At 68.5% G+C, this 226,404-nt stretch carries 212 protein-coding genes, 4 tRNA genes and 1 pseudogene (2 of these 217 running past the window's edge); 94 read left to right on the forward strand and 123 right to left on the reverse strand.

The window, feature by feature from the left end; translation table 11 throughout:
• A protein-coding gene (locus tag PSS76_RS10345) for a beta strand repeat-containing protein (protein WP_337456169.1) crosses the window boundary here: on the reverse strand, window positions 1–1,478 show its 5' portion. Its footprint begins 1,456 nt before the window's first position; only the first 1,478 of its 2,934 coding nucleotides appear in the window; its start codon is at window positions 1,476–1,478; the stop codon falls past the left edge of the window.
• Between the two features lie 239 nt (window positions 1,479–1,717).
• Here PSS76_RS10345 and PSS76_RS10350 point away from each other — a divergent pair, with 239 nt between their 5' ends.
• Window positions 1,718–1,996: a hypothetical protein gene (locus PSS76_RS10350; protein ID WP_145274075.1), complete on the forward strand. Its 279-nt coding sequence runs from the start codon at window positions 1,718–1,720 to the stop codon at window positions 1,994–1,996.
• On the opposite strand, the gene PSS76_RS10355 is transcribed toward PSS76_RS10350, so the two are convergent.
• The 9 genes from PSS76_RS10355 to PSS76_RS10395 are packed head-to-tail and all read right to left on the reverse strand — an operon-like array spanning window position 1,993 to window position 10,598.
• The gene (locus tag PSS76_RS10355; protein WP_084847842.1) at window positions 1,993–3,618 is read right to left on the reverse strand and encodes an acyl-CoA synthetase; all 1,626 of its coding nucleotides are present in this window, start codon (window positions 3,616–3,618) and stop codon (window positions 1,993–1,995) included. The genes PSS76_RS10350 and PSS76_RS10355 overlap by 4 nt on opposite strands.
• 29 nt (window positions 3,619–3,647) lie before the next feature.
• Entirely contained in the window at window positions 3,648–4,910 is a 1,263-nt protein-coding gene (locus PSS76_RS10360) for a hypothetical protein (RefSeq protein ID WP_084847843.1), read from the reverse strand.
• Entirely contained in the window at window positions 4,904–5,455 is a 552-nt protein-coding gene (locus tag PSS76_RS10365) for a Cif family virulence factor (protein ID WP_005514541.1), read from the reverse strand. The genes PSS76_RS10360 and PSS76_RS10365 overlap by 7 nt, the downstream gene beginning before the upstream one ends.
• A 49-nt stretch (window positions 5,456–5,504) precedes the next feature.
• Window positions 5,505–5,699, reverse strand: a complete 195-nt coding sequence (locus tag PSS76_RS10370) for a ferredoxin (RefSeq protein WP_005514542.1) — start codon at window positions 5,697–5,699, stop codon at window positions 5,505–5,507.
• Between the two features lie 2 nt (window positions 5,700–5,701).
• Window positions 5,702–7,123: a lanosterol 14-alpha demethylase gene (gene cyp51, locus PSS76_RS10375; RefSeq protein ID WP_337456170.1), complete on the reverse strand. Its 1,422-nt coding sequence runs from the start codon at window positions 7,121–7,123 to the stop codon at window positions 5,702–5,704.
• A complete protein-coding gene (locus tag PSS76_RS10380; protein ID WP_005514544.1) occupies window positions 7,120–7,920 on the reverse strand; it encodes an SDR family oxidoreductase in 801 nt (266 codons plus the stop codon). Before PSS76_RS10380 ends, cyp51 begins: the two co-directional genes overlap by 4 nt.
• Window positions 7,920–9,125, reverse strand: coding sequence for a cytochrome P450 (locus PSS76_RS10385; protein ID WP_005514545.1), 1,206 nt, complete (start codon window positions 9,123–9,125; stop codon window positions 7,920–7,922). Before PSS76_RS10385 ends, PSS76_RS10380 begins: the two co-directional genes overlap by 1 nt.
• Before the next feature lie 4 nt (window positions 9,126–9,129).
• Window positions 9,130–9,690, reverse strand: a complete 561-nt coding sequence (locus tag PSS76_RS10390) for a TetR/AcrR family transcriptional regulator (RefSeq protein WP_005514546.1) — start codon at window positions 9,688–9,690, stop codon at window positions 9,130–9,132.
• 50 nt (window positions 9,691–9,740) lie between these two features.
• Entirely contained in the window at window positions 9,741–10,598 is an 858-nt protein-coding gene (locus PSS76_RS10395; RefSeq protein ID WP_041674033.1) for a mycofactocin-coupled SDR family oxidoreductase, read from the reverse strand.
• A 119-nt stretch (window positions 10,599–10,717) separates the two neighbouring features.
• On the opposite strand from PSS76_RS10395, the gene PSS76_RS10400 reads away from it, so the two are divergent.
• From PSS76_RS10400 to PSS76_RS10430, 7 genes are all read left to right on the forward strand, one after another.
• The gene (locus PSS76_RS10400) at window positions 10,718–12,190 is read left to right on the forward strand and encodes an aldehyde dehydrogenase (RefSeq protein WP_013415347.1); all 1,473 of its coding nucleotides are present in this window, start codon (window positions 10,718–10,720) and stop codon (window positions 12,188–12,190) included.
• Window positions 12,191–12,217: 27 nt separating this feature from the next.
• Complete coding sequence (locus PSS76_RS10405; protein ID WP_013415346.1) at window positions 12,218–12,967, forward strand: SDR family oxidoreductase; 750 nt, start codon at window positions 12,218–12,220, stop codon at window positions 12,965–12,967.
• Window positions 12,964–13,860, forward strand: a complete 897-nt coding sequence (locus tag PSS76_RS10410) for an NAD(P)-dependent oxidoreductase (RefSeq protein WP_013415345.1) — start codon at window positions 12,964–12,966, stop codon at window positions 13,858–13,860. Before PSS76_RS10405 ends, PSS76_RS10410 begins: the two co-directional genes overlap by 4 nt.
• Window positions 13,857–14,273 (forward strand): carboxymuconolactone decarboxylase family protein, encoded by a 417-nt coding sequence (locus PSS76_RS10415; protein WP_005514551.1) that lies wholly within the window; start codon window positions 13,857–13,859, stop codon window positions 14,271–14,273. The genes PSS76_RS10410 and PSS76_RS10415 overlap by 4 nt, the downstream gene beginning before the upstream one ends.
• An 86-nt stretch (window positions 14,274–14,359) precedes the next feature.
• Window positions 14,360–15,841 carry an FAD-dependent oxidoreductase gene (locus PSS76_RS10420; protein ID WP_064058689.1) on the forward strand — a complete coding sequence of 494 codons (1,482 nt, stop codon included), beginning with the start codon at window positions 14,360–14,362 and terminating at the stop codon, window positions 15,839–15,841.
• Between the two features lie 140 nt (window positions 15,842–15,981).
• Entirely contained in the window at window positions 15,982–17,664 is a 1,683-nt protein-coding gene (gene oxc, locus PSS76_RS10425) for an oxalyl-CoA decarboxylase (RefSeq protein ID WP_064058688.1), read from the forward strand.
• Window positions 17,661–18,845, forward strand: coding sequence for a CaiB/BaiF CoA transferase family protein (locus PSS76_RS10430; RefSeq protein WP_005514554.1), 1,185 nt, complete (start codon window positions 17,661–17,663; stop codon window positions 18,843–18,845). Before oxc ends, PSS76_RS10430 begins: the two co-directional genes overlap by 4 nt.
• A 3-nt stretch (window positions 18,846–18,848) precedes the next feature.
• On the opposite strand, the gene PSS76_RS10435 is transcribed toward PSS76_RS10430, so the two are convergent.
• On the reverse strand, window positions 18,849–20,270 hold the full coding sequence (locus PSS76_RS10435) for a cellulase family glycosylhydrolase (RefSeq protein ID WP_064078640.1): 1,422 nt from the start codon (window positions 20,268–20,270) through the stop codon (window positions 18,849–18,851).
• Between the two features lie 68 nt (window positions 20,271–20,338).
• Between PSS76_RS10435 and PSS76_RS10440 the strand changes: the two genes are divergently transcribed.
• Together PSS76_RS10440 and PSS76_RS10445 are read left to right on the forward strand one after the other, a co-directional pair.
• Window positions 20,339–20,920, forward strand: a complete 582-nt coding sequence (locus PSS76_RS10440; protein ID WP_064078641.1) for a hypothetical protein — start codon at window positions 20,339–20,341, stop codon at window positions 20,918–20,920.
• 259 nt (window positions 20,921–21,179) lie between these two features.
• Complete coding sequence (locus PSS76_RS10445) at window positions 21,180–21,956, forward strand: histidine phosphatase family protein (protein WP_064078642.1); 777 nt, start codon at window positions 21,180–21,182, stop codon at window positions 21,954–21,956.
• 92 nt (window positions 21,957–22,048) lie between these two features.
• On the opposite strand, the gene PSS76_RS10450 is transcribed toward PSS76_RS10445, so the two are convergent.
• A complete protein-coding gene (locus tag PSS76_RS10450; RefSeq protein ID WP_139809525.1) occupies window positions 22,049–22,276 on the reverse strand; it encodes a hypothetical protein in 228 nt (75 codons plus the stop codon).
• On the opposite strand from PSS76_RS10450, the gene PSS76_RS10455 reads away from it, so the two are divergent.
• Window positions 22,275–23,183, forward strand: coding sequence for a hypothetical protein (locus PSS76_RS10455; RefSeq protein WP_084968182.1), 909 nt, complete (start codon window positions 22,275–22,277; stop codon window positions 23,181–23,183). The two genes, PSS76_RS10450 and PSS76_RS10455, sit on opposite strands and share 2 nt — an antisense overlap.
• Window positions 23,184–23,196: 13 nt before the next feature.
• On the opposite strand, the gene PSS76_RS10460 is transcribed toward PSS76_RS10455, so the two are convergent.
• On the reverse strand, window positions 23,197–24,141 hold the full coding sequence (locus PSS76_RS10460; protein ID WP_231849572.1) for an alpha/beta hydrolase: 945 nt from the start codon (window positions 24,139–24,141) through the stop codon (window positions 23,197–23,199).
• Window positions 24,142–24,305: 164 nt separating this feature from the next.
• Window positions 24,306–26,237: a flavin-containing monooxygenase gene (locus PSS76_RS10465; protein ID WP_337456171.1), complete on the reverse strand. Its 1,932-nt coding sequence runs from the start codon at window positions 26,235–26,237 to the stop codon at window positions 24,306–24,308.
• Between the two features lie 235 nt (window positions 26,238–26,472).
• Between PSS76_RS10465 and PSS76_RS10470 the strand changes: the two genes are divergently transcribed.
• The gene (locus tag PSS76_RS10470; RefSeq protein WP_205316538.1) at window positions 26,473–27,408 is read left to right on the forward strand and encodes an SDR family NAD(P)-dependent oxidoreductase; all 936 of its coding nucleotides are present in this window, start codon (window positions 26,473–26,475) and stop codon (window positions 27,406–27,408) included.
• Between the two features lie 27 nt (window positions 27,409–27,435).
• Window positions 27,436–28,362 (forward strand): alpha/beta hydrolase, encoded by a 927-nt coding sequence (locus PSS76_RS10475; RefSeq protein WP_013415335.1) that lies wholly within the window; start codon window positions 27,436–27,438, stop codon window positions 28,360–28,362.
• Between the two features lie 3 nt (window positions 28,363–28,365).
• On the opposite strand, the gene PSS76_RS10480 is transcribed toward PSS76_RS10475, so the two are convergent.
• Window positions 28,366–28,962 (reverse strand): TetR/AcrR family transcriptional regulator, encoded by a 597-nt coding sequence (locus PSS76_RS10480; protein WP_013415334.1) that lies wholly within the window; start codon window positions 28,960–28,962, stop codon window positions 28,366–28,368.
• Window positions 28,963–29,018: 56 nt separating this feature from the next.
• Here PSS76_RS10480 and PSS76_RS10485 point away from each other — a divergent pair, with 56 nt between their 5' ends.
• On the forward strand, window positions 29,019–30,140 hold the full coding sequence (locus PSS76_RS10485) for a winged helix DNA-binding domain-containing protein (RefSeq protein ID WP_337456172.1): 1,122 nt from the start codon (window positions 29,019–29,021) through the stop codon (window positions 30,138–30,140).
• A gap of 9 nt (window positions 30,141–30,149) precedes the next feature.
• On the opposite strand, the gene PSS76_RS10490 is transcribed toward PSS76_RS10485, so the two are convergent.
• From PSS76_RS10490 to PSS76_RS10510, 5 genes are all read right to left on the reverse strand, one after another.
• Complete coding sequence (locus PSS76_RS10490; protein ID WP_005514573.1) at window positions 30,150–30,803, reverse strand: hypothetical protein; 654 nt, start codon at window positions 30,801–30,803, stop codon at window positions 30,150–30,152.
• Window positions 30,791–32,530: an FAD-dependent oxidoreductase gene (locus tag PSS76_RS10495; RefSeq protein WP_005514574.1), complete on the reverse strand. Its 1,740-nt coding sequence runs from the start codon at window positions 32,528–32,530 to the stop codon at window positions 30,791–30,793. Before PSS76_RS10495 ends, PSS76_RS10490 begins: the two co-directional genes overlap by 13 nt.
• The gene (locus tag PSS76_RS10500) at window positions 32,527–34,053 is read right to left on the reverse strand and encodes a flavin-containing monooxygenase (protein WP_337456173.1); all 1,527 of its coding nucleotides are present in this window, start codon (window positions 34,051–34,053) and stop codon (window positions 32,527–32,529) included. Before PSS76_RS10500 ends, PSS76_RS10495 begins: the two co-directional genes overlap by 4 nt.
• Entirely contained in the window at window positions 34,050–34,625 is a 576-nt protein-coding gene (locus PSS76_RS10505; RefSeq protein ID WP_337456174.1) for a TetR/AcrR family transcriptional regulator, read from the reverse strand. Before PSS76_RS10505 ends, PSS76_RS10500 begins: the two co-directional genes overlap by 4 nt.
• A gap of 130 nt (window positions 34,626–34,755) precedes the next feature.
• Window positions 34,756–35,517 (reverse strand): CPBP family intramembrane glutamic endopeptidase, encoded by a 762-nt coding sequence (locus PSS76_RS10510; protein WP_081121303.1) that lies wholly within the window; start codon window positions 35,515–35,517, stop codon window positions 34,756–34,758.
• A 234-nt stretch (window positions 35,518–35,751) separates the two neighbouring features.
• Here PSS76_RS10510 and PSS76_RS10515 point away from each other — a divergent pair, with 234 nt between their 5' ends.
• Together PSS76_RS10515 and PSS76_RS10520 are read left to right on the forward strand one after the other, a co-directional pair.
• On the forward strand, window positions 35,752–37,449 hold the full coding sequence (locus PSS76_RS10515) for a fumarate hydratase (protein ID WP_005514578.1): 1,698 nt from the start codon (window positions 35,752–35,754) through the stop codon (window positions 37,447–37,449).
• 160 nt (window positions 37,450–37,609) lie between these two features.
• Window positions 37,610–38,623 (forward strand): alcohol dehydrogenase catalytic domain-containing protein, encoded by a 1,014-nt coding sequence (locus PSS76_RS10520; RefSeq protein ID WP_084845748.1) that lies wholly within the window; start codon window positions 37,610–37,612, stop codon window positions 38,621–38,623.
• Window positions 38,624–38,638: 15 nt separating this feature from the next.
• On the opposite strand, the gene PSS76_RS10525 is transcribed toward PSS76_RS10520, so the two are convergent.
• The 4 genes from PSS76_RS10525 to PSS76_RS10540 form a co-directional block, all read right to left on the reverse strand.
• Window positions 38,639–39,232: a TlpA disulfide reductase family protein gene (locus tag PSS76_RS10525; protein WP_044990685.1), complete on the reverse strand. Its 594-nt coding sequence runs from the start codon at window positions 39,230–39,232 to the stop codon at window positions 38,639–38,641.
• 60 nt (window positions 39,233–39,292) lie between these two features.
• Window positions 39,293–39,895 (reverse strand): methyltransferase family protein, encoded by a 603-nt coding sequence (locus PSS76_RS10530; RefSeq protein ID WP_337456175.1) that lies wholly within the window; start codon window positions 39,893–39,895, stop codon window positions 39,293–39,295.
• A gap of 73 nt (window positions 39,896–39,968) precedes the next feature.
• Window positions 39,969–40,538 (reverse strand): mismatch-specific DNA-glycosylase, encoded by a 570-nt coding sequence (locus tag PSS76_RS10535; RefSeq protein WP_337456176.1) that lies wholly within the window; start codon window positions 40,536–40,538, stop codon window positions 39,969–39,971.
• Window positions 40,539–40,578: 40 nt separating this feature from the next.
• On the reverse strand, window positions 40,579–41,055 hold the full coding sequence (locus tag PSS76_RS10540; protein WP_081121306.1) for a VOC family protein: 477 nt from the start codon (window positions 41,053–41,055) through the stop codon (window positions 40,579–40,581).
• Window positions 41,056–41,245: 190 nt separating this feature from the next.
• On the opposite strand from PSS76_RS10540, the gene PSS76_RS10545 reads away from it, so the two are divergent.
• A complete protein-coding gene (locus PSS76_RS10545) occupies window positions 41,246–42,166 on the forward strand; it encodes an SDR family oxidoreductase (RefSeq protein WP_005514586.1) in 921 nt (306 codons plus the stop codon).
• A 21-nt stretch (window positions 42,167–42,187) separates the two neighbouring features.
• A complete protein-coding gene (locus PSS76_RS10550) occupies window positions 42,188–42,667 on the forward strand; it encodes an SRPBCC family protein (RefSeq protein WP_337456177.1) in 480 nt (159 codons plus the stop codon).
• A gap of 287 nt (window positions 42,668–42,954) precedes the next feature.
• Here PSS76_RS10550 and PSS76_RS10555 read toward each other — a convergent pair whose 3' ends face one another.
• Entirely contained in the window at window positions 42,955–44,151 is a 1,197-nt protein-coding gene (locus PSS76_RS10555; RefSeq protein ID WP_069856362.1) for an RtcB family protein, read from the reverse strand.
• 168 nt (window positions 44,152–44,319) lie between these two features.
• Here PSS76_RS10555 and PSS76_RS10560 point away from each other — a divergent pair, with 168 nt between their 5' ends.
• Window positions 44,320–45,210, forward strand: coding sequence for a carboxymuconolactone decarboxylase family protein (locus PSS76_RS10560; protein ID WP_337456178.1), 891 nt, complete (start codon window positions 44,320–44,322; stop codon window positions 45,208–45,210).
• A 10-nt stretch (window positions 45,211–45,220) separates the two neighbouring features.
• On the opposite strand, the gene PSS76_RS10565 is transcribed toward PSS76_RS10560, so the two are convergent.
• The 5 genes from PSS76_RS10565 to PSS76_RS10585 all read right to left on the reverse strand — a co-directional run bounded on the left by PSS76_RS10565 (window position 45,221) and on the right by PSS76_RS10585 (window position 49,444).
• Window positions 45,221–45,709 (reverse strand): FBP domain-containing protein, encoded by a 489-nt coding sequence (locus tag PSS76_RS10565; protein ID WP_005514592.1) that lies wholly within the window; start codon window positions 45,707–45,709, stop codon window positions 45,221–45,223.
• Between the two features lie 84 nt (window positions 45,710–45,793).
• A complete protein-coding gene (locus tag PSS76_RS10570) occupies window positions 45,794–46,891 on the reverse strand; it encodes an LLM class flavin-dependent oxidoreductase (protein ID WP_005514593.1) in 1,098 nt (365 codons plus the stop codon).
• On the reverse strand, window positions 46,888–47,622 hold the full coding sequence (locus PSS76_RS10575; RefSeq protein ID WP_337456179.1) for an ABC transporter ATP-binding protein: 735 nt from the start codon (window positions 47,620–47,622) through the stop codon (window positions 46,888–46,890). The genes PSS76_RS10570 and PSS76_RS10575 overlap by 4 nt, the downstream gene beginning before the upstream one ends.
• Window positions 47,595–48,437: an ABC transporter permease gene (locus PSS76_RS10580; protein WP_013415318.1), complete on the reverse strand. Its 843-nt coding sequence runs from the start codon at window positions 48,435–48,437 to the stop codon at window positions 47,595–47,597. The genes PSS76_RS10575 and PSS76_RS10580 overlap by 28 nt, the downstream gene beginning before the upstream one ends.
• On the reverse strand, window positions 48,434–49,444 hold the full coding sequence (locus PSS76_RS10585; RefSeq protein ID WP_337456180.1) for an ABC transporter substrate-binding protein: 1,011 nt from the start codon (window positions 49,442–49,444) through the stop codon (window positions 48,434–48,436). The genes PSS76_RS10580 and PSS76_RS10585 overlap by 4 nt, the downstream gene beginning before the upstream one ends.
• Window positions 49,445–49,807: 363 nt before the next feature.
• Here PSS76_RS10585 and PSS76_RS10590 point away from each other — a divergent pair, with 363 nt between their 5' ends.
• The 3 genes from PSS76_RS10590 (at window position 49,808) to PSS76_RS10600 (ending at window position 52,373) form a co-directional block, all read left to right on the forward strand.
• Complete coding sequence (locus tag PSS76_RS10590; protein ID WP_013415316.1) at window positions 49,808–50,077, forward strand: GlsB/YeaQ/YmgE family stress response membrane protein; 270 nt, start codon at window positions 49,808–49,810, stop codon at window positions 50,075–50,077.
• 140 nt (window positions 50,078–50,217) lie between these two features.
• Window positions 50,218–51,285 carry a GmrSD restriction endonuclease domain-containing protein gene (locus tag PSS76_RS10595; protein ID WP_337456181.1) on the forward strand — a complete coding sequence of 356 codons (1,068 nt, stop codon included), beginning with the start codon at window positions 50,218–50,220 and terminating at the stop codon, window positions 51,283–51,285.
• An 89-nt stretch (window positions 51,286–51,374) separates the two neighbouring features.
• The gene (locus tag PSS76_RS10600) at window positions 51,375–52,373 is read left to right on the forward strand and encodes a pseudouridine synthase (protein WP_337456182.1); all 999 of its coding nucleotides are present in this window, start codon (window positions 51,375–51,377) and stop codon (window positions 52,371–52,373) included.
• Here the strand turns inward: PSS76_RS10600 and PSS76_RS10605 are convergent.
• The 3 genes from PSS76_RS10605 to PSS76_RS10615 all read right to left on the reverse strand — a co-directional run bounded on the left by PSS76_RS10605 (window position 52,309) and on the right by PSS76_RS10615 (window position 55,848).
• The gene (locus tag PSS76_RS10605; RefSeq protein WP_337456183.1) at window positions 52,309–53,721 is read right to left on the reverse strand and encodes an FAD-dependent oxidoreductase; all 1,413 of its coding nucleotides are present in this window, start codon (window positions 53,719–53,721) and stop codon (window positions 52,309–52,311) included. The genes PSS76_RS10600 and PSS76_RS10605 overlap by 65 nt on opposite strands.
• A 12-nt stretch (window positions 53,722–53,733) precedes the next feature.
• Window positions 53,734–54,621: an AurF N-oxygenase family protein gene (locus tag PSS76_RS10610; RefSeq protein WP_005514603.1), complete on the reverse strand. Its 888-nt coding sequence runs from the start codon at window positions 54,619–54,621 to the stop codon at window positions 53,734–53,736.
• A gap of 240 nt (window positions 54,622–54,861) precedes the next feature.
• Window positions 54,862–55,848, reverse strand: a complete 987-nt coding sequence (locus tag PSS76_RS10615) for a glycoside hydrolase family 43 protein (RefSeq protein WP_044990683.1) — start codon at window positions 55,846–55,848, stop codon at window positions 54,862–54,864.
• Window positions 55,849–55,996: 148 nt separating this feature from the next.
• On the opposite strand from PSS76_RS10615, the gene PSS76_RS10620 reads away from it, so the two are divergent.
• The 3 genes from PSS76_RS10620 (at window position 55,997) to PSS76_RS10630 (ending at window position 58,190) form a co-directional block, all read left to right on the forward strand.
• Window positions 55,997–56,251, forward strand: a complete 255-nt coding sequence (locus PSS76_RS10620; RefSeq protein WP_041674014.1) for a thioredoxin domain-containing protein — start codon at window positions 55,997–55,999, stop codon at window positions 56,249–56,251.
• A 170-nt stretch (window positions 56,252–56,421) separates the two neighbouring features.
• Complete coding sequence (locus tag PSS76_RS10625; protein WP_231811847.1) at window positions 56,422–57,525, forward strand: GmrSD restriction endonuclease domain-containing protein; 1,104 nt, start codon at window positions 56,422–56,424, stop codon at window positions 57,523–57,525.
• Window positions 57,526–57,527: 2 nt separating this feature from the next.
• A complete protein-coding gene (locus PSS76_RS10630) occupies window positions 57,528–58,190 on the forward strand; it encodes an MAE_28990/MAE_18760 family HEPN-like nuclease (RefSeq protein WP_231811849.1) in 663 nt (220 codons plus the stop codon).
• Here the strand turns inward: PSS76_RS10630 and PSS76_RS10635 are convergent.
• The 6 genes from PSS76_RS10635 to PSS76_RS10660 form a co-directional block, all read right to left on the reverse strand.
• Window positions 58,187–59,482: a site-specific integrase gene (locus PSS76_RS10635; RefSeq protein ID WP_337456184.1), complete on the reverse strand. Its 1,296-nt coding sequence runs from the start codon at window positions 59,480–59,482 to the stop codon at window positions 58,187–58,189. The genes PSS76_RS10630 and PSS76_RS10635 overlap by 4 nt on opposite strands.
• A 250-nt stretch (window positions 59,483–59,732) precedes the next feature.
• On the reverse strand, window positions 59,733–60,275 hold the full coding sequence (locus PSS76_RS10640; RefSeq protein ID WP_337456185.1) for a hypothetical protein: 543 nt from the start codon (window positions 60,273–60,275) through the stop codon (window positions 59,733–59,735).
• Between the two features lie 348 nt (window positions 60,276–60,623).
• Window positions 60,624–63,020, reverse strand: coding sequence for a bifunctional DNA primase/polymerase (locus tag PSS76_RS10645; protein ID WP_081182983.1), 2,397 nt, complete (start codon window positions 63,018–63,020; stop codon window positions 60,624–60,626).
• A 318-nt stretch (window positions 63,021–63,338) separates the two neighbouring features.
• Window positions 63,339–63,926, reverse strand: a complete 588-nt coding sequence (locus PSS76_RS10650) for a hypothetical protein (protein ID WP_337456186.1) — start codon at window positions 63,924–63,926, stop codon at window positions 63,339–63,341.
• Window positions 63,923–64,219: a hypothetical protein gene (locus PSS76_RS10655; protein WP_139792043.1), complete on the reverse strand. Its 297-nt coding sequence runs from the start codon at window positions 64,217–64,219 to the stop codon at window positions 63,923–63,925. Before PSS76_RS10655 ends, PSS76_RS10650 begins: the two co-directional genes overlap by 4 nt.
• A 554-nt stretch (window positions 64,220–64,773) precedes the next feature.
• Complete coding sequence (locus tag PSS76_RS10660) at window positions 64,774–65,520, reverse strand: hypothetical protein (protein WP_337456187.1); 747 nt, start codon at window positions 65,518–65,520, stop codon at window positions 64,774–64,776.
• A gap of 134 nt (window positions 65,521–65,654) precedes the next feature.
• Here PSS76_RS10660 and PSS76_RS10665 point away from each other — a divergent pair, with 134 nt between their 5' ends.
• Window positions 65,655–65,897: a helix-turn-helix domain-containing protein gene (locus PSS76_RS10665; RefSeq protein ID WP_330847898.1), complete on the forward strand. Its 243-nt coding sequence runs from the start codon at window positions 65,655–65,657 to the stop codon at window positions 65,895–65,897.
• A 291-nt stretch (window positions 65,898–66,188) separates the two neighbouring features.
• On the opposite strand, the gene PSS76_RS10670 is transcribed toward PSS76_RS10665, so the two are convergent.
• From PSS76_RS10670 to PSS76_RS10705, 8 genes are all read right to left on the reverse strand, one after another.
• On the reverse strand, window positions 66,189–66,488 hold the full coding sequence (locus tag PSS76_RS10670; protein WP_337456188.1) for a hypothetical protein: 300 nt from the start codon (window positions 66,486–66,488) through the stop codon (window positions 66,189–66,191).
• A gap of 289 nt (window positions 66,489–66,777) precedes the next feature.
• A complete protein-coding gene (locus tag PSS76_RS10675; RefSeq protein ID WP_081182998.1) occupies window positions 66,778–67,983 on the reverse strand; it encodes a hypothetical protein in 1,206 nt (401 codons plus the stop codon).
• Window positions 67,984–68,366: 383 nt separating this feature from the next.
• Complete coding sequence (gene ychF / locus PSS76_RS10680) at window positions 68,367–69,446, reverse strand: redox-regulated ATPase YchF (protein WP_005514607.1); 1,080 nt, start codon at window positions 69,444–69,446, stop codon at window positions 68,367–68,369.
• A 71-nt stretch (window positions 69,447–69,517) separates the two neighbouring features.
• Window positions 69,518–69,922, reverse strand: a complete 405-nt coding sequence (locus PSS76_RS10685; RefSeq protein WP_145274035.1) for a CD225/dispanin family protein — start codon at window positions 69,920–69,922, stop codon at window positions 69,518–69,520.
• A gap of 65 nt (window positions 69,923–69,987) precedes the next feature.
• Window positions 69,988–70,575: a class I SAM-dependent DNA methyltransferase gene (locus tag PSS76_RS10690; RefSeq protein ID WP_037085503.1), complete on the reverse strand. Its 588-nt coding sequence runs from the start codon at window positions 70,573–70,575 to the stop codon at window positions 69,988–69,990.
• An 83-nt stretch (window positions 70,576–70,658) separates the two neighbouring features.
• Window positions 70,659–72,278: an MDR family MFS transporter gene (locus tag PSS76_RS10695; RefSeq protein ID WP_103143043.1), complete on the reverse strand. Its 1,620-nt coding sequence runs from the start codon at window positions 72,276–72,278 to the stop codon at window positions 70,659–70,661.
• 127 nt (window positions 72,279–72,405) lie between these two features.
• Window positions 72,406–72,861 carry a MarR family winged helix-turn-helix transcriptional regulator gene (locus PSS76_RS10700; RefSeq protein ID WP_005514612.1) on the reverse strand — a complete coding sequence of 152 codons (456 nt, stop codon included), beginning with the start codon at window positions 72,859–72,861 and terminating at the stop codon, window positions 72,406–72,408.
• A gap of 77 nt (window positions 72,862–72,938) precedes the next feature.
• Window positions 72,939–73,370, reverse strand: a complete 432-nt coding sequence (locus tag PSS76_RS10705) for a MarR family winged helix-turn-helix transcriptional regulator (RefSeq protein WP_005514613.1) — start codon at window positions 73,368–73,370, stop codon at window positions 72,939–72,941.
• A gap of 98 nt (window positions 73,371–73,468) precedes the next feature.
• On the opposite strand from PSS76_RS10705, the gene PSS76_RS10710 reads away from it, so the two are divergent.
• Window positions 73,469–75,046, forward strand: a complete 1,578-nt coding sequence (locus PSS76_RS10710) for an FMN-binding glutamate synthase family protein (protein WP_013415308.1) — start codon at window positions 73,469–73,471, stop codon at window positions 75,044–75,046.
• Window positions 75,047–75,073: 27 nt separating this feature from the next.
• Here the strand turns inward: PSS76_RS10710 and PSS76_RS10715 are convergent, their stop codons facing one another.
• Window positions 75,074–75,571, reverse strand: a complete 498-nt coding sequence (locus tag PSS76_RS10715) for a hypothetical protein (RefSeq protein WP_013415307.1) — start codon at window positions 75,569–75,571, stop codon at window positions 75,074–75,076.
• A gap of 142 nt (window positions 75,572–75,713) precedes the next feature.
• Between PSS76_RS10715 and PSS76_RS10720 the strand changes: the two genes are divergently transcribed.
• Window positions 75,714–76,955, forward strand: a complete 1,242-nt coding sequence (locus tag PSS76_RS10720) for an AI-2E family transporter (RefSeq protein ID WP_013415306.1) — start codon at window positions 75,714–75,716, stop codon at window positions 76,953–76,955.
• Here PSS76_RS10720 and PSS76_RS10725 read toward each other — a convergent pair.
• Together PSS76_RS10725 and PSS76_RS10730 are read right to left on the reverse strand one after the other, a co-directional pair.
• On the reverse strand, window positions 76,952–79,933 hold the full coding sequence (locus PSS76_RS10725; protein ID WP_337456189.1) for an AAA family ATPase: 2,982 nt from the start codon (window positions 79,931–79,933) through the stop codon (window positions 76,952–76,954). The two genes, PSS76_RS10720 and PSS76_RS10725, sit on opposite strands and share 4 nt — an antisense overlap.
• Entirely contained in the window at window positions 79,930–81,123 is a 1,194-nt protein-coding gene (locus tag PSS76_RS10730; protein WP_064078669.1) for a metallophosphoesterase family protein, read from the reverse strand. Before PSS76_RS10730 ends, PSS76_RS10725 begins: the two co-directional genes overlap by 4 nt.
• A 116-nt stretch (window positions 81,124–81,239) precedes the next feature.
• On the opposite strand from PSS76_RS10730, the gene PSS76_RS10735 reads away from it, so the two are divergent.
• On the forward strand, window positions 81,240–82,163 hold the full coding sequence (locus PSS76_RS10735) for a DUF6542 domain-containing protein (protein ID WP_337456190.1): 924 nt from the start codon (window positions 81,240–81,242) through the stop codon (window positions 82,161–82,163).
• 12 nt (window positions 82,164–82,175) lie between these two features.
• Here the strand turns inward: PSS76_RS10735 and PSS76_RS10740 are convergent, their stop codons facing one another.
• Window positions 82,176–83,180: a 4-hydroxy-3-methylbut-2-enyl diphosphate reductase gene (locus PSS76_RS10740; protein ID WP_005514623.1), complete on the reverse strand. Its 1,005-nt coding sequence runs from the start codon at window positions 83,178–83,180 to the stop codon at window positions 82,176–82,178.
• 119 nt (window positions 83,181–83,299) lie between these two features.
• Between PSS76_RS10740 and PSS76_RS10745 the strand changes: the two genes are divergently transcribed.
• From PSS76_RS10745 to PSS76_RS10755, 3 genes are read left to right on the forward strand one after another with little or no spacing between them, the layout of a single operon-like run.
• Window positions 83,300–83,902, forward strand: coding sequence for a lipid droplet-associated protein (locus PSS76_RS10745; RefSeq protein ID WP_081187515.1), 603 nt, complete (start codon window positions 83,300–83,302; stop codon window positions 83,900–83,902).
• Entirely contained in the window at window positions 83,899–85,155 is a 1,257-nt protein-coding gene (xseA, locus tag PSS76_RS10750; RefSeq protein WP_084870489.1) for an exodeoxyribonuclease VII large subunit, read from the forward strand. The genes PSS76_RS10745 and xseA overlap by 4 nt, the downstream gene beginning before the upstream one ends.
• Window positions 85,152–85,382 carry an exodeoxyribonuclease VII small subunit gene (locus PSS76_RS10755; RefSeq protein WP_005514626.1) on the forward strand — a complete coding sequence of 77 codons (231 nt, stop codon included), beginning with the start codon at window positions 85,152–85,154 and terminating at the stop codon, window positions 85,380–85,382. Before xseA ends, PSS76_RS10755 begins: the two co-directional genes overlap by 4 nt.
• 19 nt (window positions 85,383–85,401) lie before the next feature.
• On the opposite strand, the gene PSS76_RS10760 is transcribed toward PSS76_RS10755, so the two are convergent.
• Window positions 85,402–85,968, reverse strand: a complete 567-nt coding sequence (locus tag PSS76_RS10760) for a DUF4245 domain-containing protein (RefSeq protein ID WP_013415300.1) — start codon at window positions 85,966–85,968, stop codon at window positions 85,402–85,404.
• A gap of 179 nt (window positions 85,969–86,147) precedes the next feature.
• Here PSS76_RS10760 and glpX point away from each other — a divergent pair, with 179 nt between their 5' ends.
• The 4 genes from glpX to PSS76_RS10780 all read left to right on the forward strand — a co-directional run bounded on the left by glpX (window position 86,148) and on the right by PSS76_RS10780 (window position 89,614).
• Window positions 86,148–87,188, forward strand: coding sequence for a class II fructose-bisphosphatase (glpX, locus tag PSS76_RS10765; RefSeq protein WP_005514628.1), 1,041 nt, complete (start codon window positions 86,148–86,150; stop codon window positions 87,186–87,188).
• A gap of 93 nt (window positions 87,189–87,281) precedes the next feature.
• The gene (locus PSS76_RS10770) at window positions 87,282–88,688 is read left to right on the forward strand and encodes a class II fumarate hydratase (protein WP_005514629.1); all 1,407 of its coding nucleotides are present in this window, start codon (window positions 87,282–87,284) and stop codon (window positions 88,686–88,688) included.
• Window positions 88,689–88,716: 28 nt separating this feature from the next.
• The gene (locus tag PSS76_RS10775) at window positions 88,717–89,139 is read left to right on the forward strand and encodes a limonene-1,2-epoxide hydrolase family protein (RefSeq protein WP_005514630.1); all 423 of its coding nucleotides are present in this window, start codon (window positions 88,717–88,719) and stop codon (window positions 89,137–89,139) included.
• A 64-nt stretch (window positions 89,140–89,203) separates the two neighbouring features.
• Complete coding sequence (locus tag PSS76_RS10780; protein ID WP_005514631.1) at window positions 89,204–89,614, forward strand: carboxymuconolactone decarboxylase family protein; 411 nt, start codon at window positions 89,204–89,206, stop codon at window positions 89,612–89,614.
• Here PSS76_RS10780 and kstD read toward each other — a convergent pair.
• A complete protein-coding gene (gene kstD, locus PSS76_RS10785; protein ID WP_064058965.1) occupies window positions 89,601–91,304 on the reverse strand; it encodes a 3-oxosteroid 1-dehydrogenase in 1,704 nt (567 codons plus the stop codon). The genes PSS76_RS10780 and kstD overlap by 14 nt on opposite strands.
• 377 nt (window positions 91,305–91,681) lie before the next feature.
• Window positions 91,682–92,989: an RNA 5'-3' helicase PhoH2 gene (phoH2, locus tag PSS76_RS10790; RefSeq protein WP_005514633.1), complete on the reverse strand. Its 1,308-nt coding sequence runs from the start codon at window positions 92,987–92,989 to the stop codon at window positions 91,682–91,684.
• Between the two features lie 297 nt (window positions 92,990–93,286).
• Here phoH2 and PSS76_RS10795 point away from each other — a divergent pair, with 297 nt between their 5' ends.
• Entirely contained in the window at window positions 93,287–93,901 is a 615-nt protein-coding gene (locus PSS76_RS10795; RefSeq protein ID WP_337456191.1) for a nucleoside/nucleotide kinase family protein, read from the forward strand.
• Between the two features lie 51 nt (window positions 93,902–93,952).
• Here the strand turns inward: PSS76_RS10795 and glyA are convergent, their stop codons facing one another.
• Entirely contained in the window at window positions 93,953–95,263 is a 1,311-nt protein-coding gene (gene glyA / locus PSS76_RS10800; RefSeq protein WP_005514635.1) for a serine hydroxymethyltransferase, read from the reverse strand.
• Window positions 95,264–95,305: 42 nt separating this feature from the next.
• Entirely contained in the window at window positions 95,306–96,550 is a 1,245-nt protein-coding gene (locus PSS76_RS10805; RefSeq protein ID WP_005514636.1) for a hypothetical protein, read from the reverse strand.
• Between the two features lie 183 nt (window positions 96,551–96,733).
• Here PSS76_RS10805 and coaA point away from each other — a divergent pair, with 183 nt between their 5' ends.
• Window positions 96,734–97,666 (forward strand): type I pantothenate kinase, encoded by a 933-nt coding sequence (gene coaA, locus PSS76_RS10810; RefSeq protein WP_005514637.1) that lies wholly within the window; start codon window positions 96,734–96,736, stop codon window positions 97,664–97,666.
• Between the two features lie 48 nt (window positions 97,667–97,714).
• On the opposite strand, the gene PSS76_RS10815 is transcribed toward coaA, so the two are convergent.
• Both PSS76_RS10815 and PSS76_RS10820 read right to left on the reverse strand, forming a co-directional pair.
• Entirely contained in the window at window positions 97,715–98,854 is a 1,140-nt protein-coding gene (locus PSS76_RS10815; protein ID WP_013415293.1) for an EstA family serine hydrolase, read from the reverse strand.
• Window positions 98,851–100,185: a flavin-containing monooxygenase gene (locus tag PSS76_RS10820; RefSeq protein ID WP_337456192.1), complete on the reverse strand. Its 1,335-nt coding sequence runs from the start codon at window positions 100,183–100,185 to the stop codon at window positions 98,851–98,853. Before PSS76_RS10820 ends, PSS76_RS10815 begins: the two co-directional genes overlap by 4 nt.
• 146 nt (window positions 100,186–100,331) lie before the next feature.
• On the opposite strand from PSS76_RS10820, the gene PSS76_RS10825 reads away from it, so the two are divergent.
• Entirely contained in the window at window positions 100,332–100,961 is a 630-nt protein-coding gene (locus tag PSS76_RS10825) for a TetR/AcrR family transcriptional regulator (RefSeq protein ID WP_005514641.1), read from the forward strand.
• A gap of 33 nt (window positions 100,962–100,994) precedes the next feature.
• Here PSS76_RS10825 and PSS76_RS10830 read toward each other — a convergent pair whose 3' ends face one another.
• On the reverse strand, window positions 100,995–101,762 hold the full coding sequence (locus PSS76_RS10830) for an isoprenyl transferase (RefSeq protein WP_005514642.1): 768 nt from the start codon (window positions 101,760–101,762) through the stop codon (window positions 100,995–100,997).
• Between the two features lie 177 nt (window positions 101,763–101,939).
• On the opposite strand from PSS76_RS10830, the gene trhA reads away from it, so the two are divergent.
• From trhA to PSS76_RS10855, 5 genes are all read left to right on the forward strand, one after another.
• Window positions 101,940–102,608 (forward strand): PAQR family membrane homeostasis protein TrhA, encoded by a 669-nt coding sequence (gene trhA / locus PSS76_RS10835; protein WP_005514643.1) that lies wholly within the window; start codon window positions 101,940–101,942, stop codon window positions 102,606–102,608.
• Window positions 102,609–102,685: 77 nt separating this feature from the next.
• On the forward strand, window positions 102,686–104,203 hold the full coding sequence (locus PSS76_RS10840; protein WP_013415289.1) for a wax ester/triacylglycerol synthase domain-containing protein: 1,518 nt from the start codon (window positions 102,686–102,688) through the stop codon (window positions 104,201–104,203).
• 124 nt (window positions 104,204–104,327) lie between these two features.
• Window positions 104,328–104,522, forward strand: coding sequence for a hypothetical protein (locus PSS76_RS10845; RefSeq protein WP_041674000.1), 195 nt, complete (start codon window positions 104,328–104,330; stop codon window positions 104,520–104,522).
• A gap of 404 nt (window positions 104,523–104,926) precedes the next feature.
• Window positions 104,927–105,958, forward strand: coding sequence for an alpha/beta hydrolase (locus PSS76_RS10850; RefSeq protein WP_084968189.1), 1,032 nt, complete (start codon window positions 104,927–104,929; stop codon window positions 105,956–105,958).
• Window positions 105,959–106,544: 586 nt separating this feature from the next.
• On the forward strand, window positions 106,545–106,691 hold the full coding sequence (locus PSS76_RS10855; protein ID WP_337456193.1) for a hypothetical protein: 147 nt from the start codon (window positions 106,545–106,547) through the stop codon (window positions 106,689–106,691).
• 48 nt (window positions 106,692–106,739) lie between these two features.
• Here the strand turns inward: PSS76_RS10855 and PSS76_RS10860 are convergent, their stop codons facing one another.
• From PSS76_RS10860 to mca, 3 genes are read right to left on the reverse strand one after another with little or no spacing between them, the layout of a single operon-like run.
• Window positions 106,740–108,764, reverse strand: coding sequence for a thioredoxin domain-containing protein (locus PSS76_RS10860; RefSeq protein ID WP_337456194.1), 2,025 nt, complete (start codon window positions 108,762–108,764; stop codon window positions 106,740–106,742).
• An 8-nt stretch (window positions 108,765–108,772) separates the two neighbouring features.
• The gene (locus PSS76_RS10865; protein WP_005514650.1) at window positions 108,773–109,108 is read right to left on the reverse strand and encodes a hypothetical protein; all 336 of its coding nucleotides are present in this window, start codon (window positions 109,106–109,108) and stop codon (window positions 108,773–108,775) included.
• Complete coding sequence (gene mca, locus PSS76_RS10870; RefSeq protein WP_005514651.1) at window positions 109,108–109,986, reverse strand: mycothiol conjugate amidase Mca; 879 nt, start codon at window positions 109,984–109,986, stop codon at window positions 109,108–109,110. Before mca ends, PSS76_RS10865 begins: the two co-directional genes overlap by 1 nt.
• Window positions 109,987–110,192: 206 nt before the next feature.
• Here mca and PSS76_RS10875 point away from each other — a divergent pair, with 206 nt between their 5' ends.
• Entirely contained in the window at window positions 110,193–110,618 is a 426-nt protein-coding gene (locus PSS76_RS10875; RefSeq protein ID WP_005514652.1) for a DUF4307 domain-containing protein, read from the forward strand.
• Between the two features lie 246 nt (window positions 110,619–110,864).
• On the forward strand, window positions 110,865–111,359 hold the full coding sequence (greA, locus tag PSS76_RS10880) for a transcription elongation factor GreA (protein ID WP_005514653.1): 495 nt from the start codon (window positions 110,865–110,867) through the stop codon (window positions 111,357–111,359).
• Between the two features lie 72 nt (window positions 111,360–111,431).
• On the opposite strand, the gene PSS76_RS10885 is transcribed toward greA, so the two are convergent.
• The 4 genes from PSS76_RS10885 to PSS76_RS10900 form a co-directional block, all read right to left on the reverse strand.
• Window positions 111,432–113,303 (reverse strand): SEC-C domain-containing protein, encoded by a 1,872-nt coding sequence (locus PSS76_RS10885; RefSeq protein WP_084844568.1) that lies wholly within the window; start codon window positions 113,301–113,303, stop codon window positions 111,432–111,434.
• A gap of 9 nt (window positions 113,304–113,312) precedes the next feature.
• Entirely contained in the window at window positions 113,313–114,671 is a 1,359-nt protein-coding gene (locus PSS76_RS10890) for a C40 family peptidase (RefSeq protein ID WP_013415281.1), read from the reverse strand.
• 162 nt (window positions 114,672–114,833) lie between these two features.
• Window positions 114,834–115,988 carry a cystathionine gamma-synthase gene (locus tag PSS76_RS10895; protein WP_013415280.1) on the reverse strand — a complete coding sequence of 385 codons (1,155 nt, stop codon included), beginning with the start codon at window positions 115,986–115,988 and terminating at the stop codon, window positions 114,834–114,836.
• 125 nt (window positions 115,989–116,113) lie between these two features.
• Entirely contained in the window at window positions 116,114–117,496 is a 1,383-nt protein-coding gene (locus PSS76_RS10900) for a cystathionine beta-synthase (RefSeq protein WP_005514658.1), read from the reverse strand.
• A gap of 140 nt (window positions 117,497–117,636) precedes the next feature.
• Between PSS76_RS10900 and PSS76_RS10905 the strand changes: the two genes are divergently transcribed.
• Together PSS76_RS10905 and PSS76_RS10910 are read left to right on the forward strand one after the other, a co-directional pair.
• Entirely contained in the window at window positions 117,637–118,614 is a 978-nt protein-coding gene (locus tag PSS76_RS10905) for an SGNH/GDSL hydrolase family protein (protein WP_081121331.1), read from the forward strand.
• 38 nt (window positions 118,615–118,652) lie between these two features.
• Complete coding sequence (locus PSS76_RS10910) at window positions 118,653–119,870, forward strand: acetyl-CoA C-acetyltransferase (RefSeq protein WP_005514661.1); 1,218 nt, start codon at window positions 118,653–118,655, stop codon at window positions 119,868–119,870.
• 161 nt (window positions 119,871–120,031) lie between these two features.
• Here the strand turns inward: PSS76_RS10910 and PSS76_RS10915 are convergent, their stop codons facing one another.
• On the reverse strand, window positions 120,032–120,877 hold the full coding sequence (locus tag PSS76_RS10915; protein ID WP_175271595.1) for a Bax inhibitor-1/YccA family protein: 846 nt from the start codon (window positions 120,875–120,877) through the stop codon (window positions 120,032–120,034).
• A gap of 244 nt (window positions 120,878–121,121) precedes the next feature.
• Here PSS76_RS10915 and PSS76_RS10920 point away from each other — a divergent pair, with 244 nt between their 5' ends.
• On the forward strand, window positions 121,122–121,466 hold the full coding sequence (locus PSS76_RS10920) for a hypothetical protein (RefSeq protein WP_005514663.1): 345 nt from the start codon (window positions 121,122–121,124) through the stop codon (window positions 121,464–121,466).
• 3 nt (window positions 121,467–121,469) lie between these two features.
• Here the strand turns inward: PSS76_RS10920 and PSS76_RS10925 are convergent, their stop codons facing one another.
• The 4 genes from PSS76_RS10925 to PSS76_RS10940 form a co-directional block, all read right to left on the reverse strand.
• Window positions 121,470–122,603: a methyltransferase gene (locus PSS76_RS10925; protein ID WP_064058944.1), complete on the reverse strand. Its 1,134-nt coding sequence runs from the start codon at window positions 122,601–122,603 to the stop codon at window positions 121,470–121,472.
• A gap of 225 nt (window positions 122,604–122,828) precedes the next feature.
• Window positions 122,829–123,884 (reverse strand): alpha/beta fold hydrolase, encoded by a 1,056-nt coding sequence (locus PSS76_RS10930; RefSeq protein WP_084844570.1) that lies wholly within the window; start codon window positions 123,882–123,884, stop codon window positions 122,829–122,831.
• A gap of 48 nt (window positions 123,885–123,932) precedes the next feature.
• Window positions 123,933–124,562 (reverse strand): FMN reductase, encoded by a 630-nt coding sequence (locus tag PSS76_RS10935; RefSeq protein WP_084844571.1) that lies wholly within the window; start codon window positions 124,560–124,562, stop codon window positions 123,933–123,935.
• On the reverse strand, window positions 124,559–125,647 hold the full coding sequence (locus tag PSS76_RS10940; protein ID WP_005514668.1) for an LLM class flavin-dependent oxidoreductase: 1,089 nt from the start codon (window positions 125,645–125,647) through the stop codon (window positions 124,559–124,561). Before PSS76_RS10940 ends, PSS76_RS10935 begins: the two co-directional genes overlap by 4 nt.
• 144 nt (window positions 125,648–125,791) lie before the next feature.
• On the opposite strand from PSS76_RS10940, the gene PSS76_RS10945 reads away from it, so the two are divergent.
• Window positions 125,792–127,429 carry an acyl-CoA dehydrogenase family protein gene (locus PSS76_RS10945; protein WP_069856119.1) on the forward strand — a complete coding sequence of 546 codons (1,638 nt, stop codon included), beginning with the start codon at window positions 125,792–125,794 and terminating at the stop codon, window positions 127,427–127,429.
• A gap of 55 nt (window positions 127,430–127,484) precedes the next feature.
• Window positions 127,485–127,823: a GNAT family N-acetyltransferase gene (locus PSS76_RS10950; protein WP_005514670.1), complete on the forward strand. Its 339-nt coding sequence runs from the start codon at window positions 127,485–127,487 to the stop codon at window positions 127,821–127,823.
• Between the two features lie 86 nt (window positions 127,824–127,909).
• On the opposite strand, the gene PSS76_RS10955 is transcribed toward PSS76_RS10950, so the two are convergent.
• From PSS76_RS10955 to PSS76_RS10995, 9 genes are all read right to left on the reverse strand, one after another.
• Window positions 127,910–128,113, reverse strand: a complete 204-nt coding sequence (locus PSS76_RS10955) for a cold-shock protein (RefSeq protein WP_013415272.1) — start codon at window positions 128,111–128,113, stop codon at window positions 127,910–127,912.
• A 160-nt stretch (window positions 128,114–128,273) separates the two neighbouring features.
• Window positions 128,274–128,714, reverse strand: coding sequence for an ANTAR domain-containing protein (locus PSS76_RS10960; RefSeq protein WP_022594706.1), 441 nt, complete (start codon window positions 128,712–128,714; stop codon window positions 128,274–128,276).
• A 1,042-nt stretch (window positions 128,715–129,756) separates the two neighbouring features.
• On the reverse strand, window positions 129,757–130,230 hold the full coding sequence (locus tag PSS76_RS10965; RefSeq protein ID WP_069856120.1) for a DUF4190 domain-containing protein: 474 nt from the start codon (window positions 130,228–130,230) through the stop codon (window positions 129,757–129,759).
• A gap of 280 nt (window positions 130,231–130,510) precedes the next feature.
• Window positions 130,511–130,584, reverse strand: a tRNA-Leu gene (locus tag PSS76_RS10970).
• Window positions 130,585–130,661: 77 nt separating this feature from the next.
• Complete coding sequence (locus tag PSS76_RS10975) at window positions 130,662–131,618, reverse strand: Ppx/GppA phosphatase family protein (protein ID WP_069856121.1); 957 nt, start codon at window positions 131,616–131,618, stop codon at window positions 130,662–130,664.
• Window positions 131,615–132,151: a DUF501 domain-containing protein gene (locus PSS76_RS10980; protein WP_005514680.1), complete on the reverse strand. Its 537-nt coding sequence runs from the start codon at window positions 132,149–132,151 to the stop codon at window positions 131,615–131,617. Before PSS76_RS10980 ends, PSS76_RS10975 begins: the two co-directional genes overlap by 4 nt.
• On the reverse strand, window positions 132,148–132,873 hold the full coding sequence (locus PSS76_RS10985; RefSeq protein ID WP_064079575.1) for an FtsB family cell division protein: 726 nt from the start codon (window positions 132,871–132,873) through the stop codon (window positions 132,148–132,150). The genes PSS76_RS10980 and PSS76_RS10985 overlap by 4 nt, the downstream gene beginning before the upstream one ends.
• 8 nt (window positions 132,874–132,881) lie before the next feature.
• Window positions 132,882–134,168, reverse strand: coding sequence for a phosphopyruvate hydratase (eno, locus tag PSS76_RS10990; protein WP_005514682.1), 1,287 nt, complete (start codon window positions 134,166–134,168; stop codon window positions 132,882–132,884).
• A 181-nt stretch (window positions 134,169–134,349) separates the two neighbouring features.
• Window positions 134,350–135,207 (reverse strand): lytic transglycosylase domain-containing protein, encoded by an 858-nt coding sequence (locus PSS76_RS10995; RefSeq protein ID WP_013415267.1) that lies wholly within the window; start codon window positions 135,205–135,207, stop codon window positions 134,350–134,352.
• 191 nt (window positions 135,208–135,398) lie between these two features.
• Here PSS76_RS10995 and efeU point away from each other — a divergent pair, with 191 nt between their 5' ends.
• The 4 genes from efeU to PSS76_RS11015 all read left to right on the forward strand — a co-directional run bounded on the left by efeU (window position 135,399) and on the right by PSS76_RS11015 (window position 140,692).
• Entirely contained in the window at window positions 135,399–136,307 is a 909-nt protein-coding gene (gene efeU / locus PSS76_RS11000; RefSeq protein ID WP_022594695.1) for an iron uptake transporter permease EfeU, read from the forward strand.
• Window positions 136,304–137,464, forward strand: coding sequence for an iron uptake system protein EfeO (efeO, locus tag PSS76_RS11005; RefSeq protein WP_064058937.1), 1,161 nt, complete (start codon window positions 136,304–136,306; stop codon window positions 137,462–137,464). The genes efeU and efeO overlap by 4 nt, the downstream gene beginning before the upstream one ends.
• 55 nt (window positions 137,465–137,519) lie before the next feature.
• Window positions 137,520–138,770: an iron uptake transporter deferrochelatase/peroxidase subunit gene (efeB, locus tag PSS76_RS11010; RefSeq protein ID WP_443147375.1), complete on the forward strand. Its 1,251-nt coding sequence runs from the start codon at window positions 137,520–137,522 to the stop codon at window positions 138,768–138,770.
• A 314-nt stretch (window positions 138,771–139,084) separates the two neighbouring features.
• On the forward strand, window positions 139,085–140,692 hold the full coding sequence (locus PSS76_RS11015) for an ABC-F family ATP-binding cassette domain-containing protein (RefSeq protein WP_337456196.1): 1,608 nt from the start codon (window positions 139,085–139,087) through the stop codon (window positions 140,690–140,692).
• Between the two features lie 7 nt (window positions 140,693–140,699).
• On the opposite strand, the gene PSS76_RS11020 is transcribed toward PSS76_RS11015, so the two are convergent.
• From PSS76_RS11020 to PSS76_RS11030, 3 genes are all read right to left on the reverse strand, one after another.
• Complete coding sequence (locus PSS76_RS11020; protein ID WP_337456197.1) at window positions 140,700–141,386, reverse strand: nucleoside triphosphate pyrophosphohydrolase; 687 nt, start codon at window positions 141,384–141,386, stop codon at window positions 140,700–140,702.
• Window positions 141,387–141,391: 5 nt separating this feature from the next.
• Window positions 141,392–145,069 carry a transcription-repair coupling factor gene (mfd, locus tag PSS76_RS11025; protein WP_084979428.1) on the reverse strand — a complete coding sequence of 1,226 codons (3,678 nt, stop codon included), beginning with the start codon at window positions 145,067–145,069 and terminating at the stop codon, window positions 141,392–141,394.
• A gap of 106 nt (window positions 145,070–145,175) precedes the next feature.
• Window positions 145,176–145,766: a TetR/AcrR family transcriptional regulator gene (locus PSS76_RS11030; protein ID WP_005514691.1), complete on the reverse strand. Its 591-nt coding sequence runs from the start codon at window positions 145,764–145,766 to the stop codon at window positions 145,176–145,178.
• Window positions 145,767–145,986: 220 nt separating this feature from the next.
• Between PSS76_RS11030 and PSS76_RS11035 the strand changes: the two genes are divergently transcribed.
• The 6 genes from PSS76_RS11035 (at window position 145,987) to PSS76_RS11060 (ending at window position 150,818) form a co-directional block, all read left to right on the forward strand.
• Window positions 145,987–146,057, forward strand: a tRNA-Gln gene (locus tag PSS76_RS11035).
• 267 nt (window positions 146,058–146,324) lie between these two features.
• Window positions 146,325–147,794 carry a bifunctional UDP-N-acetylglucosamine diphosphorylase/glucosamine-1-phosphate N-acetyltransferase GlmU gene (gene glmU, locus PSS76_RS11040; RefSeq protein ID WP_337456198.1) on the forward strand — a complete coding sequence of 490 codons (1,470 nt, stop codon included), beginning with the start codon at window positions 146,325–146,327 and terminating at the stop codon, window positions 147,792–147,794.
• Complete coding sequence (locus PSS76_RS11045; RefSeq protein WP_005514695.1) at window positions 147,791–148,771, forward strand: ribose-phosphate diphosphokinase; 981 nt, start codon at window positions 147,791–147,793, stop codon at window positions 148,769–148,771. Before glmU ends, PSS76_RS11045 begins: the two co-directional genes overlap by 4 nt.
• 76 nt (window positions 148,772–148,847) lie before the next feature.
• Window positions 148,848–149,483, forward strand: a complete 636-nt coding sequence (locus PSS76_RS11050) for a DUF2461 domain-containing protein (RefSeq protein ID WP_064058934.1) — start codon at window positions 148,848–148,850, stop codon at window positions 149,481–149,483.
• A 299-nt stretch (window positions 149,484–149,782) separates the two neighbouring features.
• A complete protein-coding gene (locus PSS76_RS11055) occupies window positions 149,783–150,316 on the forward strand; it encodes a hypothetical protein (RefSeq protein WP_306256193.1) in 534 nt (177 codons plus the stop codon).
• Between the two features lie 13 nt (window positions 150,317–150,329).
• Window positions 150,330–150,818 carry a GNAT family N-acetyltransferase gene (locus PSS76_RS11060; RefSeq protein ID WP_064058933.1) on the forward strand — a complete coding sequence of 163 codons (489 nt, stop codon included), beginning with the start codon at window positions 150,330–150,332 and terminating at the stop codon, window positions 150,816–150,818.
• A 13-nt stretch (window positions 150,819–150,831) separates the two neighbouring features.
• Here the strand turns inward: PSS76_RS11060 and egtD are convergent, their stop codons facing one another.
• From egtD to egtA, 4 genes are read right to left on the reverse strand one after another with little or no spacing between them, the layout of a single operon-like run.
• Window positions 150,832–151,803, reverse strand: coding sequence for an L-histidine N(alpha)-methyltransferase (gene egtD, locus PSS76_RS11065; RefSeq protein WP_084922497.1), 972 nt, complete (start codon window positions 151,801–151,803; stop codon window positions 150,832–150,834).
• Between the two features lie 57 nt (window positions 151,804–151,860).
• Window positions 151,861–152,589 carry an ergothioneine biosynthesis protein EgtC gene (egtC, locus tag PSS76_RS11070; protein ID WP_005514700.1) on the reverse strand — a complete coding sequence of 243 codons (729 nt, stop codon included), beginning with the start codon at window positions 152,587–152,589 and terminating at the stop codon, window positions 151,861–151,863.
• The gene (egtB, locus tag PSS76_RS11075; protein ID WP_337456199.1) at window positions 152,589–153,917 is read right to left on the reverse strand and encodes an ergothioneine biosynthesis protein EgtB; all 1,329 of its coding nucleotides are present in this window, start codon (window positions 153,915–153,917) and stop codon (window positions 152,589–152,591) included. The genes egtC and egtB overlap by 1 nt, the downstream gene beginning before the upstream one ends.
• A complete protein-coding gene (gene egtA / locus PSS76_RS11080; RefSeq protein ID WP_022594680.1) occupies window positions 153,878–155,116 on the reverse strand; it encodes an ergothioneine biosynthesis glutamate--cysteine ligase EgtA in 1,239 nt (412 codons plus the stop codon). Before egtA ends, egtB begins: the two co-directional genes overlap by 40 nt.
• A gap of 87 nt (window positions 155,117–155,203) precedes the next feature.
• Between egtA and PSS76_RS11085 the strand changes: the two genes are divergently transcribed.
• The 8 genes from PSS76_RS11085 (at window position 155,204) to nrfD (ending at window position 165,460) form a co-directional block, all read left to right on the forward strand.
• Complete coding sequence (locus PSS76_RS11085) at window positions 155,204–156,382, forward strand: aminotransferase class V-fold PLP-dependent enzyme (protein WP_337456200.1); 1,179 nt, start codon at window positions 155,204–155,206, stop codon at window positions 156,380–156,382.
• A 98-nt stretch (window positions 156,383–156,480) separates the two neighbouring features.
• Window positions 156,481–156,990, forward strand: a complete 510-nt coding sequence (locus PSS76_RS11090; RefSeq protein WP_337456201.1) for a hypothetical protein — start codon at window positions 156,481–156,483, stop codon at window positions 156,988–156,990.
• Between the two features lie 181 nt (window positions 156,991–157,171).
• The gene (locus PSS76_RS11095) at window positions 157,172–158,647 is read left to right on the forward strand and encodes an FAD-dependent oxidoreductase (RefSeq protein WP_081205292.1); all 1,476 of its coding nucleotides are present in this window, start codon (window positions 157,172–157,174) and stop codon (window positions 158,645–158,647) included.
• 256 nt (window positions 158,648–158,903) lie between these two features.
• On the forward strand, window positions 158,904–159,497 hold the full coding sequence (locus PSS76_RS11100) for a 50S ribosomal protein L25/general stress protein Ctc (RefSeq protein ID WP_005514712.1): 594 nt from the start codon (window positions 158,904–158,906) through the stop codon (window positions 159,495–159,497).
• Between the two features lie 112 nt (window positions 159,498–159,609).
• A complete protein-coding gene (gene pth, locus PSS76_RS11105) occupies window positions 159,610–160,188 on the forward strand; it encodes an aminoacyl-tRNA hydrolase (RefSeq protein ID WP_013415249.1) in 579 nt (192 codons plus the stop codon).
• Window positions 160,189–160,278: 90 nt separating this feature from the next.
• On the forward strand, window positions 160,279–163,521 hold the full coding sequence (gene fdh / locus PSS76_RS11110) for a formate dehydrogenase (protein ID WP_175272081.1): 3,243 nt from the start codon (window positions 160,279–160,281) through the stop codon (window positions 163,519–163,521).
• A 2-nt stretch (window positions 163,522–163,523) separates the two neighbouring features.
• Window positions 163,524–164,471, forward strand: coding sequence for a 4Fe-4S dicluster domain-containing protein (locus PSS76_RS11115; protein ID WP_064077162.1), 948 nt, complete (start codon window positions 163,524–163,526; stop codon window positions 164,469–164,471).
• Window positions 164,468–165,460 (forward strand): NrfD/PsrC family molybdoenzyme membrane anchor subunit, encoded by a 993-nt coding sequence (nrfD, locus tag PSS76_RS11120; protein ID WP_064077161.1) that lies wholly within the window; start codon window positions 164,468–164,470, stop codon window positions 165,458–165,460. Before PSS76_RS11115 ends, nrfD begins: the two co-directional genes overlap by 4 nt.
• On the opposite strand, the gene selB is transcribed toward nrfD, so the two are convergent.
• The 3 genes from selB to PSS76_RS11135 form a co-directional block, all read right to left on the reverse strand.
• Window positions 165,445–167,196 (reverse strand): selenocysteine-specific translation elongation factor, encoded by a 1,752-nt coding sequence (gene selB / locus PSS76_RS11125; RefSeq protein ID WP_064077168.1) that lies wholly within the window; start codon window positions 167,194–167,196, stop codon window positions 165,445–165,447. The two genes, nrfD and selB, sit on opposite strands and share 16 nt — an antisense overlap.
• Window positions 167,196–168,449 carry an L-seryl-tRNA(Sec) selenium transferase gene (gene selA / locus PSS76_RS11130; RefSeq protein WP_337456202.1) on the reverse strand — a complete coding sequence of 418 codons (1,254 nt, stop codon included), beginning with the start codon at window positions 168,447–168,449 and terminating at the stop codon, window positions 167,196–167,198. The genes selB and selA overlap by 1 nt, the downstream gene beginning before the upstream one ends.
• Before the next feature lie 85 nt (window positions 168,450–168,534).
• Window positions 168,535–168,630 (reverse strand) — tRNA-Sec (locus PSS76_RS11135).
• Between the two features lie 24 nt (window positions 168,631–168,654).
• On the opposite strand from PSS76_RS11135, the gene selD reads away from it, so the two are divergent.
• Window positions 168,655–169,659, forward strand: coding sequence for a selenide, water dikinase SelD (selD, locus tag PSS76_RS11140; protein ID WP_041673983.1), 1,005 nt, complete (start codon window positions 168,655–168,657; stop codon window positions 169,657–169,659).
• A 19-nt stretch (window positions 169,660–169,678) separates the two neighbouring features.
• Here selD and PSS76_RS11145 read toward each other — a convergent pair whose 3' ends face one another.
• Complete coding sequence (locus PSS76_RS11145) at window positions 169,679–171,307, reverse strand: fatty acyl-AMP ligase (protein WP_064079363.1); 1,629 nt, start codon at window positions 171,305–171,307, stop codon at window positions 169,679–169,681.
• Window positions 171,308–171,465: 158 nt separating this feature from the next.
• Between PSS76_RS11145 and PSS76_RS11150 the strand changes: the two genes are divergently transcribed.
• The 3 genes from PSS76_RS11150 to PSS76_RS11160 are packed head-to-tail and all read left to right on the forward strand — an operon-like array spanning window position 171,466 to window position 174,705.
• Entirely contained in the window at window positions 171,466–173,142 is a 1,677-nt protein-coding gene (locus PSS76_RS11150; protein ID WP_013415240.1) for a peptide chain release factor 3, read from the forward strand.
• On the forward strand, window positions 173,139–173,807 hold the full coding sequence (gene pnuC, locus PSS76_RS11155; protein ID WP_005514725.1) for a nicotinamide riboside transporter PnuC: 669 nt from the start codon (window positions 173,139–173,141) through the stop codon (window positions 173,805–173,807). The genes PSS76_RS11150 and pnuC overlap by 4 nt, the downstream gene beginning before the upstream one ends.
• Window positions 173,808–173,835: 28 nt before the next feature.
• Window positions 173,836–174,705 carry an LLM class F420-dependent oxidoreductase gene (locus PSS76_RS11160; protein ID WP_013415238.1) on the forward strand — a complete coding sequence of 290 codons (870 nt, stop codon included), beginning with the start codon at window positions 173,836–173,838 and terminating at the stop codon, window positions 174,703–174,705.
• A gap of 11 nt (window positions 174,706–174,716) precedes the next feature.
• Here the strand turns inward: PSS76_RS11160 and PSS76_RS11165 are convergent, their stop codons facing one another.
• Entirely contained in the window at window positions 174,717–175,166 is a 450-nt protein-coding gene (locus PSS76_RS11165; protein ID WP_005514729.1) for a MarR family winged helix-turn-helix transcriptional regulator, read from the reverse strand.
• A 145-nt stretch (window positions 175,167–175,311) separates the two neighbouring features.
• Between PSS76_RS11165 and PSS76_RS11170 the strand changes: the two genes are divergently transcribed.
• The 5 genes from PSS76_RS11170 to PSS76_RS11190 all read left to right on the forward strand — a co-directional run bounded on the left by PSS76_RS11170 (window position 175,312) and on the right by PSS76_RS11190 (window position 179,961).
• Window positions 175,312–176,508 carry an MFS transporter gene (locus tag PSS76_RS11170; protein WP_106851137.1) on the forward strand — a complete coding sequence of 399 codons (1,197 nt, stop codon included), beginning with the start codon at window positions 175,312–175,314 and terminating at the stop codon, window positions 176,506–176,508.
• Between the two features lie 43 nt (window positions 176,509–176,551).
• Window positions 176,552–177,379 carry an aldo/keto reductase gene (locus PSS76_RS11175; protein WP_022594637.1) on the forward strand — a complete coding sequence of 276 codons (828 nt, stop codon included), beginning with the start codon at window positions 176,552–176,554 and terminating at the stop codon, window positions 177,377–177,379.
• A gap of 116 nt (window positions 177,380–177,495) precedes the next feature.
• Window positions 177,496–177,948 (forward strand): hypothetical protein, encoded by a 453-nt coding sequence (locus PSS76_RS11180; protein WP_337456203.1) that lies wholly within the window; start codon window positions 177,496–177,498, stop codon window positions 177,946–177,948.
• 22 nt (window positions 177,949–177,970) lie between these two features.
• Window positions 177,971–178,672 carry a response regulator transcription factor gene (locus PSS76_RS11185; RefSeq protein WP_005514737.1) on the forward strand — a complete coding sequence of 234 codons (702 nt, stop codon included), beginning with the start codon at window positions 177,971–177,973 and terminating at the stop codon, window positions 178,670–178,672.
• Window positions 178,669–179,961 (forward strand): sensor histidine kinase, encoded by a 1,293-nt coding sequence (locus PSS76_RS11190; RefSeq protein ID WP_337456204.1) that lies wholly within the window; start codon window positions 178,669–178,671, stop codon window positions 179,959–179,961. Before PSS76_RS11185 ends, PSS76_RS11190 begins: the two co-directional genes overlap by 4 nt.
• 6 nt (window positions 179,962–179,967) lie before the next feature.
• Here PSS76_RS11190 and PSS76_RS11195 read toward each other — a convergent pair whose 3' ends face one another.
• The 8 genes from PSS76_RS11195 to PSS76_RS11230 form a co-directional block, all read right to left on the reverse strand.
• On the reverse strand, window positions 179,968–181,005 hold the full coding sequence (locus PSS76_RS11195; RefSeq protein WP_205316510.1) for an enoyl-CoA hydratase/isomerase family protein: 1,038 nt from the start codon (window positions 181,003–181,005) through the stop codon (window positions 179,968–179,970).
• A gap of 22 nt (window positions 181,006–181,027) precedes the next feature.
• A complete protein-coding gene (locus PSS76_RS11200) occupies window positions 181,028–181,732 on the reverse strand; it encodes a pyridoxine/pyridoxamine 5'-phosphate oxidase (RefSeq protein ID WP_081183110.1) in 705 nt (234 codons plus the stop codon).
• Window positions 181,733–181,741: 9 nt separating this feature from the next.
• On the reverse strand, window positions 181,742–182,152 hold the full coding sequence (locus PSS76_RS11205; protein ID WP_005514741.1) for a VOC family protein: 411 nt from the start codon (window positions 182,150–182,152) through the stop codon (window positions 181,742–181,744).
• Window positions 182,149–182,643, reverse strand: a complete 495-nt coding sequence (locus PSS76_RS11210) for a nuclear transport factor 2 family protein (RefSeq protein WP_005514743.1) — start codon at window positions 182,641–182,643, stop codon at window positions 182,149–182,151. The genes PSS76_RS11205 and PSS76_RS11210 overlap by 4 nt, the downstream gene beginning before the upstream one ends.
• A 111-nt stretch (window positions 182,644–182,754) precedes the next feature.
• Entirely contained in the window at window positions 182,755–184,545 is a 1,791-nt protein-coding gene (locus PSS76_RS11215; RefSeq protein WP_069856135.1) for an ABC-F family ATP-binding cassette domain-containing protein, read from the reverse strand.
• Window positions 184,545–185,480, reverse strand: coding sequence for a 4-(cytidine 5'-diphospho)-2-C-methyl-D-erythritol kinase (locus tag PSS76_RS11220; RefSeq protein WP_005514745.1), 936 nt, complete (start codon window positions 185,478–185,480; stop codon window positions 184,545–184,547). Before PSS76_RS11220 ends, PSS76_RS11215 begins: the two co-directional genes overlap by 1 nt.
• A 62-nt stretch (window positions 185,481–185,542) precedes the next feature.
• On the reverse strand, window positions 185,543–186,286 hold the full coding sequence (locus PSS76_RS11225; protein WP_013415229.1) for an ABC transporter permease: 744 nt from the start codon (window positions 186,284–186,286) through the stop codon (window positions 185,543–185,545).
• Window positions 186,287–186,335: 49 nt separating this feature from the next.
• Window positions 186,336–187,295, reverse strand: a complete 960-nt coding sequence (locus PSS76_RS11230; RefSeq protein WP_013415228.1) for an ATP-binding cassette domain-containing protein — start codon at window positions 187,293–187,295, stop codon at window positions 186,336–186,338.
• A gap of 109 nt (window positions 187,296–187,404) precedes the next feature.
• Here PSS76_RS11230 and PSS76_RS11235 point away from each other — a divergent pair, with 109 nt between their 5' ends.
• Window positions 187,405–188,373, forward strand: coding sequence for a helix-turn-helix transcriptional regulator (locus PSS76_RS11235; RefSeq protein ID WP_081183113.1), 969 nt, complete (start codon window positions 187,405–187,407; stop codon window positions 188,371–188,373).
• Here PSS76_RS11235 and PSS76_RS11240 read toward each other — a convergent pair.
• Both PSS76_RS11240 and cspE read right to left on the reverse strand, forming a co-directional pair.
• Window positions 188,358–188,837: a nuclear transport factor 2 family protein gene (locus tag PSS76_RS11240; protein WP_226347406.1), complete on the reverse strand. Its 480-nt coding sequence runs from the start codon at window positions 188,835–188,837 to the stop codon at window positions 188,358–188,360. The two genes, PSS76_RS11235 and PSS76_RS11240, sit on opposite strands and share 16 nt — an antisense overlap.
• A 152-nt stretch (window positions 188,838–188,989) precedes the next feature.
• Window positions 188,990–189,193: a transcription antiterminator/RNA stability regulator CspE gene (cspE, locus tag PSS76_RS11245; protein WP_005514750.1), complete on the reverse strand. Its 204-nt coding sequence runs from the start codon at window positions 189,191–189,193 to the stop codon at window positions 188,990–188,992.
• Window positions 189,194–189,531: 338 nt separating this feature from the next.
• Between cspE and PSS76_RS11250 the strand changes: the two genes are divergently transcribed.
• Genes PSS76_RS11250 through PSS76_RS11260 form a run of 3 tightly spaced genes read left to right on the forward strand, consistent with a single transcriptional unit; the run spans window position 189,532 to window position 192,940 of the window.
• Window positions 189,532–189,741 carry a heavy-metal-associated domain-containing protein gene (locus tag PSS76_RS11250; protein ID WP_005514751.1) on the forward strand — a complete coding sequence of 70 codons (210 nt, stop codon included), beginning with the start codon at window positions 189,532–189,534 and terminating at the stop codon, window positions 189,739–189,741.
• A gap of 8 nt (window positions 189,742–189,749) precedes the next feature.
• Window positions 189,750–190,682 (forward strand): DUF8832 domain-containing protein, encoded by a 933-nt coding sequence (locus PSS76_RS11255; RefSeq protein WP_064058976.1) that lies wholly within the window; start codon window positions 189,750–189,752, stop codon window positions 190,680–190,682.
• Window positions 190,682–192,940, forward strand: a complete 2,259-nt coding sequence (locus PSS76_RS11260) for a heavy metal translocating P-type ATPase (protein WP_064058975.1) — start codon at window positions 190,682–190,684, stop codon at window positions 192,938–192,940. Before PSS76_RS11255 ends, PSS76_RS11260 begins: the two co-directional genes overlap by 1 nt.
• Window positions 192,941–193,012: 72 nt before the next feature.
• Here the strand turns inward: PSS76_RS11260 and PSS76_RS11265 are convergent, their stop codons facing one another.
• From PSS76_RS11265 to PSS76_RS11290, 6 genes are all read right to left on the reverse strand, one after another.
• Complete coding sequence (locus PSS76_RS11265) at window positions 193,013–194,620, reverse strand: ABC transporter substrate-binding protein (RefSeq protein WP_005514755.1); 1,608 nt, start codon at window positions 194,618–194,620, stop codon at window positions 193,013–193,015.
• A gap of 124 nt (window positions 194,621–194,744) precedes the next feature.
• The gene (locus PSS76_RS11270) at window positions 194,745–195,545 is read right to left on the reverse strand and encodes a hypothetical protein (protein ID WP_041673978.1); all 801 of its coding nucleotides are present in this window, start codon (window positions 195,543–195,545) and stop codon (window positions 194,745–194,747) included.
• Between the two features lie 147 nt (window positions 195,546–195,692).
• Entirely contained in the window at window positions 195,693–196,310 is a 618-nt protein-coding gene (gene lppU / locus PSS76_RS11275; RefSeq protein ID WP_064058974.1) for an LppU family putative lipoprotein, read from the reverse strand.
• A 116-nt stretch (window positions 196,311–196,426) separates the two neighbouring features.
• Window positions 196,427–197,317, reverse strand: coding sequence for a 16S rRNA (adenine(1518)-N(6)/adenine(1519)-N(6))-dimethyltransferase RsmA (gene rsmA, locus PSS76_RS11280; protein ID WP_064058973.1), 891 nt, complete (start codon window positions 197,315–197,317; stop codon window positions 196,427–196,429).
• Window positions 197,318–197,346: 29 nt separating this feature from the next.
• On the reverse strand, window positions 197,347–198,474 hold the full coding sequence (locus tag PSS76_RS11285) for a resuscitation-promoting factor (protein ID WP_013415220.1): 1,128 nt from the start codon (window positions 198,472–198,474) through the stop codon (window positions 197,347–197,349).
• Window positions 198,475–198,483: 9 nt separating this feature from the next.
• Window positions 198,484–199,611: a resuscitation-promoting factor gene (locus tag PSS76_RS11290; RefSeq protein ID WP_013415219.1), complete on the reverse strand. Its 1,128-nt coding sequence runs from the start codon at window positions 199,609–199,611 to the stop codon at window positions 198,484–198,486.
• A gap of 200 nt (window positions 199,612–199,811) precedes the next feature.
• Here PSS76_RS11290 and PSS76_RS11295 point away from each other — a divergent pair, with 200 nt between their 5' ends.
• Window positions 199,812–200,804 carry a pirin family protein gene (locus PSS76_RS11295; RefSeq protein ID WP_081183122.1) on the forward strand — a complete coding sequence of 331 codons (993 nt, stop codon included), beginning with the start codon at window positions 199,812–199,814 and terminating at the stop codon, window positions 200,802–200,804.
• Between the two features lie 28 nt (window positions 200,805–200,832).
• On the opposite strand, the gene PSS76_RS11300 is transcribed toward PSS76_RS11295, so the two are convergent.
• Window positions 200,833–201,672 carry a TatD family hydrolase gene (locus PSS76_RS11300; protein ID WP_064058970.1) on the reverse strand — a complete coding sequence of 280 codons (840 nt, stop codon included), beginning with the start codon at window positions 201,670–201,672 and terminating at the stop codon, window positions 200,833–200,835.
• 20 nt (window positions 201,673–201,692) lie between these two features.
• On the opposite strand from PSS76_RS11300, the gene metG reads away from it, so the two are divergent.
• The 3 genes from metG to PSS76_RS11315 all read left to right on the forward strand — a co-directional run bounded on the left by metG (window position 201,693) and on the right by PSS76_RS11315 (window position 205,974).
• A complete protein-coding gene (metG, locus tag PSS76_RS11305) occupies window positions 201,693–203,279 on the forward strand; it encodes a methionine--tRNA ligase (RefSeq protein WP_064058969.1) in 1,587 nt (528 codons plus the stop codon).
• A gap of 45 nt (window positions 203,280–203,324) precedes the next feature.
• Complete coding sequence (locus PSS76_RS11310) at window positions 203,325–204,587, forward strand: DUF2786 domain-containing protein (protein ID WP_064079124.1); 1,263 nt, start codon at window positions 203,325–203,327, stop codon at window positions 204,585–204,587.
• A 91-nt stretch (window positions 204,588–204,678) separates the two neighbouring features.
• The gene (locus PSS76_RS11315; protein WP_064079123.1) at window positions 204,679–205,974 is read left to right on the forward strand and encodes an aminodeoxychorismate synthase component I; all 1,296 of its coding nucleotides are present in this window, start codon (window positions 204,679–204,681) and stop codon (window positions 205,972–205,974) included.
• Here PSS76_RS11315 and PSS76_RS11320 read toward each other — a convergent pair.
• Complete coding sequence (locus tag PSS76_RS11320) at window positions 205,895–209,962, reverse strand: nSTAND1 domain-containing NTPase (protein WP_337456205.1); 4,068 nt, start codon at window positions 209,960–209,962, stop codon at window positions 205,895–205,897. The two genes, PSS76_RS11315 and PSS76_RS11320, sit on opposite strands and share 80 nt — an antisense overlap.
• A 300-nt stretch (window positions 209,963–210,262) precedes the next feature.
• Between PSS76_RS11320 and PSS76_RS11325 the strand changes: the two genes are divergently transcribed.
• Window positions 210,263–210,427: a hypothetical protein gene (locus tag PSS76_RS11325; protein WP_157349027.1), complete on the forward strand. Its 165-nt coding sequence runs from the start codon at window positions 210,263–210,265 to the stop codon at window positions 210,425–210,427.
• Window positions 210,428–210,476: 49 nt separating this feature from the next.
• On the opposite strand, the gene rsmI is transcribed toward PSS76_RS11325, so the two are convergent.
• Window positions 210,477–211,307: a 16S rRNA (cytidine(1402)-2'-O)-methyltransferase gene (rsmI, locus tag PSS76_RS11330; protein ID WP_005514773.1), complete on the reverse strand. Its 831-nt coding sequence runs from the start codon at window positions 211,305–211,307 to the stop codon at window positions 210,477–210,479.
• Window positions 211,308–211,330: 23 nt separating this feature from the next.
• Here rsmI and PSS76_RS11335 point away from each other — a divergent pair, with 23 nt between their 5' ends.
• Both PSS76_RS11335 and PSS76_RS11340 read left to right on the forward strand, forming a co-directional pair.
• Window positions 211,331–212,890: a dolichyl-phosphate-mannose--protein mannosyltransferase gene (locus tag PSS76_RS11335; protein ID WP_337456206.1), complete on the forward strand. Its 1,560-nt coding sequence runs from the start codon at window positions 211,331–211,333 to the stop codon at window positions 212,888–212,890.
• Window positions 212,891–212,966: 76 nt separating this feature from the next.
• Window positions 212,967–213,515 (forward strand): annotated as a pseudogene (locus tag PSS76_RS11340) (PI-PLC domain-containing protein); the annotation flags it as partial.
• Between the two features lie 506 nt (window positions 213,516–214,021).
• Here the strand turns inward: PSS76_RS11340 and PSS76_RS11345 are convergent.
• The 4 genes from PSS76_RS11345 to PSS76_RS11360 form a co-directional block, all read right to left on the reverse strand.
• Complete coding sequence (locus PSS76_RS11345) at window positions 214,022–215,578, reverse strand: BCCT family transporter (protein ID WP_064077145.1); 1,557 nt, start codon at window positions 215,576–215,578, stop codon at window positions 214,022–214,024.
• Window positions 215,579–215,662: 84 nt separating this feature from the next.
• Window positions 215,663–216,091 (reverse strand): DoxX family protein, encoded by a 429-nt coding sequence (locus PSS76_RS11350; RefSeq protein WP_005514778.1) that lies wholly within the window; start codon window positions 216,089–216,091, stop codon window positions 215,663–215,665.
• A gap of 53 nt (window positions 216,092–216,144) precedes the next feature.
• Window positions 216,145–216,504 carry a GntR family transcriptional regulator gene (locus PSS76_RS11355; protein ID WP_005514780.1) on the reverse strand — a complete coding sequence of 120 codons (360 nt, stop codon included), beginning with the start codon at window positions 216,502–216,504 and terminating at the stop codon, window positions 216,145–216,147.
• 39 nt (window positions 216,505–216,543) lie between these two features.
• A complete protein-coding gene (locus PSS76_RS11360) occupies window positions 216,544–217,230 on the reverse strand; it encodes an SDR family oxidoreductase (protein WP_064077143.1) in 687 nt (228 codons plus the stop codon).
• Between the two features lie 81 nt (window positions 217,231–217,311).
• Between PSS76_RS11360 and arsC the strand changes: the two genes are divergently transcribed.
• Complete coding sequence (gene arsC / locus PSS76_RS11365) at window positions 217,312–217,668, forward strand: arsenate reductase (glutaredoxin) (protein WP_069856146.1); 357 nt, start codon at window positions 217,312–217,314, stop codon at window positions 217,666–217,668.
• An 11-nt stretch (window positions 217,669–217,679) separates the two neighbouring features.
• Here arsC and PSS76_RS11370 read toward each other — a convergent pair whose 3' ends face one another.
• Window positions 217,680–218,906 (reverse strand): arginine deiminase, encoded by a 1,227-nt coding sequence (locus PSS76_RS11370; RefSeq protein WP_084845583.1) that lies wholly within the window; start codon window positions 218,904–218,906, stop codon window positions 217,680–217,682.
• A gap of 91 nt (window positions 218,907–218,997) precedes the next feature.
• Here PSS76_RS11370 and soxR point away from each other — a divergent pair, with 91 nt between their 5' ends.
• The gene (soxR, locus tag PSS76_RS11375) at window positions 218,998–219,459 is read left to right on the forward strand and encodes a redox-sensitive transcriptional activator SoxR (RefSeq protein WP_269151780.1); all 462 of its coding nucleotides are present in this window, start codon (window positions 218,998–219,000) and stop codon (window positions 219,457–219,459) included.
• 11 nt (window positions 219,460–219,470) lie between these two features.
• On the opposite strand, the gene PSS76_RS11380 is transcribed toward soxR, so the two are convergent.
• From PSS76_RS11380 to PSS76_RS11390, 3 genes are read right to left on the reverse strand one after another with little or no spacing between them, the layout of a single operon-like run.
• Complete coding sequence (locus PSS76_RS11380) at window positions 219,471–219,980, reverse strand: DUF2505 domain-containing protein (RefSeq protein WP_084870469.1); 510 nt, start codon at window positions 219,978–219,980, stop codon at window positions 219,471–219,473.
• 22 nt (window positions 219,981–220,002) lie between these two features.
• Window positions 220,003–220,629, reverse strand: coding sequence for a response regulator (locus PSS76_RS11385; protein ID WP_081187421.1), 627 nt, complete (start codon window positions 220,627–220,629; stop codon window positions 220,003–220,005).
• Window positions 220,626–221,834 (reverse strand): sensor histidine kinase, encoded by a 1,209-nt coding sequence (locus PSS76_RS11390; RefSeq protein ID WP_022594576.1) that lies wholly within the window; start codon window positions 221,832–221,834, stop codon window positions 220,626–220,628. The genes PSS76_RS11385 and PSS76_RS11390 overlap by 4 nt, the downstream gene beginning before the upstream one ends.
• 128 nt (window positions 221,835–221,962) lie before the next feature.
• Between PSS76_RS11390 and PSS76_RS11395 the strand changes: the two genes are divergently transcribed.
• Both PSS76_RS11395 and PSS76_RS11400 read left to right on the forward strand, forming a co-directional pair.
• A complete protein-coding gene (locus PSS76_RS11395; RefSeq protein ID WP_064077140.1) occupies window positions 221,963–223,030 on the forward strand; it encodes an ABC transporter permease in 1,068 nt (355 codons plus the stop codon).
• A gap of 26 nt (window positions 223,031–223,056) precedes the next feature.
• Window positions 223,057–223,749 (forward strand): ABC transporter ATP-binding protein, encoded by a 693-nt coding sequence (locus PSS76_RS11400; RefSeq protein WP_337456207.1) that lies wholly within the window; start codon window positions 223,057–223,059, stop codon window positions 223,747–223,749.
• Here the strand turns inward: PSS76_RS11400 and PSS76_RS11405 are convergent.
• Together PSS76_RS11405 and PSS76_RS11410 are read right to left on the reverse strand one after the other, a co-directional pair.
• Entirely contained in the window at window positions 223,733–224,572 is an 840-nt protein-coding gene (locus PSS76_RS11405; RefSeq protein ID WP_064079126.1) for an SDR family oxidoreductase, read from the reverse strand. The two genes, PSS76_RS11400 and PSS76_RS11405, sit on opposite strands and share 17 nt — an antisense overlap.
• Window positions 224,573–224,702: 130 nt before the next feature.
• Window positions 224,703–224,846: a hypothetical protein gene (locus PSS76_RS11410; RefSeq protein WP_022594568.1), complete on the reverse strand. Its 144-nt coding sequence runs from the start codon at window positions 224,844–224,846 to the stop codon at window positions 224,703–224,705.
• Window positions 224,847–225,080: 234 nt separating this feature from the next.
• Here PSS76_RS11410 and PSS76_RS11415 point away from each other — a divergent pair, with 234 nt between their 5' ends.
• Complete coding sequence (locus PSS76_RS11415) at window positions 225,081–225,497, forward strand: helix-turn-helix domain-containing protein (RefSeq protein WP_005514792.1); 417 nt, start codon at window positions 225,081–225,083, stop codon at window positions 225,495–225,497.
• Between the two features lie 89 nt (window positions 225,498–225,586).
• On the opposite strand, the gene PSS76_RS11420 is transcribed toward PSS76_RS11415, so the two are convergent.
• Both PSS76_RS11420 and sepX read right to left on the reverse strand, forming a co-directional pair.
• Window positions 225,587–225,659: transfer RNA gene (locus tag PSS76_RS11420), tRNA-Ala, on the reverse strand.
• Window positions 225,660–225,816: 157 nt separating this feature from the next.
• Window positions 225,817–226,404: the 3' portion of a divisome protein SepX/GlpR gene (gene sepX, locus PSS76_RS11425; RefSeq protein WP_022594566.1), read on the reverse strand. Its footprint extends 207 nt past the window's final position; only the last 588 of its 795 coding nucleotides appear in the window; its start codon lies beyond the right edge, outside the window; its stop codon occupies window positions 225,817–225,819.

Below are 226,404 nucleotides of genomic sequence, written 5' to 3' on the forward strand. Positions count from 1 at the left end.
AAGCTACCCAGGTCGAGATCACCACTGCCGGAGCTCAACTCACCACTACCGGTCTCCAGGCTGCCGGTGTCGCTACCGGAATCGCTGCCCGACCCCAGGTCAGCCAGGCTCCCCAGATCCACCAGACCACCAAGGTCCGCGCTACCCACATCGGTACCACCGGCGCTGCCCGCGTCGCCCGTGGACCCGAGTGCCGCGGCACTACCGACAACCGGCAGAGCCAAACTCCCGAACGGAAGCGCCAAACTCCCCAGCACAGCCTCACCCAAGCTGCCCGGATCCAACTCCGCAGCACTCCCCGCGTCCGCACTACCCGAATCCAAGCTCCCCAGCGCGAGGTCCGCGAGGCTGCCCAGATCCAGATCGCCACTACCCGAAATCAACTCGCCACTACCGGTGTCGCCGCTACCGGAATCGATGCCCCCCTCGCTACCCGAACCGAGATCCGCCAGGCTCCCGAGATCCACCAGACCACCGAGGTCCGCACTCCCCACGTCGGCACCACCGGCGCTGCCCTCATCCCCCGTGGACCCGAGCGCCGCCGCACTACCGACAACCGGCAGAGCCAAACTCCCGAACGGAAGCGCCAAACTCCCCAGCGCAGCCTCACCCAAGCTGCCCGGATCCAGGTCGCCGCTGCCGGCGGCGAGATCGCCACTTCCTGCAGGTAGGTCCACGCTCCCCGGGGCCAACTCGGCCAAGCTGCCCAAGTCGAGGGTCGGCTCGGCGCTGCCGGCGGGCAGTCCCAGGCTGCCGAGTGCCAGGTCCGCGAGGCTTCCGAGGTCGACTCCGCCGTCGCCGGAGCTGCCCAGCGCCAGCTGCGCCAAAGCGGCCAGGTCGAGGTTGCCGCTTCCCGAGCCCAGATCAGCGAGGCTTCCGGCATCGCCGCTCCCGGAGGCGTCGCTGCCGGTATCGGCGCTACCGCCCCCGACCTCCCCGGCGCTGCCTGCGGTCAGGTCACCGATGACACCGAGTCCTAGTTCGAGGCTGCCCGCGCCCGGAGCCGCTCCGGCACTGCCGGCTCCCGAGTCGCTTCCGGTGTCGCCCAGGCTGCCGGCATCCGCCTCGCCGAGGCTGCCGACGCCGAGTTCGGGCATCGCATCCGTCACGCTCCCGGCGTCGATCCCGCCGCCGAGGCTGCCTGTGCCCAGATTCGCGAGGCTGCCCAACGCGGTCTGTGCGAGGTTCGCCAAGTCGAGGTTACCGGCGCTGCCCGCGTCGACGCCCCCGTTGGCGCCTCCGGGCCCCGCGGCGCTACCGAAGCCGGCGTCACCGTTCCCGCCGATGCTGCTGCCCAGACCCGAGAGTCCGCCGTTTGCGCCGCCGTTCGCGCTGCTCCCGAATCCGTTCTGGGGAGCGGGCTGGGCCTCGCCGACCGCCGGCGTGGCAATCGTCAAAGCCCCGACTGCGGTGGCCGCGACCATGATCCGGCTCTTCATCCGCAGTGTTCTCGAGTTGCGGGCTCTGTGGGTAGACATCGTTCCTCATCCTCCTCGATCGGCATGCCAGCGACGCACAACAAACACCCACCGCATGAAGACAGAAAACAGGTGAAGAAACGCCCCCCGAAAAATCCGTCAGACCCCCATCTGAACGGATAGCAAACCCCCAGCCACATGCATACAGGCGTGATGAAGATAGCATCTCGAACTTATATCGAAAGCCATCCCTTTCCACGGATCCGAGCAGATTCGATTCGCATTACTAACCAAAGATCGTGGCGCACGAGGCCCATCTGCAGCTTTCCATCCCGATGCGCCGCGCACCGAAGGAGATTTCACCCCGACGTTCACCCTACGACCGACGACTCGCGGCAGACCCGCAGGAAGACGCGCATTTGCCCTGTAACGGCGGCGCCTCGAAATGCGATAACGCGCGCCCGAAAGCGTATTCGGCGGCGACGGTTCTGCTGCCGGCATCCATTTCCGAGCTCCGACAGACGCGCGGTTACTGCACAGATGGCGGTATTTCCCCGGACGCCGGCGCCGACGTCTAATCGATCCGGTACGCGTGCGCGTGTGCGCCCGCGTGCCCCTTGGCCCAGCCATAGTCCGGCTTGCCACTCGGGGTGCGCAGCACCTCGTCGGCGATCCAGTAGGTTCGCGGGATCTTGTAACCGGCGAGCCGGCTTCGGGTGTGCTTCTCCACGGACTCGAAGTCCGGGTCGACGCCGTCGCGCACCCGGACGACCGTGGCCACGCGGCTGCCCCAACGGTCGTCGGGTACGCCGATGACGATCGCGTCGTAGATGTCGGGGTGCGACTTGACGACGGCCTCGACTTCCTCCGCGAACACCTTCTCGCCGCCGGTGTTGACGACCATGTTTCCGCGCCCCAACAGCGTGATCGATCCGTCGTCCTCAATTCGCGCACGGTCGCCCGTGACCACCGCGCGCTGCCCGTCGACGACGCGGAAGATCTCGGCCGATCTGACTGGGTCGTTGTAGTACCCGACGGGGACGTTGCCCAGTTTCGCCAACCAGCCTTCGGCTCCGGAACCCGGTACGAGGATGCGGTTCTCGTCGTCGACGACGACCGAGTACTTGTTCGCACCGACCTTCGGTCCACCGTGCTGCTCGAACCCCTTGGTTGCGAATCCGATTCCGCCGAAGCCGGTTTCGGACGACCCGACCGAGTCGGAGATCATCAGGTTCGGCATCACCTCGAAGAAGGCGTCCTTGACCGCGGCGGAGAACAGCGCTGCGCCGGACGCGAGCACGGCCAGGCTGGACGTGTCCCCCTCCTGTTCGCGATAGGCCTCGACGAGGGGCCGTCCCATCGCGTCGCCGGTGATGACCATGACCTGCGGCCGGTGTTCGGCTACGACCGCCCAGACACGGCCCGGATCGAACTTCGGTTCCATGATGACGGTGTTACCGGAGAAGAACGCCGTGAAGGTCGGCATCATCGCCGACGTGTGGATCAACGGCGGCAGCATCACCCAGCGCATCGCCTCGCCCGCTGCCACCCCTGCCCGGGACTGCTCGAACTCGTCGAGGATCGGTTCGCCCGTGTAGAAGTCCAGTCCTCCGCCCAGAACCCGCCAGATGTCCTCGTGGCGCCACACCACGCCCTTCGGTCGACCGGTGGTTCCACCGGTGTAGAAGATGTAGTGATCGTCGGGGCTGCGCTTCCCGAAGCCGCGCTCTGCACTTCCCGACGCGAGCGCGTCCCGGTATTCGGCAGCCCCGGTGACCTCGCACTCGTCGCCGCAGGCCAGGACATCGGGAACCGAGACGAGGTGCCGGATGCGCGGAAGTTCGGGCAGCACCTCGGCGATCCGGTCGGCGAACCCCTGATGGAACACCAGCCCCTCGAGGTCGGCATTGTCGTACAGATACCGCAGTTCGTCGGAGGTGTATCGGTAGTTCACCGTCACCGGAACGGCCCGGAGTTTGAAGGACGCGATGATCGCGACCATCGTCTCGATCGAGTTGTGCATGTGGACTCCGATGTGGGCGCCCACGCCGAAACCCGCTCCCGCGAGGTGGTGCGCGAGCCGGTTCGCTCGCTCGTCCAGTTCTCGGTAGGTGACCTGCTCGTCGCCGACGATCATGGCGAGGCGGTCCGGCATCGCATCCACCGAATGCTCGAACAAGTCAGCGAACGTGTAGGCCATGCGAAGATCCCCTTGTCTGGGTCGGTCGATCAGATCACATAGAGCGGCAACGGAATTCCACGGTCCTCGAACGCGAAGGCGGCACCGGTGCTCACCTTGGTGATCGCGACCTCGACGCATTCGGGCGCGGGGTCGGTGGTGACGTCGACGGTGACGTGCAGCCCGGCGGCGCCGTCACCGACGACCCGTACGGTGAAGCGCGGATTGACCCCGCGTACCAGGGCCTGCAGCGCTTCGAGGTGCTCGGCATCGATCAGCGTGGGCCAGCCACCGTCGACGTCCACGAGCCCGGTCCGTCGAATCACGAGCTCCAGTTGCTCTCCGTCGAAACGAATTTCGCTGTCCACGTACTGCGTGGGGTTCAGCAGTGGGTGCAGTGCCAGCACGGTCGCGAGGCCTTCGAGGTCGTCTGGCAGACCGAGCGCGTCGCGAATTCGTTGCGCGGTGACGCCGGCGATGCCGGTGAGCTGTTTGCGGGTGATCTCGCGGGTCTTGTCCTCGTCCGCGCGCTTGCGGACCGCGATCAGGAAGCCGAGGGCGAGCAGGTGTTGCTGCAGGCACACCTCCTCGGCGATCCGCACGAGAGCGGACTGCGAGAAGTCCTGGAACCGCAGGTCGGCGAGCAACGGTCCCGCGTAGTCGTGGTTGCCGTCGCCGCCGTTGTCGATCGGGCTGAGTTCGACCGTGTTGGCGGCGGTTCGGCCGATCTGCTCGGTGTGCGGCTGCATCGTCGGCGGGACGTGCTTCTCGTCGATGACGACGGTCCACGCGCAGTGTGGGTGACGGTCCGCCGGCCGGCGCGGGGGACGATGGATCGGACGGACCTGCGCGTGCGCATTGGTGGCCAGTGCCGTGGCGTCGAATGTGGGGTCCTCGATGTCGTGGCACATCGCGGTCACGTACTCGTCGCCCAGCGGTTCGACGTCCATCAGCGCGCCACAGTGGTCGAGCCAGAACTCGCCGTGCTGCGGATCGTCGACCCGGAAGCGGAAGTCCATGAATTGCGGCGGCGCCCCGATGTCGAGCTGCAGGCCCTTGAAGATGGTGACGACGTCGTCGCCCTCGTAGCGCAATGCACGCTGCATGCGCCGGGTGTACCAGGGACTCGCCGCCTGCCATTCCTCGATCGCGACCTGAGCCATGCCCTCCCGCCCGAACTCGACGATCAGGTGGGCCATCCCGGATCGGTCGATCAACTGGCCGCACAGCAGCAGTTCCGGCACCAGTGCCGCCAGGTCCGTCCGCGACAGCGCCGCGAACGAGGGTGACCGCCGCTCCTCGGTGCTCACCACAGCGGGACCGGGGCCTGGCCGACCGGGTACCAGCCCGGCAGCTTCTCTCCGGAGATCGAGCGCTGGATGCGGGACTGCATACCCGTCGACAGCGCATTGTTCTGAATCATCTCCATGAACAGTGCCGAGACATTGCCGAAGTCGAAGAAGTCACGCTGCCAGGACCACTGGAAGTTCCCGCCGTACCGGAACCAGCTGCCACCGATGCCGTACACCGCATAGTTGGTGCCGTCCGGACGCGCCGCGTCGGAGATCTGCTTCCACAGCCCGATCACGTTGCCACTGCGCTCGTCGATCACGAACTCCTGGTAGGGATACTCCCAACCCTCGAGCCCCTGCATCTCCAGTCCGAGCGCGACGTCGCGGATCTCGTCACGCCCCACTGCCATGAAGTCCTGCTTGGGGCCGTAGTTCCAGCCGTAGGTGGCGTCCTCGGTATAGAAGTCCGCCAGCGGCTTCCAGTCGCCGGCCGCCTCGGCCTTCTTGTTGGCGTCCACCCAGCGCTGGACCATCTCGTCCAGTTCGCCACGGTCGAATCCGGTCATGTCGTCGTCTCCTTCGATGGTTCTGGTGTGGTGCGTGCGCGAAACGCCGTCAGTCCTCGACGATCCGCAGGGCTTGCGTCGGGCAGTACCGGACCGCGCTCTCGACGTCGGCCCGCAACGACTCCGGCGGATTCGCATCGAGGACGGTGACCTTGCCGCGCTTGGGCACGGTGAACACGTCGGGTGCCTCCATCTCGCATGCGGCGTGCCCCTGGCAGAGATCGAGATCAGCTTCGACGCGCATCGTCAGGCCTCACTCGTGTGGGCGACCGGGCACCCAGTCGGAGCCACTGCCGCCGCTCCGACGGACGCCGCCCGGACGGTGCGCCGGCGATAGCGGACGCGGCACGGCTGCTGCAACTGCACCACCATCTTGCTGTGGTCGTTGCGGTACGAGTCGGCCGACTGCGCCATCTCGAACTCGAAGTCGCGCAGCAGGATCGAGAAGATCGCCTTCAGCTGCATCTGCGCGAACGCCGCCCCGACACAACGGTGACGACCCGCACCGAAGGGGATCCACGTCCAACGGTTCGCGGTGTCCTCCTGGTTGGGGTCGATGTACCGACCCGGGTGGAAGGAGTCGGGTTCGGGGAAGTCCTCCGGGATCCGGTTCGAGATCGCCGGCGTGGCCGCCACCAGGTTGCCCTCGTGGACCGAGAACCCGCCCACCTCGAAGTCGCCGCGGGCGACCCGGAGCAGGATGATCAGCGGCGGATGCAGCCGCAGGGTTTCCTTGATCACCGCCTCGAGGACCGGGATCTGCCGCAGCGCATGGAAACTGATGTCGGCACCGTCGGCATACAGCTCGTCCAGTTCGGCGGTGACCTGCTGCATCGTGTCCGGATGCCGCAGTAGCTCGATGAGCGACCACGCCGCGGTGCCGGACGTGGTGTGGTGGCCGGCGAACATCATCGAGATGAAGATTCCGGTGATCTCGTCCGCGCTGAAGCGCAGGTTGCCCTCGTCGTCCCTGATCGAGACCAGGACGTCGAGCATGTCGCGATCCTCCTTGCCCCGGGGAGGATTGGCGACGCGCCCGGTCATGATGCCCTGGACGAGCTCGACGAGGGCGACGCGAGCGGCGTCGCGGCGACGAAAACTCTCGATCGGCGCGTACGGGTCGACGAAGGCGATCGCGTCGGTGCCCTGTTCGAGTTCGTGGTAGAGCTTGGCGAACCGGTCGTCGAGTTCGTCTCGGAACTTCTTGCCGATCAGGCACGCCGAGGACGTGTAGATCGTCAGTTCGGCGAAGAACTCGAGCAGATCGATCTCGCCCTCGTCTCCCCACCGGGACACCATGTCCTCGACCTCGCCGCCGATCGTCGTCGCATGGCCCCGCATCTGTTCGCCGCGCAGTGCGGAGTTGTGCAGCATTTCCGACCGGCGCTCGGGGCTCGCGTCGAACACCACGCCCTCGCCGAAGATCGGCTTCATGAACGGGTAGGCGGCCTGCTGGTCCAGATCCTCGTCGGAGGAGCGGAAGAAGAACTCGTTGGCCTCGGCCCCGGTCAAGAGCACCACGTCGCGATCGACCAACCGGAACACCCCGACGTCGCCGCACTCCTCGCGCACGCGGCGCATCAGGGCGATCGGGTCGGTGCGCAGTTCCTCGAGGTGTCCGTGTTCGTGGAGTCCTCCGGACACGCGGGGCGGATCGGGCAGGGTCATTTCGACTCCTCGGAACTCGGAAGGGGCGCGAGCGGCGCCTCGGGCTGGACTTCGATGAGGACGAGGTGGACACCGCGCGGGGCGCCCACCACCGCGACGACGGCGTTCGCCATGTCCGATGCGCGCAGCATGTATCCGTGGCGGGCGAAACCCCACTTGCCCCACAGCTCGGCGACGGGCGCGAGGATCTCGGGAGTGGAGTTCATGCCCATGCCCGTGAAGGTGGGACCGGGCCGCACGATCGAGGCTCGAATTCCGGTTCCCTCGAGTTCCATTCGCATTTGGCGCCCCATCGCCTCGAGGCCGGCCTTGGCGGCGTCGTACGCACCCATCATCGGGCGTTGGCGGTCGGCGCAATCCGAGCCGATGAGCACGAAGTCGCCGCGGCGGCGTTCACGCATCCCGGGTAGGACGCGGTGTGCGAGCCGCTGCGCGCCGACGAGGTGCACGTCGATCTGCTTGGCGAAGCTGGCCGGGTCCATCTGGTCGGCGGCACCGAACTCGAGGTCGCCCGCACCGGAGACGACGATCTCGGCGGGGCCCAGGGCCTCCTCGGCGGCCGTGACGAACGCGTCCACCGAGGCGTCGTCGGTGACGTCGAGGAAGTGGGCGAACGCCTCTCCCCCGTTGCTGCGGATCTTGTCCGCGATCGCCTCCGTCTCCGCGACCCGGCGGGCACCGAGCGCGACCGGGTGCCCCAGGTCGGCGAGCGCGTATGCGACCGCCTCGCCGATTCCGGACGACGCGCCGCTGACCAACGTCGGCCTGCGGGTGGGGTTGGGTTCGAAACGGGGCATCAGCGCACCTGCACCTTCATCGGCAGGGCCGCGAAGCCCCGCACGTTCGTGGAATGGACACGTTCGATTCCGGACTCGTCGACCTCGAAATGCCTCACGCTCTTGGCGAATTCGGCGAGGGCGATGTTCGCCTCGAGCCGGGCGAGGTGTGCGCCGAGGCAGAAGTGCACACCGCCACCGAAGCTGACGAGTTTGTTGGTCGAGTCCCGGCCGATCCGGTAGCGGTCGCCGTCCTCGAACACGTCCTCGTCGCGGTTCGCGGACCCGATCAGCAGCAGCATCTTCTCTCCTGCCGGAACCGTCTGCCCGTAGTACTCGAGATCCACGGCGGTGGTGCGGGCGACGATCTGGCTCGAAGTGTCGAATCGCAGCGTCTCCTCGACCCAATCCGTCACCCGCGCCGGGTCGTTCAGCACCTGCGCGACCTGATCGGGATTGTGGGCGCCCCAGTACGCCGCGTTGCCGAGCAGCTTGGTCGTAGTCTCGTTGCCGGCGACCACCATCAGGAACAGGAACCCGAGAACCTCCTGGTCCGACAGCTTGTCGCCGTCGATCTCGGCGTCGAGCAACGCCGACGTCAGGTCCTCGGTACGCGAACGTCGACGCTGCTCGATCATCTCCTTGTAGTAGGTCATAAGGCTCAGCGACGCCTCGACCGACGCCGGCGGCACGTCGAGGACGCCATCCTCCCGGTGAACCACCAGGTCCGCGAGGCGCCGGAGTTCCGCGCGGTCGGCCTCCGGCACGCCCATCAGTTCGGAGATGACGTCCATCGGGAGCTTGCCCGCAACCTCGGCGATCCAGTCGAATTCACCGGCTTCCAGAGCCGGCTCGAGGTACTGACGGGTGAGTTCGAGGATCCGCCCGTCGAGCTCGGCCACACGGCGCGGAGTGAATCCGCGGGAAACCAACTGGCGCAGGCGTGCGTGCCGCGGGTCGTCCATCGCGAGGAAGGACATCACCAGGTGCGCGTGCGGCCCGTACGCGGCAGGGTCGAGGGAGACCCCGTTTGCACTCGACAGCCGGGTGCTGTCCCGGAAGGCACGCAGCACGTCGGAGTGACGCGACAGCGCCCAGAATCCGATCTCCGGATTGTGGTAGAGCGGGGACTCGTCGCGCAGCCGGGCGTAGATCGGGTACGGGTCGTCGTGGAAGTCGTAGTCGTAGGGATTGAAGACCACCGGGTCGACCAGCGCTTCGGTCATGTGATCACTCCAGAATCATTGTGGCGGAACGCTCCAACTGACCGGCGAGGTCTTGGTAGGAGCCGTACCCGATGCCGGCCCGGAGCAGCGCTCCGGCGTACAGGAGGTCGAGGGTCTCGAGAAGTTCGGGATCGGCGGGCTTCCCCAGCGCCTCTTCGAGGCGGCCGCGGATGTCGATGCCGATTCGCACCCGCAAGTGCTCGACGTCGGGGTCGCTCCCGAGGAGTGCGTTGGTGACGGCGCTCGACAAGCCGGGCTCGTCGGCGAGCAGGAGGGCGATGCCGCGCAGCACCGCTACGACGCGACCGGTCCGGTCGAGCCCGTCGGACTCCGGCCGCGGTGACTGCGAGAGCCGGCGCCAGAAGACCTCGGCCACCAGGTGTTCCTTGGACGAGAAGTACGTGTAAGCGGTGGCGGGCCCGACGCCGGCCCGCGAGGCGACCGCGCGAACGGTGAGACCGGCGAAATCCTCCTGCCGCAGGACCTGCACTGCGGACTCGCACAGTCGGTCGACGGTATCGGCCTGCTTCGGCGTAAGGCGCCGGCGCGTGGACTCGAAACTCATACTAGACACATGTCCGGACACTACTACAGTTTCCTGTCTGTCGGCAGAGATCAGAGGCCGATCTTCATGCCGGCTCCGGCGTCGATCCTCAGTTGCTGCCCGGTGACGTAACGTGATTCGTCGGAGGCCAGGTACACCACGGCGTGCGAGATGTCCTCCGGCTCGACCCACGGGATCGGCATGGCCTGCATGAACGGGAAGGTCACCGCAGCATCCTCCGCAGTGGGGTTCTCGAGGTCGGGCCGGAAGGTCTTGTACATGGGCGTGCTCTGCAGCATGTCGGTGTTGCAGTTGGTCGGGTGGATCGCATTGACCCGGATCGAATCGGGGCCGAGCGTCAGCGCCAGCGAGTTCGTGTAGGTCTGGATCATCTTCTTGGCCAACCCGTATCCGTCGCCGCCGGGCCCCTGGAGCGCCTGCTGACCGTTGAAGCCGGTCTGCGGCACCAGTCCCGCGACCGACCCGATCGCGATCACCGAGGCGCCCTCCCCCAGGTACGGCAGCGCCGCGTGCACGGTGTTGACGACGCCCACGAAGTCGACGTCGAACGCGTCGACGAACGCCTGCGCCGGCAAATGCTTGCCGAGCGGACAGATACCCGCGTTGGCCACCACGACATCGAGGCGGCCCAATTGCGCGACGGCGTCGGCCAGGCACACCTCGAGCGCTGCCCGATCCCGGACGTCCACCTCGGCCGCGACAATCCTGCCGCCGGCCTTCTCGACGAGCCGCGCGGTCTCGTCCAGATCCGCCTCGGTCGCCAGCGGGTACTCGTTGGTTCCGATGTCGGCACAGACGTCGAAAGCGATCACGTCGGCGCCCTCCTCCGCCAGCCGAACCGCATGACTGCGCCCCTGACCGCGGGCGGCACCGGTGACCAGGACAACTTTCCCGGCAACTCTCCCCATGACTGCTCCCTTGCACTACTGCAATGGATTCCGAATGACATTCCATCGGAACGGCATTGCTGGCGACATTTGTTCGTACTATAGTCCAGACACCTGTCCAGCCAGAAAGGTTCTGCGCAATGACGCTTCGACCGACCGACAGCTCCGCGCTCCTGATCGACGGCAAACTGGTTCCCGGTTCGGGCGGCGTGTTCGAGGTGCTCGCGCCCGCCACCGAGGAGGTGGTGGGCCACGCGGCAGAGGGCACGGCCGCCGACATGGACGCGGCGATCGCGGCGGCCCGCCGGGCCTTCGACGAGACGTCCTGGTCGCGCGATCACAGCTTCCGCGCGCGGTGTCTGCGTCAGTTGCGCGATACCCTGCAGTCGCACATCGAGGAGCTGCGCGAGATCACGATCGCCGAGGTGGGCGCACCCCGCATGCTCACCGCCGGGCCGCAGCTCGAGGGCCCGATCGCGGATCTCGGCTACTTCGCCGACCTCGCCGAGTCGTACGCGTGGGAGTCCGATCTGGGCGTCGCGGCGCCAATGGGTATCAGAACGCGGCGCCGGGTCCTCAAAGAGGCCGTCGGCGTCGTCGGAGCGGTCACGCCCTGGAACTTTCCGCACCAGATCAACTTCGCGAAGCTCGGGCCCGCGCTCGCGGCCGGCAACACCGTCGTCCTCAAGCCGGCTCCCGATACACCCTGGTGCGCGGCATTGGTCGGCAAGGTCATCGCGGAGGAGACCGACATCCCGGCGGGCGTCGTCAACATCGTCACCTCGACCGACCATCGGCTCGGCGCGCAGCTCGCCGAGGATCCACGCGTCGACCTGATCTCCTTCACCGGCTCCACCGCGACCGGCAAAGCCGTCATGACCGCGGCCGCACAATCACTGAAGAAGGTGTTCCTCGAGCTGGGCGGGAAGTCCGCGTTCGTCGTCCTGGACGACGCCGACCTCGCCGCCGCCTGCGCGATCGCCGCGTTCACGGTGTGCACCCATGCCGGTCAGGGGTGCGCGATCACGACCCGCCTGCTGGTGCCGCGCGAACGCTACGACGACGCCGTCGCGGCCACCGCCCGCACGATGGCGGGGATCCGGCCCGGCGACCCCGACGAACGCGGAACCGTCTGCGGCCCATTGATCTCCGCCCGTCAGCGTGCACGCGTCGAGAGCTACCTGAAGCTCGCGGTGGAGGAGGGCGGGACGATCGTCGTGGGCGGCGGACGGCCCGCCGAGCACGAGCGTGGCTTCTTCGTCGAACCCACCCTGATCTCGGGTCTCGACAACTCGTCCCGCGTCGCCCAGGAGGAGATCTTCGGGCCGGTACTGGTAATCCTCCCCCACGACGGCGACGACGACGCGATTCGCATCGCGAACGACTCGCCCTACGGCCTCTCCGGATCCGTGTGGGGCACCGATCCCGATCGCGTCCGGCATGTCGTGGAGGGCGTCCGCACCGGAACCCTCGCCGTCAACGGAGGCGTCTGGTACGCGGCGGATGCACCGTTCGGCGGCTACAAGCAGTCCGGAATCGGCCGGGAGATGGGCGTGGCCGGCTTCGAGGAGTACCTGGAGACCAAGCTCGTCGCGGAACCCGCGACCGCTTAGCCGAATTCGACGACAGGAGACATGCAGATGGGACGTTTCGACGGACGCACCGCCATCGTCACCGGCGCCGCCCAGGGCATCGGCGAGGGGTATGCCCGGGCACTTGCCGCCGAAGGCGCCGACGTGGTCGTCGCCGATCTCAACCGTGAGCTGGGCGAGACGGTCGCCAAACAGATCACCTCCGACGGCGGCTCCGCCGTCTTCAAGGAAGTCGATGTGGCCGAACCGGACTCGGCCCTGGATCTGGCGTCGTTCACGATCGAGAGGTTCGGCCGCATCGACCACCTCGTGAACAACGCGGCGATCTACGGCGGCATGAAACTCGACTCGCTGCTCACGGTGCCGTGGGACTACTACAAGAAATTCATGAGCGTCAACATGGACGGTGCGCTCAACGTGTGTCGGGCCGTCGTGCCGCACATGCGCGAGAGCGGCGGGTCGATCGTCAACCAGTCGTCCACCGCCGCGTGGGTGTACTCAAACTTCTACGGTCTGGCGAAGGTCGGGATCAACGGCCTCACCCAGCAGCTCGCGTTCGAACTCGGCTGGTCGAACATCCGGATCAACGCGATCGCCCCGGGCCCGATCGACACCGAGGCCACCCGGACGGTCACGCCCGGCAACATCGTCGCCGATATGGTGAAGCGGATTCCCCTGCAGCGCATGGGCACTCCCGAGGACCTGGTCGGCATGTGCCTGTTCCTGCTGTCCGACGAGGCGAGCTGGATCACCGGCCAGATCTTCAACGTGGACGGCGGGCAGGTGATCCGGTCGTGAGCGAACCCACCCGCGCGGTCGGCTACATCGGTCTGGGGAACATGGGCGCCCCGATGGCCACCCGACTGCTCGAACGTCCGGGCACGCTGGTCGTGTGCGACGCCCGCGCCGAGGCCGTCGAACCGTTCACGACAGCGGGCGCGACCGCGGTGTCGACGCCGGCGCAGGTCGCCGATCGCGCGTCGGTCATCTCGGTGACCGTCCTCGACGACGGCCAGGTCCGCGACGTCGTCGCCGGACCGGACGGCATCCTGTCCACGGCCCGGCCCGGCACGGTGATCGCGGTGCACTCCACGATCAGCGACACGACGGCGACCGAACTGGCCGCAACCTGCAGGGCCAAGGGGGTCGACCTGATCGACGCACCGGTCAGCGGCGGAGCGCCGGGAGCACAGCAGGGCCGGCTCGCCGTCATGGTCGGAGGCAGCGACGAGGCATTCGAGGCGGTCCGCGAACCGTTCGGCTACTTCGCCGAGCTGGTGGTCCATGCCGGGCCGGTGGGCGCCGGAACCCGGATGAAGCTGGCGCGCAACCTACTCCACTTCGTGTCGTTCACCGCGGCGTGCGAGGCGGCGCGCCTGGCCGAGGCAGCCGGCATCGACATCCGCAAGCTCGGCAAGGTGGTCCGCCACACCGACGCGATCACCGGGGGCGCGGGGGCGATCATGCTCCGCGACACGACCGCTCCGGTCGCGGACGACGACCCGTGGTTCTCGATCCTGTCCCACGTCCGCAACCTCGGGGAGAAGGATCTCGCGCTGGCGCTCGATCTGGGCGACCGGTTCGACGTCGACCTGCCCCTCGGCGCCCGGGCCCTCGCCGGCCTCGGCCCCGGACTCGGTGTCGGCACCGGAACGGTCGCCGACCGCGCCCACCACAAGGAGAACGCATGACCGACCACAACGGCGACGCCACCACGTCGGAACGACGCAAGCGTGGGGTCGCGATGATGAACCAGGTGTACGGCTGGGAGATGCCGTCGGACGTGCCGGGCGACTTCTTCGCCGTCACCGCCGACCACCTGTTCGCCGACATCTGGACGCGTCCGGGCCTGAGCCTGCGCGATCGGCGCCTGCTGCTGCTCGGAGCGATCGCGGCGCAAGGGCAGACCGATGTCGCGAAGATCCAGATCAACGCCGCGCTGGGCAACGAGGAGTTGACCGAACAGCAGATCGAGGAGGCCGCGATCTTCCTCTGCCACTACGTCGGCTGGCCGTTGGGCACCGGACTGAACAACGCGCTGATCGCGGTCAAGGCCGATCGTCGTAAGGCCGCGCGCGCCGCGGAGAAGCAGCGCTCCGAGTAGTCCGCCCGATTCGGGCACGCCGGCCGCCCGATACGCGGATACTGATTTATAGAACACGTTCTACCCAGTCGAAAGGATCCACCCACATGTCACAGCCGGTGTCCGGGGCCACCCCGGTCCGTCCCTTGTCCGCCGAGAGCATCGACGTCTGGGACTACGAGGCCGATGTCGTGATCGCGGGCTACGGTATCGCCGGCGTCAGCGCCGCGGTCGAGGCTGCCCGCGCCGGCGCCGAGGTCCTCGTACTCGAGCGGGCCGGCGGGTGGGGCGGTGCGGCCTCGTTGGCGGGCGGATTCATCTACATGGGTGGCGGCACCCCGCTGCAGAAGGCACTCGGGTTCGAGGACACCCCCGAGAACATGAAGACGTTCATGATGGCGGCACTCGGGCCCGGCGCCGACGAAGCGAAGATCACCGAATACTGCGAGGGCAGCGTCGACCACTACAACTGGCTGGTCGACTGCGGCGTCCCGTTCAAGGAGAGCTTCTACGGTCAGCCCGGCTGGGAGACGCCGTTCGACGACGGCCTGATGTACTCGGGCGGCGAGAACTCGGCGCCGTTCAACACGATTGCCACACCCGCCCCGCGCGGCCACATCCCGCAGATGGCGGACAAGAAGGTGGGCGAGAAGGGCGGCGGCTACATGCTCATGAAGCCGCTGGTCGAGACGGCCGAGAAACTCGGGGTGCAAGCCCAGTACGACATGCGCGTCCAGACCCTGGTCACCGATGCCACCGGCCGGGTCGTCGGCGTGCAGGCCAAGCAGTACGGCAAGGACGTGGTGGTGCGCGCCCGCAAGGGCGTCGTGCTGGCCACCGGTAGCTTCGCTTACAACAAGGACATGGTCGAGGCGTTTGCGCCCCGCCTCATCGGACGTCCCGGCGCCGCGATCGAGGAGCACGACGGCCGGTCGATCCGGATGGCGCAGGCCCTCGGCGCCGACCTGGCGCACATGGACGCTACCGAGGTCGCCTTCTTCGGTGATCCGCAGATGATGGTCCGCGGCATCCTGGTCAACGGGCGCGGTCAGCGCTATGTCAACGAGGACACCTATCCGGGACGGATCGGTCAGCTCACGCTGCTGCAGAACGACAATCAGGCGTACCTGATCATCGACGAGGACGCGTACGAGGAGGCGAAGACTACGCCGAGTTCGACGCCGTTCTTCCGCTTCCAGCCCAAGTGGGTGGCCGAGACCGTCGAGGAACTCGAGGCCGAGATGGGGCTGCCGGAGGGCACACTGCAGGCGACGGTCGAGGTCTACAACAAGCATGCCGCGAACGGGCAGGATCCGGTGCTCGGGAAGAAGCCCGAGTGGGTCAAGCCGATCGGCTCGCCGATCGCAGCACTGGACCTGCGCAACTTCACCGCCGGATTCACGCTGGGTGGTCTGCGCACCAACACTGCCTCCGAGGTGCTGCACGTGTCGGGCGATCCGATTCCCGGCCTCTTCGCGGCCGGTCGCTGCACCGCCGGCGTCTGCGCATGGGGCTACGCGTCGGGCACCTCGCTCGGCGACGGCAGCTTCTTCGGTCGTCGCGCAGGCGTCAGCGCCGCGAAGGGCTGAGCGTGAACTGACACTGCGGACATGCCGGATCATTCGGTCCGGCATGTCGGCAGCTGCTGACCCAGGCCGTTCGAAGGTGGATACTCGGAGAAGACCGGGCCCCCGCACGGGGCCGAGTCCAGCCGTTCGGGGATGCACCCATGACCGACGTCGAGACTGTCTACGGGAACGAACTCGTCGTCGACGCGCTCGAAAATGTCGGAGTCACAACGATCTACGGCGTCGTGGGGATACCGGTCACCGATCTCGCCCGGACCGCGCAGGCGCGCGGCCTCCGCTACCTCGGGTTCCGCAACGAGCAGGCCGCCGGGCACGCGGCCGCCGCGGCGGGATTCCTCACCGGCCGGCCCGGCGTCTGTCTCACGGTGTCCGCGCCCGGATTCCTCAACGGGCTCGTTGCGCTCGCGAACGCCACCACCGACTGTTTCCCGATGATCCAGATCAGCGGGTCCAGCGAGCGATCGATCGTCGATCTACAGCAGGGCGACTACGAGGAGCTCGACCAACTCGCCACCGCCCGGCCGTTCGCGAAGGCCGCGTACCGTGTCGACTCCCCTGAACTCATCGGGATCGGCGTCGGCCGGGCCTTTCGCGCCGCGGTGTCCGGACGCCCGGGCGGGGTGTACCTCGACCTGCCGGCCCGGATGCTGGCCGCGACCGCGCCCCGCACGCCACGTCCACCGTTGGTCGATCCCGCGCCGCGCCAATTGCCCGCTCCTGAGTCGGTCGAGCGGGCAGTTGCGCTCCTCGAACGCGCCGAGCGTCCCCTGATCCTGCTCGGCAAGGGTGCCGCGTATGCCCGCGCCGACAAGGAGATTCGCGCGTTCGTCGAGGCAACCGGCGCCCCGTTCCTGCCGATGTCGATGGCCAAGGGGCTGCTGCCCGACGACCATCCGCAGGCCGCGGCCGCGGCCCGCTCGCTGGTGCTCGGCAGCGCCGACGTGGTGGTGCTCGTCGGCGCGCGGCTCAACTGGATGCTCGAGCACGGCCGCTCGCCCCGGTGGTCCCCCGACGCCCGGTTCGTCCAGCTCGACGTCTGCCCCACCGAGTTCGACAGCAACCGGCCGATCGCCGCCCCGGTTGCCGGCGACATCGCGTCCTCGATGACGGCGCTGCTGGCGGCGTTGCGGCCCGGCGCGGTCACGCCGTCGCCGGAGTGGCTCGCCGAGATCGCGGCGAAGAAGCAGGCGAACACCGCGAAAATGGAGGCGCGGCTGCGCGCCGACGTGCATCCGATGAACTTCGCCGTCGCGCTGCGCGCGGTACGGGACGTCCTCGCCGCCCATCCCGACGTGATCGTCGTCAGCGAGGGCGCGAACACCCTCGACAACGCACGCAACATCATTCCGATCCACCGGCCACGCCACCGCCTGGACACCGGGACGTGGGGCGTGATGGGCGTGGGTCTCGGATACGCGATCGCGGCGGCCGTCGAGACCGGGTCGCCGGTGGTCGCGATCGAGGGCGACAGCGCGTTCGGGTTCAGCGGCATGGAGATCGAGACGATCTGCCGGTACCGACTGCCCGTCGTCGTGCTGGTGTTCAACAACGGCGGCGTGTACCGGGGCGACGAGATCAACACGCACTCGGCCGATCCGGCGCCGACGGTGCTGCTGCACTCGAGCCGGTACGACACGCTGATCGAGGCGTTCGGCGGCGTCGGGTACCACGCGGAGACGCCCGACGAGGTGGCCGCGGCGGTGCGGTCGGCACTGGCGTCGGGTGAGCCCGCACTCCTCGACTGCGTGATCGACCCGGCCGACGGCACCGAGAGCGGCCACCTGCAGAAGCTGAACCGTCCGGCGCACGAGGAGGAGCCATGACCGAACACGATCCCGGCGGACATCTCGACCCCACCAAACCGCAGGCGCTCGAGGGCATCACGGTCGTCGACTTCACCCATGTGCTCGCCGGACCGACCTGCACGCGGATGCTCGCCGACGCGGGTGCCCGGGTCATCAAGATCGAGCGCCCCGGGATCGGCGACGACACCAGGCAGATGGGCCCGTTCGCCGACGACGGCAGCTCGGAGTACTACCGGCTGGCGAACGTCGGCAAGGAGAGCATCGCGCTGAACCTGAAGGACGCCGACGACATGGCGTTGGTGCGCTCGATGATCAAGCACGCCGACGTGGTGGTGGAGAACTTCCGCCCGGGCGTGATGGCGCATCTCGGTCTCGCGCCGGACGACCTGGTAGCCGAGCATCCGCGACTGATCGTCTGTTCGATCTCCGGGTTCGGCCAGTACGGGCCGATGCATCAGGAATCGGCCTACGACACCGTTATCCAGGCGCTGTCGGGGATCATGGACGCCACCGGATGGCCGGACGGCCCGGCCACCCGGGTGGGCACCTCGATCTCGGACATCACCGCCGGCATCATGGGGTACTGCGGAATCCTCACCGCCCTCGTCGCCCGGGATCGGACGGGGCGCGGCACCACAGTGGACATCGCGATGCTCGACAGCACGTTCTCGTTGATGGAGCACGGGCTCATGGATGCCCTCGGCCCCCGGGTACGCCCCACTCGTCTGGGGAACCGGCACCCGTTCATGTATCCGTTCGACACGTTCGAGTGCAGCGACCGCCCGATCGCGATCGCGGTCGGCAACGACCACCTCTTCGAACTCATGTGCGGCGCAATGGGCCTCACCCACCTACCCGAGGACACCCGGTTCGCCACCAACGTCGACCGCTGCGCCAACCACACCGACCTCAAGACCGCGATGGAGGATGTGCTGCGCACCGACACCGGCGAGGCGTGGCGGGGCCGCCTCATCGAGGCCGGTGTGCCGGTCGGAATCGTCCTCAACGTCGACGACACCCGCAAACTCGACCAGATCGCGGTCCGCGGAATGATCAAGAACGTGGGCGGGTTCGACGTTCCGGGCACACCGCTGAAGTTCGGGACATGGGATTCGCTCGGGGCGACGATCCCGTCACCCGAACTCGACGACTGCGGCGACATGCTGCGCACGGAGTTCGCGCCGCGTCCCGATGCGTGACGGTCAGCCGCGCGGTGTGACGGTGACCGTGACCTCCTGCCGGGTGGCCGGCGCGCGCAAGGTCAGGATTCGGGTCTCGGGATTCCAGTTTGCAACGTGCGCACCGTCGACGTCGGGACCGTCCGGGAAGGTGCGCACCGGCAGGTACACCTCGGTGGGTGCAGTGATCGACAGGTTCGGCACATAGGAGAATTCGAGGCGGTCCGCGTCGGCCGCCCATCGGACGGGTTGCCCGGCGATCGCCCGCGGGTACGGCTCGTCCAGCGCCCCAACGAGGTTACGCTCGGCGCCGTCCTCCTCGTACGGACCCCAGGGCCCGGGGTCCCGCGACCAGTAGGAGACACCGGCGCCCATGTCGCGGGCGGTGTCGTAGATCCGGTTCACGTAGTCCAGGGCACCCGGAAGCGTGGTGTCGAGTCCGAACTCTCCCAGGATGATCGGCGCGTTCCCGAGGTCGGCGGCGGTGCGCAGGACGTTGCCGCGCCATGCGTCGATCGTCGCGTCCACCTGGGTCCGGGAACTGCCGGTATATCCGCCGCCGAGATCCATCGGCAGCGGGTAGATGTGCGGGCAGTACGCGACGCGCTGCTCGCCGTCACGGGCGTCGTCGATGGGGCGCAGTCCGCTGGGCGTGCCCCAGTTAGTGCCCATCGCCTGCGGGGCGACGCACACCCAGGTGTCCTGGTCGACTTCGCGGATCGCGTCGGACGTCTTCTGGTACAGCGCCGTCAGCGGCCCGGCCTCGAACGCCGGCCCCTGCAGGGTGCCGCCGTACGGCTCGTTCATCAGGTCGTACGCGACCACCGCGGGGTTGCCGGCGAAACGTTCGGCGACCGCGCGCCACGCGTTCGCGTAGTGGTCGGTGAGTTCCGGATGCTTGCCGGTGGTGTTCCAGAAGTTGTCGAACGCCCGGATCACGCCGGGCTCGAGGTAGTACATCTCCCACATGTCGTTGTCGCCCACGGGCAGCCCGTCCAGGTACGTCGCCCACGCCGGCGCTCCGTTGCCGTTCTGTCCGCTCGGGGTGATGGCGCTCGAGTACAGGTCCTGGTGCATGTCGAGCATGACGCTGTAGCCGCGTTCGGCGTACCAGTCGACGCGTTCGGCGACGCGGTCCAGATACTCCTGGCTGTACACACCGGGTTCGGGTTCCACCGACCGCCACGAGATGAGGAACCGCACGAAGTTGGTGCCCATGTCGGTGTGCTCGCGGTCGAGGTCCGCCTCGGTGAACGTCGGCATGCCGTCCGGCGTGCTCTTGGCGCTCGATGCGGTGTTGAAGCCGTTGAGGATCAGCGCACGGCCGGCGTCGTCGGTGAGGTACGCGGTCGACTGTGCCGGGTCCGCCCGGAGCGCGGCACCGATGCCCCCGGCGAGGACCAGTGCCCCGACGGCCGCCAAGGACAGCACCCTCACACGTCCCACCGCTCCACCACTCACTTTCGCACGCAAAACCTGGACGATCGTCCTACTTACTGGGCTAATGTTGCGCCATGTCTGTCCAGTCCGGGGCGTTTTCGGCAAGGCCGCTGATCCAGCGGATCGCGGCGGGTCCGTGGCCCGCGACCGCGACGCTCGTCCTCGCGTCGATCCTGTTCGGCACGTGGTCGATCACCGGCCGGGTCCTCACGTTCACCCCGGAGTTGCTGATCCCCAGCGCGATCGGGTGGCCGTTCGGGATCCCTCCGCTGCGCCTGTTCCCATTGGGCGACACCACGTGGACGTTCTGGTTCGTTGACGTCGCCGCCGCCCTCGTGATGATCGCGACGGCCTGGTTCCGGTTGTCCGCGAGCCGGCGCCGCCCGTTCCTCGCCGGCCTGCTCGCCACCATGCTCGGTGTCGCGGTCGGCAACCTCGTGCGCATCGTGTATCTCAGCTTCGAGACCCATCAGGGCCTCGGAACGTACGTCCTCGCAGTCATTCTCGGCCTGGTCGTCTCGGCGCTGTGGGGCGCCGCCGTCGGGCTTGTCGTCGGGCTGGCGCACCTGCTCGACGACCGGCTCCGACGTCCCGTCGAACCGGTGCCGGCGAAGACTCGGGCCGCGCGGCCTCGCGTCAGGGCCGGATCGCGCTGAGCCGGAGCGTCACCGACCATCAGTCGGTACGACATGGTGGTGATCGACCGGACCGTCCGGGGCGTCCGCAGCCGCCAATCGCATCGGCCGCACCGTCTGCTGGTTCACCTGATGCGCCCGCAGATTCACGCGCGGTCCGGCGTGCGCGGGCTCCCATTGGATGGGAGACCCCGTAGTCGGTCCCGACCACGAGCTGCTTCTGTGATCTTCGACACCCCGCAATTCGGTTCTTTGGCACACCTGAAGCGGGGTCCCCCCGATGAAAGGCTTTCTCACCATGCGAATCCGACCTCTCCGGCTGTCCGTTGCGGTGATGGCGACCGCGGTCGCGGCCACAACCGCTGCCACCGGCGTCGCGTCCGCCGACATCTCCTTCGGAAGTTTCGGAGGCAGCTTCGGCAGCAGTTTCGGCAGCAGCGACGGCGATATGGTCATCACCCTGGTGCGCCACGCCGAGTCCGCCGGCAACCTCTCCGGACTGGTCGACACCAAGGTGCCCGGACCCGATCTGACGCCACGTGGCCGGACGCAGGCCGACAATCTGGCCGTCCAGCTGGCCGACCAGAATTTCGACTGCGGCTTCGCGTCCAACATGGTGCGTACCGCGCAGACTGCGGCACCGACCGTCGCCGAGCACGACCTGAGCCTCGACATTCAGCCCGGTTTCCGGGAGATCGAGGCCGGCGACTACGAGGGCACCCCGGAGGCCGAGGCGCTGTCCGGTTACCTGCAGGCGCCGATCAAGTGGCTCTCCGGCGACCTGAACGCACGGATTCCAGGCTCCATCGACGGCAACGAGTTCGACGACCGATTCGATGAGGCACTGCTCGATGTGCAGCGCCGCGGCTGCACCAATCCGGTGATCTTCTCGCATGGCGGCACGATCATGTTCTGGTCCATGATGAACGCCGACAACGCCGACATGAGCAAGCTCGGCACCGATCCGATGCGTAACGGCGGCCACGTCACCCTCGAAGGCAGCCCGCAGAAGGGCTGGACGATCGTCGACTGGGTCGGCCACCCGGACCTCGGCTGATTCACCCCTTCCGCGCCCCGGTCGTCATCGGCACAATCGATGGCACCGGGGCGCAGTCGTATCCCGGCCGGGTGTGCTGCCTCGCCTCGCGGTCAGCGGCTGTCGAGGACGTCGAGCAGCAGCCGCAACACCTCGACCTCCTCACGCAGTTTGCCGACACCGTGAGCGGTGATCCGGATCCAGGAACGGACGCGACGACCGGTGTACTCGCGGCGCACCTCGACGCAACCGGCCCCGAGCACCAGAAGGTTCGGCGCGCCGAACGAGCAGTCGGAGCGCCACATGACGTATGACCCCGCGGTGTGAGAGCGTCTCGACATGGGGAGAACCAACACCTGGCCGGTGCTCGACCGCGGGACGCGACTGTGGTGGAGGACAGTTGGCCGCCGCATCGATCCCGAAGGCGAGCACGCGTGGCTGGCCGCGCCGGTCTCCGGGCGCGGCACCGTCGCCGACCGTTGGCTCCCCGCCGAGGCCGAACGCATCGGCGGTCGGATCGACCGCGACCCCGACCCGCGGTCCGGGCTACTGCCCAGTCTGGACGCTCTGGCCGGTCCCGGCTTCGATCCGGCAGCGGTGCATCCGGCGCTCCGAGACTTCTACGAACACACCTCGGCGTGGCGAATGGACGCGTGGACGAAGTGGTCTCGCGGATTCGCCGGACCGGGGGCCGTGATCGAGTCGCTGTACGGCAAACGCCTGCAGCAGCTCGCGCTACCCGTGGATGCCCTGGCCGTCGCACACGGCGTCGACAGCGAGATCGTGCGGATCGTCGGACCGGACGGCACGCACGCCGGGTCGGCGTGGCTCCGTACTCTGCGCAAGACCGGCGACTACATGTTCAGCGGTTACTACCGGGTCGGCCGGCTTCCCCGGCACGATCAGCCCAGCGTCCATGTGAGCTTCCCTCTCGAGCAGGGAAATGTTCAGGTGTACCTTCGCCCGTCGAACGGACCGGACGGCGCGATGACGCTGTCGTCACCGCCCGGGCCGTTCGGCGACGACGGTGCGTACGTCATGGTGATCGACGACGGACGGACGTATGCCGCCCGCGTGCCGGTGCACGAGGAATTCCGGCTCTACGTCGACGACGAGGGCATCGCCCGGACGGACCATGTCCTGAAGCTGTGGGGCGCCACGGCTGTTCGCCTGCACTACCGCCTGGTTCCGGTCCCCGACGCGCACTCGATCTCGGCCACTACCCGAGTGGTAAGCGAGCCCGAGTGACAGGCCCGACCGGTCAGTCGGGGACCGCGAGGGCCGACTTCAGACCGAGGTGCATGTCCTCGCGCGTCCGATCGGAGACCGAGATTCCTGGAAATCCGTTGGAACCGTGAAACGTTCCCGGTCGGTGGTGCAATTCCACGGGCACCCCGGCCCGCATCAGGCGGAGCGCGTATTCGATCGCCTCGTCACGAAGCGGATCGACTTCGTTGGCCGAGATCCACGCCGGGGGCAGTCCCGAGACGTCGGCCGCGCGCGCCGCGGCAGCGTACGACGGGGTGTCCGCCGACCAGTCGCCGAGATAAAATTCCCAGCCCAGGACCGCTTGCCTGTAGGTCCACAGCGGCGTGTCGGTGAACTCGCGTATGGACGCGGTCTCCACGCGGTCGTCGAGCATCGGATTGTCCAGCACCTGGTACACGAGCCTGGGGCCGTTCTCGTCGCGCGCCCGCAGTGCAAGTGCCGCGGCCAGTCCGGCGCCGGCGCTGACACCGCCGATCGCCAGCCGCGACGGATCTACCCCGAGTTCGTCGCCGTGCTCGGCGACCCACGTCAGTGCTGCAGAGCAGTCGTCGAGCCCTGCCGGATACGGATGCTCAGGCGCCAACCGGTATTCCACGCTGACGACGACGCACCCCACCACGTCCGCGATCTCGACGCAGGCACGCTCGGATGCCTCGATCTCGCCGAAGACGTAGCCACCGCCATGGAACCACACGAGCGCCCCCACCTCGGACGAGACCCCGCCCGGGGTGTAGAGCCGGACCGGCACGTCCGGCGCACCGGCCGGCCCCGGGACGAGACGGTCGACCACTGCCATGCCCTCCGGTCGGTCGACCGCCGCAGCGAGTTCGGTCGCACGGATCCGCTGGCGGCTTCGAAACGCCACCGGCTCGGTGATGTCCACCCGAGGGAGCGCGGGGATCAGGGGACGAAGTTCGGGGTGGATGCGATCGATCAACGCGGGCTCCCTGGTATCTCGGAACGGCATGCTCAGCGACGGCGCTGTAGCTCGACACGCCCCCACAGTAGAAACGGGCGACCCGGGTCAGAACCGATCCACCCACCGAGCGGGACGACCAGCCGAATACCCGCCTCTTCATCGCGAGATCGACTGGCTTGGGGCTACCGCAACACGAAGTGCTCCTCGATCGGCGTGCGATGCTGCTGCCACACATCCACCAGCCGCCACGGGCTCGCGACGATCACGCGTCCGCTGTCGTTGCGGTAGTAGGTGTGGGCACTGGGCGTGTGCCGCCACACGGTGTTCTCCATCGCCCGGTCGATCTCGTCGACGTACGCCTCGTAGGCCTCCCGGGTGGGTTCGAGCGACCGGGCGCCACGCTCGGCCAACAGATGCAGGCATTCCGTGAAGTAGTGCACTGCGACCTCGATACCGAAGTTGTTTCCGGCGCCGTGACTAGGGTTCGTGTTCGGTGCCGACGTGACGAACAGATTCGGAAAGCCCGGGACGGTCCCCCCGCGGTACGCCCGCGGGTTGCCCGACCATTCGTCGACGAGCGCACGCCCGTCACGACCACGAATGTCCATGGTGGACAGGAAGTCCAGATGAAAGCCCGTCGCGTACACGATGACGTCCACCTCCACGAGGGCGCCGTCCGGTGTCACGATGCCCTCGGGCACGATCCGGGCGGGCTCGGTCACGAGTACGTCGACGTGGTCGCGCGTGAGCGCCGCATAGTAGCCGCCCGGGTCGCGGATGATGCGCTTGCCGAACGGCGCGAAGTCGGGCGTCACCTTCGCGGCCAGGTCCGACCCGGCACCGAAGGTGCGGTCGATGTATGCGAGGCAGTCCTGCAGCAACATGTCGTTGGCGCGGGAGATCGACAGGTGCGTCGGCGCCCATTCCGGGTCGACGATCACCACCGGGTAGGCGCTGTCCGCGGACCCCCAGAAGGCTTTGAGCCGCAGCCAGTTCGCATAGAACGGGACGTGCCGGGACAACCACCGGTGGTGTGCCGGGACAGCGTCGCTGTCACGCTTACGCGGCGCTACCCAGTGGGGTTGGCGCTGGAACAGCGTCAGATGTGCGACGTCGTCGACGATGGAGTCGACGATCTGCGCAGACGTGCAGCCGGCCCCGATCACCGCAACCCGCTTGCCGGTCAGGTCGAGTTCAGGATCCCACTCCCCCGAGTGGACGCTGACGCCCGCGAAGGAGTCTCGTCCCTCGACCCGTGGGAACTGCGGCCGGTTGAGATAACCGAGCGCGGTCACCACCGTCGCCGCGTGCGTCACCGATACGGTGCCGTCCGCAGCGCGCGCATGGACGGCCCACCGGTGCTCCGTCTCGTTCCAGACGAGCGACTCGACCGTGGTCCCGAAGCGGGTGTGGCGGCGTATCCCGTGCTTGTCGACGACCGCCTGCAGGTAGGCCTGATACTCGCCGCCCTTCGGGTAGTAGCTGGTCCAGTCCGAATTCAGCTCGGAGGACAACGAGTAGTACGACGACGGAGTGTCGACCCCGACACCGGGGTACGTCTGGACGAGCCACGTGCCGCCGAGTTCGTCGTTGCGTTCGAGAATTTCGTACGAAACACCTTCCCGTTCCGCGGCCATCGCAGCCGCGATTCCGGCGAGCCCACCTCCGACGATTGCGACGTCCAGGGTGCGAGGCAGCGGCACGGTGCGCGGCAGCACCGGCTGCGCCGGGTGGAATCCTCCCTGCTCGAGGAGCATGGGCAGGAACTCGTCGCCGGGCGCCACCCCGAGCGCCAGCGGAACGAGCCGGGCGAAGAGTTCCGGGTCGTCCGGCGCGAGGCCGGGTGCCTTGCCGACGGCCAGCGCCACAGTCAGCTCCGCGACGATCGCGGCGGCCGTGGCGTGGTCTGTGACGCCGGCCATCTCGGGCGCATCCGGTACGTGGGAGATCGCGCCTTCGTACCGATCGAGTACGCCGATGTCCCCCGTGACCTGTGCCAGCACCGCCAGCAGCACGGCCGGGTCGGCCGACCGCAGCCGGTCCGCGAGGGCTCCGTCATCGGCAGGCGAGCAGTCGTCGTCCGTAGCGGCGGGAGCGGCGGTGCTGGATGTCATCGAAATCTCCTTGCAGGACGGGTGGTCCGGGGCGGAACTCGCACAGCGCCCGCGCGATCCGGCTCGCGGTGACGTTCCTCGGGACAGTAGGCCACGGCAAACCGCCTGTCCATACCTTCATCCCATTTACCAGACTCTCAGTCTGGTTTTTTGCTCGAACGTCTACCCTCGAGCCGTTTCGTCGGCTACCGTCCGATCCGTACCCCTCCGAGCCCAGCGAAAGGCGTTGCCGGCCATGAATGAACTTCGATTCGACGGACAGGTTGCACTCGTCACCGGCGTGTCCACCTTCGGGCTGGGCCTCACGTACGCGCGCACGCTCGCCGCGCGGGGTTGCGCGGTGGTGGTCAACGACCTCGGGCGCGATTGGGCCGGCGGCTCCAACGCCCCCGCAACCGACGAGGCCGTGCGCCTGATCGAGAGCGACGGCGGGACGGCGACGGGCGTGACCGGTGACGTCGTGACCGAGGCGGATCGCATCGTGCAGGCCGCGGTGGACACCTTCGGTCGCCTGGACATCGTCGTCAACAACGCCGGAGCCGGCGGTGACTTCGATACCTTGGTGGACGTGCACCTGCGCGGCGCGCACCGCGTCACCGGGGCCGCCTGGCCGCACCTGTCCGCCTCGGGCGACGGACGGATCCTCAACATCTCGTCGAACGGAAGCTACGGCGCCCCCGCGATGCCCGGTTACGCGGCCGCGAAGGGCGCGATCCTCTCCTTGACGCGAACGCAGGCGATTCTCGGGAAGCGAATCGGTGTGCGCTCCAACGCGATCCTCCCCGCGGCCTGGACCCGTTCCACCGCCGGCATCGAGCAGCCCGGATTCGGGGAGTTCCTGCAGGCGCACTTCCCACCCGAGGCGGTCGCGGCGTTCGCCGCGTATCTCCTGCACGCCGACACCACACTCACCGGCGAGGTATTCGCGGTGGGCGGCGGGCTGGTCTCTCGGGTGGTGCAGGCCGAGACACCGGGGGCCCTCACCGACGAACACACCCCGGAAGCGTGGTCCGCGCTCATCGACGAGGTGATGACGCCGGGGACCATGACTGTGTCGAAATCACTGTGGTCCCAGCTCGATTCGTTCGTCTCCCGCATGGATCCCCGGACCCGCGCCGACTGGGAGGCAGTCAAGGTCGCCCCCGACGTCGACGGCAAGGTCACGGCCTGAATTTCCGGATCCGAGAGGACAACGCCCATGCTCGAGCTCGACCCCGACGTCGCCGCCTACCTCGGCACCCGTGAGGACTGGGTACCGATGCACGTGGCAGGCGTGCAGGCTGCCCGCACCGCCTTCGAGTCGCTGCCGCAGCGACCGGGCCCGGACATGCACCGGGTCGAGGACCGCGTCGTCGACGGCCCGCACGGACCGCTCCGCCTGCGGATCTACCACCCGGTCGACGCACCGGACCTGCCCGCGCTCGTGTACTTCCACGGGGGCGGTCTCGTCATCGGCAGCATCGACAGCTTCGATCGGCTCGCCCGTCTCCTGGCCGTGGCGTCGGGCGCAGTCGTGGTGAGCGTCGACTACCGGCTCGCTCCGGAACACCCCTACCCGGTGGCCACCGACGAGGCGTACTTCGCGACGCAGTGGGTGGCCGGCAACGCCGCCGGCCTCGGTATCGACGGAGATCGGATCGCGGTCGCCGGCGACAGCGCCGGCGCGACTCTCGCCGCCGGGGTGACCTTGCAGACCCGCGACGAGGGCGGGGCGCCGTTGGTGTTCCAGCTGCACATCTACGCGGGCATCGACCGCGACGACACCAGACCGTCGGTGCTCGAGTTCGCGGACGGCCCGATCATCACCGCCGGCGACTTCGCGTGGACGAAGAACCTGTATCTCGGTGACGATCCCAGCCGGGACCACCCGTACGGCGTGCCGAGCCTGGCAGCGGATCTGACGGGCCTGCCGGCGGCGATCGTGGTCACGGCGTCGCACGATCCCAGCCGCGACGGCGCCGAGGAATACGCACACCGCCTCCGGGACGCAGGGGTCCAGACCGCCGTTCTGCGGTATCCCGGTGTGGCGCACGGCTTCCTGATGCATGCCGATCTCCATGCCCGGGCGCGGCTGGCGCTCGCCGAGATCGGCGGCATCATGCGGGCCAAGTTCACGTACGGCTGAGCGCTACTCCGACCGCAGTGCCGCGCACCAGACGTCGGTGAGCGTGTCGATCGCGCCGTCGCGATCGACACGCCACCCGCGCACCATCCACGTGTTGAGGAACAGCTCGAGCCCACTGATGAGCAACAGCGCGCGCCGCTCGACGTCGGCGGCGTCGAACCGGCCCCACAACACAGTGTTCGCGGTGAGCGCCGCGACGAAGCGGCGGTGGTAGTCGAGGTAGAAGTCGTCGAACCGGACCACCCCGGCCGACTGGACGCGGAGCCTGTCTCCGCTCGCCTCCCACGCCTCGACGACGCGCCCCACCCAGGCACGGATCGTCGGTCGCGACCAGTCGTCCAAACCACCGAAATCGCGGTACAGCGCCTCGGCGCGGTCCCAGACCTCGACGACGATCTCGTGGGCGATGGCGTCCTTGCTCGGAAAGTACGAGTACAGCGTGGCACGGCTCGCGCCGGCCGCCTTGGCGATGTCGTCGATGGTCGTCTCGCGAAATCCCCGCTCGCCGATCAGCCGCGCTGCGGTGTCCAGCAGGTGTGCCCGGCTCCGCTGCTTCTGTAACGCGCGCAGGGACGGCTTCTCGCCGGGTTCGGTTTCCATACTCGCAGTCTAGTGTCCGCGCGCGTTTGTCCGTGACCGCCCTTACACTCACCGCTATGACCGTGGAAGTGACCCGCGCGCAGGTGCTCTCGTACCGGTGGCATGTCCAGCAACTCGATCGTCCCCCCGGTTCCGCGCAGGGCCCCACCGACTGCGATCTTCTCGATCTCGGGATTCAGAACACCGGTCCCGACGGCGCGGCGTGGGCGCTCCACCTGCGGGGCACGCCGCCGGGCACCTCGGACGACCTCGCACTCGCCTGGACGCTGCGCGGAGCACCGCACCGGTACCGGCGCGCGGACCTGTCGGCGGTCGCGGTCGCCACCGCTCCACTGTCCGACGCGGACGCCGCCAAGCGCATCTTCGACGCCAACCGTCCGCTGAAGGCCGCGGGGATACCGACCTTCGACGCGCTTCGGGCGGTGGCTGCCGAGATGCGCGACATCGTCCGGCAGCCCACCGTGAAGGGCGAGATGTCGTCGGCACTCACGGCGCGAATGGACGAGCCCTACCTGCGCTTCTGCCGTCCATGCAATGCGACGCACATGTACGAGATGCCGTTTCGGCTCGCGGCGCTGCAGGCCGGTCTGGAACTGCGGCCCGAGACCTCACCGCCGGTGCTCGAACGGATCCCCGGATGGCGGGGCAAACCTTACGCACGCACCGCCGCGGAGGCCGACGCCCGCTTCGACGTGATCCGCGGCTACCTGAGGTTCTTCGGTCCGACCGATCCCAAGGCAACCGCGTCGTACATCGACGCTCCGGTGAAGGACGTCAAGGCGCACTGGCCGTCCGACGTCACCGAAGTGTCGGTCGACGGCACCCCGAGGTGGATCCTGACCGAAAGCCTCGATGCGCTCCTCGGGCCGCCCGCCGACGCTTCGGTTCGCCTGCTCGGGCCGTTCGACCCGTACCTGCAACTGAAGGATCGCGAACTACTCGTACCCGATGAGGACAATCGAAAAGCGCTGTGGCCCACGCTCGGCCGCCCCGGTGCCGTCGCCGTCGGTGGCGAGATCGTCGGCCTGTGGCGGCCGCGCACTTCAGGGAAGAAGCTGACGGTGGAGGTGACAGCATGGGAGAAACTGCCGGCGCGGACCAAGGCCGCGATCGAGGAGCAGGCCGACACGCTGGCTGCGTTCCGCGGTCAGTCTGCCGGCGCCGTGACGGTGCTGTGAATCGCCCCGTCACCCGCGCGTCACGCGTGCCGGTCCGGTGCTCATCACGCCGGATTCGATGACGATCCCAGGGTGCGGCCCCGGCCGCATCCACTGTCCGAGCGTGGGGCCGGTGGCGTCCACCGCGACCCGCGCACCACGGAACCTTCCGCGCAGCCGTGCGCGAGCCCGTGCGACACCGCCGTCCGGCAACGGCTGCGCGAACCCGAGCGCACCCACGATCGGTAACGAGGGCCCGAATGATCGCGCTGTGGTCCGCACTTCCCAACCGTCGGCGCTCGCGGTGAACGTGCCCGTGACATCCCCGTCGAAAGTGGCGAGCACCTTCGGCAGATGCCAGTGCTCTCGTCCGCCGTGGACCGACGGTTCGGAGTCGACTGCGATGAACGGGACCGCCATCGACGGAAGGACACCGGCGCGAAGGGACGGCGCCCGGAGAACGGGACTGGCAAGGATCTCGCGGTACGGACCGACCGGCGACTCGAGGTAGTCGACCATCATCGCGAGTGTGACGGGCAGTGCGCGGCCCCCCGGCCCGAACGATGCCGCTTCGGGCGTCGCGCGATGCCACCACAGGGTGGCCCGGACCTTCGCCGGCCACGGCGGCGGCGGACTGATCGGCCAGTCCTGCCGGAGGTGTTCGCTCTCAGTCACGCTCCACACGGACGTTCCCCTCTCTCGTGGCGATCTCCGGCTGCGGACGAATGGCTCACCGGGGACACGGGCAGACGCAGCGCGCCCGGCGCCTCCGGCGGCACGGTGGGGTGCGCCGGGACAACCGGCGCGACCGCCTCGTACGGCGCGTCGAGGTCGGGACGAGAGTCGTTCTCGCCCTTGTTGGGCCACAGAGCCATCGCACGTTCGGCCTGCGCGGTGATCGTCAGCGACGGGTTGACGCCGAGGTTCGCGCTGACGACCGAACCGTCCACGACGTGGAGCCCCTCGTGCCCGTACGCCCGTAGGTACGGGTCGACCACGCCGGTCGCGGCACTGTCCCCGATGGTGCAACCGCCGAGGAAGTGCGCCGTCATCGGGATGTTCACCAGATCGAGCAGTGACCCGCCCGCGTCGCCCCCGATCCGCTCCGCCACGCGGCGGATGACCTCGTGCCCCACCGGGATCCACTCGGGTGGTGGCGCCCCCGGACCCGGACGGCTGGTGAGTCTGCGCCGGCCGAACAGACCCTTCTTGCCGGCGAGCTCGAGCGAGTTGTCGTCGGTCTGCATGACCAGTGCGATCACCGTGCGCTCGGACCAGTGCCGCACCGACAGCGTCCGCAGGAAGGCGCCCGGGTTCCGCAGCGCCACTCCCACTGCCCTCAGCGGTCGGGGCACGCGTCCGCCACCGTCGGTGAGAAGCGCCTGCAGCAACCCGATCACGTTGCTGCCCTTGCCGTATCGAACGGGCTCGATATGGGTGTGATCGTCGGGATGGAACGAGGACGTGATGGCCACCCCGTGCGTGAAGTCCACCGACCGCGTTCTCGCGGCCGCAGCGAGCACCGCTTCCGAATTCGTCCGCACCACGGCGCCCAGTCGGGGCGACAGCTTCGGAAGTAGGCCACGATCGCGCATGGACAACAGCAGTCGGGCGGTCCCGTAGGTGCCTGCGGCGACGACGACCTGGTCGGCGGTGAACGTGGCGCGCGGTCTCCGAATCCCGCCCGTGACGCGGCCGGTGACCGTGTAGCCACCGCCGGCGCGCGGGCGCACCTCCTCCACCGTGGTCATGGGGTGGATGGTCGCTCCGGCGCGTTCGGCGAGGTACAGGTAGTTCTTCACGAGGGTGTTCTTGGCTCCGACGCGGCACCCGGTCATGCAGCTTCCGCACTCTGTGCAACCGGTCCGGTCCGGGCCGGCACCGCCGAAGAAGGGGTCCGGGACACGTGCGCCGGGTTCACCGAAGAACACCCCTACCGGCGTGGATGTGAACGTCTGCCCGACGCCCAGTTCCTCTGCGACCGAACGCATCACCTCGTCGGCGGCGGTGAAGGTCGGGTTCTCCCGGACGCCGAGCATTCGTTCGGCCTGCTCGTAGTAGGGCGCGAGTTCACGCTCCCAATCGGTGATGTGACCCCACGGGGATTCGCGGAAGAATGCGGCCGGAGGCCGGTAGAGCGTGTTGGCGTAGTTGAGGGATCCACCACCCACACCGGCACCGGCCATCACGAGGACGTCCGGAAGCAGATGCATCCGTTGCACGCCGTAGCAGCCGAGCCACGGCGCCCACAGGTACCGCCGCAGCCGCCACGACGTCTGCGGCAGTTCGTCGTCCGCGAAGCGCCGTCCGGCCTCCAGGACACCGACGCGATACCCCTTCTCGGTGAGGCGCAGGGCGGCGACGCTCCCGCCGAAGCCCGAACCGATCACCACCACGTCGTAGTGCGTCATGCGCGCGCCCCCGTGTCCTCGGTCGCCCGGCGGTCCTCGCCCGCGGTGGTCAGTCGGTAGTTCTTCCGGTCGAACCGCCTCGTGCGCCTGCGGAACCGCCACGTGTACGTGGGCCACATCACCGAGTTGCGTCCGCTGGCGTCCAGGTACCAGCTGTCGCAGCCACCGGCGTTCCAGACGGTGCGCGCCAGCTGCGGATCCAGCCCGTCGTTGTAGCGCCGCTGCGCGTCCCCGGTGACCTCGACGGCCGCGGCCCGTTCGTCCCGCATCACCCGCAGTGCGTCGGCGATGTAGGTGGCCTGCGACTCGAGCATGTACACGATCGAGCTGTGTCCGAGGTTGGTGTTGGGCCCGTACATGAGGAACAGATTCGGGAACCCGTGCACCGTCGTGCCGAGATGCGCCGACGGGCTCCCCGACCAATGTTCGGCCAGCGTGCGACCGTCCGCTCCCCGGACGTGCCGCGCGACGGGCGGCTCGGTGGGGGTGAAGCCGGTGGCGAAGATGATTGCGTCGACCGGATACTCGTTGCCCGCGTCGTCGATCACTGCGGTCTCGGTGACAGCGGTCAGGCCCGACGACACCACGGTCACGTCGCGGCGCGTGAGTGTGCGCAGCCAGTCGTTGGAGAGCAGAATCCGCTTGCACGTGATGGTGAACGCCGGCGTCAACGCGGCTCGCAGGCCGTCGTCCGGCACCTGCGCGCGCAGATACGCCTCGGCGCGACGCTGGAACAAGCGCAGTAGCCAGAGTTGGTGCGCCATACCGACGACGTAGCCCTCCTTCTGGGCGTAGACCGCGCCGCGCACGAGCTTCTGGGTGGACGGGAACGCGCGGAACAGGGCGCGTTCGATGCGCGAGACGGCGCGGTCGTGCTTGGGCAGCACCCACGACGCCGTCCGCTGGAACAACGTGAGGTGCTCGACCCGATCGACGATCTCGGGAACGAACTGGATCGCCGACGCCCCCGTACCGATCACCGCGACCCTCTTTCCGGCGAGGTCGTAGCCGTGGTCCCATGTCGCCGAATGGAAGGTTGTACCGGTGAAGGATTCGACGCCCGGCACGTCCGGAAGCTTCGGCGCGGAGAGCGCGCCCGTGGCGGCGACGAGAACGGTCGCGGTGAGATCCCCCCGCCCGGTGCGGACCCGCCACTGCCTGCCGTGGGCATCCCACTGCGCTTCCACCAGTTCACATCCGGTCACCGTCCGGTCGGCCACACCGGTCTGATCGGCCACGCGCCGCAGGTAGGCGTGGATCTCGGACTGCTTGCCGTAGGCGTATCGCCAGTCCGGCTCCGGAGCGAACGAGTAGGAGTACAGGGCGCTGGGTACGTCGCAGGCGCAGCCCGGGTAGGTGTTGTCGCGCCAGGTGCCGCCGACGTCGTCGGCACGCTCGATCACGAGTAGGTCCGCCGCGGGGTCCTCGCGGAGAAGGGTGGCGGCGAGGCCGATACCGCCGAAGCCTGCACCTACGATCAGGGTGTGGACGTGAGCGGGCAGGGTGGTGCGTCCGGTTTTCACTGCGTCACCATCGCTTTCCAGACGGGCAGCAGACGATCACGCAACTGCCGGTCGGCTTCGGGAGTGCGGAACAGCGCGGAGACCGCCAGCCCCCTGGCGATCTCGATACTGAGATCGACGGCGTCCGCGCTCATGCGGTCGCCGACGATCTCGGCGAATCCGAGACGCAGCGCGTCTCCGACCTTGCGCTCGAGCGGAATCATCGCTTCGTGCAGGCCGGGATCGGTGCGGGCGGCGACCCAGAGTTCGAGGGCCGCATAGAAGAGCGGGCCGGTGAACGCCTCGCAGAGCGTCTCGAGCCCGCGGTCGGGATCGGGGCGTGAACGCAGCAGCTCGGCCAGGCGCCTGTCCACCAGATGGCCGACCGCGGCCACGACCAGCGATTCCTTGGTGGGGAACTGGTGCAGCTGGGCGCCCCGCGACACTCCGGCGCGCTTCGTCACGGCCTGGCTGCTGGTGCCGGCGTAGCCCACCTCCACGAGCAGTTCGATGGTGGCGTCGAGGAGCTTTCCGCGGGTCGCGGCACTGCGTTCTGCCTGCGTGCGAGAAGTAGTTGCTATGCCTTGGGTCACATGTCGGACATTATCGGGAAACTTACAAACAGTCCAGACTGTCGGCAAATTTGATGGCACAGAAAGATGGCACAGAAAGCGGACGGCTCGCTCCGCCAAGGCGGAACGAGCCGTCGAAACCAGGGCCGAGTCAGGCCAGGGAGGCGTGCCAGACGAGAGCGGCAGCGAGTGCGCCGATGCCGTTGAGCGACCAGTGCAACGCGATCGGGGCGAGCAGGCTGCCACTGCGACTACGGAGCCATGTGAAGACGAATCCGGCCGCGGCGGTGGCAGCGACCGCGCCGGCGATGCCGAGGATCTGCCCCACCAGCCCGCCACCGAGGATCCCGGTGAGACCGCGATTGCCCGTCGTGAGTCCCAGCGACGAGGCGATGTGCCACAGCCCGAAGAGCAGCGAACCGGTAGCGAAGACACCACGCGCCCCGGAGACGCGCGACAGGGTGCCCTGCAGCACGCCGCGGAACGCGAGTTCCTCGGGGATCACGGTCTGCAGCGGAATGACGATCATCGAGGCGATGAGGGCGCCGGAGACGGTCGCGTAGCGATCCGCCATGAAGAACTGCCGGGTGAACGGCAGCGCGATGCCGACAGCCACGACGGCGAGCACCAACCCCACACACGCGAGCGCATAGACCGTGCCCTTGCGCCAGTGTCGCGGCGACAGTCCCAGTTCCGCCCAGCCGAGTCCGCGACGACGGGTGAGTCCGACCAGGACGACCGCGGCGATCGGAACCGTCGCGATACTCGCCCAGACCGTGGTGAAGTGCGCGACCAGATTGGTCGAGACCAGGACGGCCACGACGACGACGACATCCAGCCAGGCGTGCGCGGCGCGGATGCGGTGAATGCCCGTGGTCGACACGGTGTCGGCGTTGGCTGTAGCGATGTTCATACGGTGAGGGGCCCCCGTCCGTCCGATCTACCCGATACCGACAGACGACATATCGTTATCTGCCCGTTATCCAATTCAGCGTACGCCCTCCACTGCTGCGCGGCCGGTGAGCTTTCGCACACTGCACTGGGACTACCCCCGATTCGACGTGTTCACACGCCGCCCCGATTCGGAGCGGCGAATGCCCGCCGTTAGCCTGGAACCGAACTCAACAGCCCGTGTTCAGGAGAAACGATGCCGGAATTCCTCTACGAGGACCTGCTGCCGATCGGTGAAGACCCCACCGAGTACCGGCTGCTCACCACCGAGGGCGTGTCGACCGTCGAAGGACCGGACGGCCGCACGTTCCTGAAGGTCGAACCAGAGGCCCTGCGGCTGCTCACCGAGACCGCACTGCACGACATCTCGCACTACCTGCGCACGGACCACCTGAAGCAGGTCGCGAGCATCCTCGACGATCCCGAGGCGTCGGGCAACGACAAGTTCGTCGCGTTGGACCTCCTGAAGAACGCCAACATCTCCGCCGCGGGCGTGCTGCCGATGTGCCAGGACACCGGCACCGCGATCGTCATGGGCAAGCGCGGCCAGCAGGTGCTCACTCCGGGCGACGACGAGGAGTCGATCGCCCGTGGCGTGTACGACGCCTACACCAAGCTGAACCTGCGCTACTCGCAGAACGCTCCCATCACCATGTGGGAGGAGAAGAACACGGGCAACAACCTGCCCGCGCAGATCGAGCTGTACGCGGATACCGCGAAGGGCCACGAGAACTCCTACAAGTTCCTGTTCATGGCCAAGGGCGGCGGATCGGCCAACAAGTCGTACCTGTACCAGGAGACGAAGGCCATCCTGAACCCGGACTCGATGATGCAGTTCCTCGAGGCCAAGATCCGTTCGCTGGGCACTGCGGCCTGCCCGCCGTACCACCTGGCGATCGTCGTCGGCGGCACCTCCGCCGAGTTCGCGCTCAAGACGGCCAAGTACGCGTCCGCGCACTACCTGGACGAGCTGCCCACCGAGGGCGCGATCACCGGGCGCGGCTTCCGTGACCACGAGCTCGAGAAGAAGGTCTTCGAGCTCACCCAGAAGATCGGCATCGGCGCACAGTTCGGCGGCAAGTACTTCTGCCACGACGTCCGCGTCATCCGTCTCCCCCGCCACGGCGCCTCGCTGCCCGTCGCGATCGCCGTCTCGTGCTCGGCCGACCGCCAGGCCAAGGCGAAGATCACCCCCGAGGGCGTCTTCCTCGAGCAGCTCGAGTTCAACCCGGGCCAGTTCCTTCCCGAGGTCACCGACACCCAGCTCGACACGGACACCGACGGCGTCTCGGGTACCGGCAAGGGCGCCGCGGTCAAGATCGACCTCACCCGCCCGATGCCGGAGATCCTGGCCGAGCTGTCCAAGCACCCAGTCAAGACCCGCCTGTCGCTGACGGGCCCGCTGGTCGTCGCGCGCGACATCGCGCACGCGAAGATCAAGGAGCGCCTGGACGCCGGCGAGGAGATGCCGCAGTACCTCAAGGATCACCCGGTGTACTACGCCGGACCGGCCAAGACCCCGGACGGGATGGCGTCCGGCTCCTTCGGCCCCACCACCGCGGGCCGGATGGACTCGTACGTCGAACAGTTCCAGGCTGCGGGCGGATCGATGATCATGCTCGCCAAGGGCAACCGGTCCAAGCAGGTCACCGACGCGTGCAACACGCACGGTGGCTTCTACCTCGGCTCGATCGGCGGCCCGGCGGCGCGTCTGGCGCTGGACTGCATCAAGAACGTCGAGATCGTCGAGTACGAAGAGCTCGGCATGGAGGCGGTCTGGAAGATCGACGTCGAAGATTTCCCGGCGTTCATCGTCGTCGACGACAAGGGCAACGATTTCTTCGCCCACACCGGCGAAGTCACGCTGACGATCGGCAAGCGCCCCGGCCTGTGAGCTGACGGCCGCCCCGAATACCGAAGGCCCGGTAGAGCATTCGCTCTACCGGGCCTTTCGTCGTTTTTGCCGCGTGCGCCGCGGGCCCTTGCCACGGTCCGTCCGTGCGGGTTTGACTGGAACACGGACCGCCGACCGCCACACCCGGAGCGAGGTGCCGATGCCGACACATCGAGCAGTACACGTCCAGTCCCCCGGTGAACCACTGACACTCGCCGACGTCGAGACGACGCACCCCGATCGCGACCACGTCCGCATCGCGGTCGCCGCATGCGGCGTCTGCGGTACCGATCACGGGTTCGTCAACGGCGGATTCCCCGGAATGTCCTGGCCGCTGACCCCCGGACACGAGATCGCCGGGACTGTAGCCGAACTCGGCGACGGCGTCGACGAGTTCGCGGTCGGCGACCGGGTGGCGGTCGGCTGGTTCGGCGGCCACTGCAACGAGTGCGTCCCGTGCCGGAAGGGCACCTTCATCCACTGCGAGCGGATGCAGGTACCCAGCTGGCAGTATCCCGGCGGCTACGCCGAGTCGGTGACGGCGCCGGCCAACGCGCTCGCCCGGATCCCGGAGGGCCTCACGTTCGCGGAGGCCGCACCGATGAGCTGCGCCGGGGTCACGACGTTCGACGCGCTACGCAAGACTCGGGCGCGGCCCGGTGACCGCGTCGCCGTCCTGGGCGTCGGCGGCCTCGGACACCTCGGCGTCCAGTTCGCCCGCGCGATGGGATTCGAGACGGTCGCCGTCGCACGCGGCTCCGAAAAGCGGGACGACGCACGCCGGTTCGGCGCCCACCATTATGTGGATTCCACAGCCGGCGACGTCGCTGCGGCCTTGCAGTCCCTCGGGGGCGTGTCGGCGATTCTGGCGACCGCCGCGAACTCGAAGGCCATGGCCGACACGATCGGCGGACTGACCCCGCTGGGCGAACTGGTCGTCGTGGGTGTCACGCCCGACCCACTGCCGATCAGCCCGATGCAGCTGATCACGCCCGGCGTCAGCGTGACCGGACACCCGTCGGGCACCGCTCGCGACGTCGAGGAGACGATGCAGTTCGCGGTCCTGACCGGCGTGCGTGCTCAGATCGAGGAGCGCCCGCTCGCCGAGGCCGCGGACGCGTACGCCGCAATGGACGAAGGACGCGCGCGGTATCGCATGGTGCTCACGATGTGACCGCGCCCGCCCGCGTCATTCGGCCGCGATCCGCTCGACCACGGGCTGGAGGTCCACGTCGAGCAGCTCGCGCAAGAACACCGCGGCGACGCGGTGCTGCCGGTCGAGGACGATCGTCGACGGGATGACACTCGTCGGGTACTTTCCGCCGAGCGCCAGCAGTGAGCGCATCGGCGGGTCGTAGATCGACGGGTAGGTGAGCCCGAAGTCGACCGCGAAGTCCTGGGCCTTGTCCCGCTGGGGATCTCGTACGTTGATCCCGAGGAACTGCACACCGCTCCCCCTGGTCGCCTGGTAGACGCGTTCGAGGTCGTCCGCCTCGGCGCGGCACGGCGCGCACCACTGACCCCACAGGTTGATCACCACAACCTGCCCGGGGAAGTCCGCGACGCCGACCTGCTGATCGGTGATCAGTTCCGGGCCCGCGAGGTTCCCGATCGTTCCTCTCGATTCGGGCGGGTCGTAGAAGATGTCCATCTGACCGCCGGGCGCGACGAAGTCGAACGTCCCGCCCTGTGCGACGGCGTCCGTCCCGGTGGCGCATCCCGACAGCAGCATCGCGACCAGCCCCGCAGCAGCGATCGCCCGACCGTTTCTCCATCCCGGCATCCACACGACACCCAACCTACTACCTATGTACGTAGATAGTAGATGCGGCCCCGCCGAGCATCACAGTACGAAGGGGATCAATCCTCGTGTGCGGTGCATGTACTGCCGGTACGGCTCGCCCAGCCCCTCGACGAGCACCCGCTCCTCGTGCGGGATGCGCACGACGTACGCAGCCGCCAGACCCAGTACGGTCAGCGGCGCAAGCCAATTCGTGTAGGCGACAGTGAACCCGAGCGCACAGATCAGCGCACCCGTGTACGAAGGATGCCGGATCCGGCGGTAGAGGCCGGTGTCCACGACGTGCTGCCCCTCCACGGTCTGGACCTGGAACGTGAACGAGGCACCGAGTTCGTGAACGGCCCGCAGGCGCAGCACCTGGCCCGCAGCGGCCACCGCGATGCCCGCCCCGAAGAGCCACCAGGCGCCGTCGGTGATCACGGTCGCCGACACCAGCACGCTGACCGTCGCACCGCCGACGTACGCCACCAACAGGCCCAGTCCCACGGCCGCCCCGGTCCAGCCGTCCCGGTGGGACCCGGCGCCCGGGTGCGTCCGGCCGATCCACAGTTCGGACAGCACGACGGCGAGGAAGGCGACGGCCAGGATCGCTGCCGCGACCGGATCCGACGCGAAGAGCGGGAGTGCCGCACCGTTGTCCGCCACCCTTCGAGTGTGCCGCGTCCACGGCCGTCGCACGGCCGGAACGAGAGGGCCGAGCGGGCGACCGGGCGCGTAGTCAGTCCGACACGACGCCCGCGTCGACCGCGGCGGCGCGGTACGCCCGGGCGAGGGAGTCCACGGTGTCGTGCGCGTTGAGACCGCTCGGATTCGGCACCACCCACAGCGCGGCGCCCTCGAAACCCTCGGGCTGACGTCCTGCCACCGCCTTCCGCATTCCGAAAGCTGTGCGGTACGCGGTGATCCCGGCTACCGCCACCACCCGCGGTCGCACCCGGGCAACCGTCTCACGCAGGCGGACACCGCCCGTCTGCAGCTCCTCTGCGGTGAGCTCGTCGGCGCGGGCGGTCGCACGGTGGGCGATGTTCGTTATCCCGATCCCGCGGGCTACGAGCAGGCTGCGATCCTCGTCGGACATGCCGGTGGTGGGGTCGATGGAGCGGTCGACGATGCCGGCCCGCAGCAACGCCGGGTAGAAACGGTTCCCGGGCCGGGCGAAGTGCGCGCCGGTGGCCGCGGTCCACAGGCCCGGGTTGATGCCCACGAAGAGCAGCCGGCAGCCTGGGCCGATCAGGTCCGGCACCTCCGCGTCCCGGAAGGCCTCGAGTTGGTCGCGCGTGAATCCCATGACGCACAGCGAACCTCACCGACCGGGCGCGGCCAAACCGTCAGGGGTTCTCGTACGCCTCACGAATGACGTCGATGTCGAGCTTGCGCATCTGCATCATCGCCTGTGTCGCGCGCTGCGCGGCTGCCGGGTCCGGTCCGCCGATATACGACGCCAGGGTCTCCGGGACGACCTGCCACGACACGCCCCACCGGTCCTTCAACCAGCCGCACCGGCTCTCCTGGCCGCCGTCGGCGGTCAACCGGTTCCAGTACTCGTCGACCTCGGCCTGGTCGGCGCAGCTCACCTGGAACGACACAGCCTCGGTGAACGGGAACTCCGGCCCGCCGTTGAGAGCGGTGAACTTCTGGCCGTTCAGCTCGAACTCCACCGTCAACGCCAGCCCCTCCGGCCGGTGCATGCCCGGCCCGTACCGGGAGATGTTCAGAATCCTGGAGTTCTGGAACAGCGAGACGTAGAAGGTCGCGGCCTCCTCGCCTTCGGTGTCGAACCACAGGCACGGGGTGATCGTCTGCATGGTCGAGATCCTTCCGGTCGTCGTGTTCCGCATCGTGTTCGGTGGGATAGACCGCGACCGCGCCGAGAACTCATCGGCCGGCGGTCGCGAGCGTACGACGAAGCGGTGACATCCGGCCGGTAGTCGGCTCCACCGGCGGTAGATTGGGACGCGAACGAACCCGCGTGTCGCCGATCGCCGAGGGGGTTCCATGTATCAGGTTCCCGACATCACGGGCCGGTACGTCGTCGTCACCGGCGCCAACAGCGGCATCGGCAAGGAAGCCACCCGGCGGCTGGCCGCGGCGGGCGCACACGTCGTGATGGCCGTGCGGACACCCGCCAGGGGCGAGTCGGCGTGCGCCGAGATCATGCACGAGAACCCCGACGCGCAACTCGAGATCCGCCGGATCGACCTGGCCGACCTCGGCTCCGTGCGGGAGTTCGCCGCCGGTCTCCTCGACGACGGTCGACCGCTCGATCTGCTGATCAACAATGCCGGCGTCATGTCGCCGCCGCGCAGGTTCGAGACGGTGGACGGGTTCGAGCTGCAGTTCGGCTCCAATTTCCTCGGCCCGTTCGCCCTCACCAACCTGCTGCTGCCCCTACTGCTGGACGCCGCCATGCCGCGGGTCGCGACGATGACGAGCGGCACGGCGCACTACGGCCGGATCAACTTTCGGGACCTGCAGTCGCGGCACCGGTACAGCCCGGCATTGAGCTACGCGCAGTCCAAGCTCGCCGACATGCTCATGGCGCAACAGTTGGCACGGGTGGCCGACGAACTCGGCTGGCACCTGCTGAGCACCTACGCTCACCCCGGTTACACCCGAACCAATCTCCAGACCGCCGGTGCAAGCCTCGGGCGCGAGCGGCCCCGCCACGGCATGTTCTCCGGCAACGACCGCACGATGCTGCCGTCGCAGGACGTCCGCGCGGGCGTCGAGCCGATCCTGTTCGCCGCGACCAGCCCTGACGCCGTCCAGGGCGGGTACTACGGACCGGGTGGCCGGATGGCACTCGTCGGGCCCACGCGGCGGTACGACCCGCCTCGCAGCTCCCGGGGCGAGGATCTCGCGCCGTCGCTCTGGGCGGTGGCCGAAAAGCTCACCGACACGACACTTCCCCTGTGAGCAGACACCGACGGAGGATCGATGACCGACCGGACAGAAACCGCCACAGTTGCCACCACGGGTGACCGAGGCGTGCACATCGAACGCGTCGTCAGGGCACCACGCGATCGTGTGTGGGCCGCCTACACCGAACCGGATCTCATCGCCAGGTGGTGGGGGCGCGGCAACCGGCTCGACGTCGAGAAGTGGGAACTGGGGCGCGGTGGGCACTGGCGCTTCGTCGAACACCACGGGGGCGGTGCGGCCGGATTCGAGGGGCGATTCCGGGAGGTGACGCCGGGTGAGCGCATCATCTGGTCGTTCGAGTGGGACGGCATGCCGACCCACGTCTCGGTCGAGACGATCGAGTTCGTCGATCTCGGTGACGGCCGCACCAAGCTGGTGATGGATTCGATGTTCATGACGCCCGAGGACCGCGACGGCATGATGCAGTCCGGCATGGAGGCGGGCATGAACGCGAGCTTCGCCGCCCTCGACGCGTTGCTCGCGCAACCCTCCTGACCCACCGCGCGCGACTGCTGGACGATCGTCCAGATCACTTTCGGCAAAACGCCGTGGTCCGGGCCGACCCTCGGCTATATTTCGGGCGCATAACGACCTTGTCGACCGGTCTCGCCCTGGAAAGGCCCACGATGAACCTCAACCTCGTCTCGCTGTTCCCGTTTCTGATCGGACCGATCGGCAACCTCCTGAATTTCGGCAGCACCCTCGATTTCAGCTGAGCGCGACACCCGTTCGCGGCGACACCCCGGGACAGATCCCGGGGTGTCGCTGCTTCCACGGACCGATCAGGTGCCCTTCACGTTGAGGATCTGCCGCAGCGTGTGCCGGACCTCCACGAGATCTCGAGCGTCGTCCATGACGACGTCGATGTCCTTGTAGGCGTCCGGGATCTCGTCGATCCACTCGGCGCCGTGCCGGTACTCGATCCCCTTCATCCGGTCGGCCAGGTCCGCCACGGTGAACCGCTTGCGGGCCTGCGTCCGGGAGAATCGACGGCCGGCGCCGTGCGGGGCGGAGCACAGCCCGCGCGCATCGCCCTTTCCCCGGACCACGTAGGACCGGGTGCCCATCGACCCCGGAATGACCGCGTCCACGCCCTCGTGCGCGTCCACCGCCCCCTTGCGGGTGAGCCACACCGTCTCTCCGTAGTGCTCTTCCTGCTCGGTGTAGTTGTGGTGACAATTGATCCGCTCTTCCTCCACCACCGGCGCGCCGATCCACTCGCCGAACACTTCGGCGAACCGATCCATCATTTCCGCGCGGTTCAGCAGCGCGAACCGCTGCGCCCAACGCAGTTCCCGGATGTACGCCCAGAACTCGGGCGCACCCTCCGCCAGGTAGGCGAGATCCCGGTTGGGCAACCCGATGTGCCATGTCCGGCAGAGCTTCTGGGCGATCGCGATGTGCTTCTGTGCGATCTTGTTCCCCACCCCACGACTACCGGAGTGCAGGAACAACCAGACCCGATCCTCCTCGTCGAGGCACAGTTCGATGAAGTGGTTGCCGCCGCCCAGCGAACCCAACTGCTCACGCCACTTCGGGGAGTGCGACAGATCGACGCCGTCGCGCGCCGCCCGCTCCTCGAGTTCGGCGATCTTGGGCTCCGCGAACCACTTCCCGAGCGACGCGGTCAGGTTGTAATTGCCCGGAGACAGCGGGATCGCGCGCTCGACACCCAGGCGCAGCGTATGCAGCGTTCGTCCCGCACCGCCGCCACGCTCGATGTCGACCAGGCCGAACTGCGTTCGCGCGGCGATCATTCCGCATCCGATGTCGACGCCGACCGCCGCCGGGATCACTGCTCCGCGGGTGGGAATCACCGTTCCCACCGCCGAACCTTTGCCGAAGTGCGCGTCCGGCATCAGTGCGATGTGCGGGTACACGAACGGCATGGACGCGGTCTCCCGCGCCTGCGCGAGGGTTCCGTCGTCGATGTGGCTGGCGAAGTTCACGAGGTTGTGGTCGTACTCGGTGGGGCTCACTGTCCTGCTCCGGTCGGGGACGAACGACGCGGGGATCGCCCACGCCGCTGTCCGATCAATTGTTCGATATTCCAACCGTAGAGCGATTTCGGGACAGGGCAAGCGAATTACCCTCCGGCAGCGTTCAATGGACCGCGGCGGACAACACATGCGAGGACGGTGACAGACATGACCGAGCACGACGACTGGGCACACCACAGCGGGGCTTCTGCCCTGCGCCACTTCGCTCCCGAGGTGGCGTCGACGCTCGATCGCCTCATCGCGACCGCTCCCACCGATCTCGCCGCCGGCACCCGAGTGGTGTGCGCGCGGACCCTGTCACTTCCGCCGCTGCCGGCGCCCGCACGGATCGCCGACGACCTCACCGGTGCCTCGCTGGAGTTCGCCGAGCAATTCTCGGTGGACGTGTCGATGATCGACGATGCCCAGCGTGCCTCGTTGACCACCGCGATCGGTGCGGACACCGGCAGATTCGTCCAATTGCTGTACGTCGCCGACTGGGTGCCGCGGGCGCGGGCCGGCCTCGACGCGCTGTTCTCGGCGTCCGGACCGGGGTGGACGGTCCCCGTCGAGTGGGACACCGCCGGCGAACCGTGGCCGCTGATCCAGCGCACCCTCGTCGAGATCGCAAGGGTACGTGAACTGGACCCGGTGACCACCGAGGTGGTGCGCCTCTATCAGGCCCGGCAGCACAATTGTCGTCTGTGCAAGTCGCTGCGCAATCGGACCGCGATGATGGCCGGCGGCCGCGAGGAACTGTACGACGAGATCGACGACTTCCGGCGCAGCGGGTTGTCGCCTCGGCACAAGGCTGCGCTCGAGTTCGCCGACGCCTTGATCTGGCAGCCCGCTCGCATCGATCCGCAGGTGGTGGCCGACGTCCGCACGCACTTCTCCCCCGCCGAGGCCGTCGAGCTCGTGATCGATCTGCTGCGTAACGCGTGCAACAAGATCGCGGTGTCGACGGGAACGGACGGCGCGAACGTCGCCGAGGGGATCGAGGTCTACGACGTCAATCCCGACGGCAGCGTCGACTTCGGTCTGGCGCTACCCGGCTGATCCCGCGCCGTCAGGTGTAGAGGCGATCGACGAACGCGTCGATGTTGGCCCGCACACGCTCGGTCTTCTCCTCCGGGCTGAGGTCCTCGCGGTACCGGCTGCCCAGCGCGGGCTTCTTCCGGCCGCGCGCGTACAGCGGGCAGGCCAGGTCGATGCACATGTAGATGCCCACCGAGTTGCCCGCGCGTCCCGACTCGCCGACCTTGTTCGCTGTCATGAGCGCGATACCACCGCGGGTGTGGGTGGTGAGGCAGATCGCGCACATCTGGGATTTGCCGGAACCGTTGGGTTCGAACCGCATGGCGACACCGACCGGGCCGTCCGCCCGGGGCACGACCAGGTAGCCGCGCCCAGGGAAGGCCGGGTCCGTCCAGCCGAGGAAGTCCAGGTCATCCCAGGGCCGATCGTCCAGGTCGCGCGGAGCGGGCAGGCGCTTGGCGTCCCCTTTGGAACAGTTGACGAACGACGCCCTCAGGTCGCGTTCGGTGATCGGATCCATGGGCCGACTCCTTCGATCGTTCGGGCGGCTAACTGCCGCCACGATACGACCGGTGCCGCGGACGGACAAACGGTTTTCCGGACGTCACGCGACGTGCAGCAGCCCCCGCCTGGACAGGATCGGCCGCACCCCCTCCGCGAACCAGTACGCCTCCTCGATGTGCGGCTGGCCCGAGAGCACGAAGTGCTCGACGCCCACCGCCGCGTACTCCTGGATCAACGACGCCACCTCTTCGTGGCTGCCGACCAGCGCGGTGCCGGCACCACCACGAACCAGGCCGAAGCCCGCCCACAGCCCCGGATACACCTCGAGGTTCCGCAGGTCCGCGCTGAGTCCGAGCTGGCGCCGCTGTCCCTCGGACTCACTCTGTGCCAGCCGGGCCCTGGCCAGCTCGATCTGGGCGGGACTGATCCGGCCGACGAGCTTGTCGGCCTCGGCCCACGCCTCCTCGGTCGTGTCCCGCGCGATCACGTGGGCGCGGATGCCGAAGCTCAGCGTCCGCCCGTGAGCGGCGGCGCGGCGGCGCACGTCGTCGATCAGTGCCCCCACCTTCGCCGGCGGCTCCGTCCAGGTGAGGTACGTGTCGACATGCTTCGCCGCGACGTCGAGCGCCGGTTCACTGGCGCCGCCGAAGAAGACCCCCGGCGCCGGGGACGGCGTCGGGAACGCCGCCGCGCCCTCGACCGTGTAGTACTTGCCGGAGAAGTCGTACGGCGCACTGCCCCACGCCCCGCGCACGATGTCGAGGAACTCACCCGTCCGCTCGTACCGCTCCTCCTTGGAGTGGAAGTCACCGAAGCGGCGCTGCTCCTCGGCATCACCGCCGGTGACGATGTTGAGCAGCAGACGACCTCCCGACAGCTGCTGGAACGCGGCCGCCTGCTGTGCCGCCAGCGTCGGGGTGATCAGACCGGGCCGAAATGCGACCAGGAACTTCAGGTTCCGTGTCTCCCGGATGAGTGCGGCCGTGGTGATCCAGGCGTCGGGGCACCACGATCCGGTGGGCGTGAGCACCGCCTCGAATCCGAGCTGTTCGGCGGTCTTCGCCACGAGCGTCAGATAGTCGAGCGACGCCGGACGGAACTCGGATGCCCGTCCCGACGCCTCCCGGGGTTCGAGTGCGCCGATCACCTCCCGCCCGTCCCCGTTCGTGGGCAGATACCAGTGGAAGTGCAGGGTCATGCCGAAATCCCTTCGAGAACACCGAGATGGGCGAGTACTTGTTTGCGGAGGGCGACGACCTCCGGGTGCGCGCGTTGTCGTGGACGCGGCGCCGTCACGGACACGTCGTGCGCGATCCGTCCGCCGTCGAGAACGAGCACCCGGTCGGCGAGCAGCACCGCCTCCTCCACGTCGTGGGTGACGAGCAGGACGGCGAATCCGTGTCGCCGCCACAGGCGGATGAGCAACTCGTAGGCCGTGATCCGGGTGAGCGCGTCGAGCGCGCCGAACGGCTCGTCGAGCAGCAGCAGGTCCGGCTCACGGACCAGCGCGCGGGCCAGCGAGACCCGCTGCGCCTCGCCCCCGGAGAGGGTGAGCGGCCAGGCGTCGACGCGGTGCCCGAGGTTCACCTCGCCGAGTGCCTCGATCGCCCGCCGCTTGCCGTCGCCGTCGGGCAGTCCGAGGGAGACGTTGCGGTGCACCCGCTTCCACGGCAACAGACGCGGCTCCTGGAACGCGACCGCGACCGAGCCGTCCACGGCGATGCGCCCCTCGTGGCCGCGGTCCAGTCCCGCGACCGTGCGCAGCAGTGTCGACTTGCCCGACCCACTCCGTCCCACGAGCGCGACGATCTCGCCGCGGCGCAGCGTCAGGTCGATGCCGTCGAGCACCACGTCCGATCCGAACACCCGCCGCACGCAGCGGGCGGTGACGACGTCGTCGCTCACGCGCCCTGGTACGTCTTGCGCCATGTCAGCAGCCTTCCCTCCAGGGCCCGCACGATCGCGTCGGTCGCGAGACCGAGGAATGCGTAGACGAGCAGACCGAAGATGACGATGTCGATGCGGAAATAGATGCGGGCGTTGTTGATCAGGTAGCCGAGGCCCGCGTCGGCGTTGATCTGTTCGGCGACGATGAGCGCGAGCCACGCGACGCCGAGCGACATCCGCAGTCCGGTCAGTGCCTGCGGCAGCGCACCGGGCAGGACCACGTGGAGTGCCAGCTGGAACTTGTTCAGCCCGAGGGTCTCCGCCGCCTCGATCAGTTTGCCGTCGATGCTCCGGATGCCGGCGAACAGATTGAGGTAGAGCGGGAACAGCACGCCGAGTGCCACCAGGAACACCTTGGGCTGCTCACCGATGCCGAACCAGATGATGAACAGGGGGATCAGCCCCAGGAAGGGCACTGTTCGCAGCATCTGGATCGGGGGGTCGATCGCGAGTTCCACGATCCGGGAGAACCCGGCCAGCACACCGAGGAGCACGGCGACCAGGATTCCGAGCACGGCGCCGAGCAGGACCCGCTGCAGTGAGACGGCCAGTGCATCCTGCAGGCTGCCGTCGGACCACAGTTCCGCGGCGGCGGCGACCACCTGCGCGGGCGATGCGAGTGTCTTGTCCGAGACGATCCCGGCGCTGCTGAGCACCTGCCACAGCACCAACAGCACCAGCGGGGAGATCAGGCGGAGCACCGGCGTCCACGAACGCCGCGGCTGTTGCGGGCGATCCGGGGCGGTGGAGTCCGTCGCTGCGGCCTCCGGCAGCCCCTTCGCCAGTACGGCGGTCATTTCGCGCCCGCCTGGATCTGCGCATTGAACCGGGCGTCGAACCAGTCACCGGCGACCGGTGCCTGCTTCACGAGTCCTGCAGCGGTGAACAAGTCGATCAGTCTCTGCTGCTTCGCGATCCGCTGGTCGTCGATGGGAACGTACGAACCCTTGGACGTGTCGAACGACGCCGCGGCGACATCCTCCGGCAGCTTGGTCAGCTTCGCGAAGATCGGCACCCATGCCTCGGGATGCGCGTCCGCCCACACCTGCGCGCGGGCCAGTCGTTCGAAGAAGTCGGCCAGCGCCGCCGACTTCTTCGGATCGGCCAGGGCCTCCGAGGCAGCCGAGAAGTACGACTGTCCGGTGGTCACCTCACGGCCGTCCGCGATGATCTTGGCGCCCGCGGTGTTCTTGCCGATCGTGGCGTAGGGATTCCACACCGCCCACGCGTCGACCTGGCCGGCCGTGAAAGCGCTCAAGGCGTCAGCGGGACCGAGGAACTGGAACTGGAAGTCCGAGACCGGCAACTTGGCCTGATCGAGAAGTCCGAGTACGAGACCGTGCGAGCTCGAGCCCTGCGTGACCGCGATCTTCTTGCCCTTCAGGTCCGCGATGGACGACGCCGTCGAGTTCGCGGGTACGAGCAGGAAGTCGTTGGCCCCGGTCCGTGCCTGCACCGCCACGATGCGTCCGGAGTTGCCGTTCGCCTGTGCGAACACCGGAGGCACGTCACCCGTGCCACCCGCATCGATCTTGTTGGCGCCCAATGCCTCCAACAGCGGCGGACCGGCCTCGAACGTCGACCACTCGATCTTGAAGTCGAGCCCGTCGAGCGCGCCGGCTGCCTCGAGCAGCGACTGCGTGCTCTTGACCTGGTCACCGATACGCAGGGTGACGTCGGACTGCGGGTCACCCGCGGTGTCCGACGCCTCGGACGCGCCGGAACTGCTGCAGGCCCCGATCGTGAGGGCCACGACCGCCGTCACGGCTGCCAGAACGAAACGTGCTCGCGTCGAACGACGCATGAAAACCTCCGATGAGTACGTGAGGAGTGCGCGAGAAACCCGGGCCGAATCGGGACGACCGGCGGGTGCGGAGAATCGGCCTGGCGTGGATACGCGACCGGTGAGATCAACAGGAACGCGGACAGGGCACACACGCGCAGCAGGCCGAGAAGGCGTGCCGGCGGGCCAGGAGGTCGACGCTGCCGTGGGTCATGCCGAGAATCCTCGGAGAGGCCGGTGCGACCGTCAACGGATGCGAGCGGGACGCCCCCACGCTTTCCGTCGCTGTGCAGGGAGTTCAAGGTTTTCGATCACCCGACGTCGATCCACTCGGGATACGGCATATTCGGGACAGGCAGGTCGCCGAACTGCCATACTCCGGCCATGCTGATCATCGGGATCATCCTGTTCGGACTGCTCGTCGGCGCCGTCGCCCAGCTGATCGTCGGCAAGTCCAAGTCGGGCATCGACTGGGGTCTGGCCTGCGCCGCGGGAGTCGGCGGCTCGTTCGTCGGCGGTCTGGTCATCAGCCTCATCGCCGGTGACGGCCTCGCACTGCGTCCCAGCGGCATCATCGGCTCGCTCGCGGGCGCGATCATCGTCACCGCTGCCTGGTCGTGGTGGAAGTCGCGCCCGGCGGCGGAGACCAGCTGAGACTCGCTCCGCCACAGCACCACCCGCGGGCTGACCGTTTTGGTAGACATTGCCATTCGTGCCCATATCGGACATCACGCGACAACCCCCCACCCACGTCGATGCGTGACGCCGACCCCCGCTCCGCCGAAGGAACAATCGTGCCCGCTCCCCTCCACCTGGAATCGTGTCGGCCGCCGCCGTTCCACCGCGTGCGTTCGACGCTTCTCGGCGCTGCCGTCGCCGCCACCGTCGCCGCATCACTGGCCGCCTGCGGGAGTAGCGACTCCGCCGGGAACACGCTGACGGTGCCGAGCCCTTCATCGTCGACGACGACTCCTGCAGCAAAGTCGACGACGCGCGCCGCCACCCCCGTGGCTGCAATGACCTCCGATGCCGCGACAACAGCCCTCGCCGCACTCGAGACGTTGCCGGTGAAAGGCCGGGCACCCAAGACCGGTTACGACCGAGCGCTTTTCGGTCAGGCGTGGTCCGACGATGTGACCGTCGCCGGTGGCCACAACGGCTGCGACACTCGCAACGACATCCTGCGTCGCGATCTGGTCGACATCACCGTCAAACCCGGATCGAACAACTGCACGGTCCTGACGGGAACCCTCGACGACGTGTACACGGGCAGGACCATCGAGTTCGTTCGGGGAGAGGGCACGTCGAACGCCGTGCAGGTCGATCACGTCGTCGCGTTGTCCGACGCCTGGCAGAAGGGTGCCCAGCAGCTGGACGAGACGGCCCGCCGCAACCTGGCGAACGACCCGCGCAATCTCCAGGCCGTCGACGGTCCCACCAATGGGCAGAAGGGCGACGGAGACGCCGCGACGTGGCTGCCACCGAACAAGGCTTACCGCTGCACGTACGTGTCCCGGCAGGTCGAGGTGAAAGCCGCGTACGGGCTGTGGGTGACCCAGTCCGAGAAGGACGCGATCTCCCGGGTTCTCGGCGACTGCGGCGCGGCTCCCCTCGGCACCACCTCGGCGCCTGCACCGCCGTCGACCACTCCGACGCCGCCCGCGCCGCCGGTCACCGCCGCCGTCCGACAGCAGGCACCGGAACCGGCGCCCGCGGTGGCGCCCGTGGCACCCCGCGCCGAGACCGTGTACTACGCCAACTGCGCTGCGGCCCGGGCGGCCGGCGCCGCCCCGATCTACGCCGGGCAGCCCGGTTACAGCAGCAAGCTCGACCGCGACAACGACGGGATCGCCTGCGAGTAGCGTCGAACCGGACGCCGCCCACGTGGGATACCAGCCTCGCGCTGGGCTGATGCCCCGGCCCACCGCGATACCGGGCCCGCGCCGGTGGGATGATGGGGCACGTGCCGATGCCCTCACCGCTGCCCGTCCGGAACGGGGTCGGACCGACGCGACTGCGCGTCCCGACGTCCGGGCCGTGGGCGACGATCGCCGAGTACGTCGTGGCGCGGTTCGACCACATGGACGCCGCCGACCTGCACCGCCGGTTCGACGCCGGCGAGATCGTGGGCCCGGGCGGGGTCCCGATCCGACGCGGCACGAGGCTCGGCGAGCACGTGTTCATCTGGTACTACCGCGACTTGCCCACGGAGGAACCAATCCCCTTCCGTGAGGAGATCGTCCACGTCGACGACGACCTCGTCGTGATCGACAAGCCGCACTTCCTGCCGACCACCCCGGGTGGGCGATACCTGCGCGAGTCGGCGCTGGTGCGGTTGCGCATGCGCCTGGACAATCCGGATCTGACGCCGATCCATCGACTCGACCGCGCGACCGCCGGGCTGGTGATGTTCTCGGCTCGCCCCGCAACACGCGGCGCCTACCAGTCCCTGTTCGAGAAGCGTCGAGTCACGAAGGTGTACGAAGCCGTCTCGGCTCTACCGCCCGCCTGGAAGCCGGATGCCCCGGCGCTGGGCGGACACCCCGTGCCCGTGCTGTACCGCAACCACATCGAGGCCCGGCGCGGCGAGCTCCGCGTCGCCGTCGACCCGTCGCGGCCCCCGAACTCCGAGACGCTGATCGAGGTGCACGGAACCGGCGTGAGCGCGTCGGGCCGGACTGTGCTGCATACGATCCTGCGTCCGCACACCGGACGCATGCATCAGCTGCGGGTGCACCTGGCGGCGCTCGGCGCCGGAATCCTCGGCGACAGCTGGTACCCGGACCTCCTGCCCGAGGAGCCGGACGATCATTCCCTCCCGCTCCAATTGCTCGCGCGGGAGCTGGAATTCACGGATCCGCTGTCCGGGGTGCCTCGGCGGTTCGTCACCGGGCGGACATTGAGCGAGGCGCCCGTGTCCGCGAGCGCAGATCCGCAGCGAGCTGGCTGACGGTCTCGGCCGCACACCCTCGGTTGTCACCGACACCGCCGGACGCGCCTCGTTTGGCCCAGCCGACCACGTACAGTCCGTCGAGCGGCTCGCCGGTCTCGTGGGAGATCACCTGTCCTCGACGGTTGGGGACGACGCCGCCGGCGCCCAGCGGGACGCCGTCGATCGGTTTGGTGGTGAAGCCGGTGGCGCAGATCGCGGAGTGTGCGTAAAAGGTCCGTCCCGCGGTCGTCGTGACCGCGACGGCACCGTGCTCGGTCTTCACGAGGTCGGCCGCGTCCTGTCCGAACGACAGGACGATTCGCAGGGGGCGGTCGCCGGCCGGAAGGTCGGGCGATTCGCCCACGTCGATCGCGGGCAGGTGCGACAACGCGCGGAGCATCGGTCTGTCGGCGTCGGCGGGCGGCGCGCTACCGCCTCGGTCGATCAGCACCTCGGTGTACTCGAGGTGGAGCAGCTCGTGGAACGCGGACGCCGTGAAGGCTGCGCCGTCGGGCGCCGACCGGGACAGGATCACCAGTTCTCGGAGCCGATCGTTCGCGGGCACCCGGTGACGGGTCTTCACGACCCACCGGGCGACGTCGAAGGCGACGTTGCCCGCTCCGATCACGATGCACCTGGGGCCGGCGGGCGCGGGCGGCTGGTGTGGGCCGCAGTTCTCGGCGACCAGAATGTCGATGGCCTGGTGGATCCCGGCGCCGGCGCCGCCGGCGCCGATTCGGCGCGGCTGGGAGGCTCCGCAGGCGAGGACCACGGCGTCGTAGCCCTTCCGCAGCTCGTCGATCGAGATATCTACGCCCACTTCGGTTTCGGTCACGACCGTGACGCGGTCGTCACCGAAGGGCACGTCGAAGAGCTGGATCATGTCACGCACGCCGACGTGGTCCGGGGACACACCCCGGTACAACAGGCCCCCGACGGTGTCGTATTGCTCGTAGACCGTGACGCGGATCGACGACGACCGCTGCAGGAGTTCCCGGACGGTGTACATCGCGGCCGCACCCGCCCCGACGACGGCGACGTCGAGCCGGTCGTCCGGGCCGGTCAGCGGCAGCTCGAGGACGAGGCGGGACCGGGTGCGCGTCGCCGCGGGCGCCTGCGCGAAGAACTCCCTGTTACGCGCGGCGTACGGGAGCTCGGCCGGGGTCAGCGCGTGCTCCGATTTGACGGCCGACGCCGGGCAGGCGTCGACACAGGCGGTGCAGTCGATACACGAGTCGGGGTCGATGTAGAGCGTCTCGGTGGACGCGAAGCCGTCCTCGCCGGGCGCGGGGTGGATGCAGTTCTGTGGACACACCCGCACGCACGACGCGTCCTTGCAGCAATGCCCCAGGATGACGTGGGCCACGACGACTCCTAGTCAGAGAAGATGCGACTTGCGGTAGATCCATCGAGCGCCGGAATTCAGCAGCCCTTCTCGGCTCAGGAACTCGACGAACGGCTCCGCGGCCCTCCGGAACATCATCCGATGGTGTTCGTTCCCATCGATGTTCGCTTTCACGACATCCCAGTCGAGGCCGAGATCCTCGTACACCCGGCGGTTGATCAGACTCCGCGCGATCAGGTGCATACCGGCCGCGATGATCAGGGTGCTGACGAACCGCCGGAATCGGGTGCGCCCCACCAGTCGGTCGCGGATCTTCCTACGCGCGAACGCCATGTGCCTGGACTCTTCGACGACGTGGATGTAGGCGGCCCGGCGGATGGGCGCAGCGACGTCGTCGCTGTTCATCCAGTCGCGTTGCATGACGTCGAACACCTCTTCGCCGGCGAGCACGATCCCGTACGCGACCTCGTCCCAGGCGAGGTGACGGAACAGCCAACCGAAGAAGTCGAGCATGCGGTCGCGCGGATAGAAGTGGGACCCGATGCTCTCGATGGCGTTGGCGAACATCAACGAGTGCAGGTTCTCGTCGGCGCATTCGTTGAGGAGGAACTTGACGTCGGATCGCCCCGGATCGGCGCTGTGACTCGCCCGCAGCAGGGCCACCTGCAGGCCCACCTCGAGCCAGATGCCGATGCCCAGGAAATGTGCGACCTCGCACCGGGTGAGCCGCACGCGCTCCGTCTCGGACATGCTGTCCCACAGCGGGGTCCCGTAGAGCGGTGACCACTGCGGGGTCATGCCGTGTCGGTCGTCGTCTCCGGGTTCGGGCGCGTAGACCAGCGGACTTCTCGAGTCGAACGACAGCCGCTGGGCGGATTCCAGAAGAGTCCGGAACAGTGCATCGCTTTCGGAAGCTGTCATTCCGTCCCATTCCTCCGATCACCGTGTCGCGGTGGACACAGGGGTGCCCGGACTTCCACTCGTACGGCATGGAACCACACGTTCGGCGCGCTGTCGCGCCGGAGCGGCGCCTCGAACCCGACCGATCCTCGCCGACGGCAGTCGCCGAGCGAGCGTAACCCCGATCACACCGAGACCGGCGCACGCGCGGCCGGTGCAGACGCGGCGGATCAGGGATTCATCGCTGCGCCGCCGCCTGCATCATGCGGGCTCGCGCATCACACCGAAGTGGCGCACACTCCCGGACAGACCCGGGATTTCGCGCAACGGGGACCAACTGACCAGCCCGTCCGCGCTGTCGGAGTAGAGGTACTTGCCCTCGGTGTAGGCGTCGAGGTAGATCCGCCAGACCCCGTCCGGCAGCTGGACGACGGTGGGGCCCTCCACCAGCGTCCCCCAGTTTCCCGGCGGGACGAAGGAGTAGGGGCCCGTCGCCGACGGGGCGACGGCGTGCTCGACCACCTTGGTCGCCTCGTTCTTGGTGAACGCATGGTAGGTCGATCCCACCTTGACCACGGTGGTGTCGATGTGGTCGGCTCCGATCCCGGCGAGCGGCACGGGCAGACTCCACTGCCGGAGCGAGGGTTCCAACGCCGTCAGCAGATACGGCACGAATCCCCCGCCGGTCGACATCGACAGGATGACGTTCACACGGTCACCGTCCACGAACCATTCGGGCGCCCACGCCTTCGTAGTGAACGGGGACAGCGACGGTCCGTCTGCCGAGCCGGCCGACCCGGACGAGCCCGGCGGGCTCGCCGACCCCGTGCCGTCGCCCGTCCCCGGCATCAATGCGCAACAGAACGGAACCGGTAGGTCACCCATGTGCGTCCAGTTGACGCGGTCACTGCTGCGTGCGAACCCGATGCTCGCGCCGCCGCCGTTCGTGTACGTGATGTAGTACAGCCCATCGGAGTTCCGGAAGATGCTCGGGTCCCGCACGAGCCCGGCCGGGGGCCGGTATGCCGCCGGCCGGACCATCTCGAACTGGGTGCCGTCCCCCGACTCGAACACATCCATGTCCTGGGCGCTGGTGTTGCTGAACGCCACCATGGTGTATCGCCACTCCGACGGCGGCGCAGCCCCGCCGGCCCCCGATGCCGCAACCAACAGGCCTGCGACACAGAGCATCACCATCGGTACGGCGAGAAGGCTTCGCTTGGCGAGCGTCACCTCTGCAGCATCCATGACAGCAGTCGCGCCCCGTCGCGCTTCGCCCACAGGGATTGGCAGATCGTTACCGACGAAGGGTCCAGGCACCCGCGGACCGGCGCATCGTGAACGACTGGCTCACACTGCTTCCGGACGCTCCCGACGACCGCGGCATGATTGACTCGTGCCGGAACTACTTGTCCCACTGGTGTGGCTGATCCTGCTGTCGGCGGCCATCTGCTGGTGCCTGGCGCGCCCGTCCGCGCGGTCGGCCACGACGACACTCGTCGCAGCCGCCGTGTGGCTTCCGGTGAACGGCCCGGTCGAAGGCCCCGTCCTATTGGTGGTCACACCCAGTCACGGGCTCACCGTGGCAGACCTGTTGTCGGCGGTTGCCGCCCTGGCTGCCCTCAGGGCATATCGACACGTCCGGCCCTGACCGGACACCACTAGACGTTGAAGCGGAACGCTAGTACTGCCCCGACCAGCCTCATCTAGCTGCACATATGCCACTCCAGCTCTCGGTGCTAGCCCCGACCTAGCCCCATCTGCAACGCCACCCGGGGCAACCGACCGGGCGGTCGCACATGACCGCTAAGGTCAACGTCCATGAGCGACTCTAAGCTCCTAAACACGGAGATCAGCGCGCGCGCCCGAGAGATCCGCACCGACGGGTACGCCATGTCAATTGGTGAACTGCTCTCCCTCTACAAGGAGGGCGACATCGAGATCCACCCGGAGTTCCAGCGCATCTTTAGGTGGAAAGATGAGCAGAGGACCCGACTCATCGAATCAATCTTGCTGGGCATTCCAATTCCTCCGATATTTGTCTCTCAACGCCAGGATGGGGTCTGGGACGTTATCGATGGAGTTCAGAGACTCTCTACAATATTTGAATTCGCGGGCGAATACCGCAACGAGGCGGGCGAGACGCAACCAGGCCTGGTACTGGGCGAGGGCGAGTACCTGAAAAGCCTGGCAGGCTACACGTATTCCGAGGATTCCAACCCAGAGGGTGTCCGCCACTTCGATGACGCATTGCGGCGCGACTTCAAGAGGTCGAAGATTCAGTTCTCAATCATCACCAAGGAGTCCGATCAGGACGCCAAGTACGACCTTTTCCAGCGCTTGAATTCTGGATCTGTCCTTTCTCAGCAAGAGGCACGAAATTGCCTAATGGTGATGCTTAACCGGCAATTCTTTCATGACATCATGGAGATGTCCGAGAACCCGGATTTCAAGAACTGCGTAACCCTCACCGATCGCAAAGAGGAAGCGGCGTACCGGAGCGAGTTGGTCCTCCGATTCTTTTGCCTACTCGACTACCGCGGACCGGCCAGCGATCTCAAGAAAGACTTTGGCGAGTACCTTACAGACTGGATGCGTGATGCTACGGCTCGGGAGTCTCGACTTGACCGGAAGCTATTTGAAGACACATTCCGACTCCTGAACAATACGTTGGGTGAAGAAACATTCAAGCGTTACTCGGGGACTCGACACCTCGGGCCGTTCTCCATATCAGGGTTTGAATTCATTAGCTGTGGTGTAGCAGCGACCCTTGAAGTGTGGATGAACCACCCAGACGATCTCATGGACAAGATCAGGAGCGTGTGGTCATCGCCTGAGCTCAAAGACAACTCGGGCGCCGGAATCAGTCCCCGCCAACGCGTCCCTAGGTTTGCAAACTTTAGTCGAGACTTTTTCAGGAGTTAGCGTTGGCTACTGCAACTGACGAAGGTTTCGAATCCAAGGCAGATGAAGAGCTTTCGTGGCGGAGGATCGAACTGCACGCGCTCGCAAAGGAACTGGAATCTACGTCACGCAAGAATGCGACGAGCCCCATCACTCGCGCATTGACTCGAGGCATGTCCACCCTCCTTTACGCTCACTGGGAAGGTTACTGCAAGGCAATATTCGAAGAGTATGTGAAGCTGATTCTCAAAAGAAAGCCCTTGCTAGTAGAAGCCGCTGACAGCTTGGTCATCGCTCATACACAGCAACTACTTCGGCGAATCGAATCAGGAGACGCCCAAGCGCTTTCAGACCTTGTTTCTGTTGCACGTGGAGCGTCGACGCAACGCCTACGCGTCAATCGGGACAAGCTTGTAGATACCAAGTCCAATCTCCGCTACCAAGTTCTCGAGTCAATAATGACCACACTTAGCCTGCCAATTGCCGATTTCGCGCTAAAGAAGAATCTAATCGACAAACAACTTTGCGACAACCGCAACGAGATTGCTCACGGTCGCGCGAGCTTTCCAAGCGCAGCCGAGACTCTAGAACTTCACCGAAAGGTGATCGAGATGATGGAGGAAATCCGCGATGTCACCATTGGGCAGGTCCGAATAAAGGGCTACGCGATCGGCACAACTCTTTAGGATCCGATCGCTCTCACATTTGCAGGCTTCGGTGCCCCCGGTGCCGCGAACGCCGCATTCATCGCGTTGGCGACGTGATCGCTGGCGTCCTCGTACAGGTGACCGTAGGTGTCCATCGTGATCTTGAACGAGCTGTGCCCCAGGTGCGCCTGGATCGCCTTGGCCGGGACGTTGGCCGCGATCAGCAGCGCCGCGCAGGTATGCCGTAGATCGTGGAAGCGGAGCTTCGCCGGCAGACCTGCCTTGGCGACCGCGGCCTTCCACCACTTGAGGTAGAAGTCCCGGCCCCAACTCATCGGCGTGGTGCCGTAGGGCGCGCCCTTGGTCGCGGGGCCTGGCCACACGTACATCTCAGGGCCAAACGCTCCGGCTTTAGTGCGCTCGTTCGCCAGGACTTCCAGGGCGTCGCATAGTGCTGGCGGCATGGGGGCGATGCGGGTCTTGCCGTTCTTCGGCGGGACCACGCACCAGTCTCCGTTCTTCACGGTGCTGATGGACTCAGCGACGGTGATCCGTCCGCGGAGTAGGTCCACGTTCTCCCACCGCAACCCGCAGCACTCCCCCGCTCGCATTCCAGTCTGCGCGGCGAAGCGGACCAGCAACGCCAAGGCGGGGTCGCCGCTGACGTCTTCCATTGCGACGGCCAGTCGCTCCACCTGTGCAGCGCTCAAGTAGGGCGTGGCCGTGGCGTCTCGCTGCGCTCTGGGCAGGTCTGCCCTCGTCAGGCCGTGCGCGGGGTTGCCGCGCAGGTACCGGGCGCGCACGGCTGCGTCAAGCACCTGACGCATCACTCGCACCGCATTGTGGACGGTCCCCGGTGCCAGCGGCTTGCCGGTCGGCGTCTTGCCTGCGCGCTCTCGATGCCGTGCATCGCGCTGTGCTCGAGGCGATTCCGGGTTTGCGGGCTTGTTGTTGTGGCCGATGCGCTTGCCCTCAGTGCTGAGCTGGGTAATCCACGTGACCAGGTCCATCGTGGTGATGCTGCCGACGGCCCTATCGCCGAAGGTTGGATAGATGCGCTGCTCCAAGATCGTCCGGTACGACTGTGCCGTCTTCGGCCTCAGGTTTCGCGACTCGAACCACAGCTCGGCCACTTCCCGGAAGGTGCGCCGGGCGTCACTCGGGTCGATGTAGTCGCCCCGGTTCAGGTCGGCGCTGATGTTGTCCAGGAACTTCTTCGCCTCGGTCTTGGTGGCGAACGTCTTACTGCGGCGTTTGCCGTCGGCGTCGTACCACCGCGCCTGATGCCGCCCTGCCGTCTGCTCGCGAATGGAGTACCGGTTCACTCCCATGCTGGTCCTCTCTAACCTGTTGTCTCACAATCTGTTTCCACCACCGTACTGCTCCAAACGTTCAGCTCACACGTCAGTTAAACTGTCCGACTTAATGTTTCAACTGCGCCGATGTCGACAGCGGTGCTTGGCGAAGCCCCGTTCTAGCCCCGATCCCCTGTCGACTTCGGATTTGACCGACCTTGACGGGCGGTGCAGGCAACTGCCCCATCCCGCCCGTCAACGCCCCTGGAGCGACGGCTAGGCCGGTCTAACGTCGGCCCCTGCGCCGGGCCACCGGCACGGGTGGCGGGCTGGTGCGCCACAGCTGATCGAGCGCGTCCTCGAGCGGGACCAGCCCGGTCGCCGGCGAGGCTTCACGGTGAGCCGGGGCGGAAGGTTGAGGTGCTGGCAGCGCCGGAGCCAACTCCTCCACGACCTCAGCGTCGAGAACCTGCGCGTCCTCTAGCTCCTCGGCCAACCAGTCGGGCGTCTCCTTGTCAGCGACGCCGCGCTCTGCGCGGGATTCGGCACGACTTCCACCTGTGAGTTCGGCGAGGACCATTTCGAACGCGGGGGCTGCATCGCCGCCAAGGCCCGGGATCGCCAGAACGTGAGCCGCCACGTTGCCGCCACGGTCAAGGAGGTCGGCGGCAGCCATGCGCTGCACACCCGGCGGAACGCTGGGATCGTTCATCAGCTCAATCAGCTTCGCCGCAGCGAGATCCTGCGCCATGAGGATGCGCTCAGCGGCTTTCCGCCGGGCGGCAGGTGCGGCACCACCGTGGTTCTTACAAACGTTCTGCCCCTTCATGGGTCTGTTCGCACAAGGCTGCCCGTTCGTTCGATGGGCAATGCACGTCACCTTTGCGACGATGCCTGCCGTCCGTTCGCTCTTTGTAGCCATCGGTTCGTCCTACTCTCTGATGTTTGGATGAGACTCACTCGAAGGCTTGGGCGGACCGTCTCCGGCGCTAGGTGGGTACATGGGTACATGTACCCACCTATACTTCGGATCTCGGGCGTAAGCTGCCCTTCCCACGAATGAATCGATTCTCTCTACCTGGTCTTTCAAGGGCACCCTAAGCTGGCGGTGGCGCACGCCTAGCCGGGTACATGTACCCATGTACCCACCCAAGCGGGGCGCACGGCGGGCGCTTGGTCACGGCTGCGCGTTCGCCGTGATTCGCCATGTGGCAGAGCCGTTCTTGGCCGCGTACCGATCCAGCTCAATCTCACTGCGAGCGGCGAGCAGCTCGACTGCCTCGTCCATCAGGTTCTTGTCTCGACCCAAGAAGGAGCGAACTGCGGTCCGCTCCATAGCGCCAACCTCGTTCAGGCGCTTCATGATGCGATTGCAGACCCGCGATAGCCCGTCCTTCTGGAGAACAGCCGCCTTGGCGATCTCTCGCTGCGCTTCGGCCTTGCCGCGACTCTGGTTGGCTGTGTGGGCCTCGGCTGCAATCGCCTTCTCGACCTCTCGTCGGGTGCGGTTGCTGACCTCCATCACCACCCCGGCCAGGTTCCAGTCTTCGTCGGTCACGGTGTCGTAGCGACCGTTTAGCACCATCAGCCCAACCGCGACTTTGAGTCGGGTCATCAAGGCGTGGCCGTCCAGGGGGTTCACGTCGGTGTCACCGCGCAGCACCCGCCGACGCTGCGAGCGAACCTCATTTCGAACGTGGTCCGGAATTGCCAGCTCGATGAACTCCCTCCCCGTCGCCGCTACAGTGACCAACGCGGCCTCGGACGTGGGCCGGTTCATCTTGAAACCGCTCTTCGGCTTCGGCTGCGGCCACGGGCCGACGACGATCGGGTCCGGTTCGGCCGGCTCAACCTCTGGAGCGTCAGGGTCGGCGGTCGGCATCCACAAGAAGCGTTGCGGGGTACCGCCGTCAGCATCGTCCAGGAGTGGCTGGGCCTTGGTCGGCTGCACCCCGACGACCATCGTCAGGCGGTAGCGGTGCGCTTCGACTGGGATCGCCTTTGTCTTGTCGCGGTTGGCGAAGCCCAACGAATCCCCCGTCCAGGCCGTCCGTAGCGTGGGCATCAGGGTGGACCCACTGCGCGACCCCTGAGCGGTCAGCGTCTCAACCTCGTCCACGGTGAACATCACCCGCGTTCGCAGCCCTACATATGCCTTGGCCTTGGCGTCGTAGGTGGCGAACTGATCTACCAGACCTTCACCGCTGCCCACATTGCGGACGTGCAACTGGTTGTCGCCGTCGAACTTCAGAGTGAGAACGTCGCGGGCAGCGCCCCGCGTCACGCTCTTGCCTGCGCCCGACGGGCCGACCAGCGCGATGAACGAGTTGACGCTGCCGTGACTGCCCACCAGAGCAGGGAGCACGACACGCGGCGGGACGATTGATAGCGCTCGCGCCAACACCGAGCCGAACAACGCCCACGGCGCGACCATCCGCGCCTGCGCGAACTGTTGAACAGTAGACAGTTCCGGCCGTGCCGCCCAGAACGCGGCCTCGCGCTGGCTGAGGTCAAGTTCGTCCCGGTTGAGCCGGGCCAAGGTCTCAGCCGGGTCTGCGAGGAGCGCCTGCGCTGCCGCCCACCGGGCCGTCCGAGCGAATTCGTCAGGAGTCGGCCGACGACGACCGGAACCCCTTGCCGTCAGATGGAACGCGGCCGTGAAGGCTTCTTGAATCTCGGCGGTAGCAGTCTGCGCCGGGTAGCACCCGGCAATCGCCTCGCGATAGGCCATCGGCAGCGCGCGGACCAGCGCCTCGTGCCGGGACATTCCGCCGTTAACGTTCTGCTCGAACACCTTCAGCACACCATTGAGAGCGCCCGGGCGGTCGTTTTCGGTGTACTTCGCGAAGAAGTCTCCCAGCTCGACGTCCGTCATCGGTTTAGCTTCGGCTTCGGACGCTAACCGCAAGCACGCCCGCAGCGTGTCCGGTAGGACGGGAAACGCCCCACTTTCGGTCCACAAGTACCCGCCGCCCTTGCTGTCGGCGTCGAGGTGTGGGGTCGGTGACGCGATGATCACGCCGTTCGTGCCGCGCACGTCTCCGAACCCTGCGAACGCCCCCGCGCCGTTGCCGTACAACTCGCCAGATGGCACCGCGAACACGTAGTGGCCGCGTGCGTTCGCGCCCCGACGGGTGCTCTGGAACTTCCCGTGCTGCAAAGCCTCACGCAAGACCTCGGGTAGATCGGTCAGCTCGTCTACGTCCAGGTCGAACACCACCGCACCGCTACGGCCCGAGTGCAGCGCGATCCCGTAGTCTGGGTTCCCTCCCCACCACTCACGGATCTGTTCCGGGTCGCGGGTGGACTTCTTGTGCCAGCCTCGCCCGACCACGCTTCCGGGGTTCTTCGTTCCCGGTCTCACCGGGAGCACGAACCAACCAGCCTCAGCGTAGGCCAGGGCAGCGTTTATCGGCGACATCTCGTTGACGCCCTCGGGAACACGCAGTCCCAGCTTGAACCGTATTCTTGCCGTTCCGTCTTGGTCCTGAACGACTGAGTGCCGGAATGCATTGTCTTGCTGATGCTTACGTGATTGCCGCGCCGCTTGGGCAGTGGTACTGTTTGGCTGCATTGATGGTTCCTTCGCGTGGGATTATCTACTTAGAATCGCCCGGCTCGACTGCCCAACACCCGAGCCGGGCGATTCACTTTTCTGCTGTGCTGCAACGCTTCTAGCGCTGCTACGGTTTGTTGCAGCTGACCCCCGGTCAGCTGGAGAAGGCTCCGCTCTCCGTGTCAGAGAGAAGCCCGTCCCGACCTAGTTTCGGGACGGGCTTCTCTCGTTAAAGCGGTTGACCAACCGGCACCCTGGCCGGTACACCACGAGGCTGCGCAAGGCGGGGCACGGGACGCTCAGGCACCGGCGATTGGCCATCGCGCCGCCATGCCCCTAGCGCTGCAGCGTGGGTGCGGCGTGCCACGAGAGACGCCCCAGATACCTGCGCTCGAGACTCTGGCGGCAGTGCGCGCATACCCACCACACTCCGACGTACTGACCTCGCTTGACCGTCAGCAGAGAGCAGCGCTTGCTACCGGAGCTGTCAGGTTTGATCGGCCCTTCGTGCCAGTAACACCGGTCCCGGCTCAGACGACTCGTTGCACCAGGCTGGTGTGTTCCGTGCGCGCGCAAGAGCTCCGGATCGCCGAGCATCCGAGCGATCGTCCACGGCGCGCGGACAACGAAGGCCAACTGCTGATCCCACGAAGGCAGCAGCATCGCGGCCAGCATGTGGTCGGGGTTGTCGACGCTGAAAGGCTCATCCGTCGGAGTGCTAACGATGGTGCAGAATCCGGGATCTCCCGGCTCGGAGAAGAACCGAGCTGCCGCTCGGTGCCGCTCAACCAATCTGAGCATCTTACGGTTGCCCAGTTCGGTTGCGCCGAACCCGCGATCGAACTGTTCAACCTCTCGAAACATCGCCCCGATCCGATCGGCCTCGGCCCGGATCCACGCATCCTCGGCGAACGGCGCGCTCATGCTGCACCGGCCTTCGAGGTCTGCGCGAGCGAGAGAATCCAGTCGTACAGGTCCCTGGGAGCGAGGTGGTTGGCCCCGCTGATTTTGAACACCGGTAGCTCTCGCCGTTCGATCGCGGCGCGCATCCGGGTCGGCGTCATCGGTACGCCAAGGTGCTCGGTGATGTACCGAACTGCTGCGTCACGCCCCCTGATGGTAGGCAGTTGATTGAGTTCGTCTCTATTGACGAGGCTGCGTCGTTGATGTGCAGGTACGCCTGGGCGTGTGCGCTGGTTGACCGCTTGCTGACTCATGAGACCTCCCTGAAATGTTGCCGGGAGGTGGAGACGAAAAATCGCAGCCACCTCGCGACAGAGTTCTGCCGGTTGGTGTCTGCGATTCAGTATTTTGGATAATCCTGGCGCTAGCCGTTTAGCGTTGAGCGGATCCCCGGGGTGGCGGGCAGACGTATCAAGGTCCCCGATTATGCGCGATCCCGTTGTCTCTCGGTATTCGCACCGGCGTCGACTCGTCGTAGTGCTGAGTCCTGCGTTTCGTATGTGCATCCGATGCGCGGTGGTGGCCGCTGCGGTGCGCCCTAAAGCCTGCCATAAGTAGGCCAAAGGACGCAAGCCGCAAGCATTGGAAACCCTTCCTGTGCAATGGGTTCCATGAACTTGACCGATTGCCTACGCATCGGCTCTCAGGTCTGCTGTCCACACAGACGGCCGAACGCGGGTTCAATGACCACAACCGGCCGCGAAGAAAAGTCAACGAGTGCGTCCGAGTCCCTCGAAGACGACTGCACCCCTGTCGCGAACAGGTGACAGGGGTGCAGGTGCAACGCGAAGACTACTGAGCAGCAAGACTACTGAGCAGCGGCCTCGCGGTTGACGATGGTCACAATGGTGGAGTGCCCGAGGTCCATCTCGAGCGATTTGCCGATGCAGGCCGCGTCCCTGGGCCGATTCTCACATCGCTTGGCTTGATAGTCGGCGTAGTCAGCCTTCAGGCTGTCGACCGCACCGAGGGCGTCGGTGCGAGCCTTGCTGCGCGGGAGCTCGGTGGCGTCGCGGACAAACGATTCAAGCCCCGCGTTCCTGAGTCCGATGCAAATGGTGTCGTCGGTCCCCGTGAAGCTGTCGCATTTCATGCCGAGGAACTTGGAGTGCTCACTCTGCAGGTACTTCCAGTTCGTCACGCCAGTCTCTGCAACCGACGCCTTGGCTGTGGACGTGGTGGCCTTGTCTGCGACGTTCTGCTTCACGTCGGCGTAGTAGGTGTCCCAGGTGGGGCCAGTACACTCGTCGGGGTTCGTCTCCGGGTTGTAGACAGATTTGTCGGCGCGATCCTCGTCGATATACCGCTGAGCCTCAGCGCGCTCCTCCGCAGGAAGCGACAGGTTGTAAGCCGTCCGAGCGGCTTCCGACACGCGCAGCTGCCGTTCACCGATCGCCTGATATGCCTCGCAAGCCTTCGCCTTGAGCGCTTCATCCTCTGCGGACGCGGCCGAGGTGGTCGCCGGCGACGCACTCGCCTCCTCGTCGCCCCCGCTGCTACAACCAGCCGCCGATAGTACGGCGGCCAGGCCAACCGCCAGAACCCACTTCTTCATTCATTCCCCTAAGTTCACGGCGAACTCTCCCTTAGAATCGCCCACGGCAGCATACGCTCAAATATAGCTCTGACGTGCAAATACGACGTTTCCGCTCTGGACGGTTACGCCTTAGACGTATGTGCTGTCGGGCGATGCCCGAGCTGAAACCGCCCCTGAACACCACCCTGGCGTCCTTCGGCGCGCGGGTACGGGCCAGGCGCATGGAACTCGGGTGGAGCCAGGAAGTCGCCGCGCAGCACATCGGGATTCACTTCACGCATCTCGGACAGGTGGAGCGCGGGCAGCGGAGTTCCCGCATCGAGAACATCCTCAAACTTGCCGTTGGCCTGCAGACCACGCCGGGCGCTCTGCTCGACGGTCTACCCGTGGAATAAGTGCAGAACGACCCCGAGGGAGGCAAGTTCCTCGGGGCCGTTCTGGTGAGTAGCCACCCCGGAGACAAGTCGATCCGTGGTCTTGCTCTCGCCGACTGCCAGAACATGTTCACGTCCAATCGGCTTGGGGTCCGCGACGAGGAACCGGGAGAACCCGTCGCGGGGGCATGTAGCGGCGTCGGCCAGGGCGGCGCGCGGCGCTGTTGTGCCTATCGCGGGCGTCTGACGCTCGCCAGGCTTCGCTTGCGGGTGCCGCTGGGAGTTTGGCCCTACACCAGCACAGCTCAACGGCTACTTCCGTACTCGAGTGCCCGCGCTGGCCCTGCGGTTGGGGTTCGGCCTGGCCGACAGAGTGACCTTCTTCTGGGCTTTGTCGAGCGATGGGGTGATGTCGAGCCGGCGATCTGGCATACCTTGGTACCCAACCATTCCCTTGACCACCACGCCCCGGCCCTTCGGTGTCTTGAACTCAGCACCAACCTTCATGCCCTTGTAGCCGCCGCCCTGGCCGACGCTCAGGTTCTTCGTGAAGCTCCCGGCGACATAGCTGCGGCCGACACCGCCCGCAACCCTCTTCGCGCCGGTCCTCACGACAGCCTTGGTGACGGTGCGACCACCCTTAGCAGTTGACGAGACCTTTGTCCCCGCGCCAGCGAACCGACCCCTGCTGTCGCGCCGGTACTTTCGTCGCCGGCTCACCGTCCGTTCCAATCGTTCAGTCGATCGGCCAGAGCACGCAGGTCGGGATCGTCATCCGTCGCCGGCGGCTTCCCCCGGTACCGCCCGCCCTGGCTCGGCGGCGCATCCTCCAAACCGGGCGGCGTCAGGCCCGGCCCCCAGGAGTACTGACCAGGCAAAGCCTCGGGGTCGCGGGGAGCCATCAGGACCAAGCCCAGTTCGGCGGGGTGTAGACGCTGCCGGTGGTCACCTGCACAACGCACGCGGCCGACCGATACCTGACACCGCAGCCGAACGACCGCTGGAAGAAGCTGTCCTGCAGCGGATACCGCTGATCCCGTCCGGGGATCATCCGCAGGCCCTGATACGCGGGGTTCTCGTGCTGGCGGAAGGCGACCGGGTTGAGGCTGCTGTTCGGCCCGCCCGTCGCCACCACGGCGAGATACCCCTGAGGGATGAAGTAGCTGGGCACGATCAGCGCCGGGCCGTAGTTGCCGAGGACTTCCAGACCGCCGAACTCGCCGGGCGCGATTTGACCGATCACGCTCTCGGTCGTCAGGTAGGCCGGGGCGCTGGCCGACGGGATGAAGTCGAACTTCGAGGTGATGCCGCTGGACTCCTGCCCAGCCCGGAACGTGCTGATCTCTTCCGCCTCGGCGGGGTTGCACAACACGATCAGTTGGGTGCTCGCGCTGGTGCCGAAGCCCTTGACCCGTACCTGATCGATCGCGTCCAGCAGGTCCCCCGGATCGACGACCGCGTTACCCGATGCCAGGTAGTGACTGTTGGTGGAGGGGAACTCCAGACCCGCGTGCGGCGGCGGCGTGTGGCCGTCGGTGCCGTTCCACAGGCCAAACACGCGATGGCCGTGTTCGTTGAGGCCCTCAGTCGGGTCGAATAGCCGACGCAGCAGCGTCCCAGTCACCAGACGATTGTCGGCAGAGAATGCCCGGTTGATCGCGTCGCGCACCTGCTCGGCCGAGGCGGAACGTAGGAACTTCCACGTCATCCGAGATGCCATGTCGTAATCGTCGAAGTCGTAGCCGAGGATCAGCGCATCGGGATTACTGCGGATACCCTGTGGCTCACCGAACTCCGACGCCTTCTCGAAGTTCTCGCTCGCAAGGGTCTGCGGGATCGCATCACCGACGCGGGTTGTCGGGTACGAGATCAGCGCCGCCAGGGCAGACCGCTCCTTGTTGTAGAGCGACATCGCCGTGGCGGCGGCGTTCCAGATTTCGTTGAGGTCCACGCCGTCGGCTGTCTTATTGACCAGCACGTCGCCTTCGGTCGCATAGCCGCCGTCACCACCCCATGCGAATAGGGCAGTCATGGCGTGACGGCCAGGGCGGGAGAAGAAGGGGCGGCTGTTCCAAGGCCGGTTATCGGTCGGTCGGGTGATCGTCATGGATAGCTCCAATTCGGTGGTGCGCTGAAAGCGCGACATGAGACGGGATGAATAACCCGAGCGCCTGCTCTGGGTTGTCGAAATCCGGTCTCCGACCGAACGGAAAACGCCGCCCGATCACCGATCGGGAATGTGTAGCGGCTGCCGGGCACTGCCCAGTGGTGCCGTACTGCGGCCACCATACGGCCTACATCCGACTGCTTGCCAGCCCTGACACCTGCGACCGGCAACCAGTAGTCGGCCGCTGGCCGGTAGCCCTTCTGTAGCCCCATCGGCCACTGATCAGCCAGTGACCGCAGGTACGCAGCAGGTGAGCAAAAACAAGCGCTCACCAGCACATACTTTGTACTGGTGAGCGCTTGAGCTGCGGGAACTTAGCCCCACTAAACGTTGAAGCGGAACTCCACGACGTCGCCGTCCTGCATGATGTAGTCCTTGCCCTCCATGCGCACCTTGCCGGCAGACTTGGCGGCATTCATGGAGCCGGCCTCGACGAGGTCGTCGAAGGAGACGATCTCGGCCTTGATGAAGCCGCGCTCGAAGTCGGTGTGAATGACGCCGGCTGCCTGCGGGGCGGTGTCGCCCTTGTGGATCGTCCAGGCGCGCGCTTCCTTCGGGCCGGCCGTGAGGTAGGTCTGCAGGCCGAGGGTGTGGAAGCCGGTGCGGGCGAGGGCGTGCAGGCCGGGCTCGGACTGGCCGATGGAGTCGAGCATCTCCTGGCGGTCGTCCTCGTCGAGCTCGAGCAGCTCGTGCTCCACCTTGGCGTCGAGGAAGACGGCGTCCGCCGGGGCCACGGAGTCACGCAGCTCGGCGACCTTGGCCTCGTCGGTGAGCACCGACTCGTCCGCGTTGAAGACGTACAGGAACGGCTTGGTGGTGAGCAGGTGCAGCTCGCGCAGCAGCGAGAAGTCCAGCTTGTCCTTGGCGGAGAACAGGGTCTTGCCCTCGTTGAGGATCTCCTGCGCCTTGAGCGCCTCCTCGTGCTGGGGCTTGAGTTCCTTGTTCTTCTTCGCCTCCTTCTCGAGGCGCGGCAGCGCCTTCTCGAGGGACTGCATGTCGGCGATCACGAGCTCGGTCTCGATGACCTCGATGTCCGAAGCCGGGTCGACACGGCCGTCGACGTGCACGACGTCGTCGTCCGCGAACACGCGGACCACCTGGCAGATGGCGTCCGCCTCACGGATGTTGGCGAGGAACTTGTTGCCCAGGCCCGCGCCCTCGGAGGCACCCTTGACGATGCCGGCGATGTCGACGAACGACACGGTCGCCGGGAGGATGCGCTCGGAACCGAAGATCTCCGCGAGCTTGTTCAGCCGCGGATCCGGCAGCTCCACCAGGCCGACGTTGGGCTCGATCGTGGCGAACGGGTAGTTCGCGGCGAGCACGTCGTTCTTGGTCAGCGCGTTGAAAAGGGTCGACTTGCCGACGTTGGGGAGGCCGACGATTCCGAGGGTAAGGCTCACGGTATAGGGATTCTACGGCGTCGCGGCGCCGTGCCGGTGGCCGGCCGCGTCCGAGCCGACCACCGGACGGGTCACCAGTTGTACGACGAGGACGGCGTGGGGTCGCTCGCAGCGGTCGCAAGCACGATGATGATGAAGATCACGTACAGCACCACGAGGCCGACGAAGATGCCCAGCGCGATCTTGCCGAGCGTCTTGACCCGCTCCGACGCGTACTGCGCGCCCTGATAGTCGCCCATCGACCACTTCGGGAAGATCGAGTGCAGATGGTTGAACGCGGCGAAGGCGAGCGGCCAGAAGAAGATGATCGACGCGACGGCCCATCCGGCGTTCGACGCGGGCGGCTGCGGCTGTCCCCCGTACTGTCCGGGCACCGGACCGCCCGGATACTGCGGCGCCGCCGGATACGGCTGCTGCGGGTAGGCCGGTGCGCCGTACTGCTCGGACGGCCCGGCGTTGTAGGTCGGCTCGGACATGGGATCCCCCTGGGTCTGACGAACGTTTCTGTCGGCAGAGACCGTAGCCCAAACCGACATGTCGGTTACAGGTCAGGTTTGCGGGCCACCGTGACGGCCCACCCGGCGCGGTCGTGCCACGGCCGCAGGTCCCACGTCGAGAAGCGGTGCTCGCGCACCAGGCCGACGGCGGCGAGATCGGCGTCGAACTCGTCGACCGTGTACTCGTAGTCGGTCGCGAACCCGGTCACGAAGATCCCGCCCGGCACGAGGTGGTGGGCGATGCGCCCCAGCACCTGCCGTTCGGTGCCGCGGGCGACGAAGATCAGCACGTTTCCGGCCGCGACGACCGCATCGAACCGCTCCCCCGGCAGATCCAGCGTTGCGAGGTCGGCCTCGTACACGGTGAGGGCGGGCTTCTTGCGCGCCTCCGCGACCAGCACCGGGTCCAGGTCGACGGCGGTCACGTGGTGTCCCCGGCGGGCGAGTTCGGCGCCGAGTCGTCCTGTGCCGCAACCGGCGTCGAGCACCCGGGCGCCGCGCGGCAGCATTGCGTCGACCGCGCGCGCTTCGCCGTGCAGGTCGGTCCCGTCGGCTTCGAGGCGATCGAAGCGCGCGATGTACTCGCGGGAGTCGGATGCGGATCGTTCACGCTGCCATCGGGTGTCGGCCATGCCGTCCACGATAGGTGCCACACGAAAGCGGGCCGGGTGTGCGTCGTCGACGCCCACCCGGCCCGTTGTCCTGTTGCGGTGCGCTACCTGCGGCTCTTCTCGGCCGGCTCCGCCGGAACCGGGTCGACCAGCACCGGGTCGCCCTGGACGATCTCGGCCAGTTCGGCGTCGATGTCCTCGCCGGACGCTTCGGCCCGACGCTGCTCGTCGGCGCTGAAGGTGCGGAGCGCAACCTCCTTGATGAAGAAGATCGCGGCCAGGCTGAGCAGCGAGACGATGCCCGAGATCAGGAAGATCCGTGCGGTCGCGTCGCCGTAGGCGCCGCGGACGATGTCCGCGATCGGGCCCGGCAGTTCCTTGAGGTTGGACAGACCGGCCCCCGATCCGCCCGCCTGGGTCATGTCCACCCCTGCGGCCGTCAGACCCTTGATCGTCAGGTCGGAGACGTGGCTGGAGAGGACCGCGCCGAGGACGGAGACGCCGGCCGCGCCGCCGAGCGAGCGGAAGAACGAGACCACCGAACTGGCCGACCCCAGATCGGACGGGCTCACGGTGTTCTGCACCGCCAACACCAGGTTCTGCATGGTCAGACCCATGCCGACACCGAGGACGAACAGGAACACCCCGAGCACACCCATGTTGGTGGCGTGGTCGATCGTCGAGAGCAGGAAGAACCCGACCGTCATCATGATCGCGCCGCCGAGGATGAAGCCCTTCCAGCGGCCGAACTTGGTGATCAGCGCACCGGAGACCGCCGAGGACACCATCGATCCGATGACCATGGGCAGCGTCAGCAGTCCGGCCGCCGTCGGCGAGTAGCCGCGGGCGATCTGGAAGTACTGGCCCAGGAACACCGCGCCACCGAAGAGGGCGATGCCGACCGCGACGCTCGCGAGGGTCGCCAGCGCGGTGGTGCGGTCCTTGAACAGGCGCAGCGGAATGATCGGATCCTTGGCCTTGGTCTCGGTGAAGATCGCGAGCGCCAGCAGCGCCACGCCGAGCGCGACGAGACCGAAGGAGACGCCCGACGCCCAGTCGAAGTTCTTGCCCGCCAGCGTCACCCAGATCAGCAGCGTGCTGACACCGGATGCGATGAACAGGGCGCCCATGTAGTCGATGCTGACGTTCTTGCGCACGACCGGAAGGTTGAGGGTGCGCTGGATGACGAACAGCGCGATCACCGCGAGCGGGACGCCGACGAAGAACGTCCAGCGCCAGCCCAGCCAGCTGGTGTCGACGATGAGGCCACCGATCAGCGGGCCGGCCACGGTCGCGATCGACATGACGCCGGCCATCGGGCCCTGGTAGCGGCCGCGCTCACGCGGACTGAACATCGTTGCGATGACGATGACGACCAGCGCTTGCAGACCGCCGAGACCCAAGCCCTGGACGGCGCGAGCGCCGATGAGCATGGCCACCGACTGCGACAGGCCGGCGAGCACGGAGCCGACCGTGAAGATCACCAGCGCCAGCTGGACCAGCATCTTCTTGCTGACCATGTCCGAGAACTTGCCCCAGATCGGCGTGGTCGCGGTGGAGGCCAGCAGGGTCGCGGTGACGACCCAGGTGTACTGGTCCTGTGTGCCGTGCAGATCGGTGATGATCGTCGGCAACGCGTTGGAGACGATCGTCGACGACAGGAACGCGACGAACATGCCGAGGAGCAGACCCACCAGTGCCTGGATGCGCTGCGGATGGGTCATCGGCGCGTCCGCCGCCAGATCAGGCTTCCCGGTGTCCCGGGTCACGGATGTACTCATGCAGAAACCTCACGAATTCTTCGAGTGAGCTCGAAAACGATTACTTGGTAAATGAATTGACGATGCGGCGTCAGAGCGCCGAAACCCGGTCCCGAAACGACGCCTTCAGGTGCGTCAGCCCGTCCACGAGCTGCTGCACCTCGTCGTCCGTCCAATCGGAGATCGAGTGGAGCAACCATTCACGCTGACGCGACCGGTACCGCTCGAGAATCGCTTCGCCCGCGGCGGTGAGCGCCGGCAGCGTGGCTCGCCGATCGGCCGGATCGGGAATCCGCGTCAGATACCCGAGTTCTTCCGCATGGGCGATGTGCCGACTCAACGTCGACGGGGTGATCCGCATCCGGTCGGCCAGCGCATTGCACCGGCTCCCCTCGGCCGCCCCGACGAGCGACAACAGTGCACCCAGAGGTTCGGTGAGGAGATCGCCGTCGGATTCACGCGCGAGGTGCGCGTTGAGTTCACGCCCCCGACGGATGACGTCCCGCAGGAGCCCGATCAGGGTCTCCGCCGTGGTCGCCTCGGCCATCACACCTCCCCAACTAGTTGCGTTATGCAACCATACGTCAGATGGTTGCATCGCGCAACTAATATTCGGAGGCTGGATCAGGCGGTGCTCTCCCCCAGCCGGTGGAGCAGCATCGTGAGCTGCTTGACGTCGGCGGGATCCCACCGGGACAGCCGCTCGTGCCACTGTGCGATGACGGCCTGACGCTGCGCGGTCAGCCGTTCGCGTCCGGAGTCCGTGAGAACCACCAGCCGGGCGCGCGCATCCTGCGGGTCGGGGCGGCGCTCGACCAGCCCCAGCCGAACCAGCGCATCGATCTGCCGCGTCAACGTCGACTTCTCCAAGCCGAGTTCGCACACCAACGCCGACATGGGCACCGCGTCGGTGCGGGTGAGGATCGCCAGGAGCGGGTAGCAGGCCGGATCGAGCTTGGGGTCGATCTGCCGGGCGCGTTCGCGTGACTGGATCCGGCCACGCCGCCACATGTCGACCAGTTCGGCCTCCAGGTCGGTGATCGGATCCGACTCCATGCGCGCACGCACCCTTCTCTTCGGCCGGCGTCGGCGGACACACCGACGCCGCAATGCCCGTCAGGGTACGGCCCGGCGTTTCGGCCTACCATCGCCGCATGGCTCGTTGGTCGATCGTCGTCGGTGTCTGGGCACTCGCGCTGGCCGCCGGTGTCGCTGTCGCGACGGAGTCTCGGTGGTGGCTGATCGTCGCCCTTCCCCTGTTCGCGCTCGCCGTCACGGGGACCTGGGATCTCACGCAGCGCCGCCACAACGTGTTGCGCAACTATCCGATCCTCGGCCATGCCCGGTTCCTGCTCGAACGCATCCGCCCCGAGATACAGCAGTACTTCGTCGAATCCCAAACCGACGGAACGCCGTTCGATCGGGAGACGCGAGATCTGGTGTACGAGCGTGCGAAAGGAACGCTCGACGAGGAACCGTTCGGCACCGAGCGGGACGTGCACGCGGTCGGCTACGAGTTCATGACGCACTCGTTGCGCGCCCGCCTCGCGCCGGCCGAAACCCCGACCGTGCGGCTCGGTGGCCCCGACTGCACCCGCCCGTACGACATCGCACTGCTCAACGTCTCCGCCATGAGCTTCGGGTCGCTGTCCGCGAACGCGATCGAGGCCCTCAACGCGGGTGCCGCACGCGGCGGCTTCGCGCACGACACCGGTGAGGGCGGCATCAGCCGCTACCACCGCAAGCACGGTGGCGACCTCATCTGGGAGATCGCGTCCGGCTACTTCGGGTGCCGCACCCCCGACGGGAACTTCGACCCCGACCAGTTCGCCGCCAAGGCGTCCGACGACCAGGTGAAGGCGATCTCCGTCAAACTGTCTCAGGGCGCCAAGCCCGGCTTCGGCGGAGTCCTGCCCGGCGCCAAGGTCACCGCCGAGATCGCGGAGGCCCGCGGTGTGCCGATCGGCGAGACCGTCACCTCACCGCCCGCGCACCGGGCGTTCGGCACACCCGTCGAACTGATCGATTTCGTCACCCGGCTCCGGCAGCTGTCGGGCGGCAAACCGGTCGGATTCAAACTGTGCGTCGGCTCGCGCGTCGAGTTCCTCGCGATCTGCAAGGCCATGCTCGAACGGGACGTCACGCCCGACTTCGTCATCGTCGACGGTGCGGAGGGCGGCACCGGGGCCGGGCCGGTCGAGTTCGAGGACCACATGGGCATGCCGCTCACCGAGGGGCTGATCATCGTTCACAACGCGCTCGTCGGCGCGGGGCTGCGCGACCGCGTGAAGATCGGAGCGTCGGGCAAGGTCGCGAGCGGCGCGGACATCGTCAAACGCATCATCCAGGGCGCCGACTTCACCCTGGCCGCCCGCGCGATGATGTTCGCGGTCGGCTGCATCCAGGCGCAGAAGTGCCACACGAACCGGTGCCCCGTGGGCGTCACGACCCAGGATCCGGCCCGCACGCGGGCCCTCGACGTCCCCGACAAGACTGCGCGCGTCGCGCGGTTCCAGCAGGCCACCGTTGCGAGCGCCAAGCAGATGGTCGCCTCGATGGGCCTCGACAGCTTCGCCGAGCTGACGCCGTCGATGCTCAACCGGCGCATCGACGGCGTGACCACCCGCACATACGCCGAGCTCTACGAGTGGCTCGAGCCGGGCGCGCTCCTCGACCACGCGCCGGCCGATTGGCGGCGCGACTGGCAGGCCGCCGACGCCGCGCGGTTCTGACCGGCCACGCGGTTCCGACCGTCGGCGCTACGGGCAGGCCGGACGCACCAGCTGCAGGATCCGGTCCACCTGATCGTCCGTCGGGACCGTCCCGTCGTTCGCGGCGGTCTCCTTGACCTTCGCCGACAACTGCTCGTCGCTCGCACCCGAGTCGATCGCGGTGCACGTCTCCTTGACGATCGACTCGATCGACTCGTCGTCGCGGTCGCTCGACAGATTCGGGTACGCGGTCCGGAACGCGGCCACGAAGGTCGTCAGCTTGGCGTTGTCCCACGCCCCGCCGATCCCCGACACCGCACTCGAGGCCGTTGCCTGGATGCTCGACACCAGGCCCGACGCCGTCGCCTGGATGCTCGACTTGAGGGCCTCCCCAGGGCCGGTCTCGGGTGTGGACGTGACCGCCGAACTGATCCTCTCCTTGGTTTCCTCGGATGTGCCGTTGTCGTTCGAGCACGCTCCGAGCGCGAGCACGACGGCCGTTGCGGTGACGATCGCTGCGGTGAGTCTCCCGTTGATTCTCGTCATGCGCCGGATACTACGGACGCCTCGAACACCGAATGTCGGCTTTTACCGGCCCGTGACCGGATCGATTACTCGCGCCGTTCCGCGGAGAAATGCGTAGATTCGACAGGTCACTGTCACCAGCCTGTGGAAGGACCCTCACCCTGTGAGCCTGAAGAAGACCGCCCTGCCCACCGAGCGACCGCGGCTGCGTGAGCGCGGCGAGGTGATCAGCGCCGGCGGGTTGTGGTTGGCGAAGTGGTCGTTGTGCCTCGCCGCGATCGCGATCGGCGCGTTGGTCGTCGGCTGGATCCTGCAGAAGCTGTGGGTGATCGCGCTCCCGGTGATGCTGGCGATCGTCGTGAGTACCGTGCTGTGGCCGCCCACACGGGCTCTCACCAAGCGCGGAGTGCCGCCGGCCGGTGCGGCATCCATCACCCTGCTCATCTTCTTCGCCCTCTTCGGCGGCGTCGTGGCTCTCATCGTGCCGTCGGTCGTCGACCAAGCCCCCGAACTGGCGAACAAGGCCACACAGGGCATCCAGCAGGTGCAGGACTGGTTGAAGGGGCCTCCGGTCAACCTGCAGGACGACCAGATCGACACGGCCGTCCACGCCATCACGTCGAAGCTGCAGGAATCCGGCACCGCGATCGCGTCGGGCGTCTTCACCGGCGTCACCACGGCCGGGTCGATGGTCGTCACCCTCTTCCTCGTGCTGATCCTGGCCTTCTTCTTCGTCAAGGACGGCCCGCGCTTCATCCCGTGGCTCCACGGAGTCAGCGGCGGCCGCGCCGGACGGCACCTCGAAGAGGTCCTCGGGCGGATGTGGGACACCCTCGGCGGTTTCATTCGCACGCAGGCCCTCGTCAGCCTCATCGACGCGGTCTTCATCGGCGCGGGGCTGCTGATCCTCGGGGTGCCGCTCGCCCCCGTCCTCGCGATCCTGACGTTCATCGGCGGTTTCGTTCCGATCGTCGGTGCGTTCGTCGCCGGCGCCCTCGCCGTCCTGGTCGCCTTGGTGGCGAACGGCCTCACCACCGCGCTGATCGTGCTCGCCATCATCATCGCGGTCCAGCAGATCGAAGGAAATGTCCTTCAGCCGGTGCTGCAGAGCAAGAGCATGAAGCTGCACGCCGTGGTGGTGCTGCTCGCCGTCACCGCCGGCAGCTCGCTGTTCGGCATCGTCGGCGCGTTCCTCGCCGTCCCGGTCGCAGCGGTGGGCGCGGTGGTGATCCGCTACCTCGGCGAGCAGATCGACGAACGGCTCCAGGAGGACGCCCTGCTGGACGCCGCCGACGCGACGGCCGGCGGCGCCGTCACCCCCCTGATCGGCGAGCCCACCACCGACGAGCCCAGCCCGATCGCCGAACCTGCGCCGAACCCCAACCTGCCGGGGCCGACGATCTAGCCGGCAATCATCTCCAACGTGGACCCGGTCCGGCCGCGCAACACGTGCAGCCGGCTCGGGATCCGCTGGCGCATCTCGTCCACATGGCTGACGATGCCGACCACGCGCCCGCCCGCCCGCAACTCGTCGAGCACGCCCATCACCAGGTCCAGGGTGTCGGCGTCCAGCGTGCCGAACCCCTCGTCGATGAACATCGTGTCGAGCACGACGCCACCCGATTCGGCGGCCACGACGTCCGCGAGCCCGAGCGCGAGCGACAGGGATGCGAGGAACGACTCGCCGCCCGACAGGGTCTTCGCGGAGCGGACCACGCCGGTGTAGTCGTCGCGGATGTCGAGCCCGAGTCCCCCGCGGCGGCCGTGGGAGCCCGCCTCGTCCGAGTGCACGAACTCGTATCGGCCGGCGGACATGCGGCGCAGCCGCACCGACGCCGACAGCGCGACCTCCTCGAGCCGCGAGGCCAACACGTACGAGCGCAGCGACATCTTGCGTGAGTTCTGGCCGCGTCCGGCGACGACGTCGGCCAGCCCGGCCAGTTCCTCGTGTTCGGCGAGGACCGGCCCGAGCGCGGTCAGGGTCGCTTCCAACTGGTCGATGTAGTGCTCGAGGTTACGTCGGCGGTTCTCCGCCTCGTCGGCCGCACTGGCGGCCGCCTCGACGGCCCGCGCCGCCTCCCGCTCGGCTGCCTCCGGGGCGGTCAGGTCGACTGGCTCCAGACCGTCTATCGCGACGACGTCCGGCTCGGCGAGCACCGCGCGAGCGGCCGCGAGCCTGTCCCGCGCCGCAGCCAGGGTGGCCTCGATCTCAGCGATTCGCTGCGTCGGGCGCACCGCTTCCAACGCGTCGGCAATCGAGGCGAACCCTGCATGGGAGGCGGTGGCGAGGGCGCGGCTCCGGGCGTCGTGCGCAGTGGCCTCGAGCGCGGCGGCCCGATCGCGGACGTCGAGCAGTTGTGCTGCACGCGTCGCGAGATCGTCGAACCGATCCCGCCGAGCCGGAACGCTCGCGTCGTTTCCTGCCGCGGCGACGAGCCGGGCACGCAACTCGGCCACCTGGGTCTCGGTGGCCTCGATCCGCACGCGGAGCGCGGCATGATCGGCGTCGAGCGACCGGGCCTGTTCCTCCAATCGGGATCCGCGCGAACGCAAGTCGTTCACCGCGGCGGTCGCCTGCGCGAGTCCTGCGGCCACCGTGCGGGTCTTCTCGACCTCGGCCAGCGCGGCGGCGTGGATCCGGCGCAGCTCGTCTCGGTCGCCCCCCTTCGTGCGCTGGGCCAACCGGTCGACGTGCCGCTCGGTCTCCGCCAGACGTTCCGTCTCGCGTTCGAGCACCGCCGCGGCCCGCTGTTCGGCGTCCCGGGCAGCCTCCTCGTCGTCCTTGGTGACCGTCGCGCCGCTCGGGAGGGCCGGCACGGGGTGCTCCACCGAGCCGCACACCACGCACTGCTCGCCGTCGACGAGCTGCCCCGCCAACTCCGCGGCCATGCCCGCGATGCGCTGCTCACGCAGGTCCAGCAACCGAGCGCGCGCGTCCTGGTGCGCGGTGCGCGCCCGCGCCACCGCGCCGCGTCGGGCGTCCAATGTCTCTGCCGCCGTGACGAGTTCCTCGGCGGCGGAAGCGGCGTCCGCAGCACGTACGGCGGCCTCCTCCGATCCGGGCAGGACGCTGTGCGCCTGCTCGGCCCGGCGCAACGTCTCCTCCGCCGCGGCCAGCTCTTGCGGTAACCGCGTCCGCTGGGAGGCGATCTGCTGGGCCTGTCGATCCAGATCGGCACTGCGACGGCGCATCTCGTCCAGGTCGCGCTCGCCGCGCGTCATCGTGCGCGCCTCGCCGAGCAGCGAATCCAAGCGGACCACCTCGGCCGCCCAGTCCCGCTCCTGGGCGCGGATCGTCGCGCGATCCGCGTCCGACTGCGGCCACGAGAGCCGCGCCACCAGACCGGCACCGTCCTCGGACGCCGCCAGCTGCTCGGCTGCCGCGCGCGCCTGCCGGCGCGCCGCCTCGGCTGCACTCGTCGCGGAATCGGCTTCCGCCGAGGCGGATGCGACGGCCTCGGCTCGCACCGCACGAGCCGCCTCGGCCGCCAGTGCCTCACGCTCGTCGGCGCGCTCGTCGAGTTCGACGATCGCCGCGCGCGCGGCGTCCCGGCGACGTTGCAGTTCGAGCCTCTGCCGAGCTCTCGTCGCCGCCGCGCGAGCCTTCTCGCCCACGGCCCGCGCGCGAACCAGGTCGGTGGCGGTCAGCTCCGCGGTCTCGATCGCCTGGTCGAGCAGGCGCCGCGCCCACACCAGCGGCTCGCCGTCGGATCCTGCCTCGATCCCCGCTGCCGCCGACACCTTCGCCAGCGCCAGCTCGACCTGCTTGCGCTGCTCCACGACGCGCGCGTCACTCGCCCGCTTGCGGTCGACGAACCACTCCTCGACCGCCTTGAAACGCGTGGTGTCGAAAAGCTTCTCGAGCAGCTTGCCGCGTTCCTCGTTGTCGGCGCGCAGGAACTTCGCGAACTCGCCCTGCGGCAGCAGCACGACCTGGAAGAACTGGTCGGCGGTCATCCCCAGCAGACGCTCGACCTCGCGGGCGATGTCCGGGATCCGGGACAGGTTCTCGCCGTCGCCGTCGAGCCACGCCAGAGTCGCCTTGGCGTTCTCGGTGATCGTGCCGGTGCCGCGCTTCTTGGCACGTTGGTATTCGGGGCTGCGCGTGATCCGGATCCGCCGGCCGCCGATCGTCGCCTCCAGCGTCACCGCCGGCACCGATCCCGCCGGCGCGTGGTCCGACAGCAGACGCTTGCCCTCCTTGCGGGCACCGGGGACCGTTCCGTAGAGCGCGAAGGCAACCGCGTCCAGGATCGTCGTCTTGCCCGCGCCGGTCTGCCCGTGCAGCAGGAACAGTCCGTCCGCGCCGAGCTCGTCGAAGTCGACGGTGACGGTCTCGGCGAACGGACCGAACGCCGTCACCTGGAGATCGTGGAGTCTCACGCGGACGCCTCGGCAAGGTCGGCCGGGCCGCCTGTGCGCGTGGGCACCTCGGCCGCGGTGGCGCTCCGGAGCGCCTGCTCGAACAGCTGCACCTCGCCGGGCGTCGCGTCGCTGCGCACGTCGGTCAGGAAACCCTCCGCGATCTCGAGATCGGAACGCCCACGCACCCGGTCGCGATACCTCAGCTCCGGATTGCCTTCGGGGCGCTGCCATTCCATGTGCACCGCGTACGGGAATCGGGTTTGCAGGGCGCGCATGGCGTCCACCGGGCGCAGCGCGTCGGTGAGTACCGCCGACACGTAGTGGTCCTCGGCGGAATCGAACGCGGCGTCGCTCAGCAACTCGTCGAGGGTCCCGGTGACCTGGCTGAGCCCGCGCACCACCGGCAGATCGAGCCGCTCGACCGTCGCGAGACCGGCCGCGTCGACGTCCACCAGCCACACCGCCTTGCGATGGGAACGCTCGCCGAACGAATACGGTAGGGGCGATCCGCTGTAGCGGACGTTCTCCGCGAGTGTCTGCGGCGAGTGCAGGTGCCCGAGCGCGACGTAGTCGACCCCGTCGAACGCCGACGCCGACACCGTCTCCACACCGCCGACCGAGATCGAGCGCTCCGAACCCGTGGCCTCGCCACCCACCACGAAGGCGTGCGCCAGCAGCACCGAGCGCAACCCGGGCGCACCCGCGCGACGCTCGTCGAGATCGGCTCGGATCCTCGCCATCGCGACGTCGAGGATCTCCGCGTGCGACCGTGCCTGCGGCACACCCAACTCGGTCCGTGTGATCTCGGGCTCGAGGTACGGGATGCCGTAGAACGCGACCGGACCGTGGTCGTCGTCGAGCACGACCGGGACGTCGAGCGCCGACACACGGGTCATCAGATGCAGTCCGCCGGCTGCGGCGAAGGCCGCGCCGGCGCCCAGCCGCACCGGCGAATCGTGGTTGCCCGACGTCGCGACGATCACCGCACCGGCCGACCGGATGGCCTCGAACCCGCGGTTGCAGACCGCGACCGCGTCGGCACTGGGGATCGACCGGTCGTACACGTCCCCCGGTACCACCACCACGTCGACGCCGCGCTGCGCGACGACGGCCGCGATCGCGTCGAGTACCCGCGTCTGGTCGGCCAACAGGTCGACACCGTGGAAGGTGCGCCCGATGTGCCAGTCGGACGTGTGGAGGATCCTCATGCGCAAGCACGCTAGAGCACCCGTCCGACAGCGCGGGGCCCGACCGTGGGCGATTTCCCGGCCTCCGACGGCGGCGCCATCGAGGCAGCCGGGCGATAACCGACTACTCTCGAGGTGTGTCCGCAACCCAACGCGCTCGATCCGGGGTGCCCCTCGACCAACGTTCCGCACTGCCCACCGTTCCCGGCATACCCGCATGGGGCGCCGTGGCCGTGGCCGCCGGAGCCACCTTCCTCGGGTTCGCCTTCGACGCCGTCTCGGGCAGCGAACTGACGTCGGCCTTCTCCGCCATGTACTTCCTCGGGTGTGTCCTGGCCGTGCTCGCGGTCCGCAAGCGCGGCCTGTTCACCGCTGTCGTGCAGCCGCCGTTGCTGCTGTTCGTCGCCGTCCCGCTGGGTGCGCAGTTCCTCACCGACGGCGCGGGCACGGGCCTCAAGGACATGGCGATCAATGTCGCCTACCCGCTGGTCAACCGGTTTCCGTTGATGCTCGCGGCAACCGTCGTCGTGGGACTGATCGCGGCCGCGCGGGTCTTCCTCGTCCAGTCTCGTCCGAGCGCGCCGGCCCGCCCGCGGGACCGCCGCGCCGAGGCTCGTCCGGCCCGCGCTCGTCGCGCACGCAACGACCGCACCGCCACCCGCGACGACCGCACCACCGTCTTCGACCCGGTCACCGACGACCGTCGCGCACCCACCCGTGCGGCGCGTCCGTCCCGGCCCGCGGCGGAACCCGCCACCGTACACATTCCGGCCGGCTCGCCCGGGAACCCCTACCCGGGGCGAGAGGGTCGCGCCTACGAGGACGCGCCCCCTCGCCGCGACTACGGCCGACGCGAACCGCTCCGCAGTGAGAGCGGACCCCGCGAGAGCGCCCGGCGTGAGCCGATTCCTCGCAGTCCCCGCCGCGAAGCCGCCTACCGGGACCCCGTCCAGCGCGATCCGGTCGCGGCCCGTCCGCGGCGAACCGCCGAGGTACCGGCGCATCCGATCCCGGAGGTTCGCTACCGCGACCGCTCGGATCAGCCCCCGTTCGAGGGGTGATCCGGCGGGTTTCTAGCTGCGCGCCGCGCGCAGTTCGCGGGGAAGCGCGAAGACCAGGGTCTCGTTGGCGGTGGTGACCGACTGCACGTCCGCGAAACCGTGTTCGGCCAGTAGGTCGATGACCCCGCGGACCAGGATCTCCGGCACCGACGCACCGGAGGTGATGCCCACCGTCCGGACCCCCTCGAGCCACGCGAGGTCCACCTCGCGGGCGAAGTCGACGAGGTGCGCAGCCCGGGCGCCCGCCCCCAATGCGACCTCGACGAGGCGCACCGAGTTCGACGAGTTCCGCGAGCCGACCACGATGACGAGATCGCACTCGGGTGCCATCGCCTTCACGGCGACCTGACGGTTCTGGGTGGCGTAGCAGATGTCGTCGCTCGGCGGATCCTGCAGCTTCGGGAACTTCTCCCGCAGGCGCTCCACGGTCTCCATCGTCTCGTCGACCGACAGCGTCGTCTGCGAGAGCCAGATCACCTTGTCCTCGTCGCGGACCGTGATCGCATCCACCGAGTCGGGGCCGTCGACGATCTGCACGTGCTCGGGTGCCTCGCCCGCGGTGCCCTCGACCTCTTCGTGGCCCTCGTGGCCGATGAGCAGGATGTCGTAGTCGTCGCGGGCGAACCGCTTCGCCTCCTGGTGCACCTTCGTCACCAACGGACACGTCGCGTCGATGGTGTGCAGGCTCCGCTCGGCGGCCGCGGTGTGCACGGCCGGCGACACCCCGTGCGCGGAGAACACGAGGACCGAGTTCTCGGGTACCTCGTCGGTCTCGTCGACGAAGACGACGCCGCGTTCGGCGAGCGTGTCCACGACGTGCCGGTTGTGCACGATCTCCTTGCGGACGTAGATCGGCGCCCCGTGCTTCTCGAGTGCCTTCTCGACGGTCTCGACGGCGCGATCGACGCCCGCGCAGTAGCCGCGCGGCTCCGCGAGGAGGACCCGCTTTCCGCCGCCGGCCGCATCCGCGCCGGCCGATCGTGCGATACCCAGATTGAGAGGAACTGCCGATGACATGCCCCCAGCCTACGGGGCACCCAGCCAACGGACCGCCGAGCACGGACTCGTGCGCCGGACAGCAGGGCCTTCGGCGCCGTCGGCTACCAAATGGCGCGCCCGTGAGGCAGGCTGTGACCATGATTCGTCCCCCGTTCATGGCGCGCGTCGCCGCCGGAGTAGCCATCACGGCGTACGAAGAGGCGCTCAAGCTGCCGTCCACGGCCATGACGCTGCCGATGACCGCGGTCAGTCAGGTGTTGCAGACCACGATGCGGGTACAGCAGTCGATGACCGCGCTCGCCATCAAGGGTGACCGCGCCTTCTGCCTTCTCGACCGCACCGAGGAAGAACCCGAATGGGCCGTCTTCGACGAGGACCGCGCCGACTTCGACACCGACGGTGAAACGGACGTCGACGATTCCGACGGCGCCGAGGACGCCGAGCGCCGCTCGGCTCCCGGCCGATTCGCCCTCTACTCGATGACGCCCGGCGAGGACGAGACGCCGGCCACGTCGGCACCGGCGGAGGAGTCGGCACCCGCCACCGAGCACGTGCCGGTTCCGGAGATCGCCGAGGAACTCGACTACGCCGCACTCACGCTGGCTCAGCTGCGCTCGCGCCTGCGGTCGCTGTCGGTCGACGACCTGACGGCACTGCTCGAATACGAGGAGCGGACGGCGGCCCGGGCACCGTTCCAGACGATGCTCGCCAACCGCATCACCTCCGCCCGCGCCAAGTGACCTCCGCGCGCCCCGCATCCGGCGGCCCGTCCCCCAGTTCGCCCGAGCAGCCGTGGCCCGTGCGCACCGTTTCCACCAAGGTCGCACAGTGGATCGACCGGCTCGGCAGCGTCTGGGTGGAGGGTCAGATCACTCAGATCAACGCCCGACCGGGGACCCGGACGGCGTTCCTCGTGCTGCGCGATCCGTCCGTGGACATGTCGCTGTCGGTGACGTGTTCGCCGCAACTGCTGCGCGATGCGCCTGTCCCCCTCACCGAGGGCAGCCGTGTCGTGATGTTCGGCAAGCTGTCGTTCTGGACCGGCCGCGGGTCCGTATCGCTGCGAGTCACCGAGATCCGGGCCGTCGGTATCGGCGAACTGCTCGCCCGGATCGAACGCCTGCGGGCGCTGCTCGCGGCGGAGGGTCTGTTCGATCCACGGCTCAAGCGGCCGCTGCCCTTCCTGCCCGGCACCATCGGGTTGATCACCGGGCGGGCCAGCGCCGCCGAGCACGATGTGCTGAGTGTCGCGCAGCGGAGGTGGCCGGCTGTGCGCTTCGAGGTCCGCAACACCGCGGTGCAGGGCCCGACGGCGGTCCCGCAGATCATCGAGGCGCTCGAGGAGCTCGACCGCGATCCCCGTGTCGACGTCATCATCCTGGCTCGCGGCGGCGGCAGCGTCGAGGACCTGCTGCCGTTCTCCGACGAGACGCTGTGCCGCGCGATCGTCGCGTGCACGACGCCGGTGGTCAGTGCGATCGGTCACGAGCCCGACAGCCCGCTGAGCGATCACGTCGCCGACCTCCGCGCCGCAACCCCGACCGACGCCGCCAAGCGTGTCGTGCCCGACGCGGTGGCCGAGCAGGCCCTGGTCTCCGAACTGCGGGGACGGGCCGGCGCCGCCCTGCGGAACTGGGTGGCCCGGGAGTCGCATCTCGTCGCGCAGTTGCGCAGCCGACCGGTGCTCGCCGATCCACTGTCCGGGATCGACCGTCGGGCCGAGGAGGTGGAACGGCTCCGCGACACCGCGCGCCGGGACGTCACCCGCACGATCGACGCGGAGGCCACCGCCGTCGAGCACCTGCGGGCGCGGCTGGCCACGCTCGGTCCCGCCGCGACCCTCGCCCGCGGTTACGCGGTGGTGCAGCGCGTGTACGGCGACACCGAACCCGAGGTGCTGCGTTCGGTCGACGACGCGCCACCCGGCACGCAGATTCGAGTCAGATTGGCCGACGGCGCCGTGCGCGCCGCCGTGATGGGAAGAGAATCATGAGCAACACCGATGTGGCCGAACTCGGATACGAGGCGGCACGGGACGAGTTGGTCGTCGTCGTGAAGACCCTCGAGCTGGGCGGCCTCGACCTGGACGAGTCGCTCGCGCTGTGGGAACGCGGCGAGGCGCTCGCCAAGCGGTGCGAGGAGCACCTCGCGGGCGCTCGCAAGCGCGTCGAGGATGCCCTCGCGCACGCCGACGACGTAGACGAGGACGACGCCGAGTGACGACTCGGCGCCGACGGTCCTAGGGCTGCAACGGTGCCACGTCGATCGCGGCCGCGAGCTGCTTGAAGTCCTCCGCCGGTGCCGGTCCGGTGATGAGGACACGGGCGTCACCGAAGTCCGAGACCCAGATCGCCTCGGAGTCGCCGTCGTCGAACACATCCCACTGCCGGCTGCCGATCCGTTCGGTGCCGCTCTGGATCCGAGTGTCGCCCGCCACGAACGGGACCAGCGTCTCCACCGTCGCGTCGCTCTGGGTGAGCTGGATGTACCGACCGACCTCGGTGATGAACCCGATGTTGCTCGAGTCGCCGCCGCCGTCACCCGAGACGATGCTGCGGCTGCCCGAGTTCGGCTGCCAGCCCTCGGGGATCTCCGGCTTGCGGATCGGGAAGCCGAGCTCGCGCGAGTCGTACTTGAAGGCCGCGTCCGCGTCGAAGCTGGGGACCGGGCCGGGCTTCGGACCACCCGGGCTGAACGAGCACTGACTCGCCACGCCCGCGATCAGCAGACACGCGACCACGAGCGGGATCAGGGACCACATCATGTCGTGGCCGTTCTGCAGGATGCGGGGCTTCTTGTCGGGCACGGTGTCCAGTATTCCTGTTCCCGGCTCCGGGTGGCCCAGCAGGCCACGCATCGTCGGGTAATGAAAGAATCATCCTCGAGATTCGTCCACCGAATCGACGGCCCGACCGCACCGCGGTCGACCGCCCCGAAGTGTCGGCCACCACATTGCGCCGACCTTGACTGCAGGAGGCACTGCCCATGACGGCCAGCACCCCATCGAGTCGCCGCGAGGCCCCGGACCGCAACCTCGCTCTCGAGCTGGTACGCGTCACAGAGGCCGCCGCCATGGCTGCCGGCCGTTGGGTCGGGCGGGGCGACAAGGAGGGCGGCGACGGTGCCGCCGTCGACGCCATGCGGCACATGGTGAGCTCGGTCTCGATGCAGGGCGTCGTCGTCATCGGTGAGGGCGAGAAGGACGAAGCCCCCATGCTGTACAACGGCGAAGAGGTCGGCAACGGCGACGGCCCGCTGTGCGACGTCGCGGTCGACCCGATCGATGGCACGACGCTGATGAGCAAGGGCGCCCCCGGCTCCATCGCGGTGCTCGCGGTCGCCGAGCGCGGCGCGATGTTCGACCCGTCCGCCGTGTTCTACATGGACAAGATCGCCGTCGGTCCCGAGGCCGCCGACGTCATCGACCTGGCTGCCGGTGTCGCGGAGAACATCCGTCGCGTCGCGAAGGCCAAGAATCGCGCGGTGTCCGACACCACGGTCACGATCCTGGACCGTCCGCGGCACGCCGACATCATCCGCGAGATCCGCGAGACGGGCGCCCGCATCCGGCTGATCTCCGACGGCGACGTCGCCGGCGCCATCGCGACGGCCCGCCCCGATTCGGGTGTCGACATGCTGCTGGGTATCGGCGGCACCCCCGAGGGCATCATCGCCGCGGCCGCACTGCGGTGCATGGGGGGAGCCCTGCAGGGCAAGCTCGCCCCGAAGGACGAAGCCGAGCGGCAGAAGGCCCTCGACGCCGGCCACGACCTGGACCGCGTCCTGCGCACCGAGGAGCTCGTCACCGGCGAGAACATCTTCTTCTGCGCCACGGGTGTCACCGACGGCGACCTGCTCAAGGGTGTGCGCTACTACGGCGGCGGCGCGACGACGCAGTCGATCGTCATGCGCAGCAAGTCCGGCACCGTCCGCATGATCGAGGCGTACCACCGCCTCGAGAAGCTGCACGAGTTCTCGTCGATCAACTTCGACGGCGTCGACGGCGCACAGCCCCCGATGCCGTGATCTAGGCGCTCCGCGCCTGTGCGCACTTTTGGTAGCTCCGACCACCGAAAGTGCGCACGGGCGGCGCAGCCGACCGGGTGGCAAGCTGGATGCATGAGCGACAGCAGCGATCCGCAGTTCCGTATCGAACACGACACGATGGGCGAGGTCCGCGTCCCGGTCGACGCGCTGTGGCGCGCCCAGACGCAACGCGCCGTCGAGAACTTCCCGATTTCCGGCCGCGGCCTCGAGCGCGCCCAGATTCGCGCCATGGGGCTGCTGAAAGCCGCTTGCGCACAGGTCAACAAGGACCTCGGACTGCTCGATCCGGACAAGGCCGACGCAATCATCGCCGCCGCGAACGAGATCGCCGACGGCCGCCACGACGACCAGTTCCCGATCGACGTGTTCCAGACCGGGTCCGGGACGAGTTCGAACATGAACGCCAACGAGGTGATCGCGAGTCTGGCGGCGAAGGCCGGTGTCACGGTTCACCCCAACGACGACGTGAACATGTCGCAGTCGTCGAACGACACGTTCCCGACGGCCACGCACGTCGCCGCGACGGAGGCCGCCGTCAAGGATCTGGTTCCCGCTCTCGACCACCTGCGGCTCGCCCTGTTCGACAAGGCGGCACAGTGGAAGACGGTGGTCAAGTCCGGGCGCACGCACCTGATGGATGCCGTCCCGGTCACGCTCGGTCAGGAGTTCGGTGGCTACGCGCACCAGATCGAGGCCGGTATCGAACGGGTCCTCGCGACGCTCCCCCGTCTCGGCGAGCTGCCCATCGGCGGCACCGCGGTCGGAACGGGCCTCAACGCGCCGGACGGCTTCGGGCCCCGGGTCGTCACGGAGCTGGTCCGCACCACGGGATTGGACGCACTCTCCCCCGCTCGCAACAGTTTCGAGGCGCAGGCCGCGCGCGACGGACTGGTGGAGGCGTCCGGTGCGCTGCGCACCGTCGCCGTCTCACTGACGAAGATCGCCAACGACGTCCGGTGGATGGGCTCGGGCCCGCTGACCGGTCTCGGCGAGATCCGGTTGCCGGACCTTCAGCCCGGCAGTTCGATCATGCCCGGCAAGGTCAATCCTGTTCTGCCCGAGGCGGTCACACAGGTCGCAGCGCAGGTGGTCGGCAACGACGCCGCTGTCGCGTGGGGCGGCGCGGCCGGCGCGTTCGAGCTGAACGTGTACATCCCGGTGATGGCGCGCAACCTGCTCGAGTCGTTCCGTCTGCTCGCCAACGTCTCCCGACTGTTCGCCGATCGCTGCATCGCCGGCCTCGAAGCGAACGAGGAGCACCTGCGCACGCTCGCCGAGTCGTCGCCGTCGATCGTCACCCCGCTCAACTCCGCGATCGGCTACGAGGAGGCCGCCGCGGTCGCGAAACAGGCACTGAAGGAGAAGAAGACGATTCGGCAGACCGTGATCGATCGCGGACTGATCGGCGACGGACTCACCGAGGCCGAACTCGACCGTCGCCTGGACGTTCTCGCCATGACCAGGGCGGACGACGAGTAGCCCCACGACGATTCACCAGGAGTGCACCGTGGAAAACCGACCGGACGCAGCAGTACAGGTAGTCGAGGACTTCTTCGCGGCCCTCACCGACATGGACGTCGACCGCGCGGTCGAGTACCTCACCCCGGACATCGTGTGGCAGAACACGACACTCCCGACATTGCGCGGACTGTCCGCGGTCCGGCGGGCACTCGCTTTCGCGAACAAGCCGACTCGGCGTTTCGAGGCGGTGATGCAGAACATCGCGAGCGACGGCGACGCTGTCCTCACCGAACGTATCGACACGCTGTTCGTCGGCCCACTGCGCTCGACGTTCTGGGTGTGCGGAACCTTCGAGTTGCGCGACGGCCGGATCGCGGTCTGGCGGGACCGCTTCAGCTGGGGCAACGTGGCTGTGGGCACCGTCACCGCGACGGCCCGCGCACTCCGGGGTGGTGACCGACGCGGGTAGGCTCCCTGACCGTGCGGTACCGGCGATACGTGCCGCGAGATCCTCACACAGGAAGCCGACGGCGATGACCGAACAGCAGAACTCCTCCCCCGCATTCGAGGCCGGCCTCGATGTCCGCACCGAGGTGATGGGCGCCGACTTCGTCGAGAGGGCTTTCGAGCGCACACGCGGCACCGATTCCGAGGACATTCAGGAGTTCATCACCGAACACGTCTGGGGATCGGTGTGGACCCGCCCCGGATTGGACCGCCGCAGCCGCAGCCTGATCAACCTCGGCATGCTCATCGCGCTGCGCGCCGAGAACGAACTACGCGGCCACGTCCGGGGTGCCCTCCGAAACGGGCTCACCCGCACCGAGATCGTCGAGACCGTGATCCATGCGAGCGCCTACTGCGGCGCTCCCGCCGGGCTCGCCGCGATGCGCGTCGTGCAGGAGGTTCTCGAAGCCGAGTTGGGTCCGCTCAGCGAGGACTGAGCGGACGCCCCGCCTTGGCGGCGATGTCCAGTGCCGCAAGATAACCGAACACCAGCGCCGGCCCGATGGTGGCGCCGGGCCCGGCGTAGGTGTGACCCATCACGGGGGCGCTGGTGTTGCCCGCCGCGTACAGCCCCTCGATCACCGAACCGTCCTCGCGCAGCGCCCGCCCGTCCACGTCGGTGACTATCCCGCCCTTCGTCCCGAGATCGCCGGGCACCATCTGCGCGGCGTAGAACGGCGCCTTGGTGAGTTCCCCGAGGCTCGGGTTGGGCTTGTTCGTGATGTCGCCGTAGTAGTGGTCGTAGCGGCTCTCACCGCGATGGAAGTCCTCGTCGGTTCCGCTGCGCGCGAAGCCGTTGAACCGCTCCACGGTCGCCGCGAGCGCGTCGGCGGGGACGCCGATCTTGCCGGCGAGTTCCTCGATGCTCGACGCCTTCACGATCGCGCCGCTCTCGAGCCACTTGCGCGGCAGCGGGCTGCGCGCGGTGACGCCCGCGAAGAGGTAGCGGTCCCGGTAGGTCTGGTCGAATATCAGCCATGCCGGGAGGTTCTCGCCGGGACCTTCGCCCTGACCGAACTCGCCGCCGTACATGCGGTGCGTCGCCTCCACGTACGGGAGCGACTCGTTCATGAACCGCTCGCCCCGGTCGTTGACCATGATGCTGCGCGGCAGCGACCGTTCGGCGAGCGCGAACCACGGCCCCTTGGGCAGCGGGATGGACGGCGCCCACCACGCGTCGTCCATGAAATCGATTGCGGCCCCGACCTTCAGTCCCGCGTTTATGCCGTCGCCGGTGTTGCTCGGGGCACCGATCGTCCATTCCGAACCGATCGGCGCACGCTGGTATTTCTTTCGCATCTCGTCGTTGGCGTCGAAACCACCGCACGCGAGGACGACGCCGTACTCCGCCCTCAGTGTGCTTTTGCCGCTGCCGGTTTCGACGACGACCCCGGTCACGCGCCCGTCCTCGACGAGGAGGTCGACCAGGCCGGTGTTCAGCCGCACCGGGACGCCAGCCCCGCGCACACCGAGCATGAGTTCGGCCATGAGGGCGCCACCCATCCCGATGAGCTTCTGCCGCCGCGCCTTCGCGACGAACGTCCGCATCCCGACCCTGATCATCCGGACCGGTCCGCGCCAGTGCCGCAGTCCGGTACTGAGCCAGCGATAGTCGGACTGCTTGACCACGACGTTGAGCGGAGCCTTGCTGTACGGCGGGTGCAGCGTGGCGAGGTCGTCACCCAGCGCCCGCGCGTCGAACGGTTTGGGCTCGCACGAGCGCCCCGTCGACAGTCCACCGGGCGCCTCCGGGTAGTAGTCGGAGTAGTTCTTCACCCACTCGAGCTTCAGCGGCGAGTGGTCGACGAGGAACTGCAGCGCCTCGGGCCCGCGGTCGATGTAGGTGTCGATACGGGCCGGGTCGACGCCGGGACCGATGATGCTGTGCAGGTAGCGGCGGGCCGCCTCGACGTCGTCGGCGGGGGCTTCACGCTTCAACACCGAGTTGCCGGGGATCCAGACGCCACCACCGGACCGAGACGTGGAACCGCCCCAGTACCGGGACTTCTCGACGATGACCACCTTCAGCCCCTGGTGCGCAGCCGTGATCGCGGCGGCCATACCGGCGCCTCCGGCACCCACCACCACGACGTCGAACTGCTCGTCCTGACCCGTGTTCTGCTCCATGACCACCCCTCGGTACGCGACGACGAACCACTGCGGCAAATCTAGAACACGTTTCAATATTGAACAACGATTTGAGGGTGGAACCGGCCGCACGCTGGCGCGACCCGGCTGGGCGATCCGGTTCGTGGGGTGAAATCATGGATGAAATGCCCGTTGTCGTCCGGTTTCGGTTTCTCCCGTGACCACTGTGGCGGCTAGCGTCTGAGTCGCTGCTTCTCCTCTGTCGAAGCAGCAGCGGCACTCGCCCACCCCCCGACGCGGGCGAGCGCTGCACCACCGGGCGGTGGGTGCGGTCACGCCGGCCGCAGCCACCGTCCGGCCACCTCCCCCCTCGGAGGCCGTCCGGTGGCTGCGAATGCCCACCCCCGGTGGACTACTCAGGCGGGACCGAACTCCTCGAGCATCTCCGTCACCAGCGCGGCGATGGGCGAACGCTCACTGCGAGTGAGAGTCACATGCGCGAACAGCGGGTGCCCCTTGAGCTTCTCGATGACCGCGGCAACGCCGTCGTGCCGCCCGACCCGCAGGTTGTCCCGCTGCGCGACGTCGTGGGTGAGCACGACCCGCGATCCGGTGCCGAGCCGGGAGAGCACGGTGAGCAGAACGTTGCGCTCGAGGGACTGCGCCTCGTCCACGATCACGAAGGAGTCGTGTAGTGAGCGGCCACGAATGTGCGTGAGGGGCAGCACTTCCAGCATTCCGCGGCTGAGCACTTCCTCCATCACCTCGGGGCTGGCGAGGCCGTCGAGGGTGTCGAAGACGGCCTGCGCCCACGGGCCCATCTTCTCGCTCTCGCTGCCCGGCAGGTAGCCCAGTTCCTGACCCCCCACCGCGTACAGCGGACGGAAGACGACGATCTTGCGGTGGCTGCGCCGCTCCAGCACAGCCTCGAGTCCGGCCGTGAGCGCCAGCGCGGACTTACCGGTGCCCGCCTTGCCGCCGAGCGAGACGATCCCGATGCTCTCGTCGAGCAGCAGATCCAGCGCCACCCGCTGCTCCGCGGATCGGCCGTGCAGCCCGAATGCCTCCCGCTCACCACGCACCAACTGCACGCGCTTGTCCGGCGTGACGCGCCCCAGCGCACTGGACCGGCCACCGAGGAGCCGAATACCCGTGTGGCAGGGCAGTTCCCGCGCCTCGTCCAGGTCGACGACGCCCTCGGAGAACAACTGGTCGATGAACTCGGAGCTGACGTCGATCTCCGTCATCCCGGTCCAGCCGGACGGGACCACGTCGTGTGCACGGAACTCGTCGGCCGGCAGACCCACCGCGCCGGCCTTGACCCGGAGCGGGATGTCCTTGCTGACCAGCACGACGTCCTTGCCTTCGGCAGCAAGGTTCAGAGCACAGGCCAGGATCCTGGAATCGTTGCTGTCCGTGCGGAATCCGACTGGGAGCACGGAAGGGTCCGTGTGGTTGAGTTCCACCTGGAGTGTGCCGTTCTCGGTGCCGATCGGCACCGGGCGGTCGAGACGACCGAACTCGAGACGGAGGTCGTCGAGCATCCGCAGCGCTTCGCGGGCGAACCATCCCAGCTCGTGATGGTGGCGCTTGTCCTCGAGTTCGCTGATCACGATCAGTGGCAGCACCACTTCGTGTTCGGCGAATCTACTGACGGCCCACGGATCCGAGAGCAGGACCGAGGTGTCGAGGACGTAGGTGCGGACGGAGCTGATTGCGGTCACGTGAGGCTCCTCGTTCGTTTGCGTGGCACCCGCGCAAACCTGTTCGCTGGACCGGTCCGGGCCCGAGTGTCAGATGACACGAGGGCCGGGTGCCGGCCCCCTCGCACTGAATGTTCCAGTCACGATCAGGACCTCCCGTACAGACAACTTCGCCTGCTGTCTGTTACGCGCGACGCTACGCCCCCGGACCGATCGCCCAGTGCACGCGTCCGGCGTGTCGAGTGAAGTCGACGTGAACGGCAGCTCACGTGAAGATCCACCCGCCCCGGCCCGGTGCCGGTCCGCCACACTGGATCGATGATCGCCTTCCGCCCCGTCGCCCCGGACGGACTGATCGAACTGGTCGCTACTCGCGCCGCCTCCGCACCGGATGTCCGGGTGGTCGCGATCTCCGGCGCGGACGCGGCCGATCCGGTGGAGTTCGCCGAGCGGGTGGCCGCACGCCTGCGTCTTTCCGGGCGTCCCGCCGCGGTGGTGTCCTTGCACGACTACGTCCGGCCGGCGTCGCTCCGGTTCGAGCACGGCCATCGCGACGACTACAGCTACCGCCACGGATGGTTCGACTATCCCGCGCTGCTGCGGGAGGTCGTGACGGCGCTCCGTGAGCGGCGGCAGTGGCTGCCCCGGCTGTGGGACGAGGCCGCCGACCGTTCGGTGCGGGCATCCGTCGTCGAGGCCGGCCCCGGCCAGGTGCTCCTGATCGCCGGCCCGATGCTGCACGGACGCGGCCTCGATCCCGATGTGGTCGTGCAACTGACGCTCTCCCGCGGCGCCCTCGAGCGCCGCACCCGGCCCGAGAATCTGTGGACGATCGATCCACTGCTCGCACACGACGCCGCGATCGACGCCCCGGCGGACATCGTGGTGCGCTACGACCACCCCGACCGCCCGGCGATATCGGCCGGGCCGTGAACACGACGACGGCCCGCACCCCATCGGGCACGGGCCGTCGTGGACCGAGTATCAGGCCTTGGGCAGCAGGCCCCAGTTCTCGAGGCCGTCGTACAGCGGGAAGTCCTGCGCCAGCTTGGAGACGCGGGCACGCAGCGCCGGGACGTCCGCGTCGGCGCCCTTGGCCAGCGCGGTCGCGATGATGTCGGCGACCTCCGTGAACTCGGCATCGCCGAAGCCACGGGTGGCCAGGGCCGGGGTGCCGATGCGCAGGCCCGACGGGTTCATCGGCGGGCGCGGGTCGAACGGCACGGCGTTGCGGTTGACGGTGATGCCGATCTCGTGGAGCAGATCCTCACCCTGCTGGCCGTCGAGCTGCGAGTGACGCAGGTCGACCAGCACCAGGTGGACGTCGGTGCCACCGGTGAGCACCGAGATGCCGTTGCCGGCGACGTCGGCGCCACCGAGACGCTCGGCGAGGATCTTCGAACCGGCCAGGGTGCGCTCCTGACGGGCCTTGAACTCCGGGGTGCCGGCGATCTTCATCGCGACGGCCTTCGCGGCGATCGCGTGCATGAGCGGGCCGCCCTGCTGGCCGGGGAACACCGAGGAGTTGAGCTTCTTCGCCCACTCCTTCTTCGCCAGGATCATGCCGGAGCGGGGGCCACCGAGGGTCTTGTGGACGGTGGTGGAGACGACGTCCGCATGCGGGACCGGCGACGGATGCAGACCCGCGGCGACCAGACCGGCGAAGTGCGCCATGTCGACCCACAGCTTGGCGCCGATCTCGTCGGCGATCGAGCGGAACGCCGCGAAGTCGAGGTGACGCGGATACGCGGACCAGCCGGCGATCAGGACCTGCGGCTTCTCCCGCAGCGCGGTCTCGCGGACCTGGTCCATGTCGACGACGTGGGTGTCCTCACGGACGCCGTAGGACGCGACCTCGTACAGCTTGCCGGAGAAGTTCAGCTTCATGCCGTGGGTGAGGTGACCGCCGTGCGCGAGGTCCATGCCCATCAGCTTCTCGCCCGGGTTCATCAGCGCCATCAGCACCGCGGCGTTGGCCTGCGCGCCGGCATGCGGCTGGACGTTCGCGAACTCCGCGCCGAAGACCTCCTTGGCACGACCCCGCGCCAGGTCCTCGACGACGTCGACGAACTCGCAGCCGCCGTAGTACCGGCGACCCGGGTAGCCCTCGGCGTACTTGTTGGTGAGCACGCTGCCCTGGGCCTCGAGGACGGCGCGGGGAACGAAGTTCTCCGACGCGATCATCTCGAGGGTGTCACGCTGACGCGACAACTCACCCGCCATCGCGGTGGCGACCTCGGGGTCCAGTTCGGCGAGGGACGCGGTGTTCACGTCGGTGGCAGGCACAGCAGTCATCAGCGAATCTCCAGGCTGGATTGCGGAAGTATCCCCTCCAGTCTAAGGACGAGGCTGTTCGGTCCCCAAAGCGGCTCCGCCGGCGGCCACCAGCTCGTCACGGAGCGCGCCCGGTGTGAGCGGCTCGTCGAGCAGCCGTCGGAACCGCTCGGAGCGCTCCGGGCCGACGGGCGCGCGGTCCAACCAGGCGCCGAGCAGCCGGTAGCCCTCGACGTACGTGCTGATGTAGGCCCGCCACAGCGGCGACGACAGGAACCGCAGGCTCTGCTTGGCCCGCTCGGGGCTCGACAGCGTCCAGCGCTGCAGGAACGCGGCGACGTCGTCCGCGTCGGCGCCGCGATCGTGGAGCAGGAGCGCGGCGTCCTGACGCACCGACAGCAGCCCGGCCGACGCCGCGGACAGCTCCTCGGCCCGCTCTCCGTCGAACCGGAGCCCCAGGTCGGCGTAGATCTCCTGCGCCCAGCGTCCCCAGCCCTGACCCACGATGGACGCCAGCGCCAGGTCGGCGAGCCCCTCGGCCATGAGGCACTGCGGGGTGTTGACGACGAACAGCGTCTGTTCGAGCTGTCCGGCGCCCACGAGGCCGGCCTCCTTGCGGCAGTGTTCGGTGTGGTGACCCGGGTAGGACTCGTGCGCGATCAACCGCGGCAGGTTCGACATGTGCTGATCGAGATCCGAGTTGATTGCGACGGTGGACCGGTAGCCGCCGAGGTAGTAGTTGAACCCGGACCACGGCTTGTCGCCGACGACCTCGTACTCCACCCGCTCGGTCTCGGGCAGCGTGTACTCGGCGCGCACCCGGTCCCGCAGCGCGCTGTCGAACGCCTCGACGCACTCGGCCAGCCGCTCCGGCGGAATGCGGTCGGCGGCGCGGTGCGCCTCCATCCGCTGGGCGAGGGTGCCCGGGCCCGGCAGGACGGCGTCCATCCGGCGGTGCGCTTCGCGGTAGGTGTCGGGGTCCGCGGGCTCGATCCGGACGTCGAAGTAGGCCGCGACCTCGTCGACGAAACCGATGTCGTCCCCGGCGAACTTGCGGGCCGAGCACTCGAGCGCAGTGAGGTGCGCGTCGAGGAAGCGCGTCCGTTCCACCGTGAACCCCGCTCCGGACAGTTCCGTCCGCAGTGCCCGGGCATCGACGGCGAGTCGGCGCGGATCCGGCCGCGGCTCGTTCTCGACCTGGCGGCGCAGCGCCGGATCGCCGGTGTAGGCGTCGACGAACCCCTCTTCCAGGCGGTCGAACCGCAGGCCGAGCAGGAGATAGTCGCGCACCAATGCGTCCGGTTCCATGATGGGGACAGTAGTCCGTCACCTGTGGTTACAGCAGGCCGTCGCCCACGGTTTCCACCGTGAGGTGGACCCGGCGCAGCGGGCTCGTGTGGTTGCGAGCACAATTTGCCTCATGCACCTGCCTTCCCCCAGCACGCGCATGCGCCGATCTCAATCGAAGCCACTCTCCCGAGAGGTGCAGCGATGGCACGGGTGAGCGAATCCAGCCCCTACGTCGAGTTCGACCGCAAGCAGTGGCGCAAGCTCCGCAAGTCGACGCCACTCGTCCTCACCGAGGAAGAACTCGTCGGGCTCCGCGGCCTCGGTGAGCAGATCGACCTCGACGAGGTCGCCGAGGTCTATCTCCCGCTCGCACGTCTGATCCACCTGCAGGTCGCCGCCCGCCAGCGGCTGTTCGCCGCAACCGCAACGTTCCTCGGGGACAAGCACCCCGACCGTCAGGTGCCGTTCGTCATCGGTGTCGCCGGCAGCGTCGCGGTCGGCAAGTCGACCACTGCCCGTGTCCTGCAGGCGCTCCTCGCCCGCTGGGAGCACCACCCCCGCGTCGACCTCGTCACCACCGACGGGTTTCTCTACCCCACCGCCGAACTGACCCGCCGGGGCATGATGCACCGCAAAGGATTTCCGGAGAGCTACGACCGCCGCAAGCTGCTGCGGTTCGTGACCGAGGTCAAGTCGGGTGCCGAAGAAGTTGCAGCCCCGGTGTACTCGCACATCTCGTACGACGTCATTCCGGGCCAGTATCACCTCGTCCGGCAGCCGGACATCCTCATCATCGAGGGCCTCAACGTGCTGCAGACCGGCCCGCGGCTGATGGTCTCGGACCTGTTCGACTTCTCGATCTACGTCGACGCGCGCATCGAGGACATCGAGGCGTGGTACATCAAACGTTTTCTGGCGCTGCGGAAGACGTCGTTCGCGGATCCGAACGCCCACTTCCATCACTACGCGGCCCTGTCCGACGAACATGCGACGCTCGCGGCCGAGGACATCTGGAACTCGATCAACCGGCCGAACCTGGTCGAGAACATCCTCCCGACCCGCCCCCGCGCAACGCTGGTGCTGCGCAAGGACGCCGACCACACCATCAACCGCCTGCGCCTGCGCAAGCTCTGACGGCCCGGTGTCCTGTGCGTCCCCCTCCGGACGCACAGGACACCCGGGTCACAGCCCCGCGTACGCCTGCGCGACGTAACTCTCGGTGCGCGGTGCACCGAGGAGTTGCGGGGACATCTTGTTCATCACGTACGCGAAGGTCATCCGGCGGTCCAGGTCGTTGACGACGATCGAACCGCCGTACCCGGTCCACCAGCACACCCGCCCGTCGGGGATCGACGGATGGATCGCGGGCGCCGGCAGCGCGTATCCGAGGCCGAAACGCAGTGCCGCGCCGAGCACCTGGTCGACGCCGTCGGACTGGACGTCGAAGATCCGGTCGATCGTCGCGGGGCGCAGTAGCTGCTCCCCCGACACCGTCCGGCCTCCGTGTGAAACGACCGATTGGACCAGTGCGACCGACCGCGCGTTCCCATGACCGTTCGCGCCACCGATCTCCGCGCTCCGCCACAACCTGCTCGACGTCTCCGGTACCGGGATCACCGGGTTCGCCATCGTCTTGACGAACACCCCGTCGGGCGGCAGTGCCGCATAGTCGAATCCGGAGGGCGGGGGCGCGATCAGCGGCGCGATCCTCGGATCGACGTCGGCAGGAACACCGATCAGATAGTCGGCGCCGCAGGCCGCCGCGACCTCCGTCGCGAAGAACTCGCCCAGACCGACCCCGGTGACGCGGCGGACCATTCCACCGACGAGGTGCCCGAAGTTCGTCGCGTGGTAGCCGGACGCCGTGCCGGGTTCCCACCAGGGTGCCTGCTCCGCGAGCAGGTCCTCCGCCCGGACGGCGTCGCAGATGTCGGCGAGGGACACCGGCTGCTGCCAACCGCTCACACCCGACGTGTGACCGAGGACGTGACGCACCAGCACCGCGCCCTTGCCGTTCGCCGCGAACTCCGGCCAGTAGCGGGCGACGGGCGCGTCCAGATCGAGTTGCCCACGATCGACCAGCAGCAACGCCGCGAGTGTCGTCATGGTCTTCGTCAGCGAGTACGTGTTGACGACAGTGTCCTTGACCCACGGGGTGCCCGTGTCGACGTCCGCGACACCGCCCCACAGGTCGACCACGGTCTCCCCCTCGGCTACCACACACACCGACGCCCCGACGTCGGTGCCGTCGTCGAGGTTGCGCTGCAACAGGTCCCGCAAACCCGAGAACGCGGGGTCGGCGAAGCCCTCGACGGCCGTCATCGCGCCCCCACCGGCGCCTGCTGTGCCCGCTTCTCGCCGGCCGCGATCTCCTTCTTCAAGTCCCGCACGTAGCGCGCGAAGTCGACCTGGATCGTGTGCCTCGGCGTCTGGTAGTACTGCGCGAGGCTGGCCGCGTCGGCGGCCCCGATGATGCGCCGCATCTCGTCGTCCGACGGCGGCACGTACGTGCCGGTGAGCACGCCGGCGACCAGCTTGCTCTGCTGCTCGGCGAGGTTGACGATCGTCGGCGACGCCTGCGCGAGGCCCATGAAGAACAGGTTGTCGACACCGGGCTGCATGATCCGCTTGAACAGCGGAAAGCGGTGCTGCGCATCCGGTTGCAGCGAGGGGTCGTCGAAGAACGGAAAGCTCATGTTGTACCCCGTGGCGCACACGACGACGTCGGCGGGGATCCGCCGTCCGTCGACCAGCCGGACGTGGTCGCCGTCGAGCGATTCGATCGCGGGAACACACGTCAGGTCCCCGGATCCCGCCTTCGCCAGGAAGTCGATGCTGACCGACGGGTGCGCACCGAGCGGCTCGTGGTCGGGCTCGGGGAGACCGTAGTCCTGCATCTGACCGAGCGACTTCTTGATCTTGCGCCGTGCGATGGCCAGCCCCAGTTTCTTCGGCATCCACGGAGGCATCATCATCTTGTCGGCCGGCTTGCCCTCGCGGTACTTGGTCAGCACCCAGACCCCGCGCCGGGCGGATACCCACACGTGCTTCGCGATCGACCGGTGCGACAGCTCCGACGCGATATCGAGCGCCGAGTTGCCCATGCCGACGACCACGACGTTCTTGCCGCGCATGTCGATCGGGTCGAACACGTTGAGGTAGTCGTGACTGTGGATGATCGCCCCGTCGAAGGCGCCCGGATACTCGGGCATCCGCGGATCCCAGTGGTGTCCGTTGGCGACGACGAGGGCGTCGTACGTACGGGTCTCGCCGGTGTCGAGTGTGACGTCCCAGGTGCCGTCCGCGTTCCGCCGCGCCTTCTCGACCATCGTCTTGAACGTGATGGTCTCCCGCAGGCCGAACTTCTCGACGTAGTCACGGAAGTAGCCGTGCATCAGCGAGTGGTGCGGGAAGTGCGGCCAGTCCGCGGGAACCGGGAAGTCCTCGAACTGCAGCCGGGTCGACGACGTGTCGATGTGCAGGCTTTCGTAGCACGACGACATGCCGGTGGGGTTCTTGTAGTACCAGTTGCCGCCGACGTCGTCCGACGCCTCGAAGCAGTCGTACGGAATCCCGTGATCCTTGAGCCGCTTGGCCGTGGTGAAGCCGGAACAGCCGGCGCCGATGATGCACACCTTGGGCAGCTGGGGCATGGAAGCTCCCTTCCCACAATCGGATTGCAGCAGACAACTGAAAGGACGTGACGTACGTCATAGAACCGGATTCGCTGACATACTGTCAAGCGAATGTCGGCGGGGCGGAACCGGCAGTGTCCGTACGATCTGACCGGAGGTGTGCATTGAACGAGACCGGAGCAGCGCCAGTCAGGAAGCCGACACTGCGGGACGAGCAGAAGCGGCTGACGCGCCGACGCCTTCTCGACTGCGCGCGAGACCTGTTCGCCGCGAACGGCTACGCCGCAGTGAAGATCGAGGACATCGCGTCCGCAGCCGGCTGCAGCCGGGCCACGTTCTATCTGCACTTCACCGGCAAGACCGACATCTTGCGCAAGATCGGATCCGAGTCGATGGACCCACGCGCCGCGTCGGTCTACGCCGACCTCGACGACGTCCTCGGGACCGGGTCGCGGGCCGAGTTCACCCGCTGGGTCGAGCGCGCCATCGACTGGTTCGACCGCAATCGCGCGATCCTGCCCGCGTGGGACGAGGCCCTCGTCCTCGAGCCGGACTTCCGGGAACCTGCCCGGGAGGCCATCGCGGCACTACCGGACGCGATGCCGTCCTACCTCGCACGCTGGGGCAGCGCCCGGGAGCGCGAGGCGCGGGTCCGGATCGAACTCCTCGTCACGCAACTCGAACGGTTCTTCACCCGCTGGGCCGTGCAGGGCACGATCGAGATCCCCCGCGACCAGGCCGCGGAGGTCCTCACCGACATCTGGTACCCCGCCCTCACCCCGCCGGCGAGCTGACGACCGTCGGACGCCCCGCGCCGACGGCGGCGGCTACGTGCCGAAGCGTCGGTGCCGGGCGGCGTAGTCGCGCAGCGCGCGCAGGAAGTCGACGCGCCGGAACTCGGGCCAGTACGCCTCAGTGAACCAGATCTCCGAGTACGCGCTCTGCCACAGCAGGAAGCCGGACAGCCGCTGCTCCCCCGACGTCCGGATCACCAGGTCCGGATCGGGCTGGCCCGACGTGTACAGGTGCCCGTCGATACCTTCGACGCTCATCGCCTTGACGAGGTCGTCGCCGGTCAGCCCTGCGGCCAGCTTGTCGCGCAGCAGGGACTGGACGGCGTCGGCGATCTCCTGCCGGCCGCCGTACCCGACCGCGACGTTGACGTGGGTGCCCGTGCGGCCACGGGTGCCCTCGGCGGCTTCCCGCAGCCGCCGCGCCTGATCCTCCGGCAGCAGGTCGAGCGTGCCGACGATCTTCACACTCCAGTTCTTGCCCGGCCCGGAGATCTCCTCGACCACCTCGGTGATGATCTCGAGCAGCGTGTCGAGCTCCTCGGGCTCGCGCCGCAGGTTCTCGGTGGACAGCAGGTAGATGGTGGCCATCTCGATCCCGGCCGCGTCGCACCAGCGCAGCAGTTCCGCGATCTTGCGCGCGCCCATCCGATGACCATGGCTGACGTCGGTGAATCCGTTCTCACGCGCCCACCGGCGGTTGCCGTCGCACATCACCGCCACATGGCGCGGATGCTGTAAACCGTCGAGACGGCGCAGGAGCCGTCGCTCGTAGATGCTGTACAGCAGGCCGCGCAACTTCACCTGGACATCACCACGGGATCAAAGACTACGCCGCGAACCTGCGGTGCCCGCGCCGAGCACCCGAGTGTCGCGAACGCCTCAGTACCGACCCCCTTCCAGGTTACGGTACCGTAGGTTACTGTTGCGTAGCTTTTGCGGAGACTGTCCCATGGAGCGGAACGACAGACAGGGCACGACATGACGGCACTCGGACTCGACGACCTCCCGGTCAAGCCCCGCATGCGCGGGTGGATCCATGCGTGGTCACTGGTGGTCGCCATCCTCGCGAGCGCCGTCCTGGTATCGCTCGCCTTCACCGCCGAAGGGCCGCGCGCCGGAATCGCCACCCTCGTCTACGGCGTCACCGTCTGCGGCCTGTTCGCGGTGAGCACGACGTACCACCGGATCCACTGGCACACGGTTCGCGCCCGGACGTGGATGAAACGCGCCGACCACTCGATGATCTTCCTGTTCATCGCCGGCAGCTACACCCCGTTCGGACTGCTGGCACTGCCACCGCACACCGGCGCCGTCCTACTGACCGTCGTGTGGTGCGGCGCGCTTGCGGGCGTCGCACTGAAGATGCTCTGGCCCACCGCTCCTCGCTGGGTCGGGGTCCCGCTGTATCTCCTGCTCGGCTGGGCGATCGTCCCGGTGGCCGGCGAACTCGTCGACCAGGCCGGCGTGGCACCGATGGTCCTGCTGGCCGTCGGCGGCGTCCTCTACAGCGCCGGCGCGGTCCTCTACGCCACCAAGTGGCCCAACCCGTGGCCGCAGACTTTCGGGCACCACGAGTTCTTCCACGCCGCAACAGCGGTCGCGGCTCTGTGCCACTTCGTCGCGGTCTGCCTGGTGGTGTTCGGGTAGGCCCGAGCAACGCAAAACGGACCCGCCGGGCGAGTCGGTCTGCCTACCCTGTTCTGATCCGACGCGGGAGGAACAGTGTGACAACGACCGAAGGTACGGTGGGTGACGTCACCCGACTGGCCCCACAGGATGCCGACTTCGTCTATCACGAGCGCGAGCACCACATCTCGAACTCGACGGGCATCTACCTCTTCGACACGACGGCCGAGACCACGTCGATCACACAGGCCGAGGCCATCGATTGGATGCGTCCGCGTCTCGGCTACAGCGGAGTATTCACCCGCCGGCTCCGGCACGTACCGTTCGCTCTCGACTATCCCTGTTGGGTTCCCGACCCCACCCTCGACCTCTCGAAGCACGTGATCGTCGAACGCGTCGACGGCCCAGGATGGGATGCGCTGCGCCACCACATCGCGCGGTTCTCCGGCAAGCCGCTGGATCTCACCCGCCCGCCGTGGCAGTTGCATTTCCTCACCGACGTCACCGGCATCGACGGCCTGCCCGACCGCATGACGGTCGCGGTTCTGCGCTGCCACCACAGCTCCGGGGACGGTCTCGCGGCACGCGACCTGGCGTTGCGTATCTTCGGCCGCGCGGGCGATCACCCACCTGTTCCCCGACCGACGGCGAAGTGGTCCACGACCGCCGAATTCGTCCGAGCCGTCGGCCGATTGTCCCGGCAGTGGCGTGCCTTCCGCCGAGGACTCACCGAGTCCGGAGAAGGAGCACGCCGGGTTGCCGAGCAGATCCGATCCGGCGCGATCGCTCCGGCGCCTCCGCGGCGCCCCGCGACTCGCTTCAACACGGCCATCACCTCGGACCTCACTTTCGACGTCGTGAGCTTCTCACCGAGCGACATCCGCACCGTTCGATCCGCCGTCGAGGGCGCGACCTTCAACGACGTTCTGCTGGCGACGATTTCCGGCGCACTCGCCGGCTACCTCGCGGAGAAGGACGAGACACCGCCGAGTTCCCTCGCAGCACTGGTGCCGATGTCGCTGCGCGGCACCCGTCCGGGGGTGGCGGACCATCCGGACGGGAACCGCGCGAACCACTTGGCGCTGATGGCGGTGGACCTCCATACGGACATCGACGACCCGATCCAGCGACTGCGCGCCATCCACACTTCGGTCCGCGCCGAGAAGGATCGGCACCGCAATCCCGACGTCCAGGCGGCCGCTTCGAGAATCGACACATCGCCTGCTTGGCTGCTGAGGCTCGTCATACGACTGCAGAACCTGCGCAATCGGTCCGACGACACTGTCGAAGCAGTCAACACGATGGTCAGCAACATCCCGTGGACCGGCGAGGACCTCGTCCTCGGAAATGCGCCCCTGGTGCGAAGCTTCGGCATTCTGGGAATCATCGACAGGGTCGGTTTGAGGCACCTGATCGTGTCCCATCACGACGACGAAATCGAGATCTCGTTCTGTGCCGACGCTGCAATGATGCCGGACACCGATCGCTACAAGGTTCTCCTCACGCAGTCATTCCGCGCACTGGTGAAATCCGCTGATCGCGCCGTGACCTCGGATATCGCCGGACGTTCCTCTGATTCCCGAGAAGTTTCGCGAAACCGACCCATCCGCCCGTGATCCGTTGTTACCGTTCAGTCGGATCACAGGCAATCAGCCCGTGATACGCGGAAACCGGTGTGTCATCCGAACCGCCTGTGCGGGATTCGGCGCCGGGTACACATGACGTCCTGAGGAGGCATAAATGGGTTCACTCGAAGGGGTTCTCGGAGCGATCTTGGGAAATGAAGGGCTCGGCTCGCTCATGGCTGACGGCCTGCTCCCGGCGTTCCTCGGCTCGGCTCAGACGAGCATCACGGACGCGCTGGCGTCGCTGGGTGAACTCGTCAACATCGGCTTCGGCTCGATCGACAGCTTCTCGGCCGCCCCGACGCCGTAGTACTCCGAGCTCACAGTTCACGATCGAGCACCGTAGTCGGCCGGAATTCGTCTCGCGCCCCGACCCACACGGTCCGCCGATCACTCAGATCCGCGACATCTAAGGAGAATCATGGGATCCATCTACGAAGCCCTCGGAGTTGTGACCGGGAGCGTGAGTGCACAGATCGCGAAGGGCATCAATGCCCTCTTCACGCTGAGCGGCTACCCCGGCGGAATGCCGAAGTAGCAAATCCGGACGCACCGCAATCGGGCCTCGCGCAATTGATTTGCGCGGGTCCCGTTTGCGTTTGGCGCCTCGGTCTACTCAGCCCTGGCACTCGTGCGCGCCCGCGCCCGCGCCCACCGACCTCGTGCACCGCAGGCTCGGCGCACCTGAACAGCCTGCCCCGAAGGACATCGAGAATGACGAGCCTCGGAACATTCCGACGACGCAGCACGTCCACCCACCTCCGTCGCGCCGCGTGCACCCTCGCCGCGACAACTGCATTGACCACGATGTCGATTTCCGCCGCTCCGTTCACACTCGCCGAGACACCCTCTCAGAGCACCCGAGCGTCGATAGTCGAGACGATCGACGTCACCGATCGTCTCCTTCTCCTTCAGGTCACTTCAGCGGCCATGGGTCGCGACGTACCTGTGAACGTGATCGTCCCGGCGGACCGCTCCGAAGCGCGGGGTGTCTACTACCTGCTCGACGGCAACTCCGGTCAGGTCGACACCACCAACTGGCTCGATCCGCGCCGGGGCAATGCCGAAGAGTTCTTTGCGGACAAGAACGCCTACGTCGTCATGCCCGTCGGGGGAACAGGCAGCCTCTACTCCGACTGGGAGACCGACCACCCGAAGTTCGGCAAGACGAAGTGGGAGACGTTCCTGACCGAGGAACTGCCCTCGGTCATCGACGCGCAGTTCGCTACCAATGGACGTAACGTGATCGGCGGAATCTCCTCCGGTGCGCAGGGCGCACTGATGTTGGCGTCGAGGACGCCCGACCTGTACACCGGCGCAGTCGGTTACAGCGGTTGCTATCTCACCGAGGGCCCCCTCGGCCGTGCGCTCACCGATCTGGTCGTGCTGAACGGCATGGCCAACTCCGAGATGATGTGGGGTCCGGAGGGCAGCGAGGCATGGCGTGAGCACGACCTCTTCCGCAATGCGTCCGCCCTCGCAGGCAAGAAGATCTATCTCTCCTCCGGCAACGGCCTACCCGGACCACACGAATCACTGAATCACCAAGGCATCGCGCAGACCCTCATCGTGGGTGGACTTCTCGAAGCCGGCTCGAACCTGTGCACCGATCAACTTGCGCAGGCACTTCGGGACGCCGGTGTCGACGTCACCCGCAGCGCACAGCCCGTCGGCGTCCACGCGTGGCCGTACTGGCGCGACGAACTCGGCCGCTCGTGGCCCACCATCGAAGCAGCCCTCCGGTAGCACTCGGTCGACGAAGCGGTCGTGCCCGCAACGACTTCGGGCACATGGACTCTTGCGGTCACCTTATCGCTGTCGAACGTTCGACCAATGTGAAACAGGCTGCGGAGAGATACCGGCGGGAATCAGCCGCGTTGACGAAGGGGCAGGAAACGTCAGAGACGACGCGCGAAGAACCGCCGAAGGTACGTGAGGGATTCGCACCACGGTCCGGTTTCACGAATATCTGAAATCGCCACAAAAGATACCAACCGATTGCTAGCGTCTCACCCGTCACGGGTCGGACGACTCGCGGACAGATCGCGCACCGCTCGAGCAGTGGGCGCCCACCGCACTACGCAAGGAGACTCACATGGGATCGCTCGAAGGCCTGTTCGCCAATTCCTCGGCCGCGCTCGAGGACCTGTTCGACACCATCACCGGCTCGGTCGAGGGCATCTTCGGCATCTTCGGCAGCTGAGCCCGATTCGGTACCGGGGCAGTCGGGTTCATTCCTGAACCTGCGGCGCCCGCGCTCCTCCACGGAGCACCCCACCATATTTCGCAGGCCCGGCTCACTCCCCGGCCCGCCCTGTCTTGGAGGTACACCATGGACTTCGGTTCTCTCACCGCCGCGATCGGCATCCCGTTCGGCAGTGCCGATCTCGTTCTCGCCGGCATCATCGACTCGTTCGACTACGTGCTGTCCGGTATCACTGCCGTCGCCGGCAACGTGCTGAGCAGCTTCGGCTCCTGAGCGACTGATTCGAGTTCGGCCCGTTCGGCATCGCCGAACGGGCCGAACTCATCTCTCGATCTGCGCGCGCAGATCCTCCGGGTCCGTCACCGGCCGATCACACACGAACCCCCGGCACACGTAGGCGGTGGGCGCCCCGTCGATCTGCGGCCGGTCCGCCAGCAGCGGCGTGGAATCCGCTCGCCCTGCCACCACCACAGCGCCGCCGGGCGCGAGAACCCGCGCCTGCATGGACAGCTCGGACGGCGCGTCCTCGGACACCGCGATCTGCAGGGGTCCGCGAACGAACGCGTCGGCGACGGCCAGCCAGTGCCCGGCGGATCGCGGTGCACGTTGCAGGGCCATCGAGGCACGATTCAGCGAGTCCGCGGCGGCAGCCGCGTACCTCGCCGACCGGTCCGCGTCCACCAGCGACGACGCCGTGAGCAGTGCCTCCGTCGTCACCGATGCCCCGGAGGGCGTCGCGCCGTCCAACGGATCGCGGGGCCTGGCCACCAGCGTCTCGGCGTCGTCGGCGGTGTCGAACCAGCTTCCCGGCTCGTCGGGGTCGGCGAAGTGGTCGATGGCGGTGTCCAGCAATCCTGTTGCCGCCTCCAGCCACTCGGCCGCACCGGTTACCTGGTGCAGCGTCGACAATCCTGTCGCCAGGGCGCCGTAGTCCTCGAGAATCCCGGCCGGCTCCCCCACCGTCCCACCGAGCGACGCGCGCCGCAGCCGTCCGTCCACCAGGTGCGTCGACAGCACCATGTGCGCGCATTCCTCGGCGACCTCGACCCAGTCGGCACGACCGAGCGCGGCCCCGGCCTCGGCGAGCGCGGTGATCGCCAGTCCGTTCCAGGCCGTGACGACCTTGTCGTCCCGCGCCGGCTGCGGACGCCGGGTTCGCGCGGCGAGTAGCCGTGAACGGACGTCGGCCAGCCGATCCGCGTCCAGCGGATCGGCGGGCAACTGCAGCACCGACGTGCCGCGCTCGAAGGTTCCGGTGTCAGTGACCGCGAACGTCTCGGCAGCCCACCGCCCGTCGTCGTCTCCGACGACGTCGGCGATCTGCTGCGGCGTCCACGCGTAGGTGAGGCCTTCCTCGCCGTCGGTGTCCGCGTCGAGTGCGGAGGCGAACGCCCCTGCCGCGGTGCGAAGGTCGCGCAGAAGGAAGTCGACGGTTTCCTCCGTCACGCGGCGTGCGAGCGCCGAACCGGTCCGACGGGCGAGGTGCGCATAGAACCGCACCAGCAAAGCGTTGTCGTAGAGCATCTTCTCGAAGTGCGGCACCACCCACTGGGTGTCCACCGAGTAGCGGGCGAAGCCGCCACCGAGCTGGTCGTAGATGCCCCCGCGGGCCATCGCCTCCGCGGTGCGCTCGACCGCCCGCAGGGTCGGTCCGGCCGACGTCCGCTCGTAGGACCGCAGCAGTCCTTCCAGCAGCATCGACGGCGGGAACTTGGGCGCCCCGCCGAACCCGCCGTGATCGCGGTCCTCGTCGCGCAGCACGTTCGCAACGGCACCCGACAGCAGCGGGACGTCGATCGGCGCCCCACCCGCGGGCAGGGCGCCGCTGCTGCGACGCAGCTCCGCCACCACAGACGCGGCTGCGTCGTCCACATCACCGCGACGACTCCGCCACGTGTCGGTGACTGCGTGGAGCAGCTGCACGAACGACGGCATCCCGCCGCGCGGTTCCCGCGGGTAGTACGTACCGCAGTAGAACGGCGCACCGTCCGGGGTGAGGAAGCACGTCATGGGCCAGCCGCCCTGCCCCGTCATCGCGACCGTGGCGTTCATGTAGACGGCGTCGAGGTCGGGCCGCTCCTCGCGGTCGACCTTGATGCACACGAAGTGCTCGTTCATCACGGCCGCCGTCGCGTCGTCCTCGAACGACTCGTGCGCCATGACATGGCACCAGTGGCAGGCCGCATAGCCGATGGACAGCAGGACCGGCACGTCCCGCTCGCGCGCCCACGCCAGCGCGTCCGGTCCCCACTGGTGCCAGTGGACCGGGTTGTCGGCGTGCTGCCGCAGATACGGGCTGGTCGCCTCGCCGAGCGTGTTGCGCTCACGTCCCCCCGGCGAAGTCACGACGCCCCCTAGCTCGCCGGCTTCGCGGGCGGGTCCTGCTCGGTCCGCGAATCCTGCGTCCTGTGCTCGGCCCTCTGCTTCGGCTCGGTGACCTCGGCGATCGTGGCGACCCCCAGATCGGTTCCCTCGTCCGCCGCCTGATCCGCCTCGGGGTGCTCGGGCTGGAACGTGTCCGGGAGCTTCTTGAGCTGCTTGTTCATCGAACGAATCAACAGGACCGTGCCGACCAGGAGCGCAACGACGAGCACCAGCCCGAGCGGTGACGCCTTGCCGAACTCGGGCCCCTGCGGGCTGCTCGGGGTGCTCGTGCCCTGGGCGAGGATCTCCCACGCCAACGTCGTCATCACTGCTTCTCATCCTTCACGATGCCCGCGAACAGGTCGTTCTCCGGTATTGCGGTGTGTACCCGGGTCTTGGCCAACTCGAACTCCTCGGTCGGCCAGATCTTCTGCTGGATGTCGAGCGGCACCGCGAAGAAGGACCCGTTGGGGTCGATCTGGGTCGCGTGGGCACGCAGGGCGTCGTCCCGCTGCGGGAAGTAGTCGCCGCACTCGATCTGCGTGGTGACCCGCGCCATGAGGTCACCCTGCTCGGTCTTCCACTTCTTCAACCACTCGGCCATCGGGAAGTCCTCGCCGCGTCGCTCGTACTCCTCCTGGAACTGGACCAGACGCTTCCGGATGAATCCGTGCGAGTAGTAGACCTTCTGCACCTCCCACGGCGCACCGGCGTCCGGGAACTGCTCCGGATCGGCGGCCGCGTCGTACGCGGCCATCGACACCTCGTGGCACTTGATGTGGTCCGGGTGCGGGTAGCCGCCGTTCTCGTCGTACGTGGTCATCACGTGCGGGCGGAACTCGCGGATCACCTTCACCAGCGCCTCGGTGGGCACTTCGAGAGGCTCGAGCGCAAAGCAACCCTCGGGCAGCGGCGGCTTGGGGTCGCCCTCCGGCAGTCCGGAGTCGACGAATCCGAGCCACGTCTGCCGCACCCCGAGGATGCGGGCGGCCTCGGCCATCTCCTCCTGCCGCACCTCGCTCATCCGCTCCCGGATGCCCGGCACGTCCATCGCCGGGTTGAGGATGTCGCCACGCTCACCACCGGTGAGGGTCACCACGAGAACCTCGTTGCCCTCCGCGGCGTAGCGAGCCATCGTCGCAGCGCCCTTGCTCGACTCGTCGTCGGGATGGGCATGAACGGCCATGAGTCGGAATCCGCTCACGTGTGTCTTCACCTCAGCTTCGCGTGTCACTGTCGTGGCGTGTCACCTGCAGTGTCCGACCGCTACCACTCGCGGGGCGCAGTCGTCCTTCCCCTATAGTTCCACCTGGCACATACGACCGTCTGTCGTACCCCCGCTACGCGCGGTAAACGGCGACTCCGACGGCCGCACACAGCCCCCTTGACCGACGGCGCGAGAGCAGAGTGATGAGCAGTACCCCCTCCCCGGATCGCTACGGAACCGCCCGACGCCGGTCGGGTCCGCTCCCCTGGGGCAAGCTGCTGCTCACCGGCCTCGTGGTGCTCGCCGGCATCGGAATCGCGTACATCGGCTACACCAAGTTCGCGGTCAAGGACGTCGAGGGCAAGCAGATCGCATTCGACATCGTCGACGACCGGACGATGAACATCCAGTTCACCGTGACGCGCGACAACCCGTCCGAGCCCGCGGTCTGCATCATCCGGACCCGGTCCAAGGACGGCTCGGAGACCGGCCGCCGCGAGGTGTACGTCGCTCCGTCCGACTCGGACACCGTCGAGATCACCGCCCCCGTGTACGCATCCAAGCCGCCCGCTATGGGCGATCTGTACGGATGCAGTACGAACGTTCCGGACTACCTTCGCGCGGGCTGAGCGGACGGCCGATCGGCCGTTGTTCCGATCGGCCGAAAACCCTCATCGTGCTAAAATGAGTCGATACACGGTTCCACTCGGAGCCGTGTATTGCTGCATTGACGGCAGGACGAGTCTGCTCACGCGGTGGGCGTACCCGGGGGATTTCGCCACGGACTAGAGCCGGCCTGACCGTTGATCGTTGCTGTTCGCAGCGATCTGCCGAGGGAGTCCACCCGGACTTCGACTACAAGGGAGTGATCGAGAATGACCGAGACCCAGGTGACCTGGCTTACTCAGGAGTCTCACGACAGGCTCAAGAATGAGCTCGACCAGCTCATCGCCAATCGTCCGGTCATTGCCGCCGAGATCAACGAGCGTCGCGAAGAGGGCGACCTCAAGGAGAACGGTGGCTACCATGCTGCGCGCGAGGAGCAGGGCCAGCAGGAGGCGCGTATCCGCCAGCTGCAGGAGCTGCTGAACAACGCCAAGGTCGGCGAGGCGCCCACGCAGTCCGGCGTCGCGCTGCCCGGGTCCGTCGTCAAGGTCTACTACGACGGCGACGAGTCCGACACCGAGACGTTCCTGATCGCGACCCGTGAAGAGGGCGCCCGCGACAACAAGCTCGAGGTCTACTCCCCCAACTCGCCGCTCGGTGGAGCCCTGCTCAACGCCAAGGTCGGCGAGACCCGCGAGTACACCCTGCCCAACGGCAGCCTGATGAAGGTCACGCTCATCAGCGCGGAGCCGTACCACGGCTGATCCCGCCTCGAACGTCCCCGAACCCCGGCCGAGCATCCGCTCGGACCGGGGTTCGGCTGTTCTCGGGACCGGTCAGTTCAGCACGTCGACGACGTCCTCGGGTTCGACGTCGTCGGCCGTCAGCACGGCGAGGACCGCGTCCAGTCGGTCGGGGTCGACCTGTTCGACGCCGCCGAGGATCTGCGTCCGCTCACCGGTCGGCACGACGCGGGCGCACAGCAACTCCCCGACCGCGCGAGCCCCGTCGTCGACCGTGGCCGTCTCGTCGGTGGCGAGATCCCGCAGCGTCGCGGTCGAACCGTCCACGGACACCACTTCGTGCACCGACCGCCGCACCCGCAGCCAGCGGTCGGCCAGTTCCCGTTCGTCCGCCGGCAGCAGGACCCCGCGCCGGGCGACGAACAGGCGGAACAGGCCGCCCTCGAACAGCGCGGTGTCGATCACGAGGGGCTCGTCGAACGCGCGGGCAACGGCGTCCTCGTCGTCCCAGTGCGCGGCCCGACGCTGCGCCAGCCCCAGAACCAGATCGAACAGCACCGTCGACTGCGCGTACAGCGTCGCCTTCTCGTACAGCCAGGAGGCACGGTCGTCGAGCGTGGCGTCGGCCTTGCCGAGGTGACACACCTTGTACTTACGCCCCGACCCGCACCAGCACTTGTCGTTACGGCCGAGTTCGGGGTGCTCGGCGGGCGCGAAACGAGTCAGCACGTCGTACAGCCGTTCGTCCCGGCCGCCGTCGATCCGGCCCAGCAGTGACAGTCCCCGTTGTGCGTCGCCGCGGTCGGACGCGATCTGCGCCAGTTCGAACAGTGCCGGCGTCCACTCCTCGTCCATCGCCGCGGCGTCCGCGAAGTGACGTTCGGCCTCGAGCACGTCGCCGAGGGTGTCCGCGGCCATCCCGGCCAGCCAGTGACCCGACGCCTTGGCTCGCCGCGGTCCCGCACCCACCACCGCCGACGCCGTCGTGTACAGCGCGGGGATGTAATCGTCCTCGACCGCGTTGACCAGATCCAGCACCGCGGCAGCCGCCGCCGGATCCTCCAATCCCGCAACGGAGTCCGCGTCCTCACCCACCCGCGCCAGAACCTCCGGGAGATCGAGCTCGTCGTCGTGCACGATGCCGACCAGTTGAACGAACGACACCACCGCGCTCGCCTCGTCCGGGTGCAGCTCGTGCTCTCGCGCCACCATCGCGATGTGCGCGGCGAGGTGGTGTGCATCGAAATCGAAACCGCGCGCAGCGATGTAGTCGCCCTCGCACTCGTAGCCGGCGGCCTCGATCAGCTCGCCGAGCGGCATCGTCGGCGTGGCGCAGAGGGCGTCGTCGTCCGCAAGCAGCTGCCAGGCAACGGTTTCCAGATTGTCCGCGTTGTCCGCGCCGACGATCCGGTCGAGCCGATCGGCCATGTCGGGTACGTCGGCCACATCACCGCCGGCCGACGACAATTCGAGTGATCCGCCGGCGCCGACCGTCACCGCGATCAGATCGCCGGACGAAAATCCTTGCAGCGCTTCGGTTCCGAACAGCAGCACGGGCCCGTCCGGGAAGTGCTCGTCCGCGATCCCCAGCGCCGCCAGCTCGTCGGCGTCGTAGTCCGGGAAGAGAACACGGACCGATTCGTCGGCCCGTCCCAGCGCCGACATCACGACCGGGGCCAGGTCGGGATCGGCGTGCAGCAACCCCGACTCGATCTCACCGCCCGACAGCCGGTGGGTGAACACCCGCCCCTCCAGCAGCGTGTCGAGGACCGCGTTGCGGCCGTCGGCGAGCAGCACCACCGAGGGATGGTCCAACAGTTCGACGAACTCGGTCATCTCCGGCAGCGAGCCGTGCCCGGCGTCGACGAGCCGCTGCGCCCAGTCCTCGCCGGTCGACGGGCCGGAGGCACGCAGGTCCGCGATGGCAGCGGTGGTCAGGTCACGGGGATCGGGCGTCGCACTCACCTCGTGATTTTAGGCCAGTACGCGGCGCGCCTTCATTCCGTCGAAGACCGGGCCGACCTTGACCACGTCGCCGAAGGTCGGCGCGTGCACCATCATGCCGTTGCCCATGTAGATGCCGACGTGCCCGGGACCGCCGGCCTGCCAGTTGCCGAAGACCAGATCGCCGGGCTGCGCGGCGGCCATCGGAATCTCCGTTCCGACACCCCACTGGGTCTCCGACGTCCGCGGCAGCACGACCTTGCCGCCACTGGCAGCGAAGATCGCATACGACGTGAGGCCCGAGCAGTCGAAACCGCCCGCCGTCGGACCGCTGATGTTGCCACCACCCCACACGTACGGAAGGCCCAGGTACCGCATCGCGAGCTGGACGATCGCGCCACCGATGCCGGTTGTCGGCAGGTTGATGTCGAGGTTGAAATTCGCGAACGGCGAGAGCAACTGCTCGAACTGTCCCTCCGACGCCCGGATCTTCTGGATGTACGGGCCGCTCTGGTCGGCCGCGTCGTCGACGCCCGACGGGACCCCGCCAGCCTTGCGCACCGCGCGGGCGCCCGCGTTGAAGGCCGCCAACGCGAGGTCGAGGGTGTCACCTTGGACGAGCCCCTCGTTCTTCCAGGCTTCGACCTGAGCGTAGTTGTCGCACAACATGTGTCCGGCCGCCATGACGGAGTCGGCGACGCCCAGGATGTCGGCGTTGCCGTCCCCATCGGCGTCCTTGCCGTACTTGGCCCACTCACTCGGCATGAACTTGGCGGGTCCACGCCCTCCTGCGAGCGACACCGGCGCAGTGGGGCCGTACCGGAAGTCGTTCTCCACGGAGAACAGGGCCGCGAGCGTGGGCGCCTTCACGCCGCCACAGATCTCGCCGGCCTGCCGCAGCCACGGGGCGAACACAGCGATCGCGCCGACCTGACCGAAATTCGTGGTGGGCAGGATCGCCGGCAGCGTCGGCAGCGTGAGACTACCGACGCCGGGCAGAGTGATCGCGGGAGCCGTGTCCGCAACCGCGACCGGAGCGGACACGACGGGAGCGGGAGCGGGCGCAGCCGCCACCGGCGGGGCCGGCTCGGGCGCAGCGGCTTCCGGGGTGGGGGCCTCCGTGGGGGACGCCTCCGGTACAGCAGGCTTCGGGGCTTCGAGAGCGGGGATGGCCCGCACGAGATCGCTGGCCGCCTGCTGCCGCATGTCCGGCGGGAGCAGCGCGACGATGCTGTTCACCGGCTCCACGAGCTGCGGCGCGGACTGCAGCGCGGCCGGTACCGGTTGTGTTTCGGGAGCCTGATCGGGAGTTGCATTCGCCACTGCCGGGAACGCGACACCTGTTACTGCTGCGACAGCCACGATGGCGGCTGCGGGCTCCCATGTCATACACCGCTCCTGGGGTCGTACTTGATCCGAGGACTCACGGTAACGGGCAAACCGACTGCCGGGGGTGGGATTCAGGAAACCCTCAGCGTTTCGCGCACTTGTCGTCGACCGGTGTTCACCGGACGCGACGACAAGTGCGCGAAACGCGGGAGTGGGGCCGGATCAGCCGAGCGCCTGCTCGACGTCGGCGAGCAGGTCGGCGGCGTCCTCGATGCCCACCGACAGACGCACCAGATCCTCGGGAACCTCGAGCGCGGACCCGGCCGTGGACGCATGCGTCATCGCGCCCGGGTGCTCGATCAACGACTCGACACCGCCGAGCGACTCGGCGAGCGTGAAGATCTGTGTGCGCGCGCAGAAGTCGAGCGCGGCCTGCCGGCCGCCCTTCAGGCGCACCGAGATCATGCCGCCGAACCGGCGCATCTGCTTGGCCGCCACGGCATGCCCCGGATGCGACTCGAGGCCCGGGTAGATGACCTGAGCGATCGCGGAGTGCCCGGTCAGCAGGTCGACGATCTTCTCGGCGTTGTCGCTGTGCCGCTCCATACGCAGCGCGAGCGTCTTGATGCCACGCATCGTGAGGAAAGCGTCGAACGGACCCGGCACCGCGCCGGCGCCGTTCTGCAGGAACGCGAACTTGGTGTCGAGCTCCTCGTCGTTCGTCACGAGCGCACCACCGACGACGTCGGAGTGGCCACCGATGTACTTGGTCGTCGAGTGCAGCGCGATGTCGGCACCCAACTGCAGCGGCTGCTGCAGGTACGGCGAAGCGAACGTGTTGTCCACCACCAGCTTCGCGCCGGCGGCCTGCGCCACCTCGGAGATCGCCGCGATGTCACCGACGTTGAGCAGTGGGTTCGTCGGCGTCTCGACCCACACCAGCTTGGTGTTCGGCCGGATCGCGGCGCGAACGGCATCGACGTCGGACACCGCGGCCGGCGTGTACTCGATTCCCCACTGCGTGAAGACCTTGTCGATCAGTCGGAACGTGCCGCCGTAGGCGTCGTTCGGGATCACCAGGTGGTCGCCGGGGCGCAGCAGCGACCGCAGCACGCAGTCCGTCGCTGCCATACCCGAGCCGAACGCCCGGCCGAACGTGCCCGATTCGAGCGCCGCGAGGTTGGCTTCGAGCGGACGACGCGTCGGGTTGCCCGTGCGCGCGTACTCGAACCCGCCGCGCATGCCGCCGACACCGTCCTGCGCGAACGTGGAACTGGCGTAGATCGGGACGTTGACCGCACCGGTCTGCGGATCCGGCTCGTAACCGGCGTGAATGGCCCTGGTGGAGAAACCGCTGGAAATTCCCTGCTCACTCATGGCGCCCAGCCTAGCGACCGGCGACCGGGGGCCGTCGGTTCAGCCCGCGATCGTCTGCCCGACAGCCACCCGAAACGACGAGTTCCCGGTGGGCATCCACCGGGAACGCGTCAGGGTTCGGGCAATCAGGCTCCCGCGCTGAGGAACCCGAGCAGGTCGTGGCGGGTGATGACACCGACGGGCTTGCCGTCGTCGACGACCATGAGCGCGTCGGTTTCGCCGAGAGCCTTGGTGGCCGACGACACCGGCTCCTGTGCACCGATCAGCGGGAACGGCTTGCTCATGTGCTTCTCGACCGGATCGGCGAGTGCCGCGCGGCCCTCGAATACCGCGCTCAGCAGGTCGCGCTCGGACACGCTGCCCGCGACCTCGCCCGCCATGACCGGCGGTTCGGCGCCGACGACCGGCATCTGGGAGACGCCGTACTCGCGCAGGATCTCGATCGCGTCACGCAGCGTCTCGGACGGGTGCGTGTGTACCAGGTCGGGCAGTTCACCGGACTTGCCGCGCAGCACGTCCCCGACGGTGGGCTCGGTGGTGTCGCCGTCGAGCGGCGTGCGCAGGAAGCCGTACGACGCCATCCACTCGTCGTTGAAGATCTTCGACAGGTACCCGCGTCCGCCGTCGGGCAGCAGCACCACGACGACGGCGTCGGGATCACGCTCGGCCACCTCGAGCGCCGCGACGACGGCCATGCCGCACGAGCCGCCGACCAGCAGGCCCTCCTCGCGGGCCAGGCGCCGGGTCATCTCGAAGGAATCGGCGTCCGAGACGGCGATGATCTCGTCGGGCACGGACGGGTCGTAGGCGGAGGGCCAGAAGTCCTCGCCGACACCCTCGACCAGATACGGCCGACCGGTGCCACCCGAGTAGACCGAGCCTTCCGGGTCGGCGCCGATGATCTTGACCTTGCCGCCCGAGATCTCCTTGAGGTAGCGGCCGGTACCGGTGATGGTGCCGCCCGTACCGACGCCGGCGACGAAGTGCGTCACCTTGCCCTCGGTGTCCCGCCAGATCTCGGGCCCGGTGGTCTCGTAATGACTGTCCGGTCCGCCCGGATTCGCGTACTGGTTGGGCTTCCAGGCGCCCGGGATCTCCTTCACCAGACGGTCGGAGACGTTGTAGTAGCTGTCCGGGTGCTCGGGCGCCACCGCGGTGGGGCACACCACGACCTCGGCGCCGTACGCCCGCAGGACGTTTCGCTTGTCCTCGCTGACCTTGTCGGGGCACACGAACACGCACTTGTAGCCGCGCTTCTGTGCCACCAGGGCCAGTCCGACGCCGGTGTTGCCGGACGTGGGCTCGACGATGGTGCCGCCGGGCTTCAGCTCGCCCGACGCCTCGGCGGCGTCGATCATCTTGACCGCGATGCGGTCCTTCGAGCTGCCGCCCGGGTTGAGGTACTCGACCTTCGCCGCGACCAGGCCGGAATTCGCGCCGACGACCGAGGACAGCTTGACCAGAGGTGTGTTGCCGATGAGATCGACGACATGATCCGCGATGCGCATGCCCCCATGTTTCCAGATCGAATTCGGACACGTCTCGTGAAGGGGGCATTACCTGCGCCGACAGGTTCCCGGACACCGCTCCACCGAGGCGCGAGACGACTAGATTCAAAGGTCCGACACACTCGCGGAGGGTGAGTCCGATGGATCGGTGGCGGACGGCGGCGAGAGCGGGGACGGCTGCCCTGCTCGCGGGCTCCGGCGCGGGTACGGCGTCGTGGGCGGCGTACACGTACCTGGTGTGGCAGGCAGGGCTCGCGCGAGGACAGATCGTCCCCACCCGCCGGTGGCCCCCGCAGGCGGACGGAATCTACACGCCGGGGTCCGCGCAGCCGGAACGCTGGCGTCACGGCTCCGACGTCGACCTGCACCTGATGGTCTTCGGCGACTCGACCGCGGCTGGACTCGGCTGCGACGTCGCCGCAGAAGTTCCCGGCGTCCTGCTGGCCCGTGATCTCGCCGAGCGCACGGGAGCGCGGGTTCGACTGAGCACCAAGGCGATCTCGGGTGCCACGTCGCGCGGGCTGGTCGGCCAGGTCGACGCGATGTTCGTCGCGGGGCCCGCGCCCGACGCGGCAGTGATCATGATCGGCGCCAACGACGTCACGACCGGGATGTCGTTGCCCGGGTCCGCCCGTCGGCTGGGCCGCGTGGTGTCCCGCCTGCGTGACGCCGGTGTCGTCGTGGTCGTCGGTACGTGCCCCGACCTGGGGGTGATCACCGCGATCCCGCAGCCCCTGCGGGTGCTCGCCCACAGCTGGGGCATGCAGCTGGCGAGACTGCAGGCGGCGGCCACGCGGGCAGCCGGCGGGCACCCCGTCCCCCTCGGCCGTCTACTCGCGGCGCGCTTCCTGGAGGACCCTGCGACGATGCTGTCCGACGACCGCTACCACCCGTCCGCCGCGGGCTATCGCCTGGCCGCGGATCGCCTGGCTCCGGCCCTGATGCGGGCTCTCGCTGAGTGGGACGGGCCTTCGTCACGCGGCGGGCCCGGACGCGCTCCCGAAATCGACCGGTTCCCCCAGGTTACGACGGCGACACCCCCCGCGAACGTGCTGTGGGAGCGGCTGTGGGGCCCGTTCGGGAGACGGCAAGGTGGTGATGCCGCGCGGGCAACGTAAGTTCAAGGGCGAAGAGACCAACGTACGAAGGAGTTTCCATGCCCGAGGCAGTCATTGTCTCCGTTGCCCGCTCGCCCATCGGCCGCGCCGTCAAGGGCTCGCTGGCCAGCATGCGCCCGGACGATCTGGCAGCTCAGATGGTTGCCGCCGCGATCGCCAAGGTCCCCGAGCTCGATCCCGCCGACATCGACGACCTGATGCTGGGCTGCGGTCTGCCCGGCGGCAAGGCCGGCTTCAACATGGGCCGCATCGTCGCCATCAAGCTCGGGTACGACACCCTGCCCGGCACCACGATCACCCGCTACTGCTCGTCGTCGCTGCAGACCACCCGTATGGCGCTGCACGCGATCAAGGCCGGCGAGGGTGACGTGTTCATCTCCGCCGGTGTCGAGTCGGTGTCGAGCTTCGCGGCCGGCAACTCGGACTCGCTGCCCGACACGAAGAACCCGTTCTTCGCCGAGGCCATGGAGCGCACCGCCGTCGCCGCGCAGGGTGGCGTGCAGTGGAGCGATCCGCGCGAGAACGGCATCGTCCCCGACGCCTACATCGCGATGGGCCAGACCGCCGAGAACGTCGCGCAGCTGACCGGCATCAGCCGCGAGGACCAGGACCACTGGGGCGTCCGTTCGCAGAACCGCGCCGAGGAGGCCATCAAGTCCGGCTTCTTCGAGCGCGAGATCACCCCGGTCACGCTGGCCGACGGCACCGTCGTCAGCACCGACGACGGCCCGCGCGCCGGCGTCACCTACGAGGCCGTCAGCCAGCTGAAGCCGGTCTTCCGTCCCGACGGCACCATCAACGCCGGCAACTGCTGCCCGCTGAACGACGGTGCTGCCGCGCTGGTCATCATGAGCGACACCAAGGCCAAGGAGCTGGGCCTGACCCCGCTCGCGCGCGTCGTCTCCACCGGCGTCTCCGGCCTGTCCCCCGAGATCATGGGCCTGGGCCCGATCGAGGCGACCAAGAAGGCCCTCGCGCTCGCCGGCAAGTCGATCAGCGACATCGACCTGTTCGAGATCAACGAGGCCTTCGCGGTGCAGGTGCTGGGCTCGGCCCGCGCGCTGAACATCGACGAGGACAAGCTGAACGTCTCCGGTGGCTCCATTGCCGTCGGCCACCCGTTCGGCATGACCGGCGCCCGCATCACCGCGACGCTGATCAACAACCTGCAGACGCAGGACAAGCAGTTCGGCGTCGAGACCATGTGCGTCGGCGGCGGCCAGGGCATGGCGATGGTGCTCGAGCGCCTGAGCTGATTCTCGGCTGAGCCGCGAACGGGCGGTTACTGCGTACGGCTTCCGGCCGTTGCCGCAGTAACCGCCCGTTTCGTGTTCTGTGACGGAGACTGTGACCGAGACGCAGAACGGGCGGCCGCCGCTCTCGCGACGACCGCCCGTTCGTGTCCGGCGCGGTGAGACTAGTCGTTGTTGAAGTAGCTCAGCAGGCGCAGGATCTCGACGTACAGCCACACCAGGGTGACGGTGAGGCCGAGCGCGACGCCCCACGCGGCCTTCTCCGGCGCCTGAGCGCGGATCAGCTCGTCCGCAGCGTCGAAGTCGAGCAGGAAGCTGAATGCGGCCAGGGCGATGCACACCAGGCTGAAGACGATCGCGACGGTGCCGCCGTCACGGAGGCCGAAACCGCCGTCGGTGAAGAAGCTGGCGATCAGGTTGCCGATCATGAGGACCATGACGCCGATGAGGCCGCCGATGATCATGCGGGTCAGCCGCGGGGTGACGCGAATGGCACCGGTCTTGTAGACGACCAGCATGCCGAAGAAAACGCCGAACGTGCCGAGGACGGCCTGGCCGATCAGCATCGAGCCGCCGACCCCACCGAATTCGACATTCGTGAACATGAAGGACAGCGCGCCGAGGAACACGCCCTCACACGCGGCGTAGGCGAGCACGATCGCCGGGTTGTCCATCTTGCGGCCGAACGACGCGACCATCACCAGCACGAAGCCGATGAGACCGCCGCCGATGACGAACGGTGCCGCGAGATTCGTGTTTCCGTCGACCAGGAAGTACGAGACGATCGCGGAGATCGTCAGCACACCGAGCGTGATCGCGGTCTTGGTGACGACGTCGTCGATCGTCATCGCCCGCTGTGTGGTCTGCTGGAACTGCTCGGGAGCGCCGTACTGCTGGCCGTACTCCTGCGCGACCTGCGCGCCGCCGGCCTGCGCGGATCCGAACGTGGCGTATCCCGTGCCCTCCTGCTTGGGCAGGTTCTTGAACACCGGGTTGCTGGTGGTGCGCACCGTGAACATCCCTTCTCGTGGTCGTCTGTCGGGCTTGTGGGGCCCGAGCTCGGCCGGGTGGACCGGCGTCGTTGTCCGTAGAACGCACCGCCCGGCAGGGAAAGTTCCCACACCACGAAGATGACTTGGACAATTCGGACTTTACCGGGCGCCCGCAAGTGGATGCCATCCGAGCGCCCCATGCAACCGTATCGCCGTCGGCCACAATCCAGCGCGAATCGGCGATCCGGAACAGAATGAAGTCATGGGCATCGAAGAAGGACCAGACGACACTCTGGACGTCAGCGAGAGCCTCGACTCCGACGAGGTCCGCAACGAGGACGGCGACGACGTGGTCGATCCGCCGGACCACTGGAGCGAGGCGGACCGGTTCGGCACCACCCTGCGGGAGGCCGAACAGGGCGAGAGTCTCGATCAGCGACTCGCTGAGGAGGAGCCGGACGTCCCGCCGTCCGGTGGAGAGGACGAGTCCGAGGACCCCGACGAACTCCAGGGAGCCGAGATCATCGACGGGGTGATCGTCGAGGACGTCGGCCTCCACCGCGGGCAGGTCGACGGCGACGCGGCGGGCGGCGGACCCGTCGAATAGCGGCTACACCGCTCGCACCGACCGCGTGACGGTGAACTTCGGGTTGCGGCCGACCTCCTCGGTGCGGCCCACTGCGCGCTCGAGGGCGCGCTTGTACCCGAGGTGCGAGTTGTAGACGGTCCACAGTTCGCCCCCGGGTCGCAGAACCCGGCCCGCGGCGTCGAACATCTTGCCTGCACTGCCGGTGTGCACCGCCGCCCCGACATGGAACGGCGGATTGCACAGGATCAGGTCGACGCTCGATTCGGGCAGCGAGGACAGCGCGTCGTCGCGGATCACGCGCACCCGCGCCGCCACCCCGTTCGCGCGGGCGGTGGCGGCCGCGGACGCGACGGCCGCGGCCGACTGGTCGCTCGCGATCACCTCCGCCGACGGCTGCGCCTTCGCGAGACTCACCGCGAGAATGCCCGTCCCGCACCCGAGATCGACGGCGGTGCCGGCCTCCCGCATGCGGGGCAGGAATTCCAGCAGGAATCGGGTGCCGATGTCGAGCTTCGGACCGGCGAACACCGCGCCGTGCGCGGCGACGTCCGATCCGAGTTCGTCGACGTGCTCGACAACCGGGAATCGCGGGGGCTCGGTACTCGTGCGCGGCGTGTCGGCGATCAGCACGCGGGACTTCTGCCGACCGAGCGTTGCGCGCACGCCACCGAAGGAGCGGCGCAGTACGTCGTTCATCGCCGGGGTGATGTGCTTGTTGCGGCCGCCCGCGAACACGACGACTTCGGGGTCTGCGTACCGCGCGACCGCGTCGGCGACCTCGTCGAGCTCGTCCAGGCTGCGCGGCAGCTGCAGCAGCACGACACGCGCGCCGGTCAGCAGGTCCTCCCCCAGCGCGCAGGACCGATACCGGCCCGCGAGCCCGAACCGTTCCGCATTGTTCGCGAGCGCGCGTTCACCGGTGAGCGGATCCTGGTGCACACGAATACCGTTCGCACCGAATCGGACGGCTGCAGCAAGCGTGAGCGCACCGTAGTGGTCGCCGACCACGACCACCGACGCCTCCGGGGCGGCCGACAGTGCGTCCGCGGCCTCGTCGAGGATCAGCCGGTCGGCCGCGTCGACGGCGAACAGGTTGGGTGCCTCGACGTCCGGGAAACGTGTGAGGCCGGCGAACAGGTCATCGACGGAGAGCATGACGTCCAGTGTGCGCGACCGGCCGGTGCGCGGCGCAGTCGGCCTGAGCGCCCGTTCCCGACCTGAATCTGCGGCAATCGGCCCGACGCACACAGGAGTGGACATCGGCCACTGGTGACGAGACTCGACCGGGCGGTCGCGGAGTTCGGCGGTCTCGACGTCCTGTGCGACCACGTGGGCGGCAGTAAACCCGCAATGCGATCGCGCCGGGTGCGATCACGACCCTCAGGCGTCGACGCGCTCGGCTAGGAATGCGTCGATGTGCCGCCACGTGGTCTCTTTCGCACCGGGCCCGGCCAGCAGGCCCAGGTGGCTGCCCGGCGCGGTCTCGAACCGCACCGACGGCGAGCCGGTCAGCACGTCGACGATCGCGGCGACCGAATCGGCCGTCGCGATGACGTCGCCCGTGCCGCCGACCGCGAGCACCGGGACGGCGAGTTCGGAGAGCTTGATCGTCTTGCCGCCCACGGTGATCCGGCCGTCGCGCAAACTGTTTCCGAGCACCAGCTCCTCGGCCGTCTGGTAGAACAGCCGCGCCGGATAGCCGGGCATCTCGGCCATGAACCGGTCGATGGCCTCCATCCGGGCGAGGGTCTCGGTGTCGTGCAGATTGTTCGCGACGAACCACGGTTTGAGCAGCTCCCGTTGCGGAGCGGTGGCCCGGTAGGCGATCTGGACCAGCGGCGCCGGGAGCCCGCCCATCAGGCGCGTCAGCTCGGTCACCGGGCGATGCCCAGTGATGCGGCCCACGGCCTGCGCCACCGCCATGGTCGGAATCCTGGAGTAGTCGATCGGCGTGCCCAGGGCGGTGACCGAGGCGATGGGAAGCTCCGGGTGCGCCGACGCAGTCAGCAACGAGATGGTCCCGCCGAGGCTCCAGCCGACGACATCGACGGGCGCGCCGTCGTGCAGGGCACTCACGCGCCGCAGCGCGGCCGGGACGATGTCGTCGATCCAGTCCTCGAAGCCGAGATTCCGGTCGGCATAGCCGATGGTTCCGTAGTCGACGACGTACGGCGTACGGCCGGTCTGCGCCAGGTGCGCGACGAGGGACTGGCCGGGGCGCAGGTCGTAGCAGTGCATCGGTACCGCCAGCGGCGGCACCAACAGGACGGGCGCCCCGACGCTGCGCACCCCGTAGCGGTGCAGGTCGCGGTGGGGTTCGCGATGCACCAGCACGGACGGCGTCCGCTCCACCGGCGCGACGCCACCTCCGAACGTCAGCCCCCACGCATTGCGCAGCGACGTGTTCAGCCGCGATCCCCAACCCGATTCCCGCACGACTCTCCCCTGCCCTGTCGACCTTGTTGCGGGCATCTTACCGGTGAGTCAGTTAGCGCGCTGCCGCGCCAGCAACTCCTCGAACGGCACCGCGTCGGCGAAGGGAGCTGCCGGCGCGGTCCGCTCACGCGATGCCATCGCTGTCGCAAGCTCGTCACCCGCTCGTGCAATCCGCCCCGCGAGGGCCTGGTCACCCGAGCCCGCCCAGTCCTCCGAGGCCGCGTAGACCGCCGTGGGGACGACGCCCGCGCGCAGGTACGCGAACATCGGCCGGATCGCGTGCTCGAGCGCGAGCGAGTGCCGCGCGGTGCCGCCGGTCGCACCGATCAACGTCGGCATGCCGTCGAGCGTCCTCTGCTCGAGAACGTCGAAGAACGACTTGTACAGGCCGCTGTAGGACGCGTTGAAGATCGGTGTGACGGCGATGAGGCCGTCGGACGCCGCGACCCGATCGACGACCGATCGCAGGGCGCCACCGGGAAATCCGGTGAGCAGATTGTCGACGAGCGCGTGTGCGTGGTCGCGCAGCTCGACGACCTCGACGTCGGCGTCGACGCCGCGGCCGGTGAGCGCGTCCACGGTGGCGGCGGTGAGCCGGTCGGCGAGCAGCCGGCTCGACGACGGCTGCGTCAGGCCCGCCGAGATCACCGTCAGAGCGCGTGTTTTCGTCTCGGTCACGACAGCACCTCCGCCTTCCTGCCGGCCAGCAGGCTCGCGTGGGTGGGTGCGTCGGGCACGTGCGCGGGGCGCATCGCATCCATCTCGCGACGGAGCACCGGCACGACTTCCTCACCGAGCAGGTCGAGCTGCTCGAGGACGGTCTTCAGGGGCAGCCCGGCGTGATCCACGAGGAACAGCTGACGCTGGTAGTCGCCGAAGCTCTCCCGGAAGGTGAGGGTCTTGTCGATGACCTCCTGCGGGCTGCCCACGGTGAGCGGGGTCTGTTCGGTGAACTCCTCGAGCGACGGGCCGTGGCCGTAGACCGGCGCGTTGTCGAAGTAGGGGCGGAACTCCCGGACGGCGGCCTGCGAGTTCTTCCGCATGAACACCTGGCCGCCGAGCCCGACGATCGCCTGGTCGGCGGATCCGTGACCGTAGTGCTCGTAGCGCCGCCGGTAGAGGTTGATCAGCTGGATGAAGTGCTCCTTGGGCCAGAAGATGTTGTTCGCGAAGAAGCCGTCGCCGTAGTACGCGGCCTGCTCGGCGATCTCGGGGCTGCGGATCGACCCGTGCCACACGAACGGCGGGACGTCGTCGAGTGGACGTGGCGTCGACGTGAAGCCCTGCAGCGGAGTCCGGAAGCGCCCCTGCCAGTTCACGACGTCCTCGCGCCACAGCTTGTGCAGCAGCGCGTAGTTCTCGATCGCGAGCGGGATGCCCTCGCGGATGTCCTTACCGAACCACGGATACACCGGCCCGGTGTTGCCACGACCGAGCATGAGGTCGACCCGGCCGTCGGCCAGGTGCTGGAGCATCGCGAAGTCCTCGGCGATCTTCACCGGATCGTTCGTGGTGATGAGCGTGGTGGACGTCGAGAGCGTGATGCGCTCGGTGCGCGCCGCGATGTAGCCGAGCATCGTCGTCGGCGACGACGGCACGAACGGTGGATTGTGGTGCTCACCGGTGGCGAACACGTCGAGGCCGACCTCCTCGGCCTTCTGCGCGAGGGCGACCATCGCCTTGATCCGCTCGGCCTCGGTCGGCGTCCGACCGGTCGTGGGGTCCGCGGTCACGTCACCGACGGTGAAGATTCCGAACTGCATGCCCTACCTCCCAGGTATTTCAACTTTCAACTATATGCCACCAACCCGAGCGCCACGCCGCATATTCCGCGCATGTCCTTGACGTTCCCGCCGAAGCGTCATTGACTGCACTCGAGGATCGCCACCACCACCGCAGGGGGTCGTATGAGGGTCACGCACGAGGTCACCAACCAGGTTCCGCCGCTGATCGACTACGACGCCGCCGACTATCCGCCGATCCTGGAGGCCCTGCAGCGCGAGGGCGCACATCACGCACTCGACGAGATCCATCGCGTCGGGCGTCTCGCGGGCGGCGCCGAGGCGCAGGCGCTCGGCGATCTGGCCGAGGCCCACCCCCCGGTTCTGCGGACCCACGACCGCTACGGCAACCGGATCGACGAAGTCGAGTACGACCCCGCCTACCACCAATTGATGGACACCGCGGTGGAGCTGGGCCTGCACGGCGCCCCGTGGGCGGATCCCCGTCCGCAGGCTCACCTGATCCGCGCCGCCAAGAACGCCGTGTGGGGGCAGGTCGACGCCGGACACGGATGCCCGATCTCCATGACCTATGCCGTGGTCCCGGCACTGCGACACGATCCGGAACTGGCGCTGCAGTACGAACCGCTGCTCACCGCCAAGGTGTACGACCCCGAGTTGCGCGCCCCGCTCACCAAGCCGGGGCTGATCGCCGGAATGTCGATGACCGAGAAGCAGGGCGGCTCCGACGTCCGGGCCGGCACCACCCGCGCGGTCCCGCAACCGGGCGGTTCGTACCTGGTCACCGGGCACAAATGGTTCACGTCGGCGCCGATGTCGGACATCTTCCTGGTCCTCGCACAGGCGCCCGGCGGACTCACGTGCTTCCTGCTCCCGCGGATACTGCCCGACGGCTCACGGAACGCGATGTTCCTGCAGCGCCTCAAGGACAAGCTCGGTAACCACTCCAACGCGAGCAGCGAGGTGGAGTACGACGACGCCGTCGCCTGGCGCGTGGGCGACGAGGGCCGCGGAGTCCGGACCATCATCGAGATGGTCAACATGACGCGTCTCGACTGCACGATCGGCACCGCCACGGGCATGCGCCTGGGTGTCGCGCAGGCCGCCCACCACGCAGCTCACCGCAGCGCGTTCGGTGCCCATCTGATCGACCAGCCGCTCATGCGGAACGTGCTCGCGGACCTCGCCGTCGAATCGGAGGCGTCGACCACCGTCGCGATGTGGCTCGCCGCTCTCACCGACCACGCCGACAACGGCGATCCGCAGGCGTCGATCCTGCGCCGCGTCGCGCTCGCGGTGAGCAAGTACTACGTGTGCAAGCGCGGGCCGGCGCATGCCGCGGAGGCACTGGAGTGCCTGGGCGGCAACGGTTACGTCGAGGAATCGCGGATGCCGCGGTTGTACCGGGAGGCACCGCTGCTGTCGGTGTGGGAGGGCTCCGGCAACGTCGCGGCGCTCGACGTCCTGCGCGCGATGGCCCGTCAGCCCGAGTCGGTCGAGGCGTTCTTCGACGAACTCGACGCCAGTGCGGGAGGCGACCAGCGACTCGACACGGCGGTCGAGAAGTTGAAGGGCGCGTTCACCGACGTCGCCAGCCTCGAGCATCGCGCTCGAAGTGTGGTGGGCGAGATGGCCCTCGCGCTGCAGGGCGCGTTGCTGGTCCGGTACGGGCATCCGGCGGTCGCCGACGCCTTCTGCGCGAGCCGACTGTCCGGCGAGTGGGGCACCGTGTTCGGAACGCTGCCGACCGGCCTCGACCTGGCGTCGATCATCGATCGCGCGACGCCCAAGGTGGGTTCGTGAGCGGCCCGAACCCGGAACACTCGCACCAGCGCGCCCGCAGCGTCATAGTGGAGTCATGAGTGACCTCGACGCCCAGCCCGAAGTGACCCCGGATCACGACCGCCGCCGCTACGAGATTCGAGTGGGTGACGCGACCGCCGGGTTCACCCAGTTCGTCGACAGCGGTGACCAGCGCATCTTCTTCCACACGGAGATCGGAGAACGTTTCGCCGGGCGCGGTCTCGCCGGAACGCTGATCCGTGCCGCGCTCGACGACACCGTCGCGCACGGTAAGCGAATCGTGCCGATCTGCCCGTTCGTTGCGGGTTTCCTCGACAAGCACGACGACTTCAAGGGGTTCGTGGACGCCGTCACGCCGGCCGCACAGCAAGCCGTCATCGATTCCCAGCGCTGACCCGCGTCCCCCGACACGACAGGCCCCACTTCCGGTCGGAAGTGGGGCCTGTCGTTCTCACATCGCCCGGTACGGGCGACACGCGATCAGATCGCGGTGATGTTCGTGGCCTGGGGGCCCTTGGCGCCCTGGCCCAGATCGTAGGAAACGCGCTGGTTCTCGTCCAGGCTGCGGAAGCCGCCGCCCTGGATCTCCGAGTAGTGCGCGAACACGTCGGCGCTGCCGTCCTCGGGAGCGATGAAGCCGAAGCCCTTTTCAGCGTTGAACCACTTGACGGTGCCGTTTGCCATTTCTTGCTCCTCTTGCTTGCCGATCACGAATCGCCGATGTTCGAGCGACCCGGGCCGGTACTGCTGAAAGCGATACCCGAAGAGGAGATCCATCCCCCACAACTTAGGGAATTGTGCGCGCAACGAGCGGGCACAAATCACTATGACCACTTTCAGTGAATCACACTCGGGCCGCGAAGTCGACGCGTTTCCGATCACTTTGCTGGGCAACGGCTTTTCCCGCTGCGCTTCGCGCACCGCCGACACAGCGTGCCGTTGTAGCGATGTGGCGCGCGCTTCGGTCGGTTCGACGGTGCACGTGACCGAGCCGACGAATCTCCCGCAGCCAGAAGTGCGCCGCGAGGGTCGTCTGCGCGTCGGCCGCCGAGCCGTCCGAGGGGCCGTCAACAACAGCGACAAGCGATTCCGCGAGCGCGGCGAGCTTGAGGTTGTTCGCCTGCGAATGCCGCAGCAGCTGGTCCGCAGACTCGTCGGCGTCACATCGATAGAGGATTCCCACTATCTCCAGCGCGCGGGCACGGACAGCAGCGGATCGGTTGTGCCGCAATCCGACTGGCGTCGAACTGTCGACATCCGACGACGGGATGAAATTGTGGTGCATGGAACTTCCTTCGTGGTCGTCACGAGACCATCTCTGCGACAACACATATCGGCGCCTTCACGCCTGTGAATAAGATCGTTCGGTCGAAGTTCGGCTCGACTCGCGAGCACTCGACCGGTGAGTTCGTGAGGAGTCAGGGCTGCGTCGCTGCGGCGGCTCAAGAGCGGTGTCCGAGCTGACACACCGACAAGACGGCGTACCTGACCAGGACAGTCTACGCGATCCCGACACGGAAGGACACCTCTTCAGCCGGAGACTCACGACGACACGTCGCGTGAGCGCCGCGTCAACCATCGAATCCTCCACGACTTCAGAGTGATTCGCCCCCGACCCCCAACCGACCACACGTTCGCACCGACACGCATGCGGGATGTGGCATCGGTCTCGATCCCGTGGAATCACCTCCCCTCACGCCGTCGCGGGTACGCCCCGTGCTGGGCGCAATCCGACGAGTCCGCCCCCAGGCGTCACAGGCCGGGCAAACCGACCCTGACGGCTTCTGCCGGCCTGCTGCCCGCGATGGTGGACCTCGCCGTCACCGGAGTACCGACCGAGGGCATCGCCGTCGGCGGACTGTCGGCGCTTGCGGTCGGCGTTGCCGCGGTCGCGATCTGAACTTGCTGCGCGAGGCCCTTCTCCGCTCTCGCGCGGATCGATAGCATGGTGAGTGCGCCGCAATGGGCTGCGACGAGGACGCCATCGACGCTTCGATCGCAGCACGGGGAGCGCTGCGGTCCCGCCGAAAGGATCGACCGATGACTCAGGTGCGCGTGCCACCTTCCCCGTCCACATTCCTCACGCTCGCAAGGGTTCTCGTCGTAGCCACTGTCGCAGCGACCGGACTGGCGATTCCGCCGGCCGCAGCTTCGACCGCCGCCCCGATCGTCCCGCGCGATCTCCCCACGGTTGCGGCCGCCCAGTCGAGCCCGGACCGCACCGCACCGTGCCGGCGATGGCAGAACCCGAACGCTTACGGGCACTGGCACTGCAGGTGAGGGGGTAGACGCCGCGTGCGCGCCACCTACCCCCTCCTGCGGGCGTCTCAGTTGCAGGCGTTCATCTCTTCAGGGGTATCGGCATTGCTGATGCACTCCGAATAGCTGTCCCAGTCGTTGGAAATCTGGTTCAGGTCGTCACCCAGCTGATCCACCGCAGTGAAGACGATGACGATGCCCGCGATACCACCGACCACCGCGAGCGCGCTGAGCACGATGCCCGAGATCGTGACACCCTTGTTGCTCGCCTGCGCCTTCCGCACCCGACTGAGGCCCGCCAAACCCAGGGCGAGGCCGATTACGCCGAGGATCAGCCCGATGAAACCCGTCAACGGCACCAGACAGAACAGCAGGCCCACGATGCCGAGGATCAGCGCCGCCAGGCCCAACCCGTTGCGCTCGGGGTTACCCGAGATCTGGCCGTAGCCCTGCGGCATCGGCTGCTGCGGCATCTGGCCGTAGGCCGGCTGCGCGCCCTGAGGTGCACCCCCACCGGGGTACTGCGGAAATTGCCCTGTCATTGAATCCCCCTCGCTCACAAATCAATTCAGTCCCCACCGCAGCTGGAGGCGGAAATGGGCAGGTGCGAGCGATGGAACTACAGATCCCCACCCGTGATCCCCCAAGAAAACCGACCAGCCCGGTTGTAGAGCACAAGGTATACCGCACCACCGACACGAACCGAATCGGAACTGCCGATATTCATGAGCGAAGGCGACGAAATGGCGGAAGGTCCCGTCCACCGGAAGCGCGGTGGACGGGATCCCCGATGCCATGTGCCGTCAGACGGCGGGACGGGCGTGCCCCCAGTGGGACTCGAACCCACACTCGGCGGATTTTAAGTCCGCTGCCTCTGCCAATTGGGCTATGGGGGCCCACCACCGGCCCGACTCCGGTGGCCACGACAGTGGAAACCAAGGAACAGTGTAAGCGGCACAAACAGTGAGCTAATTCACGACCCACCCAGTAGGACTGACATTGCAATTCCGTCCAGAATGTCGTGTTCGCTGACGACCAGTTCGTCGATGCCTGCACGCCTCGCGAGTTCGTCGGCGAGCACGGTGGTGACGATGGCGCCGCCACCGATCACGTCGACCCGCCCGGGGTGCATCGGCCCGAGCGCGGCCCGCTCGTCGTGCGTCATGGACACCAGGCGGTTCGCGACGTCGTGCAGCTGCCCGACGCTCAGCCGCGAGAGGTGCACCCGCTCGGCATCGTACTCGGGCAGGTCCTGCGCGACGGCCGACAAGGTCGTCATGGTGCCGGCGACGCCGACCCAGGTGCGAGCCTGCTCCACCGGCACGCGTTCGAAGGCCTGAGCGAGGCGCTCGGCCGCGAACGCGCGGGCGGCGTGGATCTGATCGGTGGTGGGCGGATCGTCGTGCAGGCACCGTTCGGTGACGCGCACGCACCCGACGTCGGTGGAGTACGCGGCGTGGACTCCGGCGTCGTCGCCGAGCACCACCTCGGTGGAACCGCCACCGAGGTCCACGACCACGAACGGACCCTCCGACGCGTCGAGCTCGCCGACGGCGCCGGCGAACGACAGACGCGCCTCCTCGTCGCCGGTGATGACCTCCGCCTCGGCGCCGGGAATCACCGCTCCGAGCACCTCGCGCGTCATGGCGAAGAAGTCGTCGCGATTCGACGCGTCCCGCGTGGCGGACGTCGCGACCATACGCACCGCGGTGGCGCCGGTGTCACGGATGATCTCGGCGTACTCACCGAGCGCCACGCGCGTGCGCTCGATGGCTTCGGGCGCGAACGCTCCCGTGGCGTCGACGCCCTGTCCGAGGCGCACGATCCGCATCAGACGAGTGACGTCGGTGAGACGGCCGTCCTCGCCGGCGTCGGCGACCAGCAGACGAATCGAGTTGGTGCCGCAGTCGATCGCCGCGACCCGGGTCACTCGGCGTCTCCGGAAACTTCCGGGCCCTGGTACTCGGGCCAGTCGGCGGGAATCGCGGTGCCGCGCAGCTTTCCGCGTGCAGCGAGAGCGACGGACTCGTCACCGAGCGGATTGACCCCCGGCCCCTTCGCGAGCGAATGCGCCATGAGAACGTGCAGACACTTCACCCGGTCCGGCATGCCGCCGCCGGTGAAGTCCGTTCCCAGGGAATCGATTTCATTGCGTTCCGCGAGGTAGGACTCGTGTGCGGCACGGTAGGCTGCGGCCAACTCCGGGTCGGTGGCCAGGCGCTCGGTCATCTCGCGCATCACGCCGGCCGACTCCTGCCGGCTGGCCTCTGCGGTCAGACGCGGGTCGGTCAGGTAGTAGAGGGTCGGGAAGGGCGTGCCGTCCGGCAGCCGGGGGGCGGTCTTCACGACGCCGGGCTGGCCGTCCGGGCTGCGGTACGCGATCTCGAGGACGCCCCGTGGGACACGACCCAGCTGGGCCTCCACCGCGTCGAGGTCTTCCTGGGGGACGGACGATTCGCTCACCCGGTGGGTACTCCTGGTTCTTCTGGGGCGGGTGCCGGCACCACGGGGGCCTCCGGCGGTGTCTCTGTTTCGGCCTCGGCGACGGGCGCGGGTTCGGTGAGCCGCTGCCACAGGTCGCTGTGCCAGGCGCCGGTCGACGGCGGCGGCGGGGGCGCATCCTTCTTCGGCGGCTGCCAGTCCCCGGGCAGCTGCACCTTGTAGGGCGTCTCACCGGGGCGGACCAGGCCGAGTCGCTCGCGGCCCTGCGTGGCGATCCACGCGGGATCCTCGATCTGTTCCTTCTGGCGGCGCAGCTGGTCCAGTTGCTGTTCGAGCGCCACCTGCTCGGAGGCGAGCCGATCGGCCTCCGCACGCTGCGTGAGATACGTGCGCAACGGCATCGCGAGCGTGAGCGCGAGAGCGCAGATCACGACGCCGAGGATGACAGCGCGGCCGGTCGACAGACCGAAGAAGGTGCGCTCGGGCTGCGCCTGCGCCGACCGGCGTCCCGCGCCCGCCCGCCTGGAGCGGACACGGGAGCCGGTGGCGTGCGAAGGTCCGGCCGCGTCGCCGCCCGCATCGAGTGGGCTCGACGCGTCGGGGGCGACACGTCCGGTCGCGGTAGTGGTGCCGACCCGGTTGCGGCGGGGCCTACGAGAGCCCTGCCCGGTCCCGGCACCGTGGCGCTCGGGGCGTCCTCCCGGGGAGGGACGACCCGACCGCGACCTACCGCGCTGACTCATCGGCGTGCTTACGCCTCGAAGGCGAAGCGCGGGAACGCCAGCTCGCCGGCGTAGCGGGCGGCGTCGCCCAGGCTCTCCTCGATGCGGAGCAGCTGGTTGTACTTCGCGACGCGTTCGCTGCGGGCGGGGGCACCGGTCTTGATCTGGCCGCTGCCGACCGCGACGGCCAGATCGGCGATCGTGGTGTCCTCGGTCTCACCGGAACGGTGGCTCATCATCGTCTTGTAGCCGCTGCGGTGGGCCAGGTCGACGGCATCCAGCGTCTCGGTGAGCGTGCCGATCTGGTTGACCTTCACCAGGAGTGCGTTCGCGGCGCCCTTGGCGATGCCCTCCTCGAGGCGCTCCGGGTTGGTGACGAACAGGTCGTCTCCCACGAGCTGGACCTTGTTGCCGATCTGCTCGGTCAGCGCCACCCAGCCGGCCCAGTCGTCCTCGCTCAGCGGATCCTCGATCGAGACCAGCGGGAACTGCGTCAGCAGCTCGGCGTAGAACGCGCCCATCTCCTCGGCGGTACGGATCTTGCCCTCGAACTTGTAGCCGGTGCCGTCGGTGTAGAACTCGGTGGCGGCGACGTCGAGTGCGAGTGCGATGTCGGTACCCAGCTTCAGGCCGGTCTTGGCGACAGCCTCGCTGATCAGGTCCAGCGCTTCCTTGGTCCCCGCGACGTCGGGAGCGAAGCCACCCTCGTCACCGAGGCCGGTGGACAGGCCCTTGGCCTTGAGCACCGACTTGAGCGAGTGGTACACCTCGGCACCCCAGCGCAGCGACTCCTTGAAGGTCGGCGCACCGATCGGCGCGACCATGAACTCCTGGACGTCGACGCCGGTGTCGGCGTGCGCGCCACCGTTGAGGATGTTCATCATCGGGACCGGCAGCACGTGGGCGTTCGGGCCACCGACGTAACGGAACAGCTCCAGGCCGGAGGACTCCGCACCGGCGCGGGCCACGGCGAGCGACGCGCCGAGCAGCGCGTTGGCGCCCAGGCGGGACTTGTCGGGGGTTCCGTCGGCGTCCAGCAGAGCCTGGTCGACGGTGCGCTGCTCGGTGGCATCCAGGCCGATGATGGCCGGTGCGATCTCACCGAGGACGGATTCGACGGCCTTCTGGACACCCTTGCCCAGGTAACGGTCGCCGCCGTCACGCAGTTCGACGGCCTCGTGCTCACCGGTGGACGCGCCGGAGGGAACGGCGGCCCGGGCGAAGCTACCGTCCTCGAGCAGCACCTCGACCTCAACCGTGGGGTTGCCACGGGAATCGAGGATCTCGCGAGCTCCGACCTGCTCAATGATGGCCACGAATGGTTCTCCTTCGGCGGCTTCGTACGGCTGCTGCGGACAGCGGATCGAGCCGGTCCGGGCAGCAGCAACTGGGTTGTCTACGGGCAAGCGACCACGCTGAGTCGCCGGATGCATAGTGCCAGGTCTGAGCCTAGCGGGAGTAACCGACTCCCGCCTCCAGGCACGCCCGTCGCGCAGGTCACCTCCGCACTCCCACCGAGTACGCAGCCGCGCGGTCGCGGACGTCGCGCAGATACTCCCCCGACAGGTTGTAGGCCATGAGGGCGGCGGTCCACCCGTCCGCAGTGGTGAGGTCGCCACCGCGCGCACACAGGTACCGCGCTGCGGTGAGGGCTGCGTCGTCGATGTTGTCGGGGTCGACCACACCGTCACCGTTGGCGTCGACGCCCCAGCGCGCCCACGTCTCCGGGATGAACTGGAGCGGACCCATGGCACGGTCGTGGGTGGCGTCGCCGTCCATCGCGCCGCCGTCGGTATCGGGGATCTCGGCGACTCCGGGCGAGCCGTCGAGCGGGATACCTCGAATCGGCGGGCTCACCTGCCCGTCCTCGCCGACGCTCGAGCCGCGATACGTGCCGTGCTTGCTCTCGACGGCCGCAATCCCCGCGAGTGTCGTCCATCCGATTCCACAGTCGGGCTTGGTCGCGGCCATCACTGCGGCCGCGTACCCGTAGGCCTCGAGCGCGGTAGGCGAGATTGCCAGCGCGTCCGACAGGGGTGCCGCCCACTCCCCCAGTCCGGCCGCAGTCCGACCGGGCCCGTTGATGTCGATCGGCGGCGTCGGCGCACCCGGTCCCGGCGGGACGCCCTCCGGGATCTCGATGCGGGGCTTGCGCTGGTCCAGCTCGTCCAACCCGACCGCGAGGACCACCACCGCGACGCCCACGAGGACGGACGACGCCACGACCAGGAACGTGCGCAGCGGACGCCGGCGCTTGGGTGGCGGGTACGTCGGCGCGGGTGATCCGTAGGACCGCCCCGTAGCGGCCCTCGTCGCGGTTGCGCGGGTTGCGGCTTCTCTCGTCACGGCATCCATCATCCAGAACCGCGCGGTCGCGACGTCGGGCGAATCGGGACCAAAGCCCCATTCCAGACAAAAAGCACCAGGTCAGGGGTGGTTTTTGTCCAATGTCGGGGGCTGCTACTTTCGGCGTGGTCCTTCGAGGTTCGGCTTGCCTTGCCTTGCCTTTCCGTTCGCGCCGTCCCGACCCGTAGCAGGAGCCCAGAGTGTCAGTCCTCGCCGCCGGTGCCGCCGCGCCGTCCATCGCGACCCAGCTGTTCGGCAGTGGCCTGATCGGGGTGCGCGAGGGACTCGAGACCGGCATCGTCGTGATGATCCTGGTCGCCTTCCTGGTGAAGTCCGAGCGCCGCGACGCCCTCAGATGGGTATGGGTCGGCGTCGGCGCCGCCGTCGCGATGGTCGTCGCAATCTTCGTCGGCATCCACTTCGGCACTTCCACCGTCACCGGCACGGCCGCCGAACTCATCAGCGGCCTGGCGTCGCTCGTCGCGGTCGCGATCGTCACCGCGATGGTCCTGTGGATGCGCACCGCCGCGGCGTCGATGTCGGGGCACCTGCGCGCCGGGCTGGACCGGGCGCTCGCCGTCGGCCCGGTCGCCGTCGCGACGATGGCCTTCTTCGCCGTCGGCCGCGAGGGCGTCGAAACCGCTCTCCTCCTCGTCGGCTACGCCGAGAACGCGGCCGGAAGCTCGTGGCCGCTCGTCGGACTGCTGCTCGGCATCGCGGTCGCGGCCGCCCTGACCGTGCTGCTGTACGTCGGCGCGGTCCGCATCGACTTCGCCCGCTTCTTCCGCTACACCGGCGCGTTCCTCGTCGTCGTCGCGGCCGGCATCCTCGCGTACGGCGTGCGCGCACTGCAGATCGCCGGGTGGCTGCCCGGCGGATCGACGCTCGCGTTCGACATCTCGTCCGTGTTCGACACGTCCAGCTGGTACGGCACGGTCCTGCAGGGCATCTTCAACTTCCGCCCCGATCCCACCGTCCTCCAGGTGATCGCGTGGGTGGCGTACCTCGCGATCGTGATGCCGCTCTTCCTCCGCCCGGTGAAGCCGAAAGCCGCAGCACCGCAGGCCGCTCCGGGACCGACCGACTCCGAACTCAACGCTTCCCGATGACCGTCACCCGAAAGGTTCCGCTCGTGCGTCGTACCACCTCCGCGCTCGCCCTGCTCGCGATCGCCCCCCTCGCCCTCGCGGCGTGCACGTCCAAGTCGACCGCGGACGCCGAGGCGATCACGGTGACCGCCACCGACTCCACCTGTGACATCTCGGGCAACTCGGCGGAGACCGGCAACACCACGTTCTCCATCACCAACAACGGTTCCAAGGTCACCGAGTTCTACGTCTTCGGCGCCGGCGATCGAGTGATGGGCGAGGTCGAGAACGTCGGCCCCGGTCTGACCCGCCAGCTCATCGTCAACCTCGCCGAGGCCGGGACCTACCACACCGCGTGCAAGCCGGGCATGGTCGGCAACGGCATCCGATCCGAATTCGTCGTCACGGGCGACTCCGTCGCCGCGACCGACCAGGACGGCCGCCTCACCGAGGCCGCCGACGGCTACAAGCGTTACGTCGACAGCCAGCTCACCGCGCTGCAGGAGACGGTCACCGCGTTCGTGGCGTCGCTCAAGGCCGGCGACGTGGCCGCCGCGAAGGCCCAGTACCCGCTGACCCGTACGTACTACGAGCGCATCGAGCCCATCGCCGAGAGCTTCCCCGACGACCTCGATCCGCGCATCGACCTGCGCGAGGTCGACGTCGAGCCCGGTTGGAACTGGACCGGCTTCCACCGCCTCGAGAAGGACCTGTGGGTCCAGGGCCTGCAGCCCGACACCAACGCGATCGCCGACCAACTCGTCGCCGACATCCAGGAGCTCGCCGACGGTGTCGCGGCTCCCGACTTCGTCGTCGACCCGATCCAGGTGGCCGGCGGCGCCCAGACACTGCTCGACGAGATCGCCCGCACCAAGATCACCGGCGAGGAGGACATCTTCTCGCACACCGACCTGTACGACTTCCAGGCCAACGCCGACGGTTCGCAGGCCGCGATCGCGTCGCTGCGTCCGATCCTCGACGACCGCAACCCGGAACTCGCCGCCCGCATCGACCAGCGTTTCGCAGACCTCGATGCCGAACTCGCACAGTTCCGCCAGGGCGACGGGTTCGTCTCCTACGAGACGGTGACCGAGCCGCAGCGTCAGGCGCTGTCCCAGAAGATCGATGCGTTGTCCGCCGAAGTGAGCCAGGTGCAGGGTGTCGTCGCAGGACAGTAACTCCCGGAACGACAACCAGTCGGACGACACCCGCCGGGCCGAATCGCGTCCAGGACTGTCCCGCCGGCGTCTCTTCGGCGCCGTCGGCGCCGTCGGGGCCGGCGCGGTCCTCGCCGGCGCGGGTGCGGCGGTGGGCCGCCTGTCGGCCCCCGAGGCCACGGCATCGACCTCCGAAGTGGTGCCCTTCCGGGGTATCCATCAGGCCGGAATCGTTACGGCCGCACAGGATCGCATGCACTTCGTCGCGTTCGACGTCATCACCGATTCGCGTGACGAACTGGTGGCGATGTTGAAGAAGTGGACCGAGATGGCCGCGCGGATGACCGCCGGCGAGGAGGCCGCCGCCGACGGTGCCGTCGGCGCCGGCGAATACAACCCGCCCACCGATACCGGTGAGGCACTGGACCTGCACGCCTCGAAGCTCACGCTGACGATCGGGTTCGGACCGTCTCTGTTCGACGCGAACGGTAAGGACCGCTTCGGGATCGCGGACAGGAAGCCGGCGGCGCTCGCCGACCTGCCCAAGTTCACCGGAGACGCGCTCGAGCCGGCCCGCTCCGGCGGCGACATCGCGATCCAGGCCTGCGCCGACGACCCGCAGGTGGCGGTGCACGCGGTGCGCAACCTGGCCCGCGTCGGCTTCGGTGTAGTGGCGGTGCGGTGGTCGCAGCTCGGATTCGGGCGCACGTCCTCGACATCGACGACGCAGGCGACGCCTCGAAACCTGTTCGGGTTCAAGGACGGAACACGGAACATCAAGGCCGAGGACCCCGCGGCGCTGTCGGAGTTCGTGTGGGTGGATCCGCAGGACGACCAGGCATGGATGGCGGGTGGCTCGTACCTGGTGGCCCGCCGCATCCGGATGCTGATCGAGCCGTGGGACCGCACCACGCTGCACGAACAGGAGCGGGTGTTCGGCCGGACCAAGGGCACCGGCGCACCGCTGGGTCGCAAGGACGAGTTCGACGATCTGCAGCTGGGCGCCAAGGGCGCCGGCGGGAAGCTCGTGATCGACAAGGACGCACACGTTCGGCTCGCGTCGGCCGAGGAGTTGAACGGCATCCAGATCCTGCGCCGCGGCTACAACTTCACCGACGGCACAGACGGTTTCGGCCATCTCGACGCCGGCCTGTTCTTCATCGCGTACTGCCGCGACCCGCAGAAGCAGTTCGTGCCGATGCAACAGAACCTCGCCCGCAACGACGCACTGAACGAGTACATCAAGCACGTCGGCTCCGCCGTGTTCGCGGTGCCGCCGGGTGTCGGTGACGGCGACTACTGGGGATCGACGCTGTTCGAGGCGTGACGCGCAACGCACGACTGATGCAACGCACGACTGATAGAGTGCCGGCCATGGACATCGAGGTCGACAGAATCTAGCCACCGGACTGCCGGTGGCGTAGCCGCTCCGGCGCGGACCGCGCCCAGGCTGACGACCCATGCCCATTCCAGGGCGCCCATCCCCGGCACTTCCGGCTCGCGCCGATCACGTTCTCCCGTGTGCGCAGCGATGTCGACCTACTCGTGCGACGCATGCTCGCCCCTCCGGGCGACCCCTTGTGATCGGTCGTTCCCTCAGCCCCGCTGATCAGCAACCTTTCACGAAAGGGACGGCAACGCATGAGTGCCTCCGCAATCACTTTGAGAGACCTCACCTTCGAATGGCCCGACGGCACCGTCGCGCTCGATCGCGTGAGCGGCACCTTCACCACCGGGCGCACCGGTCTCGTCGGGCGGAACGGAGCGGGTAAGTCCACACTGCTCCGACTGATCGCCGGGCTGCTGCGGCCCACGTCGGGACGCGTCGACACGGTCGGGGAGGTGGGGTATCTGCCCCAGACGCTGACCAACCGCAAGGACTCGACCGTCGCCGAACTCCTGGGTGTCGACCGGATCGTCGCAGCGCTCCGGGCCATCGAATCCGGAGACCCCGATCCGCGCCACTTCGACACCGTGGGCGACGACTGGGACATCGAGGCCCGTGCCGAGGAGGCCCTCCACGAGATCGGCTTCACCACAGTGGATCTCGACCGCCGAGTCGACACCCTCTCCGGCGGAGAGGCGATGCTGATCGCGATCACCGGCCTCCGAGTCCGGCGTACCCCGGTCACCCTGCTCGACGAGCCGACGAACAACCTCGACCGGCCCACACGCGCACGTCTCGCGGAGATGATCGACAACTGGACTGGCACTCTCGTCGTCGTCAGCCACGACCTGGAACTGCTCGAGCACATGGATGCCACCGCAGAGTTGCACGACAGCCGGATCGAGGTGTTCGGCGGCCCGTACAGCGCATGGAAGGAGCATCGCGAACAGGAGCAGGCGGCCGCCGTGCAGGCCGCGCGCTCCGCCGACCAGGCGCTCAAGGTCGAGAAGCGCCAGAGGATCGAAGCCGAGACGAAACTGGCCCGCCGCGAACGGACGGCGAAGAAGACCCAGAAGGACGGCGGTATCCCGAAGATCCTCGCCGGAAATCGCGCGAGCAAGGCGCAGGCTTCCGCGGGAGCGATGCGCGGGACGCTCGACGACAAGGTCGAGAGCGCCAAGGCCGCGGCCGATGCGGCCGCCAGACGGGTTCGGGAAGACGAGCACATCCATCTCACGCTGCCCGACCCGGATGTGCCACGGAGTCGACGCATCGCCGAGTTCCATGACGGCGAACGCACCATCGTCGTGCAGGGCCCGGAGAGAATCGCGCTCGTGGGCCCCAACGGGGCCGGCAAGTCCACGCTTCTCGACCATCTCCTCCGGGGCACCGAGGGCGACCCGAGCCGAGTGCGCGGGGCGTTGCTCACCGAGCGGGTCGGCTATCTGCCACAGCGACTCGACAACCTCGACGAGACGCGGAGCGCACTCGAGAACGTGCAGGACGTCGCAACCGGAACCTCGTCCGGCACGATCCGGAACCAACTCGCCCGTCTCTTGATCCGCGGCAGCGCGCCCGATCGCCCGGTCGCGACGTTGTCCGGCGGTGAACGCTTCCGAGTCTCACTCGCCAAACTGCTACTGGCTGAGCCACCCGCACAATTGTTGATCCTCGACGAGCCGACGAACAACCTCGACATCACCAGCGTCGAGCAACTCGCCGAGGCGCTCGACAGCTACCGCGGCGCGATGATCGTCGTCAGCCACGACTACGAGTTCCTCGGCAAGATCGGGGTGGACGTCACGATCGAACTCGACGCGCACGGCCGAATCGCGGGTCATCACAACGGTTTCCCGGAATGATCCAGAGTCAACTACTCCAGTAGGTCCGCCACGCGTCACCGTCGAGTCCGCCCCATGCGACCCCGGCCGCGTGCGCGGCGGACTCGGCGGCCCGGATGCGGGCGACGAAACGCAGTGTCGCCTTGCGCAGTTCGTCCTCGGCGCTGGTGTCGCCGCCCAGCCGCACCACCCGCAGTTCGTCGGGCACCAACTCGTCCGGCAGTCCCGCCTTGCGTGCCCGCGAGATCACCTTCTCGGCGAGCGCCAGGGCGGGCTGCTGCAACGCGATGCCGTCGATGCAGGATTCGCGGGCCTTCTCGGCCGCCTTGCGGGCCTCCCACGCGCGTTCCTGCTCGGCGATGTCCACCGGGCCCGCGAGGTCGTCCGCGAGGTGGGGGCTGCGGTGAGCCAGCTTGGTCACGAGAGTGGCAGCCACGTCGTCGACCGTGAACTCGCCGGCGGCCTCCGCGATCCGGGAGTGGAACAGGACCTGCAGCAACAGGTCTCCGAGTTCCTCCCGGATCGCGACGGGATCGCCGGACTGGATCGCGTCGAGCAGTTCGTACGTCTCCTCGAGCAGATAGGGGCGCAGCGAGTCGTGGGTCTGCGTCACCTCCCAGCCCCCGAAGCCCCACAGCTTGTCCATCACCAGGGCGGCCTCGACCACGGCATCGCCCGTGCGCCACTCGTCCTGGCGCTCGTCACCGGCAGTCATCTGCGTCAGACCCCGGCCTGCACGCCGGTGGCGGTGCCGAGATCCACGGAGTCCGCCGCCTTCCCGTCCATCGCGAGGAGGAAGTTCGCGATGTACTGCAGCAGTTCGACGTCGCGCACCCGTTCGGCTCCGACGCCGCCCGAACCGGCACGCGGCAGCGGCATCTGCACCATCCCGGTAGTCGCCCGGTACTGCGCGCTCGGGTACATGCGCTTGAGCCGCAGCTGTTTCGAGTCCGGAAGTTGCATGGGCGAGATCTTGAGCTGGGTGCCGGTGACGGCCACTTCCTCGATGCCGTACTCGCGGCACAACAATCGGAGCTTCGCGACCGACACCAGCCGACCCACTTCCTCGGGGAGCGGACCGTAGCGGTCGACGAGTTCCTCGACGACCGCGGCGATCGCATCGGTGTCGGCTGCGGCAGCGAGCTTGCGATAGCCCTCGAGCCTGAGCCGATCGCTGGTGACGTAGTCGGGCGGGATGTGCGCGTCGACCGGAAGATCGATGCGCACCTCTTTGACCTCAGGCTCGGTGGTGACGGGCCGGCCGTCGGCGACTGCGCGATACGCCTCCACGGCCTCGCCGACCAGCCGCACGTACAGGTCGAAGCCGACACCCGCGACGTGCCCCGACTGCTCGGCACCCAACACGTTTCCGGCGCCGCGGATCTCGAGATCCTTCATCGCGACGGCCATGCCGGCGCCGAGGTCGGAGTTCTGCGAGATCGTGGCGAGCCGGTCGTACGCCGTCTCGGTGAGCGGCTTCTCCGGCGGGTACAGGAAGTACGCGTACCCGCGCTCACGACTACGGCCGACGCGGCCGCGCAACTGGTGCAGCTGCGACAGGCCCAGCGAATCGGCCCGTTCCACGATGAGCGTGTTGGCATTCGAGATGTCGAGGCCGGTCTCGATGATCGTGGTGCAGACCAGGACGTCGAACTCGCGCTCCCAGAACCCCTGCACGGTCTTCTCGAGGGTCTCCTCGTTCATCTGCCCGTGCGCGACGACGACCCGAGCCTCGGGAACCATCTCGCGGATCCGCTTGGCGGCCTTGTCGATCGAGCTGACCCGGTTGTGGACGTAGAACACCTGACCGTCGCGCAGCAACTCGCGCCGGATGGCCGCGGCCACCTGCTTGTCCGCGTACGCACCGACGTACGTGAGGATCGGGTGCCGTTCCTCGGGCGGCGTGAGGATCGTCGACATCTCCCGGATGCCGGCCATGCTCATCTCGAGCGTTCGCGGGATCGGGGTGGCCGACATGGTGAGCACGTCGACGTGCGTGCGCAGCGCCTTGATGTGCTCCTTGTGCTCCACGCCGAACCGCTGCTCCTCGTCGACGATCACGAGACCGAGGTCCTTCCAACGGACACCGGTCTGCAGCAGTCGGTGGGTACCGACCACGATGTCGACCTCGCCGTCGGCCAGCTGCGCGATGATCTCCTTGGACTCGGCGGCATCGGTGAACCGGGACAGGCCCCGCACCTTCACCGGAAAGTTCGCCATCCGCTCGGAGAACGTCTGCAGGTGCTGCTGTGCGAGCAGCGTCGTCGGCACCAGCACCGCGACCTGCTTGCCGTCCTGCACGGCCTTGAAGGCGGCACGGACCGCGACCTCCGTCTTGCCGTAGCCGACGTCGCCGATCACGACGCGATCCATCGGGACCGGCTTCTCCATGTCGGCCTTCACCTCGTCGATGACGGTCAACTGATCGTGGGTCTCGGTGAATGCGAACGCGTCCTCCATCTCCTTCTGCCACGGGGTGTCCGGACCGAACGCGTGACCCGGCGCCGCCTGGCGGGCGGCGTACAGCTGCACCAGCTCGCCGGCGATCTCGCGGACAGCCTTGCGCGCCTTACGTTTCGTGTTCTGCCAGTCCGAGCCGCCCAGCTTCGACAGCGCGGGCATCTCGCCGCCGACGTAACGGGAGAGCTGATCGAGCGACTCCATCGGCACGAACAGCCGGTCTCCCGGATGGCCGCGTTTGCTGGCGGCGTACTCGATGACGAGGTACTCGCGGCGGGCCCCGCCGATGGTGCGCTCGACCATCTCGACGAAGCGGCCTATGCCGTGCTGGTCGTGCACCACCATGTCGCCGGCGGTGAGCGCGAGCGGATCGACCTGGTTGCGCCGTTTGGCCGGCATCTTCTTGCCGTCACCGGCGGCGGCCACCCGATTGCCGGTCAGGTCGGACTCGGTGACGATCACCAATCCGGGGACCCCGGCCGCGTCGTCACCCGGCAGCACGATGCCTTCGTGCAGCGACCCACGCAGGACCTGGACGAGTCCGCGGGCCGGCTCGGCGCCCGGCGCGAGCTCGCCGGCCGGGACGTCGGCCTCCTTGAGTCGCTCGAGCACGCGGTGGGCCGTGCCCGAACCGGCGACGACCACCACCGCGCGTCCCCCGGTGGTCACGTGCGCCCGCAGGTTCACGAACAGCATCGACAGCAGCTCGTCGGACCCGCGCACCTCGGGCGCCGACTGCACCGGAAGGACGAGCTCGTCCTCGCTGCCCGACGCCAGCGGACTGATCGTCCACCACGGACGGCCCTGCGCCTCGGCGTTCTCCCGCACCTGACGCAGCGACCGGTACGCGGACGCTCCCAGGTCGATGCCGCCGCCGAGCACCGACGTGTCGATGGGCGCGGCCCCGCCGATCGATGCCGCCGTCCACGACGCCTCGAGAAACTCCTGCCCGGTGCGCACGAGATCGGTGGCGCGGGTCCGGATCTTCTCCGGATCACACAGCAGCACATGGGTCTCGCGCGGCAGCACCTCGGTGAGCAGCTGCAGCTCGCCGGGCTGCAGTAGCGGCAGCAATGCCTCCATGCCCTCGACCGGGATACCGGCCGAGAGTTTGTCGAGCATCTCGACCAGAGCCGCGTCGGCGGGGTTCTCGGTGGCCAGCTGCGCGGCGCGGTCGCGCACCGCTTCCGTCAGCAGCAGTTCACGGCACGGCGGCGCGACCACCGTGCTGAGCTCGAGTTCCGGCAGCGAACGCTGGTCCGCGACCGAGAACGCCCGCAGTTCGGTGACCTCGTCGCCCCAGAACTCGACGCGCACTGGATGATCCGACGTGGGCGGGAAGACGTCGAGGATGCCGCCGCGCACCGCGAACTCGCCGCGCTTGCCGACCATGTCGACGCGGGTGTATGCGAGTTCCGCGAGACGCGAGACCAGTTCGCCGAAGTCGTGTTCGGATCCGATCCGCAGGACGACCGGCTCGATATCGCCGAGCCCGGGCGCCATCGGCTGCACCAGCGAGCGCACGGTCGTGACGATCACCCGCAGCGGCGGGCCGTAGTCGGCCTCGTCGGGACACGCGAGACGCCGCAGCACCTGCAGGCGGCGACCGACGGTGTCCGCGCTCGGCGAGAGCCGCTCGTGCGGCAGCGTCTCCCACGACGGGAACTGCGCGACGCCGTCCCCGAAGATCTCCTGCAACTCGGTGGTGAGGTCGTCGGCCTCACGTCCGGTAGCGGTCACCAGCAACAACTGGGTGCGGTCGGCGAGCGCGGCGGCGACGAACGGGCGCGCCGCGACCGGGGCGACGATGTCGACACCGGTACGTCCGACGCTGTCCTGCACCCGGCCGATCGCGCCGTCCGCGAGCGCCGTCGACGCGAGACCCGCGAGTGGCGTGGCCGCGGCGACAGGGGCCGAAGAGTTATCTGAAGTGGACACGGAAGACAACGACGGCGCTCCTGATGTCGTGAAATGCAGACCGTTCGATTCTAGGCGTGCCCACCGACACCGGGCCGGGCACCCGACCCCGCCGCCCGGTCGTCCCTCACTGCCCGAGTTGCGGGTCGGCCTCGAGGTTGGTCAGGCCGTTCCAGCACAGGTTCACCAGGTGCGCGGCGACCACCTCCTTGGACGGGGTGCGGTCGTCGAGCCACCACGTGGCGGTGGTCGCGACCATGCCGACGAGCGCCTGCGCGTACAGCGGCGCGAGGTCGGGATCGAGTCCGCGGCGCGCGAAGTCGCCGGCGAGAATGTGGCCGACCTGCCGGACCGCCTCGTTGAGCAGGCTCGAGTAGGTGCCGTCGTCGGCGGCGACCGGCGAGTCCCGGACCAGGATCCGGAAGCCGTCGGTGCGTTCCTCGACGTAGGTGAGCAGCGCCAGCGCGACCCGTTCGACCCGGATCCGGGAGCGATTCTGGGTGAGCGACGACGTGATCATCTCGAGCAGCGTCGACATCTCCCGATCGACGACGACGGCGTACAACCCTTCCTTGCCACCGAAGTGTTCGTAGACGACGGGCTTCGACACGTTCGCCCGCGCCGCGATCTCCTCGATCGATGCCGCCTCGTATCCGCGTTCGGCGAACAGCGCCCGGCCGATCTCGATCAACTGCTCGCGGCGTTGGGTTCCCGTCATCCGCGTCCGGGGGGCACGCTCGGTGGTCCGGTCCTCCCGCGATGGTCGTGACACTGGGGTCCACCGTCCTTTCCGACACGCCGCGTCGCGCACACTCGGCGCTGGTAGAGGCCACCCTATAGCCCGGTCGCCGAGGAATTTGTCCGGCGGTTCGACGCACGGCGCGTCGGCATGCGAGGATCGTTCCCGCGTATCCGGGCGTCGTCCCGGCGCGCGGTAATCCGCCGTAGTGTAATGGCAGCACCTCTGATTTTGGTTCAGATAGTTCAGGTTCGAGTCCTGGCGGCGGAGCCCTTCGGATCCTTCTCACCCCACGCCCGCGAGCGCTGTGATCCTCCACACAACCCACGGACCGTTCGGTTCGGAGTTGTTACTCCCCCGTTAACTTCCCGGCCTGTTCGCGGGCGCCGGAGCGGATCGCCGGACACCCGACGGGGGCCGTGGTTAATCTCGGACACGTTGCCTTCGCGGGTTCGACTCGCGATATTCTCTTCCGGAACGTGCGCGACCGTTGGGCCGCGCGAGCGGCTAAGCGTAGATCGACTTCGAGGGAGCTTCATGCCACCGCAGACCGCCGTCATCGTCCTTGCTGCCGGCGCCGGGACGCGAATGCGGTCGAAGACCCCCAAGGTGCTGCACACCCTGGCCGGGCGCTCGATGCTCTCGCACGCACTGCATGCCGCGGCCGGCATCGAACCCGCCGAACTGGTCACCGTCATCGGCCACGATCGTGACGCCGTGGGCGCTGCGGTGGACGAGGTCGCCAAGGATCTGGGACGCGCCGTCGCCACCGCCGTCCAGCACGAACAGAACGGCACCGGCCACGCCGTCGGTTGTGGACTGACCGCGCTCCCCGACGACTTCGACGGCACAGTTCTCGTCACCGCCGCCGACGTCCCGCTCCTCGACAGCGACACACTGCGCGCCCTCATCGCGACGCACACCGCCGAGCCCGCCGCCGCGGTGACCGTGCTCACCTCCACGGCAACCGATCCCACCGGGTACGGCCGGATCCTGCGGACCACCGACGGCGAGGTCGCCGCGATCGTCGAGCAGGCCGACGCCACCGAGGCGCAGCGGGCGATCACCGAGGTCAACTCCGGCGTGTACGCGTTCGACGCCGCCACCCTGCGCGGTGCCCTGTCGTCGCTGAGCGCCGACAACGCCCAGGGCGAGCTGTACCTCACCGACGTGATCGCGATCGCCCGGTCGGCCGGGAAAACCGTTCGCGCGCAGCACATCGCCGACGACCTGCTCGTCGCCGGAGCCAACGACCGCGTGCAGCTCGCCACCCTCGCAGCCGAACTCAACCGCCGCATTCTCGAACGCCACATGCGCGCCGGGGTCACCGTCGAGGACCCGTCCAGCACCTGGATCGACGTCGACGTGACGATGGAGCGTGACGTGACGCTGCGTCCCGGCGTGCAGTTGCGTGGAGCCACGCACGTCGCCGAGGACGCGGTCGTCGGACCCGACAGCACACTCACCGACGTCACCGTCGGCGCGGGCGCATCGGTGATCCGCACGCACGGCGAATCGGCCCGGATCGGACCGGACGCCACCGTCGGCCCGTACACGTACCTGAGGCCGGGCACGGTCCTCGGCGTGGCCGGCAAGCTCGGTGCGTTCGTGGAGACGAAGAACGCCGACATCGGCGCGCACTCGAAGGTGCCGCACCTGACGTACGTCGGCGACGCGACCATCGGCGATCACAGCAACATCGGAGCATCCAGCGTCTTCGTCAACTACGACGGCGTGAACAAGAGCCGGACCGTCGTCGGTTCGCATGTTCGGACCGGATCCGACACCATGTTCGTCGCCCCGGTCCGTGTCGGCGACGGCGCGTACACGGGTGCAGGTACCGTCCTGCGCACCGACGTGCCTCCGGGGGCGCTCGCCGTCTCGGGCGGCAAGCAACGAAACATCGAGGGCTGGGTCCAGCGCAACCGACCCGGTACCCCCGCTGCCGACGCAGCGGCTCGAGCAGCCCAGCAAGACACCGATTCGAAGGATGGCGAAGACCAGTGAGCGCGATATCCAGCGACGTGCAGAAGAACTTGATGCTCTTCTCGGGCCGCGCACACCCCGAGTTGGCCGAGCAGGTGGCCAAGGAACTGGACATCAAGGTCACGCCGCAGACGGCTCGTGACTTCGCGAACGGCGAGATCTTCGTCCGCTTCGAGGAGTCCGTCCGTGGATCGGACGCGTTCGTGCTCCAGAGCCACCCGGCGCCGCTGAACCAGTGGATCATGGAGCAGCTGATCATGATCGACGCTCTCAAGCGTGGATCTGCCAAGCGCATCACCGCTGTGCTGCCGTTCTACCCGTACGCCCGTCAGGACAAGAAGCACCGCGGCCGCGAGCCCATCTCGGCCCGTCTCATCGCCGACCTGCTCAAGACGGCCGGTGCCGACCGCATCATCACCGTCGACCTGCACACCGATCAGATCCAGGGCTTCTTCGACGGCCCGGTCGACCACATGCACGCCCTCGGCCAGCTCGCTCAGTACGTCCGCGAGAACTACGGCACCGAGAACATCTGCGTGGTCTCCCCCGACGCCGGCCGGGTGAAGGTCGCCGAGAAGTGGGCCGACGCCCTCGACGGCGCCCCGCTCGCGTTCGTGCACAAGACCCGCGACCCGTTGGTTCCGAACCAGGTCAAGTCGAACCGTGTCGTCGGTGACGTGAGCGGCCGCACCTGCGTGCTGATCGACGACATGATCGACACCGGCGGCACGATCGCCGGCGCGGTCGAGGTGCTCAAGAACGCCGGCGCCGGCGACGTCATCATCGCGACCACGCACGGAGTGTTCTCCGATCCGGCTGCCGAGCGTCTCGCGAACTGCGGCGCCAAGGAGGTCATCGCGACCAACACGCTGCCGATCCCGGAAGAGAAGCGATTCCCGACGCTGACCGTGCTGTCCATCGCACCGCTGCTGGCGCGCACCATCCAGGAAGTGTTCGAGAACGGCTCGGTGACCTCGCTGTTCAACGGCATCGCCTAGACGTTCTGCAGACTACACCCGTGCCCGTGCCCGGTCCGCGATTCGCGGCCCGGGCACGGGCGTAGTCTTTCCAAGTGTGTTCACCGGATTTTCGACGACCGCACTGGACTTCTACGAGGACCTCGAGGCCGACAACAGCAAGGCCTGGTGGACGTCCCACAAGTCCGTCTACGACACGGACGTTCGCGCCCCCATGGTCGAACTACTGTCCGTGCTGGAACCCGAGTTCGGTCCGGGTAAGGCCTTCCGGCCGTATCGTGACGTCCGTTTCTCGAAGGACAAGTCCCCCTACAAGACCCACCAGGGCGGCTTCGTCGAGTCCTGTCCCGGCGTCGGCTTCTACGTCCAGATCGACGCCTCGGGCCTGTTCGTCGCCGGTGGGCACTACTCACACACCCCCGAGCAACTCGCGCGCTACCGCGCGGCGGTCGACGACGACCGGCACGGACGCACGCTCGAACGGTTGGTCCGCAAGATCGAGAAGGCGGGATTCGAGATCGGCGGCGACCGTCTGGCCACCCGTCCGCGTGGCGTCTCCCCGGGTCATCCGCGCATCGAACTGATGCGGCACCGGTCGCTCACGGCCGGACTGAACTACGGCTGCCCCGACTGGCTGGGCACACCCGAGGCGGCCGACCGGATCCGCTCGGCGTGGGCTTCGATGCGGCCTCTCGTGGAGTGGTTCACCGACGTCTTCGGCGCTCACGGCTGACACCTCCGGTAGATCTCACGGGAGCGGAGAACTCGTGTGCCACAAGCCTTTGCCGACGTCGAGGGCGACCGAACATGAGTTTGGTCACGCCCGCGGAGAAGATTGGACCTCGGTGTAGCCGGACGCGAACGGGTGCCCTATTCTGGCTCCTCGTGATCGACGCGCAGACCCTGCAAAACCCCGCCGCCGCCTCTGTTGTTCCGAATCCTCAGCCGGTTCGCCGTTGGACTCCCGGGTCGTGCGTGTGGTGCGGAAGCGATGATTCGATCGAGGAGTTCCGCAACGAGCCCCGGTGCGGTGTGTGCCGCGAGCACGAGACCGTGATCGACGAGGCCCGCAAGTTCATGGGCATGTACGGCCTGCGTCCGATCGGCGGCACCCTCCAGTCCGACGACGAGGAGGAGCGCGAGTGGCGCGTGGGCGCCCGCGATGCGCGTGCCGCCCTCAACCAGATCCGCCTGCCCGAGCCCCCGGACCCGGCCCTCGTCCGCAAGTCGATGCGCCCCAAGGCCGCTCGGATCGTCAAGGCCTTCGAGGCGGAATCCGCTCCGGCCCGCAAGGCGTCCGCTGCGCGCCCGCGTACGACGTCGGCACCGGCGCCGACACCCACCGCTGCCGTCGCTCCTGCGAAGAAGATCGATGTCGCGGCGCTCGAGCAGCGGGTCACCGGTCTGCTCGATCAGCTCACCAAGGTCGATTCGCAGATCGCGCTGGCCGAGGCCGCTCAGGGCCTCGCGGCCCGTGCTCGCCTCAACGACCTCAACGGGCAGAAGGCCACCATCCTGCGCACGCTCGCGGCGTTGGAGAAGGCGCGCCGCAGCGCAGGGGCGTAAGGCTCTCTCGACCATGCTGATCCGCGACGCCACCACTGGTGACCTGCCCGGAATCCTCGAGATCCACAACGAGGCGATCGCCAACTCGACGGCGATCTGGGACGAGACACTCGCCGATCTGGACGAGCGGCGCCGTTGGCTCGACGATCGTCGGGCCAACGGCTTCCCGGTGCTCGTCGCCGACGTCGACGGAGCAGTCGCGGGGTACGCCTCGTACGGGGTGTGGCGGGCCAAGAGCGGCTACCGATACACCGTCGAGAACTCGGTGTACGTCCACGTCGATCACCATCGGCGGGGCATCGCGACCGCGCTCATGACCGCGTTGATCGAGCGGGCCCGCGCCGGCGGGATCCACGTGATCGTCGCCAGCGTCGAATCGTCCAACACGACGTCCATCGCCCTGCACGAACGGTTCGGTTTCCGCATCGTGGCGCAGATGCCGGAGGTGGGACGCAAGTTCGGCCGCTGGCTGGACATGACGTACCTGCAGCTGACCCTCTAGACGCCCCGCACCGTCAGCGGCGCCGCGCACACACGAGGGCGAAGCGCTGATCAGCGTCCGTCCACGTCCGGATGTCCTCGAAGCCCGCGGCGACGAGTTCCGCGCTGATGCCGCTCAGCCGGAACTTGGCCGAGATCTCGGTACGCATCTGCTCCCCCGCCGCGAACCGCACCGCCAGCCCCAGGTCGGCCACGTGCACCGTCATGTCGGCGGTCGCCTCGAGACGCATCTCGATCCACTCGTCGACGGGATTCCACACTGCGACATGACAGAAGCGGTCCAGGTCGAAGTCGGCGCCCAATTGTTTGTTCAACACCGACAGCACATTGAGGTCGAACTGCGCTGTGACACCGGCGGCGTCGTCGTAGGCGGGGACCAGTACGCGCGGATCGGTCACGAGTGCGACGCCGAGCAGGAGGTGCTCGCCGGATTCGAGAACACCGGCGATCTCCGCGAGGAACTGCTCCCGCTCGTCGGGAACGAGGTTGCCGAGTGTGCCGCCCAGGAAGGCGACCATCCGGCTGCCACCGCTGGGCAGATGCTGCAGCGACTGCGTGAAATCCCCCACCACGCCGTGCACGTCGATCTCCGGGAACTCCGTGGCGATCCGGCGGGTGGCGTCCCGTAGCGCGCTCTCCGACACGTCCTGCGGCACATACTTCTCCAGCGTTCCCCGGGCGCCCAGCTCGTGCAGGAGGAGCCGCGTCTTGTCGGAGGAGCCCGATCCGAGTTCCACGAGGATCTGAGGCATGACGACGGCGGCGATCTCGCGGGCGTGCTCCTCGAGCAGCGCCCGCTCGGTCCGCGTCGGGTAGTACTCCGGAAGCCTCGTGATCCGCTCGAACAGTTCGCTGCCGCGCGCGTCGTAGAACCACTTCGGTGGCAGCCACTTGGGGGTCGCGGTGAGCCCACGCTCGGCGTCGGCCCGTAGCGCTGCGTTCAACTGCTCGGACGTGATGTGTACTTCCAGGGTCGGTGCTCGCATACCTCTCCGATCTCCGTGGGTGTTCTCGGTCAACTCACAGGGCGCTCACAGGGGTGTTCACAGGGGCGTGACGATCAGGTGCCCCGGCCGGGCGGTGACGATGTGCCCGTCCGGGATCTCCCGCCACAGGTGGTTGTGGTCGAAAGGTTCGGAACTGAGGACCGCCCGGTCGTCGTCCACCAGCGCCGACAGCGAGTGATCCCAGGTGGTCGCCCACAGTTGGCGTCCGTCGCCGAGCAGCATGTTCAGCCGCGACCCCGGCGCCGCCTCCGCGACCGCGGACGTCACCTGCATCAGCGCGACCTCCGGGCTGTTGTCGCGCAGTGCGTGCCGAACCAGCGCCCACAGGAACACCGAGTCGGTGGGCGCCTCGAGTCTCAGCAGTTCCGACACCGGCAGGCCGGCCGCAAGCCCCGTCATCGAGTCGGGCCACTGCTCGATACGACCGTTGTGGCTGAACGCCCAGTGCCCCGAGACGAAAGGCGCGCACGCACTGCGTTCGACGGGCATTCCGACGGTGGCGGAGCGGACGGCGGCCATCACCGCGTGCGAACGAACCGTCGAGAGCATCTCGGGTAGAGCAGGATCCGACCAGATCGGCATCGCGCACCGATACCGAGACAGCGTCGAACCCCACCAGGCGGCGCCGTAACCGTCGGCGTTGATGGTCCCACCGCCACGCATGTCCCGCGGCGACCACGACTGCCGCAGCAGGGAGAACTCTCCCGCCGCGATCACCTCGCGCACCGACCGGGTGGGCCCGAGATAGCCCAGGTGCCGACACATCACACGTCCCTGGCGCAGCGGAATCCCGCGAAGATCTGCCGGCGGATCGGGTGATCCCAGTTACGGAACGTCCCGCGGCAGGCCACGGGGTCGGTGCCGAACGATCCGCCCCGCAGCACGCGGTAGTCGCCGCCGAAGAACACCTCCGAGTACTCGCGGTACGGGAAGGCGGTGAATCCGGGGTACCCGGTGAAGCGCGACGACGTCCACTCCCAGACGTCCCCGATCAGCTGGAGCACCCCGAGCGGGGACCGGCCGGCCGGATACGATCCCACCGGGGCCGGGGCCAGATGACGTTGCCCCAGATTCGCCCGGGTGCGGTCGGGTTCCTCGTCGCCCCAGGGGAAACGCCGGGACCGTCCACTCGCGGGATGCCACCGCGCGGCCTTCTCCCATTCCGACTCGGTGGGCAACCGCTTGCCGGCCCACCGCGCGTAGGCGTCGGCCTCGAACCAGCACACGTGCATGACGGGCTCGTCTGCGGGCACGGGTTCGAGCACCCCGAACCGGTGCCGCCACCATCGACCGCTGCCGTCACCGGTCCAGAACTGCGGCGCCTCGAGACCCGATTCGCGATTGTGCTGCCAGCCCCGTTCACTCCACAGTTCCCGGCGCCGGTATCCGCCATCGTCGATGAACTCCGCGTACTCCGCATTGCTGACCGGCACCGTGTCGATGGCGAACTCCGGAACGTGCACGCGGTGCGCGGGCCGCTCGTTGTCGAGTGCCCAGGGGTCGTCCGACGTTCCCATCGTGAATTCGCCTGCCGGAATCACGGTCTCACGATCGGCGATCGGTGCGGCGGCCCTCGGGACATCCGGCGCGGTGAGCACCGCCTGCCCCTTCCGCAACTGATGGGTGGCGAGCATGGTCTCGTCGTGTTGCTGTTCGTGCTGCGCGATCATCGCGAAGGCGAACCCGTCGTGCTCGAGTCGACATCCCCGGAACCTGCTCGCGTCCAGCACGTCCCACGTCTTGTCCCGGACCTCACCGACGTACTTCCGGGCTTCGTCCGGGCCGAGGAGCGGGAGGGTCGGGCGGGTGGACCGGGCGTGTTTGAAGGCGTCGTACAGTTCGTCGATGTCGCGGCGGACCGGGTCCCGCCCACCCACATCCCGGATCAACCAGAGTTCCTCCTGGTTGCCGATGTGCGCGAGATCCCAGACGAGCGGGCTCATCAACGGCGAATGCTGGGCGATCAGATCCGAGTCGTCGACGCAATCCGTGAGGGTGTGGCTGCGATGCCGGGCCCTCAGTAGCGCGGATTCCAACTGCTCGCGAAGACCGGTCACGAACGCTCCCCCATCGGATTCTCGGCGCGCCGACATCGCGCCGACGCGGCCCCCAGCCCCGCGGCCAGGTTGCGATCCGACGCGAGGTCGGCCGCCAGTTCCGTCAATTGCACCGCAGCACGGCGCAGTTCACCGTCCGCGAGCCCGTACCGCGCCGCGTCGATCCAACGCCCCCGAGTATTCGCGGCTATCGCGGTGGCCGCATCCACGGCCTCACCCGATGCGAGCAACGCCTCGAGCGTCGCGATCGGCTGCCGCCACTGGTCGCCCGGCTGGGTGTCGAAGTAACGCACCTCCAGGTGGCCGACCGCCCGCACCGCGGGGAACACCGTCGTCAGGTGATAGTCGAGATCGGCAGGGGTGGGACGGCGACCTATCTCGTCGTCGAGCGCACCGTCGACCCAGTCCGCGAACGTCGCACCCGGCGGCGCGGCCCAACACGGTCCGTCGCGGCGCACGCAGAGCAGGGGGACGTCGAGCACCCAGCGCGCGTAGTCGGCGATCGGATCGGCCGAGAACCCCGCCGACTCGGGTGGACCGATCGTGCGGGACCGATCGAGCTCGAACCACGTCCGCATCCGTTGCGATGCCCACTCCCCCGGCGGCACACCCCGCAACCGGGGCGAGCACGCGAACGCTGCGATCAGCGCTGGGCCGACCGCCTGCAGCAGGTTCCAGCGGCGGGCGACATCGGCGACGTCCGCTCCGGCATCGACGCTCACCTGAACCGCGGCGGTGTTGCACATCATCAGCTTCCCGAACGGGCCGATCTCCTCGAATCGCTCCTCCATCGCCCGGTAACGCGGCAGTTCGAGCAGACGCCGCGCGGTGCGCCGCGAATCGGCGGCATGGGCGTGTGCGGTGATGGAACGTCGAGCGAGCAGCGCGCGCAGGGTGCCCTCGTCGGCGGCCAGGGCGGCACAGAGGGCGACGGCACTGTCGTGGGGTGCGCTGGAGAGTTCGATCTGACCGCCGGGTTCGACGGTGACGAGACTGCCCGCGGGAAGTGGGCGGGCGGGAGAATCGGGAGCCACAGATTTCGGGGCGTGCGGCCCGAGAGCTGCGGCGATGGAGGCGAGGTCGGGACGGTCGGGCGAGGATCGGGCGTGGTGGGTGAGCCATTCGAGTTCGGCACCGATGAGCCTCGGCGGACCCAGCTTGAAGCAGACGCCGCCGACGTAGGACTCGGCAGCCGGGCGCGAGGTGAAACCGGTGGACTCGACTGCGACAACCATGCAATCCTCCCCTCGGGAGCGGTCGAGCGTCCTTCTCGAGGGTAGAGCTCACTCCCTGTCGTGGCTACCGATCGGGAGGAATAGCCGATGCTCGATCTCGAACGCCTCCGGCTCGACACTCCGGGTTGTCTGGAAAGAGTGTTTCTCGACAGCGCCGGATCGTCACTGCCCCCTCAGCCGGTGCTCGCGACCGTGATCGAACATCTTCGGCGCGAGGCCGAGGTGGGCGGGTACGTCGCGGCCGCCGAACGTGCGGACGACCTCGCCGCCGTGCGGGATTCGATCGCACGCCTGATCGGCGCCTCACCCGTGGAGATCGCGCTCGTGGACAGCGCGACCCGGGCGTGGTGCGACTTCTTCACGTCGATCCCGTTGGGGCCTGGCGATCGAGTGTTGCTGTCTCAGGTGGAGTACGCGAGCAACGCGATCACTGCCCTGCATCGCGCGAAGGAGACGGGCGCGTCGGTCGAGGTCGTCCCCAGTGACCCGAGCGGCCGGATCGACCTGGACGCCCTCGCTCGGATGCTCGACGACCGCGTCGCGCTGGTGTCGCTCGTTCACGTCCCCACCAACGGCGGCCTGATCAACCCGGTGCGCGAGGTTGTCGACCTCGCGCACCGGCACGGCGCGCTGGTCCTCCTCGACGCCTGCCAGTCGGTGGGCCAGCTCCCCATCGACGTCGGCGCGCTCGGTGTCGACGCCCTCTCCGCCACCGGACGCAAATGGTTGCGGGGACCGCGCGGCACCGGATTCCTGTATCTGCGGGGCGCCCTCGCCCGCGAACTGAAGCCCCTGGCGATGGATCTGCACGGGGCGCAGTGGTTGTCGCCCGACGAGTACCTGCCCGCCGCGGATGCGTCGCGCTTCGAGCTGTGGGAATGCGATGTGGCTGCTCGACTGGGGCTGGGCGTTGCAGTCGACTACCTGCTGAGCCTCGGGATCGACTATGCGGCCCGTGCGATCGCGGCCGGCGCCGAACGGATTCGGAACGAGCTGGACGCCTTGCCGGGCGTGCAGGTCCACGATCTCGGCACCGACCGCTGCGGCATCGTGACGTTCACGGTCGACGGCCGGGAGCCGTCGGGCATTCGAGACGCGCTGGCGGACAAGGGGATAACGGTGACCGTGAGTGGACGGTCGTCGACTCTGCTCGACATGAGTGCGCGCGGGCTCGATGCCGTGGTGCGCGCCTCGCCGCACTACTTCGTTTCCGACAGCGATCTGTCGCGGTTCGTCGACGCCATTTCCCAGCTGACCCTCGAGTAACAATTCGGACAACTGATTCGCAAAGCTCACTTCCTGCCTACCAACCGACTGGTATCTGTTTGTCCGGCATGTACCGATCAATGGGGAGGAATTGAGTAATGCGACGTATCAAGGCTGCCGTTCTCGGGGCGGGCGTCATCGCGTCGGCGCTGCTGCTGGCGGGATGCAACGACGACGGCGACACAACGGCCGAGACGACAACCACCGCGCCGTCCTCGACGACGACCGCACCGAGTACCACGACGGCACCGACCAGCCCGCCCGGCGACGCCGACGCATCTGCTGGTTCCGGCGCGGGAACGGGTGGGGGCAACCGTCCGGCGCCGGGCACCGCGGGCGGCGGCAACGCCGGCGGTGGCAACGCAGGCGGTGGCAACGTCCAGGCGCCGGCCCCCGCGGCGCCGGCGCCCGCACCCGCACCCGGCGGGGGTGACGCGCCCGCCGCACCGGAGGCCCCCGCAGTCGGGGATCCGGAGAAGGAGAACCCGCAGGACGGGACGGAGAATCCGGAGAAGACCCCCGAAGACACCCCGCCCGGGGAAGGGACGACGCCGGGCGACGGCACCGGCGGCGGGACCGGAGGCGACTCCGGGGACTCGAACGGCTGATCTCGACAGCCCCGCGGTCGGTGTGGCAATCCCCGACAGGATTGCCGCACCGCCGACCTGCGCCGACCTCACAAACCGCGAAGTTCGTTCCCGCTGGGCGGGAACTGTGTGACGCAACAGTTTTGACGCGTGTAAATGATCTGTGTCACATCTTTGTTTGCGCTTGTGAGAGGACAACCTTATGGCCGAGGCCACACCGATCCGACCGATTTCCGCAGATCACATCGCCGATTGGGCCTACGAGGCCGATGTCGTCGTCGCCGGATTCGGCGTCGCCGGTGCATCTGCTGCGGTCGGCGCAGCACAGAACGGTGCCGACGTCCTGGTGCTCGAGCGCACCGGCGGCTGGGGCGGCGCCGCGGCGATGGCCGGCGGTTTCATCTACATGGGTGGTGGCACGCCGCTGCAGAAGGCGTGCGGGTTCGAGGACACCGTCGACAGCATGAAGGCCTTCATGAAGGCTGCACTCGGCCCGGGCACCGACGAGGCCAAGATCGACGCGTACTGCGAGGGCAGCGTCGACCACTACCACTGGCTGGTCGACGAGTGCGGCGTCCCGTTCAAGATGAGCTTCTGGGGCGAGCCGGGCTGGGAGCCGCCGGGTGACGACGGCCTGCAGTACACCGGAGGCGAGAACGCCGCCCCCTTCAACGCGACGATTCCGCCGGCACCGCGCGGCCACGTCCCCCAGATGGAGGACAAGCACGTCAGCACCGAGAAGGGCGGCGGCTACATGCTCATGAAGCCGCTCGTGGATACAGCCAAGGCGCTGAATGTGCGCGCCGAGTACGACATGCGCGTGCAGACGCTGATCGTCGACGCCGACGGCCGTGTCGTCGGCCTGCTCGCCAAGCAGTACGGCAAGGACGTCGCGGTCCGTGCCCGCAAGGGTGTCGTCCTGGCGACCGGCAGCTTCGCATACAACAACGAGATGCTCGAGTCGTTCGCGCCGAAGATGGTCAACCGGCCCGCCGCCTCGATCGAGGAGCACGACGGCCGCGCGATCCGCATGGCGCAGGCACTCGGCGCTGATCTCGCCCACATGGACGCGGCCGAGGTCGCGTTCTTCTGCGATCCGCAGCTGTTCATCCGCGGCATCCTCGTCAACGGCCGCGGCCAGCGGTACATCAACGAGGACACCTACCCCGGCCGCGTCGGCCAGGCCACGCTGTACGAGAACCACAACGAGGCGTACCTGATCATCGACGAGGCCGCGTACGAGGAGGGCATGACCCGCCCGACGTCGAGCCCGCAGCTGCGTCACCAGCCCAAGTGGGTCGCCGAGACCGTCGAGGAGCTCGAGGCCGAGATGGGTCTGCCCGCAGGAGCCCTGCAGGCGACCGTCGACGTCTTCAACCGTCACGCCGAGAACGGCGAGGATCCGCTGTTCGGCAAGAAGACGGAATGGGTCAAGCCCATCGGCTCCCCCGTGGCCGCGATCGACCTGCGCGGCATGACCGGGGGCTTCACACTCGGCGGCCTGCGCACCAACACCGACTCCGAGGTGCTGCACGTCTCCGGTGAACCGATCCCCGGCCTGTTCGCTGCCGGCCGCTGCACCTCCGGCGTCTGCGCCGGCGGCTACGCGTCGGGCACCTCGCTCGGCGACGGCAGCTTCTTCGGTCGTCGCGCCGGCATCAGCGCCGCCAAGGCCTGACGCCTTCCCGATCCGCATCGGGCCCGGTCGGCGCATTCGCGCAGACCGGGCCCGATTCTGTTCCGGACAGCGATCCGGTAGACTGCATCGAGTTGTCTCGGCGAGGGCGATTCGCGTAACGCGCTGAATCACCGTGATCGACGCGGCACGGCTTCGATAGAGCAGTTTGCTCCGGCCGTTCGTGTCAGTCCGCCCCCTCGTCGCGACGAACGACCGTCAACGAATATCTCACGTGAGTTGTAGGAGCCGTTTCACCATGTCTGACGACAACAAGCTCGTAGCCTCTGTCCGTTCCGAGTTCGGCAAGGGCGCTGCCCGCCGCGCCCGCCGCGACGGCCAGGTCCCCGCGGTCCTGTACGGCCACGGCACCGACCCGCAGCACCTGAACCTCCCGGCTCGCGAATTCGCCGCCATCCTGCGCGCGCACGGCACCAACGTCGTCATCAACCTGGACATCGACGGCAAGGATCAGCTGGCGCTGACCAAGTCGGTCGTCGTCCACCCGATCCGTCGCCACATCGAGCACGCCGACCTGCTGATCGTCCAGAAGGGCGAGAAGGTTGCCGTCGAGGTCCCGATCGTCGTCACCGGCACCGCCGCTCCGGGTGCGCTGGTCACCGAGGAGACCACCACGATCAAGCTCGAGGTCGACGCTCTGGACATCCCCGAGTCCGTCGAGATCTCGGTCGAGGGCGCCGAGGTCGGCACCCAGTTCCTGGCCGGCGCGGTTGCGCTGCCCAAGGGCGCTACCCTGGCCGACGACGCCGAGCTGCTGCTCGTGAACGTCGTTGCCGCTCAGGCTGCCGAGCCCGCTGCCGGCGAGGAGACCGAGGCCGAGGCCGAGGCCTGATCAGCTCCGCGCTGAACATCCAGCGGCGCGTCGATCCCGTTCGGGTTCGACGCGCCGCTGTTCTGTGAGCACTGTCGTATGAGCACCGTCGCATCGAAAGGACTCCCGAGCAGTGAGTGACGACAACGGCACCGCAGTGGTCGTCGGCCTGGGCAACCCGGGACCGCAGTACGAGAAGACCCGCCACAACATCGGTTTCATGGTGGCCGACGTCCTCGCCGGCCGCGTGGGCGGAAAGTTCAGCGCCCACAAGCGCAGTGGCGCCGAGATCGTGCAGACCCGGCTCGTCGGCCGGCAGGTGATCCTCGCCAAGCCCCGCTCGTACATGAACCTGTCGGGTGGCGCGGTGTCCGGACTGGCCCGCTTCTTCTCGGTGAAGCCGGAGAACATCGTCGTGATCCACGACGAACTGGACCTCGACTTCGGCACCATCCGGCTCAAGCAGGGCGGCGGCGAGGGCGGCCACAACGGCCTGCGCTCGATCTCGCAGTCCCTCGGCACCAAGGACTACCTGCGCACCCGCGTCGGCATCGGCCGCCCGCCGGGCCGACAGGATCCCGCCGACTACGTGCTCAAGCCCTTCTCCACCGTCGAACGCAAGGAACTCGATCTCGTCTGCGAGGAGGCCGCGGACGCCGTCGAGCTGGTGCTGCAGCTCGGACTCGAGGCGGCGCAGAACCGGCTGCACTGACGGCCGACCTGCGCATCGGTTGCGAATCCCCGCCTGGTGACGTTGCATGGGTGAGACCACTCGATCGACGGAGCGGACAGGGAGCAGCCGATGAGTATTCGTGACTTCGCGCAGCGCTGGCCGGTGTGGCAGCAGATCACCGGGACCGACCCGCTCGGTCGCGGCGCGGCCGCCCAGTCCCGCCGCTCTCTCGAGATCACCCCCCGCACCGAATCGGCCGATCGGGTCGTCAAGAGCGTGTGCCCGTACTGCGCCGTCGGCTGCGGGCAGAAGATCTACGTCCGCGACGAGAAGGTCGTGCAGATCGAGGGCGATCCGGACAGCCCGATCTCGCGCGGGCGTCTGTGCCCCAAGGGCTCGGCCAGCAAGCAGCTCGTGACGAACCCCGACCGGGTCACCACCGTGCTGCACCGTCGCCCGTATGCGAGCGAGTGGGAAGAAATCGACCTGGACACAGCCATGGAGATGGTCGCCGACCGGGTGCTCGAGTCGCGAGATCAGTTCTGGCAGTGGGAAGACGACGAGGGCCGACGGGTGCGGCGCACGTCCGGTGTCGCGAGCCTCGGCGGCGCGACGCTGGACAACGAAGAGAACTACTTGATGAAGAAGCTCTACACCGCGCTCGGCGCGATCGAGGTGGAGAATCAGGCCCGTATTTGACACTCCTCCACAGTTCCCGGTCTGGGAACCTCGTTCGGCCGTGGTGGTGCCACGAACTACCAGCAGGACCTCGTCAACGCGGACTGCATCATCATCCAGGGCTCCAACATGGCGGAGTGCCACCCCGTCGGTTTCCAGTGGGTGATGGAAGCGAAGCTGCGGGGCGCCAAGGTCATTCACGTGGATCCGCGGTTCACTCGCACCAGCGCGGTCGCGGATCTGCATGTCCCGGTCCGCGCCGGCTCGGACATCGCGTTCCTGGGTGGGCTCATCAACTACGTGCTGGCCAACGACGCGTACTTCCACGACTACGTCGTGGCGTACACGAACGCGCCGATGATCGTCTCCGACGATTTCCGGGACACCGAGGATCTGGCGGGCCTGTTCTCCGGGTTCGACGTGGAGGGCCGGCAGTACGACACCAGCAGCTGGCAGTACCGGGACGGTGGGTCGCAGTCTCCAGCGGCCGGTGCGCGTGATGCCGAGTCCGGGGAGACCGAGGCGTCGGGCAGCGGCGGAGCGCTCACCGGAAGCGCGGACGAGGTGCCGCAGCGGGACGACTCGCTGCGGGACCCGCGATGCGTCTTCCAGGTACTCAAGCGGCACTTCGAGCGGTACACGCCCGAGATGGTCGAGCAGGCGTGCGGTGTTCCGCGCGAGAGCTTCCTCGAGGTGGCCCGGGCGCTGACCGAGAACTCGGGCCGCGACCGGACGTCGGCGTTCTGCTACGCGGTGGGCTGGACCCAGCACACCGTCGGCGTGCAGTACATCCGCACGGCATCGATCCTCCAACTCCTGCTCGGCAACATCGGCCGGCCGGGTGGCGGGATCATGGCGCTGCGCGGGCACGCGAGCATCCAGGGGTCGACGGACATCCCGACGCTGTACAACCTGCTGCCCGGGTACATCCCGATGCCGCACGCGCACAAGCACATCGATCTGGACACCTTCGTCGGCGAAAACGCCGGTGCGAAGGGCTTCTGGGGCAACATGCGCGCGTACACGGTGAGCATGCTCAAGTCGTGGTGGGGCGACGCGGCCACGGCCGAGAACGACTTCTGCTTCGACTACCTGCCGCGCCTGACCGGCACGCACGATTCGACGGACACCGTCGAACGGCAGATCAACGAGGGCGGGGGTGGCTACTTCCTGGTCGGCGAGAACCCCGCGGTGGGCACGGCCAACGCCCGCATGCAGCGGGCCGGCCTGGCGAATCTCGACTGGCTGGTGGTGCGCGACCTCGCGATGATCGAGAGCGCGACGTTCTGGAAGGACGGGCCGGAGATCGAGACCGGCGAGATGCGGACCGAGGACATCGGTACCGAGGTCTTCTTCTTCCCCGCCGCCAACCACGCCGAGAAGCAGGGCAGCTTCACCAATACGCAGCGGCTGCTCCAGTGGCATCGCAAGGCGCTCGATCCGCCGGGCGACGCCCGCAGCGACCTGTGGTTCTACTTCCATCTGGGTCGCATCCTCAAGGAGAAGCTCGCGGGCTCCACCGACGAGCGTGATCGGCCGCTGCTCGATCTCGTGTGGGACTACCCGATGGAGCCCGGCACCGACGAGCCCGACGCGGTCGCGGTCCTGGCCGAGATCAACGGCACGGGCCCCGACGGTCAGCCGCTGTCGATGTACACCCAGTTGCGCGACGACGGATCGACCCGCTGCGGGTGCTGGATCTACTGCGGGGTGTACGGCGACGGCGTCAATCAGGCCGATCGACGCCGGAGCCGGCACGAGCAGGGCCCGGTGGCGCCGGACTGGGGTTGGGCATGGCCGGCGAACCGGCGCGTGCTCTACAACCGGGCCTCGGCGGATCCCGACGGTAAACCGTGGAGCGAACGCAAGGCGTTCGTGTGGTGGGATCCGGACGCGAACGACGGCGCCGGCCGCTGGACGGGCCACGACGTCCCGGACTTCGAGGCCGACAAGCCGCCGACGTACCGGGCGCCGGAAGGGGCGAGGGCGGAGGACGCGATCAACGGCACCGAACCGTTCATCATGCAGAACGACGGCCGGGCGTGGTTGTACGCGCCGGTGGGCCTGCTGGACGGTCCGATGCCGACACACTACGAGCCACCGGAGTCGCCGCTGCCGAATCCGCTCTATCCGCAGCAGTCCAACCCTGCTCGGATGCCGCATCCGGGAAAGTTCAACCGCTACAACCCTGCTCACGGTGCGGCGGGCAGCGAGGTGTTCCCGTACATGTTCACCACGTACCGCCTCACCGAGCACCACACGGCCGGCGGGATGAGCCGCACGCTGCCGTACCTGTCGGAACTGCAGCCGGAGTTCTTCTGCGAGGTGAGCCCCGAGCTGGCGGCCGAGCGCGGTCTCGAGAACGGGGGGTGGGCGACGATCGTCACCGCCCGCACGGCGATCGAGGCTCGCGTCCTGGTCACCCACCGGATGCAGCCGCTGGTGGTGGACGGTCGACGGCTCCACCAGATCGGGTTGCCGTACCACTGGGGACGGAACGGCATCAGCGTCGGTGACGGCGCCAACGAGCTGCTGCCGCAGGCGCTGGACCCCAACGTGTCCATCCCGTCCACCAAGGCCACCAGCTGCGACATCCAGCCGGGCCGTCGGCCTCGGGGTCCCGCGCTGCTGGAGTACGTGGCCGAGTACCGGCGACGCGCCGGCGTGACACCCGAGACAGGAACGGAGCTGTAACCGTGTCGGACAATCTGTCGAAACTGGGTCGAGCGTTCTTCGGCCCGGGCGACCCCGCGCGGGAAGCGGGGTACACCGACCCGCCGAGCCGCAAGGGTTTCTTCACCGACACCAGCGTGTGCATCGGGTGCAAGGCCTGCGAGGTCGCGTGCAAGGAGTGGAACGCCGTCCCCGAGGACGGGCTCGAGCTGACCGGGATGTCGTACGACAACACCGGGGCGCTCGGCGCCTCGACCTGGCGGCACGTGGCCTTCGTGGAACAGCCGGTGCCGGCCGAGCGACGGCGGGAGACCGTCGATCTGGGGATGCCGGGGACGTCGTTGCCCGGCGCCGACTCCGACGTCACCGAACGCACGGACTTCCGCTGGCTCATGGAGTCGGACGTGTGCAAGCACTGCACGCACGCGGCATGTCTGGACGTGTGTCCCACCGGCGCGCTGTTCCGGACCGAGTTCGGCACCGTCGTGGTTCAGAACGACATCTGCAACGGCTGCGGCTACTGCATCCCCGCCTGCCCGTACGGCGTGATCGACCGCCGCGACGGCCCCACCGGGGACCCGGCCGTGGGCCTGGCACAGAAGTGCACGCTCTGTTACGACCGGCTCTCGGGCGGGATGGAACCGGCGTGCGCGAAGGCGTGTCCCACGGATTCGATCCAGTTCGGCGATCTGGACGAGTTGCGCGAACGCGCCGATCGCCGGCTCGCGCAGCTGCAGGACGCGGGCGAGTCGACCGCCCAGCTGTACGGGCGCGACGAGGGCGACGGCGTCGGCGGCACCGGGGCGTTCTTCCTGCTACTGGACGAGCCGGAGGTGTACGGGTTGCCGCCGGACCCGGTGGTCACCACGCGGCACCTGCCCGGGATGTGGCGGCAGGCCGCGGTCGCGGCTGCCACGCTGCTCGGCGGCGCGGTCGTCGCGTTCGCCGGCCGTCGAAAGGGACACCGATGACCGACCGTACCCAGACACGTCGCCGCGGACGGCGCGGGCGCGGCGAGCAGGCGATGGTGCCCGACGCCAAGTTCGAGAGCTACTACGGCCGCCCCATCGTGAAGGCGTCGCCGTGGCAGGCGGACATTCCCGCCTACCTCTTCCTCGGTGGGCTGGCCGGCGGCTCGTCGCTGCTGGCCGCGGGGGCGGATCTGACCGGGCGCCCGCACCAACGGCGTTCCGCCCGGGTGATCGCCCTCGGCGCCATCATGGCGAGCATGTACGCGCTGATCCACGACCTGGGCCGCCCGGCCCGGTTCCATCACATGCTCCGCGTCGCCAAGCCGACGTCCCCGATGAGTGTGGGCACGTGGATCCTGTCGCTGTACGGACCGTTCAACGGTCTGGCCGCGGTCGGCGAGTTCGCGGATCTGCTCCCCCGCCCCATCCGGCGGGGACGGCTGGGCCGGCTGCTGACGTTCGCGACCCGTCCCGCCGGGATCCTGGCCGCGGTCACCGCGCCCGCGGTGGCGTCGTACACCGCCGTGTTGCTCACCGACACCGCGACGCCCAGTTGGCACGAGGCCAAGCGCGAGTTGCCGTTCGTATTCGTCGGCAGCGCGGCCGCGGCCGCGGGCGGGGCGGGCCTGCTGACGGCACCGCTCGCCGAGTCCGGACCTGCCCGGCGCCTCGCGGTCGGGGGCGCGGCGCTCGAACTGGCGGCGTCGCAGATCATGCAGCGGAGCATGGGCATCACAGCCGAACCGCTGCGGACCGGGACCGCGGGTCGTCTGCACTCCGCTGCGACCGCCCTCACCGCGGGCGGCGCGGTGGGAGCCTTGCTCGGCCGACGCAGCCGCGCGGTGACGGCACTGTCGGGCCTGGCGCTGACCGCGGGATCGGCATGCACGCGCTTCGCCGTCTTCCACGCCGGGCAGGCCTCGGCACGCGATCCGCGATACACGGTGGTGCCGCAGCGGGAACGGCGTGCCGCTCAGGCCACGACGTGACCGTCCTCCCCCGTCCGGCGGGTCCGCCCCTCGCGGGCGAGGACCTCGAGCAGCGGCATGATCACCCGGCGCGAGGTTCCCAGACGAGTCCGGGCTTCGCTGGGCGTGAAGGGTTCCGGTAGCTCCCGGAGCGCCTCGACGGCGGCGTCCACCGCCCCGGCCCCGAGCCAGACGCCCCCGCCGAGCGGAGTGACCAGTCCCGCCCGGGCACAGGCCGCGAGTTCGCGGTGCCCGAGCCCCAGTTCGGCGAGCTCGCCCGCGGTGGGAGCGACGAAGGGCTCGTCCTCCCACCGCTGCTGCAATCGGGCGGCCGCCTGCGCGACGGGCTCCGGAAGCCCGGCCTCGGCGTCGCGTCGCACGATCCGGCCGTCGTCCACCGTGAGGGCGTCCGCATGTTCGAGCACCGCGGCCAGCAGCTGCGGGTCGGGCAACGCGAGCACTCGCCGCGCCGCCTCGCCGGGCAGGCCGGGCGCGAGCGGATGCGTGCGAGCGTGCTCGTCGACCAGTTTCCCCAGTCTCTCCGCCGCCGAACGTGCCGTGTCGGGGTCGAGCAGCCAATCGCCGGGGCCCGCTGTGTCGGGAACACCGGTGACACCCCACGCCCGCAGATCGCGGGCCCGCGCGAAACCACGTCGGCGCAACTGCGAGCCGACGTCGGGGGCCGCCGCGGCCAGGACCTCAGCGCGCCGACGGGCATCGCCGCGGCGGCGAAGCTCGGGCGGCGCGGGATCGAGTACCACCGCACCCGACGGGATGAGCCCGGCGTCCGGGTCCCGCAGAATCATCCGGTCACCGATCCGCAGCGGCAGCCGCTGCTCGAGCGACAACCGGGCGAACGCGTCGGTGAGCGGTCGGACGCGAGCACCGATCGCGGCGGATCCGCAGTGCACGACGACGTGTTCCCGCAGCGTTCCGGGCGCCGTCAGCTGCACGTCCACCGTGGCGGTCTCGTACCACCGGTCGGGGGTGAGCAGCGCATCGCCGCGTGCGATGTCGGAGTTGGCGACGCCGCGCAGGTTCACCGCCACGCGGGCCGGCGCCGGCACCTCCGCGCGGTCGCGGCCGAGCGACTGCAGGCCCCGCACCACCACGCGTGGCCCGTTCACGCCCACGCGCAGCGTGTCGCCGGTCCGCACCGTGCCGGCTCCGAGGGTGCCGGTCACCACAGTGCCCGCCCCGCCGATGGTGAACGAGCGGTCGACCCACAGCCGCACGTCGGCGTCGACGTCCGCCGCGGGGAGCTCGTTCCCGAGTCGTTCCAGCCCCGAACGCAATTCGTCCATCCCCGAGCCGGTGACGGCAGACACCGCCACCGTCGGGACGTGCGCGAGCGACGTTCCCGCCAGCGCCGCCCGCGCCTCCTCGGCCGCCGGTTCGGGGTCCAGCAGGTCGCTGCGGGTGATCACCAACACCCCGTGCCGCACGCCCAGCGCCGTCAGCGCGTCGAGGTGCTCCTGGGACTGCGGCATCCAGCCGTCGTCGGCGGCGACGACGAACAACACCGCGGGCACCGGGCCCACGCCGGCGAGCATGTTCGGCACGAACCGTCGGTGCCCCGGCACGTCGACGAAGGCGACGGTCCGGCCGTTCGGCAGCGTCGTGGACGCGAATCCCAGGTCGATCGTGAGACCGCGGCGGCGTTCCTCGGCCCAGCGGTCCGGTTCCTCGCCGGTGAGCGCACGGATCAGCGTGGATTTGCCGTGATCGACGTGCCCGGCGGTCGCGACGACGAACATCACCGCGCCGCCAGGATCGCCCGATGCAGGTCGTCGTCCGCGGACGGGCGGACGGTTCGCAGATCGAGCAGACACCGGCCGTCGAGCACCCGGCCGAGCACGGCCGGAGTGCCCGCGCGCAGCAGGTCCGCGTACGCCGCGGGCAGACTCACCGCCGCGCTGGGCAGGTCCACCCCCGGCGCTCCGCCGCCACCGACCGTGGCCGCCGAGTCGGCGGCCACCGCGTCGACGCCGGCGCTACGCAGGCGGTCCGCCATCGTCTCGGCTCGCCGTCGCAGCTCCGCGACATCCGCGGAAAGCGCTGCGGCGGTGGGTGTTTGCGGTCCACGCAGGGTCGCCTCGAACGCGGCCAGCGTCAGCTTGTCCACGCGCATCGCACGCGCCAGTGGGTGGCGTCGCAGCCGGTGCACCAGTTCCGCGCGTCCTCCGATCACCCCCGCCTGGGGTCCACCGAGAAGCTTGTCACCGCTCGCGGTCACGAGGTCGGCCCCTGCCCGCAACGTCGAGGCCATGTCCGGCTCGTCGGGCAATACCGGGTGGCGCGCAAGCAGTCCCGAGCCGATGTCCACCACGAGCGGGCAGTCGAGGCCCGCGAGGTCGCGGACCGCGACGCTCGACGTGAAGCCGGTGATCCGGAAGTTCGAGGGATGCACCTTCAGGACGAACGCCGTCTCCGCGTCTATCGCGCGCACGTAGTCGTCGAGGTGCACCCGGTTGGTGGTGCCCACCTCGCGCAGTCGCGCGCCGGTCGATTCGAGCAGGTCCGGCAGCCGGAACCCGTCTCCGATCTCCACCATCTCGCCGCGGGCGATGACGATGTTGCGGCGTTCACCGCCGAGAGCCGTGGCGGCCAGCGCCAACGCCGCCGCGCCGTTGTTGACGATGTGGACGTCCTCGGCATCGGGCACCGCCGACCGGAGGGCGTCCAGCGCGCCGCGCCCGCGCTTGCCGCGCTGCCCCGACACCAGGTCCAGTTCGACATCGTTGGTGCCCGCAGCCAGTTCGAGCGCTCGGACCGCGGCCGTCGACAGCGGCGCCCGGCCGAGGTTGGTGTGTAGCAGCACTCCGGTCGCGTTGAGCACGGGAGTCAGCGTCACCGGCGTGGCGGGCAGACCGTCGAGCACGACGTCGACGACGCCCTCGGGTGCCAGCAAACCTTGCCGCACCTGCTGCTGGGCGGCGCGGATCCCCGCTTTGACGGTCTCGCGGCCCACCGTGTCGATCGCCTCGCGCAACCGCTCGTCCCGGAGCACCGCGTCGGTGGACGGGACGCGCCGGCGCGGATCGGCCTCGCGGGTCTGCTGCTCGGCTATCGCGGTACCTCACTTCTCATGGCTTTGGCGGAGGCGGACGGGAATCGAACCCGCCTGACCGAGATACTCGGCCACGTCGGTTTTGAAGACCGCGGAGACCACCAGGTGCCCATACGCCTCCGCTGAAAGACCTTAGGCTGCCTCCATGGGTTCCGCACAACACACCGACAGACTGACCTCATATGCGCACGGCGGCGGATGTGCCTGCAAGATCCCGCCGGGAGCGCTCGAGTCGGTGGTGGCCGGTCTGGTCGCGGCGCCTGTCGCCGAACCCGCGGCCCCGCTGATCGTGGGACTCGACAACGGTGACGACGCGGCCGTCGTGCAGGTGCGCGGCGACCTGGCGGTGATCAGCACGGCGGACTTCTTCACGCCCGTCGTCGACGACCCGTACGACTGGGGGCGCATCGCCGCGGCCAACGCCCTGTCCGACGTATACGCGATGGGCGGCACTCCGGTGGTGGCGATCAACCTGCTGGGGTGGCCGATCGACCGGCTGCCCTACGAGGTGGCCGCGGAGGTGCTGCGCGGCGGCCGGGACGTCGCTGCCGCCGCGGGCTGCCACGTGGCCGGTGGGCACAGCGTCGACGACCCCGAACCGAAGTACGGCATGGCGGTGACCGGAACCGCCGACCCGGCTCGCCTGATGCGCAACGACGCCGGACGCGCCGGCATCCCGCTGTCGCTGACCAAGCCGCTGGGCATCGGTGTCCTCAACAGCCGCCACAAGAACACCGGAGAGGTGTTCCCGCAGGCGATCTCGGCGATGACTACGCTCAACGACCGAGCCTCCCGCGACGCCGTCGGGGCCGGGATCACGTGCGCGACGGACGTGACCGGCTTCGGCCTGCTGGGGCACCTGTTCAAGCTGGCCCGCGCCAGCGGGGTGTCCGCCGTCGTCGATGCCGCCGCGGTCGAGTACCTGGACGGCGCCCGCGACGCGCTCGCCGCCGGCTTCGTCAGCGGCGGCACCCGCCGCAACCTCGACTGGGTCCGCCCGCACCTGGACGCGTCCGTGAGCGAGGACGAGCTGCTGCTGCTCGCCGACGCCCAGACGTCGGGCGGTCTGCTCGTCGCCGGCGAGATCCCCGGGGCGCCGGTGATCGGCGAACTCGTTCCCGCCGGGGATGCGGTGCTGATGGTGCGGTGACGTCCGACGGGGCCTGGCGTCACAGCAGCCCGATGGAACTCGACCGCCGCAGCTTGCCGGACGAGGTCTTGGGCAGCGATCCGGGACCCAGGACGGCGACAGTGCGTGGGCGCACCCCCACCTCCGCGACGACGGCGTGCGCCACCTCGCGCTCGATGCGTCTGACCTCGTCGGCGTCGTCGATTGCGTTCGTTTCCACGGCAACCGCGAAGCTTTCCCGCTTGTCGCCGGCGTCGAGTCGGATCGCGGCGGCGTTGCCGGGGCGCACACCGGACACCGATCCGGCGGCCCGTTCGATGTCGGTGGGATAGATGTTGCGGCCGCCCATGATGATGACGTCCTTGACGCGGCCGCACACCACGACGAGGTCGTCCTCGGTGAAGTAGCCGATGTCGCCGGTGTTGATCCACCCGTCCGCGTCCTGCGTCGCGACGGGGCCGTCGACGGTGAGATATCCAGGGGTGACCGACTTTCCACGCAGCTCGATCACTCCGACCGCGCGCTTGGGCAGTTCCAGCCCGTCCCGGGCGACGACGCGTCCCTCGAGTCCCGGTACGAGCGGACCGAGCGTCGCCATCGCGCGCGCATTGGCGCGGGTGGAACGGACGGCGAGTCCGCCGGCCTCCAGCAGATCGGGATCGACGCGGTCGAGGACGAGCCCTCGGCCGGGTTGCGGCACCGAAACCGCAAGGGTCACTTCGGCCATTCCGTAGGTCGGAGCGAGCGCGAGCGGGTCCAGCCCGAACCGGGCACCGGCGTCGGCGAGCGCGATCATGGTGTCGGGATCGACCGGCTCGGCTCCGTTGAGCAGGACTCGCATCGACGACAGGTCGTACTCGCCCGCCGGCGCCTGCGCGAGACGTCGGGCAAGCAGCGAGTACGCGAAGTTCGGTGCTGCGGTGACGGTTCCGCGGTATTTGCCTATCAGCTCGGCCCACAGCAGCGGCGTCCGGAGGAAATCGAGCGGCGTGATGTGGACGGTGGTGGCACCGATCTGCATCGGGACGGTGAGGAACCCGATCATTCCCATGTCGTGGAACAGCGGCAGCCAGCTGATCATCACATCGCGTTCGGGACTGAACTCGACCCGGTCGATCATCGCGTACGCGTTGGCGTAGAAATTCGCGTGCGTGAGTTGCACGGCCTTGGGCGATCCGGTGGAGCCGGAGGTCAACTGCTGCAACGCGATGTCGGACTCCGCGGTCTCGACGGGGTCGATGTCGTGGCCGTCGCGCATCGACTCGATCGTCACCACCTCGATGCCGCGCTCGACGAGCAGTGGCACGGCCGCCTCGAACGGCGCCCCCACCACCACCGCAGCAGCGGAGATCATCCGGATGATCGCCTCGGTGTCCTGCGCCCACACCTGCAGATCGGTACGCGGGGTGGGCTGGTGCAGCATCGTCACCGACCCGCCGCGCATCCAGATCGCCTGGCACGCGGGCGCGATGTCGACAGGCATGCCGGCGAGGACACCGATCGCGTCGCCGGACCCGATACCCGCATCCGCGAGGGCACCGGCCATACGACGGGCGATCGTGTGGACCTCGCCCCACGACTGGCGGAGCGGCGCATCGGGCTCACCCGTGATCAACACCTGCGCACTGGTCGCGGCGGTGGCATACATCTCGTCGGTGAACTTGCTCATCGAAGGCTCCTGCAGGCTCCTGCCGATACCTGTGCGGACACTACGACTGCGCGGCCGATCTCCGACACGTATATCCGGAAGCGGTGCCGACCTGTTACTCCGGCGAACGCCCCGAGTACGCTGGTAGCGGCCCCGATTCCCTTCTGAGAGGTTCACCGTTGACCAGCGCGCCCGACTCGGCCGAGATCACGACCGCCGAGAAGGCGTCGACCACCGCTCCCAAGAACCTCGCCGGTGAGGCGGCCCGGCGACGGACGTTCGCCGTCATCTCCCACCCAGACGCCGGCAAGTCGACGTTGACCGAGGCCCTCGCGCTGCACGCGAAGATGATCTCGGAGGCGGGCGCGGTGCACGGCAAGGCCGGCCGCAAGTCCACGGTCTCCGACTGGATGGAGATGGAGAAGGCCCGCGGCATCTCGGTGTCGTCGACGGCCCTCCAGTTCAACTACCACTCGGACGAGACTCCCGACGACCAGATCAACGTCGTCAATCTGGTCGACACCCCCGGTCACTCCGACTTCTCGGAGGACACCTACCGCGTCCTCACCGCGGTCGACGCCGCCGTGATGCTGATCGATGCCGCGAAAGGCCTCGAGCCGCAGACCCTGAAGCTGTTCCAGGTGTGTCGCCACCGCGGTATCCCCGTCATCACCGTCATCAACAAGTGGGACCGACCGGGTCGCACCCCGCTGGAGTTGCTCGACGAGATCGACGAGCGCATCGGCCTCACCCCCACCCCGCTGTACTGGCCGGTCGGCATCGCCGGCGATTTCCGTGGACTGCTGCGCCGCGGGGAGGACGGGGCCCCGAGCGAGTACATCCGTTTCACCCGCACCGCGGGTGGCGCGAAGATCGCGCCCGAAGAGGTCATGGACGCCGACGCCGCCCTCGAGCGTGAGGGCGACGAATGGGTGACCGCCGCGGAGGAGAGCGAACTGCTCTCGGCCAGCGGCCAGGATCACGACCAGGAACTGTTTCTGGCCGGGCAGACGTCACCGGTGATCTTCGCGTCCGCGATGCTCAACTTCGGTGTCCGTCAGATCCTCGACACGCTCGTGGCGCTCGCCCCCGCACCGGGAGCCCGCAAGGATGTCGCCGACGAGCCGCGCGAGGTCACCGACCCGTTCAGCGCCGTCGTGTTCAAGGTGCAGGCGGGCATGGACACCGCGCACCGCGACCGCCTGGCGTTCATGCGCGTAGTCTCCGGCGTGTTCGAGCGCGGCATGGTCGTCACGCACGCGCAAACCGGCAAGCCGTTCGCCACCAAGTACGCGCTGACGGTGTTCGGCCGTGACCGCAACACGGTCGAGAACGCGTACCCCGGCGACATCGTCGGCCTGGTCAATGCCAATGCGCTGGCCCCGGGCCACACGCTGTTCTCCGAGAAGAAGGTGGAGTTCCCGCCGATTCCGTCGTTCGCGCCCGAGCACTTCTCGGTGCTGCGCGCGGAGAGTGCGAGCAAGTACAAGCAGTTCCGTCGAGCCGTCGACCAGCTCGAATCCGAGGGTGTCGTGCAGATCCTCCGCAACGACATCCGCGGTGACGCGTCCCCGGTCATGGCGGCCGTCGGTCCCATGCAGTTCGAGGTGGTCGCGGCCCGCATGAAGGCCGAGTTCAACGTCGAGGCCCGGATGGAGCCGCTCGGCTACGCCCTCGCCCGGCGCACCGACGCCGAGTCCGCCGTCGAACTCGGCCGTCAGCGCGGCGTCGAGGTGTTCACCCGCAACGACGGGGTGCTGTTGGCTCTGTTCAGCGACAAGTGGCGGCTGCAGTACATCCAGAAGGAGATGCCGGAGCTGACACTCGAGCCGTTGGTCGCCGCAGGCGATCAGTGAGTTTCCTCCAGACGCTCTTCGACGCCGAACTCCACGTCGGCGGCGCCACGATCCTGTGGCGCGAGATCGTCGGGAACGCGTTCGGTATCGCGTCGGCGATCGGCGGGATGAAGCGCGTCGTGTGGGCGTGGCCGGTGGGCATCATCGGCAACGCGCTGCTGTTCACGGTGTTCATGGGCGCGCTGTTCCACACGCCGCAGAACCTCGACCTGTACGGCCAGGCCGGCCGCCAGCTGCTGTTCATCACCGTGAGTGCATACGGCTGGACGCGCTGGCTCCAGTCGCGGCACGACTCCGGCAAGGCGGTGCTCCCGCACTGGGCGTCCACCCGCGCACGAGTGGGGATGATCGCGACGATGGCGATCGGCACCGTCGCGTTCGCGAAGGTGTTCGAGATGCTCGGCTCGTGGGGACCGTGGCCCGATGCCTGGATCTTCACCGGTTCGATCCTCGCCACCTACGGCATGGCGCGCGGGTGGACCGAGTTCTGGTTGATCTGGATCGGGGTCGACGCCGTGGGCGTTCCGCTGCTCTTCAGCGGCGGCTACTACCCGTCGGCCCTGCTGTACCTCGTGTACGCGGCCTTCGTGCTGTGGGGTTTCGCGGTGTGGTTGCGAATCCAGCGGCAGTCCGCGCCGCAGTCGACGGCGATCACCGCGGAATGATCCACCGACCGGTCCGGTTGGAACCGGTATGGCAGCGGTCACACACGACACGGCAGATACCCCTTCGTACGGAAAGTTCGGCGTCTGGCGACACGCCTTCGGGCTGCAGCCCGAGGTGGGCGCCGAGATCGAACGCCTCGGCTACGGCGCGATCTGGGCCGGCGGGTCTCCCCCCGCCGACCTGCAGGTGGTCGAGGACCTGATCGCCGGCACCGAGACGATCACCGTCGCCACCGGCATCGTCAACATCTTCTCGGCACCGGCCGACGAGATCGCGAAGTCCTACCAACGCATCGAGTCCCGCCATCCCGGACGCTTCGTCCTCGGCATCGGCGTCGGCCACCCCGAGGTGCCCGGTATGGGCGCCGAGAAGCCGTACGACGCCCTCGTTCGGTACCTCGACGTCCTCGACGACGCCGGTGTCCCGAAGCACCGGCGCGTCCTGGCCGCGCTCGGCCCGAAGGTGTTGCAGCTCGCGGCCGATCGCACGGCCGGCGCACACCCGTATCTGACGACGCCCGAGCACACCCGGCAGGCGCGGGAGATCATCGGCCCGGACGCACTGCTCGCTCCCGAGCAGAAGGTGGTGCTGAGCACCGACTCCGGCGCCGCCCGCGCCACCGGCCGGGAGGCCGTCGAGAACCCGTACCTGCATCTACGGAACTACCGCCGCAACCTCGAACGCCTCGGTTTCCCGACCGAGGAGCTCGACAACGGAGGCAGTGACCGCGTGATCGACGCACTCGTCGCGCACGGAGACGCGGCCGCGATCGCCCCGCGGCTCACCGCGCACCTCGACGCCGGAGCCGACCACGTCGCGATCCAGGTGCTGCCGATGGCGGGCGACCCGCTGCCGGCGCTGCGAGAGCTGGCCTCGGCGCTGAACATCGGCGGGTAACCGCCGCCCTCCTACGGCGCGGCGTGCAGCAGCGGCAGCGCGTCGACGAGGGGTGCCAGTTCGGGCACCCCTCGCGCCTCGGCGAGCGCGCGCTCGAGCGTCGCGTCGTGGACAGGCCGCGCCTCCTCGAGTAGTTCACGCCCAGCCGGGGTGAGCTCGGTGTAGATCCCACGCCGGTCGTCCGCGCACAGGATCCGGGTGAGCAGGCCCCGGTCCTCGAGCCGATTCACCAGACGGGTCGTGGCACTCGCGCTGAGCGCCGCCGCACGGGCCAGTTGCTGCATGCGCATGTGCCAGCCGTCCTGCCTGCTCAGGGCATCCATCACCGTGTATTCCACGACCGAGAGCTCGGCCTCTGCCTGCAGTGATCGCTCGAGTTCGGACTCGATCAGCCCGTGCAGCGCGGCGAGAGTGCGCCACCCCTGCGACCTGATCTCGACCGCATCGTCCCTGATGCCCACGATGCCCCTTTCCTGGTGACGAGCCTTACATCTTCAAATAGTTGCTTGCGCGGGATATCTACGCGTGCAACTATTTATCCAGCGCCTGCAACTAACAGCTTACGCGCCCTATCTGCTCTCACCGCGCTTTCAAGGAGCACCCCACATGCCCATAGGCCTCATAGCCCTCGCTCTCGGCGGGTTCGGCATCGGATTGACCGAGTTCGTCATCATGGGCCTCCTGCCCGAGGTCTCCACCGACTTCGCAGTCAGCGAGGCCACTGCGGGCTGGCTCATCTCCGGCTACGCACTCAGCGTCGTGGTCGGCGCACTGGTCCTGACCGCTGCCGTCACCCGACTCCCCCGCAAACCTGTCCTCGCCGGATTGATGGTCCTCTTCGTCGTCGGGAACACGCTCTCGGCGCTCGCCCCGGACTTCCCCACCATGCTGCTGGGACGTGTCGTCGCGGCGCTCTGCCACGGAGCCTTCTTCGGTATCGGCGCCGTCGTGGCCGCCGACATGGTTGCGCCCCACAAGAAGGCGGGCGCGATTGCCGTCATGTTCACCGGCCTCACGGCAGCGAACGTGCTCGGTGTCCCCTTCGGAACACTGTTGGGGCAGGCCGCGGGCTGGCGCTCGACGTTCTGGGCGATCAGCGCGATCGGCGTCGTCGCCCTTGTCGGCATCCTCGCACTGGTCCCCGTCACCGAGCGCGGCACCGCAGGAACCACCGGGCTACGCGGCGAACTGCGAGCCTTCCGCTCCGGCCAGGTGTGGGCCTCGATCGCCATCACGGTCCTCGGCTACGGCGGGATGTTCGGCGCCTTCACGTACATCGCGTTCACCCTCACGTCGGTCAGCGGCTTCGACAGCGCGACGGTGCCGTGGCTGCTCATGGTGTTCGGTGTGGGTCTGTTCATCGGAAACACGCTGGGCGGCAAGGCCGCCGACCGCAACGTCGACGCCACCCTTCTGGCGGCGCTGTCCGTGTTGACCGTCGTCCTCGCCGTCTTCGCGCTGACCGCCGCGAGTGCCGTGATGGCGGTCGTGTCCCTGCTGCTGATGGGCATCTTCGGGTTCGCGACCGTACCCGGCCTGCAGATGCGCGTCATGAAGTACGCCAGCGAGGCTCCCACTCTCGCGTCCGGCGCCAACATCGGCGCCTTCAACGCGGGCAACGCGTTCGGTGCCTGGATCGGTGGCGTCACCATCTCGGCGGGTCTCGGTTACACCTCACCGATCTGGGCCGGAGCCGCCATCACCCTGGCCGCCGTCGCTGTCATGGCACTCGCGGCCCGAAAGGCGAACTCCCGCAATGGAGTCGAACTCGCACCCCGCACCGGCGACCTCGCCGGTGTCTGACCGTCCCCAACCGACCGACCTTCACCCACACCCAAGGAGAATCATGTCCACCGTTCCCAGCATCACCCTGAACAACGGCGTCACGATGCCGCAGATCGGCTTCGGAGTCTTCCAGGTTCCCGACGACGAGACGACGGCGGCGGTGACCGCTGCACTCGACGCCGGGTATCGCTCGATCGACACCGCGGCCGTCTACGGAAACGAGTCCGGCACCGGAAAAGCTCTGGCCGCCTCCGGGATCGCGCGCGACGAGTTGTTCGTGACGTCCAAGTTGTGGAACACCGACCAGGGCTACGACGCCACTCTCGCGGGCTTCGACGCGAGCCTGGACCGTCTCGGCCTCGACTACCTCGACCTGTACCTGATCCACTGGCCGGCCCCCGCCCAGGATCGATACCTCGACTCCTGGCGTGCCCTCGAAAAGCTGTACTCCGATGGACGCGTCCGGGCGATCGGCGTCTCGAACTTCCTGCCCGAGCACCTGCGTCGGGTACTCGATTCCGGCTCGATCGTCCCCGCCGTCAACCAGATCGAGCTGCACCCGGCACTGCAGCAGCGCGACGTCGTCGAGTTCGCCGATGCCCACGGCATCGCCACCGAAGCCTGGAGCCCGTTGGCGCAGGGCGCGGTCCTCGACGACGCGTCGATCGCACGGATCGCGGCCACCCACGAACGGACACCCGCGCAGGTCGTCCTCCGTTGGCACCTGCAGCAGGGACGCATCGTCATCCCGAAGTCGGTGACGCCGTCACGAATCCGCGAGAACCTCGACATCCTCGGCTTCGAACTCTCGGCCGCCGAGCTGGCGGAAATCGATGCACTGGACCGCGACGGACGGACCGGACCGCACCCGGCGGAGTTCAACGGCTAGACCGCACCCGACGACCCTCACCAACCCCTAACAGTTCGTTAACGGGGACCGATATCCGCGCCCATAGCTTGGTGTCGGTGCCACCGGGGCACCGACACCGAGCCAGGAGGCCGCACATGAACAAGAACGTCGTCACCCGCCACCGCATCGCGGTCGCCGCCGCGAGCATCGCGGCCGCCGGAGCCCTCGCAGTGCCCGGCGTCGCGTGGGCGCAGAACGCCATCCCGGGTGGTTCCCCCGTGGCCGTCGCCGCCGTGAACGGTGTCGGCGCGGCGGCCGCGTCCGTCGTACCCGCCGCCACGACCTCCCCCGACGAAGTGGTCTGCGGCCTGACGGTGGCGCCGCTGACGGACACGGAACTGCAGACGCTGCGCGACGGTGGGGTCGTCACGAAGGAGGTGGAGACGATCTCGGAGACAGGTGAGTCGTCGACCGTCTCGTTCTCGCTGGCCGCCGCCGTCACAGCGGCCGACGAGACGGCCGCCGCGCCCGTGGAACTCCCCGCCGACGTCGCAGCGACGGCAAGCGATTCCGTCGCTGCGACCACGGTCACAGCGCAGGCCTGCTGAGCACCCCGAGGGCACGGGCACTATGGATGCAGTGACCGACAGCGCCCGTATCCTGCTCGTCGACGACGACCCCAAGGTCCTGTCGTCCCTCACGCGGGGGCTCCGACTCTCCGGTTTCGAACTCGATACCGCCGACGACGGAGCTTCCGCGCTGCGGGCCGTCTCCGAGTCCCGCCCGGACGCGATCGTGCTCGACGTGAACATGCCCGTCCTCGACGGGGTGAGCGTCGTCACCGCGCTACGGGCGATGGGGAACGACGTTCCGATCTGTGTGCTCAGCGCGCGCAGCACGGTCGGCGACCGGATCGCGGGGCTCGAGGCCGGCGCCGACGACTATCTCACCAAACCGTTCGAACTGGGCGAGCTCGTCGCCCGGCTGCGCGCGCTGCTCCGCCGGGCGCCGCGGACACCGGCGCCGGCCGGGACGGTCACGGTCGGACCGTTGGAGGTGGACCTGCCGGGCCGACGCGTCCACATGGGAGGCGAGCGAATCGACCTCACCAAACGGGAATTCGATCTGCTCGAGGTTCTCGCCGAGAACGCCGGCATCGTGCTCAGCCGGGTCCGACTGCTGGAGCTGGTGTGGGGCTACGACTTCGACGCGGACACCAACGTGGTGGACGTCTTCGCGACGTACCTGCGGAGAAAGTTGGAGGCCGGTGGCAGGCCGCGAGTGCTGCATACCGTGCGGGGAGTCGGCTTCGTACTCAGGGAGCAGCCGTGACCGTGCGCCGCCCGTCGCTGTCGCTGCGCGCCCGTGTCGCCGTGGTCTCCGCACTCGCCGCGGCGATCGTGATCGCCGCGATCGGTGTGGCGTTCGCGGTGTTCCTCCGGGTCAACGGCTCCGAGCAGCTCGACCGCACCCTCGATTCGGTATCGCTGAGCGTCGCCCCCGCCACTTCCGCGCCTAACGACTTCCCGGCAGGTCCTCCCGAGATCGCCGCACTCGACGGCTATTCGACCCCCGCGGTGTCCGAACCAGTCCGCACGACCACGATCGACGGTGCCGCGGTGCGCGCGAAGGACGTCACCATCGCCGGCACTCTCGGCGAGGTGATCGCCGTGTCCGTACCGGAGGACGCCCTCAGCCGGGCCATCTGGGAACAGCAGTGGCAGGTCGCGGGGGTGGCCGTTGCCGCGATCGCGGTGGCCGCCGGCCTCGGATGGCTCCTCGCCGGCCGTGCCGTGCGCCCGCTGCAGCGACTCGCGGCAGCCACCCACACCGTGGGGGACGAACTACCCGCGTCGCTCCCGGACATCCGCGGGGCGCGCGAGGCGGAGGAACTCGGTGAAGCGATCCGACACATGCTCGATCGAATCGGAAAGGCCCAGAGTCGAACTCAGGACGCACTGGGAGCGGCGCGCGATTTCGCGGCCGTCTCCGCCCACGAACTGCGCACACCGCTCACGTCGATGCGCACCGATCTCGAGGTGCTCGCGACGATGCCGCTCACCGAGACCCAACGCGCCGAGATCCTGCGCGAACTGCGCTCCACCGAACGGCAGATCGAGTCGACACTCACCGATCTCGAAAGCCTCGCGGTGGGTGAACTCTCCGATCCCGCCGATCACGAGGACGTCGATCTGGTGGAACTGGCGGACCGCTGTGTCCAGGAATCGTCCCGGCGCCTGCCCGACGTGGACGTCCGGCTGACGGCACCGGCATCGTCGTCCCCGATGCGCGGCCTCCCGTCCGGACTACGATCCGTCCTCGACAACGCCGTCACGAACGCCATCCGGCACGGCCGCGCCGATCGCATCGAGATCACCGTCGCCGCGACTGCCCACGCGATCACGATCACCGTCGACGACAACGGCGTCGGCGTCCGGGAAGACGAGCGGACGGCGGTGTTCGAGCGCTTCGCGCGCGGAGCGTCCGCCCACCCCGTCGGGTCCGGGCTCGGGCTCGCACTCGTCGCCCAACAGGCCGCACTGCACGGCGGCACCGCCGAACTGACCGACAGTCCGCTCGGCGGTGCCCGGCTGCGGCTCGACCTGCCGAGAACCGACTGACGGAGACTACTGCGCCGGCTCGGCCGTGATCTCGGTGAACAGCGCCTCGATCGCCTCGGCGTCGATGTCGTCGATCGACGGCGGATTCCACGACGGATTGCGATCCTTGTCGACCAGGACCGCCCGCACGCCCTCGATGAAGTCGGCGTTGCGGGTCACCTCGGCGCCGAGCACCAGCTCGAGGTCGAGGCACTGCTCGAGAGTCAGGTCCGCACCCCGGCGCACCAGCTCCGCGGTGATCCACAGGCTGCTGGGAGCCAGCGTGGTGAGAGCCTCACGGGTCTGCTTGGTCCACTCGTCGTCGCCGGTCAGGCGCGCCACCATGTCGGTGATGGTGCCGGAGCCGAACACTCGGTCGATCTCGCCCGCCTGATCCTTCAGCTGGGACGCCGGCGCGTCGGTGGTGTGCTTCGCCAGCACCGCGTCCAGATCCGTGCCGCTCATCGCCCGGATGGCGTCGGCGAGCGCCCCGAGCTCGTCGCTCGGCACGAAGTGAGTCGCCAGGCCGGCGAAGACGGCATCGGCAGCCGACGCGCGGGCCCCGGTCAGCCCCAGGTACATCCCCGTCGCACCGGTGAGCCGCGGCAGGAAGTAGCTGGCACCGATGTCGGGGAAGAAGCCGATGGCCGTCTCCGGCATCGCCAGGCCGGCCTTCTCCGTGACCACCCGCACCGACCCGTGCACCGAGATGCCGAGACCGCCGCCCATCGCGTGGCCGTCGATGAGCGCCACGTACGGCTTGGGGTAGTTCGCGATGAGCGCGTTGAGCTTGTACTCGGCAGCGAAGAACGCATGGACCGCGTTGTGGTCGCGGTCGAGGGCGGACTGGCGGACGGACTTGATGTCGCCGCCCGCGCAGAAGGCGCGTTCCGACGCGCTGGTCACCAGCACCGCCGTGATCGCGTCGTCGTCGCGCCACTTGGTCAGCGCGGCGTACATGTCGCGAATCATGCTGCCGTCCAAGGCGTTGAGCGCCCTCGGTCGATCGAGCACGATCTCCGCGACGTTTCCGTGCACCTGGGTCTGGATGAACGAGGCCATCACATCTCCCTTTCTGTCGAACTGTTCACGGCCACAACGCGTCGGAGCGCCAACCCGACCCCTCCGGGGGACGGAGGCGTCGGTAGCGGACACGCAGGTGCCGTCGGCCCGGGTCTGCGTGCCAGAACTCGACTGTCGCCGGAACCAGACACCAAGCCTGCCAGGTTGCCGAAACGAACGATCGGTCGGCCTCCATCTCGGATTCCGCGGCCCGGACGGCAGCGTCGTACTCTGCGGCGTCGGCGAGGATCTCGCTCTGCCGACTCGCCGCGGCCACCGCCCGCGCCGTGATCGACCGCTCGCGGAAGTCGCGGGCGGTCACGTCGGCGTCGCCCCGCTCGACTCGACCGCAGACCCGCACCTGACGGCCCTGTTCGCGCCAGTAGAAGGTCAGTGCCGCGGCGGGATGCGCGCCGAGCTGACGGGCCTTCGGCGACCGCCGGTCGCTCGAGAACCACCATCCCCGCTCGGTGACGTCCTTGAGCAACAGCGTCCGGGCGTCCGGATCGCCCGCCGGATCGACCGTCGACAGCGTCGCGACGTGCGGCTCCGCGACGCCCGCAGCGACCGCCTCCCCCAGCCACGACACGAACAGCGCGACCGGGTCGGCGGGCAGGTTCGGGTCGCCGGGCATCGGCAGACCGCTCGGCGGCGGTGACGTCGCCGCGCCCGGAATGGCGCGGATCCAGCTGCGGGTGTCGGGGAAGTCGGCGGGAGACGGAACGGCCACCGACCGACCCTATCGAGCGGAGTCGCCCTTCGCCGGGCCCGAGAGCATCCAGCGATGCCCGAAGGGGTCGATCAGCGTCGCGTTGCGCCGACCGTAGTTCTCGGAGATCCAGCGCTCGACGGTGCCGCCCGCGTCGTGGGCACGTTCGAGCACCGCATCGGTGTCGTCGACCGGGAGCATCAGACTCACCGAGGTGGCACCCGACTCGGGGGCCGTCAGCCCCATCTCCGGGAACTCCTCCGCGAGGTAGATCAACCCGGTAGGCAGGCGCAGCTCGGCATGTCCGATCCGCCCGTCGTCCATCACGATCGGCTCGCCCACGACCTCAGCCCCGAAAGCCTTCCGATACCACTCGAGCGCCTCCCGCGCCCCGCGTACCGTCAGGTAGGGCAGGGCACCGGCGGGCGGGAATGCGGTCACGGCGCCACCCCGGACACCCCCGGCTGCGGCGACCCGATGAGGGCCCAGCGGTTGGAGGTGAGACGGAAACTGGGCACGTCGACCAGCGAGTACACCGATTCGTAGGTGCGCTCGTACGTCGTGGCGGCGATCTTCCACCGTCCCGCCGAGTCCCTGGTGTAGCGGTCCTGATAGAAGGCGGCGCCGTGCATCACCATCTGATCGCCCGGCACCACGACGGTGTCGGACAGGTACCAGATTCCCGTCGCGGTGTCGCCGTGGACGTCGATCTCGGGATGCCCGCAGTGGTGTTCGGTGATCACGTGCGGGCCGAGCGTGTCCTGCAGGAAGGAGACGAACGCGTCGCGCGAGTCGAACCGCAGATGCTCCGCGTACGTGGCGGTGACGTCCGGCATGAGTGTCTCCGCGAAGTCCGCCCACGACTTGGTGTCGAGAGCGCGCACGTACCGGTACTTGAGCCGACTGATCTCGGCTATCGCCTCCAGATCCACGATGCCCGCCCTCCACCCGCGCGTACGGTGACAACTGCAGGCTATCCGCCCGCGCGCCCGAATGAGGTGTGTAGTGCGATTATCGTTGCCCGGCAGCGATACCGCCCCGCCTCAGTCGAGTTCGGACGCGAGCTCCATCCACTGCTCCTCGGCCGCTTCCTTCTCGGCCACCACCTGCTTGAGCTCGGCGTCGAGGGTCATCAACCTGGCCGGATCGGTCGCGGCCTCCGCGAGCTGGGCGTGCAGCTTCGCCTCGCGCTCGTCGAGTTTCGCGACCGCACGCTCGAGCCGGGACAGTTCCTTGCGGGCGGCGCGGTCGGCCGCGCCGTCGCGCGCCACCTTCGGAGCGGCCGCTCCGGCCGTCGACGCCACCGACTGCGCTACGTTCTCCGGCTTCTGGGCCAGGATCGCGCGTCGGCGCAGGTACTCCTCGATGCCACCGGGCAGGTTGGTGAGCTTGCCGTCGCCGAACAGCGCCCACGTGGTGTCGCAGATCCGCTCGATGAGGTAGCGGTCGTGGGAGATGACGACCATCGTGCCCGCCCAGCCGTCGAGCAGGTCCTCGAGCTGCTGCAGGGTGTCGATGTCGAGGTCGTTGGTGGGCTCGTCGAGCAGCAGCACGTTGGGCTCGGCCATCAACACACGGGTGAGCTGCAGGCGGCGGCGCTCACCACCGGACAGGTCGCCGACCGGCGTGCGCTGGCGGGCCGGGGCGAAGCCGAGGCGCTCGGCGAGCTGACCGGCGGAGATCTCCTTGTCCCCCAGTGTGATCCGCTCCGCGACGTCCTTGACCGCGTCGAGCACCCGCATGTCGGTGGGCAGGTCGTCGAGTTCCTGTCGGAGCCAGCCGATCTTGACGGTCTGGCCCTGGATCCGCTTGCCCGAGGCCGGTTCCAGCTCGCCTGCGAGAGTGCGCAGCAGCGTCGTCTTGCCGGAGCCGTTGACACCGACCAGGCCGACGCGCTCGCCGGGCGCCAGCCGCCACGTGAGGTCGTGCACCAGTTCGCGGCCGTCCGGCGTCGTGAGCGTGGCATCCTCGAGTTCGATGACCACCCGGCCCAGCCGCCGCTTCGCGAACGACGCCAGCGCGATGCTGTCACGCGGGGCGGGCACATCGGCGATGAGCGCCTCGGCCGCCTCCACCCGGTACTTCGGCTTGGAGGTGCGAGCCTGCGGTCCGCGGCGCAGCCACGCCAGTTCCTTGCGCGCGAGATTCTGGCGCCGCTCCTCCGCGGCGTCGGCCTGCCGGGCACGTTCGGCGCGGGCGAAGATCCAGTCGTTGTAGCCGCCCTCGTAGCTCTCGACCTTGCCGCCCACCACCTCCCACGTGCGGGTGGCGACGGTGTCGAGGAACCAACGGTCGTGCGTGACGACCACGAGCGCGGAGCGCCGCGACACCAGATGCTCGGCGAGCCACTGCACACCCTCGACGTCGAGATGGTTGGTGGGCTCGTCGAGCACCAGCAGATCGAGTTCCTGCACGAGCGCCGCGGCCAGGGCGACGCGACGCCGCTCACCGCCGGACAGCCCGTCGACCGACGCGTCGAGCCCGAGGTTGTCGATGCCGATACCGGCGAGGATGCCACGGATACGGGCGTCACCGGCCCACTCGTGGTCCGCGACACCGAGCGGGCCCAGGACGACGTCACCGACCGTCGATCCGGACGGGAGCACACCGCGCTGGGTGACGACCGCCATGCGCAGTCCGCCGACCCGGCTCACCCGGCCCGAGTCCGGCTCCTCGAGGCCCGCGAGGACCTCGAGCATCGTCGTCTTGCCGCCGCCGTTGAGGCCGACGACACCGATCCGCTCACCCTCCTGCACACCGAGCGAGACGGAGTCGAGCAGCGGCTTGATGCCGAAGGACTTCGAAACCTGTTCGAGATTGATCAAATTCGCCATCAGAGGCTGCCTTCCGGCTCGGAGTCGATCACGCGTGCGCCGGGCACCGGCCCGCTCGCGACACGCACGGTGCGGCACACTCCCGCACCCGAGAGTTCCGCCCCCACCGCGACCGCGGCGTCGGCATCCGCACACAGGAACGCGCACGTGGGACCGGAGCCGGACACGATGCCCGCGAGCGCACCGGCCGTCACGCCGGCGCGCAGCGTGCGCCGCAGGTCGGGGGCCAGCGACAGCGCCGCCGCCTGCAGGTCGTTGCCGAGCAGCGGAGCCAGCGCCTCCGCGTCACCGGACGCGAGCGCGTGCATGAGATCGTCGACGTCGCCGACCCGCGGCGGGTCACCCTCCACGCGAAGTCGATCGAGTTCACGGAACACCGTCGGCGTCGACAGTCCACCCTTGGCGAGGGCGAGCACCCAGTGGAACGAATCGCGGGAGAGCACCGGCAGCAGCTTCTCGCCGCGCCCGGTGCCGACGGCGGTGCCGCCGTGCAGGGAGAACGGGACGTCACTGCCGAGGCGGGCGGCGAACACGGAAAGGGCGTCCCGATCGAGCCCGAGCCGCCACAGTTCGTTGAGCGCGACCAGCGCGGCCGCCGCGTCGGCGCTGCCGCCGGCCATTCCGCCCGCCACCGGGATGCCCTTGACGATCGAGATCTCCACGTCGGGCGCGATCCCCGCCTCGGCGGCCAGCATCTCGGCGGCCTTCCAGACGAGGTTGGTGTGGTCGGTGGGCACCGACTCGGCGCCCTCACCGCGCACACGGACCGACAGCGCGTCCGACGCGATCACGGACACGTCGTCCGCGAGGGACAGCGCCTGGAAGACGGTGCGCAGCTCGTGGTAGCCGTCCTCCCTCAGGTCACCTACCGACAGGTGCAGGTTGACCTTGGACGGCGCCCGGACGGTGACGGGGCGAGGAACGACGGAAAGCACAGGTTCCAACAATAGGCGGTGCGCCCGAGGTGACGAAAACGCACCTCAGGCGGCACTTCCGGCTAGCGGACGGACCGCACGCCCACACCGAGGCCCACGGCCGCCACGGTGGCGGCTGCGATCACGCCCGACAGCACCGGCCCGGACGCGAGATCGCCCGCGAACAGCGCGCGCTCGGCGTCGACGACGTACCCGAGCGGATTGATCGCGACCAGAGCGCGCATCCAGCTCGGGGCGTCGTCGAGGGGGAGCATCGTGCCCGACAGGATGAGCATCGGGAACATCAGCGTCTGCTGCACCACCCAGAACATCCAGTCCTGATCCCGCACGGCGAGCGCCAGCGCGTACGACAGTGCGCCCAAGCCCACCCCGAACACGCCGAGCACCGCGATGCCCACGACCGCGCCGAGTGGATCGACGTCGAGACCCAGTGGCAACGCCACCAGGATGATCAGGACCGCCTGCGCGGCAAGCGGAACCATTTCCTTCGCCGCCCGGCCGATCAGCAGCGCCGAGCGGTGCAGAGGCGTCACCAGCATCCGTTCGTGCGAGCCCTGCTGCATCTCCATCAGCAGGTTCGAGCCCGTCATCGACGTCCCGAAGATCGCGATCATCACCAGCACACCGGGGATGAACCAGTTCCACACGCCCTCGCCCATGCCCGGGACGTTCTTCAGGAGTGGGCCGAACAGCGCCAGCAGGATCAACGGCTGAGCGAGGCTGAACACGACGCTCACCGGGTCACGCAGTGTGGGTCGCAGTTCGCGGGCCATCACGATGCCACTGTCGCGCACGATTCCGGTCATGAGAGGTCTCCTGGAGTGTGGAAGGCGAGAGGTGTGGAAGGGAAGACGTTCATGCGGCGGCCGTTTCTCGCAGGCTGCGTCCGGTCAGGCCCAGGAAGACGTCGTCGAGGGTCGGCCGCGTGATGTCGGCGGTCGTGACACGCAGGCCGGAAAGTTCGCTTCTCCGGAGCAGCTCCGGCAGCGTCGCGTCGCCCTCGCTCGTACGAATCCGCACCGATGTCCCGACCACCGTGACGTCGCGGACCGTGACGAGCTCCCCGGCCAGCCGGGCCGCCTCGGCGGCCGCGACGGCGTCGTCGAAGCCCACCGTCAACAGGTCGCCCGCGAGATCCGCCTTGAGTGCGGACGCGGTGTCGTCGGCGATCACCGTGCCGCGATCGATGACGATCACGCGTTCGGCCATCGCGTCGGCCTCTTCGAGGTAGTGCGTCGTGAGCACGATCGTGGTGCCCATCGACTCCCGCAGGCGCAGGATGTGATCCCACAGGTTGGCCCGGCTCTGCGGGTCCATTCCGGTGGTCGGCTCGTCGAGGAACAGCAGCGGCGGCCGGTGCACCAGTCCGAGCGCGATGTCGAGACGTCGGCGCTGTCCACCGGAGAGCGTGCTGACCTTGCGGGTGGCGAGGTCGTCGAGATCGAGGGCCGCGAGCAGTTCGTTCGCGCGTGCGTCCGACGCCTGCCTCGTCATGCCGTAACAGCGTCCCTGCGTCACCAGCTCGTCCCGGACGCGCTGATTGTGCCCGGCCCCGCTCCCCTGGCCGACGTAGCCGATCCGGCGCCGCACCTCGTCGCGATCCGCGGTGACGTCGAAGCCGGCGACCTCGGCGCGACCCGCGGTGGGCTCCAGCAGTGTCGTCAGCATGCGCAGCGTCGTCGACTTGCCCGCACCGTTGGGTCCGAGCAGCGCCACCAGCTCGCCCTCGGCGACGTCGAGATCGACGTCCACGACCGCCTGCACCGTGTTCTTGCCCTGCGTGAATCGTTTGGTCAGACCCACCGTCCGGATCATCGCGTGCATCGCTTCCGCCTCCCGCTTTCGTGATTCGTTTCGTCCGACCACGAAAGCTAGGAGCAATTGCGGACACCTGGCGTCCGCAATCTCCGGGATACTTCGACGCATGCGGGAAACCTCGGCACGGCTGCTCCGGCTGCTCTCCCTGCTCCAGACCCGACGGGACTGGTCGGGCGTGGAACTGGCCGAGCGCCTGGACATCACCCCACGGACCGTGCGACGCGACGTCGACAAGCTGCGCGGCCTCGGCTACCCCGTCGACGCGACCGTCGGAGTGGGGGGCGGGTACCGGCTCGGCGCGGGCGTGGAGATGCCGCCGCTGCTGCTCGACGACGACGAGGTGCTCGCCGTCGCGCTCGGGCTGCAGTCCGGCGCGACGGGCTCGGTCGTGGGCATCGGCGAGTCGTCGGTACGCGCACTCACCAAGTTGCGGCAGGTGATGCCGTCACGGCTGCGACACCGACTCGAGGCACTGCAGGTGGACGTCGTGCAGCGCGAACCCGCGCCCAGCGCGGTGGACGCCGCGGTGCTGTCCGCGATCGCATCGGTGTGCCACGGCCACGAGCGTCTCCGCTTCGACTACCGGACGCACGACGGCGGCGAGAGCCGCCGAGAGGTGGAGCCGTATCGCCTGGTCCGCTCCGGATCTCGGTGGTATTTGATGGCGTGGGACCTGTCGAGGGAGGACTGGCGGTCGTTCCGCGTCGACCGCATGGATCCGAGGATTCCCACCGGACCGCGCTTCACCCCTCGCGCACTCCCGCCCGGCGGGGCCGCGGAGTTCGTCGCGCGCGGCATCGGCCGAGCGGTGACGCGTGTGCGCGCCCGAGTGCTGCTGCACGCTCCGATCGGGGACATCGCGCCGATGGTGGACGCCGCGTGGGGCACGCTCGAAGACGCGCCGGACGGTCGGTGCGTGATTGCCCTGGCGGGCGAATCGCCGTCGTCGATCGCCCGCTGGCTGAGCGCGTTCGACGTCGACTTCACGGTGCTCGATCCCCCGGAACTACGTGACGAGTGCCGACGCCGCGCCGCGCACCACGCGCTGGTCGCCGAGCGTTACCGCGGCGCCTGACCGGGCACGTCCATCCAACCGCCGCCGACATCGTTACGGATCCAGTCGACCTCGATCCGGCGATCCGCGATGGCCCACCGGCCGTCGCGGCGCTCGAACCGGTCGAGGTAGCGCAACCACACGACCAGGAAGTTGCGGGTGGCGTGGCCCGCGTCGGCCGCACTGGTGTGCTGCGCCATCGCGTAGGTTTCGGCGTCGGCGGTGTCACCGTCCAGCTCGATCAGCTGATTCCCCGTGAAATGGAACGTGCGATCGAACAGGCCGAACCCGCCCGGGTCCGCGAGAAACTGCATGAAGTCGTCCAGCCCGCCCTGGTAGAACGGCGCGTAGTCGTTGTGCGCATCCTCGAAGAAGCAGCCACGCACCAGGTTCCAGTCGCGGCGATCGACGCCCCGGAAGTAGCGGAGCAGCACGTCGCCGATCTCGGCACGGTCCGCGAGTGCGCGCAGTTCGTAGGCAGCCACCGTCGTCCCTTCGGTCACCTGAGCGGTTGCCGAACCCTACTTCCGAACCGGCGACCGGTGCCACGAATCCGGCCGTGAAACGCCGAAACGGGGCCCCATCCTCGCGGATGGGGCCCCGTGCACGTCAGATCCCGGTCAGACCGGGAGCGGAATCAGACCGCGGTGACGTCGGTGGCCTGCGGGCCCTTGTTGCCCTGACCGATCTCGAAGCGAACGCGCTGGTTCTCCTCGAGGGTGCGGAAGCCGTTGGTCTGGATGGCCGAGTAGTGGACGAAGACGTCGGCGCTGCCGTCGTCGGGCGCGATGAAGCCGAAGCCCTTTTCAGCGTTGAACCACTTCACGGTGCCTTCTGCCATGTTTCTTTCTCTCTCTTACGAAGTGCAAACTCGGGAAACTCCAGGTCAGGGGTTCCCGGGCCGGTGTCACACGGCGGCTTCGTCGATTCTCGGAGAGAGAACCCGTCCGCCCGCAACTTCAGGATTTGCGAGCGTGGACTAACACAAACACAAAAACTACGACCGAGGACCAGTCAACCACACGCAGCCCGGATGCGCCCGGGGACCCTCGTCACACTTCGTCGCAGTGACGCGGATCTCTTCGAATCCCTTGCAAGTCGATACCCCCCAGGGGTACCTTCGAGATGTCAGAACGAAGTACCCACACCGGGTAGTGGTACCGAAGCAAGGAGTCCGACATGAGCACCGCCGAATACACCGTCACCGGAATGACCTGCGGACACTGCGTCTCCTCGGTCAAGGAAGAGGTCGGCGCGATCGGCGGCGTCTCCGACGTCGCGGTCGATCTGAAGTCCGGCCGCCTCACCGTCACATCCGCGGCACCCCTCCCCGTCGACGCGGTCACCGCCGCGGTCGAGGAGGCGGGCTACACCGCCCAGCCGATCTGAGGAATCCGATGCGTACGTCCACCACGCTCATCGCCTACGCCGGGGGGCTCGCGGTCGTCTTCGCCGCGGCCCTCGGCGTGGGCGCCGTCACGGGAAGTCCGATCGACATGACGAGCACACACTCCGACAGCCACGCGGCCGCGGACCCCGAGCCCGCCTCGAGTGCCCCCGCCGGGTTACAGGTCTCGCAGGACGGCTACACCCTCGGCGAGGTCACCTCGCCGACCCGCGCCGGCCAGGCCGGCACCCTGAGCTTCCGCATCCTGGACGCGGACGGAGCGCCGGTGCGCGAGTACGACGACCTGCACGAGAAGCAGCTGCACCTCATCGTCGTCCGCTCGGACACCAGCCAGTTCCGACACGTCCACCCCACGCTCGGGCCCGACGGCACATGGTCGATCGACTGGACCTGGCCCACGGGCGGCACGTATCGCGTGTTCGCCGACTTCCAGGCGAGCGGCGCTCCCCGCCAACTCACCCTGGGCCGGAACGTCGACGTCGGCGGCGATCTGCAGCCGGCGGCACTGCCGACCCCGTCGCGCACGGCGACGGTCGACGGCTACACCGTCACCCTCGACGGCGACCTCGGCACCGCAGGCGGACCGCTGACGCTCACGGTCGCCCGCGACGGTGCGCCCGTCACTGATCTCGATCCCTACCTGGGCGCATACGGCCACCTGGTCGCGCTGCGCACCGGCGACCTGGCCTACCTGCACGTGCACCCCGAAGGCGAACCCGGCGACGGTGTCACCGCGCCCGGCCCGGACGTCACGTTCCACGCACAGGCCCCGAGCGTCGGTACCTACCGACTGTTCCTCGACTTCCAGCACCGGGGCACCGTCCGCACCGCCGAGTTCACCGTTCCGGTCGGACCGGCGACCGCGCCATCGACCACAGGATCCGTACCCGCACCTCACGACGGTCACGAAGGAGGACACTGATGACTACCGCCGATCTCACCACCGGCCGCAACGACACCATCGAACTCGCGATCGGCGGTATGACGTGCGCCTCGTGCGCCGCCCGAGTCGAGAAGAAGCTCAACAAGATCGAGGGCGTCACCGCTACGGTCAACTACGCCACCGAGAAGGCGAAGATCGCCTTCCCCGAGGGTGTCAGCACCGACGACCTCGTCACCGCGGTGCAGAACGCCGGCTACACCGCGACCCTGCCCACTCCCCCCTCGGCCGACGAGTCCGGCCCCACCGACGATCCGCGTGATCGCGAACTCACCGCGCTACGCACCCGTCTGATCGTCTCGGCGATCCTGTCGGTGCCGGTGATCGCGATGGCGATGGTCCCGGCCCTGCAGTTCGACAACTGGCAGTGGCTCTCGCTCACCCTCGCCGCCCCGGTGATCGTGTGGGCCGGCCTCCCCTTCCACCGCGCGGCCTGGACGAATCTGCGCCACGGCACCGCGACCATGGACACCCTCATCTCGCTCGGCACCACCGCAGCCTTCGCGTGGTCGCTGTACGCACTGTTCTTCGGCACCGCCGGCACCCCCGGGATGAAGCACGCGTTCGAGCTGACCGTCGACCGGATGGACGGCGCCGCGAACATCTATCTCGAGGTCGCGGCCGGTGTCATCACGTTCGTGCTCGCGGGCCGATACTTCGAGGCCAAGTCGAAGCGAACCGCCGGTGCGGCACTGCGTGCTCTGCTCGAACTGGGCGCCAAGGAAGTCTCGGTGCTGCGCGACGGCGTCGAATCCCGCATTCCCGCAGACCAATTGCGCGTCGACGACCTCTTCGTGGTCCGGCCCGGCGAGAAGGTCGCGACCGACGGCGTCGTCGTGGAGGGCAACTCGGCCGTCGACATGAGCATGCTCACCGGCGAATCTGTGCCCGTCGAGGTGGGAGTCGGCGACGACGTCGTCGGCGCCACCGTGAACGCGGGCGGACGGCTCGTGGTGCGCGCCCGCCGTGTCGGTGGCGACACCCAACTCGCGCAGATGGCCGCGCTGGTCGAGGACGCCCAGAACGGCAAGGCCGAGGTGCAGCGCCTCGCCGACCGCATCGCCGGCGTGTTCGTCCCGATCGCGATCGCGATCTCCGTTGCAGCCCTGGGCTACTGGATCGGCACCGGCAACCCCCTGCAGATGGCGTTCACGGCCGCCGTCGCGGTGCTCATCATCGCCTGCCCCTGCGCCCTCGGTCTGGCAACCCCCACCGCGCTGCTGGTCGGCACCGGCCGCGGCGCCCAACTGGGCGTCCTCATCAAGGGTCCTGAGGTTCTCGAGACCACCCGCGGCGTCGACACCATCGTGCTCGACAAGACCGGCACCGTCACCACGGGCAAGATGACGCTGATCGACGTCGTCACCACCGACGGCGTCGACCGCGACGAGGCGCTGCGCCTGGTGGGCGCGCTCGAGAACGCGTCCGAGCATCCGATCGCGCAGGCGGTCGCGGCAGGAGCCGCCGAGGGCGTCGGTTCCCTGCCCTCCGTCGAGGATTTCGTCAACGTCGAGGGCAAGGGTGTGCAGGGCATCGTCGACGGCCACGCCGTGGTCGCCGGACGCGAGAGTCTGCTCGCGGACTGGTCGCAGCACCTGCCCGACGACCTCGCCCGCGCGAAGCGGGAGGCCGAGAAGCTGGGCCGCACCGCGATCGCCGCAGGCTGGGACGGACAGGCCCGCGCCGTGTTCGTGGTCGCCGACGCCATCAAGGACACCAGTGCGGACGCCGTCCGCCGGTTCAAGCAACTGGGCCTGAACCCGGTGCTGCTCACCGGCGACAACGAGACCGTCGCCCGCACCGTGGCGGCGCAGGTGGGCATCGACACCGTCGTCGCCGAGGTGCTGCCCGGCGACAAGGTCGACGCCGTCAAGAACCTGCAGGCCGAGGGCAGGGTTGTCGCGATGGTCGGCGACGGTGTGAACGACGCGGCCGCTCTCGCCCAGGCCGATCTCGGCCTGGCGATGGGCACGGGCACCGATGTCGCGATCGAAGCCGCCGACATCACCCTCGTTCGCGGCGACCTGCGCTCGGCCGCCGACGCGATCGAGCTGTCCCGCAAGACCCTTCGCACCATCAAGGGGAACCTGTTCTGGGCGTTCGCCTACAACGCGGCGGCGATCCCCCTGGCCGCGGCGGGTCTGCTGAACCCAATGCTCGCCGGTGCGGCGATGGCGTTCTCGAGCGTGTTCGTGGTCAGCAACAGCCTCCGGCTGCGGCGGTTCAGCCCGTCCGCCTAGAGCAGGCGCAATACGAGGGCCCGGCGACCGTATCGTCACCGGGCCCTCGTCACGTCACCGCGTCGTCGACGCTCAGTTGCGACCGGCCTTGTCGAGCAGCATGATTCCCGTCGCAGTGGGAACGACACCGCCGACGTTCTTCTGCCAGGCGACGTAGATCATCACCGAGCTCACCGGGACGCTCGGGACGGTCTCGTTCCACAGCGTCTGGATCTCCGCCAGCACACCGCGGATCTGGTCGTCGCCGTCCGCCGCCTGCAGCTTGTCGAGCAGCACCTCCATCTGCGGGTTCGAATAGCCCGCGAAGTTGGCCGTGGACGTCGCAGACAGCGTGGTGTCGAGGCCCAGGTACGGAATGGCCTCGTACAGACCGATGCCCGCGTGGGCCATGTCGTAGTCGCGCTGCACGTACACCTGCTTGACGATGTCGCCGGCGTTGTTGGCGTTGATGATGTTCACCGTGAAGCCGACCGCCTGCAGCAGGGACTGCACGGCCAGGCCGATCGCCTGTTCACTCGGCTCCTGCAGCACGATGTAGTTCAGCTTGCCGTCGTAGCCGTCGGCCTTCGCCTCGTCGAGCAGCTTGCGGGCAGCGTCCGGGTCGAACGGCACGCCCTCGACGTCGGTGGCCCAGCGGGAGAGATCGTTGAACATGGCCTTGCCCGGCAGGCCCAGGCCGTTGTCGCCGCGCTGACCGACCAGCTCCGGATCGATCGCGAGCGCAATTGCCCTGCGCACCCGCACATCCGCGCCCGGTCGGCCCTCACGGTTGTTGACCAGCTCGGCGCCACCACTGTTGAGGATGCTGAAGGATCCGGGGTAACCGGCGTCGATCGTGTCGTAGATCGCCTGCGGGTTGCCGCGCAGGAACCCGATGTCGATACCGTTGGTGCGCATCGACTCCAGGTTCTCCCGCGAACCGCTCAACGCGATGAAGCGCAACTTGTCGGACTTGGGCTTGCCGTTCCAGTAGTCGGCGCGCGCCGTGAGCACCCGCTCCTCGTTGGGCGCGTAGCGGTCGAGGACGAACGGGCCGGCGCCGATCGGCTTGAAGGCTTCGCCCTCGCCCGCACCGGGCGCGACGATCATGCCGTGGCCGAGTGCGAGCATCGACGGGAACGTCGGCCACTTCTTGTTCAACCGGAACTCCACCGTCTGCGCGTCGACGGCCGTCGTCGACGCGACGGCGTCGACCCACACGGCAGCGCCGTTGCCCTTGTTGGCGTTGTAGCGGTTGATGCTCGCGACGACCGCGTTCGCGTCGAGCGGGGTTCCGTCGCTGAAGGTGACGCCCGGGCGCAGCTTCAGCGTCCAGACGTTGCCCTCCTGATCGGACGTCAGGGACTGCGCGAGACGCGGTACGAACTCCCCCGTCTCCTCGTCGTACCGCAGCAGGACGTCGTAGACCGCGGCCAGTTCGTCGCCGCCACTGCCGCCGCGGGCGGTGGTCCTGGCCGGATCGAGCACTGCCGCGAGCGCCTGCACGCTGAACGTGAGCTGCGGCGTCGAACCCGTCGGGTCCGGAGCCTGGTCGCCCACCAGGCCCACCGCGGGCGGGGTGCGGGTACCGCTGGTGTCGCCGCCACCGCCGTCGTCCGAACTGGCACAGCCCGCGAGCGCCAGCGCACCCACCACCAACACCGTCGTCAGGCTCTTGCCGAACCTCGCCCTGCTGCCCACGCACCCTCCAGTCGCTCCGGTGTGACTCACGCCACACATCCGCGCAGACGTTAGCCGGACGCGAATCGTACGGAATGCCCGGTCCCATTGAGCGGGAGAATTGGTGCGTGGGCGGCGTCGGCCGCTAGGAGAAGAGGCTGCCGAACAGGTTGCCGAGGCTGCCCAGGGAACCCGCTCCGGCCGGTTCGGGATCGTTCTTGGCGAAATCGGTGGTGCACCCGTTGAACTGCACGGCGTCGACCAGAGTCGACGTCGCGGCCGAGCCCGAGCCGACGCTCACCCCGTAGTGCTCGACGGTCGCGTTCGGGTTCGCTGCCGAGATCGCCGCCAGCGTGGTCGGCACACGATCCTTCGCGCCGTCGATGTTCTGGGTGCTCCACCACAGACCCTTCTGGATCTCCTCGTGGGTGGCACCCTCGGCGACGTCGGCGCCGGGCTCGGCGACCCACACCAGTGTGGTGAAGCCGTTCTCGAACTTGCCTCCCTTGGTACCCAGCAGACGGATCTGGAACGACGCGGTGGACGTGGCCGCCTTCTCGGCGAAACCGATGTCCTTCGAGATGACGTCCGCGAGCGCGACGCTGCCGGCCTCGTGGTACCAGGCGGTGCGGTCCGTCGTTCCGGTCACGGCCAGCTCGAGCGAACCGTTGTCGTCGAGGACGTTGCTCGCGGAGTACGCGGCCTCCTGCCCCTTCTCGTCCTCGAACGGCACACCCCAGCCGGCGGGATTCGACTCGGTCGACAGGGCGTCACACGTGAAACCACCCGCAGGCTCCTCGGAGGAGCTGCCGAGCGACCCGGACGCGCTACCGAGGGAGCCTCCGAGCGAGCCGGTTGCGGCCGAGGACAGGGCCGGCGAGACCAGGATCGCGGTACCGGCGATCGCGACCACCGTGGCGACGCGACGAAGCGAGCTACTCGACATAGGAAGACCTTTCGGATGCGGAAACAGGCTGTACTCCAACGAAGTTAGAGAGCCACAGCCCGTTTCCGCTGCCCCGCAGGCCGCCTTCGGTACGAAAGGAGGAGACGTTTCCTACGAAAGTAGGAGACGCCGACTGCTCGGCGACGTCTACAGCGGACGCACCGTCTCCGTGCACACCGTGAATTCGCGCTCGTCGTGGACGTAGCCGCCCTCCGAGCACTGCTCGACGTCGACGACGCCCTCGATGACCTCGATCGCACGCTCGATACCCGGAGCGTACGGGTCGTCGCACTCGACACGCTGCGGTTCGTCGTCGTCACCGTCCGGCAGGCTCATGCACCCGCCCATCACCCAGTCGATGTCGAGGCACAGCGCACCACGCTCGTTGCCCCAGCGGGTCTCGTAGTACACCTGGTCGACGTCCGACGCGCACTGCGCGTTCTTCGCGGCCTTGCCGACGACCTTGTAGTTGGATTTGTCACTGCCGCACACCGCTTCGTCGATCGTCGCGGCGTCCGCCGTTCCGCCCAGGCGCACACAGTCACCGATCTCGACGTCGATGTCGACCCGTCCGCCGAGATCGGCCTCGCGTGGTGCGGTCGATGACGTCGACGATGACGACGACGACGTCGCGGCCGCGGAAGTACTCGCGGCGGTCGCCGTACCGTCGACGGACGTCCCACATCCCGCCGCGGTCAACGCCGCGGCCACGACCACAACCGCACCCGATCGTCGCACGATCGCCCGAATTCCCTTGTTCACCATCACATTCCTCACACCAACCCCGTCGCCGGGGACACCGTCGCGAAGGTCCGACAGAACGGACCACCCGGACCATTGTGGTCGAGGCCGTTTCGAGGAGGTGCGTCGGCCGTCTGGAACTACGAGACGTTCGCGAGCCGCACGAAGGCTGCCGCATCGAGTTTCTCACCGCGCGTGGACGGTTCGATCCCGGCCGCGACGAGCCGGCGCTCGGCTTCGACCGGCGAACCGGCCCACCCGGCAAGGGCTGCCCGAAGAGTCTTGCGACGCTGCGCGAAGGCCGCGTCGATGACGGCGAAGACCTTGCGCCGATGGTCGGCGTCGATCGGCCACGGCGCCTGCTCGTACCGGTCGATCCGCACCAGGCCGGACTCCACCTGCGGCACCGGCCAGAACACCGCGCGACCGACGTGGCCGGCGCGCTTGACCGTGCCGAAGAAGTTGGCCTTGACGCTCGGCACGCCGTACACCTTGCTGCCCGGGGTGGCCGCGAGCCGGTCCGCCACCTCGGCCTGCACCATCACCAATGCGGTGCGCAGGCTCGGGAACTCGGCGAACAGGTGCAGCAGTACCGGCACGGCCACGTTGTAGGGCAGATTCGCCACCACCGCGGTGGGCTCCGCCGGGACGTCGTCGGGCATCACCCGCATCGCGTCGGCGCCGACGACCGTGAGCCGATCCGCGAGTTCGGGGGCGCGGTCGGCGACCGTCGCGGGCAGGCGGGCGGCCAGCTTGGGGTCGATCTCGACGGCGACCACGCGGTCGACGACGTCGAGCAGTGCCAGCGTGAGCGAACCGAGCCCCGGGCCGACCTCGAGGACGGTGTCCTCGGGACCCACGCCGGCCACCGTGACGATCCGGCGCACCGTGTTGGCATCGTGCACGAAATTCTGGCCGAGTTGTTTGGTGGGGCGCACCCCGAACTCTTCGGCGAGCGCACGGACCTCGGCGGGGCCCAGGAGGGCGGCCTGTCCTCGCGGGTGGATGGGGGGCGGCACGGCGTCTGACACCTGAAGAACCTAACGCACGGCGGAACCGGTCAGCGCAGGCCCAGCTTGCTGGTACACGACGGCCACGCGCCCCAGCCCTGTGTCTGCTGCGTGCGGGAAGCGATCGCGATCTGCTCCTCCCGGGTGGCGAGGTCCGCCCGCGGCGCGTACTTCAGGCCGCCCTGGCGCTCCCACGTGTTCTGGTCGAACTGCACGCCGCCGTAGAAGCCGTTTCCGGTGTTGATCGCCCAGTTGCCCGTGGCCTCGCACTGGGCCAGCGCGTCCCACGTCGCACCGTTCTGCACCGGCGGCACCTCGGTGCCGGGCTTGGCGCCCACCCGGACCACCTTGGGCTGGGCCGGCACCGTGACGGTGGATGCGACCGGCTTGCGTCCGGTCTCGACTCCGTTGACGGTGGTGACCTCGTAGGTGACGTCCGCGACGCCGGCCGTGCCCGGGTTCTCCACGACGGTGCGGCTCATGTTCATCGACGGATCCTCGATCCGTTGCTCCGGCGGCGCGACCGGCTCCGTGAGTACACGGGTCTCGACCCGGCCGCGGGTCACCGCGACCTCCATCCCGTCCGCGAGCGGCGTCTCCGCGGCCGGCTCGACGGTGTCGGCCTGCTCGAGCGGGGTGCCGTGGGCGGCGAGGAAATCGCCGACCGTCGGCGCGGCCAGGCGGACGTCCACCGGGGCGGACGTGCCGTCGATCAGTTTCACCGTGCGGGGGCTCAGGACGTCCAGATCGGATCCCTCGAGCGGCAGGCGCTGCGACCGGTTCGCCGAGACGTGCACGTCACCGGCGAGTCGGAACTGGTTCAACGCCTCGTCGACGGTGAGCGCCGTCGTCCACACCGTGCGTTGCCGACCGTCCACGGTGAGCGCGACCTCGCGACCGCGACGCAGCACCACCGTGTCACCGTCGTCGAGGTCCGAGTCCGACGCGGGGGCCACGACGTCGTGTTCGCCCACGCTGTAGCCCGCCGCCGCGAGCGCCCCGTCGACCTTCGACGACATCGTGCCGACCGTGATCAGCTCACCGTCGACGTCGACGGTCACCGTCTTGTGTTGTGCCACCGCGACACCGCCACCGACCGTGAGGGTCACGAGGGTCGCGGCCACGACGCCGTACATCAGCGGCGAACGGCTCGAGTTGATCTTCGACAGTGGCGACATCGCGATTCCTTACCGGAGACCCAACTTGCTCGAACACGACGGCCACGCACCCCAGCCCTGGGCGGCCTGGACCTTCTCGGCGACGGCGATCTGCTGCTCACGCGACGCCCGGTCGGCGGTGGGGGCGTACTGCGTGCCTCCGTAGGCGGCCCACGTGCTCTGCGAGAACTGGAGCCCGCCGTAGAAGCCGTTGCCGTTGCTGATCGCCCAGTTGCCCGTCGCCTCGCACTGCGCCAACGAGTCCCACACCGACCCGGACGCGACCGCGGGCGCCGACGGCTTGGGCTTGGTCCCGACCCGCACGACCGCCGGCGCCGGCTCACGGACCACCACGGACGACAGTTCCCGGCGGTCCGTCTCGGCGCCGTTCACGGTCGTGACGGTCACCGTCACCGTCCGCTCCCCCGGTGTGCCGGGGTTCTCGACGGTGGTCTTCCCCTGCTCGAGTCCCGGATCGTCGACGCGGTTCTCCGGCGCCTGGATCGGCTGGGTCTCGGTGCGCGTCTCGGTGCGGTTGCGGGTCACGACGATCTCGAGGCCGTCGGTCAGCGGCGTCTCCGGCGCGGGCACGACCGTGTCGGCCTGTTCGAGCGGGACGTTCGTGACGTCGAGGAGCGCGCCGACGGTCGGTGCCGCCACGCGGACGTCGGCGTGCGGGGCGCCGTTGTCGGAGATCCGTACCGCCTTCGCGTTCACGACGTCGAACTCGATGCCGTCGAGCGGGATCCGCTGGCCACGCGATGCGGACGCGTAGGCGTCGCCGGCAAAGTTCAGCTGGCGCATCGCGTCGTCCACCGTGAGCGCCGTCGACCAGACGGTGCGGCGCTCGCCGTCCACCGTGAGCACGATCTCGCGAGCGCGGCGCAGGACCACGGTGTCGCCGTCGGAGAGCTTCGCATCGACGCTCGGCGCGACGACGTCGTGCTCACCGATCGGATAACCGGCGTTGTCCAGCACGGAGCCGACCTCGGAACGCAGTGTGCTCAGCGAGATCTGGTCGCCGTCGACGTCGAGTGTGATCGTCTTGTGCTGGGTGACGACCAGGCCGCCACCGACGAGAAGGGTCGCGAAGAGTGCGGCGACCACGACGTACAGGAGCGGCGACCTGGCGGTGTTGATCCGAGCGAAAGGCGACACGAGAAATCCTGGGGCAGACGACAGGTTCGATCACAGCACGGTAACGGTGGGGCTGTGATGTGGCAACCGCGCGGTCTCGATCAGCACAAACACGACTACAAAGATATCGAGGAAAGCGCTGGTCGATCACGAATCGATTACGGAAGATTTCGGCCAGTTGCGCGCGTCACACCCACACGGGGCCGTGGGAGGGTAGGGACATGAGCAACGTCGAAGCCGAACCGATCGAGATCGAGTGCGAGAACGGACCGCGCGCGGGCACCGCGGGCCGCCCGCTCGCCGAGATCATCACCTCACGAGAGGTCCCGCTGGGCGGGCCGCGGGCGATGCCCGTGCGCCGAACGCTGCCCCAGCGACAGCGCTCGCTGATCGGCGCGTGGTGCTTCGCCGACCACTACGGACCCGACGACGTCGCGCAGACCGGGGGCATGGACGTCGCCCCACACCCGCACACCGGATTGCAAACCGTGAGCTGGCTGTTCACCGGCGAGATCGAGCACCGCGACAGCCTGGGCATGCACGCGACGGTCCGGCCCGGCGAGGTCAACCTGATGACCGGCGGCCGCGGCATCTGCCACTCCGAGGTGTCGACGGCGGAGACGACGATCCTGCACGGCGTCCAGCTGTGGGTGGCACTGCCCGACGTCGCCCGGGACGCGCCCCGCAACTTCGAGCACTACGTGCCGCCGCAAGTGGATCTGGACGGCGGACGTGCTCGGGTCTTCCTCGGCTCGCTGGCCGGATCGACCTCCCCCGTGCACACCTTCACCCCCCTACTCGGCGCGGAACTCGTCCTCGAGCCGCGCGCCGAGGTGCGCCTCGACGTCGATCCGACGTTCGAGCACGGCGTCCTGGTCGACGCCGGGGCGATCGGTGTGGAGGGACTCGAGCTCGCTCGCGCCGACCTCGGCTACGTCGGGACCGGGGCGTCGGATCTGACGTTGGTCAACCGCACCGACGAACCCGCCCGCGTCGTGCTGCTCGGCGGCGAACCGTTCGGCGAGGAGATCGTGATGTGGTGGAACTTCGTCGGCCGCAGCCACGAGGAGATCGAGCAGTTCCGCGCCGAATGGGAGGCCGAGTCGGACCGCTTCGGCGCGGTGCACGGCTACGAGGGCACCGTGCAGCGACTGCCGGCGCCGCCGTTGCCGAACGCACGCATCAAGCCGCGGCAGAACCCGCCGTCGGCCTGAGCGCCCACTCCGTCGGCGCCGGACGCGCTCAGTTGCGACTCGGCAGGCGGTAGACGCGCTCGGCCGTCGCGGTCGACGCCTTCGCCAACTCGATCGGGTCCTCGCCGCGCACCTCGGCGAGGGCCCGCAGCGTGTACGGCAGACAGTACGACTGGTTCGGCGCGCCCCGGAACGGGTGCGGAGTGAGATACGGGGCGTCGGTCTCGACCAGCAACTGGTCGGACGGGACCGACAGCGCCGCCTCACGCAGGGCTTTCGCGTTCTTGAAACTCACGGTGCCGGAGAAGCTCAGCACGTAGCCGGCGTCGACACAGGCGCGGGCCATCGCGCTGTCGGACGAGAAGCAGTGGAAGATCACCGTCTCGGGCGCGCCCTCGGCGTCGAGCACGCGCAGCAGGTCGGTGTCGGCCTCACGGTTGTGAATCATGAGCGGCTTGCCGAGGCGCTTCGCGAGATCGATGTGCCAGCGGAACCCGTCCTCCTGCTCCTCCACCGTCGCGCAGCCGTCGAGCTTGCCGGGCCAGTACAGGTCGAGGCCGGTCTCGCCGACCGCGACCACACGCGGGTCCGACGCCAGCCGTTCGATCTCCGCCTTCGTGGCGTCGTCGAGAGTGTTCGCCCGGGTCGGGTGGATGGCGACCGCCGCGAAGACCCGCTCGTCCCAGTTGGCGGCGTTCACCGCGAACTGCGCGGCCGCCAGGTCGTCGGCCACCGTGACGATCCGCTCGACGCCCACCGACGCGGCACGGTCGACGATCGCGCGCGTGCTCTCCGCGTCCGTGGCACCGCACGCGTCGAGGTGCGTGTGGGCGTCGACGAGTGGAAAAAGCGGCTCGGGCAGGTCCGGGGCGGGACGATCTTTGCTCACGTCGATAGAGTAGGCGCACCATGACTGTGCCTTCCTCGCCCAACCAGATGCCTGCCCCGACGGACCGTCCGCCGTTCTATCTGACGACGGCGATCGCCTACCCCAACGGCGTTCCGCACATCGGGCACGCCTACGAGTACATCTCGTCGGACGCGATCGCGCGCTTCAAGCGCCTCGACGGATTCGACGTGTTCTTCCTGACCGGCACCGACGAGCACGGCCTGAAGATGCAGCAGACGGCGGCCAAGGAAGGCGTCGACGTCCGCGACCTGGCAACCCGCAACTCCGATGTGTTCCAGGCCATGGACAAGGCCCTGAACATCTCGTACGACCGGTTCATCCGGACCACGGACGCCGACCACCTCGAGGCCAGCAAGGCGATCTGGGAGCGGATGGTCGCGGCCGGCGACATCTACCTCGACACCTACTCCGGCTGGTACTCCGTTCGCGACGAGGCGTTCCACGCCGAGGAGGAGACGACGGTCCTCGAGGACGGCACCCGCATCGCCACCGAGACCGGCACGCCGGTGGAGTGGACCGAGGAGTCGAACTACACCTTCCGGCTGTCGAAGTACCAGGACCGTCTCCTCGCGCACTATGAGGAGAACCCGGACTTCATCGCGCCGGCCACTCGGCGCAACGAGATCCTCAGCTTCGTCAAGAGCGGGCTCAAGGACCTGTCGATCTCGCGCACCACGTTCGACTGGGGTGTCCCCGTGCCCGGCGATCCGGCACACGTCATGTACGTGTGGGTGGACGCGCTCACCAACTACCTCACCGGCGCCGGGTTCCCGAACACCGATTCCGCGGAGTTCGAGCGGTACTGGCCCGCGAACCTGCACATCATCGGCAAGGACATCACGCGGTTCCACACCGTGTACTGGCCGGCCTTCCTGATGTCGGCGGGGATCGAGCTGCCGAAGCGCGTCTTCGTGCACGGCTTCCTGTTCAACAAGGGCGAGAAGATGTCGAAGTCGGTCGGCAACGTCGTCGACCCGCTCGCGATGGTGGAGCAGTACGGCCTGGACGCGGTCCGCTTCTTCCTGCTGCGCGAGATCTCGTACGGGCAGGACGGCAGCTACAGCCACGAGGCGATCGTCACCCGGATGAACACCGACCTGGCGAACGAGCTGGGCAACCTGGCCCAGCGGTCGCTGTCGATGGTCGCGAAGAACTGCGACGCGCAGGTCCCGACGCCGGGCGAGCTCACCGACGCCGACCGCGCGCTGCTCGCACAGGCCGACGCGCTGCTCGGGAAGGTGCGGGCCGAGTTCGACGTGCAGGCCCTGCACCTCGGGCTCGAGGCGATCTGGCACGTGCTGGGCGAGACGAACCGGTACTTCTCGCAGCAGGAACCGTGGGTGCTGCGCAAGACCGACCCGGCCCGCATGGCCACGGTCCTGTACGTCACGCTCGAGGTGGTCCGCATCGTCGGCATCCTGGTCCAGCCGGTGATGCCGGGCTCGGCCGAGAAGATCCTCGACCTGCTGGGGCAGGCTCCCGACGCCCGCGCCTTCGTCGACCTCGCGAACCGGATCGTCGCAGGTACGCCGCTGCCGAAGCCGGTGGGCGTGTTCCCGCGGTACGTCGAGGAGACCGAGGCGTAGCGACGCTCCCGAAAGTTGTCAGCCCCCTGATGCACACTGTCGCCCATGGGGAGCAATAGAACATACATTCGAGAAAACCCGACCGGCTCGACGTCCGAGGACTACGACGAGTTCGAGGACTTCGACGCCGGCATGTTCGACGACTTCGGGCAATTCGAGTGCCCACCACCACGGGAGCGTTCCATCACCGGCCTACTGATCGCCCTGACCGACGCCTACGAGCGCGGATGGCAGCCGGCCGACGTCATGCACGTGACCCGGCGCGCTCTCGGGGCGGACTCGACGGCGGTCACCGCCGCCACGGTGCTGTACCACTACCGGACGACGGGCGCAGCCGATCGAGCGCCGGCCGTCTGGGTCACGCAACTCGACCAGATCGCGGAGCGGGAATCCGCCGCCGCCGAGTTCGCGGCGGGTCTCCCGGCCGACTGCGACAGCAGCGCGTTCGGTGCGGCGCTGGACGCGTCTGGGTGGCATCTCGGCGAGAACGAGTCGACGGCGACGACCCTGCTCTGGCTCGAGCTGCCCCGCGTAACCGAACTGTGTGTGCCGCCGTCGAGATGGCCGCGGATCCGCGTCGAGTCCGCGCCGGAGGCCCACGACGAAACCGCCGATCCCAAGGTCCTCAACAAGATCCGAGGACTGCTGGCCAAGGCGGAGGCCACCGAGTTCGTGGAGGAGGCGGAGACCTTCACGGCAAAGGCGCAGGAACTGATGACGCGGTACGCGATCAGCGCGGCACTGCTGCACGCGACCGTTCCGGGCTCCCCCACCGTACGCAGCCGACGCATCCACCTCGACAATCCGTACGTCAAGGAGAAGGTGCACCTGCTCACCGCCATCGGCGAGGCCAACCGGGTGCGCACGGTGTGGTTCGACAGGTTCGGCATCGCGACGGTCGTCGGCAGTCCGGTCGACCTCGAGCAGGTGGATCTGCTGTTCACCTCACTGCTCGTCCAGGCCACCCGGGCGATGCAGGAGTCGTCCCCGCGTGCGAAACGCGGGGCGCGCACCACGTCGTTCCGGAAGGCGTTCCTGTTCGGGTTCGCGGTCCGGATCGGGCAGCGCCTGAAGGAAGCCGGGCACCGCGCCACGGCAGACGTCGCCGCCGAGTCGCACGTCCCCGTCGAGGACCTGCTGCCCGCACTGGCGGCACGGTCCGCGGCAGTCGACGCCGAGTTCGATCGACTGTTCCCCACGACGAGGGCAGCGCGGAGCCGATCGGTGGATGCCGGCGGCTGGTACGCGGGACAGTCGGCCGCCGACGACGCCTCGCTGGATCCGAGCAGCCGAGCGTTGCGGCCGTGACGATGCGTGGACCCCGGATCGGCTGCCTCACCGGCCGGGGCCGGCGCGGTCCGATGTCGGCGGAGACCGAGCCACATGGAAGGCTGGACGGATGCGATCGGAGCGACTCGGAGATGGTGGCAGCGCCGCCGACGTGTTCCGCGCACTGGCTCGGCGCGCTCGCTCGCGGGAGCTGGCACCACCGGCCGGCCTGATCGGGAACTGGTTCGACGCCGCCGCCGTCATCGCACCCAGCGTTCGGGCCGCTCCGCACGACGCACGATCGGCGTTCACACTGCCGCCGCGCGGCACGGGACCGGACCCCACCCCCGGCGACCCGATCGTCGGCGGCGGATGGATCGGCTACCGCGCCTACCCCGACCGATCCGGCATCCTGCCCGAGGCCGCGGGCGGATGGACCGATCATGTGCTGCGGCTGGACAACTCGGGTTGCTGGTGGTTCGAGAGCCTCCTCGACGAGCCGTGCCCCGAGGACCTCGTCGACGCGGTGCGCCGACCCGACGCCGTCCCCGGCCCCTGGCACATCGACTGGACCACCCCGGACCGTCACGCCCACCGCCGCGGCGTCGAGGACTGTCTCGACGCCATCGCCCGCGGCGACGTCTACCAGGCGTGCGTGTGCGCGCGCTTCCACGGCACCAGTTCGGGCCGCCCCGTCGACTTCTTCGCCGACGCAGTCGACCGAACCCGGCCCGGCCGAGCAGCTTTCGTGCAGGGCGATTGGGGCGCGGTAGCTTCCCTGTCCCCCGAACTGTTCCTGTCCCGCCGCGGCGGAACCGTCACCTCCAGCCCCATCAAGGGCACGCTTCCGCTGAGCGAAGACCCTGCGCGGCTGCGTAATTCGGTGAAGGACGTCGCCGAGAACGTGATGATCGTCGACCTCGTCCGCAACGACCTGGGCCGCGTTGCCGACGCCGGGTCGGTCAGGGTGACCGACCTGTTGCGCGTGAAGCCCGCGCCCGGCGTGTGGCACCTGGTCTCGACGGTGACCGCGGCCGTGTCGGACCGGGTGAGTGCCGCCGATCTGCTCGACGCCGCGTTCCCGCCCGCCTCGGTGACCGGGTGCCCCAAACACTCGGCCCGGACTCTGCTCCGCGCGTGGGAACCTGACCCCCGCGGCGTCTACTGCGGGGCCGTCGGAATGCACAGCCCGCTGGCGGGACTCGAACTCAACGTCGCGATCCGGACCGTGGAGTTCGACGCGGCCGGCCGGGTCGGGCTCGGCGTCGGCGGCGGAATCACCATCGACTCCGACCCCGACGCCGAATGGCAGGAGTGCCTGGACAAGGCGTCGAGCATCGTCACGCTCAGCCCGTCCCGCACGCTCCCCGACCCGATTCCGGCATCTCGAAATGCGCCGGGCGATCCTGTGTCAGCTCCGACGTAGACGAACAGATCCGTGCGGTGATCGGATCCTCGTCGAGGCGCCACGTCCGCAGCACACCGTCGCCGCCGCCCGCGATCACCGTGTCGGTCCGCGGCAGGAACGCGACCTGCCAACGTCCGGTGCCGATGGTGGTGAGCGGCCCGCCCACCTCCTCCGCCTCACCGGCGCCGTCGACGTTCCACAGCCGCACCGAACCGTCGTCGCTGCCGCTGACCACGTGGGTGCCGTCGCCGCCGAACGCGACGCTGTACACCGTGCCGGTGTGTCCACGCAGCGGCACCGGGCGGGGCGTGAAACCCCCGTCGTCGTCCCGATCCCACAGCACCAGCGTGTGATCGTCGCTGGCGGTCACGAGAGTGTCGCCGTCCGGACCGAACGAGACGGCATTGACGCCACCGTCGTGCCCGCCGGCACGGACGGGAAGCGATGCGGGCTTCTCCGGCGTGGACACGTCCCATGCGTAGATGTCGCCGTCGGCGCTCGACGCGACCAGGACGTCGCCGTCGGGCCCGAACGCGACGCTCCGCACCAGGTTCCGTGGACCGGTGAGACGCTCCCCCAGCCGCACCGGGTTGCGCGGATCCTGCACGTCCCACAGCGCGACGCTGAAGTCGTCGTCGCCGATCGCCAGTGTCCGGCCGTCCGGGCTGAACGCCATCTCCCACGTGAACCGCGTCGCCGTCGTGATCGGTGCCCCCAGCGCCGCCGGGTGCTCCGGATCGGCGACGTCCCACAACTGGACGTGGCCGCCCGACGTCTGGGTCGTCGCCAGCACCTTGCCGTCCGGCGACAGCTCGACCACGTTGCCGCCGCCGAGCGGTCGCGGCAACTCGATCGTGCCGGCGCGGTCCATCTCCCCGGCAGCCGACACCTTCCACAACCGCACCTGCGAGTCGTATCCGGCGGTCACCACCCGGGAGCCGTCGCTGTTGATCGACGGCAAGGTCATCGACGCGTCCGACACCGGCACCGTTCCCGCCGGCAGTGTCCACATCCGCACGATCGAATCCTGGCCACCCGTGACGATCGTCGTGCCGTCGGGCGAGAGCGCGAGCGCGGGGACACCGCCGCCGTTGCCGCTGAGCGCGGGCCGCAGTTCGTGCACCGCGCGGGTCCCCGGATCGACCGACCACAGCTTCGCGGTGCCGTCCCACGACGCACTCGCCAACGTCGACCCGTCGGCGGCGAACGCGACGGTCCAGATGCCGCCCGTATGGGCCTGCACCGGGGCGCCGACCTGACGGATGTCCGCGAGATTCGTGGCGTCGAAGACGCGGATCATGCCGTCGTCGCTACTCGCCGCGAGCGTCGTGCCGTCGGGGCTGAACGACACCGAGTGCGCGACGTCGTCGAAGCCCGTCAGATCCCGCCCCACCTGGATGGGGCGGGCGGGGTCGGCGACGTCCCACACCCGCACGGTGCGGTCGTCACTCGACGTCGCCATCACGGTGCCGCCGCGGAACGACACCGTGCGCACCGCACCGGAGTGTGCCCGCAGCGTGAACGCGGGGAACTCTCCCGAATCCGGCTTCGTGGTGTCGAACAGCGTGACCGTGCCGTCGTCGTGCGGCACCGCCAGCAACCGGCCGTCCGGGCTGAACCGGACGTTGTGCACCGCACCGGGCGCGTTCCGCTGCCCCGACATCAGTGCTCGCGGCGCGGACCGGTCACCGATGTCCCAGATCCACATCGTGCCGTCGCCGCCACCGGCCGCGAGGAGATGCCCGTCGGGGCTGAACGAGACCGACGCCATGTACTGGTCCGGTCCGGTCAGCTCCTGCCCGATCTGTACCGGAACGGAACCGTCGGCGAGATCCCACAGCCGCACGGAACGGTCGTCGCTCGCGGTCGCGAGGGTCCGTCCGTCGGCGGAGAACGCGACGCCGTACACCGGACCGGTGTGGCCGGTGAGGCTGCGTGAGATCGGCGTGGTCTCGGTGGCGACCAGCCGGGAGAACGCGTCGTCGCTGCCCGGGCGCATCCGCCACGCGGCCAACGACAACTGCGCCGACGTGGTAGGGTCGCTCTCCCGCAGTGCGTCGGCGAGGGCGACCACCTGCTGGAACTGCGCGGCGCTCCGCTCGTCCTCGGCGCGCGACTTCGCGGCCAGCGCCATCGCGCCCATCGCGACGGCGACGACGGTCGACAGCGCCAGCGCGGTCATGACGGTGCGTTTGCGCCACGTCTGCCGCCGCACCTGCCCCACCGACGCCTCCAGGAAATCCGCGGCCGCGGGGGTCAGCGACGCCGCCACCGCCTCGACAGCGCTCTCCCCCGTCGGAGTTCCGTGATCGGCTCGGGTCTGCGCGTGCTCGGTCAGCAGGTCGAGCCGACCGCGGTGGTAGAGCAGGCTGCTGTTGCGGTCCGAGTCCTCCCAGTGCACGGCGTCCGTCTCGATCTGTTGGCGCAGCGCGGAGTAGGAACGGTCCTCCTGGATCCAGGTCCGGAGCCGCGGCCACGTGTAGATCACCGCGTCGTGGATCAGCTCGACCGCGTCGCCGTCGGCCACCAGCACCCGGGCGTTGACGAAGTGGTCCACCACGCGGCGTCCCGCTCCGGTGTCGTCGCCCTCGAGTGCCAGCAGCTGAGGGATCGTGCGACGGATCTTCACGTCGGTGCCGGTGCTGGTGACGTAGACCAGATGCACGAACATCGCCCGCGCGAGCACCCGGCCGCGTTCGTCGAGTTGCTCCCACGCACGCTCGGCGGCGGCCGCGATGGACCCCCGCACCCCGCCGGTGGCGCGGTAGTTCGCGATGGTGAGCTGTCCTCCGCGGCGCCGCTCCCACATCGTGTCGAGCAGGTGCGAGACCAGCGGCAGCACGGTGTCGCTGCTCTCGGAGGGGTCGGGCGACGCCGCGTTGAGTACGCCGAGATCGTTGAGGATGAGGTCGACCAGGCCCGGCTCGAGCTTGAGCCCGATCATGCGGGCCGGTTTCGTGATCACCTCGACGACGTCCTCCCGCAGGAGGGGCGAGACCGTCTTGCTGCGCTGTTCGAGCGCCCGCGCGAGCACCGGATGGGTGAGCGCCTGCGGATAGAAGTCCGATCGCATCGTCGCGACGACCGACGTCGTATCGGTCGCCCCGCCGCCGACCGGTGCCGTCGCGGCCAGGTCGAGCACCGTCAGGAAGGCCGCCCGCTCGTCGGCGTCGGAACACTGCGAGAACAGTTCCTCGATCTGGTCGACCACGATCAGCAGGTGGTGGGCGCCGAGCCGTTCCGCCGCGCGGCCCAAGGCGTCGTGGAGCTGGTCGGCGCTCGGGACGTCCTCCGTCAGCTCGGGCACTGCGGACCGCAGCGACGTCAGGGGGTGCGCACCCGGCGCGAAGACCACCGCCGCGTAGGCGCTGCGATCGCCGTCCTGGTCGAGGGCCTTCAGCTGCGGAATCAACCCGGCCTGGACCAGCGACGACTTGCCGACGCCCGACGCGCCGGTGACGATCACGATGCCCTTGCCCTGAGCCGCCTCGACCGCGGCGACGAGTCCGTCGACGCTCTGGGTGCGCCCGAAGAACAGCCGCTCGTCCTTCTCCCGGTACGGCGCCAGGCCGCGATAGGGCCGCACCCCGGCCGGCAACGTCGCCGGCGCCGGCTCCCCGGCTGCCGCGGCCGCCGCCTTCGTCGTGGGGACGGAGCTGGCCTTGCGCCACCACGCCTCCCACTGGCGCATCGAGAAGAGTCCGTCGGTGGGTGGCGGACCCTCGTGGAGCGCGCGAGCCATCCGGATGAGGACCGCCAGCACCGGGCGGACCGACTCGAACGTGGCCGGCATCCGCTTGCCCGACCGCCAGTCGCTGATGCGCTGGACCGAGGCGGGCTTCTCCCCGCCGACCGAGCGACCGAGTGTCGCGGCCTCGGCGGCGACCTTCTTCAGCGGGGGACCGCCGGCGGTCGCGAACAGCAGCCGCAGCTGGTCGGCGAACATCAACCGCGCCTCCGCGCCGGACCGTTCCGCGTCCCGCGGGGCCTCGCTGTCCGCTGTCATCGCGCTGGTCGTTCCTTCCCTGTCGCCGGCCGGGCGTTCCCCCCGGTTCGGGCCCGTTTCCGCGCTCGGCAGCCCCCGCGGATTCCGCTGCGGAATAATTCCTCACCGCCCGCGAACAGGGATGATAGCTCGTCTTGCGAACCATCCAGTTCGTCCGTTCCGCCGAATGGGGCAAAGTCGACGTCGACGCACAAAGGCCCTGCGCCAGCGGTGCTGCAACCGGTGGGGGTTGGAGAAATCCACGAGGGGTATCCCCTGCCGGGTGCAGCGTCCAACGGAGGAGGAACTCGGATGATCGCGATGGCGACCAGACTGACGGCGAAGACACCGCCGGCTGTCGGGGCAGGTCTGGTCATCGCCGCGACCGTGGGCCTGATGTTGCTGTTGGGTGCGGCCCCCGCCGATGCGGTCGCTGCCCCGGTGGGGGGTGCTCCGGTTTCGACCGGAGCACCCGCCCCGGAGTAGTCGCTCGACGGGGGTCGGCGGGAACCGCGTTCCCAGCGCTCCGAACGCGTCAGTCCCTTCGCGATGCCAGTACGGTCTCGTACAGCTCGCGCTTCGACACGCCCTCGGTGGCCACCTGCGCGCACGCGTCCTTCAATCGCGCTCCGTCCGCCACGAGCCGTTCGACCTCGGCGACGAGATCCTCCGGATCCGCTGCGACCATCTGCGCACCCTCGAGAACGACGGTGATCTCACCGCGTGCGCCGTCCACGGCCCACTCGGCGAGCTCGGCCAGTGTCCCGCGGCGCACTTCCTCGTACGTCTTCGTCAATTCCCGGCACACCGCCGCCCTACGGGTGCCTCCGAGCACCTCCACCGCGTCCGCAAGACACGCGGCCAGCCGGTGCGGCGCTTCGAAGAAGACACACGCCCGCGGCTCGGTCTTCAGAGTTTCGAACCACGTCCGGCGCTGACCCTGCTTGCGGGGCGGGAATCCGTCGAAGCAGAACCGCTCCACCGGCAGCCCGGACAGAGCGAGCGCCGTGGTGACCGCCGACGGGCCGGGCAGGCACGTCACCGGTAGGTCCTTCTCGACGCACGCCGCGACCAACCGGTAGCCGGGGTCGCTCACGGACGGCATCCCGGCGTCGGTCACGAGCAGTACGGTGCGGCCCTCCTCGACGTCCGCCACGAGCACCGGCAGCCGGGCCACCTCCACCTGGTCGTAGAAGCTGACGACACGTCCGGTGATCGTGACCCCCAGGGCCGCGGCCAGTGCCTTCGTGCGCCGGGTGTCCTCGGCGGCCACGACGTCGGCGGATCCGAGGGCTGTGCGCAGGCGTTCGGAGGCGTCACCGATGTCCCCCATGGGAGTTGCGGCGAGGACGAGGCGACCAGTCATGGGTGACAGCCTACGATCGACACGTGACGCAGCTGACGGACGAGCACCCCGCGCCCTCGTCCGGCGGACCCCGGACCGTCAGCCCCGCTCCGGTGGCCCCGCCACTGGACTTCGGCCCCACCGACCGCCGACGCGGCTGGATCGCGACCCTCGTGGTCACCGCGCTCGCCGCCATCACGCGGTTCGTGATGCTGAACTACCCCACCGACGCGGGCACCCCGGTCTTCGACGAGAAGCACTACGTGCCGCAGGGATGGCAGGTCCTCACCGGTGGCGGGCTCGAGGACAATCCGGGATACGGGCTGGTGGTGCATCCGCCGGTCGGCAAGCAGCTGATCGCGATGGGCGAGGCCCTCTTCGGCTACAACGCGTGGGGCTGGCGGTTCGCGTCGGCACTCGCCGGGACGATCCTCGTGCTGTTGGTGATGCGGATCGTCCGGCGGATGACCCGGTCGACGCTGATCGGCACGATCGCCGGCGTCCTGCTGATCGTCGACGGCGTCACCTTCGTCTCGTCCCGGCTCGGAATGCTGGACATCTTCCTCGCCCTGTTCACCGTCGCGGCGCTCGGTTGCCTGGTCGTCGACCGGGACCAAGTCCGCGAGCGGATGGCCCGGGTCCGGGCGGAGGGACGTATCGGCGTCACCGAGTTCGGCCCCCGGCTGGGCGTGCGGTGGTGGCGATTCGGGGCCGGGCTCATGCTCGGTCTCGCGTGCGGCACCAAGTGGTCCGGCATGTACTTCATCGCGTTCTTCGGCCTGCTGTGCGTCGGGTACGACATCGCCGCGCGCCGCGCGTACGGGGTGCGGCGGCCGTGGGTCGGCACCGCGATCCGTGACATCGTCCCGTCGCTGTACGCGCTCGTCGTGGTGCCGCTGATCGTGTACCTCGGAACGTACGGCGCGTGGTTCGCGAGCGAGACCGGCGTCGACCGGCACGCCGCCGGAAATCAGATCGGCACGGGCGGGCCGTTCTCGTTCGTACCGGAGGCCCTGCGGTCGCTGTGGTACTACAGCGCCAAGGTGCTCGAGTTCCATTCGGGCCTGACCAACTCGGCCGGCAACCACCATCCGTGGGAGTCGAAGCCGTGGACGTGGCCGATGGGTCTGCGCCCGATGCTCTACTACTTCGCCGAGGGCGAGCACGTGTCCGGCTGCGGCGGGCCCAGTTGTGTCAAGGCGGTGATGCTGGTCGGCACACCCGCGATGTGGTGGCTGGCTCTTCCGGTCCTCGGGTGGGCGCTGTGGCGCACCATCGTCAGCCGCGACTGGCGCTACGCGACGGTTCTGACCGGCTATGCGGCCGCACTGCTGCCGTGGTTCGTGACGCTGGACCGTCAGATGTACTACTTCTACGCGGTCGCCCTGGCCCCGTTCTTCGTGATGGCGATCGCGCTCGTCCTCGGTGAGCTCCTCGGCGCCGCCAAGGCGTCGGCCGAACGGCGCGGCACCGGCCTGCTCGCGGTGTGTCTCTACGTGGGGCTGGTGATCGCGAACTTCGTGTGGCTGTGGCCGATCCTGACGGCCGTGCCGATCACGCCGGAGATGTGGCAGCAGCAACTGTGGTTGCCGAGCTGGCGCTGATCCCCCACGACGGGTGACCGCTCCTCCTCCGCGAAACGTGCCCGCGGTCGCCCTCTCCGTGGGTAGTGTGCTCCGAATGTCCAGACCGTCCGTGATCGTGACGATCGCGCTCGCCGCCCTGACCGCGCTCGTACCGGCAACCGCGCGAGCGGATTCCGGTCCGGCCGCACCACGCTTGTCCGACGTGACGTCGGTCGGGGTGCACAACACGTTCGAGAAGCACCGCTACCCGTTCCTGGCGGATGCTCTCGACGCCGGCGCGGGGCTGATCGAGCTCGACGTGTGGACCAATGCGGCCGGTCCGGATTGGCGGGTGTCGCATTCGAACCCGGTCGCGAACGACAACAACTGCGCGGGCGCGACCTCGGCCGACCGGTTGCGGACGGGCCCGCGCGACCAGTTCCTGAGCGGGTGCCTCGACGACCTGCGCGCGTGGCACGACGCCGACCCCGACCACCGGCCGGTCGTGGTGAAGGTGGAGATGAAGGACGGTTTCACGCCGCCGTTCGGTCGCGGCCCGCGCGAGTTCGACGCGCTGGTCCGCAGCCGGCTGGGCGACGCGGTGTTCGGTCCGGCCGATCTCCTCGCGCACGCCGGTCCGTCCGCCGCGACGCTCGACGACGCCGTCCGTTCCGTGGGGTGGCCCGATGTCGACGACCTGCGCGGCAGGTTTCTCGTGGAACTGATTCCCGGCACCGTGCAGGAGAACAATCCTCTCGACACCTGGTGGATCGACCGCGCATATGCGACGCACCTGTCGGATCTCTCCCGTGTCGGCGCCCTGGACCTGGCGACCGCCTTCCCCGCGGTGCACCGGGCGCAGGCCGGGGACCCGCGGTTCCGGTACGACGCAGTGCTGCGGCCGTGGTTCGTGGTGTTCGACGTGGACGCGGCGGACTTCGTCGGCCGCGACATCGACACCGGGTGGTACCGCGACAACGGCTATCTGGTCGTCCTCACCGACGCGCACAAGGTGCTCCCGGCGCTAACGCGGTCGCACCGTCGGAGGCCGACGCCCGCACTCGGGTGCTCGACCTCGCGGGCCGCTCGGCATCCGTCGTCTCCACGGACTGGACGCCGCTGCCGCGGATCCTGTCGATGGTCACCGACCGCGGCTGACGGGCCCCGGCGTCAACTCCAACGCCGCACTGCTCGCGGCGACAGTCGTCGCTCCTGGCGGCCGGCGAGGATCATCGGATCGCGGGACAGGTCCCGGTACAGCGAGATGCACAGGCCGATCATGACGATCACGAACGGCGCGGCCGCGATGATCGTCATGGTCTGCAGACCGTTGAGCGCGTCGGCGCCACCGGTCCACAGGATCAGCGCCGCGACGCCACCGGTGAGCAGGCCCCAGAAGACGACGACCCAGCGCGCCGGCGCGAGAGCCCCGCGCTGCGAGAGCGTGCCCATGACCATCGAGGCGGCGTCGGCGCCGGAGACGAAGAAGATGGCGACGAGCACCATCACCAGCACGGTGGAGATACCGAACAGCGGCAGGTGCTCGAGCATCCCGAACAGTTGACTCTCGGTGGTGTCCCGCCCGGCCAGGTCGATGCCCTCACGTTGCTCGTTGATCCCCGCGCCACCGAACACCGCGAACCACAGCAGGCTCACCAGGCTCGGGATGAGGATCACACCGACCACGAACTCGCGGATGGTGCGCCCGCGGCTGATCCGGGCGAGGAACATTCCGACGAACGGCGTCCACGAGATCCACCACGCCCAGTAGAAGATCGTCCACGACGACAGCCACTCGGCGGTCTCGGGATTGCTCGACGCCGCGGTCCGCGCGGACATCGACGCGAGGTCGGCTGCGTAGTTGCCGATCGTGCTGGGAATCAGGTTGAGGATCAGCACAGTCGGCCCGAGCACGAACACGAAGACCGCGAGCGCGAGAGCGAGCACCATGTTGATGTTCGACAGCCACTGGATGCCTTTCGCGACACCGGACACCGCCGATGCGACGAATGCGAGGGTGAGTACCGCGACGACGGCGACCAGCAGGAAGGTGCCGACCTCGCCCATCCAGCCGATCACCTCCAGTCCGGAGCCGATCTGCAGCGCGCCGAGACCGAGGGAGGCCGCCGTGCCGAACATGGTCGCGAAGATCGCGAGGACGTCGATGATCCGGCCGATCGGGCCTCCGCTGCGCCGCCCGAGGAGCGGGAAGAACGCCGCACTGATAAGTTGCGGGCGGCCGCGCCGGTACGTCCCGTAGGCGATCGAGAGGCCCATCACCGCGTAGATGGACCAGGGATGCAGGCTCCAGTGGAACATCGTGGTGGCCATCGCGGTACCCACTCCGCCGTCGGTGCCGGGCGGCGGCGTGACGAAGTGGGCGAGTGGTTCTGCCACGCCGAAGAACATCAGGCCGATGCCCATGCCGGCGCTGAACATCATCGCGATCCAGCTGACGGTCGTGAACTCGGGCTTCTCGCCGTCCTTCCCGAGCGGAACCCGGCCGTACTTGCTCGCGGCGATCCACAGTGTGAACACGACGAACGACGACGCGGCTATGACGAACAACCAGCCCATGTTGGTGACCAGCCAGTCCAGCATGTTGCCGGTGACCGATTCGAGGTTGTCGGGCGCCGCCAGTCCCCACACGACGATCGCGGCGACGGCGCTCGCGGCCACGCCGAACACCACCCGGTCGGTCCCGGACAGTTCGCGTGCGCCTGCCATTCCTCAAACGGTGCTCACTCTCGCGGCCAAAAGCAAGCACCCGGAGCCCGCCGTGGCGAGTTCCGGGTGTGTGTAGACGACAGGTCAGGAGGCGGACAGCACCCGCGACCTCTTCCCGACGACGGCGTCGACGCTGAACCGGCCCGCACCGACACCCGCGATCAGCAGCGATGCGACCCCGAGCGCCAGGACCAGTTCGTAGCCGCCGTCACCGACGAAGATGCCGTTGCCGACGTGCACGATGAAGAACGCGCCGAGCATGTTCAGGAAGAGCAGGACGCCGGCTACCCGGGTGGCGAATCCGACGAGCAGGGCGATGCCGCCCACCAACTCGATCGTCGCGGCGACGATCGCGGAGACGTCGGCCAGCGGCACGTCCATGCCGGCGAAGGCGGCCTGGGTGCCGTCGATGCCCCACGTGGAGAACTTCTGCCACCCGTGCGCGATGAAGATCACGCCGAGGCCCAGCCGGGCGATGAGCAGACTGACGTCACGGAACACGGTGGAGTTCATGACCCCACCCTGACACAGATTAAGTTGAAGCGTCAACCTAAGCGCCTACAGGCTCAGGCTCCCTCGAGGGCGCTCGCCACGAACGCCACGGCATCCGCGTCCGAGATTCCCAGCCGACGAACCACCCGGGCGTACTCGGTCGCGGCTTCCTGCGCCTTGGCTCGCGTGGGATCGCCGGACGCCGCCACGAAGGAGCCGAGCCGTCCACGTGTCTCGATGACCCCGAGTTGCTCGAGCTCCCGATAGGTTCGCGCGACGGTGTTCGGCGCGATGTGGAGTTGGGACGCCAGGCCCCGAACAGTCGGGATCTTGGTGCCGGCCACGAGCCGCTCGGACTTGACGAGTTCGAGTATCTGCGTGCGCAACTGCTCGAACGGCGGCGTCGACGACGCGTGGTCGATCTCGATGTCCACGACTCCCCTTCCTGCTCATCCGCCCCCTGTCGAGTGGATTCACGGTAACGCGGCGAGGGCGTCCTCAATGGAGAACGACCCCTCCGTGAGCATCAGCGTGCGCCGGACCGCACGCGGCGGACGGCCGTCCCCGTCCGACGCGAGCAACGCGGCGATGACGGCTGCGACATCGCCGCGTGGCACCGTGCCGCGTTCGAGCGGCGGCTCCGTCAACGTGACCTCGCCCGTCGGATCGTCGTCGGTGAGTCCTCCGGGCCGCAGGATCGTCCAGTCCAGGCCGTCCCGCCGCCTCAGGTCGTCCTCGGCGGCGGTCTTCGCGACGAGGTAAGCCGCGAACACCTCGTCGGTGCCGTCGGGAATCGGCTCACCGGCGCCGAAGGAGCTGACCTGGATGAACCTCCGCACCCCGGCCCGCTCGGCGGCATCGGCCATGAGGACCGCGGCGCCGCGATCGACGCGGTCCTTCCGGTCCGCGCCGCTGCCCGGTCCGGCGCCGGCCGCGAACACGACCGCGTCGGCACCACGGACGACGTCCGCCACCTCGTCGACGGTCGCGGTTTCGAGGTCGATCACCACCGGCAGCGCACCGAGCGCCCGCACCGGGCCCACGTGGTCCGGGTTTCGGATCAGTGCCACCGCGCGGTCGCCCGACGCGGTCAACTCCTTGATCAGGTGCCTGGCGATCTTGCCGTGCCCGCCGGCGATGACGATGCGTCGATCGGTCATGTCCAACACTCCTCACGCTGAGTTCGTGACTAGCTGGTCTCCATGCTCCGTCATCCATTGTCCCCGTGCAGAATGGCAGGCATGGCAGGTACCGCAAAGAACGCAACGATCTATCACAATCCCCGCTGCAGCACGTCGCGGAACACGTTGAAACTCATCGAGGAAGCAGGCCTCGAGCCGACCGTCGTCAAGTACCTCGAGACGCCGCCTTCGCGGGACGGACTGCGCAAACTGCTCGACGACGCGGGCCTGCGCCCGAGCGAGGCGATCCGAAAGAAGGAGGCCGTCTACAAGGAACTCGGCCTCGCGAGCGCCTCCGAGGACGAACTGCTCGACGCGATGGTCGACAACCCGATCCTCATCGAACGGCCCATCGTCGTGACCGACCGCGGCACCGTGCTGGCGCGGCCGTACGAGAAGGTGCGCGAGATCCTCTGACCGCCGTGGGCTCAGGGCAGCGGATCGCGTGCTATCGGACACGACATACAGCGCGGTCCGCCCCGCCCGGACCCCAACTCGGAGCCGGAGATTCGCAACACCTCGATGCCCGATGCCTCCATTCGCGCGTTGGTCTCGACGTTGCGCTCGTAGGCGACCACGACGCCGGGCGCGAGCGCGAGCGTGTTGTTGCCGTCGTCCCACTGCTCGCGCTCGGCGGTGACGTGATCGAGTCCGGTGTCGATCACCCGCAGCTTCCCGATCCCCATCGCGGCCGCGGCGGCCTCGAGGAAGGGCTCCGGGCCGCTGATCCGCGCGCTTCCGTCCAGGCTGCGGATCGTGAAGGCCGACAGGGTTTCCCGAACAGCCGGGTACATCACGACCGCATCGGTGTCGACCATCGTCAGGACGGTGTCGAGGTGCATGGACGCCCGCCGTTGCTCGATCGGCACCACCAGCACGGTGTGCGCCAGTCCGTCCTCGAAGACGCTGCGCGCCAACGCTTCGGCACCGGCCGGCGTAGTCCGCTCCCCCACGCCGACCGCGATCACCCCGGGGGCGAGCAGCAGGACGTCGCCGCCTTCCACCGGGGCGGTGTGCGATTCGTAGGCCCGCCGCACCCCGCGGAAGCGCGGGTGATGCGCATAGATGAGGTCGGTGAGCGACGCCTCGCGCGCCCGCGCCGGCAGGGCGAGGGTCGTGATCGCGAAGCGGCCGCCCACCCAGAACGACGAATCCCGCGTGAACAGCAGGTTCGGCAGTGGGTCGATAACGAAGTCGCCGCCGTGGTGCATCAACCGGACCAGCGAGGGGGTCGCGGCACCGGTGCCGATCGGCAACTCGTCGAACGTCATCCCGGCGGTGAGGACGTCGGCCAGGTCGGCCGCGGGAATCCCGCGCAGGTGCGCGGCGAGGTCCTGCGCGAGTGCGTGCCCCAGTTTGCGCGGGTCGACGGCCGCCGAAATGCCCTGCATCCGTGCCGCACCGCTCGTGGTGAGCGTCTCGGCCAGCAGGTCGGCGAGCAGCAGCACCTCCACTCCGCGCCCGCGAAGCACGTCGGCGAACGCGTCGTGCTCTTCCTGCGCGCGGTCCAGCCAGGGCAGGCCGTCGAAGAGCAGTTGGTCGTTGTTGCGCGGGGTCAGTCTGCGCAGTTCGTCGCCGGGACGGTGCAGCAGCACCGTGCGCAGCGCGCCCACCTCGGTGTCGACCCCCGGTTTCGCCGGCTCCTGCACGCTCATGGGTAAACGGTAGTACCGCCCGCGTCGGACGGCATCCCACGCCCCAATCCTCGAGTATTGTCGAGGTTGGCGCACGGGAAGGGTGGACGGAGTGGAAATGCCGGATTGGAACACCAGGGAACTCACGCCCGGACAGCTGTCGGAGCGCAGCGGGGTGGCGGTCTCGGCGCTGCACTTCTACGAACGCGAGGGCCTCATCTCGAGCCGGCGGACCAGCGGCAACCAGCGCCGCTACAAGCGCGACGTGCTGCGCAGGGTCGCGTTCGTCCGGCTGTCCCAGAAAGTCGGGATACCGCTCGCCGAGATCCGGGAGGCACTGTCCACCCTCCCGGACGGCCGCACCCCCAACCGCAGCGACTGGGCGCGGCTGTCGAGCCGCTGGCACGCCGACCTCGACCGGCGCATCGAACAACTCACCCGGCTGCGCGACGACCTCACCAACTGCATCGGCTGCGGGTGCCTGTCCCTGGCGAGTTGCACTCTCGCCAACCCGCACGACGAACTCGGCACCGAGGGGCCCGGGGCGCGGGTCATCGATGTCGAGATCGACTGACCCGCCCGCACTCAGCCGGCGTCGGTGAGTCGGCGCAGCACCTCGTCACGGTCTCGGATCACCATCTGCCCCACCATCTGGCGGGCGAGGGTCTCGATGCTGCCTCCGATCACGGGGACCTTCGCGGTGATCGTTCCGCGCACCGCGAGCAGCGCGCCGCCCGCGTGCGGGCCCAGGTCGTAGTCGCCGCGGATCACGACCGGTATGCCCGTCGACGTCCCCTCGACCCGACCCGACGCCCGGCCGTCGCCGACAGGACTCCACGAGTCGACACGCTGCATACGCATCTCACCGCGAACTGCCTTGCGCACCAACGCCGGAAAACTGGCCGAATCGACCGTCTCGGTCATCGTCACCGTCACCAGTGGCCGCCCGTCCCCGTCGAGGGAGTCGACCACCTGCACGGCTGCGCGCGAGTCGGGAGCCAGTCGCCCGCGCCAGTAGGCTTCGTCGGTCAGCACGGCGTACACACGCTCCACCGGATGCGCGAACTCGGCCGAGAACTCGAAACGCTTCGGCATGCGTCGGACGCTACCCGATCAGTCAGGTGATCAGGCCCCGTTCGCGGGCCGCGGCCACCGCAGCGGTGCGACTGTCGACACCGAGTTTCGTGAACGCATGTACCAGATGGGACTTGACGGTGGCCTCGCTCACGAACAACTGCTTCGCGATGGCCCGGTTCGACAGTCCCTGCGCCACCAGGTCCAGAACCTCGACCTCCCGGCCGCTGAGCTCCACTCTCGGCTGCTGCATACGCCGGTAGAGCCGTTGCGCCACATCCGGATCCAACACCGTGTCACCTCGCGCCGCCGCGAACACCGACTCGATCAGCACCTCCGGCGCCGTGTCCTTGAGCAGGTATCCGGAGGCACCCGCCTCCACCGCGCGCAGGATGTCGGCGTCGGTGTCGTAGGTGGTGAGCACGACGACACGCGGTGGATTGTCGGCCGCGGTGATCCGTGCCGTCGCCCCCGCACCGTCCAGGCCGGCGCCGAGCCGAAGATCCATCAGCACGACGTCGGGTTCGGTGCTCCCGGCCAGCGCCACCGCCTCCTCGCCCGACGACGCCTCCGCCACCACGTCCACACCGTCGTGCGACGCGAGCAGGGCGCGCAGTCCCGCTCGCACGACGGGATGGTCGTCGACCAGAAGCACCCGCACGCCACTCACAGCGGCCTCCCCACCGGAAGTGTTGCGGCAACCGCAGTCCCGTCGTTCGGAGCACTCTCCACGACCAACGTTCCTCCCAACTCCGCGAGTCGCTCGCGCATGGCCCGCAGACCGAATCCACCGGCCTCGCGGGTATCGAAACCGATCCCGTCGTCGACGACGTCCAGGCGCACCTCGTCCGCCTCGTAGGTGAGTGTCACCCGCACCCGCTGCGCCCGCGAATGCAGGCGGACGTTCGCAAGCGAACTCTGCGCGACCCGCAGCAACGCGACGTCATAGTCCATCGGCAGGGGGACGTCCTCGCCGTCGGTGTGCACTTCACCGATGATGCCGGTCTGGTCGCCGAGTTGGGCGACCAGGCGCCGCAACGCCGACTCGAGGGGCGCCGATTCCAGGTCGGCGGGCGCGAGCGCCGCCACCACCCGGCGAGCCTCCACCAGATTCTCCTGCGCGGTATCGGCGATCTGGTCGAAGATCGGCGCGGCGTCGTTGCCGCGCCGGCCCGCGCGGGCCAGCAGCAGGATCGACGAGAAGCCCTGCGCGAGGGTGTCGTGGATGTCCCGGGCGAGCCGTGAACGTTCCTCCAGGGCACCGGATTCGCGTTGCAGGGCGCCCAGTTCGTCCTGTGCGCCCAGGAGTTCGCGATGCGCCTCGGTGAGTTCGTCGACCAGCAGCTGTCGTTCGGCGGCCTCCCGCACCAGCAACTGGTACACCGTCGCCATGCCCGCGGCGACGGCCGCACCGATGAGCGGCCCCACGATCGACGGCACCGTCTCGGTGACGCCGTGCCACAGGCTCGCCGTGATCGACACCGCCGTGAGCGCCACGGTCGCTCCGAACGCCTGCGGAATCGTCAGCAGGTGGAAGCACAGGAAGAACAGCGCGAACACGAGCCAGACGAAGTTGGGGTCCGAGACCACGAGCGCCAGCCAGCCGAGGACGAGGATGCCCAGCCACGACCGCCCGGACGCCTTGTCGACGGCCCCGCCGTTTCGCGCGCCACGGGCGAAGAGCACTCCGCAGCCGTACCAGAGCAGTTCCGCGACCGCGATCGCGACGATCCACCAACCGTCGGCGCCCTTCGTGACGAGAACCCGTCCGACACCGATCGCGAGCAGGAGCAGGAAGAGGAAGTGCGCGCCGATCTGCATGGCGCGCAGCACTGGGGCGACACCGCCGGGATGGTACGCGTCGGAGGTCTGCATTTCACTCACGCTAACACCGCCGATCCCACGCTCGCCGCCGCCAAGCACGGACTCCTACTTTCGATGGACCGGGGAAGTCAACCGATGCGCGATGCCCCGACCACCCCTTCTCCGCGACGCTGGATCACATGTTCCTCAGTATTCGAGATCTCCGCTTCGCCAAGGGCCGGTTCGCCCTCATGAGCTCGGCCCTGTTCCTGATCTCCCTGATGGTCGTCATGCTGTCGGGGCTGACCACGGGGCTGGGCAACCAATCGATCGCCGCCGTCCAGCACATCGGCGCCGACAACTTCGCGTTCGGTGAACCCGCAGAGGGCCAGTCGCTCTCGTTCGGCGAATCCACCGTCACCGAACAACAGCGCGACGCTCTGGCCGCGACGGCCGGTGTCGACGAGGCCGCGATCGTCGGCATCGCGCCGGTCCGGATCAGCAACGGCAGCAGGGAGGTGGCCGCCTCCGCGTTCGGAGTCGACGGCGATTCCTTCGCCGCCCCCGTACCGCTCGATGCCGGTTCGGCCGCCGTCGACGCCGATCTCGCGAAGGACAACGGCTGGGACGCCGGTAGCCGAATCACCATCGGTGCCCAGACGTTCACGATCACCGCACTCGTCGACGACTCCCTCTACAGCCATCAGCCCGTGGTGTGGATCGACCACGGGGTGTGGACGCAGCTGCCGTCCGCGGGCGGCAGCGACGGCACCGTCGTCGCGCTGCGCACGTCGGGCGGGTTCGACGCCGACGGTGCTGCCGCCGCGACCGGCACGTCGATCACCGACCAGAAGGGTGCGCTCGACGCGATCGGCTCCTACACGTCCGAGCGGGGCTCGCTGCTCCTCATGCAGGCGATGCTCATGACGGTCAGTGCCCTGGTGGTCGGCGCGTTCTTCACCGTCTGGACCATCCAGCGCAGCCAGGACCTCGCGGTCCTCAAGGCCGTCGGCGCCTCCACGAAGTACCTGCTCAAGGATGCACTCGGCCAGTCGCTGATCGTGCTCGTCCTCGGCGCCGGCCTCGGCGCCCTCGCCGCGGCGGGACTCGGCGCCATCGCGTCGCAGTTCGTGCCCTTCACGCTGACCCTGACGGGCACCCTCGTCCCGTTCGTCGCATTGATCGTGATGGGCATGGTGGGTGCGACCGCCGCCCTGGCCCGCATCGTCTCCATCGACCCGCAGTCCGCGCTCGCGACCGCCCGCTGAGCCGCCCCCTCCACGAAAGGTTTCCCATGAGCATCGACCTGCGTGACATCGTCCTCACCTACCCCGACGGCGACACCCGCCTGCGCGCCCTCGACGACGTGAGTCTCCACGTGAGCCGCGGGGAACTGGTCGCCGTGACCGGACCGTCCGGATCTGGCAAGTCGAGCGTCCTGGCCGTCGCAGGGTTGCTGACCACGCCGGATTCCGGCGCCGTCAGGATCGACGGCACCGATGTCACGGGCCTCGACCGCGGCGCCCGCACCGACGTGCGGCGCGAGAAGCTCGGTTTCGTGTTCCAGCAGTCGAACCTGCTGCCGTCCCTCACCGCCACCGAGCAACTCGAGATGATCACGCATCTGAACGGCGGCAAGGTGCGCGAGAGCCGGCGCCGCGCCCGAGACCTGCTCAGCAGCCTCGGTCTCGAGGGCCAGCTCGACCGGCGGCCGAACCAGCTCTCCGGTGGGCAGCGACAGCGGGTCGCGATCGCCCGCTCACTCGTCAACGACCCCGCGGTGCTCCTGGTCGACGAGCCCACGTCGGCCCTCGACGAGGAACGCAGCCGGGAGATCGTCGCGCTGTTGGCGGACCTGAGCCGCGAACGATCCGTCGCGACGGTCATGGTGACCCACGACCTGAGCCAACTCGATCTCGTCGACGCCGCGTTCGAGATGCACAGCGGTGCGCTGCGGCCGCGCCCGATCGCTACAGCAGTGAACTGAACCGGTCGTTGGCCTTCTGCATCACGAACTCGTACGGCGGGGCGAACTTCCGGGCCCACCAGTATCCGAATCGGATGTCGTTCGACGTGTAGACCAGGAAACGGTTCTTCACGATCCCGGCCAGGATGCAGTCGGCCACCTTCTCGGGCGTGACGGCGTGCTTCTCGAAACGCCGGGTGAGCTTCTGCACGCGCGGGTCCTGTCTGTCGATGCCCGCGATCTGCACCGTTTCGACCAGGGGTGTCTTCACGCCACCCGGGACCACCAGGCTCACGCCGATACCGTGCCGCTTGAGGTCGAACCGCAGGACCTCCGACACTCCACGCAACCCGAACTTGCCGGCGCTGTACGCCGCATGCCACGGCAGCGCCAGCAACCCGGCCGCGGACGAGACGTTCACGAGGTGTCCCCCGCGGCCGGCCGCGATCATCGGCGGCACGAAGCGCTCGATGACGTGGATGGGGCCCATCAGATTGACGTCGACCATCGACTTCCAGTGCCGATGCTCGAGATTTTCCACCGTGCCCCACGCAGAGATCCCGGCGACGTTCATGACCACGTCGAGACTGCCGAACTCCTCGTGCACGTCGTTCGCGAAGTCGGTGACGGCGTCGAAGTCGGTGATGTCGAAAGCGCGCGCGGACAACACCTTCCCACCCGCACCACCGCACAGCGCGACGGTCTCCGCCAGACCGACCTCGTTCACGTCGGTGAGCACCAACTCCGCGCCTCTGCCCGCCGCCGCGACGGCGGTCGCCCGCCCGATCCCACTGGCCGCACCGGTGACGAGACACTTCTTCCCGTCGAGTGTTCTGATCGCCATCGTCTGCCGTCCCCCGCCTTCGCCGATCGGTCCGTCCAGTCCCGGCAGTGTACGTCGCACACGAGGCATCCGCGCCGAACGAGGCGTCGGCGCGGGGGCAGCGCGAATCGGACTCCGAGGGGCCCTCTTCTCAGAGGCGCTGCGCCATCTCGTCCTGGTAGTCGCGGATGGTTCTCTCGATGCCGTCCGCGTCCTCGGGGCGTCCGTGGCTTCGGGCGTCGTCCGCCCGATCGCGCAGCACGCGAATCGCCCTGCGCAATTCGTTGTCGCTCATTCTGCGGTCCATGTCACAAGTCTCCCCGGTGTGGCCGGGGTTCGCCAGCCGGGCCGGAATTGACCGGCAGAGCGCCGGAATTGCCGGAAGAGAATTCGAGCAACGGCGAAGCTATTCGAGTAGCGCCGCCGCAATTACCATCCCGTCCGGGCCATTCAACGAACACGCCGAACGCCTGACCAGTCGACACTTTCGAGCTACCGATTGGCTATCACCGGTGCTACTATCGTCGCGATGTCTGATTTCGCCGCACGGCTGAACAAGCTCTTCGAGACCGTCCATCCCCCGGGCCGGAAGCCGCACACCAACGCAGAAGTGGCGAACGCCCTCATCGCGGACGGACACAAGATCTCCAAGCCGTACATCTCGCAGCTGCGCTCCGGCCAGCGAAGCAATCCGTCGGACGAGACCGTGGCCGCCTTCGCGAAGTTCTTCAAGGTCAAGCCGGCGTACTTCTTCAACGACATCTACGCCTCCAAGATCGATCACGATCTCGAGCTGCTCAACCAGTTGCAGGGCTACGGGCTGCGCAGGCTCGCGACCCGTGCATTCGATCTGTCCGAAGAGTCCCAGACGCTGTTGACGACGCTCGCGGAGAAGCTGCGCGCAGCGGAGGGCCTACCGGAGATCCCCCCGGACGCTTCACGCTGACCACGGTCCCGGTGAGTCGGTGAACCCCGCCCGGGATCGGGAGAAACACGAAGAAGGCCCCCTCCCGAGGGAGGGGGCCTTCTTTCCGGTGGAGCTGAGGGGAATCGAACCCCTGACCTCTTCGATGCGAACGAAGCGCGCTACCAACTGCGCCACAGCCCCGAACCACGGTCCATCGTTCCCTGACCGCTCCGAAACTCTAACAGGACATGCCTCCGGATAACGAATCGGCTGGTCAGCGGCCACAATTCGCGCCGACACCCGACAACGCGAAGGGCGCCCGATCGGTGATCGGACGCCCTTCGCAAAACCTGTCGGACTACTGTCCCGACGCTCTGCGCAGATCCTCGTCTCGGTAACGGCTGTCGTCGTACCCGTACTCGGCCGCCTCCGCGTCGTAGTAGTCGAGGTGGTCGAACGCCGGGTCCCCGTCGTCGACCTCGAGGACCACTGCGCCGGGCCGGCGCAACCGCGACGGGACGAGGCGAAGTTCGTCGTCGGAGAGCGACTCCACACCGAGTCGCGACCGGCCGACCCGGGCCATCCGGCGGCGACGAATGGCCTGCTCCATGTGCACCTGTCGGCGCAGATATGCCAGATAGAACCCCAGTCCGACGAACGTCAGCGCAAAGACCCACCACATGACGGGGGTGAGTGCCACGGCCAACCCGGCCGTGAGCAGGGAAGCGAACACCAATCCCAGCACGGAACGCTGACGGAACTGGTATCGGGCCGCGCGGGCGATCGCGTCGGCCTCGGGGTCGAATCCACCCCGGCCGCGTCGGTCCGGTACGTACTCTCCCGCGGCGCCGCGGTCGCGCGCCCTCGGGTCGTCGTCGGCGTGAGCGTTCATTCGATCCTCCGCGTCCGTGCCATGGTGGTCGTCGCTGTGGGTGTCACCGAAATC

Source organism: Prescottella sp. D32 (genome assembly GCF_037287305.1).
GTDB classification, from domain to species: Bacteria; Actinomycetota; Actinomycetes; order Mycobacteriales; family Mycobacteriaceae; genus Prescottella; species Prescottella equi.

What these genes read in the sequence shown, in the direction of transcription:
- PSS76_RS10355 (WP_084847842.1), bottom strand. Translation starts at nt 3,618, where the DNA reads ATGGCCTACACGTTCGCTGACTTGTTCGAGCATTCGGTGGATGCGATG.
- PSS76_RS10365 (WP_005514541.1), bottom strand. Translation starts at nt 5,455, where the DNA reads ATGACCGGATTCGACCGTGGCGAACTGGACGAGATGGTCCAGCGCTGG.
- PSS76_RS10370 (WP_005514542.1), bottom strand. Translation starts at nt 5,699, where the DNA reads ATGCGCGTCGAAGCTGATCTCGATCTCTGCCAGGGGCACGCCGCATGC.
- cyp51 (WP_337456170.1), bottom strand. Translation starts at nt 7,123, where the DNA reads ATGACCCTGCCCGATCCGCCCCGCGTGTCCGGAGGACTCCACGAACAC.
- PSS76_RS10380 (WP_005514544.1), bottom strand. Translation starts at nt 7,920, where the DNA reads ATGCCCCGTTTCGAACCCAACCCCACCCGCAGGCCGACGTTGGTCAGC.
- PSS76_RS10385 (WP_005514545.1), bottom strand. Translation starts at nt 9,125, where the DNA reads ATGACCGAAGCGCTGGTCGACCCGGTGGTCTTCAATCCCTACGACTAC.
- PSS76_RS10390 (WP_005514546.1), bottom strand. Translation starts at nt 9,690, where the DNA reads ATGAGTTTCGAGTCCACGCGCCGGCGCCTTACGCCGAAGCAGGCCGAT.
- PSS76_RS10395 (WP_041674033.1), bottom strand. Translation starts at nt 10,598, where the DNA reads ATGGGGAGAGTTGCCGGGAAAGTTGTCCTGGTCACCGGTGCCGCCCGC.
- PSS76_RS10400 (WP_013415347.1), top strand. Translation starts at nt 10,718, where the DNA reads ATGACGCTTCGACCGACCGACAGCTCCGCGCTCCTGATCGACGGCAAA.
- PSS76_RS10405 (WP_013415346.1), top strand. Translation starts at nt 12,218, where the DNA reads ATGGGACGTTTCGACGGACGCACCGCCATCGTCACCGGCGCCGCCCAG.
- PSS76_RS10415 (WP_005514551.1), top strand. Translation starts at nt 13,857, where the DNA reads ATGACCGACCACAACGGCGACGCCACCACGTCGGAACGACGCAAGCGT.
- PSS76_RS10420 (WP_064058689.1), top strand. Translation starts at nt 14,360, where the DNA reads ATGTCACAGCCGGTGTCCGGGGCCACCCCGGTCCGTCCCTTGTCCGCC.
- oxc (WP_064058688.1), top strand. Translation starts at nt 15,982, where the DNA reads ATGACCGACGTCGAGACTGTCTACGGGAACGAACTCGTCGTCGACGCG.
- PSS76_RS10430 (WP_005514554.1), top strand. Translation starts at nt 17,661, where the DNA reads ATGACCGAACACGATCCCGGCGGACATCTCGACCCCACCAAACCGCAG.
- PSS76_RS10440 (WP_064078641.1), top strand. Translation starts at nt 20,339, where the DNA reads ATGTCTGTCCAGTCCGGGGCGTTTTCGGCAAGGCCGCTGATCCAGCGG.
- PSS76_RS10445 (WP_064078642.1), top strand. Translation starts at nt 21,180, where the DNA reads ATGAAAGGCTTTCTCACCATGCGAATCCGACCTCTCCGGCTGTCCGTT.
- PSS76_RS10455 (WP_084968182.1), top strand. Translation starts at nt 22,275, where the DNA reads ATGGGGAGAACCAACACCTGGCCGGTGCTCGACCGCGGGACGCGACTG.
- PSS76_RS10450 (WP_139809525.1), bottom strand. Translation starts at nt 22,276, where the DNA reads ATGTCGAGACGCTCTCACACCGCGGGGTCATACGTCATGTGGCGCTCC.
- PSS76_RS10465 (WP_337456171.1), bottom strand. Translation starts at nt 26,237, where the DNA reads ATGACATCCAGCACCGCCGCTCCCGCCGCTACGGACGACGACTGCTCG.
- PSS76_RS10470 (WP_205316538.1), top strand. Translation starts at nt 26,473, where the DNA reads ATGAATGAACTTCGATTCGACGGACAGGTTGCACTCGTCACCGGCGTG.
- PSS76_RS10475 (WP_013415335.1), top strand. Translation starts at nt 27,436, where the DNA reads ATGCTCGAGCTCGACCCCGACGTCGCCGCCTACCTCGGCACCCGTGAG.
- PSS76_RS10480 (WP_013415334.1), bottom strand. Translation starts at nt 28,962, where the DNA reads ATGGAAACCGAACCCGGCGAGAAGCCGTCCCTGCGCGCGTTACAGAAG.
- PSS76_RS10485 (WP_337456172.1), top strand. Translation starts at nt 29,019, where the DNA reads ATGACCGTGGAAGTGACCCGCGCGCAGGTGCTCTCGTACCGGTGGCAT.
- PSS76_RS10495 (WP_005514574.1), bottom strand. Translation starts at nt 32,530, where the DNA reads ATGACGCACTACGACGTGGTGGTGATCGGTTCGGGCTTCGGCGGGAGC.
- PSS76_RS10510 (WP_081121303.1), bottom strand. Translation starts at nt 35,517, where the DNA reads ATGAACATCGCTACAGCCAACGCCGACACCGTGTCGACCACGGGCATT.
- PSS76_RS10515 (WP_005514578.1), top strand. Translation starts at nt 35,752, where the DNA reads ATGCCGGAATTCCTCTACGAGGACCTGCTGCCGATCGGTGAAGACCCC.
- PSS76_RS10520 (WP_084845748.1), top strand. Translation starts at nt 37,610, where the DNA reads ATGCCGACACATCGAGCAGTACACGTCCAGTCCCCCGGTGAACCACTG.
- PSS76_RS10525 (WP_044990685.1), bottom strand. Translation starts at nt 39,232, where the DNA reads ATGCCGGGATGGAGAAACGGTCGGGCGATCGCTGCTGCGGGGCTGGTC.
- PSS76_RS10535 (WP_337456176.1), bottom strand. Translation starts at nt 40,538, where the DNA reads ATGGGATTCACGCGCGACCAACTCGAGGCCTTCCGGGACGCGGAGGTG.
- PSS76_RS10540 (WP_081121306.1), bottom strand. Translation starts at nt 41,055, where the DNA reads ATGCAGACGATCACCCCGTGCCTGTGGTTCGACACCGAAGGCGAGGAG.
- PSS76_RS10545 (WP_005514586.1), top strand. Translation starts at nt 41,246, where the DNA reads ATGTATCAGGTTCCCGACATCACGGGCCGGTACGTCGTCGTCACCGGC.
- PSS76_RS10550 (WP_337456177.1), top strand. Translation starts at nt 42,188, where the DNA reads ATGACCGACCGGACAGAAACCGCCACAGTTGCCACCACGGGTGACCGA.
- PSS76_RS10560 (WP_337456178.1), top strand. Translation starts at nt 44,320, where the DNA reads ATGACCGAGCACGACGACTGGGCACACCACAGCGGGGCTTCTGCCCTG.
- PSS76_RS10565 (WP_005514592.1), bottom strand. Translation starts at nt 45,709, where the DNA reads ATGGATCCGATCACCGAACGCGACCTGAGGGCGTCGTTCGTCAACTGT.
- PSS76_RS10570 (WP_005514593.1), bottom strand. Translation starts at nt 46,891, where the DNA reads ATGACCCTGCACTTCCACTGGTATCTGCCCACGAACGGGGACGGGCGG.
- PSS76_RS10575 (WP_337456179.1), bottom strand. Translation starts at nt 47,622, where the DNA reads ATGGCGCAAGACGTACCAGGGCGCGTGAGCGACGACGTCGTCACCGCC.
- PSS76_RS10580 (WP_013415318.1), bottom strand. Translation starts at nt 48,437, where the DNA reads ATGACCGCCGTACTGGCGAAGGGGCTGCCGGAGGCCGCAGCGACGGAC.
- PSS76_RS10585 (WP_337456180.1), bottom strand. Translation starts at nt 49,444, where the DNA reads ATGCGTCGTTCGACGCGAGCACGTTTCGTTCTGGCAGCCGTGACGGCG.
- PSS76_RS10590 (WP_013415316.1), top strand. Translation starts at nt 49,808, where the DNA reads ATGCTGATCATCGGGATCATCCTGTTCGGACTGCTCGTCGGCGCCGTC.
- PSS76_RS10600 (WP_337456182.1), top strand. Translation starts at nt 51,375, where the DNA reads ATGATGGGGCACGTGCCGATGCCCTCACCGCTGCCCGTCCGGAACGGG.
- PSS76_RS10610 (WP_005514603.1), bottom strand. Translation starts at nt 54,621, where the DNA reads ATGACAGCTTCCGAAAGCGATGCACTGTTCCGGACTCTTCTGGAATCC.
- PSS76_RS10615 (WP_044990683.1), bottom strand. Translation starts at nt 55,848, where the DNA reads ATGGATGCTGCAGAGGTGACGCTCGCCAAGCGAAGCCTTCTCGCCGTA.
- PSS76_RS10625 (WP_231811847.1), top strand. Translation starts at nt 56,422, where the DNA reads ATGAGCGACTCTAAGCTCCTAAACACGGAGATCAGCGCGCGCGCCCGA.
- PSS76_RS10635 (WP_337456184.1), bottom strand. Translation starts at nt 59,482, where the DNA reads ATGGGAGTGAACCGGTACTCCATTCGCGAGCAGACGGCAGGGCGGCAT.
- PSS76_RS10640 (WP_337456185.1), bottom strand. Translation starts at nt 60,275, where the DNA reads ATGAAGGGGCAGAACGTTTGTAAGAACCACGGTGGTGCCGCACCTGCC.
- PSS76_RS10645 (WP_081182983.1), bottom strand. Translation starts at nt 63,020, where the DNA reads ATGCAGCCAAACAGTACCACTGCCCAAGCGGCGCGGCAATCACGTAAG.
- PSS76_RS10650 (WP_337456186.1), bottom strand. Translation starts at nt 63,926, where the DNA reads ATGAGCGCGCCGTTCGCCGAGGATGCGTGGATCCGGGCCGAGGCCGAT.
- PSS76_RS10655 (WP_139792043.1), bottom strand. Translation starts at nt 64,219, where the DNA reads ATGAGTCAGCAAGCGGTCAACCAGCGCACACGCCCAGGCGTACCTGCA.
- PSS76_RS10660 (WP_337456187.1), bottom strand. Translation starts at nt 65,520, where the DNA reads ATGAAGAAGTGGGTTCTGGCGGTTGGCCTGGCCGCCGTACTATCGGCG.
- PSS76_RS10665 (WP_330847898.1), top strand. Translation starts at nt 65,655, where the DNA reads ATGCCCGAGCTGAAACCGCCCCTGAACACCACCCTGGCGTCCTTCGGC.
- PSS76_RS10675 (WP_081182998.1), bottom strand. Translation starts at nt 67,983, where the DNA reads ATGACGATCACCCGACCGACCGATAACCGGCCTTGGAACAGCCGCCCC.
- PSS76_RS10685 (WP_145274035.1), bottom strand. Translation starts at nt 69,922, where the DNA reads ATGTCCGAGCCGACCTACAACGCCGGGCCGTCCGAGCAGTACGGCGCA.
- PSS76_RS10690 (WP_037085503.1), bottom strand. Translation starts at nt 70,575, where the DNA reads ATGGCCGACACCCGATGGCAGCGTGAACGATCCGCATCCGACTCCCGC.
- PSS76_RS10695 (WP_103143043.1), bottom strand. Translation starts at nt 72,278, where the DNA reads ATGACCCATCCGCAGCGCATCCAGGCACTGGTGGGTCTGCTCCTCGGC.
- PSS76_RS10700 (WP_005514612.1), bottom strand. Translation starts at nt 72,861, where the DNA reads ATGGCCGAGGCGACCACGGCGGAGACCCTGATCGGGCTCCTGCGGGAC.
- PSS76_RS10705 (WP_005514613.1), bottom strand. Translation starts at nt 73,370, where the DNA reads ATGGAGTCGGATCCGATCACCGACCTGGAGGCCGAACTGGTCGACATG.
- PSS76_RS10710 (WP_013415308.1), top strand. Translation starts at nt 73,469, where the DNA reads ATGGCTCGTTGGTCGATCGTCGTCGGTGTCTGGGCACTCGCGCTGGCC.
- PSS76_RS10715 (WP_013415307.1), bottom strand. Translation starts at nt 75,571, where the DNA reads ATGACGAGAATCAACGGGAGACTCACCGCAGCGATCGTCACCGCAACG.
- PSS76_RS10730 (WP_064078669.1), bottom strand. Translation starts at nt 81,123, where the DNA reads ATGAGGATCCTCCACACGTCCGACTGGCACATCGGGCGCACCTTCCAC.
- PSS76_RS10740 (WP_005514623.1), bottom strand. Translation starts at nt 83,180, where the DNA reads ATGTCATCGGCAGTTCCTCTCAATCTGGGTATCGCACGATCGGCCGGC.
- PSS76_RS10745 (WP_081187515.1), top strand. Translation starts at nt 83,300, where the DNA reads ATGATTCGTCCCCCGTTCATGGCGCGCGTCGCCGCCGGAGTAGCCATC.
- PSS76_RS10755 (WP_005514626.1), top strand. Translation starts at nt 85,152, where the DNA reads ATGAGCAACACCGATGTGGCCGAACTCGGATACGAGGCGGCACGGGAC.
- glpX (WP_005514628.1), top strand. Translation starts at nt 86,148, where the DNA reads ATGACGGCCAGCACCCCATCGAGTCGCCGCGAGGCCCCGGACCGCAAC.
- PSS76_RS10770 (WP_005514629.1), top strand. Translation starts at nt 87,282, where the DNA reads ATGAGCGACAGCAGCGATCCGCAGTTCCGTATCGAACACGACACGATG.
- PSS76_RS10780 (WP_005514631.1), top strand. Translation starts at nt 89,204, where the DNA reads ATGACCGAACAGCAGAACTCCTCCCCCGCATTCGAGGCCGGCCTCGAT.
- kstD (WP_064058965.1), bottom strand. Translation starts at nt 91,304, where the DNA reads ATGGAGCAGAACACGGGTCAGGACGAGCAGTTCGACGTCGTGGTGGTG.
- PSS76_RS10795 (WP_337456191.1), top strand. Translation starts at nt 93,287, where the DNA reads ATGATCGCCTTCCGCCCCGTCGCCCCGGACGGACTGATCGAACTGGTC.
- glyA (WP_005514635.1), bottom strand. Translation starts at nt 95,263, where the DNA reads ATGACTGCTGTGCCTGCCACCGACGTGAACACCGCGTCCCTCGCCGAA.
- PSS76_RS10805 (WP_005514636.1), bottom strand. Translation starts at nt 96,550, where the DNA reads ATGGAACCGGACGCATTGGTGCGCGACTATCTCCTGCTCGGCCTGCGG.
- coaA (WP_005514637.1), top strand. Translation starts at nt 96,734, where the DNA reads ATGGCACGGGTGAGCGAATCCAGCCCCTACGTCGAGTTCGACCGCAAG.
- PSS76_RS10815 (WP_013415293.1), bottom strand. Translation starts at nt 98,854, where the DNA reads ATGACGGCCGTCGAGGGCTTCGCCGACCCCGCGTTCTCGGGTTTGCGG.
- PSS76_RS10820 (WP_337456192.1), bottom strand. Translation starts at nt 100,185, where the DNA reads ATGCCCCAGCTGCCCAAGGTGTGCATCATCGGCGCCGGCTGTTCCGGC.
- trhA (WP_005514643.1), top strand. Translation starts at nt 101,940, where the DNA reads ATGACGGCACTCGGACTCGACGACCTCCCGGTCAAGCCCCGCATGCGC.
- PSS76_RS10845 (WP_041674000.1), top strand. Translation starts at nt 104,328, where the DNA reads ATGGGTTCACTCGAAGGGGTTCTCGGAGCGATCTTGGGAAATGAAGGG.
- PSS76_RS10850 (WP_084968189.1), top strand. Translation starts at nt 104,927, where the DNA reads ATGACGAGCCTCGGAACATTCCGACGACGCAGCACGTCCACCCACCTC.
- PSS76_RS10855 (WP_337456193.1), top strand. Translation starts at nt 106,545, where the DNA reads ATGGACTTCGGTTCTCTCACCGCCGCGATCGGCATCCCGTTCGGCAGT.
- PSS76_RS10865 (WP_005514650.1), bottom strand. Translation starts at nt 109,108, where the DNA reads ATGACGACGTTGGCGTGGGAGATCCTCGCCCAGGGCACGAGCACCCCG.
- PSS76_RS10875 (WP_005514652.1), top strand. Translation starts at nt 110,193, where the DNA reads ATGAGCAGTACCCCCTCCCCGGATCGCTACGGAACCGCCCGACGCCGG.
- greA (WP_005514653.1), top strand. Translation starts at nt 110,865, where the DNA reads ATGACCGAGACCCAGGTGACCTGGCTTACTCAGGAGTCTCACGACAGG.
- PSS76_RS10890 (WP_013415281.1), bottom strand. Translation starts at nt 114,671, where the DNA reads ATGACATGGGAGCCCGCAGCCGCCATCGTGGCTGTCGCAGCAGTAACA.
- PSS76_RS10895 (WP_013415280.1), bottom strand. Translation starts at nt 115,988, where the DNA reads ATGAGTGAGCAGGGAATTTCCAGCGGTTTCTCCACCAGGGCCATTCAC.
- PSS76_RS10900 (WP_005514658.1), bottom strand. Translation starts at nt 117,496, where the DNA reads ATGCGCATCGCGGATCATGTCGTCGATCTCATCGGCAACACACCTCTG.
- PSS76_RS10905 (WP_081121331.1), top strand. Translation starts at nt 117,637, where the DNA reads ATGGATCGGTGGCGGACGGCGGCGAGAGCGGGGACGGCTGCCCTGCTC.
- PSS76_RS10910 (WP_005514661.1), top strand. Translation starts at nt 118,653, where the DNA reads ATGCCCGAGGCAGTCATTGTCTCCGTTGCCCGCTCGCCCATCGGCCGC.
- PSS76_RS10920 (WP_005514663.1), top strand. Translation starts at nt 121,122, where the DNA reads ATGGGCATCGAAGAAGGACCAGACGACACTCTGGACGTCAGCGAGAGC.
- PSS76_RS10925 (WP_064058944.1), bottom strand. Translation starts at nt 122,603, where the DNA reads ATGCTCTCCGTCGATGACCTGTTCGCCGGCCTCACACGTTTCCCGGAC.
- PSS76_RS10940 (WP_005514668.1), bottom strand. Translation starts at nt 125,647, where the DNA reads ATGCAGTTCGGAATCTTCACCGTCGGTGACGTGACCGCGGACCCCACG.
- PSS76_RS10945 (WP_069856119.1), top strand. Translation starts at nt 125,792, where the DNA reads ATGAGGGTCACGCACGAGGTCACCAACCAGGTTCCGCCGCTGATCGAC.
- PSS76_RS10950 (WP_005514670.1), top strand. Translation starts at nt 127,485, where the DNA reads ATGAGTGACCTCGACGCCCAGCCCGAAGTGACCCCGGATCACGACCGC.
- PSS76_RS10955 (WP_013415272.1), bottom strand. Translation starts at nt 128,113, where the DNA reads ATGGCAAACGGCACCGTCAAGTGGTTCAACGCTGAAAAGGGCTTCGGC.
- PSS76_RS10960 (WP_022594706.1), bottom strand. Translation starts at nt 128,714, where the DNA reads ATGCACCACAATTTCATCCCGTCGTCGGATGTCGACAGTTCGACGCCA.
- PSS76_RS10965 (WP_069856120.1), bottom strand. Translation starts at nt 130,230, where the DNA reads ATGACAGGGCAATTTCCGCAGTACCCCGGTGGGGGTGCACCTCAGGGC.
- PSS76_RS10985 (WP_064079575.1), bottom strand. Translation starts at nt 132,873, where the DNA reads ATGAGTCAGCGCGGTAGGTCGCGGTCGGGTCGTCCCTCCCCGGGAGGA.
- PSS76_RS10995 (WP_013415267.1), bottom strand. Translation starts at nt 135,207, where the DNA reads ATGGATGCCGTGACGAGAGAAGCCGCAACCCGCGCAACCGCGACGAGG.
- efeO (WP_064058937.1), top strand. Translation starts at nt 136,304, where the DNA reads ATGACCGTCACCCGAAAGGTTCCGCTCGTGCGTCGTACCACCTCCGCG.
- PSS76_RS11015 (WP_337456196.1), top strand. Translation starts at nt 139,085, where the DNA reads ATGAGTGCCTCCGCAATCACTTTGAGAGACCTCACCTTCGAATGGCCC.
- PSS76_RS11020 (WP_337456197.1), bottom strand. Translation starts at nt 141,386, where the DNA reads ATGACTGCCGGTGACGAGCGCCAGGACGAGTGGCGCACGGGCGATGCC.
- PSS76_RS11030 (WP_005514691.1), bottom strand. Translation starts at nt 145,766, where the DNA reads ATGACGGGAACCCAACGCCGCGAGCAGTTGATCGAGATCGGCCGGGCG.
- glmU (WP_337456198.1), top strand. Translation starts at nt 146,325, where the DNA reads ATGCCACCGCAGACCGCCGTCATCGTCCTTGCTGCCGGCGCCGGGACG.
- PSS76_RS11060 (WP_064058933.1), top strand. Translation starts at nt 150,330, where the DNA reads ATGCTGATCCGCGACGCCACCACTGGTGACCTGCCCGGAATCCTCGAG.
- egtD (WP_084922497.1), bottom strand. Translation starts at nt 151,803, where the DNA reads ATGCGAGCACCGACCCTGGAAGTACACATCACGTCCGAGCAGTTGAAC.
- egtC (WP_005514700.1), bottom strand. Translation starts at nt 152,589, where the DNA reads ATGTGTCGGCACCTGGGCTATCTCGGGCCCACCCGGTCGGTGCGCGAG.
- egtB (WP_337456199.1), bottom strand. Translation starts at nt 153,917, where the DNA reads ATGTCGGCGCGCCGAGAATCCGATGGGGGAGCGTTCGTGACCGGTCTT.
- egtA (WP_022594680.1), bottom strand. Translation starts at nt 155,116, where the DNA reads ATGGTTGTCGCAGTCGAGTCCACCGGTTTCACCTCGCGCCCGGCTGCC.
- PSS76_RS11085 (WP_337456200.1), top strand. Translation starts at nt 155,204, where the DNA reads ATGCTCGATCTCGAACGCCTCCGGCTCGACACTCCGGGTTGTCTGGAA.
- PSS76_RS11090 (WP_337456201.1), top strand. Translation starts at nt 156,481, where the DNA reads ATGCGACGTATCAAGGCTGCCGTTCTCGGGGCGGGCGTCATCGCGTCG.
- PSS76_RS11095 (WP_081205292.1), top strand. Translation starts at nt 157,172, where the DNA reads ATGGCCGAGGCCACACCGATCCGACCGATTTCCGCAGATCACATCGCC.
- PSS76_RS11100 (WP_005514712.1), top strand. Translation starts at nt 158,904, where the DNA reads ATGTCTGACGACAACAAGCTCGTAGCCTCTGTCCGTTCCGAGTTCGGC.
- nrfD (WP_064077161.1), top strand. Translation starts at nt 164,468, where the DNA reads ATGACCGACCGTACCCAGACACGTCGCCGCGGACGGCGCGGGCGCGGC.
- selB (WP_064077168.1), bottom strand. Translation starts at nt 167,196, where the DNA reads ATGTTCGTCGTCGCGACCGCCGGGCACGTCGATCACGGCAAATCCACG.
- selD (WP_041673983.1), top strand. Translation starts at nt 168,655, where the DNA reads ATGGGTTCCGCACAACACACCGACAGACTGACCTCATATGCGCACGGC.
- PSS76_RS11145 (WP_064079363.1), bottom strand. Translation starts at nt 171,307, where the DNA reads ATGAGCAAGTTCACCGACGAGATGTATGCCACCGCCGCGACCAGTGCG.
- PSS76_RS11160 (WP_013415238.1), top strand. Translation starts at nt 173,836, where the DNA reads ATGGCAGCGGTCACACACGACACGGCAGATACCCCTTCGTACGGAAAG.
- PSS76_RS11170 (WP_106851137.1), top strand. Translation starts at nt 175,312, where the DNA reads ATGCCCATAGGCCTCATAGCCCTCGCTCTCGGCGGGTTCGGCATCGGA.
- PSS76_RS11175 (WP_022594637.1), top strand. Translation starts at nt 176,552, where the DNA reads ATGTCCACCGTTCCCAGCATCACCCTGAACAACGGCGTCACGATGCCG.
- PSS76_RS11180 (WP_337456203.1), top strand. Translation starts at nt 177,496, where the DNA reads ATGAACAAGAACGTCGTCACCCGCCACCGCATCGCGGTCGCCGCCGCG.
- PSS76_RS11185 (WP_005514737.1), top strand. Translation starts at nt 177,971, where the DNA reads ATGGATGCAGTGACCGACAGCGCCCGTATCCTGCTCGTCGACGACGAC.
- PSS76_RS11215 (WP_069856135.1), bottom strand. Translation starts at nt 184,545, where the DNA reads ATGGCGAATTTGATCAATCTCGAACAGGTTTCGAAGTCCTTCGGCATC.
- PSS76_RS11225 (WP_013415229.1), bottom strand. Translation starts at nt 186,286, where the DNA reads ATGACCGGAATCGTGCGCGACAGTGGCATCGTGATGGCCCGCGAACTG.
- PSS76_RS11230 (WP_013415228.1), bottom strand. Translation starts at nt 187,295, where the DNA reads ATGATCCGGACGGTGGGTCTGACCAAACGATTCACGCAGGGCAAGAAC.
- PSS76_RS11235 (WP_081183113.1), top strand. Translation starts at nt 187,405, where the DNA reads ATGCGGGAAACCTCGGCACGGCTGCTCCGGCTGCTCTCCCTGCTCCAG.
- cspE (WP_005514750.1), bottom strand. Translation starts at nt 189,193, where the DNA reads ATGGCAGAAGGCACCGTGAAGTGGTTCAACGCTGAAAAGGGCTTCGGC.
- PSS76_RS11250 (WP_005514751.1), top strand. Translation starts at nt 189,532, where the DNA reads ATGAGCACCGCCGAATACACCGTCACCGGAATGACCTGCGGACACTGC.
- PSS76_RS11255 (WP_064058976.1), top strand. Translation starts at nt 189,750, where the DNA reads ATGCGTACGTCCACCACGCTCATCGCCTACGCCGGGGGGCTCGCGGTC.
- PSS76_RS11260 (WP_064058975.1), top strand. Translation starts at nt 190,682, where the DNA reads ATGACTACCGCCGATCTCACCACCGGCCGCAACGACACCATCGAACTC.
- PSS76_RS11270 (WP_041673978.1), bottom strand. Translation starts at nt 195,545, where the DNA reads ATGTCGAGTAGCTCGCTTCGTCGCGTCGCCACGGTGGTCGCGATCGCC.
- lppU (WP_064058974.1), bottom strand. Translation starts at nt 196,310, where the DNA reads ATGGTGAACAAGGGAATTCGGGCGATCGTGCGACGATCGGGTGCGGTT.
- PSS76_RS11285 (WP_013415220.1), bottom strand. Translation starts at nt 198,474, where the DNA reads ATGTCGCCACTGTCGAAGATCAACTCGAGCCGTTCGCCGCTGATGTAC.
- PSS76_RS11295 (WP_081183122.1), top strand. Translation starts at nt 199,812, where the DNA reads ATGAGCAACGTCGAAGCCGAACCGATCGAGATCGAGTGCGAGAACGGA.
- metG (WP_064058969.1), top strand. Translation starts at nt 201,693, where the DNA reads ATGACTGTGCCTTCCTCGCCCAACCAGATGCCTGCCCCGACGGACCGT.
- PSS76_RS11310 (WP_064079124.1), top strand. Translation starts at nt 203,325, where the DNA reads ATGGGGAGCAATAGAACATACATTCGAGAAAACCCGACCGGCTCGACG.
- PSS76_RS11315 (WP_064079123.1), top strand. Translation starts at nt 204,679, where the DNA reads ATGCGATCGGAGCGACTCGGAGATGGTGGCAGCGCCGCCGACGTGTTC.
- PSS76_RS11320 (WP_337456205.1), bottom strand. Translation starts at nt 209,962, where the DNA reads ATGACAGCGGACAGCGAGGCCCCGCGGGACGCGGAACGGTCCGGCGCG.
- PSS76_RS11325 (WP_157349027.1), top strand. Translation starts at nt 210,263, where the DNA reads ATGGCGACCAGACTGACGGCGAAGACACCGCCGGCTGTCGGGGCAGGT.
- rsmI (WP_005514773.1), bottom strand. Translation starts at nt 211,307, where the DNA reads ATGACTGGTCGCCTCGTCCTCGCCGCAACTCCCATGGGGGACATCGGT.
- PSS76_RS11345 (WP_064077145.1), bottom strand. Translation starts at nt 215,578, where the DNA reads ATGGCAGGCGCACGCGAACTGTCCGGGACCGACCGGGTGGTGTTCGGC.
- PSS76_RS11350 (WP_005514778.1), bottom strand. Translation starts at nt 216,091, where the DNA reads ATGAACTCCACCGTGTTCCGTGACGTCAGTCTGCTCATCGCCCGGCTG.
- PSS76_RS11360 (WP_064077143.1), bottom strand. Translation starts at nt 217,230, where the DNA reads ATGACCGATCGACGCATCGTCATCGCCGGCGGGCACGGCAAGATCGCC.
- arsC (WP_069856146.1), top strand. Translation starts at nt 217,312, where the DNA reads ATGGCAGGTACCGCAAAGAACGCAACGATCTATCACAATCCCCGCTGC.
- PSS76_RS11370 (WP_084845583.1), bottom strand. Translation starts at nt 218,906, where the DNA reads ATGAGCGTGCAGGAGCCGGCGAAACCGGGGGTCGACACCGAGGTGGGC.
- PSS76_RS11380 (WP_084870469.1), bottom strand. Translation starts at nt 219,980, where the DNA reads ATGCCGAAGCGTTTCGAGTTCTCGGCCGAGTTCGCGCATCCGGTGGAG.
- PSS76_RS11390 (WP_022594576.1), bottom strand. Translation starts at nt 221,834, where the DNA reads ATGCAGACCTCCGACGCGTACCATCCCGGCGGTGTCGCCCCAGTGCTG.
- PSS76_RS11395 (WP_064077140.1), top strand. Translation starts at nt 221,963, where the DNA reads ATGTTCCTCAGTATTCGAGATCTCCGCTTCGCCAAGGGCCGGTTCGCC.
- PSS76_RS11400 (WP_337456207.1), top strand. Translation starts at nt 223,057, where the DNA reads ATGAGCATCGACCTGCGTGACATCGTCCTCACCTACCCCGACGGCGAC.
- PSS76_RS11405 (WP_064079126.1), bottom strand. Translation starts at nt 224,572, where the DNA reads ATGGCGATCAGAACACTCGACGGGAAGAAGTGTCTCGTCACCGGTGCG.
- PSS76_RS11410 (WP_022594568.1), bottom strand. Translation starts at nt 224,846, where the DNA reads ATGAGCGACAACGAATTGCGCAGGGCGATTCGCGTGCTGCGCGATCGG.
- PSS76_RS11415 (WP_005514792.1), top strand. Translation starts at nt 225,081, where the DNA reads ATGTCTGATTTCGCCGCACGGCTGAACAAGCTCTTCGAGACCGTCCAT.